The organism is Vibrio sp. B181a (assembly GCF_030248375.1).
Classification (GTDB): Bacteria; Pseudomonadota; Gammaproteobacteria; order Enterobacterales; family Vibrionaceae; genus Vibrio; species Vibrio campbellii.
Map to the genome: position 1 here is coordinate 1 of NZ_JAHGAD010000015.1, position 177,512 is coordinate 177,512.

General features: G+C 46.1%; 172 protein-coding genes, 1 tRNA gene, 1 pseudogene and 1 riboswitch. Of the genes and pseudogenes, 71 read left to right on the forward strand and 103 right to left on the reverse strand.

All coding sequences use genetic code 11. The annotated features are described in order from the left end of the window. Positions 1 to 357: 357 nt before the first annotated feature. The gene (gene rsmI / locus KIO97_RS07145) at positions 358 to 1,221 is read right to left on the reverse strand and encodes a 16S rRNA (cytidine(1402)-2'-O)-methyltransferase (protein WP_005428578.1); all 864 of its coding nucleotides are present in this window, start codon (positions 1,219 to 1,221) and stop codon (positions 358 to 360) included. Positions 1,222 to 1,289: 68 nt separating this feature from the next. On the opposite strand from rsmI, the gene KIO97_RS07150 reads away from it, so the two are divergent. From KIO97_RS07150 to KIO97_RS07165, 4 genes are read left to right on the forward strand one after another with little or no spacing between them, the layout of a single operon-like run. Next, the gene (locus tag KIO97_RS07150) at positions 1,290 to 3,101 is read left to right on the forward strand and encodes a penicillin-binding protein activator (RefSeq protein WP_045370013.1); all 1,812 of its coding nucleotides are present in this window, start codon (positions 1,290 to 1,292) and stop codon (positions 3,099 to 3,101) included. After that, on the forward strand, positions 3,088 to 3,456 hold the full coding sequence (locus tag KIO97_RS07155; RefSeq protein ID WP_285381717.1) for a YraN family protein: 369 nt from the start codon (positions 3,088 to 3,090) through the stop codon (positions 3,454 to 3,456). Before KIO97_RS07150 ends, KIO97_RS07155 begins: the two co-directional genes overlap by 14 nt. 3 nt (positions 3,457 to 3,459) lie before the next feature. Further along, positions 3,460 to 4,050, forward strand: a complete 591-nt coding sequence (locus KIO97_RS07160; RefSeq protein WP_005428581.1) for a phosphoheptose isomerase — start codon at positions 3,460 to 3,462, stop codon at positions 4,048 to 4,050. Positions 4,051 to 4,071: 21 nt separating this feature from the next. After that, positions 4,072 to 4,731 carry a BON domain-containing protein gene (locus tag KIO97_RS07165; protein WP_005528729.1) on the forward strand — a complete coding sequence of 220 codons (660 nt, stop codon included), beginning with the start codon at positions 4,072 to 4,074 and terminating at the stop codon, positions 4,729 to 4,731. Positions 4,732 to 4,834: 103 nt separating this feature from the next. On the opposite strand, the gene sspB is transcribed toward KIO97_RS07165, so the two are convergent. The 8 genes from sspB to zapE all read right to left on the reverse strand — a co-directional run bounded on the left by sspB (position 4,835) and on the right by zapE (position 11,397). Continuing rightward, entirely contained in the window at positions 4,835 to 5,314 is a 480-nt protein-coding gene (gene sspB, locus KIO97_RS07170) for a ClpXP protease specificity-enhancing factor (RefSeq protein ID WP_005528731.1), read from the reverse strand. 19 nt (positions 5,315 to 5,333) lie between these two features. Beyond that, on the reverse strand, positions 5,334 to 5,969 hold the full coding sequence (sspA, locus tag KIO97_RS07175; protein WP_005428584.1) for a stringent starvation protein SspA: 636 nt from the start codon (positions 5,967 to 5,969) through the stop codon (positions 5,334 to 5,336). Positions 5,970 to 6,065: 96 nt separating this feature from the next. Then, positions 6,066 to 6,803 carry a cytochrome c1 gene (locus KIO97_RS07180; RefSeq protein ID WP_005436103.1) on the reverse strand — a complete coding sequence of 246 codons (738 nt, stop codon included), beginning with the start codon at positions 6,801 to 6,803 and terminating at the stop codon, positions 6,066 to 6,068. Further along, complete coding sequence (locus tag KIO97_RS07185; protein ID WP_005436097.1) at positions 6,800 to 8,065, reverse strand: cytochrome bc complex cytochrome b subunit; 1,266 nt, start codon at positions 8,063 to 8,065, stop codon at positions 6,800 to 6,802. The genes KIO97_RS07180 and KIO97_RS07185 overlap by 4 nt, the downstream gene beginning before the upstream one ends. Beyond that, entirely contained in the window at positions 8,065 to 8,655 is a 591-nt protein-coding gene (gene petA, locus KIO97_RS07190) for a ubiquinol-cytochrome c reductase iron-sulfur subunit (protein WP_005436095.1), read from the reverse strand. Before petA ends, KIO97_RS07185 begins: the two co-directional genes overlap by 1 nt. A 548-nt stretch (positions 8,656 to 9,203) precedes the next feature. Then, positions 9,204 to 9,596: a 30S ribosomal protein S9 gene (rpsI, locus tag KIO97_RS07195; protein WP_005436094.1), complete on the reverse strand. Its 393-nt coding sequence runs from the start codon at positions 9,594 to 9,596 to the stop codon at positions 9,204 to 9,206. 15 nt (positions 9,597 to 9,611) lie between these two features. Further along, positions 9,612 to 10,040, reverse strand: coding sequence for a 50S ribosomal protein L13 (gene rplM, locus KIO97_RS07200; RefSeq protein WP_005372872.1), 429 nt, complete (start codon positions 10,038 to 10,040; stop codon positions 9,612 to 9,614). 253 nt (positions 10,041 to 10,293) lie between these two features. Then, a complete protein-coding gene (zapE, locus tag KIO97_RS07205) occupies positions 10,294 to 11,397 on the reverse strand; it encodes a cell division protein ZapE (RefSeq protein ID WP_038890835.1) in 1,104 nt (367 codons plus the stop codon). A 197-nt stretch (positions 11,398 to 11,594) separates the two neighbouring features. On the opposite strand from zapE, the gene zapG reads away from it, so the two are divergent. The 3 genes from zapG to degS all read left to right on the forward strand — a co-directional run bounded on the left by zapG (position 11,595) and on the right by degS (position 14,881). Continuing rightward, positions 11,595 to 12,038, forward strand: a complete 444-nt coding sequence (zapG, locus tag KIO97_RS07210) for a Z-ring associated protein ZapG (protein WP_005528741.1) — start codon at positions 11,595 to 11,597, stop codon at positions 12,036 to 12,038. Positions 12,039 to 12,241: 203 nt separating this feature from the next. Then, positions 12,242 to 13,609: a Do family serine endopeptidase gene (locus KIO97_RS07215; RefSeq protein WP_005528743.1), complete on the forward strand. Its 1,368-nt coding sequence runs from the start codon at positions 12,242 to 12,244 to the stop codon at positions 13,607 to 13,609. A 204-nt stretch (positions 13,610 to 13,813) separates the two neighbouring features. Further along, the gene (gene degS, locus KIO97_RS07220; RefSeq protein WP_005528745.1) at positions 13,814 to 14,881 is read left to right on the forward strand and encodes an outer membrane-stress sensor serine endopeptidase DegS; all 1,068 of its coding nucleotides are present in this window, start codon (positions 13,814 to 13,816) and stop codon (positions 14,879 to 14,881) included. A 38-nt stretch (positions 14,882 to 14,919) separates the two neighbouring features. Here degS and parC read toward each other — a convergent pair whose 3' ends face one another. The 6 genes from parC to nudF form a co-directional block, all read right to left on the reverse strand. After that, positions 14,920 to 17,208, reverse strand: a complete 2,289-nt coding sequence (gene parC / locus KIO97_RS07225; protein ID WP_038890837.1) for a DNA topoisomerase IV subunit A — start codon at positions 17,206 to 17,208, stop codon at positions 14,920 to 14,922. A 3-nt stretch (positions 17,209 to 17,211) separates the two neighbouring features. Beyond that, the gene (gene parE / locus KIO97_RS07230; RefSeq protein ID WP_010445819.1) at positions 17,212 to 19,092 is read right to left on the reverse strand and encodes a DNA topoisomerase IV subunit B; all 1,881 of its coding nucleotides are present in this window, start codon (positions 19,090 to 19,092) and stop codon (positions 17,212 to 17,214) included. 249 nt (positions 19,093 to 19,341) lie between these two features. Continuing rightward, positions 19,342 to 19,926 (reverse strand): esterase YqiA, encoded by a 585-nt coding sequence (yqiA, locus tag KIO97_RS07235; RefSeq protein WP_285381721.1) that lies wholly within the window; start codon positions 19,924 to 19,926, stop codon positions 19,342 to 19,344. Positions 19,927 to 19,981: 55 nt separating this feature from the next. Next, a complete protein-coding gene (gene cpdA / locus KIO97_RS07240; RefSeq protein ID WP_005431722.1) occupies positions 19,982 to 20,788 on the reverse strand; it encodes a 3',5'-cyclic-AMP phosphodiesterase in 807 nt (268 codons plus the stop codon). A gap of 61 nt (positions 20,789 to 20,849) precedes the next feature. Continuing rightward, positions 20,850 to 21,293, reverse strand: coding sequence for a DUF1249 family protein (locus KIO97_RS07245; RefSeq protein WP_005395930.1), 444 nt, complete (start codon positions 21,291 to 21,293; stop codon positions 20,850 to 20,852). Beyond that, a complete protein-coding gene (nudF, locus tag KIO97_RS07250) occupies positions 21,293 to 21,943 on the reverse strand; it encodes an ADP-ribose diphosphatase (RefSeq protein WP_038890840.1) in 651 nt (216 codons plus the stop codon). Before nudF ends, KIO97_RS07245 begins: the two co-directional genes overlap by 1 nt. A 229-nt stretch (positions 21,944 to 22,172) precedes the next feature. Here nudF and tolC point away from each other — a divergent pair, with 229 nt between their 5' ends. Then, positions 22,173 to 23,510, forward strand: a complete 1,338-nt coding sequence (gene tolC, locus KIO97_RS07255) for an outer membrane channel protein TolC (RefSeq protein WP_285381724.1) — start codon at positions 22,173 to 22,175, stop codon at positions 23,508 to 23,510. A 300-nt stretch (positions 23,511 to 23,810) separates the two neighbouring features. Here the strand turns inward: tolC and hldE are convergent, their stop codons facing one another. The 3 genes from hldE to KIO97_RS07270 form a co-directional block, all read right to left on the reverse strand. After that, positions 23,811 to 25,241, reverse strand: coding sequence for a bifunctional D-glycero-beta-D-manno-heptose-7-phosphate kinase/D-glycero-beta-D-manno-heptose 1-phosphate adenylyltransferase HldE (gene hldE, locus KIO97_RS07260; protein WP_005528761.1), 1,431 nt, complete (start codon positions 25,239 to 25,241; stop codon positions 23,811 to 23,813). A gap of 77 nt (positions 25,242 to 25,318) precedes the next feature. Beyond that, positions 25,319 to 28,162 (reverse strand): bifunctional [glutamate--ammonia ligase]-adenylyl-L-tyrosine phosphorylase/[glutamate--ammonia-ligase] adenylyltransferase, encoded by a 2,844-nt coding sequence (glnE, locus tag KIO97_RS07265; RefSeq protein ID WP_285381726.1) that lies wholly within the window; start codon positions 28,160 to 28,162, stop codon positions 25,319 to 25,321. Between the two features lie 120 nt (positions 28,163 to 28,282). Beyond that, on the reverse strand, positions 28,283 to 29,539 hold the full coding sequence (locus KIO97_RS07270; RefSeq protein ID WP_038890844.1) for a methyl-accepting chemotaxis protein: 1,257 nt from the start codon (positions 29,537 to 29,539) through the stop codon (positions 28,283 to 28,285). A 48-nt stretch (positions 29,540 to 29,587) separates the two neighbouring features. Between KIO97_RS07270 and KIO97_RS07275 the strand changes: the two genes are divergently transcribed. Beyond that, complete coding sequence (locus KIO97_RS07275) at positions 29,588 to 30,406, forward strand: ion transporter (protein ID WP_005431971.1); 819 nt, start codon at positions 29,588 to 29,590, stop codon at positions 30,404 to 30,406. Positions 30,407 to 30,430: 24 nt separating this feature from the next. On the opposite strand, the gene KIO97_RS07280 is transcribed toward KIO97_RS07275, so the two are convergent. Then, entirely contained in the window at positions 30,431 to 31,963 is a 1,533-nt protein-coding gene (locus tag KIO97_RS07280; RefSeq protein ID WP_285381727.1) for an inorganic triphosphatase, read from the reverse strand. A gap of 205 nt (positions 31,964 to 32,168) precedes the next feature. Between KIO97_RS07280 and KIO97_RS07285 the strand changes: the two genes are divergently transcribed. The 3 genes from KIO97_RS07285 (at position 32,169) to KIO97_RS07295 (ending at position 35,032) form a co-directional block, all read left to right on the forward strand. After that, entirely contained in the window at positions 32,169 to 32,849 is a 681-nt protein-coding gene (locus KIO97_RS07285) for a TIGR00153 family protein (RefSeq protein WP_005431974.1), read from the forward strand. Between the two features lie 130 nt (positions 32,850 to 32,979). After that, positions 32,980 to 34,239: an inorganic phosphate transporter gene (locus KIO97_RS07290; RefSeq protein ID WP_005431976.1), complete on the forward strand. Its 1,260-nt coding sequence runs from the start codon at positions 32,980 to 32,982 to the stop codon at positions 34,237 to 34,239. 181 nt (positions 34,240 to 34,420) lie between these two features. After that, a complete protein-coding gene (locus tag KIO97_RS07295) occupies positions 34,421 to 35,032 on the forward strand; it encodes a TIGR04211 family SH3 domain-containing protein (RefSeq protein ID WP_005528771.1) in 612 nt (203 codons plus the stop codon). 80 nt (positions 35,033 to 35,112) lie between these two features. Here the strand turns inward: KIO97_RS07295 and ggt are convergent, their stop codons facing one another. The 3 genes from ggt to KIO97_RS07310 all read right to left on the reverse strand — a co-directional run bounded on the left by ggt (position 35,113) and on the right by KIO97_RS07310 (position 39,479). Continuing rightward, on the reverse strand, positions 35,113 to 36,843 hold the full coding sequence (ggt, locus tag KIO97_RS07300; protein WP_285381728.1) for a gamma-glutamyltransferase: 1,731 nt from the start codon (positions 36,841 to 36,843) through the stop codon (positions 35,113 to 35,115). 288 nt (positions 36,844 to 37,131) lie between these two features. Then, positions 37,132 to 37,854 carry a general secretion pathway protein GspB gene (locus KIO97_RS07305; protein WP_285381730.1) on the reverse strand — a complete coding sequence of 241 codons (723 nt, stop codon included), beginning with the start codon at positions 37,852 to 37,854 and terminating at the stop codon, positions 37,132 to 37,134. Next, positions 37,854 to 39,479 carry an ExeA family protein gene (locus tag KIO97_RS07310; RefSeq protein ID WP_285381731.1) on the reverse strand — a complete coding sequence of 542 codons (1,626 nt, stop codon included), beginning with the start codon at positions 39,477 to 39,479 and terminating at the stop codon, positions 37,854 to 37,856. The genes KIO97_RS07305 and KIO97_RS07310 overlap by 1 nt, the downstream gene beginning before the upstream one ends. A gap of 148 nt (positions 39,480 to 39,627) precedes the next feature. Here KIO97_RS07310 and KIO97_RS07315 point away from each other — a divergent pair, with 148 nt between their 5' ends. Continuing rightward, positions 39,628 to 40,848, forward strand: a complete 1,221-nt coding sequence (locus KIO97_RS07315) for a multifunctional CCA addition/repair protein (RefSeq protein ID WP_285381732.1) — start codon at positions 39,628 to 39,630, stop codon at positions 40,846 to 40,848. Positions 40,849 to 40,920: 72 nt separating this feature from the next. Here KIO97_RS07315 and KIO97_RS07320 read toward each other — a convergent pair whose 3' ends face one another. The 3 genes from KIO97_RS07320 to folB are packed head-to-tail and all read right to left on the reverse strand — an operon-like array spanning position 40,921 to position 42,578. After that, positions 40,921 to 41,724, reverse strand: coding sequence for an undecaprenyl-diphosphate phosphatase (locus KIO97_RS07320; RefSeq protein WP_009707763.1), 804 nt, complete (start codon positions 41,722 to 41,724; stop codon positions 40,921 to 40,923). Positions 41,725 to 41,739: 15 nt separating this feature from the next. Next, positions 41,740 to 42,222: a 2-amino-4-hydroxy-6-hydroxymethyldihydropteridine diphosphokinase gene (gene folK / locus KIO97_RS07325; RefSeq protein ID WP_010646484.1), complete on the reverse strand. Its 483-nt coding sequence runs from the start codon at positions 42,220 to 42,222 to the stop codon at positions 41,740 to 41,742. Continuing rightward, positions 42,219 to 42,578 carry a bifunctional dihydroneopterin aldolase/7,8-dihydroneopterin epimerase gene (gene folB / locus KIO97_RS07330; protein ID WP_005436044.1) on the reverse strand — a complete coding sequence of 120 codons (360 nt, stop codon included), beginning with the start codon at positions 42,576 to 42,578 and terminating at the stop codon, positions 42,219 to 42,221. Before folB ends, folK begins: the two co-directional genes overlap by 4 nt. A 265-nt stretch (positions 42,579 to 42,843) precedes the next feature. Between folB and plsY the strand changes: the two genes are divergently transcribed. Next, on the forward strand, positions 42,844 to 43,455 hold the full coding sequence (plsY, locus tag KIO97_RS07335; protein WP_005528783.1) for a glycerol-3-phosphate 1-O-acyltransferase PlsY: 612 nt from the start codon (positions 42,844 to 42,846) through the stop codon (positions 43,453 to 43,455). A 36-nt stretch (positions 43,456 to 43,491) separates the two neighbouring features. Here the strand turns inward: plsY and KIO97_RS07340 are convergent, their stop codons facing one another. Then, positions 43,492 to 44,307, reverse strand: coding sequence for an alpha/beta fold hydrolase (locus KIO97_RS07340; protein WP_038890848.1), 816 nt, complete (start codon positions 44,305 to 44,307; stop codon positions 43,492 to 43,494). A gap of 187 nt (positions 44,308 to 44,494) precedes the next feature. Then, positions 44,495 to 45,511, reverse strand: coding sequence for a tRNA (adenosine(37)-N6)-threonylcarbamoyltransferase complex transferase subunit TsaD (gene tsaD / locus KIO97_RS07345; protein ID WP_038890849.1), 1,017 nt, complete (start codon positions 45,509 to 45,511; stop codon positions 44,495 to 44,497). Between the two features lie 230 nt (positions 45,512 to 45,741). On the opposite strand from tsaD, the gene rpsU reads away from it, so the two are divergent. The 5 genes from rpsU (at position 45,742) to KIO97_RS07370 (ending at position 50,521) form a co-directional block, all read left to right on the forward strand. Next, a complete protein-coding gene (gene rpsU / locus KIO97_RS07350; protein WP_001145625.1) occupies positions 45,742 to 45,957 on the forward strand; it encodes a 30S ribosomal protein S21 in 216 nt (71 codons plus the stop codon). 28 nt (positions 45,958 to 45,985) lie between these two features. Continuing rightward, positions 45,986 to 46,429 carry a GatB/YqeY domain-containing protein gene (locus KIO97_RS07355; RefSeq protein WP_005430430.1) on the forward strand — a complete coding sequence of 148 codons (444 nt, stop codon included), beginning with the start codon at positions 45,986 to 45,988 and terminating at the stop codon, positions 46,427 to 46,429. A 148-nt stretch (positions 46,430 to 46,577) separates the two neighbouring features. After that, complete coding sequence (gene dnaG, locus KIO97_RS07360; RefSeq protein ID WP_045402378.1) at positions 46,578 to 48,338, forward strand: DNA primase; 1,761 nt, start codon at positions 46,578 to 46,580, stop codon at positions 48,336 to 48,338. 99 nt (positions 48,339 to 48,437) lie between these two features. After that, positions 48,438 to 50,300 carry an RNA polymerase sigma factor RpoD gene (rpoD, locus tag KIO97_RS07365; protein WP_005528793.1) on the forward strand — a complete coding sequence of 621 codons (1,863 nt, stop codon included), beginning with the start codon at positions 48,438 to 48,440 and terminating at the stop codon, positions 50,298 to 50,300. A gap of 145 nt (positions 50,301 to 50,445) precedes the next feature. Next, positions 50,446 to 50,521, forward strand: a tRNA-Ile gene (locus tag KIO97_RS07370). Between the two features lie 108 nt (positions 50,522 to 50,629). Here the strand turns inward: KIO97_RS07370 and KIO97_RS07375 are convergent. Both KIO97_RS07375 and KIO97_RS07380 read right to left on the reverse strand, forming a co-directional pair. Beyond that, the gene (locus tag KIO97_RS07375) at positions 50,630 to 50,902 is read right to left on the reverse strand and encodes a hypothetical protein (protein WP_005430451.1); all 273 of its coding nucleotides are present in this window, start codon (positions 50,900 to 50,902) and stop codon (positions 50,630 to 50,632) included. 230 nt (positions 50,903 to 51,132) lie between these two features. Beyond that, positions 51,133 to 51,852: an SIMPL domain-containing protein gene (locus tag KIO97_RS07380; protein WP_255985659.1), complete on the reverse strand. Its 720-nt coding sequence runs from the start codon at positions 51,850 to 51,852 to the stop codon at positions 51,133 to 51,135. A gap of 163 nt (positions 51,853 to 52,015) precedes the next feature. On the opposite strand from KIO97_RS07380, the gene KIO97_RS07385 reads away from it, so the two are divergent. The 6 genes from KIO97_RS07385 (at position 52,016) to KIO97_RS07410 (ending at position 59,381) form a co-directional block, all read left to right on the forward strand. Further along, positions 52,016 to 52,282 carry a hypothetical protein gene (locus tag KIO97_RS07385; RefSeq protein WP_285381733.1) on the forward strand — a complete coding sequence of 89 codons (267 nt, stop codon included), beginning with the start codon at positions 52,016 to 52,018 and terminating at the stop codon, positions 52,280 to 52,282. A gap of 141 nt (positions 52,283 to 52,423) precedes the next feature. Continuing rightward, complete coding sequence (locus KIO97_RS07390; protein ID WP_285381734.1) at positions 52,424 to 54,187, forward strand: lysophospholipid acyltransferase family protein; 1,764 nt, start codon at positions 52,424 to 52,426, stop codon at positions 54,185 to 54,187. Positions 54,188 to 54,799: 612 nt separating this feature from the next. Beyond that, complete coding sequence (locus tag KIO97_RS07395) at positions 54,800 to 56,752, forward strand: PTS mannitol transporter subunit IICBA (RefSeq protein ID WP_047480514.1); 1,953 nt, start codon at positions 54,800 to 54,802, stop codon at positions 56,750 to 56,752. Between the two features lie 112 nt (positions 56,753 to 56,864). After that, positions 56,865 to 58,013, forward strand: a complete 1,149-nt coding sequence (locus KIO97_RS07400; RefSeq protein ID WP_285381735.1) for a mannitol-1-phosphate 5-dehydrogenase — start codon at positions 56,865 to 56,867, stop codon at positions 58,011 to 58,013. An 87-nt stretch (positions 58,014 to 58,100) separates the two neighbouring features. Next, positions 58,101 to 58,631, forward strand: a complete 531-nt coding sequence (locus tag KIO97_RS07405) for an MltR family transcriptional regulator (protein WP_038890856.1) — start codon at positions 58,101 to 58,103, stop codon at positions 58,629 to 58,631. Between the two features lie 105 nt (positions 58,632 to 58,736). After that, positions 58,737 to 59,381 carry an HAD family phosphatase gene (locus KIO97_RS07410; protein ID WP_285381736.1) on the forward strand — a complete coding sequence of 215 codons (645 nt, stop codon included), beginning with the start codon at positions 58,737 to 58,739 and terminating at the stop codon, positions 59,379 to 59,381. A 20-nt stretch (positions 59,382 to 59,401) separates the two neighbouring features. Here the strand turns inward: KIO97_RS07410 and KIO97_RS07415 are convergent, their stop codons facing one another. The 3 genes from KIO97_RS07415 to KIO97_RS07425 all read right to left on the reverse strand — a co-directional run bounded on the left by KIO97_RS07415 (position 59,402) and on the right by KIO97_RS07425 (position 63,449). Continuing rightward, the gene (locus KIO97_RS07415; protein ID WP_285381737.1) at positions 59,402 to 60,517 is read right to left on the reverse strand and encodes a YdiY family protein; all 1,116 of its coding nucleotides are present in this window, start codon (positions 60,515 to 60,517) and stop codon (positions 59,402 to 59,404) included. Between the two features lie 222 nt (positions 60,518 to 60,739). Beyond that, positions 60,740 to 62,572, reverse strand: a complete 1,833-nt coding sequence (gene glmS, locus KIO97_RS07420) for a glutamine--fructose-6-phosphate transaminase (isomerizing) (RefSeq protein WP_005430450.1) — start codon at positions 62,570 to 62,572, stop codon at positions 60,740 to 60,742. A 115-nt stretch (positions 62,573 to 62,687) separates the two neighbouring features. Next, entirely contained in the window at positions 62,688 to 63,449 is a 762-nt protein-coding gene (locus tag KIO97_RS07425; RefSeq protein ID WP_005430429.1) for a DeoR/GlpR family DNA-binding transcription regulator, read from the reverse strand. A 433-nt stretch (positions 63,450 to 63,882) separates the two neighbouring features. On the opposite strand from KIO97_RS07425, the gene pykF reads away from it, so the two are divergent. Further along, positions 63,883 to 65,295, forward strand: a complete 1,413-nt coding sequence (gene pykF / locus KIO97_RS07430; RefSeq protein ID WP_005528633.1) for a pyruvate kinase PykF — start codon at positions 63,883 to 63,885, stop codon at positions 65,293 to 65,295. 151 nt (positions 65,296 to 65,446) lie between these two features. Further along, the gene (locus KIO97_RS07435; protein ID WP_005430420.1) at positions 65,447 to 66,124 is read left to right on the forward strand and encodes a GntR family transcriptional regulator; all 678 of its coding nucleotides are present in this window, start codon (positions 65,447 to 65,449) and stop codon (positions 66,122 to 66,124) included. Positions 66,125 to 66,222: 98 nt separating this feature from the next. Here the strand turns inward: KIO97_RS07435 and KIO97_RS07440 are convergent, their stop codons facing one another. The 9 genes from KIO97_RS07440 to KIO97_RS07480 all read right to left on the reverse strand — a co-directional run bounded on the left by KIO97_RS07440 (position 66,223) and on the right by KIO97_RS07480 (position 80,514). Continuing rightward, a complete protein-coding gene (locus KIO97_RS07440) occupies positions 66,223 to 68,103 on the reverse strand; it encodes a GGDEF domain-containing protein (protein WP_038890862.1) in 1,881 nt (626 codons plus the stop codon). 112 nt (positions 68,104 to 68,215) lie between these two features. Beyond that, positions 68,216 to 68,710 (reverse strand): acetolactate synthase small subunit, encoded by a 495-nt coding sequence (gene ilvN / locus KIO97_RS07445; RefSeq protein WP_005430438.1) that lies wholly within the window; start codon positions 68,708 to 68,710, stop codon positions 68,216 to 68,218. A 1-nt stretch (position 68,711) separates the two neighbouring features. Continuing rightward, entirely contained in the window at positions 68,712 to 70,436 is a 1,725-nt protein-coding gene (locus KIO97_RS07450) for an acetolactate synthase 3 large subunit (protein ID WP_285381738.1), read from the reverse strand. 448 nt (positions 70,437 to 70,884) lie between these two features. Next, positions 70,885 to 72,693: a long-chain fatty acid--CoA ligase gene (locus KIO97_RS07455; RefSeq protein ID WP_212582018.1), complete on the reverse strand. Its 1,809-nt coding sequence runs from the start codon at positions 72,691 to 72,693 to the stop codon at positions 70,885 to 70,887. A 299-nt stretch (positions 72,694 to 72,992) separates the two neighbouring features. Next, complete coding sequence (gene calR / locus KIO97_RS07460) at positions 72,993 to 73,952, reverse strand: LysR family transcriptional regulator CalR (protein ID WP_005430441.1); 960 nt, start codon at positions 73,950 to 73,952, stop codon at positions 72,993 to 72,995. 531 nt (positions 73,953 to 74,483) lie between these two features. Beyond that, entirely contained in the window at positions 74,484 to 75,530 is a 1,047-nt protein-coding gene (locus KIO97_RS07465; protein ID WP_050906302.1) for an MJ1255/VC2487 family glycosyltransferase, read from the reverse strand. A gap of 3 nt (positions 75,531 to 75,533) precedes the next feature. Next, positions 75,534 to 76,082: a phosphatase PAP2 family protein gene (locus tag KIO97_RS07470; protein WP_005528618.1), complete on the reverse strand. Its 549-nt coding sequence runs from the start codon at positions 76,080 to 76,082 to the stop codon at positions 75,534 to 75,536. 210 nt (positions 76,083 to 76,292) lie between these two features. After that, a complete protein-coding gene (locus KIO97_RS07475) occupies positions 76,293 to 77,084 on the reverse strand; it encodes an SH3 domain-containing protein (protein WP_045419906.1) in 792 nt (263 codons plus the stop codon). A gap of 241 nt (positions 77,085 to 77,325) precedes the next feature. Beyond that, positions 77,326 to 80,514, reverse strand: coding sequence for a thrombospondin type 3 repeat-containing protein (locus KIO97_RS07480; protein WP_285381739.1), 3,189 nt, complete (start codon positions 80,512 to 80,514; stop codon positions 77,326 to 77,328). A 581-nt stretch (positions 80,515 to 81,095) separates the two neighbouring features. On the opposite strand from KIO97_RS07480, the gene leuA reads away from it, so the two are divergent. The 5 genes from leuA to KIO97_RS07505 all read left to right on the forward strand — a co-directional run bounded on the left by leuA (position 81,096) and on the right by KIO97_RS07505 (position 86,832). Then, positions 81,096 to 82,643, forward strand: coding sequence for a 2-isopropylmalate synthase (gene leuA, locus KIO97_RS07485; protein WP_010445640.1), 1,548 nt, complete (start codon positions 81,096 to 81,098; stop codon positions 82,641 to 82,643). 94 nt (positions 82,644 to 82,737) lie between these two features. Continuing rightward, entirely contained in the window at positions 82,738 to 83,829 is a 1,092-nt protein-coding gene (gene leuB / locus KIO97_RS07490; protein ID WP_005430431.1) for a 3-isopropylmalate dehydrogenase, read from the forward strand. Positions 83,830 to 83,902: 73 nt separating this feature from the next. Next, positions 83,903 to 85,303 (forward strand): 3-isopropylmalate dehydratase large subunit, encoded by a 1,401-nt coding sequence (leuC, locus tag KIO97_RS07495; RefSeq protein WP_285381740.1) that lies wholly within the window; start codon positions 83,903 to 83,905, stop codon positions 85,301 to 85,303. An 11-nt stretch (positions 85,304 to 85,314) separates the two neighbouring features. Next, positions 85,315 to 85,917 (forward strand): 3-isopropylmalate dehydratase small subunit, encoded by a 603-nt coding sequence (gene leuD / locus KIO97_RS07500; protein WP_005430484.1) that lies wholly within the window; start codon positions 85,315 to 85,317, stop codon positions 85,915 to 85,917. Between the two features lie 132 nt (positions 85,918 to 86,049). Beyond that, positions 86,050 to 86,832 (forward strand): DUF547 domain-containing protein, encoded by a 783-nt coding sequence (locus KIO97_RS07505; RefSeq protein WP_285381741.1) that lies wholly within the window; start codon positions 86,050 to 86,052, stop codon positions 86,830 to 86,832. Between the two features lie 140 nt (positions 86,833 to 86,972). Here KIO97_RS07505 and djlA read toward each other — a convergent pair whose 3' ends face one another. Next, complete coding sequence (gene djlA, locus KIO97_RS07510) at positions 86,973 to 87,833, reverse strand: co-chaperone DjlA (protein WP_010646448.1); 861 nt, start codon at positions 87,831 to 87,833, stop codon at positions 86,973 to 86,975. A gap of 269 nt (positions 87,834 to 88,102) precedes the next feature. Here djlA and lptD point away from each other — a divergent pair, with 269 nt between their 5' ends. The 6 genes from lptD (at position 88,103) to apaH (ending at position 94,862) form a co-directional block, all read left to right on the forward strand. Further along, a complete protein-coding gene (gene lptD / locus KIO97_RS07515; protein WP_285381744.1) occupies positions 88,103 to 90,448 on the forward strand; it encodes an LPS assembly protein LptD in 2,346 nt (781 codons plus the stop codon). A gap of 60 nt (positions 90,449 to 90,508) precedes the next feature. Then, positions 90,509 to 91,792, forward strand: coding sequence for a peptidylprolyl isomerase SurA (surA, locus tag KIO97_RS07520; RefSeq protein ID WP_285381746.1), 1,284 nt, complete (start codon positions 90,509 to 90,511; stop codon positions 91,790 to 91,792). Further along, positions 91,782 to 92,780 carry a 4-hydroxythreonine-4-phosphate dehydrogenase PdxA gene (pdxA, locus tag KIO97_RS07525; protein WP_005430439.1) on the forward strand — a complete coding sequence of 333 codons (999 nt, stop codon included), beginning with the start codon at positions 91,782 to 91,784 and terminating at the stop codon, positions 92,778 to 92,780. The genes surA and pdxA overlap by 11 nt, the downstream gene beginning before the upstream one ends. Continuing rightward, positions 92,777 to 93,586 (forward strand): 16S rRNA (adenine(1518)-N(6)/adenine(1519)-N(6))-dimethyltransferase RsmA, encoded by an 810-nt coding sequence (rsmA, locus tag KIO97_RS07530; RefSeq protein ID WP_005528601.1) that lies wholly within the window; start codon positions 92,777 to 92,779, stop codon positions 93,584 to 93,586. Before pdxA ends, rsmA begins: the two co-directional genes overlap by 4 nt. Before the next feature lie 76 nt (positions 93,587 to 93,662). Further along, complete coding sequence (apaG, locus tag KIO97_RS07535) at positions 93,663 to 94,043, forward strand: Co2+/Mg2+ efflux protein ApaG (protein WP_005430416.1); 381 nt, start codon at positions 93,663 to 93,665, stop codon at positions 94,041 to 94,043. A 12-nt stretch (positions 94,044 to 94,055) separates the two neighbouring features. After that, positions 94,056 to 94,862 carry a bis(5'-nucleosyl)-tetraphosphatase (symmetrical) ApaH gene (apaH, locus tag KIO97_RS07540; protein WP_285381748.1) on the forward strand — a complete coding sequence of 269 codons (807 nt, stop codon included), beginning with the start codon at positions 94,056 to 94,058 and terminating at the stop codon, positions 94,860 to 94,862. A gap of 72 nt (positions 94,863 to 94,934) precedes the next feature. Here the strand turns inward: apaH and folA are convergent, their stop codons facing one another. The 6 genes from folA to rplU form a co-directional block, all read right to left on the reverse strand. Beyond that, entirely contained in the window at positions 94,935 to 95,414 is a 480-nt protein-coding gene (gene folA / locus KIO97_RS07545) for a type 3 dihydrofolate reductase (protein WP_050917846.1), read from the reverse strand. Positions 95,415 to 95,423: 9 nt separating this feature from the next. Continuing rightward, a complete protein-coding gene (locus KIO97_RS07550) occupies positions 95,424 to 95,897 on the reverse strand; it encodes a threonine/serine exporter family protein (RefSeq protein ID WP_005430446.1) in 474 nt (157 codons plus the stop codon). After that, positions 95,897 to 96,697, reverse strand: a complete 801-nt coding sequence (locus KIO97_RS07555) for a threonine/serine exporter family protein (RefSeq protein ID WP_285381753.1) — start codon at positions 96,695 to 96,697, stop codon at positions 95,897 to 95,899. Before KIO97_RS07555 ends, KIO97_RS07550 begins: the two co-directional genes overlap by 1 nt. Positions 96,698 to 96,813: 116 nt before the next feature. Next, positions 96,814 to 97,989, reverse strand: coding sequence for an Obg family GTPase CgtA (gene cgtA, locus KIO97_RS07560; protein ID WP_005430443.1), 1,176 nt, complete (start codon positions 97,987 to 97,989; stop codon positions 96,814 to 96,816). A 211-nt stretch (positions 97,990 to 98,200) separates the two neighbouring features. After that, positions 98,201 to 98,458, reverse strand: coding sequence for a 50S ribosomal protein L27 (gene rpmA, locus KIO97_RS07565; protein WP_005383095.1), 258 nt, complete (start codon positions 98,456 to 98,458; stop codon positions 98,201 to 98,203). Between the two features lie 20 nt (positions 98,459 to 98,478). Next, positions 98,479 to 98,790, reverse strand: a complete 312-nt coding sequence (gene rplU, locus KIO97_RS07570) for a 50S ribosomal protein L21 (RefSeq protein ID WP_000271393.1) — start codon at positions 98,788 to 98,790, stop codon at positions 98,479 to 98,481. Positions 98,791 to 99,047: 257 nt separating this feature from the next. Here rplU and ispB point away from each other — a divergent pair, with 257 nt between their 5' ends. After that, a complete protein-coding gene (gene ispB / locus KIO97_RS07575; RefSeq protein ID WP_012126911.1) occupies positions 99,048 to 100,019 on the forward strand; it encodes an octaprenyl diphosphate synthase in 972 nt (323 codons plus the stop codon). 85 nt (positions 100,020 to 100,104) lie between these two features. On the opposite strand, the gene KIO97_RS07580 is transcribed toward ispB, so the two are convergent. Together KIO97_RS07580 and mdh are read right to left on the reverse strand one after the other, a co-directional pair. Continuing rightward, positions 100,105 to 100,296, reverse strand: a complete 192-nt coding sequence (locus KIO97_RS07580) for a hypothetical protein (RefSeq protein WP_005430528.1) — start codon at positions 100,294 to 100,296, stop codon at positions 100,105 to 100,107. 123 nt (positions 100,297 to 100,419) lie between these two features. Further along, complete coding sequence (gene mdh / locus KIO97_RS07585) at positions 100,420 to 101,355, reverse strand: malate dehydrogenase (protein WP_005430569.1); 936 nt, start codon at positions 101,353 to 101,355, stop codon at positions 100,420 to 100,422. Positions 101,356 to 101,714: 359 nt separating this feature from the next. Between mdh and argR the strand changes: the two genes are divergently transcribed. The 4 genes from argR (at position 101,715) to KIO97_RS07605 (ending at position 106,904) form a co-directional block, all read left to right on the forward strand. Further along, positions 101,715 to 102,185: a transcriptional regulator ArgR gene (argR, locus tag KIO97_RS07590; RefSeq protein ID WP_005430583.1), complete on the forward strand. Its 471-nt coding sequence runs from the start codon at positions 101,715 to 101,717 to the stop codon at positions 102,183 to 102,185. Positions 102,186 to 102,568: 383 nt separating this feature from the next. Next, on the forward strand, positions 102,569 to 103,537 hold the full coding sequence (locus tag KIO97_RS07595; protein ID WP_005430525.1) for a TAXI family TRAP transporter solute-binding subunit: 969 nt from the start codon (positions 102,569 to 102,571) through the stop codon (positions 103,535 to 103,537). 305 nt (positions 103,538 to 103,842) lie between these two features. Next, complete coding sequence (locus KIO97_RS07600; protein WP_050905713.1) at positions 103,843 to 106,422, forward strand: TRAP transporter permease; 2,580 nt, start codon at positions 103,843 to 103,845, stop codon at positions 106,420 to 106,422. 44 nt (positions 106,423 to 106,466) lie between these two features. Then, positions 106,467 to 106,904 (forward strand): universal stress protein, encoded by a 438-nt coding sequence (locus KIO97_RS07605; protein WP_005430588.1) that lies wholly within the window; start codon positions 106,467 to 106,469, stop codon positions 106,902 to 106,904. A 75-nt stretch (positions 106,905 to 106,979) separates the two neighbouring features. Here the strand turns inward: KIO97_RS07605 and thiQ are convergent, their stop codons facing one another. From thiQ to mpl, 5 genes are all read right to left on the reverse strand, one after another. After that, positions 106,980 to 107,684, reverse strand: coding sequence for a thiamine ABC transporter ATP-binding protein (gene thiQ, locus KIO97_RS07610; protein WP_039841397.1), 705 nt, complete (start codon positions 107,682 to 107,684; stop codon positions 106,980 to 106,982). Next, positions 107,684 to 109,270 carry a thiamine/thiamine pyrophosphate ABC transporter permease ThiP gene (gene thiP / locus KIO97_RS07615; RefSeq protein ID WP_285381757.1) on the reverse strand — a complete coding sequence of 529 codons (1,587 nt, stop codon included), beginning with the start codon at positions 109,268 to 109,270 and terminating at the stop codon, positions 107,684 to 107,686. The genes thiQ and thiP overlap by 1 nt, the downstream gene beginning before the upstream one ends. Before the next feature lie 14 nt (positions 109,271 to 109,284). Next, positions 109,285 to 110,277 (reverse strand): thiamine ABC transporter substrate binding subunit, encoded by a 993-nt coding sequence (gene thiB, locus KIO97_RS07620; RefSeq protein ID WP_285381758.1) that lies wholly within the window; start codon positions 110,275 to 110,277, stop codon positions 109,285 to 109,287. A gap of 68 nt (positions 110,278 to 110,345) precedes the next feature. Then, positions 110,346 to 110,495, reverse strand: a riboswitch (TPP riboswitch). A 32-nt stretch (positions 110,496 to 110,527) separates the two neighbouring features. Next, positions 110,528 to 111,166, reverse strand: coding sequence for a flavin prenyltransferase UbiX (locus tag KIO97_RS07625; protein WP_012126903.1), 639 nt, complete (start codon positions 111,164 to 111,166; stop codon positions 110,528 to 110,530). After that, complete coding sequence (gene mpl, locus KIO97_RS07630) at positions 111,166 to 112,524, reverse strand: UDP-N-acetylmuramate:L-alanyl-gamma-D-glutamyl-meso-diaminopimelate ligase (RefSeq protein WP_050905716.1); 1,359 nt, start codon at positions 112,522 to 112,524, stop codon at positions 111,166 to 111,168. The genes KIO97_RS07625 and mpl overlap by 1 nt, the downstream gene beginning before the upstream one ends. Positions 112,525 to 112,838: 314 nt before the next feature. Here mpl and fbp point away from each other — a divergent pair, with 314 nt between their 5' ends. Then, positions 112,839 to 113,855, forward strand: coding sequence for a class 1 fructose-bisphosphatase (fbp, locus tag KIO97_RS07635; protein WP_005430527.1), 1,017 nt, complete (start codon positions 112,839 to 112,841; stop codon positions 113,853 to 113,855). A gap of 125 nt (positions 113,856 to 113,980) precedes the next feature. Next, complete coding sequence (gene ppa / locus KIO97_RS07640) at positions 113,981 to 114,511, forward strand: inorganic diphosphatase (protein ID WP_005430573.1); 531 nt, start codon at positions 113,981 to 113,983, stop codon at positions 114,509 to 114,511. A gap of 80 nt (positions 114,512 to 114,591) precedes the next feature. Here ppa and KIO97_RS07645 read toward each other — a convergent pair whose 3' ends face one another. From KIO97_RS07645 to KIO97_RS07665, 5 genes are all read right to left on the reverse strand, one after another. Next, a complete protein-coding gene (locus KIO97_RS07645; RefSeq protein WP_005430559.1) occupies positions 114,592 to 114,951 on the reverse strand; it encodes a DUF2799 domain-containing protein in 360 nt (119 codons plus the stop codon). Between the two features lie 16 nt (positions 114,952 to 114,967). Then, the gene (locus KIO97_RS07650) at positions 114,968 to 115,306 is read right to left on the reverse strand and encodes a DUF2799 domain-containing protein (protein WP_038890882.1); all 339 of its coding nucleotides are present in this window, start codon (positions 115,304 to 115,306) and stop codon (positions 114,968 to 114,970) included. Between the two features lie 64 nt (positions 115,307 to 115,370). After that, a complete protein-coding gene (locus tag KIO97_RS07655) occupies positions 115,371 to 115,718 on the reverse strand; it encodes a gamma-glutamylcyclotransferase (protein WP_285381759.1) in 348 nt (115 codons plus the stop codon). Between the two features lie 33 nt (positions 115,719 to 115,751). Further along, positions 115,752 to 119,624, reverse strand: a complete 3,873-nt coding sequence (locus KIO97_RS07660) for a translocation/assembly module TamB domain-containing protein (RefSeq protein ID WP_285381761.1) — start codon at positions 119,622 to 119,624, stop codon at positions 115,752 to 115,754. Next, the gene (locus KIO97_RS07665) at positions 119,621 to 121,333 is read right to left on the reverse strand and encodes an autotransporter assembly complex family protein (RefSeq protein ID WP_050905718.1); all 1,713 of its coding nucleotides are present in this window, start codon (positions 121,331 to 121,333) and stop codon (positions 119,621 to 119,623) included. Before KIO97_RS07665 ends, KIO97_RS07660 begins: the two co-directional genes overlap by 4 nt. 166 nt (positions 121,334 to 121,499) lie before the next feature. On the opposite strand from KIO97_RS07665, the gene msrA reads away from it, so the two are divergent. After that, positions 121,500 to 122,138 (forward strand): peptide-methionine (S)-S-oxide reductase MsrA, encoded by a 639-nt coding sequence (gene msrA / locus KIO97_RS07670; protein WP_285381764.1) that lies wholly within the window; start codon positions 121,500 to 121,502, stop codon positions 122,136 to 122,138. Between the two features lie 49 nt (positions 122,139 to 122,187). Here msrA and KIO97_RS07675 read toward each other — a convergent pair whose 3' ends face one another. Continuing rightward, positions 122,188 to 122,388: a DUF1107 domain-containing protein gene (locus KIO97_RS07675; protein WP_005528565.1), complete on the reverse strand. Its 201-nt coding sequence runs from the start codon at positions 122,386 to 122,388 to the stop codon at positions 122,188 to 122,190. A gap of 216 nt (positions 122,389 to 122,604) precedes the next feature. On the opposite strand from KIO97_RS07675, the gene KIO97_RS07680 reads away from it, so the two are divergent. The 7 genes from KIO97_RS07680 to KIO97_RS07710 all read left to right on the forward strand — a co-directional run bounded on the left by KIO97_RS07680 (position 122,605) and on the right by KIO97_RS07710 (position 128,246). Further along, positions 122,605 to 123,156: a YtfJ family protein gene (locus KIO97_RS07680; protein WP_005430577.1), complete on the forward strand. Its 552-nt coding sequence runs from the start codon at positions 122,605 to 122,607 to the stop codon at positions 123,154 to 123,156. A gap of 164 nt (positions 123,157 to 123,320) precedes the next feature. Then, positions 123,321 to 123,620 (forward strand): DUF2607 family protein, encoded by a 300-nt coding sequence (locus KIO97_RS07685; RefSeq protein ID WP_134977312.1) that lies wholly within the window; start codon positions 123,321 to 123,323, stop codon positions 123,618 to 123,620. A gap of 98 nt (positions 123,621 to 123,718) precedes the next feature. Continuing rightward, positions 123,719 to 124,432: a DUF2796 domain-containing protein gene (locus tag KIO97_RS07690; protein ID WP_285381766.1), complete on the forward strand. Its 714-nt coding sequence runs from the start codon at positions 123,719 to 123,721 to the stop codon at positions 124,430 to 124,432. A 52-nt stretch (positions 124,433 to 124,484) separates the two neighbouring features. Then, positions 124,485 to 125,213, forward strand: a complete 729-nt coding sequence (locus KIO97_RS07695) for an ABC transporter ATP-binding protein (RefSeq protein ID WP_285381768.1) — start codon at positions 124,485 to 124,487, stop codon at positions 125,211 to 125,213. Next, entirely contained in the window at positions 125,210 to 126,469 is a 1,260-nt protein-coding gene (locus KIO97_RS07700) for an ABC transporter permease (protein ID WP_045370138.1), read from the forward strand. The genes KIO97_RS07695 and KIO97_RS07700 overlap by 4 nt, the downstream gene beginning before the upstream one ends. A 5-nt stretch (positions 126,470 to 126,474) precedes the next feature. Further along, entirely contained in the window at positions 126,475 to 126,969 is a 495-nt protein-coding gene (locus KIO97_RS07705) for a DUF3299 domain-containing protein (protein ID WP_005430529.1), read from the forward strand. Between the two features lie 371 nt (positions 126,970 to 127,340). Further along, entirely contained in the window at positions 127,341 to 128,246 is a 906-nt protein-coding gene (locus KIO97_RS07710) for a TIGR03899 family protein (protein ID WP_285381772.1), read from the forward strand. Between the two features lie 90 nt (positions 128,247 to 128,336). Here the strand turns inward: KIO97_RS07710 and cysC are convergent, their stop codons facing one another. From cysC to cobA, 5 genes are all read right to left on the reverse strand, one after another. Then, the gene (gene cysC / locus KIO97_RS07715) at positions 128,337 to 128,954 is read right to left on the reverse strand and encodes an adenylyl-sulfate kinase (protein ID WP_005430514.1); all 618 of its coding nucleotides are present in this window, start codon (positions 128,952 to 128,954) and stop codon (positions 128,337 to 128,339) included. A gap of 24 nt (positions 128,955 to 128,978) precedes the next feature. After that, positions 128,979 to 130,703 carry an SLC13 family permease gene (locus tag KIO97_RS07720; protein WP_005528556.1) on the reverse strand — a complete coding sequence of 575 codons (1,725 nt, stop codon included), beginning with the start codon at positions 130,701 to 130,703 and terminating at the stop codon, positions 128,979 to 128,981. Positions 130,704 to 130,913: 210 nt separating this feature from the next. After that, positions 130,914 to 132,344 carry a sulfate adenylyltransferase subunit CysN gene (gene cysN, locus KIO97_RS07725; protein WP_005528550.1) on the reverse strand — a complete coding sequence of 477 codons (1,431 nt, stop codon included), beginning with the start codon at positions 132,342 to 132,344 and terminating at the stop codon, positions 130,914 to 130,916. 18 nt (positions 132,345 to 132,362) lie between these two features. Then, entirely contained in the window at positions 132,363 to 133,271 is a 909-nt protein-coding gene (gene cysD / locus KIO97_RS07730) for a sulfate adenylyltransferase subunit CysD (RefSeq protein ID WP_005450539.1), read from the reverse strand. Between the two features lie 58 nt (positions 133,272 to 133,329). Next, positions 133,330 to 134,205, reverse strand: coding sequence for a uroporphyrinogen-III C-methyltransferase (gene cobA, locus KIO97_RS07735; RefSeq protein WP_009707825.1), 876 nt, complete (start codon positions 134,203 to 134,205; stop codon positions 133,330 to 133,332). Between the two features lie 275 nt (positions 134,206 to 134,480). Between cobA and cpdB the strand changes: the two genes are divergently transcribed. After that, positions 134,481 to 136,442 carry a 2',3'-cyclic-nucleotide 2'-phosphodiesterase gene (gene cpdB, locus KIO97_RS07740; RefSeq protein WP_285381775.1) on the forward strand — a complete coding sequence of 654 codons (1,962 nt, stop codon included), beginning with the start codon at positions 134,481 to 134,483 and terminating at the stop codon, positions 136,440 to 136,442. 97 nt (positions 136,443 to 136,539) lie between these two features. Further along, the gene (locus KIO97_RS07745) at positions 136,540 to 137,112 is read left to right on the forward strand and encodes a Crp/Fnr family transcriptional regulator (RefSeq protein WP_010646401.1); all 573 of its coding nucleotides are present in this window, start codon (positions 136,540 to 136,542) and stop codon (positions 137,110 to 137,112) included. A 65-nt stretch (positions 137,113 to 137,177) separates the two neighbouring features. Here KIO97_RS07745 and dbpA read toward each other — a convergent pair whose 3' ends face one another. Beyond that, complete coding sequence (gene dbpA / locus KIO97_RS07750; RefSeq protein WP_005430562.1) at positions 137,178 to 138,557, reverse strand: ATP-dependent RNA helicase DbpA; 1,380 nt, start codon at positions 138,555 to 138,557, stop codon at positions 137,178 to 137,180. A gap of 146 nt (positions 138,558 to 138,703) precedes the next feature. Between dbpA and KIO97_RS07755 the strand changes: the two genes are divergently transcribed. Both KIO97_RS07755 and KIO97_RS07760 read left to right on the forward strand, forming a co-directional pair. After that, a complete protein-coding gene (locus KIO97_RS07755; protein ID WP_255985619.1) occupies positions 138,704 to 139,156 on the forward strand; it encodes a GNAT family N-acetyltransferase in 453 nt (150 codons plus the stop codon). Continuing rightward, on the forward strand, positions 139,157 to 140,011 hold the full coding sequence (locus KIO97_RS07760) for a DMT family transporter (RefSeq protein WP_285381780.1): 855 nt from the start codon (positions 139,157 to 139,159) through the stop codon (positions 140,009 to 140,011). Positions 140,012 to 140,093: 82 nt separating this feature from the next. Here the strand turns inward: KIO97_RS07760 and KIO97_RS07765 are convergent, their stop codons facing one another. Further along, entirely contained in the window at positions 140,094 to 140,690 is a 597-nt protein-coding gene (locus KIO97_RS07765) for a LysM-like peptidoglycan-binding domain-containing protein (RefSeq protein ID WP_077261948.1), read from the reverse strand. A 231-nt stretch (positions 140,691 to 140,921) separates the two neighbouring features. On the opposite strand from KIO97_RS07765, the gene KIO97_RS07770 reads away from it, so the two are divergent. Both KIO97_RS07770 and KIO97_RS07775 read left to right on the forward strand, forming a co-directional pair. After that, the gene (locus KIO97_RS07770; protein WP_005437303.1) at positions 140,922 to 141,542 is read left to right on the forward strand and encodes an FKBP-type peptidyl-prolyl cis-trans isomerase; all 621 of its coding nucleotides are present in this window, start codon (positions 140,922 to 140,924) and stop codon (positions 141,540 to 141,542) included. Positions 141,543 to 141,693: 151 nt separating this feature from the next. Continuing rightward, entirely contained in the window at positions 141,694 to 142,173 is a 480-nt protein-coding gene (locus tag KIO97_RS07775; RefSeq protein WP_050914499.1) for a DUF2780 domain-containing protein, read from the forward strand. Between the two features lie 157 nt (positions 142,174 to 142,330). Here the strand turns inward: KIO97_RS07775 and rplQ are convergent, their stop codons facing one another. The 29 genes from rplQ to rpmE all read right to left on the reverse strand — a co-directional run bounded on the left by rplQ (position 142,331) and on the right by rpmE (position 156,683). Beyond that, the gene (rplQ, locus tag KIO97_RS07780; protein WP_005383141.1) at positions 142,331 to 142,711 is read right to left on the reverse strand and encodes a 50S ribosomal protein L17; all 381 of its coding nucleotides are present in this window, start codon (positions 142,709 to 142,711) and stop codon (positions 142,331 to 142,333) included. Positions 142,712 to 142,737: 26 nt separating this feature from the next. After that, on the reverse strand, positions 142,738 to 143,730 hold the full coding sequence (locus KIO97_RS07785) for a DNA-directed RNA polymerase subunit alpha (protein WP_005383143.1): 993 nt from the start codon (positions 143,728 to 143,730) through the stop codon (positions 142,738 to 142,740). Between the two features lie 24 nt (positions 143,731 to 143,754). Continuing rightward, entirely contained in the window at positions 143,755 to 144,375 is a 621-nt protein-coding gene (rpsD, locus tag KIO97_RS07790; protein ID WP_005383146.1) for a 30S ribosomal protein S4, read from the reverse strand. 27 nt (positions 144,376 to 144,402) lie between these two features. After that, positions 144,403 to 144,792 (reverse strand): 30S ribosomal protein S11, encoded by a 390-nt coding sequence (gene rpsK, locus KIO97_RS07795; protein WP_001118870.1) that lies wholly within the window; start codon positions 144,790 to 144,792, stop codon positions 144,403 to 144,405. Between the two features lie 18 nt (positions 144,793 to 144,810). Beyond that, entirely contained in the window at positions 144,811 to 145,167 is a 357-nt protein-coding gene (gene rpsM, locus KIO97_RS07800; protein WP_005450559.1) for a 30S ribosomal protein S13, read from the reverse strand. Positions 145,168 to 145,316: 149 nt separating this feature from the next. Further along, on the reverse strand, positions 145,317 to 145,430 hold the full coding sequence (gene rpmJ / locus KIO97_RS07805) for a 50S ribosomal protein L36 (RefSeq protein ID WP_000868186.1): 114 nt from the start codon (positions 145,428 to 145,430) through the stop codon (positions 145,317 to 145,319). 38 nt (positions 145,431 to 145,468) lie between these two features. Beyond that, a complete protein-coding gene (gene secY / locus KIO97_RS07810) occupies positions 145,469 to 146,803 on the reverse strand; it encodes a preprotein translocase subunit SecY (RefSeq protein WP_005435093.1) in 1,335 nt (444 codons plus the stop codon). Between the two features lie 20 nt (positions 146,804 to 146,823). Beyond that, the gene (rplO, locus tag KIO97_RS07815) at positions 146,824 to 147,258 is read right to left on the reverse strand and encodes a 50S ribosomal protein L15 (RefSeq protein WP_005528539.1); all 435 of its coding nucleotides are present in this window, start codon (positions 147,256 to 147,258) and stop codon (positions 146,824 to 146,826) included. A 5-nt stretch (positions 147,259 to 147,263) separates the two neighbouring features. Further along, positions 147,264 to 147,440 carry a 50S ribosomal protein L30 gene (gene rpmD / locus KIO97_RS07820; protein WP_000201159.1) on the reverse strand — a complete coding sequence of 59 codons (177 nt, stop codon included), beginning with the start codon at positions 147,438 to 147,440 and terminating at the stop codon, positions 147,264 to 147,266. 7 nt (positions 147,441 to 147,447) lie between these two features. Then, positions 147,448 to 147,951, reverse strand: coding sequence for a 30S ribosomal protein S5 (rpsE, locus tag KIO97_RS07825; protein WP_005435090.1), 504 nt, complete (start codon positions 147,949 to 147,951; stop codon positions 147,448 to 147,450). Positions 147,952 to 147,965: 14 nt separating this feature from the next. Continuing rightward, positions 147,966 to 148,319, reverse strand: coding sequence for a 50S ribosomal protein L18 (gene rplR / locus KIO97_RS07830; RefSeq protein ID WP_005435088.1), 354 nt, complete (start codon positions 148,317 to 148,319; stop codon positions 147,966 to 147,968). Between the two features lie 9 nt (positions 148,320 to 148,328). Then, positions 148,329 to 148,862, reverse strand: a complete 534-nt coding sequence (gene rplF / locus KIO97_RS07835) for a 50S ribosomal protein L6 (RefSeq protein ID WP_005528537.1) — start codon at positions 148,860 to 148,862, stop codon at positions 148,329 to 148,331. Positions 148,863 to 148,874: 12 nt separating this feature from the next. Continuing rightward, entirely contained in the window at positions 148,875 to 149,267 is a 393-nt protein-coding gene (gene rpsH / locus KIO97_RS07840; RefSeq protein WP_005450567.1) for a 30S ribosomal protein S8, read from the reverse strand. Between the two features lie 29 nt (positions 149,268 to 149,296). Further along, positions 149,297 to 149,602, reverse strand: a complete 306-nt coding sequence (gene rpsN / locus KIO97_RS07845) for a 30S ribosomal protein S14 (RefSeq protein ID WP_004410442.1) — start codon at positions 149,600 to 149,602, stop codon at positions 149,297 to 149,299. Positions 149,603 to 149,619: 17 nt separating this feature from the next. After that, positions 149,620 to 150,159 (reverse strand): 50S ribosomal protein L5, encoded by a 540-nt coding sequence (gene rplE, locus KIO97_RS07850; protein ID WP_005528536.1) that lies wholly within the window; start codon positions 150,157 to 150,159, stop codon positions 149,620 to 149,622. A 23-nt stretch (positions 150,160 to 150,182) separates the two neighbouring features. Then, the gene (gene rplX / locus KIO97_RS07855) at positions 150,183 to 150,500 is read right to left on the reverse strand and encodes a 50S ribosomal protein L24 (RefSeq protein ID WP_005435084.1); all 318 of its coding nucleotides are present in this window, start codon (positions 150,498 to 150,500) and stop codon (positions 150,183 to 150,185) included. Positions 150,501 to 150,513: 13 nt separating this feature from the next. After that, a complete protein-coding gene (rplN, locus tag KIO97_RS07860) occupies positions 150,514 to 150,885 on the reverse strand; it encodes a 50S ribosomal protein L14 (RefSeq protein ID WP_004410450.1) in 372 nt (123 codons plus the stop codon). Between the two features lie 164 nt (positions 150,886 to 151,049). Next, positions 151,050 to 151,304, reverse strand: a complete 255-nt coding sequence (gene rpsQ, locus KIO97_RS07865; RefSeq protein WP_005435082.1) for a 30S ribosomal protein S17 — start codon at positions 151,302 to 151,304, stop codon at positions 151,050 to 151,052. Continuing rightward, the gene (rpmC, locus tag KIO97_RS07870; RefSeq protein WP_004410456.1) at positions 151,304 to 151,495 is read right to left on the reverse strand and encodes a 50S ribosomal protein L29; all 192 of its coding nucleotides are present in this window, start codon (positions 151,493 to 151,495) and stop codon (positions 151,304 to 151,306) included. The genes rpsQ and rpmC overlap by 1 nt, the downstream gene beginning before the upstream one ends. Then, complete coding sequence (gene rplP, locus KIO97_RS07875) at positions 151,495 to 151,905, reverse strand: 50S ribosomal protein L16 (protein WP_005379577.1); 411 nt, start codon at positions 151,903 to 151,905, stop codon at positions 151,495 to 151,497. Before rplP ends, rpmC begins: the two co-directional genes overlap by 1 nt. An 11-nt stretch (positions 151,906 to 151,916) precedes the next feature. Then, entirely contained in the window at positions 151,917 to 152,615 is a 699-nt protein-coding gene (rpsC, locus tag KIO97_RS07880) for a 30S ribosomal protein S3 (protein WP_005435080.1), read from the reverse strand. Between the two features lie 18 nt (positions 152,616 to 152,633). Further along, the gene (gene rplV / locus KIO97_RS07885; RefSeq protein WP_005528535.1) at positions 152,634 to 152,966 is read right to left on the reverse strand and encodes a 50S ribosomal protein L22; all 333 of its coding nucleotides are present in this window, start codon (positions 152,964 to 152,966) and stop codon (positions 152,634 to 152,636) included. Positions 152,967 to 152,976: 10 nt separating this feature from the next. Beyond that, positions 152,977 to 153,255 (reverse strand): 30S ribosomal protein S19, encoded by a 279-nt coding sequence (rpsS, locus tag KIO97_RS07890; protein WP_005431614.1) that lies wholly within the window; start codon positions 153,253 to 153,255, stop codon positions 152,977 to 152,979. A 21-nt stretch (positions 153,256 to 153,276) separates the two neighbouring features. After that, complete coding sequence (gene rplB, locus KIO97_RS07895; protein WP_005528534.1) at positions 153,277 to 154,101, reverse strand: 50S ribosomal protein L2; 825 nt, start codon at positions 154,099 to 154,101, stop codon at positions 153,277 to 153,279. A gap of 15 nt (positions 154,102 to 154,116) precedes the next feature. Further along, the gene (gene rplW, locus KIO97_RS07900; RefSeq protein ID WP_004398471.1) at positions 154,117 to 154,419 is read right to left on the reverse strand and encodes a 50S ribosomal protein L23; all 303 of its coding nucleotides are present in this window, start codon (positions 154,417 to 154,419) and stop codon (positions 154,117 to 154,119) included. Beyond that, positions 154,416 to 155,018, reverse strand: coding sequence for a 50S ribosomal protein L4 (gene rplD, locus KIO97_RS07905; RefSeq protein WP_005435074.1), 603 nt, complete (start codon positions 155,016 to 155,018; stop codon positions 154,416 to 154,418). Before rplD ends, rplW begins: the two co-directional genes overlap by 4 nt. A 17-nt stretch (positions 155,019 to 155,035) precedes the next feature. Further along, entirely contained in the window at positions 155,036 to 155,665 is a 630-nt protein-coding gene (rplC, locus tag KIO97_RS07910; RefSeq protein ID WP_005435072.1) for a 50S ribosomal protein L3, read from the reverse strand. Between the two features lie 14 nt (positions 155,666 to 155,679). After that, complete coding sequence (gene rpsJ / locus KIO97_RS07915; protein ID WP_004410492.1) at positions 155,680 to 155,991, reverse strand: 30S ribosomal protein S10; 312 nt, start codon at positions 155,989 to 155,991, stop codon at positions 155,680 to 155,682. A 473-nt stretch (positions 155,992 to 156,464) separates the two neighbouring features. Continuing rightward, positions 156,465 to 156,683 carry a 50S ribosomal protein L31 gene (rpmE, locus tag KIO97_RS07920; protein WP_005429947.1) on the reverse strand — a complete coding sequence of 73 codons (219 nt, stop codon included), beginning with the start codon at positions 156,681 to 156,683 and terminating at the stop codon, positions 156,465 to 156,467. 295 nt (positions 156,684 to 156,978) lie between these two features. Between rpmE and priA the strand changes: the two genes are divergently transcribed. The 8 genes and pseudogenes from priA to rraA all read left to right on the forward strand — a co-directional run bounded on the left by priA (position 156,979) and on the right by rraA (position 166,491). Next, the gene (gene priA, locus KIO97_RS07925; RefSeq protein WP_122018740.1) at positions 156,979 to 159,180 is read left to right on the forward strand and encodes a primosomal protein N'; all 2,202 of its coding nucleotides are present in this window, start codon (positions 156,979 to 156,981) and stop codon (positions 159,178 to 159,180) included. Positions 159,181 to 159,383: 203 nt separating this feature from the next. Next, positions 159,384 to 160,394 (forward strand): annotated as a pseudogene (gene cytR, locus KIO97_RS07930) (DNA-binding transcriptional regulator CytR); the annotation flags it as partial. 168 nt (positions 160,395 to 160,562) lie between these two features. Further along, positions 160,563 to 161,114: an SPOR domain-containing protein gene (locus KIO97_RS07935; protein WP_005429952.1), complete on the forward strand. Its 552-nt coding sequence runs from the start codon at positions 160,563 to 160,565 to the stop codon at positions 161,112 to 161,114. Positions 161,115 to 161,229: 115 nt separating this feature from the next. Beyond that, on the forward strand, positions 161,230 to 161,781 hold the full coding sequence (hslV, locus tag KIO97_RS07940) for an ATP-dependent protease subunit HslV (RefSeq protein ID WP_005435051.1): 552 nt from the start codon (positions 161,230 to 161,232) through the stop codon (positions 161,779 to 161,781). A 29-nt stretch (positions 161,782 to 161,810) separates the two neighbouring features. Further along, positions 161,811 to 163,142, forward strand: a complete 1,332-nt coding sequence (gene hslU, locus KIO97_RS07945; RefSeq protein ID WP_050909802.1) for an HslU--HslV peptidase ATPase subunit — start codon at positions 161,811 to 161,813, stop codon at positions 163,140 to 163,142. A 293-nt stretch (positions 163,143 to 163,435) separates the two neighbouring features. After that, positions 163,436 to 164,476, forward strand: a complete 1,041-nt coding sequence (locus KIO97_RS07950) for an IS110 family transposase (RefSeq protein ID WP_285381789.1) — start codon at positions 163,436 to 163,438, stop codon at positions 164,474 to 164,476. A 500-nt stretch (positions 164,477 to 164,976) separates the two neighbouring features. Next, complete coding sequence (locus tag KIO97_RS07955; RefSeq protein ID WP_010646387.1) at positions 164,977 to 165,894, forward strand: 1,4-dihydroxy-2-naphthoate polyprenyltransferase; 918 nt, start codon at positions 164,977 to 164,979, stop codon at positions 165,892 to 165,894. A 75-nt stretch (positions 165,895 to 165,969) separates the two neighbouring features. Next, a complete protein-coding gene (rraA, locus tag KIO97_RS07960; protein ID WP_045456248.1) occupies positions 165,970 to 166,491 on the forward strand; it encodes a ribonuclease E activity regulator RraA in 522 nt (173 codons plus the stop codon). Positions 166,492 to 166,598: 107 nt separating this feature from the next. On the opposite strand, the gene zapB is transcribed toward rraA, so the two are convergent. Continuing rightward, on the reverse strand, positions 166,599 to 166,841 hold the full coding sequence (gene zapB, locus KIO97_RS07965) for a cell division protein ZapB (protein WP_005428165.1): 243 nt from the start codon (positions 166,839 to 166,841) through the stop codon (positions 166,599 to 166,601). Positions 166,842 to 167,188: 347 nt separating this feature from the next. Here zapB and glpX point away from each other — a divergent pair, with 347 nt between their 5' ends. The 3 genes from glpX to KIO97_RS07980 all read left to right on the forward strand — a co-directional run bounded on the left by glpX (position 167,189) and on the right by KIO97_RS07980 (position 169,472). Further along, positions 167,189 to 168,196: a class II fructose-bisphosphatase gene (gene glpX / locus KIO97_RS07970; protein WP_012126871.1), complete on the forward strand. Its 1,008-nt coding sequence runs from the start codon at positions 167,189 to 167,191 to the stop codon at positions 168,194 to 168,196. A 178-nt stretch (positions 168,197 to 168,374) separates the two neighbouring features. Next, entirely contained in the window at positions 168,375 to 168,989 is a 615-nt protein-coding gene (locus KIO97_RS07975; RefSeq protein WP_285381794.1) for a metalloregulator ArsR/SmtB family transcription factor, read from the forward strand. Positions 168,990 to 169,109: 120 nt separating this feature from the next. Then, positions 169,110 to 169,472, forward strand: coding sequence for a DUF3135 domain-containing protein (locus KIO97_RS07980; protein ID WP_285381796.1), 363 nt, complete (start codon positions 169,110 to 169,112; stop codon positions 169,470 to 169,472). A gap of 58 nt (positions 169,473 to 169,530) precedes the next feature. On the opposite strand, the gene KIO97_RS07985 is transcribed toward KIO97_RS07980, so the two are convergent. Next, positions 169,531 to 169,953 carry a DUF805 domain-containing protein gene (locus tag KIO97_RS07985; RefSeq protein WP_005442827.1) on the reverse strand — a complete coding sequence of 141 codons (423 nt, stop codon included), beginning with the start codon at positions 169,951 to 169,953 and terminating at the stop codon, positions 169,531 to 169,533. Between the two features lie 63 nt (positions 169,954 to 170,016). Then, entirely contained in the window at positions 170,017 to 170,364 is a 348-nt protein-coding gene (locus tag KIO97_RS07990) for a 5-carboxymethyl-2-hydroxymuconate Delta-isomerase (RefSeq protein ID WP_010646376.1), read from the reverse strand. Between the two features lie 271 nt (positions 170,365 to 170,635). Between KIO97_RS07990 and tpiA the strand changes: the two genes are divergently transcribed. Next, complete coding sequence (tpiA, locus tag KIO97_RS07995; RefSeq protein ID WP_005428123.1) at positions 170,636 to 171,406, forward strand: triose-phosphate isomerase; 771 nt, start codon at positions 170,636 to 170,638, stop codon at positions 171,404 to 171,406. A 216-nt stretch (positions 171,407 to 171,622) separates the two neighbouring features. Here tpiA and KIO97_RS08000 read toward each other — a convergent pair whose 3' ends face one another. The 3 genes from KIO97_RS08000 to KIO97_RS08010 all read right to left on the reverse strand — a co-directional run bounded on the left by KIO97_RS08000 (position 171,623) and on the right by KIO97_RS08010 (position 177,259). Next, positions 171,623 to 172,789 (reverse strand): nucleotide sugar dehydrogenase, encoded by a 1,167-nt coding sequence (locus tag KIO97_RS08000; RefSeq protein ID WP_167425845.1) that lies wholly within the window; start codon positions 172,787 to 172,789, stop codon positions 171,623 to 171,625. Between the two features lie 215 nt (positions 172,790 to 173,004). After that, positions 173,005 to 175,104 carry a YjbH domain-containing protein gene (locus tag KIO97_RS08005; protein ID WP_285381800.1) on the reverse strand — a complete coding sequence of 700 codons (2,100 nt, stop codon included), beginning with the start codon at positions 175,102 to 175,104 and terminating at the stop codon, positions 173,005 to 173,007. Between the two features lie 166 nt (positions 175,105 to 175,270). Then, the gene (locus tag KIO97_RS08010) at positions 175,271 to 177,259 is read right to left on the reverse strand and encodes a nucleoside-diphosphate sugar epimerase/dehydratase (protein ID WP_285381802.1); all 1,989 of its coding nucleotides are present in this window, start codon (positions 177,257 to 177,259) and stop codon (positions 175,271 to 175,273) included. Between the last annotated feature and the right edge of the window lie 253 nt (positions 177,260 to 177,512).

Below are 177,512 nucleotides of genomic sequence, written 5' to 3' on the forward strand. Positions count from 1 at the left end.
AATCGGGAATCGGGAACATGATGCTCCGAGGGATAGTTTTGAAAGTAAAGTTGAAAAACGAACGGACGCCTGTATTAGCAACGCACTTTCTTAGCCTTATCTATGTAAACCTCAAAACTAACAACTCTTGCACGAAACGACTAAAGCGCACTTCCCGGTTTCCACCTTTCAAAGCAAAGCTTTCCCGAAGCACCAGCGCTCATAAACAAAAAGGGAGTCGCGTTAACGACTCCCATTCTTAATCTTATCTAGATAAATCTAGAGCTAACGTCTCTTGTGAGAAACGACTAACGTGCGCTCCTCGATTCCCGACTCTCGAAGCGAAGCGTTCCCGAAGCGTTAGCGCTCTACAAACTTCTAGCCCAGATTCTCTAAGCCCCACTTATACAGTGCATTTTTCTTTAGGCTGTAGATTTCTGCAGCAAGTGCCGCAGCTTTCTTCAATGGCAGCTCTTTCGTCAATATGCCCAGCGTACGGGTTGCTTCATCTGGCAACGTATCTTCAGTTGAATCGCGGTGGCCGTGGATAAGCAGAACCATCTCACCGCGCTGTTGGTTATCATCGCTTTTTACCCACTCAATCAGTTCGCCTAACGGCATTCCCTGAATGGTTTCAAAGGTTTTGGTTAGCTCTCGCGCCAAGACAACTTCTCGTTCTGGACCAAGAACGTCTAACATATCTTGTAGAGAGTCTAAAATGCGATGCGGTGATTCATAGAAGATACAAGTGCGTTCCACTGACGCAATTTCCAAGAACTTATCTTTACGGCCTTTGCTTTTCGGTGGTAGAAAGCCTTCAAAACTGAAGCGATCAGAAGGTAAGCCCGATGCACTTAACGCTGTGATGACCGCACACGCACCAGGAAGAGGCACAACTCTTACGCCCGCTTGACGACATTTTGTTACCAAGTGGTATCCTGGATCGCTTATTAGCGGCGTACCTGCGTCAGACACCAATGCAATTGACTGACCTGATAGTAGCTTTTCAACTAAAACTTGCGCCTTTTGCTGCTCATTATGATCGTGTAGCGCGAAAGTTTTGGTTTGAATATTGAAGTGAGACAGTAATTTGCCCGTATGTCGAGTATCCTCAGCGGCAATGATGTCCACATTCGACAGAACTTCGATAGCACGTTGTGTGATATCCGCTAAATTTCCGATTGGAGTCGGTACGATGTAGAGAGTTGGCCCCTCATTCGGCAACTTATTTTTATCTGTCATTTGTTTACCATCACTTCAACGATTAATATAGAGACAATTTTGTACAAAATTATAGAGAACTCACGGCAATGATGAACCATAAGAGACTCAGTGTACCACGCTTACTCACTCCTGTTGCACTGGCAATTACGCTCGCAGCCTGTTCTTCAGGCCCGCGACAACCAGACAGCGTAGACATTACACTTGAGCCGACACAGTCTGTTCAGAACTACATGATTCAAGCGGATAGCACCGAAGGCAGCTTGCAAAACGACTGGTTGATCATGGCGACCAAAGCAGCCATCCAAGCAAACGAATTGGATCAAGCTGAACTGCTGATCAAACGTCTTTCTCGTCAACAATTGACCGAAGTTCAACAAGCCGAGTGGCAATTAGCCCGTGCGACCATACAGCAAAAGCAAGGCAATTACTCTCAATTGCTACAAACACTGAACTTTAAACCTTGGTGGAAACTACCGAGCGAACAGTGGAAAGACTATTATGAGCTGCGTGCGGATGCTTACCAAAGCTTGAACCAACCATTCGAAGCAAACCGCCAGCTAGTCGCACAAGGTCAATATGCTTCGTCTGCCGAGCAACGTGAAATCTCTAGCCGTATTTGGATGAACTTTGGCAGCTACTCAGAGAGCGAACTGACATCACTGCAAACCGAACCAAACGAAGATGTGCTTGATGGCTGGTTACAGCTAGCTATTTATGCAAAGACGCTTTCAAGTAATATTCCTCAGCTGAAAAACACCCTTGAGCGCTGGCTAAGTGAAAACCCTTCACACCCAGCAGCCGTTTACACACCCGCTGAAATCCAAAACATCTTGTCGTTAGAAATCGTTAAGCCAAACAACACGGCGTTACTGTTGCCTCTAACGGGTAAGTTTGCTCCGCAAGCTCAGTTGATCCGTGATGGCTTCATTTTTGCGATGATGAACGATGACATGCGCGAGCCGAGCGCAACCTTAACAGTCATTGATACCCACGCTTACAGTGCGGATCAAATCAAGCAACGCCTGATCAACGAGAACATCGATTTTGTTGTGGGTCCTCTGCAAAAAGAAAACGTAGAGAAACTACAAGCGACCTTGGATGGTTCTGAAACTGGCGTAAAAATCCCAGCTCTTGCATTGAACATTCCTGAAGACGTTCAACCGGGTACTGACATGTGTTACTTAGCACTGTCTCCAGAGCAAGAAGTGGCGCAAGCGGCAAAGTACTTGTTCAATCAAGGCTACCAATTCCCAATGATTTTGGCACCGAACGGTGCTTACGGTCAGCGCGTGGTTGAAGCGTTTAATGAAGAATGGCGCAAGTACAGCTCAAACAAAGTGGCTTCAAGCTATTTTGGTGACAAACGCCAACTACAGAAGAACATCAACAACGTATTTGGCCTACAAGAAAGCCAACAGCGTATCGCACAAATGCAGTCTCTGATGCGCATTTCATTAGAAAGCCCACCACGTAGCCGTCGTGATGTGGATGCGGTTTACATTGTTGCTCGTAGCTCTGAGCTAACGCTAATCAAGCCATTTATTGAAGTGGCGATTAACCCTGATGCTAAACCACCGAAGTTGTTCTCTAACTCACGCAGTAACAGCGGTGGTGCAACGTACGAAGATCTTTCTGGCGTAGCATACAGCGACATTCCAATGTTGATTAACCCAGATCCAACCATCGCGGCAGAAATGAATGAGCTATGGCCAGATCAATCCAACATGGAAAAACGTCTTGAAGCGCTTGGTATGGATGCATACAAGCTGATCGGTGAGCTACCACAAATGAAGCTTCTGCCAGGTTACTCGGTTAGTGGTCAAACTGGTGTGCTAAGCATCAACAACAATTGTGTTGTTGAGCGTGAGCTAGACTGGGCTGAGCGTGGGGCTCTTTAGTAAGCGACAAATTGGTAATCAATACGAAACCCTGGCGAAGCAGTATTTGAAGCGCCAGGGTTTGCGCTTTTTAGATCAAAATTTTCTGACTAAAGTCGGCGAAATTGATTTAATCTTCCAACAAGGTGAAACTATCGTCTTTGTTGAGGTCAAATATCGTAAGAATGATAGCTTTGGCTCAGCAGCAGAAATGGTCACCCGCGCAAAAATGCGTAAACTAGTCAAAACAGCCCAAATTTGGCTAAGCCAGCAAAAACGCTCGGCGTACAATATCGATTATCGGTTTGATGTGGTCGCCATTCACGACAGTGGTCGAGACATCAACTGGATACAAAATGCAATCTCTGAAGGATAAACGATGCTAGACAGCATTAAAGACAGTTTTACAGAAAGTATTCAAATTCAAATTGCGGCAGCAGAAGCGCTGCCAGATGCCATCACTCACGCCGCTCAAGCAATGGTGTCGAGCCTACTCAATGGCAATAAAATCCTATGCTGTGGCAACGGTGGCAGTGCCTCGAACTCGCAACAGTTTGTCTCTTGCCTTTTGAACCGATTCGAAACTGAACGCCCTAGCCTACCAGCAATGGCTTTAACAGCAGACAACACAACATTGACTGCGGTAGCGAACGATTACCACTACCAAGAGATCTTCTCTAAGCAAGTACGCGCATTTGGCCAACCTGGTGACATCCTTCTGGCAATTTCGACCAGCGGTAACAGCAAGAACGTCACCAAAGCAATGGAAGCGGCGGTAACACGTGACATGACCATCATTGCTCTAACAGGTAAGGATGGCGGTGAGATGGCCGGCCTGCTTGGCGAGAATGATGTTGAAATTCGAATCCCATCACATCGCACAGCGCGCATTCACGAAGTACACATGGTGACACTTCACTGCCTGTGTGATCTAATCGACCAAGTACTTTTCCCAGCTCACGAAGAATAACTGAATTGAGAGTTTAGAATTATGATACGTAGTCTTGTCATTTTATGTGCCGCGCTCAGCATGAGCGGCTGTGCAGGTTTGTTTATTGCAGGTGCAGCCACTACGGCTAATATCGTCACGGATACCCGTACCACCAAAGAAATTTGGCAAGACAACAACATTGAATTCGAAGTCGCAGCGATCGGGAATAAAGCACCTTTTAAAGGAAAAGCACGCGTCGTTGCTAGCTCATACAATGGCACCGTAGTCCTAATGGGCCAAGCTCCTACTCAAGACTTGATTAACGAGTTTGAAAACAAGGCTCGTGAAGTGAAAGGTGTGAAGAACATTCACAACCAAATCAAACAGAAAGAACCTCTCAGCGTCACACAAATCAGCAACGACAGTTGGATCACAACCAAAGTGAAGTCTGCGCTGCTGACGGACAGTGAGCTCAACGGTGTGAAAGTGAAAGTCATCACCGAAGACAGCGACGTGTTCCTATTTGGTTACGTAACACCAGCACAAAGCGAGAGAGCAACAGAGATTGCACGTAATATTTCTGGCGTGAAGCAGGTCGTCAAGGGCTTCCAGTATGGCGATGAAAAGCCGTTAGAAGTAGAAGAGCCAGAAGCAGCGAACTCTGAGACGGCAGTGACAGAAGAAGTCACTGTGAAAGAAATAGATGGACAAGCAAACTAAGCCATTGGCATCAGGTGACGGCAACAACTTCAGTGGCTAGCCGTTTCATTGCTTGAATCGAAAAAATAGGTAAGAAAAAAGCAGCGTATTCACGCTGCTTTTTTTATTTGATAACTCGTAAGCTTGGTCTGCCTTTCGGGCGAGGCGCTTCTTCCTCTTCAGACTCCGAGTCCACGCTTTCTGATTCGTCACTCACGGTAGTGAAAGTCGGCGATTGTTCTTCTTCAACAATGCCTTCTTCTTCAATGTGAGTGTACGCTTCTTCCGGTTCAAACATGGTGCCTGCGCCATTCTCACGTGCGTAAATCGCTTGTACAGCGTACACAGGCACGATCACTGAATGTGGGCGACCACTAAAGCGGGCATGGAAGGTAATCGCATCATTACCCAACTCAAGTTGACCAACAGCACGTGGAGCAATATTCAGAATGATTTGACCATCTTGAATAAACTCAACTGGTACACGCACACCTGGCATAGTTGCATCTACAACCAAGTGCGGAGTTAAGTCGTTGTCTACTAGCCAATCGTAAAATGCGCGAAGCATGTACGGGCGGCGAGCAGTCATTTTTGCAATATCCATAACGTGTTATCTGAGCCGCTTAGCGAACTAGGCGCATTTCACGTTCAGCTTCAGTTAGAGATGCAAGGAATGAATCACGTTCAAATACGCGGTTCATGTAAACTTTGATCTCTTTTGAACCAGGGCCTACAAGCTCGATACCTAGTTGAGGCAGACGCCACAATAGTGGAGCTAGGTAACAATCGATTAGGCTGAACTCTTCACTCATGAAGTACTCGTACTCAGCAAAGATTGGTGCAAGAGTCAGAAGATCATTACGTAGTTTAGTACGTGCTTTTTCTGATTCTTCAGCGTTACCCTTAACAACTTTTTCAGCGAGTGAGTACCAGTTGCGTTCAATACGGTACATCATCAGACGGCTGTTACCACGAGCAACTGGGTAAACAGGCATTAGAGGTGGATGAGGGAAACGCTCGTCCAGGTACTCCATGATGATTTTTGAATCGTAAAGAGCTAGCTCACGGTCAACAAGAGTTGGCACTGATTTGTATGGGTTTAATTCAACAAGCTCAGCAGGAAGGTTAGCTTCATCAACAAGCTCAACTTCAACACTTACGCCTTTTTCAGCTAGTACGATGCGAACCTGATGGCTATACAAATCTGATGCACTTGAGAAAAGAGTCATCACAGAACGTTTATTGGCAGCTACAGCCATGGAGCCCTCCAGTACACTTACAAATAAAAATAATGGAGGCTAAGCCTCCATTATCCATCAATTAAAATTGGGAATTAGCACGGTATGATAGCACAATTAATGCACATCACGCCAATACTCTTTCTTGAGCATCACGACAACGATAGTTAATAGAACTAGGAAGCCCATAACCCACCAACCAAGCGCATGACGTTCAAGTTGAACTGGGTCACCTGAGTAAACTAGGAAGTTCACTAGGTCACCAACGGCTTTGTCGTATTCGCCAGAGCTTAGCTCACCCGTACCGTTAGTTTCAGTACCAACAACCACTTGTACTTCTTCACCGTCCACAACTTTCGTGCCGTAAACTGGCGTCGGGATACCTTGAAGCTCTTCAAGAACGTGTGGCATACCAACACTTGGGAAAACAATGTTGTTCACGCCGAATGGACGAGATGGATCAACATAGAAAGAGCGCAGGTAAGTGTACAGCCAGTCTGCACCACGAACTCGAGCAACCAGTGTTAGATCCGGTGGCGGAGCACCAAACCAATCGCCCGCTTGCTTCGCAGGCATCGCGTTCACCATTAGGTCACCGATTTTCGCTTCAGGGTCAAAAATCAGGTTTTCCTTCATTAGGTCAGCAGGAATATCCAAGTCTGTCGCTACTCGCTCGTAACGCTGGTATTGCGTTGAGTGACAAGCAAAACAGTAGTTCATGAATAGCTTCGCACCGTTTTGCAGCGAAGCTTTATCCGATAGGTCCACGTTCGCTTTGTCTAGCGGTACGTTGGCACCCGCTGCCATCGCTAGAGATGGCAACATAGCAAATAGAATTACAATCCACTTCTTCATTTGAATGTCACCCTCTCTGGTAATGGTTTGGTTGCTTCATTTTTGCTGTAGAAGAACAGCAGTACAAAGAACATGAAGTAACACAAGCTAAAGATCTGAGACAGAATTGTGTACAGCGGCGTTGCCGGCAGTGCACCCAAAATACCCAGAGCGATAAAGGCGATAGTGAACTGAACAATATTCAACAGGTGAAGTTTGCTACGGTAACGGTATGAACGTACTTTACAACGGTCCAACCAAGGTAGAACAAACAGTACTGCGATTGACGCACCCATTAGGATTACACCCAATAGTTTGTCTGGAACCGCACGCAAGATTGCATAGAACGGCGTGAAGTACCATACAGGAGCGATGTGCTCAGGTGTCTTCAGCGGGTTTGCAGCTTCAAAGTTAGGCGGCTCAAGGAAGTATCCACCCATCTCTGGGTTAAAGAACAGCACGTAACAGAAGAAGAACAAGAAGCCAGCGACACCAACCAAGTCCTTAACCGTACCGTAAGGGTGGAAAGGAATAGAGTCGATGATGTCGTATTTCTTCGTGTAGTAATCGTGGAACTTGAATTGCGTTTCGTAATCGTCGCCCATTGAGCCTTTTGGTAGCTTAGTCTCGATACCATCTGGGTTGTTAGAACCAACTTCGTGTAGCGCCAATACGTGTAGCACGACAAGAAGAAGTAGCACGATAGGCAATGCAATAACGTGTAGTGCGAAGAAACGGTTCAACGTTGCACCAGAGATGATGTAGTCACCACGGATCCAAAGCGTTAGGTCATCGCCAATAACAGGAATCGCACCAAACAGAGAAATGATTACCTGAGCACCCCAGTAGGACATCTGGCCCCATGGTAGTAGGTAGCCCATAAATGCTTCTGCCATCAGAACCAAGAAGATCAACATACCGAAGATCCAAAGTAGCTCGCGAGGCTTTTGGTATGAACCGTAGATCAGACCGCGGAACATATGCAGGTAAACAACGACGAAAAACGCTGACGCGCCAGTTGAGTGCATGTAGCGCAGCAACCAACCGTAATCAACATCACGCATGATGTATTCGATAGAAGCAAACGCGCCGTCACCAGAAGGAACGTAGTTCATCGTTAGCCAAATACCCGTCAGGATTTGGTTAACCAGTACCAACATTGCCAGAGAACCGAAAAGGTACCAAAAGTTGAAGTTCTTAGGCATTGGGTATTCAGACAAATGCTTTTTGTAAGCATTCATCGCGGGAATTCGTTTTTCAACCCAGTCTAATAGTGCTTGCATTATGCGTCTCCCTCATCAACACCGATCATGAGCTTCGTATCACTCAAGTACATGTGCTTAGGAACCACAAGGTTCAGAGGTGCAGGAACACCTTGGAACACTCGACCAGCCATATCAAACTTAGAGCCGTGACATGGACAGAAGAAGCCAGACTTAACGCCTTGTACTTGCTCTGAGAAGGTGTCAGGTAGATAGGTTGGTGAACAACCTAAGTGAGTACAGAAGCCAACTGCCACGAAATACTCAGGTTTGATCGAACGATGCGCGTTCTGAGCATAAACTGGCTGTTGTTCCATTTCCGATTGTGGGTCACGAAGCTGTCCGTCGATGTTCTTTAGGTTATCCACCACTTCTTGAGTGCGACGTACAACCCATACAGGCTTACCTTGCCACTCAACACGAACCATCTGACCGGCTTCGATTTTACTGATATCCACTTCCACCGGTGCACCCGCAGCTTTTGCTTTGGCACTCGGATTCCATGATTTGATAAAAGGCACGGCGACGGCAGCTGCCCCTAATCCACCAACAACTGCCGTTGTAGCGGTTAGAAAACGCCTGCGACCGTTATTTAAAGGCGCGTTGCTCATCCAAACATTCTCCCATTTGCTCCCTTTGGATCGTTATTATTCCGCTTATAAGAGCATGGCTAACAAATAATGAATTTAGTTCTATTTATTGGGGGGAAATGATAAAGAAAACCCTACTTTTTGACAAGATAAAGCTACCTTTTTGTAACAATTGTGAGGCAAATCGCTCACGCCGTCACAAAAGCGGCAAAATTATAAAAAATAGATGTGATTTGTAACAAGAAAGCGAAACGAAGAATGGCTAGAAATAGGATAAAAAGCCTTGTATTCCGGCTGTTTTCAGTCAATTACGTAGAAAGATCTTTCAAGAATGTGAAGGTACTCTCCACTTTTGTTATCTCAGTTTTGTAGCACGAAGAAAACCAGAAAACATGCAGATAAAGCGATCAAATGTTGCGAGGATATTAAGTAAGAAAGTGAAAGCAAACGCGAGAAGAAAAACGGACTTTTTCAAGCTTTAGAAAAACAAAAAGCTCGGCATATAGCCGAGCTTTGGTACACAGTATCCAGAGTAACTCTGGACCAGCATAATTTCCGATAAGAGGAAATTAACGCTTAGAGAACTGTGGACGACGACGTGCTTTACGTAGACCAACTTTCTTACGTTCAACGCAACGAGCGTCACGAGTAACGTAGCCAGCTGCACGTAGAGTAGGACGTAGAGACTCATCGTATTCCATAAGAGCGCGAGTGATACCGTGACGGATAGCACCTGCTTGACCAGAAATACCGCCACCTTTAACAGTAACGTATAGGTCTAGCTTCTCAGTTAGTTCAACTAGCTCAAGAGGTTGTTTAACAACCATGCGAGAAGTTGGACGACCGAAGTACTCATCAAGGCTACGCTTGTTGATTACGATGTTGCCGCTGCCTGGTTTGATGAAAACACGCGCAGCTGAGCTTTTGCGACGGCCAGTGCCGTAGTATTGATTCTCTGCCATTTTCGAAATCCCCAATTAGATGTCTAGTACTTGTGGTTGTTGAGCAACATGGTTGTGCTCAGCGCCCGCGTAAACTTTAAGCTTACGGTACATAGCACGGCCTAGAGGACCACGTGGAAGCATGCCTTTAACTGCAAGCTCAAGAGCCATCTCAGGTTTACGATCGATCAGCTTTTCAAAAGTGATAGATTTTAGACCACCTGGGAATTCAGAGTGACGGTAGTACACTTTGTTCTTAGCTTTGTTACCAGTTACAGCAACTTTCTCAGCGTTGATAACGATGATGTAATCACCAGTGTCAACGTGAGGAGTGTATTCAGCTTTGTGTTTGCCACGTAGGCGAGATGCAATTTCACTTGCTAGACGACCAAGAGTTTTACCCTCTGCGTCTACAACGTACCAGTCGCGTTTTACAGTTTCTGGTTTAGCAACGAAAGTTTTCATGCTAATAATAACCCGTTAATTAAAATTTAAACTTTAAGGAACACCCAATAGTGCTCCCACACTGTCTAAGAGCCCAGTCATCACCCCTTCGAGTCGTTGGTTCTCTCGACCTTCTATGTCGAAATAACTTCGATAATCAGGTCTGCAGTAACGGTGGGTCGCAGGATTATAGAGAAGAGCGAAGAAAAAATCACCTTTTTTTGCGTTAAATCACGAATTTTTTCTTCACTTTTTTAAGATGAGTTGCTGATTTTTACGCCAGATGCTCTCTAGCGAGGTATTCGTGGCTTTGCATCTCGGTCAATCGAGACAGACAACGTTTAAACTCAAATTCCAACTGCCCTTGCGTATAAAGGGATTCCATCGCCACTTCTGCAGAAATAATCAGTTTGACGTTACGCTCGTAGAACTCGTCCACCAACGCAATAAAGCGTCGCGCGGCATCATCTATCTTACGATCCATCTGCTTTACGTCTGCCAGCAATACCGTGTGGTAGATACGAGATAATTCAATATAGTCATTCTGACTACGGGGCGTTTGGCATAGTTGCTCAAAAGAAGCATGTAGCACGCCATCACTAGCTTCAATCACCGCCACTTCGCGATGGTTAATTTCAATGCTGTTTGCTGCAACTTTTCTTTCACCAATCAGTTGGTGGTAATACTTATTAAGGTTGACGGAGGCTTGTTCATCCAGCGGGTAATGGTAGATTTCCGCTTGTTGCAGAGTGCGTAAACGGTAATCCACCCCACTGTCGACATTGAGCACATCACAGCGCTGAACGATCATATTTATCGCAGGTAAAAAACGGGCTCGTTGCAAGCCATTACGGTACAGGTTTTCTGGCTCAATGTTCGAGGTTGCGACCAAAATCATTTGGCGCTTAAACATCTCTTGTAGCAAAGTCGCCAAGATCATCGCATCGGTAATATCCGAGACAAAGAACTCGTCGAAACAGACAATATCCGCCTCTTTTTTGAATAAATCAGCGACTTTCGAGAGCGGATTTTCCACTTCTCCAAGGCGTTTGAGCTCATCGTGCACACGATACATAAAACGGTGAAAATGCACTCGCATCTTTCTTTCCGTCGGCAAAGCATCAAAAAACGCATCCATTAAATAGGTTTTACCTCGCCCTACTCCGCCCCAAAAATATAACCCTTTTGGTGGCTCTGGCATTTCTGGCTTTTTACCGAGAAGTTTCTGCCAAGTGCTAAGCTGTGGAATAGGTGCAGACTGAAATTCTGCAATCGCATGGTAGAGTTTATCTAAAGCAACGACAGCGTTATATTGGGCTTCATCACGCTGGAATCCATGCTCTGCTATGTCTTGTTGGTATCGTTGTAATGGTGTCATGGCATTGAGTCGTATCAGAGGTACAGAGAAAATTTGTCACCTCGGGGACAGCTTTGAGAATAGAGAGAAGTGGATATCAGTCCCCGAAAACATACCGCTATTTTTCTTTATCGGCTGTTCAAGCCATAGTAACATGGACAAGCACCGCGTGTAACTAAGTAGTAAAAGACTTGTTAAAACAACTATAAGGAGCAGTTATGCCTTGGATTTATGCCATTGTGGGTTTGCTGGTCGGTACAATCGTTGGCGTAGTCATTAGTCGACTAACCACCCCCGAATACAAAAAACAAAAGTCTGTGCAAAAAGAACTCGAAGCAGCCAAGTTTGAACTAGAGCAACAACGTCAAGAGCTCGTCGATCACTTTGCACAAACTGCAGAAATGTTGGATACCTTAGGTAAAGATTACACTAAGCTATACCAACATATGGCGAAAACGTCTTCAGAACTTCTACCCAACTTGCCTGAGCAAGATAATCCGTTTGATAAGAAGACAGCAATGTCGACTGAATCGATCGAAGAAGACCAATCAGACGTCAGCGAACAACCGAAAGACTATGCCAACGGCGCAACCGGTCTTTTGAAGGATCAGGAAAAAGAAATCATCGACGCACCAGAAGCTGTCACGGCTAAAGCGTCTTAATCCCCCCCTTTCCTACCTAACTGGGTCAATACATACGCATTTCTTATCAATTTGTATTGACCCTTTTTGAACTTTTCTTAAGCAACTCATCTCTAACTTTCAGTGACCTGCCACCCCGTTTCGATTGTCCTAATTAATACATACATAATTAATGGTTAGGATGTTTCTTTTTGGCAGACCTGTTTTTCAAGAGGAGTTATTGGATGAAAAAGCCATTGCTTGCGTTAACCGTTCTTTCTTTAAGCTTGGGTTCAATCATCACCCCAGTTACCGCAACCGCGGCACTTCCACTTAGTGTGGATGGGGAGCAGTTACCTAGTCTTGCCCCTATGCTCGAAAAAGTCACCCCTGCAGTTGTGAGCATTGCGGTGGAAGGGAAACAAGTGCAAACCAGCCGTATCCCGGAGCAGTTTCAGTTCTTCTTTGGCCCTGAATTCCCAACAGAGCAGACCCGAGAGCGCCCATTTAGAGGTTTAGGTTCTGGTGTCATCATTGATGCGAAAAAAGGCCAAATCGTCACAAACTACCACGTGATTAAAGGCGCGGATGAAATTCGTGTCCGCTTGTACGATGGTCGTGAGTATGACGCTGAATTAGTCGGTGGCGATGAGATGTCAGATATCGCGCTGCTTAAACTCGAAAAAGCCAAAGACCTAACACAAATTAAAGTCGCTGATTCAGACTCTCTTCGTGTCGGTGACTTTACTGTGGCGATCGGTAACCCATTTGGTTTAGGCCAAACGGTCACATCCGGTATTGTATCGGCACTTGGTCGAAGCGGCTTGAACGTCGAGAACTTTGAAAACTTCATCCAGACCGATGCCGCAATTAACAGCGGTAACTCAGGCGGCGCTTTGGTTAACCTTAACGGTGAACTGATCGGCATCAACACGGCAATTCTTGGTCCAAATGGCGGTAACGTGGGTATTGGTTTTGCCATTCCGTCCAACATGATGAAGAACTTAACCGATCAGATCTTAGAATTCGGTGAAGTGAAACGCGGCATGCTCGGTGTTCAAGGGGGCGAAGTGACCTCAGAGCTTGCTGAAGCACTGGGTTATGAGTCAAGCAAAGGCGCTTTCGTCAGCCAAGTGGTACCCGACAGCGCGGCAGATAAAGCAGGCCTGAAAGCAGGTGACGTGATTGTTTCTGTGAACGGTAAAGCGATTGATACCTTCTCTGAGCTTCGTGCAAAAGTCGCAACGCTTGGTGCTGGTAAAAAAATCACACTTGGCGTGATCCGCGATGGTAAGCAAAAATCTTTCGATGTAACGTTAGGTGAATCAACGAATGTGAAAGCGAAAGCGGAAACACTGCATGAAGGCCTAAAAGGTGCAGAGCTAAGTAACACCACGCCAAGTGACAAGATCCAAGGTGTGAAGGTCACTAGCGTTGCGGAGAACTCTCCTGCAGCTCAATACCAGCTAGCACAAGATGACATCATTATTGGTGTGAACCGTAAACGCGTGAAGAACCTTGCCGAACTGCGTGCGATTGTTGAAAAGCACAAAGGTGTGCTGGCAATCAATGTTCAACGTGGTGATCGCACGGTTTACTTGGTTATCCGTTAACAGGGCTAAGTGATAAGCCAATCACACAAACAGAAGCGAAGGAATGGCGTCCGTCATTTAATTCGTGATGACACTCGAACGCTTTGCTTATGTCATGGTTTTTTAAAAGGGCAGGACGATCACGTCTTGCCCTTTTGTTATTTTTAAATGTAATGCTATCCTTCAGTTTTCTATGCCAATTGGGCGCTCAATCATGGAGAGGTTATGCTTAGCTTTTTGTTACGTTCTGTCTTTTTAGGCTTAGCAACTGCCGTCATTGTATTACTCGCCGTTCCATCTTTGCGCAGCAATGTCATCCCAACCGCGCTTGTTGATCCACAACCAAGCAACATCGCGTCACTCGAGGTGTCTTTTAACCAAGCGGTAAGAAAGGCAGCGCCCGCGGTAGTGAATATCTACAGCCGTAAGTATGTGGAAAATGACCGCAGCAAGCTTTCAACTCAAGGCTTGGGCTCTGGCGTTATTGTTAGCGAAAAAGGCTACATCATTACTAACTACCACGTAGTGGCTCAAGCTGACCAAATCGTGGTTGCGCTACAAGATGGCCGCGTCGCTGCAGCTCAATTGGTTGGTACTGATAAGCGTACGGACATTGCGATCCTACGTGTCGAAGGTTCTAACCTTCCTGTTATCCCACTCAATCCAGAATACAAACCTCGAGTTGGTGATGTCGTCCTAGCAATTGGCAACCCGTACAATTTAGGTCAAACCACCACATTCGGTATTATCTCCGCAACCGGTCGTTCGTCGATCAGTGATGGTCGCCAAGCCTTTATCCAAACCGATGCAGCAATCAACGAAGGTAACTCCGGTGGCGCTTTGGTCAATACGCAAGGAGAACTGGTTGGCATCAATACCGCTTCTTTCCAGCAAGCGACCGATCTTGAAACCTACGGTATTTCTTTTGCTATCCCCGCCCCTCTGGCAAACAAGATAATGCAGAAGATCATTGCTGATGGCCGCGTAATCCGAGGCTATATTGGCATTGATGGCCAAGATATTAATGCAGTAACTGCTCGCTTATTAGGTAACGAACACATTGGTGGCATCGTGGTGTTAGGCATTGACCCGAATGGTCCTGCGAGTGATGCTGGTTTTGAGAAACAAGACATCATCATCAGTATTAACGGTACGAAAGTTCAAGGAAGGCAAAGCGTGATGGACATCGTCACTGACTTACGTCCGGGCACCTCCGTCGATGTTGGCATTATCCGCAAGGGTAAAGAAATGAACTTAAAAGTCACCATCGCCGAAGACAAACAAGAAGCATAAAAAAATCCCAGCCATTGGCTGGGATTTTTATTTGTGCGTTATTCGCTATCGCTTGGCTCTTCTGAAACCTCAGGACTTCCGCCCATCTCAATTTCAATTCGTGTTACGCGTTGTAAACCACGTGGCAGTAAGCTGCCTCGACGTCCGCGTTCACCACGGAAGTTCTCAAGGTCAGCAGGTTTCAAGCCTAGTTTACGCTTACCTGCATACAAGGTTAGAGACGCGCCTTGTGGCAGAGCCATCAAGTGAGAAAGCACCTCTTCACGCTCTTTCGCCTTCGCCGCTGGAATGTTGATGATCTTGTTACCCTTACCTTTCGCCAATTGCGGTAGGTCTTTAATTGGGAACAACAACATACGACCTTGGTTGGTAATCGCTAAAATTTCATCCGAATCCAAATCAGCAATCGTCTTCGGTGTCATCACCTCAGAGTTGGCCGGTAACGTCACCAATGCTTTACCGCTGCGGTTCTTCGATAACAAGTCTGAGCCTTTACATACAAAGCCGTAACCCGCATCAGAACCCACCAGCCATAATTGCTCTTCTTCACCCATGATCACTTGGCGAATATTGCTGCCCGCAGTGATATTCAAGCGACCAGTAATCGGTTCACCTTGGCTTCGTGCTGACGGTAGTGAATGCGACTCAAGTGAGTAGCTTCGGCCATCACTGCCAAAGAATACCGCTTGCTGGTTACTCTTACCGCGCGCGTGCGCTAGGTATTTATCACCAGACTTGTAGCTCAAGCCTTCTGCATCCACATCGTGACCTTTCGCATGACGAATCCAACCTTTCTCAGAAAGCACAACCGTGATTGGCTCGCTTGGTACTAGGTCGCGTTCAGTCAGCGCTTTTGCTTCTGCACGTTCAACCATTGGAGAACGACGATCATCGCCGTACTTCTCAGCGTCTGCTTTGATTTCTTTCTTCAGTAGTGTGTTCAGACGACGCTCAGAACCTAGCAGCTGTTCTAGCTTCTCACGCTCTTTTTCTAGCTCGTCTTGCTCACCACGGATCTTCATCTCTTCTAGTTTGGCTAGGTGACGAAGTTTAGTATCTAGAATCGCATCCGCTTGGATATCGGTAATGCCAAAGCGTTCCATCAGCACTGCTTTTGGATCGTCTTCAGTACGAATGATCTCAATCACTTCATCTAGGTTTAGGTAAGCAACCAACAAACCTTCCAAGATGTGTAGACGAGCCATGACTTTGTCTAGGCGGTGTTGTAGACGACGACGTACAGTCGTGCGACGGAACTCGATCCACTCAGACAGAATTTGAACCAGACCTTTAACTTGAGGACGGTTATCCAAACCAATCATGTTCAAGTTAACGCGGTAGCTGCGCTCAAGATCGGTTGAAGCGAACAAGTGGTTCATCAACAGATCGCAATCTACGCGGTTTGACTTCGGAACCACAACGATACGCGTCGGGTTCTCGTGATCCGATTCATCGCGAAGGTCGTCAACCATTGGCAGCTTCTTAGCGCGCATTTGGTTTGCGATTTGCTCAAGCAGTTTCGCACCTGATACTTGGTGTGGCAGAGAAGTGATAACGATATCTGAGCCTTCTTTGTGCCATACCGCGCGCATCTTGATGCTGCCACGGCCGTTACGGTAAATCTTCTCGATATCCGCTTGCGGCGAAATGATTTCTGCTTCTGTTGGGTAATCCGGCCCTTTAACGAACTGCATCACATCTGGCAGTTCCGCCTTCGGGTTGTCGATCAAATGAATGGTCGCATCCGCCACTTCACGAACGTTGTGAGGCGGGATATCTGTCGCCATACCAACCGCGATACCAGTAACACCGTTTAGCAGGATATGAGGCAGACGTGCAGGCAACATTTGTGGCTCTTTCATTGTGCCATCAAAGTTAGGTTGCCATTCAACCGTACCCTGACCTAATTCGCCCAGCAGTACTTCGGCAAACTTAGACAGTTTTGCTTCGGTGTAACGCATTGCCGCGAATGATTTCGGATCATCTGGCGCACCCCAGTTACCTTGACCGTCAACCAATGGGTAACGGTAAGAGAATGGCTGTGCCATCAATACCATCGCTTCGTAACATGCGGAGTCACCGTGCGGGTGGTATTTACCCAACACGTCACCAACGGTACGTGCAGATTTTTTGTATTTTGCTGATGCCGAAAGACCAAGTTCCGACATTGCGTAAATGATGCGTCGTTGAACCGGCTTCAAACCATCGCCAATGTATGGCAATGCGCGGTCCATGATTACGTACATCGAGTAGTTCAGATAAGCGTCTTCGGTGAACTTGCGCATTGGCAACTGTTCAACGCCATCGTAAGTAATTTCTGTAGACATCCGTTAAACCTCTGCCATATCGCCGTTGTTTTGTAGCCAAGAACGACGATCATCTGCTCGTTTCTTACCAAGCAGCATGTCCATCATTTCCATGGTCGCCGCCGAGTCATCAATAGTTAACTGAACCAGACGACGCGTGTTTGGATCCATGGTTGTTTCGCGCAACTGAAGTGGGTTCATCTCACCCAGACCTTTGAATCGTTGCACGTTGATTTTGGCTTTCTTCTTCGACAAGCGCTCTAGTACACCATCTTTTTCGTCATCGTCTAGGGCATAGAATACTTCTTTGCCACAGTCGATACGGTACAGAGGCGGCATCGCTACGTAGATATGACCGGCTTCAACCAGCGCACGGAAGTGACGAGTAAACAGAGCACACAATAGCGTTGCGATGTGCAGACCATCCGAGTCCGCATCGGCAAGGATACAGATCTTACCGTAACGCAGGCTGTCTAGGTTGTCGCTGTCTGGGTCGATACCCAAAGCAACTGAGATGTCGTGGACCTCTTGAGATGCAAGCACTTGGTCTGCAGAGACTTCCCACGTATTCAGGATTTTACCGCGCAATGGCATCACCGCTTGAAACTCACGATCACGTGCTTGTTTAGCAGAACCACCCGCCGAGTCACCCTCTACGAAGAAGATTTCGGTGCGGTTAAGGTCTTGTACAGAACAGTCGGTCAGTTTGCCTGGCAGTGCAGGACCTGATGCGACCTTCTTACGTACAACCTTTTTGCTCGCGCGCATACGACGGTGTGCGTTAGCGATACACACTTCCGCTAACTGTTCAGCCAGCTGCGGCTTTTCGTTCAACCAAAGGCTGAATGCGTCTTTTACGACACCAGAGACAAAGGCAGCCGTCTGACGAGAAGACAGACGCTCTTTGGTCTGACCGGCAAATTGCGGATCTTGAATCTTAACTGACAGAACGTAAGAACAGCGGTCGAAAACGTCATCACCCGTTAGCTTCACGCCGCGAGGCAATAAGTTACGGAATTCACAGAACTCACGCATTGCATCGAGCAAACCTTGGCGCAGGCCATTAACGTGCGTACCACCCTGTGCGGTTGGGATAAGGTTCACGTAACTTTCCGTGATCATCTCGCCGCCTTCTGGCTGCCAGATCACCGCCCAGTTTGCTGCTTCAGTTTCTGCTGAGAACTCACCAGTAAATGGTTCTTCAGGGAGAACTGGATAACCTTTCACACCTTCCGCTAGATAGTCTTTAAGACCATCTTCGTAGTGCCATTTGTAGTCTTTGTTGTTTACTTTATCGGTAAACGTAATCTCTAGACCCGGGCAAAGTACTGCTTTCGCACGTAGGTTATTCACCAAACGTGTTACCGAGAAGTTTGCAGAATCAAAGTACTTTGCATCTGGCCAGAAGTGTACACTGGTACCACGGTTGCGACGGCCACATGTGCCCGTAACCGTTAGGTCAGAAACCTTATCACCGTGTTCAAAAGCAATCTCATACACTTGACCGTCACGACGGACCGTCACTTCAACGCGCTTAGACAACGCGTTTACTACTGAGATACCTACACCGTGTAGACCACCAGAGAATTGGTAGTTCTTATTAGAGAATTTACCACCTGCGTGAAGCTTACATAGGATCAGTTCAACACCTGATACCTTCTCTTCTGGGTGGATATCAACAGGCATGCCTCGACCATCATCGATCACTTCTAGTGATTGGTCAGCATGTAGGATGACTTGTACTTTTGAGGCATGTCCGGCTAGCGCTTCATCGACACTGTTATCGATAACTTCTTGGCCCAAGTGGTTTGGGCGCGCTGTATCCGTATACATCCCTGGTCGGCGACGTACTGGCTCTAAGCCATTCAGTACTTCAATGGCACCAGCATTATATTGTTCAGTCATAATACGGAATTGTTCTCAAAGTTTACTTGTAACCCGAGCCCCGCGAATGTGCAGGCGTACTCGAGAAACGAAAAAGCTACCCCGTCTGCGTGCTTATCAAAGATAAGGTCATGCATAACAAAGTAGTCAGGGCTTCATACCCTTAAGATCTTTTTGGCAAAACATAGTCGGAAAGCCTGCCAACTATGTCAAGAAACGGTTGGATATGGCAATTAAAACTATGAGCCTATTCCAATCGTCTCGATAGTATTACAGTTTTAGGAATTCAATGATTTGAGCAGGATAACGCTCAAAGCCGATAAAACTGTGATCACCACCCTCCTCTACCGTTTGTTTCGCTTGCGCGAACTTTTCTACGGCCTGGCGATAGTCCAAAACCTCGTCTTCCGTTTGCTGTAACAACCAGAAAGACTCAGGCGACGCGATGCTTTGTACATCAAGTGCTTTTAGCTCGTCAATATGACAAGCTTCAAGTGTATAGGTTTCGTGCGTATACGGATTGGTTTGCTCACCAAGGTAATCCACCAGCAATTCATAAGGCTTTACTGCTGGGTTTACGACGACGGCTCGAAAACCAAATTTCGCATTTAGCCACGTTGACATGTAACCGCCTAGCGAACTGCCAACAAGGCCAATGCTGTAGTCGTCTTGATGTTGCTCAACGATCTCAAGCAAACATTGAGCAGCCAGTTCAGGGAAACAAGGAAGTTGAGGTACGACAACCTTGATATCCGGTCGCTGCTGTTCACAGTACGCTTTCATCAGGTTCGCTTTCATGGAAAGCGGCGAGCTGTTAAAGCCATGGATATAAAGCAGCAAAGAAGGTTTGCTCATGATCGCCTCACGTTAAAAAAGTAAGCCCGAACATAAGGTTCGGGCGTGATAATGATTAGTATCCGTTTGAATTAAAGTCTGGCTGGAATTGGCCATCGGGTAGTCGGTTGACTTCTGTGGTAATGTCACCATTACTGTGCAACTCAAGTTCTCGCCAACCCGGTGATTCTGTATCAAGTGCAAAATCATCGGAGTCCGGTTTGAATTGCACACAAGTCGACGGCGTTGCCATCACGCGGATGCCATTATAAAGAACATTCATGTCTTGGTGCACATGACCACATAAAATGCCTTTTACGTTCTCAAAACGGCCCACCACTTGCCAGAAAGCATCCGCATCTTTTAATGCATGTTGATCTAACCAAGCACTTCCTACCAACAATGGGTGGTGGTGTAATAACACCAAGGTATGTCTTTGCGGGTTTTCTGCCAGTTTTTCTTCTAACAGTGCTAACTGTTGGTCACTCAAACGTCCGTGGGGTACCCCCACCACTTGTGAATCCAATAAGACTAACTGCCAATGCTCACCAAGCATCACATGCTCAGCAGCTTGAATTTGAGGAGATGGCAGTACACTGCCCATATTTGGCTTGTAGTCGTGGTTGCCTGGAAGCCAGAAACAATCTTTTTTCAGCGGCGCGATACCCTCTGCAAAACGCTGGTAAGACTCGGCACTATGGTCTTGTGAAATATCACCCGTTGCCAAAATGTATTCATACTGCACTTGGTGATTAAGAATCTCTTGTACCACGGCGGCGAAGCTGTCAGCGGTTCTTACGCTCAGCAAACTGCCCTCATCTGCCTCAAACAGATGAGTATCCGTGATTTGTAATAGCTTTATGCTGTCACTAGATGATTGCAAAATGAAAACCTGATTCGTCCACTATATAGTTTTTAGTTATTTTCCTTTAGTGACATGACAATCAATTGAAGGCAAGTGGCGTTCTACTAATGCCACTTCGTAAACAGAATGTCAGCCATTCACCAAGGAACGTATTAAGTTGATGCTTTTCATCTTTCTGCATCAACTGGTCGTTGGGATAATCATATTTAGCTTTGATGCGAGAAAACTCTCCGCTTGAGCATACTTCAGCAACTCTCGCATCGTGATAAAGCCTGACAGACATCGTCGGTAAAGGAAACACTGGTGTTTCATCACTCTGACATATCTCAACAACTGTGGTGTATTTTGTGATTTCATTCACGGTCAGTTGGTAAACCATGTTTGCCGCTTGATAGCAGCGAACATCACCAACTTCAGCAGAGGCAGGCAACAAGGCGTTCAACTTAGCGTAGTTGGTCTCATAAGTTCTCATTAGACCGGCTAAGTCGACATGGTATCGCTGTTTTTCAGCTACTTGTGCCATTACTTACTCTCCACTTTCGGGGAAACTTCCCATTGCGATGTCAATTCTTGGTGATTTAACTGCAACCATTGAAGAGCAATGATTGAGGCACCGTTTTCGAATTTTCCATCTTTCACCCACTGATACGCGGTTTCACGACTCATGACATGGACTCGAATATCTTCATTCTCATAGTCTAAACCATGAATGCCATGCGCTTTAGTTGCATCCACTTCGCCAATGAATACATCCAGCTTTTCAGAGCAACCGCCAGAAGAAGGATAATAAGAGGTTACCGAAGCCACACGTCCGACTTGAATACCCGCTTCTTCTTCCGCTTCTCGACGAATCACCTCTTCAGCAGATTCGTCACGATCAATCATGCCAGCGACAATCTCGTACTGCCATGGGTGTGAATGTTCTAAGGCTCCCACTCTGATCTGTTCAATGATCACAACCTGATCAGTCACAGGATCATACGGGAGCATGGCGGCAGCATGACCACGTTCGAACATTTCTCGTTCGACAATCCCACTCCAACCACCGGCGAATAACCTATGCTTAAAACGGTATTTCACCATTTTAAAGAAACCTTTAAACACGGTTTCTTTCGAGATTATTTCCACATCTTGGGAAGTAAGATCGTTTTGTTGCTTGTCACACTGTTGCATTCAGCACCTCTCTGAGTGAATCTTGTAGTTTACTCATTGTTATTCGCTTGCTCAAAGGACTTGGCTCAACTTTTTGTACAATAGTTATAAATTATTTTAAGCCTTTGCCAATTACTTATTGCACAAGTGGATAATTACGTGTAAAAAAGTGCAAAGTTTCGAGTAAATATCGTCCAAATTGAGTTAAACTACTGAGAATTAACCAATCTATAGACCGCGGGAATAGAAAATGAAAAAACTGCTTCCACTATTTATCAGTGCAGCGCTAGGCAGTATGAGCACATCTGCATGGGCAGACTCTCTTGCTGAAATCTATGACTTAGCAAAACAAAACGACCCTCAATTGCTCAGTGTAGCAGCGCAGCGTGATCAAGCTTTTGAAGCAATCAACTCTAGCCGCAGTGCCCTACTACCACAAATCAACTTAACTGCGGGTTACGACATCGCTCGTGGTGAGACTGACTACGACAAAAACATCCCTGCCATCAGAGAAGACCGTGATAACGACCAAAATGTTCTTTCTGCTGGTGTTGGATTCTCGCAAGAGCTATACAACCGTGCATCTTGGATCACTCTAGATACCGCAGAGAAAACGGCTCGTCGTGCGGATGCAACATACGCCGCAACACAACAAGGTTTGATCCTTCGAGTTTCTCAAGCTTACTTTGAAGTACTACGTGCACAAGATAACTTAGTATTTGTTCGTGCAGAAAAAGCAGCGGTTGGCCGTCAGCTTGAACAAACTAAGCAACGTTTTGAAGTAGGTCTATCAGCCATCACTGACGTACACGATGCGCAAGCACAGTACGATGCAGTACTAGCCGATGAAGTATTGGCAGAAAACGATCTGATCAACAGCTACGAATCGCTACGTGAAATCACAGGCCAAGAGCACAAGAACCTAAACGTTCTGGATACAGCGCGTTTCTCTGCAAGCCGCTCTTCTGAATCAGCAGAAACATTGATTGAAGAAGCGAAGACAACCAACCTGAGTCTACTGTCTGCGCGTATCGCACAAGACATCGCTCGCGATAACATTTCGCTAGCGAGCTCTGGTCACCTACCGACGCTATCTCTAGACGGTGGTTACAACTACTCCGACACAGCAGAAAGTACAGCAGATAACACAACCGACGGCTTCAATGTTGGCGTGAACCTAGCTGTGCCGCTATACACAGGTGGTCGTACAACGTCTGAAGTGAAACAAGCAGAATACGGCTATGTGTCAGCAAGTGAAGAACTAGAGAAAGAATACCGTGGTGTTGTGAAAGAAGTGCGTGCACAGAACAACAACATCAACGCTTCTATCGGCGCACTAAAAGCGTACGAGCAATCTGTAGTGTCAGCACAATCTGCGCTTGAAGCAACAGAAGCAGGTTTCGATGTAGGTACTCGTACTATCGTTGATGTACTAGACGCAACTCGTCGTCTATACGATGCGAACAAGAACCTATCAGATGCACGTTACAACTACATTCTTGCAGGCCTACAGCTTCGTCAAGCGGTGGGTACATTGAGCGAGCAAGATATCCTAGATGTAGATGCAGGCCTTAAGCCAGCAAAATAAGCATCGGTATTTAAGTAACACGCAAAACGCCAGTTGATTTTTCAACTGGCGTTTTTTGTTGGGGTAAGTCACCAAGCCAAATGCGCTCTAGATCCCTTCCTATTTCGAAGGAGAGGGTTCGGCAGGGGTTGCTTCTCGTTCTAATCGACTGCACTGGTTTTCAATCATCGAGCATTGCCCCCTCGAATTCCCCCTTGAAAAGGAGGAGGACTGGAATGCGTTTATGGTTAGGTTCACTCCACCAAAAACAACAAAGGTCGCTCGAAAGCGACCTTTTTTTCTATGAAAGGAGATAAGGAATTACCCTTTACCACCTTTGATAGCGTTAATGATCTCACTGGTTGAGCAACCATCTTCAAAGTTCAGTACGCGCACTTCGCCGCCTGCGGCAATCACTTCTTTACCACCAGCAATCTCTTCTGGTTTGTAGTCGCCGCCTTTCACTAGCAAGCTTGGCAACACTTCAGAGATCAAACGTTGAGGCGTATCTTCGCTGAAAGGCACAACCCAATCTACTGCGCCAAGGCCTGCCAATACCGCCATACGGCGATCCGTTGGGTTTACAGGACGACCAGGACCTTTAAGGCGTTTCACTGATTCATCGGTATTAACCGCAACGATTAGGCGATCGCCCAGCTCAGCAGCATGGTTTAAGTAAGACACATGGCCCGCGTGTAGAATGTCGAAACAACCATTGGTCATTACAACCTTCTCGCCTTTCGCACGTGCTTTCTTCACTGCTTCAATCAGTGCTTGTTCTGAAATCACACCGTAGTCGGTATCTTGGCTACCATGAATCGCTTCTGCTAGCTCAATCTCAGAAAGCGTTGATGTACCCAGCTTACCAACTACAACACCTGCGGCTGCGTTTGCTAGTGCACACGCTTCCTCAAACGATTTACCCGCAGCAACAGATGCTGCAAGAACAGAGATAACTGTGTCACCAGCGCCTGTCACGTCGTACACTTCTTTCGCTTGAGTCGGCAAATGGAATGGCTCTTGGCCACGGCGAATCAAGGTCATACCGTTTTCGCTGCGTGTTACCAATAGCGCTTCAAATTCGAACTCTTCAACCAAAGCCAGTGCTTTCTCAACTAGCTCTTGGTCAGATTTCACTTTACCCACAACGTCTTCGAACTCTTTCATGTTTGGAGTAAGCAGTGTTGCTCCGCGGTAGCGTTCAAAGTCCGCACCTTTCGGGTCAATGAAGACAGGGATGTTTGCTGCGCGCGCTTTTTGGATGTATGCCTGCACGTGTTCTAGAGAGCCTTTCGCGTAGTCAGACATGATCACTGCTTTCACACTTGGTAGTGCGGTTTCCATGCGAGACAGCACTGGCTCAGCGTCTGTGTTCTCGAACTTGTCTTCGAAATCCAGACGAATCAATTGCTGACCACGGCTCATCACGCGAAGCTTAGTGATAGTTGGGTACTCTGGCAGCGCAACGAAATCGCATTTCACTTTTAGCGAGTTCAGTGTTTCCGTCAGTACTTTCGCTGGCTCATCCATACCCGTTAGACCAACAATGTGAGCGTGACCGCCAAGTGAAGCAATGTTCATTGCTACGTTTGCAGCACCACCCGGACGCTCTTCATTGTTTTCTACTTTCACAACAGGTACTGGCGCTTCAGGAGAAATACGTCCAGTCGGGCCATACCAGTAACGATCTAGCATGACATCGCCGATGATAAGCACACCAGCGCTGTTGTAATCAGGTAGAATTGGTTTCATTATTGGTCTCCAAAAATTAAATCACGGTGAGTTTAACACAGCCTTTTTCTAGGCTGAACCTTGTGCACGACTTCTGCTTAGGCAAACCATTGATTCCATGCTTGCTTCACCCACTCTCGCTCTGCAACAAATTTCTCTTCCGCCACATCGGCATCCAAGTTAAGCAAGTTTCGACGATGAATCTCGTCACGCATTGATGTGTATGCGCGCGTCAGTTGCATCGCTTGATCTTCTTCCATGACACCTTGTGCAATCAGGGTTTCAAAAATACGCACATTATCGCACCAGCGAATCAGCTTCGGCTTACTGTGACTGTAGTTGAGCACAAGGTATTGAGCGAGAAATTCAATATCGGTAATGCCGCCGTTATCTTGCTTAAGCATGAAACGACCGGACTTTTTCCCGCCCAAGTGGTCACGCATTTTCTCACGCATATCGACCACTTCTTTCTTTAGCGTGTCTTGGTCACGCTGTTTACACAGCACGTCATGACGCGTGTTGTGGAAGGCAATCGCCAAAGGCTCATCACCATAAATCATGCGCGCACGCACTAGGGCTTGATGCTCCCACGTCCAAGCGTCTTTATGTTGGTAGTCGTCAAATGCATCGGTTGGGCTTACTAACAAGCCTGAAGCGCCAGATGGACGTAAGCGAGTATCCACTTCGTACAGAATGCCTGATGCAGTGCGGGTTGAGAAAATATGAATGATGCGCTGCGCCAAACGAAGGTAGAACTGGCGACCATCGATTTCTTTCTTACCATCGGTATAGACGTTTACTGGGCAATCATGCATGAAGACGATATCAAGGTCTGAGTTATAGCCCAGCTCCCAACCGCCAACTTTCCCGTAACCAATGACAGCAAAGCCCTTGCCTTCACGATCTTTGACATGCGTCGGTTCGCCATATTTTTCCGACACTTGTAACCACGCTTGGTTCACTACCGCTTCGACAATCGCTTCTGCCAAGTAGGTTAAGTGGTCACTCACTTTCATCACAGGAAGTACACCAGCAATGTCTGCAGCAGCAATGCGGAGGATACAGATCTGCTTAAACTGACGCAGCGCTTCCATTTGCTGCTCCATATCATCCTCTGGAATGCGAGCAAGGAAGTCACGTAGCTCTGTTCGGTAGCTATCGAGTGGAATTGGGTTGTACAGATGCTGAGGATCGATCAACTCATCGAGCAGAATCGGGTAACGCGATAGCTGCTCTGAAATCATCGGGCTAGCGGTACACAGGCGAACCAATTGCACTAACGCCGCCGGATGCTCATCCAACAACTCAAGGTACGTTGTTCGAGTACAGATGTTGTGCAGCAAGTGCAAAACTCGCGGCAAACCAAATTGCGCATCTGGGTGGGCAAATACTGCATCAAACACTTTTGGCATCAATTTGGTCAGCACTTCTCGGCCACGTGGTCCAAGTGTCTTCTTCGCCAAATCCGCTTTGAACTGCATGATGGTTTTCGCCAAGTGTTCTGGGTTCTCAGCTTTGATGTCCTCTTGTAGAACGTGTTCAAGCACGTCTTGTTTAGTCGCCATGTCCCACAACTCATGGAAATGACGAGCGACGGCTTCCGCTTCGTCTTCTTCATCATCACCAATCAAACTTTCAAACACCTTGTGCACATTTGCCATGTGCTGTTGCGTTTGAGCAATGAGCGCCTCCCAACTATCAAAGCGCATCGCAGTAGCAAGTTTTAGCTGCTCGTCTGCACAATCAGGCAAGGTTTGCGTTTGCTTGTCTGCCATCGCTTGCAGCAAGTTTTCTAGTTGGCGCAGGTATTTATAAGCCGCTTCAAGGTTATCGACCTCTGGTTGAGTCAGCTGACCTAGTTCACCAATAGCATTCAAAGTTTCTAGCAGGCCACGGCCACGTAAAGATGGCTCGCGACCACCACGAATTAACTGGAACACTTGAGCGATAAACTCAATCTCACGAATGCCGCCCGCGCCCAGTTTGATGTTGTTACTCAAACCACGACGGCGCACTTCACTGCTGATCATGGATTTCATGCGGCGCAGGGATTGAATCGCACTGAAGTCGATATAACGGCGGAAAACAAACGGACGCAGCATCTGGCGCAACTCTTGATATTGCGGATACATCTCGCTGCCCATCACGCGCGCTTTGATCATAGCGTAGCGTTCCCAATCCCTTCCCTGTTCTTGGTAGTAATCTTCGAGCGCGGCATAGCTCATCACCAACGGACCACTTTCACCAAATGGACGTAAACGCATGTCCACGCGGTAACAGAAGCCATCAAAGGTTTGTTGGTCGAGTGCTTTAATGATGCGTTGGCCTAAGCGAGTAAAGAACTGCGCATTAGCAATACTGCGGCGCGCGCCTTGGGTCTCACCGTTTTCTGGATAAGTGAAAATAAGGTCGATATCAGAAGAGAAGTTCAGCTCACCGCCACCAAGCTTGCCCATGCCGATGATCAGCATAGGTTGCGCTTCACCTTCCGCATTGGTTGGCGTGCCCCACTCGTTGCAGCAAATCTTGTACTGCCATTGGTATGTTTCGAAGATCATAGCCTCAGCCAATTGAGACAAATGACTGAGCGACTCTTCTAATGTCCAAGTATGAGTGAAGTCTTTCCACGCAATGTAGACCATTTCGCGGTTACGGAACTGGCGCAGCACACGATGGCCAGCCATTTCGTCTTGGCATTCAGATAAGAGCTCAGCCAAGCGTGCACGATACGTTTGTTGTCGACTGCTTTCTGACAGCATAGAGGGCAAGTCTTGCGCGAGCTTCTCATCACGATGAATAGCTTCGGTAATGAACTTGCTAAGGCCAGAGACAAAACGAAACTGCTCGGCAATCTCACTTGGCCATTGTTGAAAATATCCCGCTTGCTCGGCGTTTTGAACCGCAGAATCCGCGACAGAAATCAGTGACGAAGGCAGCTGCATTTTTCTTCCTTGTATGAAAAGCACTGTGGTTTGAGAGGTATACACTCTTTTATACCAGAGTTGGTATAAATAAAAACGCCCACAAAAGGTTTGTGGGCGTTTTATCAAAGCTTACTGAAACTAGACTTCAAAAGATTTAATCTTCTTGTCTAGCTCTTCGGCATTGTTTTGCATCATCTCAGAAGTTTCCAATAACTCGGTGACAACCACTACCGATGCTTCTACTAACTCACGGACGTTTGTTAGGTTCTGGCTCATTTCTTCTGCGACGCTACTTTGCTGACCTGACGCCGTTGCGATCTGGAAGTTCATGTCGTTGATTTGCGTCACTTGACCAACAATACCGTCAAGCTCGCTGCCCGCATTCGAAACCAGTTCTACACCTTCTGCCGCTTCAACCACACTCTTCTCCATCAACTCAACCGCTGAGGTTGCGCTTGATTGAAGCTGGGTGATCATCTCTTGAATTTCCACTGTCGCTTGCTGAGTGCGTTGTGCAAGGTTACGAACTTCATCTGCAACCACCGCAAAGCCACGACCCGCTTCACCCGCTCGCGCTGCTTCAATTGCGGCATTTAGAGCTAGCAAGTTAGTTTGCTCAGAAATGCCTTGGATGGTGCCAACTACGCTGCCGATGGCATCAACACGTTCTTCTACTTGGTTAACGGCACTTGCCGAAGAAGCGATATCCGATGACAGTTCGCTCATCTTAGACACAGTTTTCTGTAGGAATTGCTGACCTGTCACCGCTTGTGTTGAAGCTTGCTCAGTTAAGCTCGAGGCGGTTTGAGCATGGTCTGCAACCGTTTGAACCGTCGAGGACATCTCGCTCATGGCTGTTGCAAGTTGGTCGATCTCATTGAACTCTTCTTGCGCTGACTCTTTGGTTTCCGACATGCTGAGTGTCATTACTTCTGTCAGTGTCGCCAGTTCATCAGAGGCGTTGATCTGCATTTGAATCACATCGTGCAACTGACGACGCGTTTTCTCTAGCTCACGTGCTACGTCACCGTATTCGTCTTTACAATCCATACCGAAAGGCACAGATAGGTTTTTACTCGCCATTAGCTTGATCGCATCATTCAAGTACTGCGTTTGACGCAGCATGACGCGTGCCGCCGCCAGCAACAGCACGACAAAAACAACGATCAACAATGCCGTTTGCCATGCAACTTGAGTGAGATAAGCTTCATAATGTTGTTGGGCAACTTGCTCATTCTGTGTCGCCGCAAGTAATGAGTTGTAGAACGTATTAGCGTCCCAAAGTTGTTTTGCCACAATCAGGATGGTACTGAATACCATCAACATGACCATTTTCGGAACGAGCTTGATGTCGGATATCACCCTTTCCCACGGCTTAAATGCCAGCTTTTCCATTGTCAGTTCTCCACCGAGTCTTATATAGTCTTTGTATTACTTATAGTTATGCGCGCACTTGGCTCTGGTTGCGCGATTTATTTCGAGCTTCGTATGAAAAACTATGATATCAAAGACAGCACTAAACCGATGGGGTTGCTATCACTAATCTTGTCCTTCATGGCGCTATTTGTGATCTCTGGCCTGTTGTTTTTCCCGCTTGATCACGAAACCCGACAAGTACTTATCGGTCTGGATTTTATAATCTGTAGTATTTTTCTACTTCAGCTCATCGTAGATTTGATCCGAGCCGCAGATCGTTGGTCATTTCTCAAACATCACTGGATCGATTTTGTGGCGAGCATCCCAATGATCGAGCCATTGCGCTACGCACGCTTATTTCACATCTTGCGCGTCATCTTGGTCTTGCGCTCTTCAAAATTCATTCTTTTCCAGCTCAAGCAAAATCGTCGTGAAACCACATTAGCCTCAATCTTGTTGTTGATGGTAGTGCTCATTACGCTTGGTTCGAGCGCGATGCTATTTATCGAAGGGCAAAACCCCGAGGCAAACATTCAGACGGGTACAGATGCTTTGTGGTGGGCTTTTGTCACCATATCAACCGTAGGTTATGGCGATCATTATCCAGTCACGACGGCTGGCAAATTGTTAGCGGTGCTGATCATCATTTGTGGCGTGGGTATCTTCGGTATGATTTCAGGTTTGATTACATCGATTCTCACAGCACCAACTCGCCAGCAAGACAATCGTTCAAAGAATAAAGAGAAACTGTTGGAACAAGTGTTGGATAGGCAGGAACAGATCTTAAATCGATTGCAATCGATCGAAGATGAACTGCATGAGCAAAAACAACAGACAAAAAAATAGGACCTTGCGGTCCTATTTTCGTTTTTATTCTTGCCAGTAGGGTTCGACTTCAACACTGATGGCTCGAGTCTGATCCATCGCATGCAGGATGGAACGCTCTTGGCGATGTAACCAACGCTCAAGTTGCTCTTGCTCTTCCCCTTCTAACATGCCAACTAATGGCAACAGATGGTTAAGCATCAGTAGGTCATCAATGCCGTGCACTAAATCCGCCCAAGGCAGACGGAAGCTGGTACGCTCCTCGGCATCGTACAAACTCGCAAAACCAATACCTGTGTAAAGGTTACGCAGCAAGCGGTAACGTTGATCCACATACTCTTGTGCTGATAATTCGCGCTCAGCAGGGAAAGCTTCCATCAGCTCAGCCCAAGTGCGATCCAATTGCTTCACAGAGAAGGCTTGGATGTTGCTCGACATCTTTTCGCGCGCCTTATCATCAAGGAATGGCTGCCAACCGCGCGTTAAGATCCAACGGCTCAAATCCAGCAGTAAACTGGTGTAACGTGCCGAACTCAGTAGTTCTAGCACTGCTTCGCGACTTGGGAGCTCACCTAATTGTTGAGTCAGCTCAGACACTAAGAACTTACGTGCATCAAGCTTACGCAGCACGTTGCCTTTATCATCCAGCAGCTCTTCCAAGTGCGCGTGTTCATCCAGCCACTCTAGCTCTTCTTCGAGCCACTTCATTTCTTGGCGCAGAATAGCACTTGCTCGGCGCGGCACCATACTGCCAAAAATTGTGAAAGTTTGGCGGATAAAGCGAATCGCATTGACGATTTCACGCAGTGATTCAACACAATCACGCTCAGCATAGATTTGCTCGTGGTAGTGCCAATGCGATAACGCATGCTCTAGTGAGTTAATTAGGCAGTATTCAACGGTGTCGTTTTTCGTGCTGTCCACTAATGCTAGTGGTTTGACTTCATCACCAGCGTAGCCACTTGCCAAACGATAGCCTTTAGCCGCTTTGCTTAAGTTACCCAAACGCATACCGCCCGCGTCACACAAGCTGCGAGCAAGCGTGAACAGCGCTTCTGTTTGACCAGATTTCAGTTCTAGCTCAACTTCACAGATAGGATCTTGTTTCTCTTCGCCATCTTCACCTTGGGCAATCACAGCGCCTTGGTCGAACGCGACTTCAATTTGGCTCCCATCAGGCATGCCAATCAGCCACTGTTCGCGAGTGAAGTTAGTAGAGAATAGAGGCGTCAGCTCCGCTTGCAGTGTTTCGACATCTTTACCTGTTGGCCAGATGTCAGAAGGGTGAAGCGTGAGGTCTGGCTCATTACTGGTGTGCTCAGCGTTGTATTCTGGTCTTTGATGAAGGCCCGCAACAACGCGTCCTGCTGTTTTTACGGTTTGGACAAAAACATCATCAAAACGGCGAATTCTTAAACCAATGTCGTGCTTTCTTAACCATTTATCAGCGGTATCAAAGTAGGTGTTACCTAAGTCACGACTACTGTGCTGAAGTACTTTTGTTTCGGAAATTTTAGCTCTTAAAGTTTCTGAAAATTCAGGAGAAACAAAAAACTTCAGTTCTATCTCGGTTTCCATAGCTATACCTTTCAAAGCAGATAGAAACAGGATATTGCCTAATTTCTCACACGGCAAGAAAGAAATATCGCCCGAATGATGATCTAAAACAGTTTTAATGAGCGATTTAATGCGTTAACATGCGCGCCTTTATAGCCATCGTTCAACATTTCGCCAAGAAATGGTGTATGTTTTTTTAAGGTTATAGTTATTAGGTTGAATGACCATGCCAGTAAATACAATTATGGGGTTATTTGCAAAGTCCCCAATTAAGCCTTTGCAGCGCCACGTTGTGTGTGTCAACGAATGTTGTTCACACCTGGTTAAGTTCTTTGAAGTTTCTTCAAAGGGTGACTGGGAAAAAGCAGCTGAAATCCGTGCTCAAATTTCTCACCTAGAGAAAGAAGCGGACGTGCTGAAACGTGAAATCCGTCTAAAACTGCCTCGCGGTTTGTTTATGCCAGTCGATCGTACTGACATGCTTGAGCTTCTGACTCAACAAGACAAGCTTGCTAACCTGGCAAAAGACATTGCTGGCCGTGTATATGGTCGTCAACTTGTCATTCCTGAGGCTCTCCAACCAAACTTCCTCGCATACGTTCAACGTTGTCTTGATGCGGCTGATCAGGCGCAAAAAGTGATCAACGAACTTGATGAACTCCTAGAGACCGGCTTCAAAGGCCGTGAAGTAACGCTCGTTGCTGAAATGATTCATCAGTTGGACGTAATTGAAGATGACACCGATGCAATGCAGATTGAACTTCGCCAACAACTGATGGCGATTGAAGCTGACATGAATCCTATCGATGTCATGTTCTTGTACAAGATTCTTGAATGGGTAGGTGGTATTGCCGACCAAGCGCAGCGCGTAGGTGCTCGTTTGGAAGTCATGCTATCTCGATCTTAAAACATAAGTTAACGACATAACGAAGAGCATTACTAACGCGTGTCAGATGGACGATGACTATTTTCACCGTCTTATGGGCTGATGCGCGCAAAATTTTGCTCCGCTTGTTATAAAACAACTAGGTATTACGATGGATATCCTTGCGAACTACGGCACTGTCCTGATTATTGTTGCAGCGATTTTTGGTTTCATGATGGCGATTGGTATTGGCGCGAACGACGTTGCTAATGCTATGGGTACATCTGTTGGCTCAAAAGCGCTTACCGTTAAACAAGCGATCATTATTGCAATGATCTTTGAATTTGCGGGTGCATATCTTGCAGGCGGTGAAGTAACCGACACTATCCGTAAAGGTGTTATCGAAACATCTCTATTTGCTAGCCAACCTGACATTCTTGTCTACGGCATGATGTCAGCGCTTCTTGCGGCTGGTACTTGGCTTCTACTTGCTTCTTACATGGGCTGGCCTGTATCAACGACTCACTCAATCATCGGTGCAATCATCGGTTTTGCGTGTGTGTCTGTAGGTACAGAAGCAGTTGACTGGAGCAGTGTTCAAGGGATTGTCGGTAGCTGGATTATTACTCCGGTTATCTCAGGCTTCTTTGCTTACGTTATCTTTGTCAGCGCACAGCGTCTGATCTTTGATACTGAGAACCCACTATTCAACGCGAAACGATTCGTTCCAGTGTATATGTTCATCACGACGATGGTGATTGCACTTGTAACGATTAAGAAAGGTCTGAAACACGTTGGCCTTCACCTAAGTAATGGTGAAGCGTGGATGTGGGCAGCAATCGTCTCTGCTGCAGTAATGGCAGGCGGTTACTTCTACATTCAGAAGAAATTCGCGAACCGCGAAGAAGACCGCAGCTTTGCTGGCGTAGAAGGTATCTTCAGCGTACTAATGGTTATCACAGCGTGTGCAATGGCATTCGCACACGGTTCAAACGACGTAGCTAACGCGATCGGCCCACTGTCTGCCGTTGTTTCAACAGTTGAACACATGGGTGAAGTTACAGCGAAAAGCACAATCGCATGGTGGATTCTTCCTCTAGGTGGTTTTGGTATCGTAGTTGGTCTAGCAACGCTAGGTCATAAAGTAATGGCTACCGTTGGTACTGGTATTACTGAACTAACACCAAGCCGTGGCTTTGCAGCTCAGCTAGCAACAGCATGTACGGTAGTTCTAGCATCAGGTACTGGTCTACCTATCTCTACTACTCAAACTCTAGTTGGTGCGGTTCTAGGTGTAGGTTTTGCTCGCGGTATCGCAGCACTTAACCTAGGCGTGGTTCGTAACATCGTTGCATCTTGGATCGTTACGCTACCAGCAGGCGCACTATTGGCAGTAGTATTCTTCTACGGCATCCAAGCGATGTTCTCGTAAGAGTAAACACCGTCAATACAATGTAAGCGCTTTGTCATTATTGACTCAAACGCACAGAAAGGGAGGCTTTGCCTCCCTTCTTTGTTGCACCGAAGTTTGAAACTGCATAATATTCGTCTATTTCCGGCTCCAATAATTCGGTGCCAAAGCTGTATCCAAGAAAATCGTTAAGGGATTTACTGTGAAAAAACTAATCATCACGGTTTTGTTTACTTTGCTAGCAGCGCCAGCGGCACTAGCGGCAGACCGTTATATTTCTGATGACCTATTCACTTTTATGCACTCTGGTCCAAACAACACTTACCGCATTATGGGCAGTGTTAACGCAGGCTCTAAAGTACAACTTCTTCAAACAAACAAAGACACGGGTTACACACAAATCCGTGACGCTCGTGGCCGTACAGGCTGGGTGCAAAGCAAGTTTGTTACGAACCAAGAAAGCATGGCAATTCGCCTTCCTCGCGTAGAGAAAGAGCTGAAAGAAGTGAAAGAGCAACTAGCAAACGCACGCCAGAACTCAGACACCGAAAAAGCGGGTCTAGTGACATCGCTAGAAACGCGCAACCAACAGATTTCTGACCTAGAGAAGAAATACTCTGAAATCAGCGACCAGCTTACTTCTGTTGAAACAGAAAACCGCGAACTTCGCGCGAAGCTAGACACGCAAAAAGATGACATGCTACTGAAGTACTTCACTTACGGTGGTGGTGTTGCAGGTCTTGGTCTGCTATTTGGTTTGGTACTGCCACACCTGATTCCTCGCAGAAAGAAATCGCCAGCAGGTTGGGCATAATAGCTCCGAATTGAATCGATAAAGAAAAGCCAGTCGTACTCGACTGGCTTTTTTGTTGGTTTGGTTCAACGAGGCTCTCGTTACTCTCCCATTGAGCTGGATGCACGGCGTCTGTCCGTTGCCCCATAAATTTTGCCATCTTTTAGCTCAATAGCATTCAAGCCACTCACTACTGGAATCACGTGCACTGGGTAACCAAGCTCCATAAACTCTGGTACCAGCATTTCAGCGAACGTTTTCTTCTCCACCAGCAAACCTGTTGGGTCATAAGACTTAGTACGGTCTATTTTGGTACCGTACTGAATGTTCGGCAGATCGATGGCCTCTTGCGCAGATAAGTTCCAGTCCAACACACCAACCACGGTTTTAAGTACATAACCTGGGATTTGCGAACTGCCCGGAGAACCAACCACCAAGCGCAGGTTATCGTCACCGTCCATCACCATCAGCGGAGTAATCGCGGAACGTGGACGCTTGCCTGCTTCAATCGAGTTTTGAGTCGGTTTGCCATTTACACTAGGTAGCGGAGAGAAGTTTGCCATCTGTGCGTTCAAGATAACACCATCAACCATCACGCCAGAACCCATTCCCGTGCCGACGGTGCTGGTCATGGCAATGGCATTACCTTCCCTATCGACGATAGAGATATGCCCTGTATCTTTACTTTCGAAGCCTTGATATTGCGCATACTGAGTTTGAGTAACCTGCCCTGCTTTCGGGTTATCTTTCGCGACGCCATAGTCAGGGATAAGCATTCGGCGTTCATCTAAGTACTCTTTAGATAGCAGCTCGTTAATCGGCGTTTCGACATAGTCAGGGTCACCAGCGTAAGCAATACGGTCAGCTTTCGCGATGCGCATGGCTTCAGTCATCAGACGCCAAGGTTCCACGTCCGTTTCCGCCATCTGAGCAATATCGTAAGACTCTAGAAGCTCAAGGCTCTGCGCCACCATCACACCGCCAGATGCCGGATAGCCAAACGAAACGATTTTATTCCCACGGTAGTCGCTCTCAATGATGTCACGTTGCTTCACTTGGTAGTTTTTGAAGTCTTCTAAAGACAACTTCTCATGTTGATCACCAATACGGCTATTGACCGTCTCTACGATGTGTTTACCAAACTCACCACCATAAAGGTAACTATCGCCTTGTTGGGCTATCTTTCTCAGTGTTTCAGCCATCTTAGGGTTCTTCATCAAGGTGCCCGTCGGCTTAATTTCATCCCCTTGCCAATACAAGGCTTTAACTTCCGGGTCCTGAACAAGTCGACTTTGTTCTCTCACCACAATGTCGTAGGTGTAGCTGTTCATCGCGTACCCGTCGCTCGCCAATGCTATCGCCGGTTTGATGAGCTCAGCCCATGGTAACTTGCCGTATTGCTCGTGCGTGGTGTAAAGCAAACGCAGCGTTCCCGGAACGGCTACAGAGCGAGGGCCAAGTATCTGATTGCGGCTGAGCACTTCCCCGTTTTCCATAAACATGTTTGGATTCGCACTAGAAGGCGCTTCATCACGTCCATCAAGAGCCAAGAATTTCTGTTTGTCGTGCTGGTAGAACAAAGCAAACGTACCACCACCGATACCGGTCATGTCGGGTTCGACAACGGACATCACCATTTGCATCGCGACCATAGCGTCCACTGCATTACCGCCTTGCTTCAAAACTGAATAGCCCGTGCTACTGACGTAAGGGTTGGTTGCGCTCACCATAAAGTGTTCACCAGTTTTATCTGGTGTAATCGGGAAAGGTTCTGGCTTTGCGGCATGGCTCACCGCGGCAATCAAGCTTAAAGAAAAAGTAAGAATACGCATGTGTTGTGTCTAGACTCCTGTATTTATAAGGTGTCTAACGTTGACTCAATGCTTATTGCGAAGTTCGTCAATACGACGCTTTTTTACACAACACTGACTGGGGCGTGCCCACCAATAAACGCTCTATATTGGAGTCATTTAAACGACAGTCATAAGGTATATTTTGTTTCTTTGAACACCCCGTTGGCATCATGACTATCGATAAGCCAATCCAAGTTGGGGCTACAAAAAAGCCAGCGGCAAAAGCTCACTGGCTAATTAGATTTGGAATAGAATCAAGCGAGATTATTACCCTTTCCACTCATACAGCGCAGGTATGCGGATTTGTTCCCCTTGGAATTCGACGATCACTGCTTGCGGTTGGATCTCTTTTAGCGTGACTTGTCCATCAACCACATCACCTTGATGGTACTCGACGTTGTTGATCTTCACCCAACGACGGTTTGCATCACTTGAATACATGTGCGTCTGTAAGTTCAGTGCTGGCAAGCGACCATGCCACTGGCGAGCTTCACGCTCCAGATCATCAACAGATGAAGAGCTATTCAGTGACGGTTGATCATTGTTTGATAAAGCACTTTCAACTTTCAGCGCCAAATCTGGCGACAACGAGGACAAATCGAGATCATCGAGCGATAAACCAAGATCATCATGACTCTGCATGCTCGGGCTGGTTTTCACCGTTTGTTGTGAAGGTTCTAAAAGATCTTGCTCTCCAGGAATTGCGTTGTTAGCCGCATAGTTTTGATCGACAAAAGTACCGTAATCTTGCGATAGCTCAGCGGTAGGCCACTCTCGTTCTAACTGCGCCAATTGTGGTTCGTCTGGATAACTCAAGCTTTCAAATTTTGCTTTCACCGTTGGCGTTACTGGCTTAGCTAGCGCTTGTGCTTTCTCTACGACCACGGATTCAGGCGCCTCTTGAGCAAACAGATCCAAGTACCAAGCTGCCCCAACCGCAGTAACACTGATTGGTAACAGGAAGAGTCCAACATGCTTCATGACTGACATTATGCGTCCTCCTCATTTATCTGTTTTAGCTGTGGAGCATCAATTTGAACGCTCTGCTGCAAACGTTCTAAGGTGTGTTTACCTGCAATGCCATCAACACCAATTCCTTGCCAACGCTGGAACAACTCGACCCGCTCTTTCAGTGCGCCATCGTAAATGTCACTGCCAAGCGGTTGCTCGTTCACGGCTTGTGCTAATAACTGGTCAAGCACGTCAATCGCAGGTCCTTCCATATCTAAGCGCAGAGTATCTTTAAGCGGCGCTTGCCAAAGTTCGATGATGTTGCCTTGCCATAACGGCTTGAGCCATGACACAGGCAAACGAAGGCGTTGGCTACCGTTGAGTACTTCGACTTTGTTGTCACCAATCGCGTAAAGGATCACATAGCCCACTTGGCCTTGGTAGTTGAGCTCTAAAATCACCGGACGGTTTTGTTGTACCAGCAATGGCCATGTCGCCATTTTACGTTCACAACGCATGGTCGATTGAGGCTCCGATAAACACAAGTTGTCACGTACCGAAGCTCTATACCCCCAAAGCTTGTAAAGCTCGTTCACCGCTAGATTCGACTGAGTCTGCTCTAGCAACATATTGCGCTGTTCATTCGTCAATTGATCATTAACCACAGGCGCAACGGCTCGTGGTGCCGTTACTTGAGCGACCTGAACTGGCTGAGTGCTTGCGGTCGGCTTTAAAGGCATTTGTTGCATGACAGCCCAACCAATACCAACAGCGGCACAAACACCGATTGCTGCCGAGCCCCAAGTCGGCCATTCAAAACTGCGGCGAACAGGTTTGTCTTGTTGGTAAATCTCGGCTTGGAACTGCATCACCTCTTCACACGCTTGATGCACGGTTTGCTTATCCACCGTCACATTGCCTTTGTGATAACTCATGTTCAGTGATTTATCACAAATCAGGTTAATCAAGCGTGGAATACCGTGGCTGTATTTGGCAATCAACTTAGTCGAACTGCGGTCAAACAGCTGTTTGTCGCCACCAGCAGTATGCAAACGGAAAGTGATGTAGTCTGCGGTTTCTTTGTCATCCAGTGGCAGTAAGTGGTAACGGCCGGTAATACGCTGAGCAAGCTGACGCAGTTGTGTGGTTTGCAACAAACGCTGTAATTCTGGCTGACCAACCAACAACACTTTGAGCAGCTTACGTGTATCCGTTTCTAAGTTAGTTAACAGGCGTAATTGCTCAAGCACATCCGCTGCCAAGTGCTGAGCTTCATCAATCACCAACAGGGTTGTCCAACCCGATTTATGATTGCGCAGAAGGTAATCATGAATCACTTGGTTAAGCTGTTTGAGTGTTGCATCTTGAGGGTAAGTGACTTTGAATTCGTCACAGATGGCTTCGAGCAGATCTCGGCTAGAAAACGTTGGGTTTAGAATCAGCCCAGCTTTGGTGTTCTGATCCAAATTCGCCAGCATGGCTTTTGCGACCGTGGTTTTTCCTGTCCCCACCTCGCCAGTTAGCATGGCAAAACCACCACCATCACCTAACCCTGCTTGGAGATGTGTGATCGCCTCCTTATGACGTTGGCTCAGATACAGATAACGCGAGTTTGGAACAATCGAAAATGGCAGTTCAACAAACCCGAAAAAGTCCTTATACATTAGGATCTCCAGCTAAAACCCACCCGCAATCAAATCGGGATATTCCTTATTAGACTTAAACAAAGCGCTAAGTTCTTTTAGATGTGAAGAAAAGTACCATTGCTTGCTACAATGTCCAACGTCATATCCATAAATTAAGAGGTAATCCGTGCAAGTTTATTTAGTTGGTGGTGCAGTTCGAGATCATTTGCTCGGAATAGACAGTTATGACAAAGATTGGGTGGTCGTCGGCTCGACACCAGAAATGATGCAAAGCCAAGGCTACACTGCTGTCGGGAAAGACTTTCCTGTGTTTCTTCATCCCAAGACTAAAGAAGAGCACGCCCTTGCACGAACCGAAAGAAAATCTGGCGAGGGTTACACCGGCTTTGAATGTTTCTTTGACCAAAGCGTGACACTTGAAGAAGACCTAATTCGCCGTGATTTAACCATTAACGCGATGGCAATGGATGACGACGGCAAGCTCTACGACCCTTATGGTGGCCAAAGCGATCTGCAAAAGAAAGTGCTGCGACATGTATCCGATGCGTTTGTTGAAGACCCACTCCGCGTTCTACGTGTTGCTCGCTTTGCGGCAAAGTTAGCCCACTTAGGTTTTAGTGTGGCAGAAGAAACCATGCAGCTAATGCACGACATGGCTGAATCCGGCGAGCTAAGTACGCTGACACCGGAGCGTGTTTGGCAAGAATGGCACAAGTCACTTTCGACCTCTCGCCCTGATGTGTTCTTATCTGTTCTCAGAGACTGCGGTGCATTAAGCGTTGTCTTGCCAGAGATTGACGCGCTGTTTGGTGTACCTCAGCCAGAGAAATGGCATCCAGAGATCGATACGGGCATCCACACCTTAATGGTCGCGCAGCAAGCTGCGAAGCTCAGCGATTCACTGCCAGTACGCTTTGCAGCGCAAGTGCATGATTTGGGTAAAGGTGTAACGCCAGAAAGCGAATGGCCAAGTCATAAAATGCATTGTCATACAGGATTAAAACTGATTAAAAAGCTGTGCGACCGTGTACGCGTACCTAATGAGTTCCGCGACTTAGCATTAATGGTTTGCGAGCAACACTCTAACATCCACCGAGCAGCCGAGCTTAAACCACAAACCATCATCAAAATCCTCAACAAGTTTGATGTGTGGCGCAAGGCTGAGCGTCTGCAAGATATCTTAATTTGCTGCCAAGCCGATCATGCTGGCAGAAAGGGGCTAGAAGACCAACCGTACCCGCAAGCAGAACTGTTTATGCGCGCTTATCAAGCCGCAGCATCGGTTGATGTGCAAGCCATTATTAAAGACGGTTTCAAAGGCCCTGCAATTCGTGATGAACAAGAGAAACGTCGTGCAGAAGCGGTTAAAGTCGCATTAGGTAAGTAAGCGACTCAAAAGAAAAGAGAGACAAACAAAAACGCCCGCTTAACCAAGCGGGCGTTTTCATTCGGATTGGGTTTAAGCCATTAGCAAGAACGCAAACAGGCCAAAACCTAGAATCAGACGGTAAATTACGAATGGTGTCATGCCCATGCGTGAAATCATCTTCAAGAAGAAGTGAATACAGATGTAGGCACTGATAAATGACGTCACAATACCCGTTAGCAGGAAGCCAATGTGTACTGGTTCACCGCTTGTCACCAACTTCATACCTAGGTATCCACCCGCTAAGGTAATGATTGGGATAGACATTAGGAATGAGAAACGCGCGGCCGCTTCACGAGTGAAGCCTAGGTAAAGTGCAGCAGTAATGGTTGCACCAGAGCGTGACGTGCCAGGAATCATCGCCAACGCTTGAGCAATACCAATGAACAAGGCTTTCTTCCAGCCAGTTTGATACTCATCCGCCACTAGCTCTGCATTCTTATCTACCCACCAAAGCAGCAGACCAAAGATGATCGTCGTGGTTGCGATCACGTAAGCACTGCGCAAATAAACTTCGATGATGTCTTTCATCAGTAGGCCAAATACACACGCCGGGATCGTTGCAATCACGATCATCCACGCCAGTTTAGCTTCTTTGCTGCGATCACCTTTAAAGATCGAGGCGAACAGTGCTTGGAAAAGCGTGATCACTTCTTGACGGAAATAGATCACCACCGCCATTAGCGTACCAACGTGAACGGCAACATCAAATGCCAAGCCTTGGTCTTCCCAACCAAGAATGGCAGAAGGCAGGATCAAGTGAGCAGAGCTGGAAATTGGCAAAAACTCTGTCAGACCCTGAATCAGAGCCAGAATAAAGGCTTCAAAGTAACTCATGTAAACAACTCAAGATTAAAGTGAAAAGGAAACTGGTTTGAGTGAATCGACGGGCTGCATCGCCTGCCAAATATCTGCGATTGTTCTGCCATCGCCGGGGATCACCAATTGAGGTTCGAGATCATACAGGGGCTTTGTTACAAAAGGATATTTGTAGATATCACTGCGAGGTAGCTCAGGTTTTTGCTGCGAAATGCACTCACCGAACAAGACTATATCGAGATCTAAGGTTCGATCCTGATACTTTTGCGCGTTTTCTTCACGCCCCCACTGAAATTCAATCTCGCGTAAGCGGTGACTCAACTCTTCGAGTGACAACTCCGTGAAGAAACTAATCACGAAGTTGTAGAAATTTTGACTGCTAAAGCCAATAGGCTCGCATTCATATATCGGCGAAACACACAGATCACAGCCAAGCTTTTGCAGCTCTTGATAAGCCACAAGTGCGTGGTGCTCTCTTTCAATATTGGTGCCTACGCCGATATACGTTTTGATCATGCTTGGCCTCGCTCAATCACAACGCCCACCGCGCGTGCTTGAGGAACCGCACCTGGTTTCGCTAAGCGAATTTTGACCCAAGGCACAGAGAAGCGCTGCATGATAAGCTCTGCAACTTCTTCTGCAACGCGTTCAACCAACAAAAAGCGACCATTTTCGATGTGGTTTAACACCGCTTCGCTCACTTGTGAGTAATCCAACGCATCTTGAACATCATCACTCTTACCCGCCGGCTTGTTGTCATGCGCCATTTCGATATCCAGAACCAGCTTCTGCTTAATTTGCTGTTCCCAATCGTAAACGCCGATGGTGGTGATTACTTCTAACTGTTCAATAAAAACTTTATCCAGAGCCATCTTATGTCCTTCTATTTCAGAGGTCGGATACCCGATTTGGGCAATTTGATCGTACTATTCTATACCCAAGTAACCTATAGAGACCTTTAAGCGCGTCAATTGGCGGTAAAAGTCACTTGGGTATAAACTGCGAAGACTCTTTATATACAAGAAATCCCATAATGCAAGCTCTATCGCAGAGAGTATTTTTGCTCACCGCCGAATCGCGGTATGATAGCAACTACTCAGGAACTGAGCATTAAATTCCAATCCATCAAGGACTTCTATGGACGCACTGGCACTGATAATGACAATGGCCGCCTATTTGCTGGGTTCGATCTCCAGTGCGGTGCTGATTTGTCGTTTATTAAGGTTGCCAGACCCGCGTAAAGTGGGGTCCAATAACCCGGGTGCAACCAATGTGTTACGCATCGGCGGAAAAGGCGCGGCGGTCGCAGTATTGCTCTGCGATATGCTCAAAGGCACCATACCTGTTTGGGGCGGTTACTTCCTTGGTATCGACCCTATCATCCTTGGCGTCATCGCTATTGCAGCCTGTCTTGGTCATATGTATCCGATCTTCTTCCATTTTAAAGGTGGAAAAGGTGTAGCAACGGCACTTGGCGCAATTGCCCCTATCGGTTTGGATTTAACAGGGTTGGTGATGCTGACTTGGTTGTCGGTCGCGGTGCTATTTCGCTACTCTTCTTTGGCTGCATTAGTGACGGTCTTAGTTACCCCGTTTTATACGTGGATGTTCAAACCCCAATACACTCTGCCCGTTGCCATGCTGTGCTGCTTGATTGTATTTAAGCATCACCAAAATATCCGCCGTTTGTTATCCGGCGAAGAGCCTAAAATTGGCGAAAAGAAACTGATAGAAAAAAACTCGGCTTGATGCCGAGTTTTTAGTTTTAAGCTTCCGAACGCAGAACTATGCGTGCACTTTGTTTAGAAAGTCTAACAGCATTTGATTGACGAACTCTGGCTGCTCTAGCGAACTAATGTGGCCTGCTTCAGGGATCTCCACCAACTCACTGCCAGTAATGCAGTCATTCATTAAGTAAGATTCAAATACTGGACGTGGCTTATCCTCACGACCAACCGCAATCAACGTTGGCAATGCAAACATTTCAGAATCTTCAATCACATCACGGCGGCCAAACACCATACGACCAACACGAGCGACTTCGGCTGCACGCTCACCTTGCAATGCTTCAAGGCTTTGCTTGAATGATGCAACCAATGCCGGATTCACTTGCTCTGCATTATTAGCAAAGAATAGCGGCGTTACAGCTTCAACAATCGGTGCCGGAACAGCTTGCACTTGGCTGATGGTATCTAACATTGCGAAATACTTTTTATGCGTCACTTCAGGTTCTAGACCGATGAATGTATCCATCAGAACCAATGACTTCACACGTTGAGGCGCTTGAGAAGTCAGCTCAGCCCCCCACATACCGCCGACAGACAAGCCAACAATAGAGAACTGCTCGATCTCCAGATGATCCATCAACGCCAACATGTGCTGTGCGTAATCCACCAAAGATCGTGTTGAAGCGGGTGCAGCATCCGACTCACCGTGTGCCCAAAGGTCTGGCACGATACAGCGGTAAGATTGGCTCAACACTTCAATTTGTGGTGCCCACATTTGGCAATCCCAAAGGTAGCTGTGACCAAACAGAAGCACAGGGCCTTCACCCTTATCTAAGTAAGCAAGTTGCTGGCCTTCAATTTCAAACTTGTTCATTGTTATATCCATCTATTATTTTTGAGAACCATCCTATCACTGAAACGATATAAAACTGCTCGCATCAGTCAGGCTCTTACCATCAATTACACAAAGCCTTTCAATTAGATATCTAAAAATAAAGGCCTCTGATGAGCAGAGACCTTTATCTTCGTAAATCTATTTCAAACCTTCAGCGAAAGTTTGATTACGCGATTGGTGTTAGTTGATCGATCGGCCAACGTGGGCGAGCTTCAACTGACATATCAGCCACTTCACCGTTCTTCAAACGTTGCATACCTGCGTAAGCGATCATCGCACCGTTATCGGTACAAAACTCAGTGCGTGGGTAGTAAACTTCGCCGCCAACTTTCTTCGCCAGCTTCTCAAGCTCTGCACGCAGACGGCGGTTCGCACTTACACCACCAGCAATAACAATGCGTTTCATACCCGTTTGCTCAAGTGCGCGCTTACATTTGATAGCCAGCGTAGCACATACCGCTTCTTCGAATGCTAAAGCGATATCTGCACGTGTTTGCTCATCGTCACCGTTGGCAGCAATCGTGTTGGCCGTAAAGGTTTTTAGACCAGAGAAACTCATGTCCAAGCCTGGTACATTCGTCATTGGACGTGGGAATTTAAAGCGACCCGGTGTGCCTTTTTCAGCCAGCTTAGAAAGCAGCGGACCACCTGGGTAATCTAAGCCCATTAGCTTCGCCGTCTTATCGAATGCCTCACCCGCCGCATCGTCAATTGATTCGCCTAGGATTTTGTACTCGCCGATGCCTTTTACTTCCACCATCATTGAGTGACCACCCGATACCAATACCGCCACAAATGGGAACGGTGGTGGGTTATCTTCTAGCATAGGTGCCAGTAGGTGACCTTCCATATGGTGAACAGGCACCGCTGGTACACCCCAAGCGTAAGCAATACTGCGACCGATGGTAGCACCAACAAGGAGTGCGCCCACCAGACCTGGACCTGCCGTGTATGCTACACCGTCAATGTCTTTAGAAGTCAGATTTGCTTCTTTCAGTGCCTCTTTAATAAGAGGGATGGTTTTCTTAACATGGTCACGTGAAGCCAACTCAGGCACCACGCCGCCGTAATCTGCGTGAAGTTTTACTTGGCTGTAAAGCTTGTGTGATAGCAGACCTTTTTCATCGTCATAAATCGCGATGCCAGTCTCGTCACAAGAGGTTTCAATACCAATAATGCGCATGGTTTTCTCAGTATGCTTTCTATATAGAGGAAATTTGGGCGTCATATTACCCTGCCTTGGTGCTTCAAACAAATTTTGTACAGACAATAAGCGATAAAAGGCTTTACAAAGCTGTGTTGATCGGATTAAAATTCCGCACCATTTTTGATCAAGCTGGTAACTGACCAAACAATTGTGATTTGGTTCATTAAATTCCAGCGTTAACGAATAACCCCTGAGGTGAAAGGCATATGCCAGTAGTTAAAGTACGTGAAAACGAACCGTTCGACGTTGCTCTACGTCGTTTCAAGCGCTCTTGCGAAAAAGCAGGTATCCTTTCTGAAGTGCGTCGTCGTGAGCACTACGAAAAACCAACTACAGTTCGCAAACGCGCTAAAGCAGCAGCTCAAAAGCGTCACGCTAAGAAGCTAGCTCGCGAAAACGCTCGTCGCGTTCGCCTGTACTAATAACTGAGCTCCGGAAAGGAATTTAGTTATGGCTCTGATTGATAAACTCAAAGAAGAGCAAAAATTAGCGATGAAAGCCAAGGACAAATTGCGCCTTGGTACTATTCGTTTAGCTCTATCAGCAGTTAAGCAGCGTGAAGTTGACGAACAGATTACTCTGGGCGATGACGACATCCTTGCTGTACTGACCAAGATGGTTAAACAACGTCGCGACTCTGTATCGCAATTTGAAGCAGCAGGTCGTCAAGATCTTGCTGATGCGGAACAAGCTGAAATTACCGTTCTTGAGGACTTTATGCCTCAACCACTGACAGACGAAGAAGTTGCTGCTCTTATCGAGAACGCAATTGCTGAATCTGGCGCAGCTGGCATGCAAGACATGGGCAAAGTAATGGGCGTTCTGAAACCGCAAATTCAAGGGCGTGCAGATATGGGTAAAGTGAGCGGTTTAGTTCGCGCTAAATTGGCTTAATACCCCACCCAATTGCAGCAAGCCGTGCTATCCTTTGGAACGCACGGCTTGTTTGTATCTGGCAGAATGGAATAACAAAAAGCCTCACATATGCTTTTCTTTGCAACCCATTCACACCAATCATGATTTTCTTTTTTTGTTAGGTTTTATGGCTGGACACATCCCTCGCAGTTTTATTGATGACCTCCTAGCTCGACTCGATATTGTCGATATCATCGACGCGCGCGTGAAACTTAAGAAAAAAGGCAAAAACTACGGTGCTTGCTGTCCTTTCCATAACGAAAAGACCCCTTCATTCAGCGTCAGCCAAGAGAAACAGTTTTACCACTGTTTTGGTTGCGGCGTTCACGGCAATGCCATCGACTTCATCATGGAGTTCGAACGGTTAGAGTTTGTCGAGGCCATTGAAGAGCTAGCGTCTTACCTCGGTTTGGATGTGCCGCGTGAACAACGCAGTGGCGGCGGTGGACAGTTTAATTCTGGTCCTCAAGCAAGCAGCAGTGAAAAACGCAATCTGTACGATTTGATGGGCAGCATTGGTCAGTTCTATCGTAACCAACTCAAACAGCCAGCAAGCAAGGTGGCGATTGAGTACCTGAAAGATCGCGGTCTATCTGGCGAAATCGTCCAGAAGTTTGGTATCGGCTACGTAGCTGATGAATGGGACTTAGTCCGTAAAAACTTCGGCCAGAATAAAGACAACCAAGACATGCTGGTAACTGGCGGCATGTTGATTGAAAACGATAAAGGTAACCGCTATGACCGCTTCCGTGGTCGTATCATGTTCCCGATTCGTGACCGTCGTGGTCGAGTTATCGGCTTTGGTGGCCGTGTACTTGGTGATGGCACACCGAAATACCTCAACTCACCAGAGACGCCTATCTTCCATAAAGGTAAAGAACTTTACGGCCTTTATGAAGTTTTGCAGGCATATCGTGAACCGCCACGAGTTTTGGTCGTTGAAGGCTATATGGATGTGGTGGCTTTAGCGCAATATGGCGTAGATTACTCTGTCGCATCATTGGGCACATCCACCACGGGTGACCATATTCAAATGCTGTTTCGTCAAACCAACACGGTAGTGTGTTGTTACGATGGTGACCGCGCAGGTAAAGAAGCCGCATGGCGCGCGCTCGAGAATGCACTTCAGTACCTAAAAACGGGTAACACGCTGAAGTTCTTATTCTTACCTGATGGCGAAGATCCAGACAGCTACGTTCGTAAATATGGCAAACAAGCCTTCGAACAACAAATTGAACAAGCGACACCGCTTTCGAGCTATCTGTTTGATAACTTGATTGAATTGCACCAAATCAACTTGGGCAACAATGAAGGTAAATCCGCACTACGCGCCTACGCGAGTGCGTTGATCGACAAGATACCTGATCCCTACTTTCAGGAATTGCTCGAAAAGCTGCTTGATGAACGCACGGGCTTTGATAACCGCTTACGCCAACCGCGTAAAAAGACGAGTGAAACTCGACCTCAGCCGCACAAAGAGATCAAACGAACTCCTATGCGCGAGGTAATCGCTCTACTTATTCAAAATCCGAGCTATGCTCAAATGGTACCTGATTTGTCTTCGGTAAGAGAATTATCAATACCGGGACTAAGTTTATTTGTTGATGTACTTGATAAATGCCAGGCACATCCCCATATAAACACAGGCCAATTATTAGAGCATTGGCGAAATAGCCAAAATGAGACCCTTCTGTCTCGTCTAGCGAGCTGGGACATTCCCCTCGATGAAGACAACCAAGAAGAAATATTTTTAGACTCACTGGATAAAATTATTGCCCAGTGCGTAGAAAAGCAAATTGAAAACCTGCAGGCCAAAGCAAGAAGTGTCGGTTTATCAGCCGAAGAGAAAAGGGAGCTGCTAGCTTTGATGCTAGATTTAAAAGCGTAACCCTGTTTAATTAGTCAGCAACAATTTAATTTGTTATAGTAAGTGGTTTGCATTTCGCATACTGATTCCTTCACCAGATTACGAAGTTGGATACCGTCTATGGATCAAAATCCGCAGTCACAGCTAAAGTTACTTGTTATTAAAGGCAAGGAACAAGGCTATCTGACCTACGCCGAAGTAAATGACCACCTACCTGCTGAAATCGTAGATTCAGAACAGGTAGAAGACATCATTCAGATGATCAACGACATGGGTATCAAGGTAGTAGAAACTGCTCCTGATGCCGATGATCTAGCGCTGAACGATGACACAAACATTACCGATGAAGATGCAGCTGAAGCTGCAGCAGCAGCACTTTCTAGCGTAGAAAGTGAAATTGGTCGTACAACAGACCCTGTGCGCATGTACATGCGTGAAATGGGTACTGTGGAGCTGCTGACTCGCGAAGGCGAAATCGACATCGCAAAACGTATTGAAGAAGGTATTAACCAAGTTCAATCGTCTGTTGCTGAATACCCTGGCACTATCCCATACATTCTTGAGCAGTTTGATAAAGTTCAAGCAGAAGAACTTCGTCTGACAGACCTAATCTCTGGATTTGTTGACCCTGATGCAGACGATACAGCTGCACCAACAGCAACGCACATCGGTTCTGAGCTGACTGAATCTCAGCTAGAAGAAGAAGATGAAGAAGACGTTGATGACGACGAAGAAAGCGATGACGATTCAGATGATTCTGAAGAAGATGTTGGTATCGACCCAGAGCTAGCGCTTGAGAAATTCAACCAGCTACGCAGCACGTACCAAAACCTTCAGCTTGCAATCAACGAACACGGTTACGAGAGCCCTAAAGCGACCGTAGCTAACGAGTTGATGCTAGACGTATTCAAAGAATTCCGTCTAACGCCAAAACAGTTCGATCACCTAGTGAATGAACTGCGCACAGCAATGGATCGCGTTCGTACTCAAGAACGTCTGATCATGAAGTCTGCAGTTGAATACGGCAAAATGCCGAAGAAATCATTCATCGCACTGTTCACAGGCAACGAATCAAGCGAAGCATGGCTAGATGAGATCCTAGCATCTGACAAGCCATACGCTGAAAAGATCAAACGTAACGAAGAAGAAATCCGTCGTTCAATCGCTAAACTAAAAATGATTGAAGAAGAGACTTCTCTAAACGTTCAAAACATTAAAGACATCAGCCGTCGCATGTCTATCGGTGAAGCAAAAGCTCGCCGTGCGAAGAAAGAGATGGTTGAAGCGAACTTACGTCTAGTAATTTCTATCGCGAAGAAATACACCAACCGTGGTCTACAGTTCTTGGATCTAATCCAAGAAGGTAACATCGGTCTGATGAAAGCGGTAGATAAGTTCGAATACCGTCGTGGTTACAAGTTCTCGACTTACGCAACGTGGTGGATCCGTCAGGCAATCACTCGTTCAATCGCGGACCAAGCACGTACGATTCGTATTCCGGTACACATGATCGAAACGATCAACAAGCTAAACCGTATCTCTCGTCAAATGCTGCAAGAGATGGGGCGTGAGCCATTACCGGAAGAACTGGCAGAGCGTATGCAAATGCCAGAAGACAAGATTCGTAAAGTACTGAAAATCGCTAAAGAGCCAATTTCTATGGAGACACCAATTGGTGACGACGAAGATTCGCATCTAGGTGATTTCATCGAAGATACTACGCTAGAACTACCGCTAGATTCTGCTACGGCAACGAGCCTGAAAATGGCAACGAAAGACGTACTTGCAGGTCTAACGCCACGTGAAGCAAAAGTACTTCGTATGCGCTTTGGTATCGACATGAACACTGACCACACTCTAGAAGAAGTTGGTAAGCAGTTCGACGTTACTCGTGAACGTATCCGTCAGATCGAAGCGAAAGCACTACGTAAACTTCGTCACCCAAGCCGCTCAGAAACACTGCGCAGCTTCCTAGACGAGTAATCGCAGCGATTAAAAACAAAAAAAGGTGACCGAGTGTCACCTTTTTTATTATCTGTGAAGCTAAGTGAATAAAAACTAAGCGCAATTGCCCTACCTAGTGGCTAGACACCTTGCAATGCTTCCCCTATAATCGTTGACCTATTAAGGCCCCTTAGCTCAGTGGTTAGAGCAGTCGACTCATAATCGATTGGTCCCCAGTTCAAGTCTGGGAGGGGCCACCAAAGTCAGAAGGCTCGTAGAGAAATCTACGGGCCTTTGTTGTATCTGGAAGATAGAGATTCGACCCTGTCCCACATCACGCCAAACCTTACTCTTATTCAGGGAGCTGCCTACGAGCGCTCTAGCTCCAGCTTATTGGCTTGGTACTCTTCTGTTGCCGCCACGAGGTCTGGGCGGTTAATCACTTTCCATAAGAAGTAAGGTGGGATCAGAAATGCGACGAAGTAAAACGACTCATGGAAGAAGATGTGTGCGATGTCTTCTTGATGCTCGCACAGTGCCGCAAGGGCACAGAAATCCAATAAGATGCTCAAAGCTCCGAACACCACAGAGACTACGATAGCCAAACCCAATAACTCTCTGAGGTAATGTTTAAATGCCATTCTAGTAATTCCTTCTAGCTAATCAGTGCGGTCAAAATTACGCCTCTAACTCCTTCTCTGAATTGACTTTTATCAACTTCATCGCCAAACAAATAAGAACTTAGTTTTATAAAAGATCACTTGCACAAATCAGAAAAAGAGCGGTAATTAAAATGCAATTAATTGAACATTAAAAAAAGCCAATCAAATGACTGGCTTCTACTGTTACTCGGGGTTAGCAAGACATAGAGTTAATCTGACAAGTAATATTGAACGGTTGAGACAACGCGTACTTTTTTAATATACGGCGTGTTGCTATCACGATCGTAAATAGAGAACTGGCCTTGCGTCGCACGCTTGATTTTACCGAGCGAGCTCTGCGAATCTTTGGCGAACTTCTCTGCCACTTCACGAGCGTTTTTAGTCGCTTCCTCAATCATATCTGGCTTGATGTCATTGAGCTTAGTAAAGCTGTACTCAACACGATTTGCATAAGGGTCTTGGTTAAGTAAAACACCCTGTTTACCTAGCTCACCGATTTCATTGATTGCCGCTCTGACTACATCAATATTCTGGCTATAAACCGTCACAGTGCGGTTTGCTAAGTAGCGATACTCAATGTCTTGTTCGTTTCCATACTGCTGCGCCTTACGGTCTGTTACAGCAGGTGAAGACAACGAAAAGTTGGACTCATCCAACCCCTTTGATGCGAGAAAGTCGAGCACTAGTTTGGTCTGCTGATCAATCTCATCAAACATCGTCGGCATATCATTACTCGCGACGGTAAACTGAATTGGCCAAATTACCGTGTCCGCTGGATACTCCCGCTCAGATAACCCCTTTACCGTCACGACCCGTTCATAAGCTTTATATTTGACGGCGGTCTGTTGAATGAAAAAGCCCAACACACCCAAACCAATAATCAAGCTCAACCCAAGCCACACTGACGACTTATTGGAAATTCGCTCCATTCACCCTCCTAATTTCACTAAATTGATCAATTTGTTATCTCGATAAGATAGTTCACTTATGGCAATAAAATAGCGACCGGAAGCTAAATTTGTGTCATTTCGCTCGAAATAATGAGCACAACAATATAAAATCGAACAGTGTTTTATTAAGAACCTAATACTCATGTTGAAAACAAAATTGATGATAATGCTCGGTGGCTTGATTGTATCTCCCTCTTGCTTTGCAAGTAGCGAAGGCCTGATTGAAGATGCAACGTCAGAAGAGTCTCAAGAGCTCGTATGCGGCGAAGAACATTGCGAAGGCAAGGGTTTTGATGGGCGCTTGCTACTTGAAAACGAGCCAACCAAGCAGGTTTTGAGCTCGATAGAATCAATCAGTAAGACTCTCAACGCCATGAGCATCCTGATGTTTGCTGGTGATAAAACTTAAATAGTCCCTCAAACTCATTCATTTCAGAGTCTTTGGTCAATAAAGCTTCATTGGTTTGTCACCAAAGGCTCATGTTTTTGCCTCTGAACTGTCATCTGTAATTTCTACTATCCAATCAGCAATTTTTACGCTGAGGTAAATATGGATAGTTCAACCCCTTTTCGTCTCCCACGTAAAACGCCGTTTGGCATTGGTGAAAACGTTGCTGAATGGGCAACCGGTTTAAACCAGCTCGATAAGTTCTACGCCCAACGCCCCGTTAATGCCGATACAAAAACTTTTCTCCGCTTCACGCTGGATATCTTAGGCATCGACTATCGTATTACTCATGGTTCACTCGACTCAGTACCTAAACAAGGTGCTACCGTTATAGTGGCGAACCACCCGCTTGGTTGTGTGGAAGGCGTGATCTTAGCTGAACTGCTATTGATGGTCAGAGACGATATCCAAATACTAGCCAATCAATACCTTAAAACCGTGCCGGAGTTAGATCAGCTCTTTATTGGCGTCGATGTGTTTGAAGGTAAAGACGCGGTCAAGTCCAATATGAAAGCCCTGAGAGCGGCCAATAAACATCTGGCAAGTGGCGGCTTATTGCTTGTCTTTCCCGCCGGTGAAGTGTCCCAGTTAGTCGATGCTAAACAGCAACGTTTGCAAGATAAGGATTGGAGTCGAAGCGTAAGTAGCCTTATCCGCAAAAACAAAGCCACGACAGTTCCGGTCTTCATCAGCGGTCAAAACTCGAAACGTTTTTATATAGCGGGAAAAATCCATCCGCTTCTACGTACCCTAATGCTTGGTCGAGAGCTGCTGAACAAACACGCGCAAACCATCAACTTGTCTTTTGGCCAAGCGATTAAATTTAAAGAGCTCAACACACTTAGCGATGATCAAGTGGTGAACTATTTGCGGCTCAACACTTACTTGCTCAATCGCGAAACCCAATCAGTGAAGCCCTCTTCATCATCAGAATTGCTCTCTCCAATAGCGGCAGGGTTACCCGTAGGCGAATTGCTTGAAGAGCTGAACAACTTACCAAAAGAGTCCAAGCTGCTAACAAGTGGTGAGTTCGATGTCTACTGCACGGAGTCGCAGAATATCCCTTCCCTACTGCATGAAATTGGTCGCCTGCGTGAGCTCAATTTTCGACAGGTTGGCGAAGGAACGGGACTAGCAATAGACATTGACCATTTCGATCATGATTACCTACACCTGTTTGTGTGGGACAGAGAAAACCAGTGTTTGGTGGGCGCGTATCGTTTAGGTCTGGTTGACCAACTGATTGAAAAGCGCGGCGTAGCAGGTCTGTATTCACGAACGTTGTTTAACTATGACCAACGCTTTATCGACCAAATGGGTAAATCCATTGAGATGGGACGCTCAGTGATTGCGCAGCAATATCAAAAGAGTATGAGCGCGCTACTGCTGCTGTGGAAAGGCATCGCAACCTTTGTGCATCAAAACCCAGATTACACTCACCTATTTGGTCCGGTGAGCATTAGCAACGACTATAGCGATACTGCACGCCAACTGCTAGCTCAATCAATGACACTGCACCACTACGATAACAACTGCGCAGAGTACGTCACGCCTTCTAATCCACTTCCTGACCACCAACGTGACTGGAACACCAGCATGCTCACCGCATTAGGGGACTTACAGCTATTATCACGCGTCATTGCCAGAATCGATGAAGGAAAAGGTGTGCCCGTTTTGTTGCGTCAGTACTTAAGCCTCAATGGCAAACTGGTGTGCTTCAATGTCGATCCTGCGTTCAATAATGCTCTAGATGGGTTAATCATGGTTGATTTACGTGATGTTCAAGAAAAGACGTTGGCGAGGTATATGGGACGAGAACAAACTTATGAGTACCTCACCTATCATGCAAATAGCAACCATAAGTAAGAGTAGTCAGTAAGAAGAGAGTTGTGAGCCAATAAGAGAGTTGTGAGCCAATAAGAGGAGCCAAATAGCGGCTCTCTTTTATTTTTCTATCAATGAGATAAGGACACTTCGTGAAGTACGCCGAAAAGATTTTTATAAATACATTCTATCGAAGAGTCGCAATGACATTGATCACACCCGTCCCGTCACAAACTTTCACAAAACACCAAAGTCGATCCAGATCACATTTAACTTCCAGACCAAATCAGAACAAAATGTGATATTGATCGTTACTGGTATTTAATTTGAATTTCAAAAGAAATCAAAGGTGATCAAAGTCACAAAGTATTTTGGTTTTAAATTTGTCAGAAGATCGAATTGATCACTAAGATTTTTATTGACAGATTTAAAAGTGGCTTTTTGTTATTAAGTTACAAGTCAATAAGTTGAAGTTAGTCACTTAAAAACCGTTTCTCAGCCTAAGAAATGCGGGGGTTGATCACGAAAAACCCGTTGTCAGTTCCAATTGGAAAATGTGTGGTAAATTGATTGGGTACTAAGCAATCAAACAAACGGTTTTGGCGAACCGTTTACTACAACAAAATTCATCAGAACATCGAACGGGGAATTGTTATGATATCACCAGATGCCAAGATCAAGATACAAAATTTTGGTCGTTTTCTGTCAAACATGGTAATGCCAAACATCGGCGCGTTTATCGCGTGGGGCTTTATCACTGCTCTATTTATCCCAACAGGATGGCTGCCAAACGAGACCTTGGCATCTATGGTTGGCCCTATGATTACCTACTTGCTGCCACTGCTTATCGGCTACACCGGTGGTAAATTGGTTGGTGGCGATCGCGGTGCGGTAGTCGGTGCAATCACAACAATGGGCGTGATTGTCGGTACCGACATCCCAATGTTTATGGGCGCAATGATGGTCGGCCCGATGGGCGGCTGGGCTATCAAGAAATTCGATAACTACATCGACGGTAAAGTGAAAAGTGGTTTCGAGATGTTGGTCAACAACTTCTCTGCAGGCATCATCGGTATGCTGTGTGCGATCCTTGCTTTCCTGTTTATCGGCCCATTCGTAAAAATTCTTTCTGGTGGCTTGGCGGCAGGCGTTAACTTCCTAGTATCAGCTCACCTTCTACCACTGACTTCAATCTTCGTTGAACCAGCAAAGATCCTGTTCCTAAACAACGCGATCAACCACGGTATCTTCTCTCCATTAGGTATCCAACAAGCGTCTGAGACAGGTCAATCGATCTTCTTCCTAATCGAAGCAAACCCAGGTCCTGGTCTAGGTATCCTGCTAGCTTACATGGTGTTTGGTAAAGGTACGGCTCGTCAAACTGCAGGTGGTGCATCAATCATCCACTTCTTCGGCGGTATCCACGAGATTTACTTCCCATACATCCTAATGAACCCTCGCCTAATCCTTGCGGCTATCGCAGGTGGTATGACTGGCGTATTCGTTCTCACTATCTTTAACGCAGGTATCGTTTCTCCAGCATCGCCAGGTTCAATCTTTGCAATCTTGTTGATGACTCAGAAAGGTTCAATCGTTGGTGTACTAGCGTCTATCGCAGCAGCAACAGGCGTGTCATTCGCCGTAGCTGCACTGCTAATGAAGACACAAACGTCAACAGAAGAAGACGGTGATGAAGCAGCACTAGAAAAAGCAACATCACAAATGAAAGACATGAAATCTGCATCTAAAAACGATGCGGTGGTAAACAACCAAAGCAAAGGTGACGTAGACCTAGCGACAGTACAAAGCATCATTGTCGCTTGTGATGCGGGCATGGGCTCAAGCGCCATGGGTGCGAGCATGCTACGCAAAAAGGTTCAAGGCGCTGGCCTGAACATCCACGTAACCAACCTTGCCATTAACAGCTTACCAGAGAGTGCAGATATCGTGATTACTCATAAAGACTTAACGGATCGTGCACGTAAGCATGCTCCAAACGCACACCACATTTCATTGACTAACTTCCTAGACAGCGAAATGTACAACCAGCTAGTCACCAAACTACTAGCAGCACAAAACCAATCCGCAGCCAATGACGACCAAATGGTAAAAGTGTCCGTCATGGCGGCGAACGACGACAGCTTTGAACCACAACAACCATCGGTATTCCAAATCCAGCGTGAGAACATTCATCTCGGTTTGAAAGCAGCCAACAAAGAAGAAGCCATTCGCTTTGCAGGCAACAAATTGGTTGAACTTGGCTACGCAGAACCGGAATACGTAGACGCGATGTTTGAGCGTGAAGCGTTGGTTCCAACTTACCTAGGCGAATCTATCGCAGTACCTCACGGTACGGTAGAAGCGAAAGACCGCGTGAAGAAAACCGGCATTGTAATCTGCCAATACCCATCGGGTATCCAATTTACTGAAGACGACGATGATGTAGCGAAACTGGTTATCGGCATTGCCGCTAAGAACGATGAGCACATCCAGGTGATTACCACCATTACAAACGCGCTCGATGAGCCGGAGGCAATTGAGAAGCTAACCAGCACCAACGATGTGGAAGAGATTCTGAACATCCTTGGCGGCCAGCAAGCGGCTTAATCACTCCTTTTATTTGCTCCTGAGCAAACCGAGGTCAGCTGTCACCCCCTATGCGGTTGGCCTCACCCTAGATTCGTTTAGTCAATATTTCAGACATTGGTAGGTAAGCATTATGAAAAACGCAGTTCATTTTGGCGCAGGTAATATTGGTCGTGGCTTCATCGGTAAACTCTTAGCAGACGCAGAAGTAGAGGTCACATTCGCGGACGTTGATGCACCACTCGTCGATCAACTGAGTCACAAGCAAGAATACAAAGTAAAAGTGGTGGGTACTGAGTGCCAAATCGACACAGTAACTCACGTCACCGCGGTTAACTCAGCCAGTGAAGATGTCATCGACCGCATTGTAAAAACCGACTTGGTAACAACAGCAGTAGGCCCTAACGTACTGGACATCATTGCAAAAACCATCGCCACCGGCATTACAAAGCGCTTTGCAGCAGGCAACGAAAAACCATTAAACATCATCGCGTGTGAAAATATGGTTCGCGGTACGACGCATCTAAAAGGTGAGGTGTACAAACACTTGGATGAATCATTGCATTCAAAAGCAGACGATTTGGTTGGCTTTGTCGATTCAGCGGTAGACCGCATCGTGCCACCAGCAGAAGCAGCGAACGATGATCCACTAGAAGTGACGGTAGAAAGCTTTAGCGAATGGATTGTGGATGAACAGCAATTCAAAGGCGAAATCCCTGACATCGCAGGCATGGAAAGAACCAACAATCTAATGGCGTTTGTCGAGCGTAAGCTGTTCACGCTCAACACTGGCCACTGTATCACGGCTTATCTAGGTTGCTTAAAAGGCCACCGCACCATTCGTGAAGCGATTGAAGATCCAAGCATTTATGCTGAAGTAAAACAGGCAATGCAAGAGAGTGGTGAGGTACTGATCAAACGTTACGGTTTTGATCGCGACATGCACAATGCGTACATCGAGAAGATTCTAGGTCGCTTTGCCAACCCGTTCTTAGTCGATGAAGTTGACCGTGTCGGTCGCCAACCAATTCGCAAATTGGGCGCAAACGATAGATTAGTGAAGCCGTTACTCGGTACAATTGAGTATGGCACTGAAAATCAAACACTTTTGAAAGGCATTGCCGCTGCGTTGAAGTACACTAACGACACTGACCCACAAGCCATAGAGCTGCAAAACTCATTAAAAGAAGTGGGCGTGAAGAAAACGCTGGCGGTGTACACAGGTCTTGCAGAAGACAGTGCAGAAGTAGCTCAAATTGAGGCGCTTTACCACCAACTTTGATTTACCTAGGGGAGCTTAGCTCCCCTTCTGTATCCTTGTCCGCTTGAAGAGATTGGGATACCTAATAACTAGAAATGTATTCAGTATATGGCAGATAACATCAACGAAACCGAGATCATTGAGCGATTAAACAGCGCACCTTCGGTACGAGGCTTTTTTATTGCGGCAGTCGACGTCTTTAACGATTCGATCGATGGGCTAGTACAAAGGATCTTTCGTAAAGATAACTTCGCCGTTCAATCCGTGGTTGGTCCGCTGCTACAAGACTCAGGACCGCTGGGCGATCTATCTGTTCGTTTAAAGTTACTGTTTGGCTTGGGTGTACTTCCTGATGATATTTACCACGACATCGAAGACATCATTAAGCTCAAGAACCAACTCAATAGTGACGCTTGTGATTACGAGTTTACCGACCCAAATATTCTAGACCCAATCAAAAAACTGCATCTGGTAAAGAAAATGGGCATGGTGCAACTGGAAGTCAGCGAACCAGATGACGACATCGACCTTGAGTTTTATCAGCTGCAACTGCAACGTCAACAACAAATCATTAAGTCAGGGCTCTCACTTGCGATTGTCGAGATATGTAATGAACTAGGTAAAGAGAGCCCATTCTAACGCCACATTGTATACCCAAGCTCCCTTCAAAAGGATTCGAGGTTGCTTAGGTATAACAAGCAGTAATGTCAGCCGCTCTGCCCAAAAACGTAGGAGCCCTAGCCAATGTTAAAAGCGGTACTTTTTGATATGGATGGACTGATTTTCGATACCGAATCCATCTACAAACAAAGTTGGCAATACGCCGCCACCGAGCAAGGCCTAACCATCACCGATGATTTCTACCAGCAGTTCATCGGTGTCCAAGACCCTGAATGTGAGAGAATTCTCGCCGAGCATTTTCAAGATGCCATCGATATGCCGCGCTATAAAGCCGTGCGAGATGAACACTTCCATAATCTAAGAAATCAAGGCGTTGCGCTCAAACCCGGATTCGACGCACTGTTTTATGCCATCAAACAACATGGCTTATTAACCGCGATTGTCACCTCTTCTCACCTTCCCGAGGTAAAACACAATTTCTCAGGCAGCACGTACCTTGCTCAGTTTGATTTAGTGATTACCGCCGAAGATGTAGAACGCGGCAAACCAAACCCTGATTGCTATCAAATGGCTTATCGTCACTTAGGTGTGGACGCCAAGCAATGCTTAGTCTTGGAAGATTCAAACAACGGCATCAAAGCCGCACTCGCCGCTGAGTGCCACGCTGTGATGATTCCAGATTTACTTCCCCCTCTGCCAGAGCTCGAAGACAAAATCATCATTAAAGCGTCTCTTGAGGAAGTGATTCCGCTGCTGAGTCAGCTTTAGCTTTCATCACAACTACCGGACTAGAGTTCGTAAGTCAGACCAAAATGAAACTTATAGTCGTCTTTCTCTGGTACTACGCCTTCAGCATCGGCTTTGGTTTCTGACAAGTGATCCCACACTGCTTTGATGCTCAGTTCCAGATCATCAACAAGATCGATATCAAAACCAAGCTCATTGGTATGACGTGTACCGCCTGCGTCATTGCTTGCCCAATTCAGGTTATAGGTGTGGCTTAGATCGATGTCATCCGTCAGCTCATACTCAAAGTTCGATTCAAAGGTAAGAGTATTACTGGAAACATCACCGGCCTCCCCTTCTTCCACGGTTTTAAAGTCCGTGTACTGATAACCCGGACCGATAGAGACGTCCCATTCCGTTTGAGGGTTGGCAATAATGAAGTAACCCATTTGCAAAGACGCGTTGACTTGGTAATCAATGTTTTGGAACTCGTCGCTGAGCAGCGAGAGCTTAAGTGGTCTGAAGAATAAACGGTTATTGAGATAGATATCATACGAGCCATCAAACGAGCTGTTGTTTGCGGTCGTTTGATCATTGGTTTGCGAGTTTTCGTGCTTTGCTTTTAGCTTAGTGCGTGATCCGACCGTGCTTCGCTCTGCCTCAACCTCACCCAATAAAGAGAACTCATCAGTGTTACCTTTACTGATGTCCAAGCCCAAAAAGATCTCGGTTGTCCAATGATCGGAGTCGTTCTCCGATCCGCGATAAATCGACACAATCTCAGTAACGGGAAACGAGATTTCTTCTTCGCCGTTAGTGAGATACAGCTTATCCTCTCGAATCGACAGGTAACCATCGAATACATCACCACTAGAGGTTCGAATGGTAAAGAAGCTTGCCGTTTCTAATACCGCGATGTCTTCGATCTCAATTTCTTGATCGCCAAGATCATCACTATCAAATTCAATTTCCTGATCGAACGAGTTGGTTTCTTCCTTGATCGTGCCAATCAGTTCTCCTTTGATCACTTCACCCGATTTGAGTTGTAACCAGTCATCGCTTTCGTCGATAAATACCGTTTGGCTTTTGCGCTCTTCTGTTTGTGTTTCTTCCTCTGCCATCACTGATGGATGGTAAAACGAGGACGCGATACATAAAGCCAAGAGTTTGATTTTCATAGTGACCTTTTCAGTTCAATGGCAACCACATCCGTTGGGCTTACGATAGTGATGCTCACCGCTCGGCGTGTCAGAAAGTAAACAATTGAATGTCAACGTATTGCGCATCATAACCATGTCTACGGACATAAAAAAAGCGAAGTCATGTGACTTCGCTTTAGGTTCTCGCTACTTACATAGCGCGACATAAACAACTGTAATCTTAATCACACCTTGCATTGCTTACTCTACGGTTACCGCTTTCGCTAGGTTACGAGGTTGGTCTACGTCCGTACCTTTGATCAATGCTACGTAGTAAGACAGCAGCTGCATTGGGATGGTGTAGTAGATCGCCGCCGTGATTTCACTAACGTGTGGCATAGTGATGATCTTCATGGTCTCGTCACCTTCGAAGCCAGCATCAGCATCTGCGAATACGTAAAGCAGACCACCACGCGCACGTACTTCTTCAACGTTTGATTTCAGTTTTTCTAGAAGATCGTTGCTTGGTGCAACAACTACAACTGGCATATCTGCATCGATCAACGCTAGAGGACCGTGTTTCAGTTCACCCGCAGCGTACGCTTCTGCGTGAATGTAAGAGATCTCTTTCAGTTTTAGAGACGCTTCCATCGCGATAGGGTAGAACTCACCACGACCTAGGAATAGTGTGTGGTGCTTATCGGCAAAATCGGTTGCCAGTGCTTCGATTTCTTTCTCGAAAGACAGCGCCGCGTTGATTTGCTGCGGCAGAGCGTGAAGCGCTTCTACGATCTCTTTTTCTTTCTCTTTGCTGATGCGGTTTTGTTGCTTACCTAGCGCTGTCACTAGCATTAGTAGCGCAGAGAGCTGAGTCGTGAACGCTTTGGTTGAAGCCACACCAATTTCTACACCGGCACGGGTCATAAACGCGAAATCAGATTCACGAACCAGAGAAGAGCCCGCTACGTTACAGATGGTCATTGCCGCCATGTAACCTTTCTCTTTTGCTAAGCGAAGTGCTGCTAGCGTATCGGCGGTTTCACCAGACTGAGAAAGCGTGATCAATAGGCTGTTTGGACGCGTCACAAACTTGCGGTAACGGAATTCAGACGCGATTTCTACGTCACAGCTGACACCTGCAATGTCTTCGAACCAGTAACGCGCTGTCATACCTGCGTTGTAAGACGTACCACAAGCTACGATCTGTACGTGCTCAACTTTGCTTAGGATTTCTGCCGCGTTTACACCGATTGCTTCAGTGACAACAGAATCAGCCGTGATACGACCTTCCATAGTGTTGATCAGCGCTGTTGGTTGCTCGTAAATTTCTTTCTGCATGAAGTGACGGTATTGACCTTTATCACCCGCATCGTGTTCAGCGTTTGATTCGATAATTTCACGCTCTACACGCTCACCAGCTGCGTCAAATACAGTCACTTCGCGACGAGTGATCTCTGCAACATCACCTTCTTCTAGATACATAAAGCGACGTGTCACGTTAAGCAGTGCAAGTTGGTCAGAAGCAAGGAAGTTTTCACCCACACCAAAACCAATAACGATTGGGCTACCTGAACGTGCTACTACAATACGTGAAGGATCTTTACGATCTAGCGCTACTGTGCCGTATGCGCCATCCAGTTGTTTTGCTGTCTTCTGTACCGCTTCTAGTAGCGTTTCTGAAGTGCGAAGTTCCCACTCAACCATGTGTGCGATAACTTCAGTATCTGTTTGAGATTCGAAAACGTAACCGCGAGATTGAAGCAGTTCACGTAGCTCTTCGTGGTTTTCGATAATACCGTTGTGTACCACCGCGATGTCACCAGACATGTGTGGGTGCGCGTTTGCTTCTGATGGCTCACCGTGAGTAGCCCAACGAGTGTGTGCGATACCCGTACCACCAACGACTTTCGCTTGGTCTACTGCGTCAGCCAACTCTTGAACCTTACCCAGACGACGAATACGCGTTAGGTTGGTTTCGCCATCAACAATCGCGACACCCGCAGAGTCATAACCGCGGTATTCCAGGCGGCGTAGGCCTTCAACCAAAATTTCTGCAACGTCTCGTTGTGCTACTGCACCTACGATTCCACACATGTGCTTATCTCCGTTTATTGTTTTGTTCTTCCCTGACCATGATTTCAAATAGAGGCAGCAAGCAAAGGCCTTTATCCAAAGGGAAGTGAAATATGAAACTGTTTACTTAATTAGATTAGGCGCAAATGACTTTTACGCCATGTTGTTCAATCTTTGCTCTGTGTTCTGGCTGCAACTCTGCATCAGTAACCAACACGTCAATTTGGTCCCAAGCGAGTTCTAAGTTCGGGATCTTGCGCCCCACTTTCTCAGACTCGATCATGACGATGACTTCACGAGACACCTCCGCCATGACTTTACTTAAGCCAACCAATTCATTAAACGTTGTGGTTCCGCGCTCTAGATCGATACCGTCGGCACCGATAAATAGCTGGTCAAAGTCGTAAGCTCTTAATACAGATTCGGCTACTTTGCCTTGGAAGGATTCTGAGTGCGTATCCCAAGTGCCACCTGTCATTAACAGGGTTGGTTCGCTCTCTAATTCGTTAAGTGCATTGGCGACATGCAACGAGTTGGTCATAACAACCAAGCCTCGTTTGTCGTTTAATTGCTGAATCAGCGCCGCAGTCGTACTGCCACTGTCGATCACAATTCGGTTATGTTCACGAATCAGTGATGCGGCTGCTTTTGCTAGACTTAACTTTCGACTCGAAACAATTGGACTCAATTCTTCATGGATAACTTCCGTTGGAATAGAGATTGCACCACCATAACGGCGCAAAAGTTGTCCGTTTTTCTCCAAAGAAGCTAAGTCCTTTCTAATCGTGACCTCTGAGGTTTCAAATTTCTGTGCTAGCTCATCAACGCTAACTTCCCCAAGCTCATTTACTAGGTTAGAAATGGCGTGTCTTCTTAGTTGAGTGTTTCGTTTCGACATTTATGCTTTGATTTTAAGTTTCGGTTTGAAATTTATTATATTCAAAACGAAACTTTTAAGTCCATTTATTTCGATCCAAAAAATTAATATTTCTCGATAAAACCTTGTCCTAAGACAATTCTTAAACAGTGATATTGGATTCATTCGGTGGTAGAATTCGCCACCGAAAAGAAAAAAAATTACAGAATTGACGGTTATTTTTTTGCAACTTTCTGCATATAAAGTGGGATTAGTCACAAAAAGGTAACCATAATCGCCGATCTTTTAGTCATAAAATGACTAAACTTGGTGAAAGACTTACAGAATCTGAAGTTCCAATAATGTGGCGGAAAATCGGTGGGTGGCAGGCACTAAATGTCACCAAAAACGCCCCTACTTCAGACTAAACAACCGACTTTCAAATTGTAACTATACTTACCGGAGAGTATCTTCCATGAAAAAGACCAAAATCGTTTGTACGATTGGCCCTAAAACTGAATCTGTAGAGAAGCTAACTGAACTAGTAAACGCAGGCATGAACGTAATGCGTCTTAACTTCTCTCACGGTGACTACGCAGAGCACGGCACTCGTATCGCGAACTTCCGCCAAGTAATGGAAGCTACAGGCAAGCAACTTGCAATCCTTCTAGACACTAAAGGTCCAGAAATCCGCACAATCAAACTAGAAGACGGCAACGACGTTGATCTAGTAGCTGGTCAAGAATTCACTTTCACAACTGACATCTCAGTTGTAGGTAACAAAGACAAAGTTGCAGTAACTTACGCTGGTTTTGCTAACGACCTAAACGTTGGTAACACCATCCTAGTAGACGACGGTCTAATCGAAATGGAAGTGCTTGCAACTTCTGAAACTGAAGTTAAGTGTAAAGTTCTTAACAACGGTGCTCTAGGCGAAAACAAAGGTGTTAACCTTCCTGGCGTTTCTGTAAACCTACCTGCACTATCTGAAAAAGATAAGAACGACCTTAAATTCGGTTGTGAGCAAGGCGTTGACTTCGTAGCTGCTTCTTTCATCCGTAAAGCTTCTGACGTTCAAGAAATCCGTGAAGTACTTGCTGCAAACGGCGGCGAGAACATCCACATCATCTCTAAGATCGAAAACCAAGAAGGTGTTGATAACTTCGACGAGATCCTAGAGCTTTCTGACGGCATCATGGTTGCTCGTGGTGACCTAGGTGTTGAAATCCCAGCAGAAGAAGTAATCTTCGCTCAGAAAATGATGATCGAGAAGTGTAACCGTGCACGTAAGATGGTTATCACTGCAACTCAAATGCTTGATTCTATGATCAACAACCCACGTCCTACTCGTGCGGAAGCAGGCGACGTTGCTAACGCTGTAATGGACGGTACTGACGCAGTAATGCTTTCTGGTGAAACTGCTAAAGGTAAGTACCCAGTTGAAGCGGTAACTATCATGGCTCAAATCGCGAACCGTACTGATTCAGCTCTAAAAGCTGAGCTAGGTTCTCGTCTAGACAGCCCACGTCTACGCATCACTGAAGCAGTATGTAAAGGCGCAGTAGATACAGCTGAGAAACTAGCTGCTCCACTTATCGTTGTTGCAACTGAAGGCGGTAAATCTGCACGTTCAGTACGTAAGTACTTCCCAACTGCAAACATCCTAGCACTAACGACTAACACTAAGACTGCTGCACAGCTAGTTCTAACTAAAGGTGTTACTCCAGTAGTTGTTGATTCAATCGACAGCACTGACGCATTCTACGTAGCAGGTAAAGAACTTGCTCTAGAATCTGGTCTAGGTAACAAAGGCGACATCGTTGTTATGGTTTCTGGTGCTCTAGTAGCTTCAGGTACAACGAACACAGCTTCTGTACACGTTCTATAAGACTGAAGAATTCAATCATCAGTTCAATAAAAAAGAGGGCTTCAGCCCTCTTTTTTTATATATTTAATCTTGCCCTCATAATCAGTACGCTGTATTATCAATCACAACCGAACTACGTACCGTTTAGTTGTCGTCACGATAATAAAATTTCATGAGGTTGCTTGTGTCTAGTCCTACCCTTACCGACAAAGTTTCGAAAATGATCTGTCAGGACATCCTGACGGGTGAATTAAAACCAGGTCAGAAGCTTGTGGTTGCTGAGCTGAAACAGAAATACAACGTTGGTGCATCACCTATCCGCGAAGCACTTGTGCAACTGTCTTGGAGCAAGTATGTCAAACTTGAACCACAAAAAGGCTGTTGGGTTGCACCTGTATGCAAAAAAGAATTGAACGACTTATACGAAAGCCTTCGTGTGGTCTCTTCTGTACTGCTTAAGAAAGCAATTTTAGCGGGGGATGAAAGCTGGGAGTTGGACGTGCTGACTTCATACCACAAGCTATCACGCCTGAACTTTGATGAGACATTCTGCTGGAAAGAGTGGGAAGAGCGTCATCATCAATTCCACGTTTCTCTACTCGAAGGTGCCGATTCAAAGAACATGTTTGAGTTCTTTAGCGATCTGATTAACCAAATCAAACGCTACCGCTATTTTGCAATGCAAGCGGTAAGCTCAGAGAAAGATGCCCTATTCAATATCGATGAGCATGAGATGATCATGAAGTTGGTGCTGGCAAAGAACAGCGAAGAAGCCATGGATCTTTTAGATAAGCACTTACTGAGCTCAATGCAACGCATTGAAACGGTACTAGAGCTAGAGCCTGCTTAATTATATCGCCCAATAGATAGTAAAAAATCGGGGCTATCCCGATTTTTTTGTTTTGGAGAAACGCCTTCAGTGATGAACGTTTCCCACGGCTTACTTAGCTAAGCAATGTCATCGAAACTGTGACAAATAGACACTCGGTTACGCCCTGCACTTTTTGATTCGTACAGGGCAATATCTGCGCACTTATAGCTACGAGTGCGATCGGCAGTTAAATCACTATAACCAACACTTACCGTCACTGAGCCGTCACCACTCAACTCGACAGCCACTCTCAAGCGATTTAATACCACTTCCGCTTCTTGTATCGTCGTGTGCGGCATGAGCACTGCAAACTCTTCACCACCAACACGAGCAACGAAGTCAGTATTCCTTACTCCGCTAAGTAATGTTTCCGCCACGCTGCAGATGACTCGGTCTCCTTCATCATGGCCCATCTCATCGTTGATACGCTTAAAATGGTCAATATCAAACAGCGCTAAACAAGTGGTTGGCGTATTCGGATAACGCTCTAGCATATTGGCATGCTGAGCCAACTGCTCTTCAAACTTGCGTCGGTTCCAAAGATTGGTTAATCCGTCACGTTCACTTAAGTTACGCAACTTTTCTTCCAGTTCTTTACGCTCTGAGATATCCACTAACGAGGTTATGTAATAACTGACTTTACCCGACTTCGCCATAATGGCCTGAATACGCATAATGGCCGTAAACACATGATTAAGCTTAGTGCGGCAACGCACTTCCCCTTCCCATACTTGCTCCACGCCCAGTTTGTTCCAAATCGCGAGAATGTTTTCTAGGTCTTCAGGAATAAAAATCAGATTATGGGCATTCCAACCTCGTAATCGAGAAGACGAATAACCCATCATGTTTTCAAACTCCTGGTTCACCATCATAATGCGGTGTGAAGTATCTGAAATAACGACAGCGGTCATCCCATCTAGCGCAGCTCGCGCTAATTTAGACTCGATACTATGACGACGGTAATGCAGTGCAAGAGAGGTTATCGGAAGTGCAAACACCAGCATTAAGCTGAGCACAAAAAACGCTTCTTGGACTAAGTCATCAATATCACGATCTGCTCTCTCGAGCAGTTGTTCTTGCGAAAGATCGATAATTAAGTGGAGAGGCTCGCCTGGTACGAAGGCAATCGTATTGAATACAGTCAGGTTTTTACCGTTGTACTCATAGCCCATCTTCTCTGAGCCCATATTTTGCCAAACATCGGGTTGCAATAAGCCAAAATTAAATCGAGAGCGATCTGGAATAATATCGCCATACAGTTTTCCAGAGTATGGGCTTGCAACGTAGTAACCCGCTTGATTGAGCAACTCAATATTGAAGTCTCTGACCGGTGAATAGTTCAAGCGAGACGAAAGGTATTGCACATCAATGTTCAGCACTAGGTAACCTTCACGCACACCATCCATTGCGACCGGCATCATAATGCGAACCGATGGTCTGTAAGGATACACAAGCGCGCCATTTTCTTGCTCTAGCTCGATCCCCCAAGAGCCAATCTGATCATTTTCCAGATTCTGCGCATATTGGAAGTATTCTCGGTCTGATTTGTCTTGTAGCGTGCGGGCTGCAGCGGCCGTTCCAGTTTTGAAATCGTAATTAATCCGTACATTCTCTCGACCTTCGAGGTTAAGAAAACGGATTTGTCGGTACCATTTTTGGTTTACGGCAACCGAACTCCACACCTCTTCTAAGATGGCGAGATTCTTTGGATTTGGATGACGTAAGTAGTCGTAAAGGCTTTGACTGTGACCAAGAAGATCACTGATGGAGGAGATCTGATCTTGAACGTTGTTATATTCGCGCTCAGAGTAAGCTAACTGGTGAAGGGCCTCTTTCGCGGTATTCTTGACGTTACTCGCTAGCAGAGTTTGATATTTCTGGTAGTAGTAGATTGAGATGAGCGCGCTAAAAAATAGCGTCGTCGCCAGCAAGGCGCTGACTAACTTCCTGACTTTCACGCGTTCTACTACTCACATTGTTTACGAAAACGTCAATTATATCATTATTTGTTATTTTCTAAACAAAAAGCCATCGATGAACGATGGCTTTTCTGAAATGCACTTGGTTTCATTAAGGTTTAAGGCAACGCTCTCCACGAGCAATACCAACCACACCACTACGAGCTACTTCCACGACTTCAGTCACTTCAGAAATCGCTTGGATGAAAGCATCCAGCTTCTCACTCGTGCCCGCTAACTGAACTGTATACTGAGAAGCGGTCACATCCACGATTTGACCACGAAAGATATCAGCCGTGCGCTTAACTTCAGCGCGAGCAAAACCACTTGCTTTGACCTTAACCATCATCAGCTCGCGCTCAATATGCTCGAACTCTGTTACTTCTTGAACTTTCAGTACATCAATCAATTTGTGCAGCTGCTTTTGGATTTGCTCAAGCTGCATTTCATCGGATGTGGTCGTGATGTTCAAACGCGATAACGTTTCATCATCGGTTGGTGATACGTTCAAAGACTCGATGTTGTAACCACGCTGAGAAAACAGACCAACAACACGAGACAAAGCACCGGGTTGGTTTTCCATTAGCAGAGAAATAATGTGTCTCATATTAAGTACGCTCCGTTTTGCTTAGCCACATCTTGTCCATACCCTCGCCTTTGATCTGCATTGGGTAAACGTGTTCGGTTTCGTCTACGTTGATGTCGACAAACACCAAACGATCTTTCATATCTAACGCTTTTTGTAGACCCGCTTCAAGCTGATCTGGCGTTTCGATACGAATACCGACGTGACCATAAGCTTCTGCAATCGCTGCAAAATCAGGAACAGAACTCATGTATGAATTGGAGTGACGACCTTGGTAAATAATGTCTTGCCACTGTTTTACCATGCCTAGGAATCGGTTGTTCAGGTTGATGATCTTCACTGGAATGTCGTATTGCATTGCCGTCGACAACTCCTGAATATTCATCTGAATACTGCCGTCACCAGTCACCACCACCACTTCTTCTTCTGGCATCGCGAACTTCACGCCCATACCAGCAGGCAGACCGAAGCCCATAGTGCCAAGGCCACCAGAGTTAATCCAACGGCGTGGCTTATTAAATGGGTAGTAAAGCGCTGCAAACATTTGGTGCTGACCAACATCAGACGCCACGTAAGCATCACCATTGGTTAGCTTGTGTAGAGTTTCAATCACCTGTTGAGGCTTGATACGCTCAGGAGAGGTTTCGTAGGCCAGACACTGACGATCACGCCACACTTGGATCTCTTCCCACCACTGGGTGATCGCATCTTGATCGTTGCTGCTACCTTGCTCTTTCAATAGGCCCATCATGGTTGCCAAGACTTTATCCGCGGAGCCTACAATTGGCAGATCCACTTTCACGTTTTTAGAAATGGAAGAAGGATCGATGTCAATGTGCATCACTTTGGCATTCGGACAGTACTTCTCTAGGTTGTTGGTGGTACGGTCGTCAAAACGGACCCCAATACCGAAGATAAGATCCGCTTCGTGCATCGCCATGTTGGCTTCATAGGTACCATGCATGCCTAACATGCCCAGCGAGTTTTTATGTGTACCAGGGAAAGCACCTAACCCCATCAATGTACTTACCACAGGCAAGTTCAATTCATCTGATAGCGCTTGGATATGCTCATGGGCACCAGAAATAACGGCACCACCACCGATGTACAATACCGGCTTCTTCGCCTCAACAAGCGATTTCAATGCTTTTTTGATCTGACCTTTGTGACCTGATGTCGTCGGTTTGTATGAACGCATCGAAATGCTTTCTAGATACTCGTAAGGAAGCTTGATTTGCGGGTTCAAAATGTCTTTTGGCAAATCAATCACAACCGGACCAGGACGGCCAGTTGTCGAGATGTAAAACGCCTTTTTGATCGTCTCTGGAATGTCTTCTGCTTTTTTTACTAAGAAGCTGTGTTTCACTACTGGGCGCGATACACCCACGATGTCACACTCTTGAAAGGCATCATTACCAATCAGGTTGTTTGGCACGTTACCTGAAATGACGATCATTGGAATGGAGTCCATGTACGCCGTCGCAATACCCGTGATGGTATTGGTCGCGCCTGGACCCGAACATACCAGTACTACACCCGGCTTACCCGTTGCTCGGGCATAGCCATCCGCCATATGAGTGGCAGCTTGTTCATGTCTCACTAGTACGTGTTTGATTTGATCGGTTTTGGCGTGCAGGGCATCGTAGATATCTAAAACGGAACCACCTGGGTAACCAAAGATTTGTTCTACGCTCTCTTCGATCAGAGATTGCACTACCATCTCTGCGCCTGACAACATTGCTGTCATAATTGCTCTCCTTACCAGTTTTCCTCACCGTAAGGCCAACGGTTTGGTCTGGTTTTACATAGTCTAGGTCTTATTCGTAGCCTAATAGAAATACTTCCACTTTTTCAGCTATGTCTTACGCCTGTCATAACAAAACGCAAGGTAACACAACAAATGTAACGTTTTATTATCAACGGGTCTAATGAGAGATAAATCAAATTTTAAACAAGATGCTATAAATTAGAACAAAGTCAGGGTTAGACGCTACCAATAGAGAGCATTTTAGAATCAACAAAATGTATACACTAAAAATAAAGTGAATAATTTCACTAAAAATAGCGACCAAGAGTGTTTTTTTCTCTTTGTAGAGAGGAAAGAAGTGTGAAAAGCGGTCATAAAAAATCCCCAGCAGCACAATATTAGGCAACTGGGGATAATTTCATCAATCTGAAATCTAAGTCAGCTTAAGTTACTTTTTATCTGACTTTTCGTTGTACATTTCTTCGATTTCATCTTGGTATTTGTCGTTGATGACTTTACGACGAAGTTTTTGTGTTGGGGTCAACTCACCATCATCCATCGAGAACGCTTTAGGCAACAGTTTGAATTTCTTAACCTGTTCAAACTTAGCCAGTTCTTTCTGAAGGTCATTAACACGCTTCTCAAGCATCTCGACAATTTGGTGGTGTTTGATCAACTCAACACGATCGTGGTACTTGATGTTCAGCTCTTTCGCGTACTCTTCTAGCGAGTCATAACAAGGAACGATAAGCGCGGATACAAACTTACGCGTATCAGCAATAACCGCGATCTGCTCGATGAAATGGTCTTTACCGATCGCACCTTCGACAACTTGAGGCGCAATGTACTTACCGTTTGAGGTCTTCATCAGTTCTTTAATACGGTCAGTAATGAACAGGTTGCCATTCTCATCAATGTAGCCTGCATCACCCGTCTTCAAGAAACCATGCTCGTCGAATGTCTTCTCGGTCTCTTCTGGCATTTTGTAGTAGCCACGCATCACCATTGGACCACGAACTAAGATCTCGTTATTTTCTCCGATCTTAACTTGCGCACCCGGCATTGCCATACCGATAGAGCTTGGATCAAAACATTGGTCATCCCAACATGAAACCGTTGCTGTGGTTTCTGTCATGCCGTAGCCAAGCTTCACGTTGATGCCAATTGCGTGGAAGAAGCGACCAATTGTTTCATCCAACTTCGCACCACCACATGGCATGAAGTTAATGCGGCCACCAAGTAATGCACGTAGCTTGCTCAGAACCAGTTTATCCGCCAGAGCATACGACTTACGCAGCATCAACGATGGTTTACGACCTTCTTGATGACAAGCCGCCATCTTCGCGCCCATGTTTACGGCCCAAGTGAACATGATCTTACGGTGAACAGGTGCTCGTGACACTTTCTCATGAATAGCAGAGAAGATTTTCTCATAGAAGCGAGGTACTGCACTCATTACTGTCGGACGTACTTCGCTCAGCGCATCACGCACTTGCATCGTGTCTTGCAGATAACAGTTAGTTCCGCCCTTGTAGAGCACGTAGAATGTCCACGCACGTTCAAATACGTGTGATAGTGGTAGAAAACATAGCGATACGTCGTCTTCCGTCAAGCTTAGGCGTTGATCGTGACCTTCAAGCTGCGCAGAGATGTTAGCGTAATCCAACATCACGCCTTTTGGCTGACCTGTTGTGCCCGAAGTGTAAATCAGAGTCAGTAAATCATCTTCTTGTGCTTGCTCTAAGCGAACCTCAAGCTCAGCGTGCTGGCTATTGTCCCCCTTGGCAATAAAGTCTTGCCAAGACATCGCAAAGGCATGCTCACCCAGATCAATGTCGTCTGACATTGCAACGATAAGCTCAAGCTGCTGACATTCGTCAAAAATGCTAACGGCTGCTTCAAATTGAGGTTGCTCACCGACAAACAGCACTTTTACGTCTGCGTTATCGATAATGTAAGCAGACTGCGCTGCTGTGTTAGTTGGGTAAATCGGTACAGTCACGCCACGCAATTGCAACGCTGCAAAGTCAGCAATCGTCCACTGCGGCATATTGTTTGAGAAGATACCGATCTTATCTTGAACGCCCAATCCCTGAGCCAAAAGCGCAAGTGATAAAGCATCTACTTGCTGACCAAATTGCTCCCAAGTAATACCTTGCCATGTGTCGCCGACTTTATGTTTAAGCGCAACACGAGTACTACCCTTCGCAATTTGTTCACGAATACGTTTTACGATATGAAAATCTAACTTGGCCATTCTTTACATTACCTTTTGGCTTACAGGCGTAAGCTATTTGAGCGCACAAGTGTAACCTCGACGCTTAAAAACGCAACTGACCATTATCAAACTTATTATTATTAAGAGACGACTATCACTAATGAGAGCATAGCTCATGTTTGAGTGATGAAGGTTTAATCAACTTAAGTCGCTGTTTCAGTTGTCATTTGGTGGATATAAAAAGACCCCGAAAGACGGCAATCTCTCGGGGCCAAGGAATTGTAAAAATTGATGATTACAAATCCAGTCTGACCAGTTAGTCAGGCTAAAAAATCGGCTTATTTAAGTGCTACCACTTCACCACAAGTGATCATTAGCTGATCACGTAGCCAGATGTGACCTTTGTCTTTCTCACTTGATTCGTGCCAGCTTAGGTAACCGCTGATTTCTTTGTTTTCAAATGGGAAATCTAGGATTTGCAGTTGGTCGCTGTTTACTGCGTTTTCTGCCATCCAACGTGGTGCGATAGTTACAAGCTCAGACTGGCTTACTACGTAAAGCAGGTTGCTTAGGCTTGAACCTTCGTACGCTGCTTGGCAATCAAGCTCGCGGTACGCTTGCTCAGAGAAGCTGCGTTGACCATGTACGCGTGAAAGTTTCGCGTGCTTTTCGTTGATCAGTTGCTCAGCTGATACACCACCTTGAATGCGAGGGTGCGTCTTAGAAGCAATCACAACTAACTCATCTTTGAAGATTTCAGTGCTTGAGAAACCTTGGTCATCGAAACGAGCGTAGTCGATTACGAAGTCGATTTCTTGGTAGCGCATACGCTCTGAAAGAAGGCGATCAAATTCCGCATCTAGGTGAAGTTGTACGCTTGGCGCCTGCTCATTGATGTTCGCCATAATGCGAGGTGCGAAACGCATGTCACATGGGCTACAGATCGCGAGCTTAAATAGACGAGTTGAAGACTCAGGTTGGAATACTGAGCTCGGTAATTCGTTGCGGATAAGTTGCAGTGCTTGACGGATTGGGCCAAACAACTGACGAGCACGTTGAGTTGGTTGAATACCACGACCCTGACGCATAAATAGCTCATCATTAAACATCACTTTTAGGCGAGCAACCGCGTTGCTTACCGCTGGTTGTGACATACCTAGATTGTGTGCTGCACGAGTAATGTTTTGCTCTTGCATCACAGCATCAAATACAGTCAATAGATTTAAATCTACACCACGCAATGTGCTTTCCATACGGTAGCTAGCAATTGCGCTCATCGCGTCTTTTTTATCTAACATGGAGTGCGCCTCTTATGTAATCGTCAACTTGGTTCAATGAATTCTTAACGAATAGAATCCCTTCGCACACAGACGACCGTGGCTGGATTCGAATCATTTGTAAGGAATAGAAAACCGAATTTGTATTATATTTATCGTCCGGATATTTCCGGCTTGAACCGTACTATCAACTAATCGATTAAGGTTTATCAACTAGATTGATATTTAATCATTAAATTTTAGCCAATTAGGTATTTATCTATTAATTATCATAACCTTAAGAAAAACATAAAAAAGTATAAAACAACGAATTCAGAGATTTCTGACAACTTATTTAGCACGTAAATGACAATCTACAGGTAGCACTTCATTCATTTACTGAGATTATCGTTCGCATTTCAGTTCAAAAAGCAGCATCAATAGTTCGGTTCACAAAACGCACAAATCAGTTAAAGAGGCAGCGAAATTACCGTGAATAGAAATGATCATAGGGGCATAAAAATGCAGCCAATCAGGTCATGAATGACTGCGAGTGTGCAATACCAAAAGCGGCTAAAGACTGGATACATAGCTAGGAAAATCGACCTGCTCCCAGAGCTGCTCAGAGAGTTTTTCTGGTGTATCCCAAGCCCCTTGCAGTACCCAACTGGCAATCGCTTTTGCCACATCGGGATACTTCACACTTTCTGCTTGTTGTTCCTTAAGCCACTGACGCACTATCGAGATATCGAGATTGTCCATCGAAGTCGCCAACCCAAGGTCCTCCAAAGTGGCGACATTACTCTGCTGTTCGAATTGCCCAGCTAACGGTTTGAGCAAAAGTTTCTTACCTAACGAAAGTGCCTCTGATGGCAGTTCAAAACCACCATTGGCAATCACACCGCTGCAACGCTGCAGATGATGCTGGAAGTTGGTATGGCATAAAGGTCTCAACTCGATGTTTTCAATTCGCTCACACTCAATCACATTCGGGTGATAGCAAACAAAACTCTGCTGATTGAAATGAAACAGCAAGTCACTGATGTCTTCTATCGATTCAAACGGCAGATAAACCAACACAAAATCTTCATTGCCTGAGGCATGCTCAAGAGTATGTACAATCGGAGGAAGAATAGGTTGGTCAAAGTGATACCAATGTAGCCCTAGATGATGCTGAGAAGGGGCAAAGTGTTCGATCACGGATTTATCAAACCAACTCGCCCCTTTCTGCGGTACAGGATAGCGAAAGGCGTTCTGGTGACTGATGCCGATACATGGCTTGTTTTGCTTGCGTGCAGCCCAAGCAGAGACTGGCTCAAAGTCGTTAATAACCAGATCATAAGAAGAGAGGTCAAGATGCTGTACTTCTTTGAAAAACTGAATCAGATTGTTGTTCAACGCCGTTTTGGTGTAGTTCACTGAGCCCTTTTCTGTGACAAAAGTGAAACCACGCCTTGTCTGATAATCACCAAATGCTTCCATCGAGAAGTATTTGTCTGGTTCACGGCCTGAGAAGAGAAAGTCCACCTGCACCTCGTGTGCTTTAAATGCCTCACTCATTGCTCGTGCCCGAGCAATATGGCCGTTCCCCGTACCTTGGACACCGTAAAGGATTTTCATCAATTAGCCTCCCACTATGGCTAGCGCAATAGAACCACAAAGGCTGCCTAACAGCGCACCGATGATGATATCTGTGAAAAAATGCACTCCAAGCAGAATGCGCGAAATACCAATTAGCCCTGCCCAAACAAAAGCAAACGTGCCCAGTTCGGGATAAAAATGATTGATGAGCGTCGCCATCACGAAACCTGCAGCCGTGTGGCCTGAAGGTAGGCTGTAGCGATCAGAGGGGGTTATAAACGCAGGAAGCAATGCGCTAAGTTCTTCAGGACGACGGCGTTTAAAACTGTTTTTTAACGCCCAGTAGATTGGCAGTTCTATGGCAAACGCAATGAGTCCAGCGAGCAAGAACCATTGCCCTTGCTGCTTATCAAGAAACCACGCTAGCAGGCCCAGCACCAAGTAGAGATGCCCATCTCCACTGTGTGATACGCCTTTACTGATATTAGCGACTTGTTGATTGAAGCGGTGCTGCAAACACACACTGGAGAATGCCAAATCGAATTTAGCAATACTTGCTATTGGTTGGGTTATTGTCTCTAAAGCTCGCATGTAACTGTCCTTTACTTTGACAACGACTTTGTATGAAAAGTAGGCGTTGAAAGTGACAACTACATGACGGGAACTTGGACAATTAATGACAACGACCAAGCATAGGGAGAAGAGAAGAAAAAGAGGACACAATAGCTTTATTGAAAAGCTCGGCGATAACTGAATTATCGACCGAACTTTTCACCCTAGGGTGTTATCTATGATTTATCGTTAGGACGGGTTGGCATTCGCCACTGGCACATCGATATACCAGACTTTGCGTTGCTTTCGACAAGCTCTCAGCGCGCCCTTCGTGATGTGACCATCTTTGGTCAACTCGTAGCTCAGGTCACGGCAAGTGTAGCTACCGAACAACTCATTATCTTTGGATTTCTCTGCCGATGGAGCCTCACTACTTAGCAAAGGGTTCGGCTTGATGGAAAGAATATCGCGATTTACGACGTTGCTGCGCGCATAGTCTTTGTGTACATAACCGCGGATCATGCCTTTTTGTTCAACCAAGAGCCAAGGTTCACCTTCCACTTTCGCTAAGGCATTAAACACTTCCCCTTTACTTAACTCTCCCAACTTCTCTCCTTGTAAGCTCGGTTTAGCGCGTAAGTTGAGTGTGGTTTTAGAACGATAGGACACATCCATAAATTCAAGTGTACTGGAGGTATCAACCCCCTCGACAACCGGGCGACTCACTTCAGCCTCTTTCCATTGATTTGGCTGAACGCGAATCTTCCACCAGGTGTAAGTGTCGGGATCTTTGCCTTTAAACTTATCACGGTTATCTGATTCCAATGCCACCAGCATCTGGTTCAAAAACGACTCTCGACCATCTTCACTCAAATACTGGTCCATCTGATGATTGATCGCCATAACACTTTTTGCATGGTCATCTTTCATCACAGAAGAAGTCGTTTGTGTTGGAGCTCCAAACTGTAACAACTGGCAACCGGACAAAGAGATCACCGCTAAAGCCAGAGCAGAACGTCCAAATTGTTTCGCCAAATTCATTAATCCCTAACCTGTTTGTGCTAAAACTCTACAAATGCAACCGCTCTACTATAAAACGCTCTGATAGAAAGATACCAACCAATTGATCCCTTTGTGTGATAGCTCGCAAAGCATGCAGTATAAAATCGCCCTCTCCAGCGCCCTTCTCATCATTAAGACACCAGCTCCGCGGCTTTGGTATGCATTTAACAAGCAAATGAGATCAAAAAAGCGGCTACCAAAGTAACCGCTTTCCGACTCGTTAGTGATTGGCTGAAGTTCGGTTCCAAACCTCAGTTGACCAAGTATTGTTGCTTCGCTCTCTCTGCACAATACCCTTGCTATCGTAGCTATCGACCTGTCGTTGCCACTCGGTCATATCGTCTAGTTTTGTGCCTGATTCATCGAAGTATTCCGATGTACTGTAGCTAAACTGCTGGCATACCTCAGCTTGATACTGCTGTCCGTCCACATCGTAATTGATCGTTTTCTTACCTGCGTAGGTTTGGCTGTACATCACCTTACCAGAGCGCCAATCCACCAACTGATCGCCATCGACGTCACTGCCGTACTGGGTAGAAGGATCGTGAATAGAAAACTGACTGTAAGTCACATTAGGAATTCGATAGTAGGCTTTCTCACTCCAGCCTAGGGTTTCAGTTGTTCTAGAACCCCACTTGATATCAATATCGCTGTTTGGTTCATAGCCTTCAACACCTAACCAATCTCCATTCTGTGCAATATGATAATGCTCAGTGAACCATGGTGAGCCATCTAGTAGCGTCGCAAACAATTGCTCTAAACGAACGCTCATGTCGTGCCACTGGTAATTTTCATTCGCTAACAGGTGCCACTCGTAGTTCGCTTCCTGTTCCACATACTCACTAAACTCATTGAAACGCGAACGGGTCATTCGGTAGGAGTTAACATCACCGGTTTGAGCAACATACTCTCCTCCTTCTAGCGATGCTAAACACTGCTCGAATGTCACAAACTCACCTTCAGGAACTCTGGAGTGCATTGGGTCTTTACCATAAGCTTGATTATCGATTGTGAAACCTTCTAGCTGCTTGACGTAGTTGCTCCAGCCCCAAACAGGTGTCACTTTTTCCTCGTCTGCATACTCCATATACGAACGTTCACTTTTCACTACCAGATTTTGGCTAGCGGTGTAGTTTGTCGTTGTCTCTGAAATATATACTGGTGCAGGCTCGTTGCTACCATCATTGTCTACAAAGGCATAGTTGCCCTCATGCCCTGAAACACACACTTCAACGAGAGTGCCATCCACATTTAAAATGTCTTTTCCTTGGTAGAACAACGTGGTGGCGTTTTGATTAAAGGTTGGAGACTCGGCATCGGTGTTCCATTTATGGATACGAGTGTAATCAACAACAAGTGGGGTATTGAGTGCCACGTCGTGATCTTGCTGAATCGTAGGGACAAAACCCCACCAGCGATAGTAGGTATCATGAAAGCCGTAAGACATACCACTTACCGCATCGGTATACTCTAACTCTGCAATCGGATCCCATTCGCTGACAGCACCACCAAAATCAGGCGTCACTTGGGTAACATGGAAGGCTCGATCCGATAGCAATCCATTAGGTAACCCTGATTGCTGGCCAAGTAAGATTTCTGTTTGAGAAAACTGTTGGGTGTCGCCATTGTTCATTTCACGTGTAATGGAATAAAGCTTACTGTCTCTCGTTTCATCGACCGGAACTGTGGCAAACTGACCTTCCGGTAAAGAGGCAATACACTGCGCTAGAGTGTTGGGTACATTTAGAGCCTCGAGAGGCTGATTGTCTTCGTTATCTAAGTAACCGTCTCCATCATCATCATTGTCTGCATTGTTGCCAATACCATCCCCATCGGTATCAAGCGTTTCCGTCGGGTCGTTTGGCAAGGCATCAGCATTATCGCCTACACCATCTTTATCACTATCTTTAGATTCTGACGCATCATTTGGGAACGCATCGCTGTTGTCGCCGACGCCATCTTTATCGCTGTCTTTAGATTCTGATGCATCAGTTGGGAAGACATCACTATTGTCGCCAACACCATCTTTATCGCTGTCTTTAGACTCTGTAGCATCACTTGGGAACGCATCGCTGTTGTCGCCGACGCCATCTTTATCGCTGTCTTTAGATTCTGATGCATCAGTTGGGAAGACATCACTATTGTCGCCGACACCATCTTTGTCGCTGTCTTTAGATTCAGATGCATCATTTGGGAAGGCATCACTATTGTTGCCAATGCCATCTTTATCGCTGTCTTTTGATTCGGATGCATCAGTTGGGAAAACATCGCTATTGTCGCCAACACCGTCTTTGTCGCTGTCTTTTGACTCTGATGCATCACTTGGGAAAACATCGCTATTGTCGCCAACGCCGTCTTTATCGCTGTCTTTAGACTCTAATGGATCATTTGGAAATGCATCGCTGTTGTCACCAATGCCATCCTTATCACTGTCTTCCGATTCCGATGCATCAGCCGGGAAGACATCACTGTTATCTCCGACACCATCTTTATCGCTGTCTTTTGTTTCTGAGGGATCGTTAGGGAAAGCATCAGCATTATCACCAACGGTGTCTTTATCTGTGTCCTTGCTCTCACTTGGGTCGAGAGGGAAAAGATCTTGGTTATCCCCTACCTGATCACCGTCACTGTCGTACCATTCAGTATCATCATTAGGAAAGGCATCAAGCGCATCAATAATAAGATCGCCATCACTGTCATGAGTGGAAACCAGCGTCAACTCATTCGTGTCAGGATCTTTAATGACGATATGATCATCAGCAGCATTCTCAACCAAAAGGTTCACTTGCTCAGAATCTGCGATAATGTTTTGGGCTTGTTCAAGCTCTTGAACAGAATCAGGCATCGCGCCAGAAGCGACTAGAGAGACCGCACTTTTTTGTACTTTCTTTGCCTCTTCAGTTTGAGTTGCAATATAGTCAGCAACTACCACGCTTTCACTCACCCCAAGTGCTTTCGCTACTTCACTCACTGCTTGTTGGTAAGCATCCGTTTCGCCAGCCTTAGTGCGCACTTTGGCTTCAATCAACGTCGTTAATGGCGTCACAACCTTACCTTGATAGGCGGTCATAAGTAGATCGTGAGCAAGGGGTTTTCCATGATCTAAATCGATCGCCACACCCGCTTCAGCATAGGTAATGAGCTGATAGTTAATAATGTCATCAATTTGAGTGAGATCCAGAGACACCGCGCCAGTTTCATCGGTGGTACCACTCACTTCCCCATCTTCCAAAATGTAGTTAACGCTGTCTTTTCTCTCTAACCACACTTTCGCATTTTGAATGTAACCATCAATCACCTTAACGGTTAACACATTGTCGGTAACTGGTGGCGGATTAGAATCACCACCACAGGCAGATAGAACCAAAGTACTGCTGATCGCCAATGCAACTCGGGATTTATAGAACATAACTCACCATCCTTGATTAATTTGCCCTCCATTTTAAATCTCTCTTTACTAGCTGAAAGCTATTCACCCAACTAATAATAAGATCTCAATCGAAAACAATAGAGAAACATCTGGCAACTATAACTTGGCAAAACATATAGTTACATTTGGTATTAAAGAGCAATAACCGTCTATATTAAAAGCTATTGTGAGACTCACGATCCTCACCCTCTGAACGAAATAAAAACGATTCATGCTGCGAATACTGACCAACACCTGAACCGCCTAAGAAAGTCATTAATAGAAATCCACTCATCCGATATGAATAAAAAATCGACTTTAGGGTTGACGTGCTCCATTGAGTGCGGTACTAATTTGTTAACTTAATTTTGTGGAATGCTTAACAACTATGTCAGCACGTTTTTCTATCCTGCTTAGCCTCCTCCTTATCGTGACCAATTCGCGCGGGTAGGCTGTGGAAGAAAAATAACCACACCAATTTCTAAGAAACCCGCATGCAAATGCGGGTTTTTTTATATCTAAATACCGGAAGTAAACGATTAAATTGCACGAAAAGTGCAGAAATCATGAAGGAAGCAAACATGAACGATCAGGTCATTATATTCGACACCACATTGCGTGATGGCGAACAAGCGTTGTCAGCAAGCTTGACGGTTAAAGAAAAACTGCAGATTGCCTATGCGCTGGAAAGGCTAGGCGTTGATGTTATCGAAGCGGGTTTTCCTGTTTCTTCTCCAGGTGATTTCGAGTCCGTACAAACCATCGCAAAACACATTAAAAACAGCCGAGTTTGTGCCCTTTCGCGTGCCGTTGCGAAAGACATCGATGCTGCCGCTGAAGCGCTAAAAGTCGCAGACGCATTCCGAATCCACACTTTCATCTCGACTTCGACTGTTCACGTTCAAGACAAACTGCGCCGTAGCTACGACGATGTTGTAGAAATGGGCGTGAAAGCCGTAAAACACGCACGTAACTACACCGATGACGTTGAGTTTTCTTGTGAAGATGCTGGTCGCACCCCTATCGACAACCTATGTCGTATGGTTGAAGCGGCTATCGATGCTGGTGCAAGCACCATCAATATCCCAGATACCGTTGGCTACACAGTACCAAGTGAATTTGGCGGCATCATTGAGACCCTATTCAACCGCGTACCAAACATCGACAAAGCGATCATCTCTGTTCACTGTCACGATGACTTGGGTATGTCTGTTGCCAACTCTATCGCAGCCGTGCAAGCGGGTGCTCGTCAGGTAGAAGGGACTATCAACGGCATCGGTGAGCGTGCAGGTAACTGCTCTCTTGAAGAAATCGCGATGATCCTAAAAACGCGCCAAGAGTTCATGGGCGTGCACACCGGTCTAAAACACGACGAAATCCACCGTACCAGCAAGTTGGTCAGCCAGCTTTGTAACATGCCAATCCAGAGCAACAAAGCTATCGTTGGTGCTAACGCGTTCAGCCACTCTTCAGGTATTCACCAAGATGGCATGCTAAAGAACAAGAACACTTACGAGATCATGACGCCCGAGTCGATTGGTCTTAAGAACCAAGCATTGAACCTAACCAGTCGCAGTGGCCGTGCTGCGGTTAAGAGCCACATGGACGCGATGGGCTACAAGGAAGAAGAGTACAACCTAGATGCGCTGTACGAAGACTTCTTGAAGCTTGCTGACCGCAAAGGTCAGGTGTTCGACTACGATCTAGAAGCACTAATGCACTTCTCAAACTTGCGTGAAGAAGACGACTTCTACAAGTTGAACTACCTAAGCGTGCAATCTGGCAGCGTAATGGCAACCACCAGCGTCAAAATGCAATGTGGCGATGAAGAAATGTGTGAAGCTGCCGTCGGTAATGGTCCGGTTGATGCGCTATACCAATGTATCTACCGCGTGACAGGTTACGAGATCGTCCTAGACAAGTTCGACCTAACCGCAAAAGGCGAAGGTGAAGATGGCCTGGGCCAAGCAGATATCATCGCCAACTACAAAGGTCGTAAGTACCACGGTACCGGCGTTTCCACCGACATTGTAGAAGCCTCTGGTCAAGCGCTATTGCACGTCATCAACAGCATTCATCGCGCCGATAAGATTGAAGAGATGAAGCAAAAGAGAATTGCGACGGTTTAATCATTAATTCAAGGAGCTTGAGTCCCACAGCGCAGGCTCCAACCAAATTCGTTTTAGACAAGCTCAAAAAATTTAGAAAATTTAAAGGATTAACATGACAGACAAATCATACAAAATTGCCGTTTTACCAGGCGACGGCATCGGCCCAGAAGTAATGGCGCAAGCACATAAAGTGTTGGATGCAATCGAAAAGAAACACGGCATTGCGTTTGAGCGTGACGAGCACGATGTAGGTGGTATCGCGATTGATAATCACGGTTGCCCACTTCCAGAAAGCACAGTAAAAGCGTGTGAAGAGTCTGATGCAGTCCTATTCGGCTCAGTTGGCGGTCCTAAGTGGGAACACTTGCCACCAAATGACCAACCTGAACGCGGTGCCCTACTACCACTACGCAAGCACTTCCAACTGTTCTGTAATCTACGCCCAGCACAAATTCACTCAGGTCTTGAAGCTTTCTCACCACTACGCGCAGACATCTCAGGTCGCGGCTTTGACATCGTGGTTGTTCGTGAACTAACAGGCGGTATCTATTTCGGCCAACCGAAAGGTCGTGAAGGTGAAGGGCCGACAGAAAAAGCGTTCGACACTGAGGTGTACCACCGCTACGAGATTGAACGCATTGCAAAAATTGCCTTTGAGTCTGCTCGTCTACGTCGTAAGAAAGTGTGCTCAATCGACAAAGCGAACGTTCTACAAAGCTCTATCTTATGGCGTGAAGTGGTCGAAGAAATCGCAAAAGACTACCCAGATGTTGAGCTGTCACACATGTACATTGATAACGCAACCATGCAGCTTATCAAAGACCCAGCACAGTTCGACGTAATGCTATGCTCAAACATCTTCGGCGACATCATTTCTGATGAGTGCGCGATGATCACTGGCTCTATGGGTATGTTGCCTTCCGCGAGCCTAAACGAAAGCAAATTCGGTCTGTACGAGCCAGCAGGCGGCAGTGCACCAGATATCGCAGGTAAGAACATCGCTAACCCAGTGGCGCAAATCCTATCTGCGGCATTGATGCTGCGTTATAGCCTAGGTGAAGAAACCGCGGCACAAGACATCGAAACGGCCGTTTCAAAAGCACTATCAGCGGGTGAGCTAACGGGTGACCTTGCCGGTGACAACCCAGCACTTTCGACGTCTGAGATGGGCGATAAGATCGCTGAGTACATCTTAAACTCTTAATACAGCACGACTTAATAATAATTATTTGCTCCTGATGAGCCGTTGTCGGGAGCTATACACGAGATAGCAAACAATGGGCAAAACACTATACGAAAAAGTCTACGACGCACACGTTGCCGTCGCAGCAGAAGGGGAAAACCCAATCTTGTACATCGACCGTCACTTGGTACATGAAGTGACGTCTCCGCAGGCATTTGACGGCTTGCGTGAAAAAGGTCGTAAAGTGCGTCAGGTCAGCAAAACTTTTGCCACCATGGACCACAACGTTTCCACAACCACCAAAGACATCAACGCATCCGGTGAGATGGCACGTATCCAGATGGAAACGCTATCGAAAAACTGTGAAGAGTTTGGTGTTACGCTTTACGACATCAACCATAAGTACCAAGGTATTGTCCACGTTATGGGCCCAGAGCTTGGTATTACCCTACCGGGCATGACCATTGTTTGTGGTGACTCGCACACAGCTACACACGGTGCATTCGGCTCGCTAGCATTTGGTATTGGTACATCAGAAGTTGAGCACGTATTAGCAACTCAAACGCTAAAACAAGCGCGCGCTAAAACGATGAAGATCGAAGTGAAAGGCAAAGTGGCGCCGGGCATCACCGCTAAAGATATCGTGCTAGCGATCATCGGTGAAACGACAGCTGCTGGCGGTACAGGCTACGTGGTTGAATTCTGTGGTGAAGCGATCACCGACCTTTCAATGGAAGGCCGCATGACCGTATGCAACATGGCAATTGAGCTAGGTGCGAAAGCCGGTTTGATTGCACCAGATGAAACCACATTCGAATACATTAAAGGCCGTAAATTCTCACCTCAAGGTGTGGACTTTGATGCTGCAGTAGAATACTGGAAGACTTTAAAAACGGACGATGATGCTCAGTTTGATGCGGTCGTGACACTAAACGCAGCAGACATCAAACCACAAGTCACTTGGGGTACTAACCCTGGCCAAGTTATCGCGGTAGACCAGCCGATCCCAGCACCAGAAAGTTTTGCGGACCCAGTAGAAAAAGCCTCGGCAGAAAAAGCATTGTCTTACATGGGTCTAGAAGCGGGCAAGTCATTGTCTGATTACAACGTCGATAAAGTCTTCGTTGGTTCTTGTACTAACTCACGTATCGAAGACATGCGCGCAGCCGCTGAAGTAGCGAAAGGTCGCAAAGTCGCGTCTCACGTTCAAGCGCTCATCGTTCCTGGCTCTGAGCAAGTAAAAGCGCAAGCAGAAGCGGAAGGTTTGGACGTGATCTTTAAAGAAGCGGGCTTTGAATGGCGCCTACCAGGTTGTTCAATGTGTCTAGCAATGAACAACGACCGTTTGGGTCCACATGAACGTTGTGCGTCTACTTCAAACCGTAACTTTGAAGGCCGCCAAGGTCGTGATGGCCGTACCCACCTAGTGAGCCCTGCGATGGCAGCGGCGGCAGCAATTGCTGGTCACTTTGTAGATATTCGTGAACTAGACTAAGGAGCAAACAAATGTCAGGCTTTAAACAACACACAGGCTTAGTTGTTCCTCTAGATGCAGCGAACGTAGATACTGATGCCATCATTCCAAAGCAGTTCCTGCAAAAGGTCTCTCGCCTAGGGTTTGGTAAGCACCTATTTCATGACTGGCGCTTCCTAGACGATGCTGGCGAACAACCGAACCCAGAGTTCGTGATGAACGCACCTCGCTACCAAGGTGCTTCTATCTTGCTCGCGCGTGAAAACTTCGGTTGTGGTTCTTCTCGTGAGCACGCACCGTGGGCACTAGCAGATTACGGCATCAAAGCGATGATCGCACCAAGCTTTGCCGATATTTTTTACGGTAACTCGATCAACAACCAAATGGTGCCAGTTCGCTTGACTGAGCAAGAAGTGGATGAAATCTTCCAGTTTGTTGAGGCTAACGAAGGCGCAGAAGTAGAAGTGGATCTAGAAGCGAATGTGGTTCGCGCCAACGGCAAAGAATATGGTTTTGAAATCGATTCGTTCCGTCGTCACTGCCTGCTAAACGGTTTGGACAATATCGGTCTTACCCTTCAACACGAAGACAAGATTGCCGAGTACGAGGCGAATATCCCGAGTTTCTTGAGCTAATTCAAATCGTAATTGAAACAAATACAAGGTTGGCATTGGCCAACCTTTTTTCTTTATATTCATTGTGTCAGGAAAGAAATCCCATCGTAGACAGGTCTACACTATCAACAAGGTTTAACCAAAGGTCTCTCTATGAAGCGTCTGTTATTGCTATTGTGTGCTCTGGTTTCTTTCTCAACATTTGCCGCACCTAAATCCGACTTATGGCCGTATTGGAAACAATCGAATCAGGCTAATCAAAGTCAAATCTCTCATCAAGGTTGGCAGCAATTGCTCGATGCTTATTTGGTTGAACAAGGCGAGAATACCTTGTTTCGTTATAGCCAAGTCACCTCTGCCGATAAAACTAAGCTGAAACAATACATCCAGCGTTTGGCAAAACTCGACCCTCTACAATACAACCAAGCAGAGCAATACGCCTATTGGGTGAACCTTTACAACGCCATCACGGTTGATCTGATTTTGGATAACTATCCCGTCCAATCGATAACCAAACTGGGCGGCTTATTTAGCTTTGGCCCTTGGGGGGATGATGTGGTCGTGGTCAACGAGAAAGATCTGACTTTAAACGATATTGAGCATCGCATTTTACGTCCAATTTGGAATGACCCAAGAACACATTACGCGGTTAACTGTGCCAGCTTGGGATGCCCTAATCTGCAGTCTCAAGCATTCACTGCTGACAACACGCAAGCTCTACTAGATAGTGCCGCTAAAACATTTATTAACAGCAGCAAAGGCGTATCTATCCAAGGTAACACGGCACAGCTGTCTTCTATTTATGATTGGTTTGCCGAAGATTTTGGCGGTAAGAAGCAAGTATTCAACCACATTGCTCAATATGCCCCGCAATACAAAAATTTCTCTGGCAACGTGAAATACGAGTACGATTGGGACTTGAATCAAGCCAACTAAACTGGAGAGATTTGAGGTCAATTAGCGTTAGGATCATGATAGGCCAAAAGCTAAAGATACCGGCAACTCAAAGACTAAGACATGAAAAAAGGGCACTCTGTGCCCTTTTTTAAATCCAATACTTGATAGAAAACTTCCGACTACTTAAAGCCTTTGACTTTCTTAATCAGATCGTAAGCGTTTTGAATCTCTTGCGACTTTTCTTTCGCAACGTTCATCATCTCTGGTGGCAAACCTTTAGCCATCAATTTATCTGGGTGATGTTCATTCATTAACTTACGGTAAGCACGTTTGACCGTTTTACCGTCCGCATCTGAAGAGACATCAAGGATTTTGTAGGCATCAGCCAGTTGATCCGCTTGTGAAGCTTGCTGCCAACCTGCACCTGAAGATTGATATTGCCCTTGTTGCTGACCATGGAAACCACCTTGGCTTTGGAAACGGAACGCCGCTTCTTGCATGTGCAGGCGACGCTCTAATTGCTCTGAAGAGAAACCCAAGCCACGGGCAATTTTATGCAGGACATTACGTTCACTCGGATGAATCGAGCCATCAGCAAAGGCTGCCGAGATTTGCAGTTCTAGGAAGAATTGCAGCAGGTCAAAGCGCCCTGCCGAAGAGATCTTCACACGAACCAACACATCCTCTAGTGGGAAATCGCTCTCTTTACCTTCACGAAAAGCATCTTGTGCAGCACGTCGTTGCTCTCCATGGAGGTTCATACGATCCATCATGGTCGAAGCCAATTGGATCTCTTCTTTGGTGACTTGACCTTTGGCTTTTGCCACGTGTCCCATTACTGCGAATGCAGCTTTAAAAAATTCTTCTTGGCGCTGAGCTTGGCTAGGCCCCTTACCGAAACCACCTGTAGAAAATCCAGCTTGGCTTAAACGGCGCGCTTTATCGAATTGGTGACCGATAAATAGGCCAAACAATAAACCGAATGGGCCACCGAGTAACAAGCCAAAAAAGGCACCCAAAATTTTGCCAAAAATATGCATTATGTGTTCTCTATCAATGAATTTTTATCGACGACGGCGGTCTTATAGTGCCGGACGCAACGATTTCCTTTATGATAATGGAATTAGTTTTTTTCAGATCAGGCTATTTAGCCTGGCTATCTTTGCAGCTATTTTATATCGGCATTATGCCACAGCGAATCCATGCTCTGGGATAATTGCAAACTATAGTTGATTCATTTGGCTATAACGCGAGGGTACAACAAGCCCTATAGCCATCGAGTAGCAGTGACACAGGAAAGTTCAATTCAATGCAACATTTCTCCCGCACATGTTTAGCGGCCTCTATCAGCACCGCCTTGTTTGTACCTACCACTCAAGCTGAAGCGAATATCAATGATAGTGTGCAGGAAATGCCCACCACAGATCAATGTTTGGTCGAAACAAGTGGTGAGGAGGACGCGCTTAACTCTGAAGTCGTCGTACAAGCCGACCGCTTACAAGCCATCAATGGCGATAAAGCTCAGTACTCTGGTAACGTTGAAGTAACGCAAGGCCCGAAGAAAATCACCGCGGATAGCGTAACACTTCACCAACAAGACAACGTGGTTGTGGCCGAAGGTAACGTGACCTTCAACGATGGTAAAGTGAAAGCACGTTCTGATCGTGTGACCAACGACATCAACCGAGATACCTTCTCACTCGAAAACACCGATTATCAGTTCCTTTGCCAACAAGGTCGAGGCACAGCGGCATACATCGCGCGTACTGGTCAGTCAGTGTATGAGTTAGAAGATGGATCGATTACCTCTTGTCCTCAGGGCGATAACGCTTGGCGCCTAGTTGCATCGGGGATCGATGTCGACCAAGACGAAGAGACAGCAACCCTACACCACCCACGTTTCGAAATATTGGATGTGCCAGTTTTCTACGTACCGTATATGACCATGCCAATTGGCGACACACGTAAAACGGGTTTCCTATTCCCGTCTATGTCGTATGGCTCAAGTGATGGTATGGAAGTCGAACTTCCATTTTACTGGAATATCGCCCCTCAATACGACATGACGATTACGCCTCTGTACATGCAAAAGCGTGGTAATAAGCTAGATACTGACTTCCGCTACCTAACCAATGGTTGGGGTGATGGAGAGATCAAAGGCGAATACATGGGCAGCGACAAAAAGTACGATGACGAATCGCGCTGGGGTTACCAATTTAAGCACGACGGTATTATCAACAAGCAATGGGTGGTCAGCCTTGATTACTCCAAAGTGAGTGATATCGACTACTTCCGAGATCTAGATTCCGACATTGGTAACCGTGAAGATGGCCAACTGCTCCAAGAAGGTGAAGTGAAATATCGCTCAAACTTCTGGGATGCATCATTACGTGTCCGTGACTTCCAAATCCTACTAGAAGAAGACAACCAGCCATACCGTCTTCTGCCTGAACTTGAGTTGAACTACTACACGCCACTGTGGGGTAACTACGTAAACTTCGATGTGAAGAGCCAACTTAGCCGCTTCGATACCGATGATACTGCGAAGCCAGATGCAACCCGTGTTCACGTCGAGCCAGGCATTACTATTCCTCTATCGAACTCTTGGGCAACTTGGACTACAGAAGCTCGCGTCTTGTCGACATACTACTCGCAAGACATAGAAGGACTGACTGATCCAGACCTGCGTAATACACTGGATGAAAACGTGTCACGTGTCATTCCAGAATTCCGTACCCATGCGCGTATGTACCTCGAGCGTGATACAAGTTGGATTGAAGGCTATACCCAAACACTTGAGCCACAGTTGCAATACTTGTATGTGCCGGATGAAGACCAGAGCAACATCTACAACTACGACACCACCTTGCTGCAAACCGACTACTACGGTCTATTCCGCAGCCGTAAATACAGTGGTATCGACAAGATCGCTTCTGCAAACCAGTTAAGCTACGGTGCAAGTACTCGTTTCTTCGATGATGATTACAAAGAGCGATTGAACGTTTCGTTTGGTCAGATCTACTACTTCGACAAGAAGACCAAGCTCAGCAATAACCCAAGCATGCCTGATGAAACGTCAAACTACTCGTCATGGGCAATTGAAACCGATTTCAACTACAACGATTACCTGTTCTACCACGGTGGTCTCCAGTACGACATCGACTTGAGCTCAATGCAACTAGCAAACAGCACCTTGGAATACCAATTTAACGGCGGTTTTATTCAAGGTAACTACCGCTACGTAACGCGTGAGTACATCGAAGATACGATCATTGTCGAAAACCTAGATACGATCACTCGTAAAGGCATTTCACAAGCGGGTATCGTAGCGGCATACGAGTTCAACCCGAGCTGGTCTGCAAGCGGTCAGTACTACTACGACCTAAATGAAAATATTGATATGGAATGGCTAGCCAGCTTGCGCTACCAATCAGATTGTTGGTACTTCGGTCTAACCTACTCAAACCAACTATTGGGCTGGGATGAAAAAGCGATCGGTAGCGATGGTTCATCACCGAAATACGAAAATAACATCAGTGTTAACTTCGGTATTCAGGGTTTTGCAACCAACCAACGTGCAGATACCGCCGCGAAAGAACTTGATGGCTCAGACAATGCGATCAAATACGGTCGACCATTCTATTTGAACAATTAATCAAATTAAGCGTCTTACCTATAACAAGACGCTTAATCACTATTACTGACGGAATTTTTAATGAAAATTTGGAAATCACTCTTATTCACCACCCTACTTTCTTGTGGTGTAACAGCAGCGCCAGTAGAGCTTGATAAGGTTGCAGTCATCGTAAACGATGGTGTGATTCTGCAAAGCGACATCGATACCGCGATGAAAACGCTTCAAGCAAACGCTCGCCAAAGTGGCAAGAGTCTGCCTTCAGCAAGCGTGCTGAAAGACCAAGTGGTAGAAAAGCTTATTATCGACACGCTTCAAGGCCAAGAAGCTGAGCGTATCGGTGTACGTATCGATGATAACCGCCTTAATCAAGCGATTGCAGAGATTGCTCGCAACAACAACCAAAGCGTGGAACAGTTGGCAGCCTCTGTACAAGCAGAAGGTCTAAGCTACTCTGAATTCCGCGAACAGATTCGTAAAGAAATTGCCGCTTCTGAAGCGCGTAATGCACTGGTTCGTCGTCGTATCAACATTCTTCCTGCTGAGGTAGATAGCCTTGCAGACCAGTTGGCGAAAGAAACTAACGCAACCGTTCAATACAAGATTGGCCATATCCAACTTCGTTTTTCTGACGACAAAGACAAGTCAGAAGTCGAAGCAGAAGCCAATGCATTGGTTAAGAAACTCAAAGACGGTGCAGATTTCTCTGAAATGGCGTACACCTACTCAAAAGGTCCGAAAGCACTACAAGGTGGTGATTGGGGTTGGATGCGTAAAGAAGAAATGCCGACCATCTTTGCTGACCAAATCAAGATGCAAAACAAAGGCAGTATCATTGGCCCATTTCGCAGCGGCATCGGTTTCCACATCCTAAAAATTGAAGATGTGAAAGGTCTTGAAACCGTAGCGGTCACAGAGGTAAATGCTCGCCATATCCTTATCAAACCAACCGTTATCTTAAGTGACGACGGTGCGAAGAAAGAGCTAAACGAGTTCATCCGTCGTATCAAAGCGGGTGAGGCGACCTTTGACCAATTGGCAACACAATACAGCCAAGACCCAGGTTCAGCCGCTCAAAATGGCGAACTGGGTTACCAAACACCTGATTTATACGTACCAGAATTTAAACACCAAGTAGAAACACTACCAGTAGGCTCAATCAGTGCACCGTTCAAAACCGTACACGGTTGGCATATTGTTGAAGTACTAGACCGTCGCCAAGTCGACCGCACAGACTCAGCAATGAAAAACAAAGCTTACCGCATTCTATTTAACCGTAAGTTTAATGAAGAAGCTGGCGCATGGATGCAAGAGCTACGCGCAAGCGCATTCGTTGAAATCGTGGATGACAATGATGGCAACTAATTCGATTCGTAGAATCGTCGTGACCGCAGGGGAACCTGCGGGCATCGGCCCTGATTTGGTGCTGGCCCTATCGAAGGAAGACTGGGCGCACCAAATCGTCGTATGTGCAGACAAAAATGTATTGGCAGAAAGAGCCAATCAACTTGGCATAAACGTTCAACTGTTTGATTACAATCCAGAAGAAGCACCCAAGGCGCAGCAAGCTGGCACTTTAATCGTAGACCATATCGAAATCGCAGAGACTGCGGTAGCTGGTCAACTTAATGAAGCCAACGGCCACTACGTGTTAAAAACACTAGAAAGAGCCGCTTTGGGCTGTATGAATGATGAATTTGATGCTATTGTCACCGGCCCTGTGCATAAGGGGGTGATAAATCGCTCAGGTGTAGCGTTCAGTGGACATACTGAATTCTTCGCCGAGAAGTCCAACACACCGTTGGTCGTGATGATGCTAGCCACTGAAGGCCTGCGAGTTGCTCTAGTAACAACGCATATCCCTTTGGCTTACGTATCTAAAGCCGTCACGGAAGAGCGATTAGAAAAAATCATCGATATTCTTCATAAAGATCTTGTAGAAAAATTTGCCATCTCGCAGCCAAACATCTATGTTTGCGGGCTAAATCCACATGCGGGAGAAGATGGCTGTTTGGGTCGCGAAGAGATCGAGACCATCACTCCGACATTGGAAAAGATTCGACAAGAAAAAGGAATCAATCTGATCGGCCCATTGCCGGCAGACACCATTTTCAATGAAAAGTATTTAAACGATGCTGATGCTGTTTTAGGTATGTACCACGATCAAGTGTTGCCAGTATTAAAATACAAAGGCTTTGGTCGTTCAGTAAACATTACGCTTGGTCTACCATTTATAAGAACCTCGGTGGATCACGGTACTGCATTAGAGCTGGCAGGGACAGGTCAAGCGGATACAGGGAGCTTCCGAACAGCGCTCACGCATGCGATAGAATTGGTAGAGAAGAAACAATGAGAAATGATGTCCATTTAGGACACAAAGCGCGTAAACGTTTTGGTCAAAACTTCCTGAACGATCCATACATTATTGACGGTATCGTATCAGCAATTAACCCAAGACCAGGTCAAAACCTTGTTGAGATCGGCCCGGGCCTTGGTGCAATTACCGAACCTGTTGGCCGCGAAGTCGATAAGTTCACGGTTATCGAGTTAGACCGAGATCTAGCAGAGCGTCTACGCAACCACCCAGAATTGGCTGACAAGCTTACAATTCATGAAGGCGATGCTATGCGCTTTGACTTCACTCAGTTGGTGAAGCCAAACAACAAGTTACGTATCTTCGGTAACTTGCCATACAACATCTCTACACCTTTGATGTTCCACTTATTTGAATTCCATAAAGACATTCAAGACATGCACTTTATGCTTCAAAAAGAAGTGGTAAATCGTTTGGCAGCAGGCCCTGGTAGCAAAGCTTACGGCCGTCTAACGGTTATGGCTCAATACTACTGTAAAGTTGTGCCTGTACTAGAAGTACCGCCAACGGCGTTTGTTCCGCCACCAAAAGTAGACTCTGCTGTTGTTCGTCTTGTGCCTTACGAAGAGCTGCCACATCCTGCAAAAGATTTGCGTTTGCTGGAGCGAGTATGTCGTGAAGGCTTTAACCAACGCCGTAAAACAGTACGTAACTGTTACAAAGCACTGATCAGTGCAGAAGTGTTGGAAGAGCTTGGTGTCAACCCAAGCATGCGTCCAGAGAACCTGACGCTACAACAATTCGTCGCCATGGCGAACTGGCTCGCGGATAACCCGCAGCACTAAGAACTCAAACGATAAGCCAAACCCTTGCCGGTTTGGCTTATTATTATTGGGATATTACGTTTCTCGAGGAGTGCACATGGACGTCATTCAACCCTGCATCAAAATTCAAGTTCATACCAAATACATTGAAGAACAGTCCAACCCTGAACTGCAACGCTACGTTTTTGCTTACGTCATTACGATAAAAAACCTCAGCCAACAAACCGTGCAATTAATCAGCCGCCGCTGGTTAATTACCGATTCCAATGGCAAGCAAATGACCGTAGAGGGCGAAGGTGTCGTCGGTCAGCAACCTTTTATTTCCGGTAGCGACGAATACACCTACAGTAGTGGCACCGCACTTGAGACTCCGGTTGGAGTAATGCAAGGACACTACATTCTGCTGGATGAAAAGGGCAATGAATTTATCACCGAGATCGACCCATTCCGTTTGGCGATACCAAACGTGTTAAATTAATCAGGAGACTCAGTGGCTACCTATATTGTTGGTGATATCCAAGGCTGTTTTGATGAACTGCAACAACTGCTAGAGCAAGTCAATTTTTCTGCGTCACATGACCAACTTTGGTTGGCTGGCGACCTTGTCGCTCGAGGGCCTAAGTCTCTAGAGACATTGCGTTTTGTTAAGTCTCTTGGTGACAGCGCAGAAGTCGTTTTGGGTAACCATGACTTGCACCTAATGGCCGTTTCTCAAGGGCTAAAAAAGGTCAAAGACAAGGATAAGACCGCGCCAATCTTCTCTGCTCCAGACAAAGAAGAACTGCTGACTTGGCTATCACAACAACCACTGTTGGCAGAACACGATGACTTTGTCATGTGTCATGCAGGCATCTCTCCACTATGGGATCTTGATACTGCTAGAAGCTGTGCACGTGAAGTGGAAGCGATCATTCGAAGTAAACAATTGCCTTGGCTGCTAGAAAATATGTACAGCAACCAGCCTGATCTCTGGGATGAATCCCTTTCAGGACTCGACCGCTATCGCTACACCATCAATGCATTTACTCGCATGCGTTTTTGCTTCCCTGATGGTCGCTTGGATATGGATTGCAAACTACCACCGCAAGAGGTCTCGGAAGATGAGCTCGTGCCGTGGTTCAAACTGCCGCAACGTGTTCCTTTAGAAAAAGCGGTGTTGTTTGGCCACTGGGCTGCACTGCAAGGTCATATAGATGAAAACATCATTGGTCTTGATACTGGCTGCGTTTGGGGAGGCTCGCTCACTATGATTCGTTGGGAAGACAAGCAAGTTTTCACTCAACAAGCACTCAGTTAACAGCCCCGATTGCCGGGCTAGAAAACAAAAAGCACCGCATTTGCGGTGCTTTTCTTATTCGGCTCAATTTGATTATTTTTCTAAAATCGTAAAACGCATGTTGTAAGCGTTTTTCTCATCCGCTTGATACGCTTCAGAGTATGTTTCTTTAAACTCATTCCCCCAATCTGGGAACTGAGTATCGCCCTCAATTTCAGCTTCAATATGCGTGACATACAGTTTGTTGGCCATCGGTAAGCACGCAGCATAAATCGCCCCACCACCAATGATCATCACTTCTTCCACTTCACCAGCAACCTCAAGCGCTTGCTCAATCGACGTAACGGTCGTGACACCTTCGATGAAAAGTGAAGCATCACGGCTGATGACAATATTCAAACGGCCAGGTAAAGGACGTCCAATTGATTCATAAGTTTTACGTCCCATCACAACAGGCTTACCCATTGTACAGCGCTTAAACCATGCAAAATCTGCCGGAAGATGCCAAGGCATCTGATTGTCTTTACCGATGATTCGGTTGTCTGCCATCGCGGCAATCATGCTGATGATCATACTGTGTCCTTAAACTATTGGTCGACGGCGATAGAATAGCAGCCCCGGAACCGCCAAGCCAACCGCTAAGCCTGCAATAATAAACATCGCTTTAAGAAAGTTTTCCATGCACGTCGCAATAAGTTCAGGTGAGTAACCCAAATGGTTTATCTCCACCATGGCAATCATTGCTTTATAAGCGAATACACCCGGAACCATAGGAATCAAAGCTGCCACAGTGAAGACTTTTGGGTGGGCAAGAAAACGATGAGACCAGTGAACACCGATTAAACCTACTAACGTCGCCGCAAAAAACGTTGCCCACTCAATTGGTAAACCGAAGTGCATCATTAAATAACGGCTGCCGTGACCAATCGCACCGCCTATCGCACAGTACTTCAGCGCCTTCTGTGGCACATTAAACACCATTGCAAAACCAACGGCAGGAATAGCGGCAAAGAACATATCGTTTAAGAGCCCTAAGGCCAAATCAAACACACTCATTAGCTCATCCATCCCCAGATACCGGTGACTTCCATCGCCGCTACAATGCCAAGGCAAGTTGCGAGAGTAAGCAAGCTCGCCATAGTGAATCGTGCAATGCCCATGTTGATATGGCCTTTCAGCATATCGGCAACCGAGTTAATCAGTGGGAAACCGGGTACTAGCATCAATACAGATGATGCCATCGCAACGGTTGGCAAGTTACCGATGTCAAAAATCACCGCTTGAGCAGAGATTAGCGTGGTCACAAACGCCGTGACAGCGAAGTTGAGAAGAGGATTAAAGTGGCGATGGCCAATTTCTTGTCGAACGATCATACCGCCAGCAGAAGCAAGAAACGTCATGACAAACACACCTAAGTCTCCTCCAGCTAAATGGCTGAAGGCAGCACAAGAAAGGCCGATCATAAACACCACTAACCAACGGTTATAGCGCTCAGGGCTAATAGTATTGAGTTTCTTCTGCGCCATTCTCACATCGAGCAATCCACGCTCCATCATGATACAAATACGTTGGATCTGGGTGATCACTCGCATGTTGATCCCGCGATCGGCGCAACTTCTGGTTGTTGTAATGCAGTGATCGTCTTTGACTGTCGTGACCACCAAAGCATTCGCAGATAATGCGACTGCCACTTCGCTGACACCACAGGCAATACCGATGCGCTGCATGATGTCACTCACAAGCGTACTCTCTGCTCCGTGAGCTAATAGCATTTGCCCAGCTTGGGCAACGAGCCGAGAAATGGCCCTTTGGTTGGATGCCGTCTTTGCACAAGACGATATAACTTCCGATGTCATGAATACTTCCTAAGTCCGTTAAGCTCATTATTGTGCCGCAAATCACATCGTCTAAACATGATTTAGATACAAAAAAAGCCGCAATAAACATTGCGGCTTAATGAATTAGCTAGCGATTAGTCGCGGACGTAAACAACGTGACCGTCGTCTTCTTCATCGTCCCAATCATCCCAATCGTCGTCATCTTCTTCAGTGATAACGTCTTTGCCAGCGATCGCGTCTTTATGGTAGTCATCCCACATGAAGTTTACTTTATCTTCTTCAGCAACTTCTTCCTCTTCACGAGGTAGGTTTTCCATAAAGTCAGCTAACTTGTAGCAAAGCTCTTTGGTACCGTTACGGTTGATCGCCGAGATCTTAAAGTACTCGTCTTCCCAACCTAGCGCATCCAAGATTTCTTGGATCTTTTCATTAGCTTCTTCTTCTGGCATCAGATCCGTTTTGTTGAAGACTAGCCAACGAGGTTTGCCTGCTAGTTTTTCACTGTACTGCTCCAGTTCATCAATGATGGTTAGGGCATTTTGAATTGGATCTGACTGATCGATAGGCATGATATCAATCATGTGAAGCAATACGCGGCAACGCTCTAGGTGCTTAAGGAAGCGAATACCTAGACCAGCACCGTCAGCTGCGCCTTCGATAAGACCAGGAATGTCTGCAACCACAAAGCTCTTCTCAGGAACCACACTCACTACACCCAAGCTTGGGATTAACGTAGTAAATGGGTAATCTGCTACTTTTGGTTTTGCTGCTGATACTGCGCGGATAAAGGTTGATTTACCTGCGTTAGGTAGACCAAGCATACCAACATCTGCCAATAGCAATAGCTCTAGACGGATTTCACGGATTTCACCTTTAGTACCTAGCGTTCTCTGACGAGGAGCGCGGTTTACTGAAGATTTAAAACGCGTGTTACCAAGACCGTGCCAGCCGCCTTTAGCGACCATCACTTTCTTACCGTGTTCTGCTACTTCTGCAACGATTTCGTTGGTATGGATATCAACTGCGCGAGTACCTACTGGTACGCGAAGTGTGATGTCTTTACCACGTTTACCAGTACAGTTACCGCCGCGACCGTTTTCACCGCGTTCTGCTTCGTAAAAGCGTTGGAAACGGTAATCGATCAGGGTATTTAGGTTTTCATCGGCTTGGATGTATACATCACCACCATCACCACCGTCGCCACCATCTGGGCCACCTTTAGTGATGAATTTTTCACGCCAGAAACTTACAACGCCGCTACCGCCGTCACCAGCCTGAACTTTTACTACCGCTTCATCTACGAACTTCATCTTTTACTCCGACTACTTCGTGCGTGGATTAAATCTGACTTGTCATCAAACAATTTTAGCAGATGACAGATCTAAGCTCCCAGATACCTACCGTTCGAGGTCAGGACGAGAAACTTCGATATGTCGACTGCTACAAATAAAAAACCCCGCCGAATCGGCAGGGCTTTTGAATTCAGCTTTAAAGCTTTAGTAATTAACCTAAAAGGTAAAATTACTCAGCTTCGATGCTTACAAACTTACGGTTCTTAGGACCTTTAACCTCGAACTTCACTTTACCTTCAGTAAGAGCGAATAGAGTGTGGTCTTTACCGATACCTACGTTGTTACCAGCGTGGAACTTAGTACCACGTTGACGAACGATGATGTTACCTGCAAGAACAGATTCACCACCGAAACGCTTAACACCTAGACGTTTGCTTTCTGAATCGCGGCCGTTACGAGTAGAACCACCAGCTTTTTTGTGTGCCATTGTTAAACTCTCCTAATAGATTAAGCGTTGATACCAGTGATCTTCACTTCAGTGAACCACTGACGGTGACCCTGTTGCTTACGAGAGTGCTTACGACGACGGAACTTAACGATTTTAACTTTATCGCCACGACCGTGTTGTACAACTTCAGCAACAACTTTGCCGCCCTCTACAAGAGGAGCACCAACTTTGATGTCTTCGCCGTTAGCAACAAGAAGAACTTTATCAAATTCTACAGTTGCACCAGTTTCAACGTCTAATTTCTCTAAACGAAGAGTTTGACCTTCGCTTACACGGTGTTGTTTACCACCAGATTGGAAAACAGCGTACATATTTTACTCCGCTTTTTCCGCACAGCCTTTTCATGAGGGTGTGCGCTAAACTAATCATCAATAGGGCGCAGATTCTACAGAAGAGATGCCCCTATGACAAGCCATATTTTGAAAAAATTGGCGAAAAGCTAATCGCCAAAGAAAAGTGCGGCAATCATGCCCTTTAGTAATGTATTAATCAACGTTTTTTAGTGTATTATTCGACAATTATATAAATCGAATAAGCCTTGCAGGGTCTAACTTCAGCCGGATATACGATGGATTTTAAAACTATCCAAGCGCTTACTGCCGATGACATGGCAAAAGTGAATGAAACAATTCAAGCCCAACTAAATTCTGATGTCTCTTTAATCAACCAACTCGGTTTCTATATCGTAAGTGGTGGAGGCAAACGCTTGAGACCACTTCTGGCGATATTGTCAGCACGTGCTCTTGGTTACCAAGGTAACGGCCATACTATGGCAGCGGCGTTTATCGAGTTCATCCATACAGCAACTCTGTTGCACGATGATGTAGTTGATGAGTCAGACATGCGTCGTGGTAAAGCGACGGCGAACGCTGCATTTGGTAATGCGGCGAGCGTATTAGTTGGGGACTTTATTTACACTCGCTCATTCCAAATGATGACTGAGCTAGGATCAATGAAGATCCTTAAACTAATGAGTGATGCAGTAAATGTGATCGCAGAAGGTGAAGTTCAGCAGTTAATGAACTGCAATGATCCTGACACCACTGAAGAAAGCTACATGCAGGTCATCTACTCGAAAACAGCTCGTCTGTTTGAGTCAGCAACGCAAATTGGTGCGATCTTAAATGACGCTCCAGAAAACGTAGAAGTTGCGCTGCAAAACTACGGCAAATATCTGGGTACCGCATTCCAACTTATCGATGACGTTATGGACTATACGTCTGACGGTGAAGACATGGGTAAGAATGTTGGCGACGACCTAGCAGAAGGCAAACCAACGCTCCCTCTTTTGCATGCGATGCGTAATACAACGCCAGAGAACACAGCGATGATTCGTGAAGCAATCGAGAAAGCCAACGGCATGGATCGATTAGAAGACATCTTAGCAGTCATGCAAGAAGCTGGTTCTCTTGAGTACACGACACAAAAAGCACTAGAAGAAGCTGATAAAGCGATTGCTGAACTGTCTGTACTGCCTGAATCCGATTATAAGCAAGCATTGGTTACTCTCGCTCACATGGCCGTGAAGCGAACTAGCTAAGGCTGAATAGAAAGACCCTAAAGTAAAAAGGAAGAGCTGGGCTCTTCCTTTTTGTTATCTGTGGTTTGTTGGATCGGTGTTAGACCTAGTAGTACTGATCACAATTACCATGTAGTTGAGGGTTGTCTTCGATCTCGTCAAAGCTTACCGCCAATTGCTCTTCCGAGCCCTGCTTAGCCAACAATACCGTTTCTGCTTCTTGGTCAACCACTAAGATGGTTCCCACCCCTTGCTGACACTCTACAACCATACCTTTACGGATTCGACTCGCTTCCATCATCTTCTCCTTCACAAAGTGGCTTGATACTGACTCTGTTACGCGCATTGGGATGAAAGGATCAAAAAAGCCGATCGTACGATCGGCTTTCGTCTTTTATATGGCTTCTACAGAGGAAGAAGCTTACTTGGCAAACTCAACACCAATGTTAATGTCGCCATTTAGCGTTTCTAACATACCGTCAAGCGCCGACTTTTCGTAGTCGCTCAATGCGCCGTAGCTTAGTACTTCTTCTACGCCGTCTTTACCTAGCTTCACAGGTTGTGCGAAGTATGGTGCATGCTCGCTGTCGCCTTCAACGTACGCACACTCAACCACGCCTTCTTCACCTTGAAGAGCGCGAACTAGCGCTAGACCAAAGCGACACGCCGCCTGACCCATAGATAGAGTTGCGCTACCGCCACCCGCTTTAGCTTCTACAACTTCTGTACCTGCGTTCTGGATACGCTTCGTTAGCGCTTCCACTTCTTCAGCAGTAAACTCAACACCTTCAACTTGAGAAAGCAGAGGAAGAATGGTTACCCCAGAGTGGCCACCGATCACAGGAACGCGAACGTCACCTGGATCTTTGTCTTTCAGCTCTGCGACGAATGTTTCTGAACGGATAACGTCTAGTGTTGTTACACCGAACAGTTTGCGTTTATCGTAAACGCCCGCTTTTTTCAGAACTTCAGCAGCGATTGGCACTGTCGTGTTAACTGGGTTAGTGATGATACCTACGCATGCTGTAGGACACACAACGGCGATCTTTTCTGCTAGCGATTTAACGATACCAGCATTTACATTGAACAGATCCGCACGATCCATACCAGGCTTACGAGCTACACCAGCAGAGATCAGTACTACGTCTGCACCTTCAAGTGCAGGCGTTGGATCTTCACCAGCGTAACCTTTGATAGAAACCGGAGTTGGGATATGGCTAAGATCAGCAGCCACACCAGGAGTTACTGGAGCAATATCGTATAGGGCTAAATCAGAACCTGCAGGAAGGCGGTTCTTAAGTAGAAGGGCCAGGGCTTGACCGATGCCACCTGCGGCACCAATAACGGCTACTTTCATGTAGTTCTCCTTGAGAGTATTTCTCTTATAAACGTATTCGTCGGGTATTTTGTAACCAGCTGAAACAAAGCTATCGGAATCACAACTTGATTACAATCAATTAACGTCAGCTTTGCGACCTCGCGCAACTCAGTGTTACCGTGCTACAAACAGAGCGCTGATTATTCGGTTATTCTGTTGAAATGACAAGAAATTCAGTGCAATAAATAGGTCAGTATTTTTACACTTAAAGAACCCTATCCCGTATAGGGTTTACAGTGATGGAATTAACATATTACCGTGACTTTTTGGCACTGCATGAATATATATGCGAGAATATGCAAAATTTCTGACCCTTGAATAAGAGAATCATAACGACTATGCGCAATTCAGAAAAACAAGATAACTTAGTTCGCGCTTTTAAAGCCTTATTAAAAGAAGAGAGCTTCGGTTCACAGGGCGAGATCGTAGATGCACTAAAACAACAAGGTTTTGAAAGCATCAACCAATCTAAAGTCTCCCGTATGCTGACGAAGTTTGGTGCGGTTCGTACACGTAATGCAAAAATGGAGATGGTTTACTGTCTACCAGCAGAATTAGGTGTACCTACAGTAAGTAGCTCTCTGCGTGAGTTGGTCTTAGATATCGACCATAATGCAGCATTAGTAGTCATCCACACTGGCCCTGGTGCAGCTCAATTGATTGCCCGCCTACTGGATTCTTTGGGTAAATCTGAGGGTATTCTTGGCGTAGTAGCCGGCGATGACACCATCTTCATTACCCCAACAATGCCAGTTTCTACAGAACAATTGTTCAAGTCAGTGTGTGAACTTTTCGAATACACAGGCTAAGTAACTGTTTGTGGGCTATGAAATTCGTTGAGTTTTGTAGCCCATGAAAAATGTAAAATTTTTGATTTCTCAGACTATTTTTCACCCACCGCTTTTGTGATTAACATCACGCTATTGATTTTTTTAATACTCCTATCAAAACCAAGCATAAGTATTTGTTCTGGAAAGAATTACATATCAAATTTATCTCCGACACTTGTCGCAGGATTTAGACTTATTCGCTATAAGTTTTAACAATCGGATAATTTTCTGCCAATTTTTTGTTATGATTCGCTCGCTTTTTCAAACGATTGGATTGGAAAAGATGCCGTTTCCGAATAGGAAACTCCTGAAATAATTTAAGGTTATTTCCGGGTTAATAATGAATATAAGGAAGGAAATTCATGGCATTTAACAAACTTCTAAAAGTAGGCGCTATCGCTGCAGCAGTTATGGGCGCAGGCGCAGTTAACGCTCAAGAGTTTATTACTATCGGTACTGGCTCTGTTACAGGTGTTTACTACCCTACTGGTGGTGCTATTTGTAAATTGGTAAACAAAGGTCGTAAAGATCACAACATTCGTTGTTCAGTAGAATCGACTGGCGGCTCAATTTACAACGTCAACACTATCCGTGCTGGCGAGCTAGACTTTGGTATCGTGCAATCGGATTGGCAATACCATGGCTATAACGGTACGAGCAAGTTTGCTGAACAAGGCCCGTACAAAAAGCTACGTGCAATGTTCTCTCTTCATACAGAACCTTTTAACATCATCGCACGTGCAGATTCTGGTATCGAAAACGTTCAAGACCTTAAAGGTAAACGCGTCAACATCGGTAACCCAGGCTCTGGTGACCGCGCGACAATGGGTGTAGTGATGGATGCAATGGGCTGGACAAACGACAGCTTCAAACTGGCATCTGAGCTAAAAGGCTCTGAGCGTTCACAAGCACTATGTGACAACAAGATCGATGCATTCATCTACATGGTTGGTCACCCGAACGGTTCAATCAAAGAAGCAACAACCTCTTGTGATGCAAAACTTGTCCCAGCGACAGGCGCAGAAATCGAAAAGATCGTTGCTAACAACCCTTACTACGCATTCAGCACAGTACCTGCTGGCATGTACCGTGGTACAGATAAAGACGTAAACAGCTTCGGTGTTGCGGCGACAATGGTAACGACTTCTGATGTTTCAGATGACGTCGCTTACAATGTTGCAAAAGCAGTATTCGAAAACTTCGACACATTCAAACGTCTACACCCTGCATTTGCAAACCTGAAGAAAGAAGACATGGTGAAAGCTGGTCTTTCTATCCCTCTTCACCCAGGTGCGGAAAAATACTACAAAGAAGTAGGTCTGCTTAAGTAAGCAACTACTGACTTCAAGCTCGGGCAGAAAAGGATGGTTTTCGGCCTGATTAAGTATGCTGGTAACGATCGTTTGCCAGCATGCTTTGTTCAACTTGCATAATGCAATCTGCCGATTTCTTTCAGAAGTCGCGCTCACACCTAAAAAAAGAAACCGCACATTTCCTTTGCCCACAAATCAATGGGTTACAGATTTGTAGCGATTCACTCGAAAGCAAACTTCGCTCTATTCACTACACTGTTATAGCGAAGCGGGGTTCTCGATACACAATACAGACAGGACCATCAATAATAAGGAAAAAGTACATGGCGACGAACAACACTCCGTCACAAGATGTGCAAGAAATGGTGGCTCAGGCAGACACAGGTGCGCGTAGCCCAATGGGCTTGCAAGGTAGAATCTTATGGTTCGTACCACTGTGCTGGTCGCTATTTCAATTATGGTATGCCTCTCCGCTACCATTTATTTTTAATTTTGGCGTACTCAACGATACTGAAGCGCGAGCAATTCATTTAACTTTTGCCACTTTCCTCGCTTTCACTGCTTACCCAGCAATGAAGAACTCTCCGCGTGACCATATCCCATTAATCGACTGGGTATTGGCATTAGCGGGTAGCTTTGCTGCAGCTTACATTTATATTTTCTATACCGAACTGGCCGGGCGCTCTGGTGCACCGACAACCGTTGACATCGTAGTCTCAGTAACGGGTATGGCTCTATTGCTTGAAGCAACACGTCGTGCACTGGGTCCACCGTTGATGGTCGTTGCCGCAGTATTTCTGACCTACACCTTTGCCGGTCCATATATGCCAGATGTTATTGCTCATAAAGGTGCAAGCTTAAACAAAGCAATGTCACACTTATGGCTGACTACGGAAGGCGTATTCGGTGTTGCACTTGGCGTATCGACTTCGTTTGTATTCTTGTTCGTACTTTTCGGTGCAATGCTAGAACGCGCGGGCGCAGGTGCTTACTTCATTAAAGTCGCCTTCTCACTGCTTGGTCACATGAAGGGCGGTCCTGCAAAAGCGGCTGTCGTTGCATCCGGCCTATCTGGTCTGGTTTCGGGCTCATCCATCGCAAACGTAGTAACCACAGGTACCTTTACGATTCCACTGATGAAGCGAGTAGGCTTCCCGGGGACAAAAGCTGGTGCGGTTGAAGTTGCTGCGTCGACGAATGGCCAGCTAACGCCGCCTATCATGGGCGCTGCGGCCTTCCTAATGGTTGAATATGTGGGTATCTCTTATGTTGAGGTAATCAAAGCAGCCCTACTTCCTGCACTTATTTCATACATTGCTCTGATTTACATCGTTCACCTTGAAGCATGTAAAGCAGGCATGACCGGCCTTCCTCGTCGCCACAACCCAACCATGCTACAAAGCCTATTGTCATTTACTGGCACTATACTTGGCTTGTGCGTCATCAGCGCCTTGGTTTACTACGGTGTGGGTTGGACTAAAGACGTATTTGGCGATGCTGCAACAACCATTGTAACCATCGCCCTATTAATTGCTTACGTCGGTCTGGTGAAGGTTTCAGCAAATCACGTGAAAGATGGCGCGATTGAAATTGATGCGGAGCTCACCGAAGTACCAGATCCAGGCCCAACGATTAAATCTGGTCTGCACTATCTGCTACCGATCGTCGTACTGGTTTGGTGTTTGACTGTAGAACGCTTCTCACCGGGTCTGTCAGCATTCTGGGCAACCGTGTTCATGATCTTTATCTTGCTGACGCAGCGCCCATTGATCGCATTGCTATCAAAACAGGGTGACCTGGTTGAGCAGACCAAAGACGGTTTTGTTGATCTCGCAGAGAGCTTGGTATCCGGTGCACGCAACATGATCGGTATCGGTGTGGCAACCGCTGCAGCAGGTACGGTAGTTGGTGTGGTCACCTTGACTGGTATCGGCTTGGTTATGACAGACTTCGTCGAGTTCATTTCTGGCGGTAGCATCATCCTTATGTTGCTGTTTACGGCAGTAATCAGCTTGATCCTGGGTATGGGTCTGCCAACGACGGCAAACTATATCGTGGTATCAACGCTAATGGCACCGGTTATCGTAACTCTGGGTGCGGCTCATGGCCTTATCATCCCACTGATTGCGGTGCACTTATTTGTGTTCTATTTCGGTATCCTTGCAGATGATACACCTCCTGTAGGTTTAGCTGCCTTTGCCGCTGCCGCAATTGCTAAGTCAGATCCAATTCGTACAGGTATTCAAGGCTTTACCTACGATATTCGAACCGCAATTCTGCCATTCATGTTCGTCTTCAACACTCAACTCTTGTTGATGGGCATTGATTCATGGTGGCACCTAGCGTTAACCGTGATCTCTTCCATTATTGCGATGTTGATCTTCTCCGCGGCAACACAAGGTTGGTGGTTCACACGTAACAAGTGGTGGGAAACGATCCTACTATTAGTATTAACCTTCTCGTTCTTCCGTCCTGGTTTTTGGTGGGACATGCTCTACCCAGCGAAAGTTCTTTCTCCTGGTGTTGAGATAGCTCAAATCACAGAAGGGTTAAATGTAGGAGAATCCATAGAGTTACGTGTCGCTGGAGAAAACCTTGAAGGTGACTACGTTGAAAAAACGGTACGTCTTCCGTTCGAAGATAAAGCGGCAACCGCTGAAGAACGACTTTCTTCAATGGGCCTAATGCTGACCGAGAACGACGGCAAAATGATCGTAGACATGGTTGAATTTGGCAGCCCGGCAGAATCTTCAGGAATCGACTTCGATTGGGAGATCAAATGGGTAGTTCAAGATGCTGAACGACCAATGAAAGAATGGGTATTTGTGCCTTGTTTGATGATTTTGCTGGTACTTGCCCTGAACCAAAAACGTCGTGCTCGTAAGGAACAGCTGAGCGCATAACCGATTTGGCCCCGAGGATAAGGGGCCTTAATGAGAGACATTGAATGTACAAACAAATTCTTGTTCCGGTTGATCTAAATGACCAAGGCTTTTCTGACCGTGCCGTTGAATTAGCGGTATGGCAAGCAAAGCAAGCCAATGCTGAAGTTCACTTGCTTACTGTCTTACCTGGTATTCATATGTCGATGGTCGCGACTTACTTCCCGAAAGACGCGGCGGCGAAAATGAAGCAAGATGTAAAGCAACAGCTCAAAGCCTTTGCAGACCAACATATCGATGATGAAGTCATTTACAAAGTCCACGTGGCAGAAGGCAAAGCGTATGCAACCATCCTTGATTACGCTGAACGCTTAGGTGCTGACCTTATCATTATGCCAAGCCACAAACGCTCAAAGATCAACAAAGTGATGCTGGGCTCTGTAGCAAGCAAAGTCGTTGAGAACTCACCAATCAACGTTATGGTAGTGAAGCCTCAAGGCTAATACGCTCATTCAAACTCCCAAAACCAAAAAAGGTTGATGCTTGCATCAACCTTTTATTTTTCTATCTCAGGGTAATCACCCTGCCGCTTTAACAAAAGCCTTCAATGCTTTACTGCTATGTTGAGCGTTAAGCTCACCAATCTCTCCTGCAGCTTCAACCTGACCACCAGCCACAAAAGCAAAATGACTAGCAATCGCTCTGGCGTCACTTAAGTGGTGCGTCACCATCAAAACGGTAATGCCACGCTCAGCAGCAAGTTGTTTAACCAGTGTCAGCATCTCTTCTCTCAATACTGGGTCTAACGCAGAAAAAGGTTCATCGAGTAACCACATTGGGTGCGGCTGAACAAAACAACGCGCAAGTGCCACACGCTGACGCTGACCACCAGAAAGATGTTCAGGTAAACGGTCCAGATACTCAGCAACCCCGACCTGCTTGGCCGCTTGCTCAACAAGCAGCTTTTGGTCTGCCGTGAGCTTTAGTCCCGGATGTAAGCCCAAACCGATGTTGTCTCTTACTGACAGGTGAGCAAACAGATTATGCTCTTGGAACAGCATTGAAAACGGACGCTGATACGGCTCTTTACGCACGATAGACTCACTATCAACCAGAATATCGCCATGGTCTGGATTAATAAAACCAGCAACTAACGCCAATAACGTTGATTTGCCCGCCCCACTCGGCCCCATCAGTGAAACAATTTGTCCACGCTGAATAGCTAACTCAAAACGAAACAGTTCACGTTGATAGGTGTACTGCACATCATCCAACACTAACATTACGCTCTCTCCTTCGTTTTCAACACTTTCTCAATCACCGCAAAACAGCCGACGCTGAGCAACAGCAAAGTAACCGATACCACGGCAGCGGCATCCATTTGGTAACTGCCAAGCAGTTGGAATAGATACAGCGGCAAGGTTCTAAATTCTTGCCCACCAAACAAGGCAATCGCACTTAAGTCACCAATCGCAAACATAAAGCTGATGGCAAAAGCATGGGCAAACGGCTTGCGCAGTGCTTGCCATTCCACGACTTTAAATCGTTGCCAACCACGCATGCCTAAGCTGGCACACACGTACTGATACTGCTGCTCAATGTACAACATAGGTTGAGATAAAGTCTTAATGACATATGGCAATGCCATCAAGCCATTAACTAAGATGACAACAAAAAACGCCAAGCTGAATACATCGGTAAACGATCGCAGTAATAGGAACAATCCGGTGCTAATCACCAATCCCGGCGTTACTAAGATAATGGTTCCGATAAGCTCAATTTGATCGGCGCGAGTATTTTTATACTGCAATCGCCAACGTCGACTGGTCAGCAAAATCGACACACCAGCAGCAACAGCAAGAGAGCTCGCCAGTATCGCAACTTTGAGAGAATTGAACAGTGCGGACCAAAAGCGCTCATCGGTCAGTACCGACCAAACTTGCTGGTTGATGCCACTGAACACCACCATCATAAGTGGTGGTATTACTAGTAAAAAGGCACCTATGATCCAAAAGCTATCCCAAGCTTTTGACCACCCATGATCCTTCGTTAAATATTGCTGTACCGATGTACTGCCAGCGCTTACTGAAACTGGCTTCGTCAACTTCTGCACGCCAATCGCTAACAAGCCACATAGTAGCATTTGCCACAGTGCCAAAAGCGCCCCAGCCTGCAGATCAAAATCGAACTTAATCGCCTGATAAATGGCGAGTTCAATGGTGGTCGATTTCGGTCCGCCACCTAACGCCATCACGGTGGCGAAACTGGTAAAGCAAAGCATAAACACCAAGCCGCTTACGTGTGGAAGTTGTTGTCTTAATCGAGGCCATTCCACCCAACGGAATTTGTCCCAATGACTCATTCCAAGGTGTGCACACAGTTTATGTTGCTCTGCGGGGATCGACTCTAATGCCTGCAAAAGTAGCCGCGCCGCATAGGGCATATTGAAGAACACATGCGCAAGTAAAATGCCGTTCAGACCATAGATGGAAAACGGCAGCTCCGCATCGATACTTTTCAGCCATTGAGCTAATAAGCCGCTATTACCATAAATCGCCAATAAGCCAAATACACCGACTAACACAGGCAGAACTAAGGTAGACGCAAACAACTTTAATAGTAGAGACTTCCCAAAGAACTCACGTCGAGAAAGCGCATGGGCCACTGGAATAGCCAAGCCAACACTCAATAGTGTAGAAAGGAAAGCTTGGTAGAAGCTGAACTTGGTGACATGCTGATAGTAGGGGTCTCCCCACACCATAGACACATCAAGAGAAGGCGCTTGGACAATCAAAGCACCTAGGGCAGAAACAACAAAGGTCGCGATAATCATCGCGACCCCTAACCCTATTTTCGGAACAGAATTCAAAAGTAGAACCTATATTAGAACGTCAATGCGCTTTGCCACTCGCGAATCCAAGTCTTGCGCATTTTCGCTACTTCATCTGCACTAAAGCTAAGTGGCTTGCTTGGTACGCTTAAGGTTTCAAAGCCTTTTGGTAATTCAACGTCAGTCACTGGGTACATCCAGTTACCTGTTGGCATTGCAGATTGGAACTCATCACTCAAGATGAAACCCATAAACTCATCCGCAAGTTCCGCATTCTTTGAACCTTTGACCTTAGCCGCCACTTCCACTTGCATGTAGTGGCCTTCGGTAAAGTCTGCGCTGGCGTATTTCGCATCACCTTCTGCAATCAAATGGTACGCTGGAGAAGTCGTGTAAGACAGCACGAGGTCGGACTCACCGTTCAAGAACATCGAGTAAGCTTCTGACCAACCTTTGGTAACCGTAACGGTTTTCGTTGCCAGTTGCTTCCATGCTTGAGTCGCATCATCGCCGTAGATGGACTTCATCCACAACATCAAGCCTTGACCCGGCGTCGAAGTTCGAGGGTCTTGGTAAATCACTTTCAGATCATCACGCTCTTCCACCAGCTCTTTCATACTTTTTGGAGGATTCGCCAACTTCTCCTTGTTGTATACAAACGCAAAGTAGCCGTAATCGTACGGTACGAAAGTCTTATCGTCCCAACCATTAGGTAGCGTAGTCTTTGAGGTATCAACATTATGCTCAGCCAGCAGCCCGGTCTTTTTCGCTTCCGCCATCAGGTTGTTATCCAAACCTAACACGATATCCGCTTTGCTATTATTTCCCTCTAAACGAAGGCGGTTAAGAATAGAAACGCCGTCGTCCAGCGCGACGAAGTTAACATCGCACCCGCATTTGGCTTCGAACGCTTTTTCGACCTTAGGACCTGGTCCCCAATCGGCAGCGAAAGAGTCATACGTATAGACAGTTAGGGTGTTTTCAGCGGCAAACGCCGAAGTAGAAGTGATGGCTGCAAGGGCAATCAGACTAAGAGTGGTTTTCACTGCTCGCTCTCCATTTGCATTATTGACATGAATTGAGCGGCACAGGCTTGAGGCGGTATTTAGGACTTCCAATATCCAGACTCAATTCCTACGCCAGCATTATCTGGTTCAGGTAATACGGGTCCCTGTTTGCTCAACAACGTTAAGCGATTAGGTCTCAGCGCCCAATGGTATTGATAAGCTCAATGCCAAGTGGGTTTGCTCCCCGATGAGTTGGATGGATTGTAAAGGTCTTTTATTGATTACACAATCAACGTTGGTCATAACCCCAACGTGGCACTAAACCTTGCTCAATGCCAAGGTGATCCAGAATTCTCGCCACCATAAAATCCACTAAGTCTTCGATAGTTTTAGGTTGATGATAGAAGCCCGGCGCTGCAGGCATAATGGTGACCCCCATTTGCGAAAGCTTGTGCATGTTTTCAAGATGCAACGTCGAGAATGGCGTTTCACGCACTACAAGCAGCAACTGTCCGCGCTCTTTCATTACCACATCAGCAGCACGCTCAATCAAGTTATCCGACATGCCGTGTGCAATGGCCGCAACACTACCTGCAGAACATGGACACACCACCATTTGCTTAGGCGCCGCAGAGCCAGAAGCCACCGGCGAAAACCAGTCGTCTTTGCCACAAACGGTGATGTTATCTGGATTGCAATTAAGGTGCTCAACCAGCGCTTTTTGCGCCGCTTCAGGGCCACTTGGGAGTTTCAAGTCATGTTCGGTCGCCATTACCACGCGCGCAGCCGAAGAGATCAACACGTAGACGTGGTAATCCGCTGCCACTAAACATTCAAGAAGACGAAGTCCATACGGGGCACCAGAGGCGCCCGTTAATGCGAGTGTGATGGCTTTTTTAGGGGTTACTTTTTGCTGCATAGATGTCATTAAGCTTTTTGTTTCAGTTGTTCCAGAAGCTTGCCGTGGATACCACCAAAGCCACCGTTACTCATCACGAGGATTTGGTCACCTGGCTGCGCTTGCTCTACGATTTTTGCGACGAAGCTGTCCATCTCTGCATCAACAAACGCAGGCTGTTTACACTGGTCTGCAATATCCTGTACCGACCAATCAATGTTATCCGGTTGGAAGAGGAACACTTCATCGGCACTGTGCAATGAAGCCGCTAAAGTATTCTTGTGCACACCGCGTTTCATGGTCGCAGAGCGTGGCTCTAAAACGGCAAGGATACGTTTTTCGCCAACTTTGTTACGTAAACCACCTAGCGTCAGTTCAATCGCCGTTGGATGATGAGCAAAATCGTCATAAACCGTCACGCCCTGCTCTTCGCCTTTTAACTCTAAGCGACGTTTGGTATTGATAAAGCGACCGAGAGCCTGGCAAGCTAAATCTGGAGCCACACCAACATGACGCGCAGCAGCAATAGCCATCAAAGCGTTATCTACGTTGTGGTCACCCACAAGCTCCCAGTCCACAACGCCTACTTTCTCACCTTGCAGTGACACTTCAAATTTAGAACCATCGACAACCAGCTTGTGTGCTTGCCAATCACCATCGACACCCGAGAACTGCTTTTCAGTCCAACAACCGCGCTCGATCACATCTTGTAGCGACTGATCTTGCTTCGGTGCAAGGATCAAACCATTACCAGGAACAGTACGTACTAAATGATGGAATTGACGCTTGATCGCTTCTAGATCGTCGAAGATGTCCGCATGATCGAATTCAAGGTTATTCATGATTAGTGTGCGTGGGTGGTAGTGAACAAACTTAGATCGTTTATCGAAAAAAGCACTGTCGTATTCGTCTGCTTCAACGACGAAAAACATACTTTCACCCAAGCGTGCTGACACACCGAAGTTACCCAACACACCACCAACTAGAAAGCCCGGTTGGTAACCGCAATCTTCTAAGATCCAAGCTAGCATGCTTGAAGTGGTGGTTTTACCATGGGTACCTGATACCGCCAGAACCCAGCGATCGTGCAATAAGAACTCTTGTAACCATTGTGGGCCCGAGGTGTAACGCATATTGGTATTCAGCACATGCTCAACACATGGGTTACCACGGCTCATCGCGTTACCAATCACCACGAGGTCAGGTTGTGGGTCAAGCTGAGAAGGGTCAAAGCCTTCAATAATTTCAATACCTTGAGACTCCAACAGGGTGCTCATTGGTGGATAAACGTTGGCATCCGAACCCGTCACTTTATGACCTAGCTGACGCGCTAAAATTGCCGCACCGCCCATAAACGTGCCGCAGATACCCAAGATATGAATGTGCATAAACTTAACCTTGTAATGCGTTCTTTAATCCTTTCATTATCGTGATAACCACCAGAAAAGCGAGTGCCTTTCGCTGTGTTCTTGCAGTCTCTTTCACAAATCTGACAGGGCTTAGGGCTGACTGACCAAGCATTAACCAAGCGGTTCACGTCTTATGCAATAAGACAAATAAATTGAGATCTCAGTCGGTTACTTCATTACCATTAATAAGATCTGCGACTTAAACTTACATCTAGCGCAATCGTTTAACATCCATAAAGAGATGCCCCCGTTGCGCGACACCCCCAACGAAATGAAAAATGTAAGGATAAACCATGTCAGGACTGCGCACCCTAGGCGAGTTCATTGTTGAGAAACAAGCGGATTTCCCCCACGCTAGCGGTGATCTTTCATCTCTATTAGCTTCTATTCGTTTAGCTGCAAAAATCGTAAACCGCGAAATCAATGCGGCAGGTCTTGGTGATATCACTGGCGCTGTAGGTACAGAGAACGTACAAGGCGAAGATCAGCAAAAGCTTGATGTATACGCGAACGACAAGTTTAAAGCAGCGCTCGAAGCACGCGACCAAGTGTGTGGTGTAGCCAGTGAAGAAGAAGATGAAGCGGTTGCGTTCAATAAAGAACTTAACCAAAACGCAAAATACGTTGTTCTAATGGACCCACTCGATGGCTCATCAAACATCGATGTGAACGTGTCTGTTGGTACGATTTTCTCTATTTATCGTCGAGTTTCTCCTATTGGAACCCCACCAACAGAAGAGGACTTCCTACAACCAGGCCACAAACAAGTGGCAGCGGGCTACGTGATTTACGGCTCATCGACCATGCTGGTTTACACCACAGGTAATGGCGTAAACGGCTTCACTTACGATCCATCGATTGGCAGCTTCTGTCTATCTCATGAAAACATGATGATCCCAGAAGATGGCAAAATCTACTCAATCAACGAAGGCAACTACATCCGCTTCCCGCAGGGCGTGAAGAAGTACATCAAGTACTGTCAGGAGAATGTGCCTGAAGATGGTCGCCCATACACTTCTCGCTACATTGGCTCATTGGTAGCTGACTTCCACCGTAACCTGCTAAAAGGCGGCATTTACTTGTACCCAAGCACGCAAAGCCACCCTCAAGGCAAGCTGCGCTTGTTGTACGAGTGCAACCCGATGGCATTCTTAATTGAGCAAGCTGGCGGTTTGGCGTCTGACGGTGTAAACCGCATTATGGATTTGAAACCTACCGAACTGCACCAGCGAGTGCCTTTCTTTGTGGGTTCAAAGAACATGGTCAACAAAGTCGAAGAGTTTCTTGAACTGAATCGCGAAGAAGACTAATTTCAGACCTTTGTCCAACGCGGCGGGTGTTTACCTGCCGCGTTTTTGTCGTTAAAGTGAACTGCGTAAATGTTAGCCAGATTAAGCCTTTCCACGCTTAATCCTCAATGAAAAGGAATATTCAAATGAGCTTAAATAACGTACCAGCAGGTAAATCACTGCCTGAAGATATCTACGTCGTCATCGAAATCCCTGCCAACGCGGATCCAATCAAATACGAAGTAGATAAAGACACTGGTGCTGTGTTTGTTGACCGTTTCATGTCTGCACCTATGTTCTACCCATGTAACTATGGCTATGTGAACGATACTCTTTCTCTAGACGGTGACCCAGTGGACGTATTGGTTCCAACCCCTTACCCATTGATGCCAGGCTCTGTGATTCGCTGTCGTCCAGTCGGCGTACTGAAAATGACGGACGAATCGGGTGAAGATGCAAAAGTGTTTGCTGTACCGCACTCAAAAATCTCAAAAGAGTACGAAGACATTCAAGATGTCGGTGACATCCCTGAATTGTTGAAAGCACAGATCACACAATTCTTCGAACGCTACAAAGAACTTGAAGCGGGCAAATGGGTCAAGGTCGATGGCTGGGATGACGTTGCTGCAGCAAAAGCGGAAATCCTAGAGTCTTACGAGCGTGCTCAAAACAAATAATCGTAAGTAACAAATAACAAAAGAGCTGCCAATTGGCAGCTCTTTTTCGTTTTCATAGCTTCGTTTGATCGCCACCCTGTTTAATAGCCACCCGCCGTCGACAATCTGCCTGATTCATAATCGTTGTGGAAAAATGGGTCTAAATCATCGCAGATGCCATAGTAAGGAGCGCCTTGTACGCCGAGAATATAAGCGCTTTGCTGACAATACTCTTCCTTACCCTCCTGGTAGCCAGTTTGGTAGGCCATGATGAGTTCAGGAGTGGCACGGTTAGTATCATCTAACTTGGCAATACGGTCTTCGGACAACTCAAGCGAGCCCTTCAGTGCTGTTTGTTTGCCGAAAGCTTGCCAGTCTGTCGCGTTAACAGAGCTGGGGAGTGTGGTTTGCGCACAAGCGTTGAGAAATAGAAGCATAGCGCCAATCGCGAATAGTCTCATCATTACTCCTCACTCATTAGTAGCGTTTGCTGCCTTTAGATGTACGCCCTAGTTCGTATTCTCGACGGAATCGATCATCTAAATCGTCACAAATGCCTCGGTAATAACGCCTGCTTTCACCGAGTGTGAAAGCATCTTGTGCACAGTAATTTGCTCGACCGCTTTCATAGCCATTACTGTACGCCATATATAAATCGTCACCTTTGTTGAGCTCTTGCATGGAGAGTTTTGATTCACCTGCTTCCGCTCGCTGCATACCGTATTGTTGCCACTGCATGCTGTCGTTACTGCTCGGTGGTGTACTGTTTGAACAACCAACAAGAAGCAGCAGTATGATTGGAGATAGATATTTCATCGCAGACCTCCCAAGTCTTTGTTGTATATATCGTCAATGCATACGTTACTGCTCTCAGTATAGTTCACACCCTTTGGCACCAATCGCCAGAAGCAATCTCTTCTGTGAGTTGCTCAGTATCTTGGTATAAGTAGATCCAAGCTTGGCCAAATGGTGTCGCTATACCCTCTCTACGGTACTCCACCGGCACATCTTCAAGCTTATCTAACTCGCTGAGTGTATCGTTATCAATTAAATACACTTCGCCTTGTATCGCTTTTTGCCCAGTCGACAACGCGGGATAACGACCTAGATCGTACAAAGCAAATTGGGCATCAGTCTCATGATGCCCGAGAAACTCAGCGGTTTTCAAAAAGTGATGATTGCACTCTCCTTTGCGTAAGGTGCCATACACAAATACCAAATGCTGCATAACCACTCCTTAGTTATGTTTTAAAAGCTAAGCTTAGTTGAATTCAAACTGGTAGAGCAGATCAACCGCACTATCGACGCCCGATACCGCCTCTAGGTACAAATCTTTCATCAAACGGTAACGAACAGTGAACTCACCCAACGAGGTAAAGATACCTACGCCGTACTTCACTTGCAGACCTGGCAAGATATAACCACTTACTGTCACCTGAGAGTCATCTCCCGAACCAGCCGTATCCAATTGCAAGTCTTGTACACCAAAAGCTTCACCGATTTCACCAACTACCTTGCCGCTCTTCGCCAAGCTTAGGCCGATCAACGTTGTAGTCATGGCGTTACCGCCCGACTCCGCATCGATATCTTGACCGCGCAATAGGTAAGACAGTGCGTTCGCTTGTGGCATCGCCGGATCCGAGAAAATTTCTACGGTCGGGTCACTTGCTGGGCCAGTTACTCGAACACCGGCTGTCACATCGTCTTGCGTGTTGTCTGGGTTACGAATCGCTTTGATTGATACGTAAGGCTGATCCGCAGGGCCATTCATCATGATCTTACCTTCTTCGATCACCAAGTCTTGGCCGAATGAGCGGTAAGAACCGTCGACGATATTCACTTCACCAACAATGAATGGACCTTTGTCTTTTTGTGTCACATTCAAGTTACCTTGCAAGTCACCTTTTAGACCGAATGCAGACAATTGGAAGTCATCGCCAATCTTGATGTTGATGTCAGTTTCTACGTTAAACGGCAGCGCTTGTTCGCCATCGACAGGCTGCATATCTTTATTCAAGATAACCGTATCGCTCGACACGCCAACCGCACTTGGTGGCAACTCATCCACTAAGATACGACCCCATGGAAGATTGATGTTGCCTTCAACCTTGGCCAGTTGAGGCGTCACATCAATCGTCATGTCTGGCTCGACTTTGATTCGCACCATTGGTGGCATATCGACTTTCAGCTCTTTAGCAAATACACGAGCTTTGGTGTGCCAGTTTTCCAGATCACGCCAATCCGCATCACCGTTAATTTCCAGCTTGCCATCGGGTGTAATAATGCCCGCATCTAAATCTGCTTGATGCCCTTTGAAGTTAATCGCGACTTTGCCCGAGTTGATATCAATTGGCGTCACATCACCTTGCAACTTCATCTGGTCAATCAAGAACTGACCATCCACTTTCGGATGCATCACATCACCAGACAGAGCCAGATCCGTATTCATGTTCGCTTTGAATAGGCTGTACTCACCGATAAGTGGCGCTAAGAAGTCTAAATGGAACGTCGAAAGCGACACTTTACCGTCAATAGTTGGGCTCTCTGACGAGACATCATTTAACGACACCTTACCGGATAAATCGCCGTTGTCTGTAACATCAAATAACCACTCAGCATTCAATTTATCTTGGGCTAACTTAGCTTTTAAACTGACACTGTCCCAGCCGACCTTAATTGGCTGCTCTAGCGCTTGCTCTACCTGACCTTTTGGCATCTCCACATTTACCGTCACTTCCGGTTTCATGTCTGGTGCCCATTTTGCGTCAGCATTCGCGTTCACCGAGCCTTGAAGCTTGGTCTCTGCTGGCAAGAACTGTTTAATTTGGTCAAAGTCAAAGTTAGTGATGGCTAACTTTGCTTCACCGCTCTTACCAACACTAATGTCTTCCGTTAGACACACTTTTGAGTTTGCTTGCAACCAACAATGTGCCTGTACATTCGCAATCTGCTTATCAATGTTAACCTTAACTGCCGTTGATTTTTGTAGCGCCCAAGGGCCTTGAGGGGTACTTAGCGTTAAGCGACGCAATGCACCATCCCAGATCATTTCTGGCTTTTGCTTGAATGTACCTTCGATCTCTAAACTACTTGAAACAACGTCTGAAACCACATCCAACGTGAGTTGGTGCAGCTTCTCATCGCCTGTCACTTCAAGATCCGCACTATCGATTTTGATGTCATCGTAAGTGATGTTTTTCGCAATTAAGCTGACATCGGCTTTTGGCGCAGGCAGAGGCGTTACGTCGCCCTTTAGGGTAATCGTCTCGACCTTCGCTTGTTGTTGCCAATTCACTTGGTTAAGCGCGAGATCTAAGTTGATGTCTGGTTGTTTCAGGCTGCCGCGAAGTGCGATATTACCATTCATATTACCGCCAAGATCCGGCACACTTTTCGCGAAATCAGGGAAATTAACCTCAACATCCATTAAGATTTGCTTGTCGATCTTACCTTTCGCTCGCAATGAGTTAGGACCATGCGACAAGGCTAAACCTTGAGTATTGAGCTGAATATCCTCGCCTTTACCCGTCTTGTCAGATGCCTTTAGCTGACCTTCAATATTCAGCGGGTAGCCACGCAGAATACCGTCGATGTCCAGTTTAGGCAGACTTACTTGCCAGCCACCTTGATCGGTTAGTGAGCCTGAAGTCGATAGACTACCGCTGATGTCACCTTCAGCTTCTGGCCATTGTAAACCTGGCTGAATGTTCTTCAGGTTTAGATCGGCTTGCCAGTTGATTGGCGCAGCCCAGTTGGCCATCACCTTACCCGCTAACTCACCGCCTAGCGTTTTGACAACAATGCTTTCTAAATCAATCTGTTCTAGGGTGCCTTTACCGTTTAACGCCACATCCACAGCAGGAATATCTTTACCTGATGCCTTGGTATCTAACGCAACGGTGTAGCCCTCTAGTGAGCCTTTGGCGACTAGGCTAGGAACAGAAACTTGGTAATCGCTCTTACCACTCAATGGCCATTGCGCAGCAACATCTTTCAGCTTGATATCAAATGGCAACTCAGGTTTAAGCGGTTGAATTTGACCTTCAATCGTCGCTTTCACCAAATCAGACAGCGTCGCCTGCAATGATAAATCGCCAACCGAGCCAGACGCAGAAAGCGATAGTTTCTGCCCTTTTACGTCTGCTTGTTTAACCAGAGCATCAATCTGCGCTTGAATCGGGTAATCGGCCGATAATGTCACTTGCGTACTCAGCTGACCTTCGACTTCTGGCATATCAAGCTGTAGCGTTTTGACATCGACTTTATCACCGCCCGCCGTTGCCTCTAGCCCTAAGTGGTGAACAATCACAGGAGTGTCACCCGCTAATTTAAAGTCATGAATATCGAGACGTTTCGCTTCAACGGTCAGTGGAATCCATACCTCAGGTAGCACAATCCCTTCTGACTTCGTTTCAGCTGTAGGATTAGCATTCTCTGCAGCTGGAGTTTTCACCTCTTTAGGCTGGCTTTCTGTTGCCTTTGGTGTCGTTTTAGCTTGCTCGCTCTTGGCCTTTGGTTCCGAATCTGCTGCTTGTGATGGCTTCTCTTCTGTGGCTTCGTCACTTGGTGCAAGTGCCACATTGATAGCTTTCAATGCCGTTGGGGCAATCACCAAGCGGTCACCTTGCATCGACAATGCGGTAGAGAATTCTTGCCAATCAACCTTGTTACCTAAGATGTTCAGGTTAATGTCGTTAAAGCTGACTTTATTGACGAAGATTGGCACTGGTGTGCTGATGGAGCGCAGCGGTGGTGTTTCTTCTTCCGGCTCATCACTTGCCGGTGGCAACTCTGGCATTTGGAAGTTAACACCCTGTAGCGCGAGCTCATCCACACACACTTTAGGGTCAAAGAAACAACGGAAGTTCATCGCTAACGTTAAGCTTTCCACCTTAGCATCAACATGGAGAGACTCATCCACAAAGCTGACGTTATGCAGCGCAAAGCGTGGGAATAGTGAGCCTTGAATTTGCTCGACTTTAAGTTGCGGTAACGCTTTTTCTGCCCCCCAAAGTGCCAACTTTAGACCTGGGTGGGTAAATAGAATGGTGCCGACTAAAATCGCCAGCAACACAATAAGAGTCAGTAGACCGATTGAGAACCATTTCGTCCACTTCAGTGTTGTTTTCATCATAGCTCTGGCCCCAAAGAGAAGTGGATACGGAATTCTGGATCTGGCTCGGCGTCTAGGCCCCAAGCAAAGTCAAAGCTCACCGGACCGACCGGTGATGCCCAGCGGATACCGACACCCGCACCCGATTTCCATTCAGGGGTTTTATTAAATGCGTCACCAATGTCGTAGAATACCGCACCCCACCAGTTGCCATGCACACGATATTGGTACTCTAACGTACTGGTTACCATGTATTTCGCACCGGTCAATGCGCCACTCGAGTCTGTTGGCGAGATCGATTCGTAGCCGTAACCACGAATATTGTTGTCACCACCAGCGAAGAAACGCAGCGATGGCGAGAGTTTTTCAAATTCATCAGTGATGTTGGCGCCGCCTTCAAGGCGGAATAAACCACGGTGGTTTTGTCCGATACCACGAATCCAAGATGTGCGACCTAACAAACGAAGTACGCGAGTTTCAGACAACAACGCTGGGTCACCGTATTCAACCGTTACACTCTGTTTGTCGCCCCACATTGGCATATTACCGCCACGAGTTCGTGTGCGAGAGAACGAGGCACCAGGTAAAACAAACTGCACACCATCTTCTTGCAAACCTTGCGAGAAGTTTTCGTACAAGTGACGAACATACAACGTTTTGTGCCAACCACCATCGGTGATCCAGTGGCGTTCTACCGCAAGATTCGATTCCAAACTCTCCGTATCGCGGTTATCGAGATGCTTCAAACCAAACTGAAGTTGGTAGTATTCGTGCAATACATCATCAAGTGGGATCTTGTAGCCAGCCGTGATGGTCTGCTCAGGTTTAGACAGAGAAAGCGCGGTATCAAAGCTGTGGCCTCGCGCACTCACCCATGGTTTTTTCCATTTCAGCGTACCGCGCACACCAGTATCGGTAGAGTAACCAATACCCGTTTCAATTTGGTTTTTCGCAGCAGGAGCAAGTGAGACTTTGATTGGCAGGTCTCGACCATCATCTAACTTGGTGAGATCAGGCTCAACAAACACCGATGAGAACCAATCCGTATTCGAAAGGTTCTGGTTATATTCACCCACTTCAGAGACCAAGTAAGGCTCACCGGTTTTAAATGGGCGCAAAGAATCAACGCGATCTTCCCAGATCTGACTACCTAAAATTTCAACCGTACCAAAGTGATAACGGATACCACTGTCATAGTGCAGACGAACATTAGCTTCATTAAGTTCGGGTACCACCTCTAAACGGCTCAATTTAAAGTCACCGTTAAAGTAGCCACGTTGCAACGCTAAGTTACGAATACCCGATTTTAGAGCGTCGTATTCCCCTTGGTTTAGGATTCGACCTTCTTTCAAACGTGATTTTTTGATCAGGTTCGTGAATTCTTCATCTTCCCCTGCCTCACCTGAAATCACCACGTCCATTTCTTTGATTCTGACAGGTTCGCCCGGTTTGACGTTGACGATCAATTCATCATTATCTTTCGTAATAGTGTATGAAATTTTCGCATGATAATAGCCAAGCGCATTGAGCGCTTCAGTGATACTTTGTTCCAATCGCGCTTGAAAGCGCAACGACGTCGAGTAATCGTCTTCTGGAATGGAAGACAAGTAAGCGTTCACATTATCTTCTAGCGCGCCATCAATGCCCTTTATCTTTAAGGAAACATCGGCGTAAGCGCTATGAGAAAAGGCAAGTAGACTGACAATGATCGGGGTAGCTTTTCTTATCATGCTTTTTAGCTGGATGAGGTTAAATAAACGTAAACAATAATAACGCCAATTGAAGGCTAAGTCTGTAATATTAATAGGTTTACCACGGTCTATGTCATCACAACATCATATTCAGACTGAATATAATCATTCGCAAAATTAAGACTCGTATTGAAGGACAAATACCATGCTCAACAAACAGACAATGATCAGTATAGAAGATGCGCTACCAGGTAGAGAGGCATCAATGCAAATCGATGACACGCATTTTGTAAATCAGTCGAGTTTAACGGCACCGCCGCAAGCTCACCAACAACAGATTTTATTGGGAATGGGTTGCTTCTGGGGAGCAGAACGATTGTTCTGGCAAATTGAGGGCGTGGTATCCACATCCGTCGGTTACGCAGGGGGTTACACACCAAACCCAACATACGAAGAAGTGTGCACAGGCAAGACAGGCCATACCGAAGTGGTCCGAGTGGTCTTTGATGAGCGCGTGATTTCTCTTGAGCATTTACTTGCCGCATTTTGGGAAAAGCACGATCCAACTCAAGGGATGCGCCAAGGTAACGACTTAGGAACTCAATACCGTTCTGCGATTTACACCTATTCACAAGAACAGCAAGACGCAGCTGAACGTTCAAAGGCCCTGTATCAGCAAGCTCTGCAAGAAGATCAACGCTCAGCCATCACGACAGAAATTGAACCTGCTGGTCCGTATTACTTCGCTGAAACTTACCATCAGCAATACCTAGCGAAAAACCCGAACGGCTACTGTGGTTTAGGTGGCACTGGGGTTTGCTTCCCACCAAGCCTTCAAGGTTAAGCCTAAACTAAAAAGAGCGACGAAAGTCGCTCTTTTACAATTCTTGTCATTACACTGGGAGAGATAAAATTGCTTGATTTACTTCTCTAAATACAGAGAGTTGTTGGGGGTTTTTGATATCAGGCAACAGCACCTTTCCGTTATCAAAACGGAACTGACCAACACCTGCAATTGAAAACTGACCTTTGAATAAAGTCTTAACGAAACGCGCCACCTGACGTGGACGGTAAACAGCAAACTCACGTAGCATAACCACCTCAATATCCTTTTGAGAAAACACCGATTGCTCTTTCCATGGCAACCTTTATGCGCAATTTGCGACAGGGTTCATTCTATCAAATTCCTTTCTCAAAGCAACAAAATTAAAACATCATACGTTAAAGAATTGTTATAAACGGTTCTACATTTTTATTCACTGTAAGTATATACTTGGGAAGTCTCACACCCCCATATGGAACATAACAATATGAAAACTAAGACTCTCCTCCCTTTTTTCCTTGCTCTTGCTCCGGGTCTAGCACTGGCTCACAACTTATCAGTTGGTGAAAGCGTGCCAGCGGCGAAAGTAGACGCCTACGGTGAAATCGTATTGCAAGGTGAAGGCGTGGCTTATCAACCTTGGGCTACGCAACAAATGCTCGGTAAAGTCCGTGTCATTCATGCAATCGCAGGGCGCAGCAGCTCAAAAGCAATGAACGCACCACTAATGACAGCGCTCACTGAAGCGAAATTCCCGGAAGACGCTTACCAAACCACAACCATCATTAACCAAGATGATGCAGTTTGGGGAACTGGTTCATTTGTCAAATCATCGGCGCAAGACAGCAAACAGGAATTTCCTTGGTCATCAATGGTCTTAGATGAAAATGGTGTAGTGGCAAATAGCTGGGCTCTACAAGAAGAAAGCTCAGCCATCATTGTGCAAGACAAGCAAGGTAAAATTCTCTTCATCAAAGAAGGAGCTCTCAGCACGGATGAAATCAACCAAGTTCTTGGTCTAATCAAGCAAAATATCTAATCTTAATTGCTCCTTACCGTCTTTAGGTGAGGAGCAAATTCCCGAAAACTTGCTTCTAAGTTATTATTTCATCACAGATAATCCACCTCCATTTCATAAAAGAATGAACTTTTCTGCCAAATGGATGTTATATTATAACACTAGGTATCGTTTCGGGCTTTAAGATGCACTATCGCTGGCAAGCAATCTCACATCATTGGCGTCGCACTGTGGTCTTACTCAGTGTTGCGTTACTGATCGCTTGGAATTTTGCCACCATCGCTCATCAACTTGACCTAGTCCCGGAGCACCACAGCCACCATCATTGCCAAATGTTTGCTGGCTCGCATCATGGCCTGGTAAAGGCTCAACCAGAACTTCTCGCACCAACTTATCAACGCTCGACATACTCAGACGTGATCAAAAAACGTTTAAATGTCAGTGATGTGCGCTACACAGCGCGCGCGCCGCCTATTTTTGCTTAAACTTAAGAAGCCTCCATACTAGAAATTAAACGAGTTGCTAACTACATGATTTAAATTAGTAATCTCAATAAAACATTTAAGCAAATTAGGAAAAGAAAATGCCCTCTAAACACGCTCTAGCTCTTGTTATCGGCCTATCTCTAGCAGCAACTGCAAACGCAGAAGAATATCGTCAACACGAAGCACACGTGCACGGTCACGTAGAATTCAATATTGCTCAAGATGGTAAAGACCTACTGATTGAAATCACTTCTCCAGGCGCAGACGTTGTTGGCTTTGAGCACGCTCCTGAAAACGCAGAACAAGAGAAGGCACTTGGCGATGCTGTTGCTGCTCTAAAAAACACCGACCAGTTGTTTGCTATCAACAAACAAGCGAAATGTGTGATTGAAGATGTTCACGTATCCCACACCCTAGGCCAAGATTCTCATGAAGGTCATGAACACCACGACCATGAGGGCCACGATCACGATAAGCATGACCACGAAGGTCACGTTCATGACAAACATGATCATGACAAGCACAAAGACCATGATCACGACGAACATGCACATGATGATGACCACCACGATCACGAAGGTCATGAACATCACGACGAGCATGAGGGTCACGATCATGAACACGGCGGCCACGGTGAATTCACAGCAGAATACCGCTACCACTGTGACTCTGTTGCCGATCTAAACAGCATCAATACCACTTGGTTCAAGCAATTCCCTGCAACAGAATCAATCAGTGCAAACCTATTCACTGACACCACTCAGTCTGCGACTAGCCTAAGCAAAGACAACGCAAAGATCGCAATTAAATAAATCACATGGCGTGTAAGTACTTACTTACGCGCCATTGCTTTGGTAATTTATTATGACTGAAACCACGTCAAACGTTGTTGAGCTCTCTAATGCCCAGTTTGTCTGGCCCGGCTCTGAAAACGCGACCATTAACATCCCCCAGTTACACATTGCTCAAGGCGAGCATGTCTTTATCAAAGGCCCAAGCGGCTGCGGTAAATCGACTCTGCTTGCCCTGTTAACAGGCATCAATACGCTCACATCCGGTTCACTGTCTGTATTAGACACCGATATCGCGAGTTTGAGAGCGAGTCAAAGAGACAAGTTTCGCGCCGATCACATTGGCTATATCTTCCAACAATTCAATTTGTTGCCTTATCTCAATGTGATAGAGAACGTTCTTATTCCATGCCAATTCAGTAAAATTCGCCGCGACCGCGTTACTCCAAATGCTTCAACGGCATCACTGGAAGAACAAGCGACGACGCTACTGGAGCGTTTGCGTTTACCTAAAGCCCTGCATGACAAACCGGTATCAGAGCTCAGTATTGGTCAGCAACAACGTGTCGCAGCAGCGCGTGCTTTGATTGGTCAGCCTGAACTGGTGATTGCCGATGAGCCCACATCGGCACTCGATCATGACAACCGCAAAGCATTCATTGAACTCTTGATGGAGCAAGCCAACATTGCCAACGCGACGTTGGTCTTCGTCAGTCATGACCCGACGCTAGAATCCTTATTTGACCGAACACTTAATCTGCCTGAAATCAATCAAGCGCATAACCCAGGAGCCGCATCATGAGTGCTGTTGTAAAGCTCGCTTGGAAAAGCCTGATGAACCGCAAAGCGACCGCTATTCTCACCATAATGACGGTCGCCATTTCTGTTGTTCTACTATTAGGCGTAGAGCGCATTCGAACCCAAGCCAAAGATAGCTTCGCTAATACTATTTCTGGAACTGACCTAATTGTCGGAGGTCGCTCAGGACAAGTGAACCTGCTGCTGTACTCAGTATTCAGAATCGGCAATGCCACCAACAATATTGACTGGAAGAGCTACCAAGAGTTTGCGAACCACCGAGCCGTCGATTGGGCAATCCCAATCTCGTTGGGTGATTCACACAAAGGCTTTCGAGTGATGGGCACCAACCACAGCTATTTCGAACATTATAAGTACGGAAGTAAGCAACCACTCACCTTCTCAGAAGGTCGAGAATTCAATGGCTTATTTGAAACCGTACTTGGCTCTGATGTTGCGAAACAACTCGGCTATAAAATTGGTAGCGAGATCATCATTGCCCATGGCATCAGTGATGTTGGCTTTAGTCGTCACGATAACTTGCCATTTAAAGTCGTCGGTATTCTGGCTCCGACAGGCACGCCAGTGGATAAAACCGTCCACGTTTCCCTAGAAGCGATTGAAGCAATTCACGTCGGTTGGGAAAGTGGCGCTCGCTTGGGCCCGACACCGAGTGCCGCAGACCTCAAAGCCAGAGATTTTCAACCAAAGCAGATCACTGCGATGCTGGTCGGGTTGAAATCACGCATCCAGACTTTTGCTCTGCAAAGACAAATCAACACCTATCCGAAAGAGCCACTTAGTGCCATCATGCCGGGCGTCGCTCTGCATGAATTATGGGGAATGATGTCGGTTGCAGAACAAGCGCTGATGGCAGTCTCAGGCTTTGTAGTCGTGGCAGGTTTATTGGGTATGTTGAGTAGCTTGCTGACCAGCTTACAAGAACGCCGCCGTGAAATGGCAATCCTGCGCGCAATGGGGGCAAGACCTAGACACGTCTTCTCGCTACTGATCAGTGAAGCGAGTTTACTCACGTTTGCTGGCATCATTACCGGCGTTGCGGGCTTGTATTCCATTCTTGCCCTCTTGCAACCAATAATCCAACAAAGTTATGGTATACACCTAACCTTAACGGCACTGTCGCCGTATGAATGGATGTTGCTTGGCTTTGTACAGTGTGCAGGTATTGTGATTGGCTTCATCCCAGCATTCCGTGCTTACCGACAATCGCTCAGTGATGGAATGACAATTAGGATTTAGTAAAAATGTGGAAAAAAATACTCGCTAGCTGTTTGCTACTGATTTCCTTCACTGCACCAGTAATGGCCAGTGACGAACCGCTGAAACTCGATTGGATTGATCTTGTGCCAGAGAATGAGCGCAAGATGTTCGACAGTGTCGGCATGCCAGCTACAGACCACAACGGTGGTGCGGCACTTCAATCTAAGATTGGTAATGTTCGTCCTGAGCTTAACGGCAGCAAAGTGAAAATCCCTGGCTTCGTGATCCCATTAGAAGGTGATGCGAATACGGTGACGGAATTCTTACTGGTGCCATACTTTGGCGCTTGTATCCACGTTCCACCACCACCACCAAACCAGATCATTTATGTCAAATTCCCGAAAGGTGCACCAGTACAGGAGCTATGGGATGTCATTTATGTGGTGGGAACTCTGAAAACTGAAACGATCGAACATGAGTTGGCAGAAACAGCCTACGTGATTGAAGGCTCATCAATTGAAGCCTACGATGATATGTAGCTTGTTTGATAGCTAATAACTTGGATGATAATCAATAACTCAGTTGATTAGTAGAATAGATACACTAGGCGTCGCTTCGGCGCCTTTTTTATGCCTGCCAGATATATATTTAGTTATACGATATAGCGAGACAAATACGCGAGTATACCGACATACAAAACCAAAAGTAGCGCTATCGACAGGTGTTTTCTCAGTTTGCTTACGTCTGAATATCTCATCAGCCCTCCAAAATAATGATAACAATTTTAACAACTCATTATCATCTTGAATAGCCCTATTCTGTCAAAATCCGGACATGCCTCTCTGGTCGAGAAAACAGGAAAGGTGTAAATTTAAGCAAGTGCTAATCGCCAGCCTTGGTAGGAAATAAAATGGCAGAACCAACAAAGCAACATGTTGTTATTGAACACGAACCCACACAACAAAAACACACTCACCACGAAAAGAAGTCTGGCTACATCAAAGACAGTGCGAGCCGTGTTCAAAGCATTGCTCAAATCTACGGATTAGATGCTTTGTTGCAAAACGATCCTCCAGCTAAAACTGCGCTTGAACGCGCTCAGTTACGTGAACAACGCCGCCAAGAACAGAGACAAAAGAACTTAGAGCAAATCCTCAAACTGGCGCACAGCTCATGTCGAGATGAGACCGCTGGTGAGCCAGACCAAGACTGGTTGTATCGTTTTTTCGATATGGCGCAAGACATCCACAACAGCTCAATGCAAAAGCTCTGGGCGCAAGTCATGAAGCGCGAAGTGACCAACCCCGGCTCAACTTCGATGAAAGCACTTAAAGTGTTGAAAGACATGTCGCCGAGAGAAGCCCAAACTCTGCAACGTGCCGCGACGCTAGCGTGCAGTTTTGGTGGAGATAGCAGTCGCAAACTGCTGATTGGCTACAAAGCGCATGGCGGGATGTTCAGCTTTGGCAAACGCGACACCACCAGCAACCTTAATATGGGCAGCTTCCAACTGCCTTATTCGAGCTTGTTAGTGTTGATTGAACTGGGACTGCTGCACAGCACTGAACTAGAGTCAGGAGAGATTGGCATTGAAACGCCTTTGATGCTCACCTATCAAGGTAAAAACTTATCACTGCAGGTAAATACCAAAGGCGTGCGCCTGTTGTACTACCGCTTTACTCCGACAGGTAATGAGTTGTGTAAGCTGCTTGGTAACAAGCCTAATAATCAATACTATGACCAGATACTAGCGCTTCTAAATCAAAGGTTTAGCGTTCATAGCGAAGCCAAAACCACAGTAAACCACACCGTTTAGTACATAAAAAAGAGCTTTTGGTCACCTATGATTCAAAAGCTCTTTTAACTGCTCAGTGACTTTTTGGCCACCTATGATCCAAATGCTTTTTTATCGGATCACACCGCGTTGTCTAAGGTCGATTAAACATAACTCTACCAGCTCTTCGACACTCTTTTCGCCGGCTGGCAAATCAATTTCTGGGCTTGCTGGAGCTTGGTATTCAGAGTCAATACCGGTGAAATTCGGGATTTCTCCTGCGCGTGCTTTTTTGTACAAGCCTTTCGGATCGCGACCTTCACACACTTCTAAAGAAGCATTGACGAACACTTCAATAAACTCGCCCTCTGGCAACAGATCACGCACCAATTGACGCTCTGCGCGGTGAGGAGAAATAAATGCCGACAGAACGATCAAACCCGCGTCTGCCATCAGTTTCGCCAGTTCACCAATGCGACGAATGTTCTCGCGACGGTCTTGCTCAGAAAAGCCTAAGTCGCTGCACAAGCCATGACGTACATTGTCGCCGTCAAGCAAATAAGTGTGGTAACCCAGTTCGGCTAAGCGATTTTCCAATGCACCAGCCACCGTTGATTTGCCCGCGCCAGACAGCCCAGTAAACCAAAGTACCGCAGGCTTCTGTTTTTTTAATCCAGCACGAAACTGTTTATCAACCGAGTGCTGATGCCAAACGATGTTTTCATCTTTTACCGGAGTTTCGGCAGTCATAACGTATCCTTGTAAATTTACAGATTAAAACGGAAAGAAGACCGGAATCAGCGTCAGTACTAACACTGAATACACGATGGAAATCGGCACGCCAATTCGCACATAATCGGTCAATTTGTAATTCCCTACGCTGTATACCAATAAGTTGGTTTGGTATCCGTAAGGAGAAATAAAACTGGCACTGGCGCCAAACAGCACCGCCATAATGAAAGGCATTGGATCAACGCCATAACCTACCGCCATGCTGTAGCCAATAGGGAAAGACAGCGCCGCCGCTGCATTGTTGGTCACAAGCTCAGTTAGCACTAAAGTCATAATGTAAGTAGCGACTAACGCGCCAAACACACCCCAGCCATTAAAGGCTTCAATAAACATATCGCCCATTCGCACTGATAAACCGGATGTAATCATCAGCTGTGCAATAGATAGCGCTGAGCCTACAATCACCACAATATCGATTGGGAAACGACGACGAAGTTCGGAAAGTTGAATCACGCCAAAGGCCAGCAGTGCTATCAAATAAGCCGCCAGACCTTTGATAATAGGTACGAGTTCCAACAACGCACAGCCAATCACTGCAGCAAAGCCAAACAACACCAAGGCCGATTTATTCGCATCCAAACGTGCACTCGAATCTAAATCGTTCACCAATACAAACTCTTTACGATGCGCGCGACGTTCCGTCTCAAAGCGCTTACCGGGCACCAAAACTAACGTATCGCCCGCAGCTAAAGTGATGTTACCTAAGCCACCTTCAAGACGTTCATGGCCACGACGAATCGCCACAACCACCGCATCAAAACGGTCACGGAAGCGGCTCTCTTTCAGTGTTTTATGACAGAAAGTCGCCGATGAACTGACTACCACTTCAATAAAGTTCTGTCCGTTAAGGTGCTGATGGCCAAACAGCGTTAAACCTGGAATTTCTTGCAATGTTGCGACACTCTCAACATCGCCACAAAACAGCAGCCGATCTTTAGCGTTGAGGACAAAATCAGGACCAACAGACGGAACCGTCACACCATCGCGAATCACTTCAGCAAGGAACAATTTTCTCAGGGCACGCAGGTTATTTTCGGTAATGGTGCGCCCAACTAGCGGCGAACCCGGTTCAACACGAGATTCTAGAAAGTAAGGTAAATCTTCTTGGCTTTGGTCATCGTAATTGGGCAACAGATAACTCAGCGGAATAAGAATAAGCACACCGCCTACCAGTACCGCTAAGCCAATCATGGTTGGAGTAAAGAAGCTCAAGCTTGGCAGCCCGGCATCTTCAACAAAACTGTTGATAATTAAGTTGGTCGAGGTACCAATCAACGTCAACGTACCGCCAAAAATCGCCGCATAAGAAAGCGGAATAAGAAGCTTAGAAGGCGCATGTTGTTGGTTGCGTTTAATCGCACCAATTAACGACACCACAACCGCCGTGTTGTTAGTGAAAGAGGAAAGTAAAGCGGTAGAAAAGCCCAACTTGGCAATCACACTGCCGAGATGGCCTTCAGAAATACTGCGACTGACCCAGCTGATCAATAAGGTTTTTTCTAATGCGCTCGATGCGAGGATCAGCAGCACTAGGGTCAGAAGTGAAGAATTAGTAAAGTTTGCCGCAATGGTATTGAGCTCAATCATCCCCGCCATAAAGGCGATAAAAGCGGCTCCAGCAAATACGTAACTTGGTTTAATTTTGGTTACGAGTAAACAAGTGATAATGCCAAGCAAAATCGCTAATACAAATCCTTGTTCCCACATAGCCAATCCTTACCAATAAACCCGATACGGGCACAACAACGACTCGTGCAAACTTAGCTGCACGGAGTGACAAACGAGTAACCAGACAAAAAAGCAAAGCAAGCGAAAAAGAACGCCAGAATGCTCGGTTTCTTGGGCTTCCGGAGCATCCTGGATTCGGGGGAAATCAGCCTGACGGGTTTCGCAACCCCATCAGGCTAGGTGAACCAATTACTTCTTCAATAACTGGCTCAGGTCTTTAGCTTCCCAATGCGGGAAGTGCTTACGAACCAAAGCATTAAGTTCAAGTTCGAACGCTGAAACATCCGCAAGACCACGCTCAACAGCCGCTAAGCTTTCTTTCACCATACCTGCACCAACCGTTACATTGGTTAGACGATCGATGATGATGAAGCCGCCGGTATCGGCACAATCTTGGTAGTTATCCAAGGCGACAGATTCGTTCAGCGACCACTCACACAAACCAATGCCGTTGAGTGGCAATTCAGCTGCACCGTGAGTCGAAAGATTGTTGATGTCGTACTGGTGACGAATCGCTTCAACGTGACCAACCGTCTTCTTACCAGCAATCTTAATGTCGTAATCACGACCCGGTTGCAACGGTTGCTCTGTCATCCACACTACGTCCGCCAACAAGTGGTTAGTTGACTCTACTTGTGCGTTTTCTAGCACCAGCAAATCACCACGACTGATGTCGATTTCGTCATTCAGCGTCAACGTCACAGCCAGACCGGCTTGTGCTTCCTGTACATCACCATCAAAAGTCACAATGCGTGCAACGGTTGAGGTTTTGCCTGATGGCAGCGCCTTAATCGCATCGCCCACTTTCACCGAGCCCGATGAAATCGTGCCAGCAAAGCCACGGAAGTCGAGGTTAGGACGGTTTACATACTGAACAGGGAAACGGAAATCACCTTCGCCTTTCTCATGGTCAACATCCACAGTCTCAAGTAGCTCAAGCAAAGATGGACCTTCAAACCAGCTTAGGTTCTGTCCTTTCTCTACTACGTTGTCGCCTTCTAGCGCTGACAACGGAATGATTTGGATATCCGTCTCACCCGCTAGGTTTTCTGAGAACTGCAGGTACTCATCGCGGATCTCTTCAAAACGTTCTTGTGAGTAATCCACCAAGTCCATTTTGTTGATAGCAACGACGAAGTGTTTCAAACCCAGTAGGTTAGAAATGAATGAGTGGCGACGCGTTTGGTCCAACACACCTTTACGTGCATCAACCAAAATCACAGCTAAATCACAGGTCGATGCACCTGTTGCCATGTTACGCGTGTACTGCTCATGTCCTGGCGTATCAGCAATGATGAACTTACGTTTCTGCGTCGAGAAGTAGCGGTAAGCCACATCAATGGTGATGCCCTGCTCGCGTTCTGCTTGTAGACCATCTACCAGCAATGCCAAATCTGGCTTTTCACCCGTGGTGCCTACGCGTTGGCTATCCGAGTGAACTGCTGCTAGCTGATCTTCATAAATTTGTTTTGAGTCGTGGAGTAAGCGACCGATTAGGGTACTTTTACCGTCATCTACCGAACCACAAGTCAGGAATCTAAGTAACGACTTGTACTGGTGTTGTTTTAAATAGCCTTCAATACCAAGCTCGGCTAATTGAGCTTCAACTGCACTGTTCATTATCTTTCCTTAGATCCTTTAGAAGTAACCTTGACGTTTCTTAAGTTCCATCGATCCTGACTGATCGTGGTCGATCGCACGACCTTGGCGCTCACTTGAGGTTGCCACCAGCATTTCTTCGATGATGCCTGTTAGCGTGTTTGCTTCAGACTCAATCGCGCCAGTCAGCGGGTAACAACCCAAAGTACGGAAACGTACACTCTTCTCTTCAATCACTTCACCTGGTTCTAGCTCCATGCGGTCATCGTCTACCATGATCAGCATGCCATCACGCTCAACAACCGGTCGCTTGTCTGCAAGGTACAGAGGCACGATCTCGATGTTTTCTAGGTAGATGTATTGCCAGATATCCAGCTCAGTCCAGTTTGAAAGTGGGAATACACGAATGCTCTCCCCTTTGTTTACTTGACCGTTGTATGTTTTCCAAAGCTCTGGACGTTGGTTTTTCGGATCCCAGGTATGGTTCTTATCGCGGAATGAGTAAACGCGCTCTTTTGCACGTGACTTCTCTTCATCACGACGTGCACCACCGAATGCTGCATCAAAACCGTACTTGTTCAGAGCCTGCTTCAAACCTTGAGTCTTCATGATGTCGGTATGCTTTGAAGAGCCGTGCACAAATGGGCTACAACCCATTGCTAGACCTTCTGGGTTCTTATGAACCAAAAGCTCAAAGCCGTATTTCTCAGCGGTACGATCACGAAACTCGATCATCTCGCGGAATTTCCAATCCGTGTCTACGTGCAGTAGTGGGAATGGAATTTTGCCTGGGTAGAAGGCTTTGCGCGCAAGATGCAACATGACTGATGAATCTTTACCAATCGAATACATCATGACTGGGTTATCGAACTCAGCCGCAACTTCGCGGATGATATGAATACTCTCCGCTTCGAGTTGTTTAAGGTGAGTTAAACGTTGTTGGTCCATGTTTTGTCTTTCCTTTTTAAGCTTGAAGGCTCATTAGTCCCTAATCTTTGGTCTGAAATTATATGGAGCTGGCAATAGCACTTTTGTTGAATTCAGTACTAGACAAAAACCAGTCCAACTTTTGAGACAGACGCACAACTTCGCCGACAACAATCAAAGACGGAGCTTGAGCTTCTTTAGATAATTCAGATAGTTGAGAAAGTTCTCCGGTGAAAACTTTTTGCTGGATTTGCGTACCGCGCTCTATGATGGCGATAGGGGTTGAGGCTGCCCTACCATGTTTGATGAGCTGATTCTGAATATAGTGTGATTTCATCAGTCCCATGTAGATCACTAAAGTCTGATTCCCACGCGCGAGCGTCGACCAGTCCATGTCGTCACTTTCTTCTTTCAGATGACCCGTAACAAACAGTGCTGACTGGGCGTAATCACGATGCGTCAGCGGGATACCTGCATAAGCGGTCGCCCCCGCAGCAGCAGTAATGCCCGGAACCACTTGAAAACGCACACCAGCATCAGCCAAAACTTCCAGCTCTTCACCACCGCGGCCAAACACAAATGGATCGCCACCTTTAATGCGCACCACTTTGTAACCTTGCTTAGCAAAGTCCACCAACAGTTGATTTGTCTTCTCTTGTGGCACACTGTGGTGCCCGGCACGTTTACCCACGCACACCAAAATGGTTTCGCTTGGAATCAACGCCATGATCTCGTCAGACACTAGGTAGTCGTAAAGCACGACGTCAGCTTGTTGTAGGCAGTTGAGTGCTTTCAGAGTTAATAGTTCAGGGTCACCCGGACCAGCACCAACAAGGGCAACTTCACCCGGTTGAAGGGACTGCTTGCTGAAACGCGGAAGATCGGCAGCTTGGTTATCCGAAACCAGCCGAGGCTTGTTGATTGGGAAATTCGTTACTGAATCGTTAACTGCCATGTGCTTGCTCATCATCCATTGATATCGTTATGGATGGCATTATGGCGGTGGGTTTATATTACCGGAAATTCTAAAATTTCATTTTTTATTCAAAAAACTGCTAAGAAGCTTTTGTTAGGTCTCATTCAAAATGGTGAAAAAGGCATCACTTTGACACTTTCCTCCGCATTTAATTGCCTAATGTTCACAGTTTTCTGCATCTTGGCCTGAGCTTGCACTAATATTTGTTACATTACGCTGTACGACCCCTCTATCCCATTTAATTGGAGCACCTCATGAAAATGGCAGTTAATCCCGTATCCGTCGCAGTTTTAAGTGGTATGTTGACGCTTGCTGGCCCAGCGATGGCGGACACCATCAAGCTACGTATTATCGAAACCACCGACATTCACACCAATGTGATGGATTACGACTACTACAAAGATCAGCCTTCTCAGCAAATCGGTCTTAGCCGTGCGGCGACACTGGTTAAGCAAGCTCGTGAAGAAGCAGTGAACAGTGTTTTGGTCGACAACGGCGACTTGATTCAAGGCAGCCCGATGGGCGATTACATGGCAGCGAAAGGGATTAACGCTGGCGAAATCCACCCGGTATACAAAGCGATGAACCAGTTGGATTACGATGTGGGTAATATTGGTAACCACGAATTCAACTACGGCCTTGAGTTCCTGAAACACTCTATCGACGGTGCGAACTTCCCTTATGTTAGTGCTAACGTTTTCGACAAGAAGACAGGCGAGCACTACTTCAAACCTTATCTAATTAAAACGCACACGTTCAAAGACACTGATGGTCAAAGCCACGAAATTAAAGTGGGTTACATCGGCTTCGTACCACCGCAAATCATGGTGTGGGATAAGAAGAATCTAGAAGGTAAAGTCTTCGCTGAAGACATCACTGAGACAGCGAAAAAGCTGGTTCCTCAGATGAAGAAAGAAGGCGCAGACGTGATTGTGGCGATTCCACATTCAGGCATTTCGACTGACCCATACAAGCTAGGCGCTGAAAACTCGGTTTACTACCTCACAGAAGTTGAAGGCATTGATGCGATTGCATTTGGTCACTCTCACGCGGTATTCCCGGGTAAAGACTTTGCCAAGCTGCAAGGTGTCGACAACGCAAAAGGCACAATTAATGGCGTAACCGCAGTAATGCCAGGTCGCTGGGGTAGCCACGTTGGCGTAATGGACTTGATGCTGAAAGAAAAAGATGGCAAGTGGCAAGTGGTTGAAGGTCAATCTGAAGCGCGCCCTATCTTCGATAAAGCTAACAAGAAATCTTTAGCAGAAGCCGATAAAGGCATCGTGGATGCACTTGTTGATGACCATAAAGGCACACGTGAATTCGTCAACCAGCCAATTGGTCAAGCAAATGATGTGATGTACAGCTTCCTAGCGCTTGTACAAGATGATCCAACGATTCAAATCGTAAACCTAGCGCAGAAAGATTACGTGGAACGCTTTATCCAAGGCGACCCAGACCTTGAAGGCATTCCAGTATTAAGCGCAGCTGCACCATTTAAAGTGGGCGGACGTAAAGACGATCCAAATGGTTTCACCGAAGTCGAGTCAGGTCAGCTGACTTTCCGTAATGCCGCAGACCTTTACCTCTACCCGAATACGCTTGTAGCGATGAAGGTTAAAGGCAAAGAAGTTCATGAATGGCTAGAGTGTAGTGCAGGTCAGTTCAATCATATTGATGTTAACAGCACCAAACCTCAGTCTTTGATCAACTGGGATAGCTTCCGTACTTACAACTTCGACGTGATTGATGGTGTGAACTACCAAATCGATGTGACTCAACCACCGAAGTACGATGCGGATTGTAAAGTGATCAACCCAGATTCACAGCGTATCGTTAACCTGACTTACAACGGTAAGCCAGTTGATCCAAAACAAGACTTCATCATCGCAACCAACAACTACCGTGCTTACAGCGCAACCTTCCCAGGCACTGGTCCGGACTTCATCGCGTTTGATGCTCCAGATGAGAACCGCTCAGTAGTTGCCGCTTACATCTCTCGCATCAGTAAAGAGCAAGGCGAAGTGACACCAAGCGCGGATAACAACTGGTCTTTCGCACCAATCAAATCGGATAACAAACTTGATGTTCGTTTTGAAACCTCACCAAGTGATAAAGCTGCGCAGTTCATCAAAGAGAAAGGACAATACCCGATGAAACGTGTCGCCACTGACGAAGTTGGTTTCGCGATTTACCAAATCGACCTGAATAAATAAGGCAAGTTTAGCAATAATTTCAAGCGGCTCTCATGAGCCGCTTTTTTGTTGTCAGTAAAAACCGTTAGAATGACGAAAACCGTTTCTGAGTTATCACATGCACAGCGATCTTTTTTCTGACTTAATCAATCATGGCTTCCTTGAAGATGAAGCGAATCAGCTTATTGAACATGGGCAGCAGCTAGAACTGCCAACGCGCCATATTCTCAATCACCAAGGTGAGTTCAGCTCTCATATCTACTTTGTATTAGAGGGCTTGTGCCACGCCAGTTATCTTACCGACAAAGGGAAGGAATTCAGTAAAGAGTTCTACTGGGAAAAAGATTGGGTGATTGGCTTTGAAGGGCTTATCAAGAATCAGCCTTCGCCATATTTATTGGAAACACTGACACCTTGTCATCTGTTTTGCTTACCGGTTGAAGTACTACATCAGTGGCGTTCAGAAAAGCATCCTATCTACTTAAAGCTGCTCGAAGCACAATTGATGCATAAAGAAAACAAAGAACGCTTTATGTTGCTCTACTCACCAGAAGAGCGCTACCAACTGTTTTGTCAGCATTATCCAGACTTAGAACAACGCATCACCGATAGCCAGATTGCCGCTTACTTGGGTATTACCGCGATCAGTCTTAGCCGCATTAAGTCGCGCTTAAAGAAAGGCAATGAATAAGATCAGGTAGGCAGAAAAAACAAAGGCGCTCATATCGAGCGCCTCTGCATTAAATGAGGTCCTGCTTACTTCAGAATACGAGCACGGAATTGACGACCTTTCATCTTACCGTTACTGATGGTTTGCAGTGCTTTCTTCGCCACAGATTTCTCTACCGCAACATAAGAACGCATTGCCATTAGCTGGATCTTACCCACTTGTGCACCCGTGATACCATTTTTACCAGTCAAACAGCCAAGGATGTCACCCGCACGTACTTTCTGTTTCTTACCGCCATCGATATTAATCGTCACCATCTTCGCTTGGTATGGCTGCTGAGTTGATTTCGCTGGCAGTGTTGCTGGTACCACATCCATATCTAGGTACTCTTCAATACGAGCTACACGTAGACCATCTTTCTCACCAAAGAAGCTGAACGCCAGACCTTTGCTGCCCGCACGACCAGTACGACCAATACGGTGAACGTGTACTTCAGGGTCACGAGACAGTTCGAAGTTAAATACTGCATCAAGGTTGTCGACGTCTAAACCACGCGCCGCCACGTCTGTTGCAACAAGGATAGATACACTCTTGTTAGCAAACTGTACCAGAGCTTGGTCGCGTTCACGTTGTTCTAGATCGCCATGAAGATCCACCACACTGAAGCCTTTGTGATGCAGTTCATCTGCTACATTCTGTACTTCTTTCTTGGTATTACAGAACACCACCGCTGACTCTGGCTGGTGCGTCAGTAGTAGGTTCGCCAAAGCTTCATCGCGTGCTTCTGAGCCTTCAACGTTGTAAAAGTACTGCGCGATGCTCGACGTATCGTGTGTCGATTCTACTTTGATCATCTCTGGCGATTGCATAATACGTTGAGCAATCTGTTCGATCTTCTCAGGGAAAGTCGCACTGAATAGCAGTGTTTGACGTTGTTTAGGCGCAGCATCAATGATCGCATCGAGTGCGTCTTGGAAGCCCATTTCCAGCATACGGTCTGCTTCATCTAGAACCAGCGTGTTTAGCTCTTCTAGGTTAATACGACCTTTCTCTAGGTGATCAAGAATACGACCTGGCGTACCCACCAGAATATGAGCACCATGCTCTAGTGAACCGATTTGCGGTCCCATTGGCATGCCGCCACACAATGTCAGTACTTTAATGTTGTGAATACCACGACCTAACGTACGGATCTCTTTCGCCACCTGATCAGCCAGTTCACGCGTTGGGCACAACACCAAAGATTGTACACGGAAGCGCTTCACGTTTAGGTTGGACAATACGCCCAGACCAAACGCCGCCGTTTTACCTGAGCCGGTTTTACCCTGACCAATCACATCACGCTGATTCAAAATCGCAGGTAAGCTCAACGCTTGAATTGGCGTCATATGGGTGTAGTTCAATGATTCAAGCGTCTCTAGTAGCGCTGGATTAAGCCCTACTTGGTCAAAAGTTTGTTTGCTCACAGGGAAATATCCTCAGGTGGGATGAAAAAGAGGGCACATTATCGCCAGATTTGTCGCGAAGACCAGTGAAAATTAACCATTGTTAATGAGTAATAGCAGAAAACGACGTAAAGTCAGCTGCATTCGCTCATTAATGGATATTGGAAATGATCAACTGGACTGCCCTACCTTTCTCTCAACTGACAACGACACAACTCTACGAGATGCTGCGCCTGCGCGTTGATGTCTTTGTGGTAGAGCAAACCTGTCCTTATCCAGAACTGGACGGCAAAGATACACTGGAAGGGGTTTTTCACCTATTGGGCTACAAAGACAATGAACTGGTTGCCTGCGCTCGTCTATTGCCTGCTGGCACCACTTACGACAATGTCAGTATCGGCCGTGTGGTAACCAAACAAAGCGCTCGTGGTGGTGGTCTTGGACATGAACTGCTTGAGCAAGCCTTACAACATTGCCAACAGCTTTGGGCTGGTCAAACGATAGATATCGGTGCGCAAGAACACCTGATGGCTTTCTATGCGAGTCATGGCTTTGAAGTCATTTCCGAAAGCTACCTTGAAGATGGTATCCCGCATGTCGATATGCGCCGAGTGAGCTAAATGTCACCCCACCACCTGGCGTTACTATTACTGGTTATCGGCAACTTGGCGGCGTCACTCTCCGATGTCGCCGTCAAACTGATTGAAGGCGGCATTAGCCCGTTCCAATATATGTTTGTGCGCCAGTTGGCTTCACTGCTGCTCATCCTACCTTTCTATCTCAGACAACAACCGAATAAACGTACCCTAAAGCAAGCACCTATTACCTTGTTGCGGGCACACCTGATATTAATTGGTAGCGGCTGTATGATGGTTGCAGTCACTCACTTGCCTCTTGCGACTGCTAACGCCGTCTTTTACGCAGCGCCGATTTTAATGTTGCCGCTGTCGATATTGTTCCTCAAAGAGCATCCTCCACTAAGTAAAATCTTGCTCACTTGCTTCGGGTTCCTTGGTGTCCTAGTGGTACTCAGACCGGATCATTTTCATTGGGCTGCATTGTTTGCACTCGGCACGGCGACCACACTGGCAATGTTTAATATATTGGTAAGAAAGCTACCCAGTGAACAGTCTGTCGTCACCACACTTTGGTGGACCACTCTATTCTCGTTACCTATCTCTGCAGTACTAGCTGGGTTTTACTGGCAACCTATGACGGGACAGGAGTTGGTCTTAGTCATCGTGAGTGCGGTTTGTATCTTGAGTTATAACGGTTTGGCTGTACTAGCGTATCAGAAAGCGCCAGCCGGAGAGATAGCACTCGCCGAATACTCTGGCTTAGTATTTGTTACGCTCTTTGGGATATGGTGGTTTGACGAGATTCCAGATTGGCTGACTGCGGTAGGGATCCTAATGATTGTGTTGCCGCTCTTACCATGGAATAAAAGAAGACGACTCACCAATCGAGAGGCATAAGATTGGGATACCACCACAAGCAAACGGAACGACATAAAAAAGGCGCGAATCATCGCGCCTTTAGAATACTTGTTAATGAACGTTATTTATTACGCCCGAATGTGCCATCAGATAAACGGAAGAACATCACCGACTCGCCACTTTTCTCAAGCTGAAGCATATCTAATTTGCCATCGTCAGCGAGCTTAAAGCGCACCAATTGCCCCTGCTTGATTCGACTTAGTGGCTTGTCGCTGCCTTCAATTTTAACTAAGGCATTCAAGTCCGCCATCGGCAGTTGGTTACTACGAAATACTTGAGCCAACGTATCACCGTTCTTTACCGTGTACTCTTTCCATTGCTCAGATTTTGGCTCTGAGTTTTGCGCTGAGCGCTGCTCACTTAAACTTTGCGCATTCAACTGAATCGCAACACGTTGATTCTCGACTTGAGTGTCATCAATAGGTGCTTCAGTATTTTTTGGCACTGGGATGATCAGAAGCACCAACACCACAGGCACCAATACCATTAGTGCACGCTGATGTAGTTTTGGAAGGCGTTGCCAAAACTGAGTGACTGGCTGTAATCTCTCCTGCCACTTCTCTTTGTTAAACGGTTGCTTCCAATCGATAGCAGCGAGCTTTTGTTTCATCAATTCGACATGGTCGACTTGCTGCTTTTTCTTTCTGCGACGATTCATTCTGATGAGTCCCTTAATACTTCTAATCTCAGTATAAAAATACCAGCGCGGAGAGTATATGTTTTTCGCCAAAGTAAAATGTAATTTGGCGTAAATTAGCAGAAATTTCACTTGGAGTAAGAGATAAGTCACACCCTCTGCTCCAGAATGCGACATTCGAGCGCAATCATTTAAACCGAGGCTCGAACCTGATATCCTGTGCCTTTATCACTCCTAATAAGAGCGACATTCATGTCTGAAATTAAATTTGAAACTGCAGAACAGAAAGCTAGCTACGGTATTGGTCTGCAAATGGGTCAGCAACTAGCTGGTTCTGGTCTAGAAGGTCTTAGCGTTGACGCTATCGCTGCTGGTATTGCAACTGCACTAACTGGTGACATGCCATCTATCGAAATCGACGAGATCAACAACGCACTGCAAGAGCTACACACTCGTGCAGAAGCAGTTCGTCAAGAAGCAGCTAAAGCAGCAGCAGCTGACGGCGAAGCGTTCCTAAAAGACAACGCTCTACGTCCAGAAGTAAACGTTCTTGAGTCTGGTCTTCAGTACGAAATCATCACTGAAGGTACTGGTGAAATCCCAACAGCAGCATCTCAAGTACGTGTTCACTACCACGGTGAGCTAACTGACGGCACTGTATTCGACAGCTCTGTATCTCGCGGTCAACCAGCTGAGTTCCCAGTAACTGGCGTAATCAAAGGTTGGGTTGAAGCACTTCAACTAATGCCTGTTGGTTCTAAGTGGAAACTATACATCCCACAAGATCTAGCATACGGTGAGCGTGGCGCAGGTGCTGCTATCCCTCCATTTGCTGCTCTAGTATTCGAAGTAGAACTACTAGACATCCTGTAATTGAGATTCTCCTCAATACAAATTCGAAGCGGCGCTCACTAGCGCCGCTTTTTTTGTCTAAAATAAACAGACTTAGGCTCAACAACCTTAATGTCTCTGTTATCTTAAGTAGTGAATAAACAATAATAATCGCAAGCCACACGGAGGTATTATGCGTAAAACACTCCTCACCTTAACGCTGCTTTCAATGAGCATTGGTACAGCCCACGCTTTTCTTGATGCTGTCACCGATAAAGAAAGCCAAGAAGGTTTAATGGACATGGTCAGCCAAGGCATGAATGCGGAATCATCACCGCTCACCGACTTACTCACTAGCCAGCTTCCGGTTTCGACCGAACAAGCAGCCGGCGGTACGGGTGCCCTTTTAGCGTTGGCGCAAAGCCAACTGTCAGATCAAAACAGCAGTGAACTAAAATCTCTGATCCCAGGAATGTCCAGTTTGGATGGTGCGCAAAGCTTATTGGGTAATATTGAAAGTTTAAGTGCAGTACAAAGCACGTTCGATAAGCTGGGCTTAGACCCATCGATGATCAGTCAGTTTGCGCCAGTGATACTTGGCTACTTAGGAGACCAAGGCGCAAGTGAAGGTTTGTTGAATTCGCTAAGCGGATTGTGGGGTTCAAACAACTAAGAAGTTTCACCTAAACATAAATTAAGATGAAAGATTCGATTATCGAAGATTAGCGTTGAGAGGGGAGACGGAAAACTCAATTTGTTTCGCTTTCAAATACGACAGATACAAAAAAGCCGAGCTAATGCTCGGCTTTTTTTGTTCTTACGAACTGAGATTACTCAGCAGCTTCTTCAGCAGCTGGGCGATCTACAAGCTCAATGTAAGCCATTGGAGCTTTATCACCAGCACGGAAGCCAGCTTTTAGGATACGAGTGTAACCGCCCTGACGAGCAGCAAAACGTGGACCTAGTTCGTTAAACAGTTTTGCAACTACTTCGTTGTCACGAGTACGTGCAAATGCTAGACGACGGTTAGCAACACTGTCAGTCTTAGCTAGTGTAATCAAAGGCTCAACTACGCGACGTAGCTCTTTTGCTTTTGGCAAAGTAGTCTTGATAACTTCATGACGTACTAGAGAGCTAGCCATGTTGCTGAACATCGCTTTACGATGTGAGCTGTTGCGGTTGAGTTGACGACCACTCTTACGATGGCGCATGACCTAATCCTTCTAACTAGTATCGATTAATCTTCAGCGATTGATGCAGGTGGCCAGTTTTCTAGGCGCATGCCCAGAGACAGACCACGTGACGCAAGTACGTCTTTAATCTCAGTAAGAGATTTTTTACCAAGGTTAGGCGTTTTAAGTAGCTCAACCTCAGTACGTTGTACTAGATCACCGATGTAGTGAATCGCTTCTGCTTTCAGACAGTTAGCAGAGCGAACTGTTAGTTCAAGATCGTCTACAGGACGCAGTAGGATCGGATCGAATTCTGGCTTCTCTTCCTTCTCCTCAGGTACACGTACATCACGAAGATCTACGAACGCATCCAATTGTTCAGCTAGGATAGTAGCTGCACGACGGATTGCTTCCTCAGGTTCTAGAGTACCGTTCGTTTCCATATCGATAACAAGCTTGTCTAGATCAGTACGCTGCTCTACACGAGCTGCTTCTACAGCGTAGGCAATTTTGTCTACAGGGCTGTAAGTAGCATCTACTAGTAGGCGACCGATTGGACGCTCATCTTCTTCGTTATGGATACGCGCAGAAGCTGGAACATAACCACGACCACGTTCTACTTTGATACGCATTGCGATCTCAGCGTTGTCATCCGTTAGGTGACAAATAACGTGTTCAGGGTTAGCGATCTCTACATCACCGTCATGGGTGATGTCACCTGCAACCACAGGGCCCGAGCCTGATTTGTTCAAAGTAATGAACACTTCATCTTTGCCTTCGGCAACGCGTACAGCCAAACCTTTAAGGTTTAGAAGAATTTCAAGAATATCTTCTTGAACGCCTTCTTTAGTGCTGTACTCATGAAGTACGCCTTCGATTTCTACTTCTGTTACAGCACAACCTGGCATAGAAGATAGAAGAATACGGCGAAGTGCATTACCCAGAGTATGACCAAAGCCACGCTCTAATGGCTCAAGAGTTACTTTTGCGTGAGTCGAGCTGATTTGTTCGATGTCAACTAGACGTGGCTTAAGAAATTCTGTTACAGAACCCTGCATTGTGTCCTCTCTTTAGTTTAAACCTTACTTAGAGTAAAGCTCGACGATCAATTGTTCGTTGATGTCAGCTGATAGATCAGAACGCTCAGGCATACGCTTGAATGTACCTTCCATCTTGCCACCATCTACTTCAATCCAAGTTGGTTTTTCACGTTGTTCAGCAACTTCTAGAGCTGCTTTGATACGAGCTTGCTGTTTAGCTTTCTCGCGGATAGAAACAACGTCATTAGCCGCTACTTTGAAAGAAGGAACGTTTACAACTTTACCGTTAACTAGGATAGCTTTGTGGCTAACTAGCTGACGTGCTTCTGCGCGAGTTGCGCCAAAGCCCATGCGGTAAACTACGTTATCAAGACGACCTTCAAGAAGCTGAAGCAGGTTCTCACCTGTGTTGCCTTTAAGACGTGCAGCTTCTTTGTAGTAGTTACGGAATTGTTTTTCTAGAACGCCGTACATACGACGAACTTTTTGCTTCTCACGAAGCTGAACGCCATACTCAGATAGACGACCGCGACGAGCGCCGTGTACACCTGGTGCGTTATCAATTTTACACTTGGTATCGATCGCGCGAACACCAGACTTAAGGAATAAGTCAGTGCCTTCACGACGGCTAAGCTTCAGCTTAGGACCCAAATATCTTGCCATGATCTTTCTCCAGTAATCTAAAAAACGTTATACGCGACGTTTCTTAGGTGGACGACAACCGTTATGAGGGATTGGTGTAGCATCAACGATGTTTGTGATGCGGAAACCAGCAGCGTTCAGAGCGCGAACAGTAGATTCACGACCTGGACCTGGACCCTTAACCATAACTTCCAAGTTCTTTAGACCGTATTCTTTAGCCATTTCAGCACAACGCTCAGCAGCAACCTGTGCAGCGAACGGAGTAGACTTACGAGAACCACGGAAACCAGAACCACCTGCAGTAGCCCAAGCTAGAGCATTACCTTGACGGTCAGTAATGGTTACGATTGTGTTATTGAAAGAAGCATGGATGTGCGCAACGCCATCTGCAACTTGCTTGCGTACGCGCTTACGAGCGCGAGTTGGTTGTTTAGCCATTGTACTCTACCTTCCCGATTATTTCTTGATCGGCTTACGCGGACCCTTACGGGTGCGAGCATTGGTTTTAGTACGCTGTCCACGTAGTGGTAGACTGCGACGATGACGAAGACCACGGTAACAGCCAAGGTCCATAAGACGCTTGATGTTCATAGATACTTCACGACGTAGATCACCTTCTACAGTGTACTTAGCTACACCATCACGCAGTTGATCGATCTGCTCTTCAGTTAGTTCACTGATCTTAACATCTTCAGCAATACCCACTTCAGCTAGGATAGCTTGAGAGCGAGTTTTACCGATGCCGTAGATCGCCGTTAGAGCGATTACAGCGTGTTTTTGATCAGGAATGTTAATGCCTGCTATACGGGCCATTATTCACTCCTAAGTGTTTCTATAAAAGAATTAGCCGCAGCAAAGCCCGTTATGGATACGCTGCGGGATACTACTTCTTTTGCACGCAAAAGGTAGGCCGAGGAATATACTCGACCTAACCTTCGTTTTCAAGTAAAAATTTCTGCTAATTAGCCTTGGCGCTGTTTGTGCTTTGGCTCACTGCAAATCACGCGAACAACACCGTTGCGCTTGATTACTTTACAGTTACGGCAGATTTTTTTAACGGAAGCACGAACTTTCATTGCTAAACTCCGTAATTGAAACTGAGTCTACCGTCGAATTAACGACCGTAGCCTTTCAGATTCGCTTTCTTCAACACAGAATCATACTGTTGAGACATCAGATGAGTCTGTACCTGTGCCATAAAGTCCATGATAACAACTACTACGATTAGTAGAGATGTACCGCCGAAGTAGAAACGTACGTTCCACGCGACCATCATGAACTCGGGAATCAGACAGATAAAGGTAATGTACAGTGCACCCGCTAGGGTTAAACGTGTCATCACTTTATCAATGTACTTAGCTGTCTGCTCACCTGGGCGGATACCGGGTACGAATGCACCGGACTTCTTCAAGTTATCTGCTGTTTCACGCGGGTTGAAAACCAACGCCGTGTAGAAGAAACAGAAGAAAATAATCGCTGCTGCATAAAGCATTACATACAGCGGTTGACCTGGGCTAAGAGCCAAAGACACGTCAGTTAACCAACCGAACGCGCTGCTCTCACCGTTCTGACCAAACCACTGAGCCAGTGTTCCTGGGAACAGGATAATACTTGATGCAAAAATCGCTGGAATAACACCTGCCATATTAATTTTAAGTGGCAGATGCGAGCTTTGCGCAGCAAATACTTTACGACCTTGTTGACGCTTAGCGTAGTTAACGACGATTCGGCGTTGACCACGTTCCATGAAAACAACGAAGTAAATTACTGCAAAAGCTAATACCGCGATTAGCAGCAGAAGAAGTACATGCAATTCACCTTGACGCGCTTGCTCGATTGTTTGACCGATTGCAGAAGGCAATCCAGCAACAATACCTGCAAAAATCAGAATGGAAATACCATTACCGATTCCTCGCTCTGTAATTTGTTCACCTAACCACATTAGGAACATGGTACCGGTTACTAAACTTACGGTAGCAATTAGCGTAAACATGGTTTGGTTCATAACAACCAGATTGTCGACCATGTTTGGTAAGCCAGTTGCAATACCAATAGCTTGGAATGTTGCAAGTACAAGCGTGCCGTAGCGTGTGTATTGGCTGATCTTACGACGGCCTGCTTCACCCTCTTTTTTGAGTTCCGCTAACGCTGGATGAACTACAGTTAGCAGTTGGACAACAATAGATGCCGAAATATACGGCATGATGCCCAACGCTAGTATAGATGCACGCTCAAGAGCACCACCGGAGAACATGTTAAACATTTCAACGATGGTACCTTTTTGCTGTTCGAACAAATCGGCAAGTACAGCAGCGTCAATACCAGGAATCGGCACAAAAGAGCCGGCTCGGAATACTAAAAGTGCACCAATTACGAATAACAAGCGCGACTTTAGTTCACTTAAGCCGCTCTGAGCACTACGAAAATCTTGTCCTGGTTTCTTAGCCATCTGTACCTCGTTCCTCGAGATTATTCCTCGATTTTACCGCCTGCAGCTTCGATTGCAGCTTTAGCGCCTTTAGTCACACGTAGACCTTTAACAGTCACTGCTTTGTTGATTTCACCAGAAAGAACAACTTTAACGAATTCGATGTTCTTAGTGATGATGTTAGCAGCTTTAAGGCTGTTTAGATCTACCACGTCACCAGAAACTTTCGCTAGTTCACCTAGACGAACTTCAGCAGACACTAGGCTCTTACGAGAAGTGAAACCGAATTTTGGTAGACGTTGTTTCAGAGGCATCTGACCGCCTTCGAAACCTGGACGAACTTTACCGCCAGAACGTGATTTTTGACCTTTGTGACCACGGCCACCAGTTTTACCTAGGCCAGAACCGATACCGCGACCTACACGCTTAGGAGCATGCTTAGAGCCAGCAGCCGGTGCAAGAGTATTCAAACGCATTCTGATTACTCCTCAACTTTAACCATGTAGTAAACCTTGTTGATCATACCGCGTACGCACGGAGTATCTTCAAGTTCTACTGTGTGGTTGATTTTACGAAGACCTAGACCACGCAAAGTAGCTTTGTGCTTTGGTAGGCGGCCAATTGAGCTTTTAGTTTGGGTTACTTTAATAGTTGCCATGGTGTTCTTACTCCGAAATAGCTTCAACAGTTAGACCACGTTTAGCAGCAACCATTTCTGGCGACTTCATGCTACCTAGTGCATCGATCGTTGCACGAACGATGTTGATAGGGTTCGTAGAACCGTATGCTTTAGATAGTACGTTGTGTACGCCAGCAACTTCTAGTACTGCACGCATCGCACCACCTGCGATAACACCAGTACCTTCTGCAGCAGGCTGCATGTAAACTTTAGAGCCCGAATGGCGACCTTTCACTGGGTGGTGAAGAGTGCCTTCGTTTAGCGCGATAGTAGTCATGTTACGACGCGCTTTTTCCATTGCTTTTTGAATCGCTGCAGGTACTTCACGAGCTTTGCCGTAACCGAAACCTACACGACCGTTACCGTCACCAACTACTGTTAGTGCAGTGAAGCTCATGATTCGACCGCCTTTAACCGTTTTAGAAACGCGGTTAACTGCGATTAGCTTTTCTTGCAAATCATTCGCTTGAACTTGTTGTTCTTTAGCCATCTTCCAACCCTACCTTAGAATTTCAGACCAGCTTCGCGAGCAGATTCTGCTAGCGCCGCTACTCGACCGTGGTATTGGAAACCAGAACGATCAAATGCAACTGCAGTTACGCCTTTTTCAAGAGCGCGCTCTGCAACAGCTTTACCTACTGCTTTAGCTGCATCAACGTTACCAGTGTATTTCACTTGCTCACGGATCGCTTTTTCTACAGTAGAAGCTGCTGCGATAACCTCAGAGCCATTAGCCGCGATAACCTGTGCGTACACGTGACGAGGAGTACGGTGTACAACTAGGCGAGTCGCACCCAGTTCTGCAATCTTACGACGTGCGCGTGTAGCACGACGGATGCGAGATGCTTTCTTATCCATAGTGTTACCTTACTTCTTCTTAGCTTCTTTAGTACGCACATTTTCATCTGCGTAACGAACACCTTTGCCTTTGTAAGGCTCAGGTTGACGGTAAGAACGAATGTCAGCCGCAACTTGACCAACTAGTTGCTTATCACAACCAGTGATGATGATTTCAGTTTGGCTTGGACATTCAGCTTTAATACCCGCTGGCAACTCGTGCTCAACTGGGTGAGAGAAGCCTAGTGTTAGACCTACAGCGTTGCCTTTGATAGCAGCACGGTAACCAACACCTTTAAGAGTTAGCTTCTTAGTAAAGCCTTCAGTAACACCAACAACCATGTTGTTAACTAGAGCGCGAGCTGTACCAGCTTGTGCCCATGCGTTAGCAGCACCTTCTTTCGGACCGAAAGTTAGGTTGTTTTCTTCCTGAGCGATAACTACAGCGTTGTTTAGAACGCGAGTCAGTTCGCCTTTAGCACCTTTTACAGTGATTTCTTGGCCGTTTAGTTTCACCTCTACGCCAGCTGGAATAGCGACAGGTGCTTTTGCAACACGAGACATAGTCTACTCCTATTAAGCTACGTAACAGATGATTTCACCGCCAAGACCTGCTTTACGTGCAGCGCGGTCTGACATCAGACCCTTGGAAGTAGAAACGATAGCAATACCAAGACCACCCATTACAGAAGGAAGTTGATCTTTCTTCTTGTAAACACGTAGACCTGGACGAGAAACACGTTTAAGTTGCTCGATTACTGGTTTAGCTTGGAAGTACTTAAGTGTAACTTCTAGCTCAGGTTTTGCTTCGCCTTCAACAGCGAAGTCAACGATGTAACCTTCAGCTTTTAGTAGTGCAGCAATTGCAACTTTAAGCTTTGAAGAAGGCATTTTAACAGCAACTTTGTTTGCTGCCTGACCGTTACGAACGCGGGTCAGCATATCCGAAATCGGATCTTGCATGCTCATATGATTTACTCCAAATGATTAAGTGGCAATTACCAGCTAGCCTTACGAAGACCCGGAATCTCGCCTTTCATGCAAGCTTCACGAACCTTAATACGGCTTAGACCGAACTTACGTAGGTAACCGTGTGGACGACCAGTTTGGTTACAACGGTTGCGCTGACGTGATGCACTTGAATCACGTGGAAGAGATTGCAGTGTAAGAACCGCATTCCAACGATCTTCTTCAGATGCGTTTACATCGCTGATGATAGCTTTTAGCGCAGCACGCTTTTCAGCGAACTTAGCTACTAGCTTCGCACGTTTTGCTTCACGTGCTTTCATTGAATTTTTAGCCATAACAGTAACCCTTCACCTTACTTACGGAATGGGAAGTTAAAGGCAGCCAGCAGAGCACGGCCTTCCTCATCAGTACCAGCAGACGTCGTAATAGTGATGTCTAGACCGCGTACTCGATCAACTTTATCAAAGTCGATTTCCGGGAAGATGATTTGCTCGCGAACGCCCATGCTGTAGTTACCGCGACCGTCAAAAGACTTAGCGCTAACACCACGGAAGTCACGTACACGTGGAAGTGCGATAGAGATTAAACGCTCTAAAAATTCCCACATACGTTCGCCACGCAAGGTTACTTTACAACCGATAGGGTAGCCTTCACGGATTTTGAAACCTGCAACAGATTTACGAGCTTTAGTGATAAGTGGCTTTTGACCAGAGATCGTTGCCATATCAGCAGCTGCGTTTTCTAGCAGTTTCTTATCGTTGATTGCTTCACCAACACCCATGTTTAGGGTGATTTTCTCGATTCTAGGGACTTGCATGACGCTTGTGTAGCTAAACTGTTTGGTCAGTTCAGCGACTACAGACGACTTGTAGTAATCATGCAGTTTCGCCATAGTAGAACTCCAAATTACTTCTATTAGTTAGAAACGATTTCGTTGTTAGACTTAAAGAAACGAACTTTCTTACCATCTTCAAAACGGAAACCGATACGGTCAGCTTTACCAGTAGCTGCGTTAAAGATCGCCACGTTAGAAACATCGATAGCTGCTTCTTGCTCTACGATACCGCCTTGGATACCTAGTGCAGGAACAGGTTTCTGGTGTTTCTTAACAAGGTTGATACCTTCAACGATAACTTTACCAGTTGCTAGGACCTTAGTTACTTTACCTTTCTTGCCTTTGTCTTTACCAGCAAGAACGATTACTTCGTCGTTACGACGGATTTTAGCTGCCATTTCTACGTGCTCCTTACAGAACTTCTGGAGCCAGTGAAACGATCTTCATGAACTTATCGCCACGAAGTTCGCGTGTCACAGGACCAAAGATACGTGTACCGATTGGTTGCTCAGTGTTGTCGTTCAACAATACACAAGCATTTCGGTCGAAGCGAATGACAGAACCGTCAGGACGACGTACGCCTTTACGGGTGCGCACTACCACCGCCTTCAGAACGTCACCTTTCTTAACTTTACCGCGAGGAATTGCTTCCTTAACAGTAACTTTGATAACGTCACCGATATGTGCATAACGGCGGTGAGAGCCACCCAGAACCTTAATACACATTACGCTGCGTGCGCCTGAGTTATCAGCTGCGTCCAGCATACTTTGCATTTGGATCATGTTAGTGCTCCGCTAAATAATAAAAAAACTAGACCCTCTCGGGTCGGGCTGCCTCTTTAAAAGGGACGCGAATTGTACCACCCTTTTTTTCAATTGGGTAGTCAAAAAATAAACGGCTCCAAAAATTATTTTTGGAGCCGTTTTTAATCATAGAATAAAGAAGATTAGATCTTCGCTTTTTCTAGGACTTTTACCAATGTCCAAGACTTAGTCTTAGACAGAGGACGACACTCTGCGATTTCAACTGTGTCGCCTAGGCCACACTCGTTGTTCTCGTCATGTGCGTGTACTTTAGTCGTGCGCTTTACGAATTTACCGTAAATTGGGTGTTTAACCATGCGCTCGATAGCAACTACGATAGACTTGTCCATCTTGTCGCTAACAACACGACCTTGTTGAGTACGTTTTACTTCGCTCATTATGCGCCTGCCTTCTCAGTCAAAACAGTTTTCACACGTGCGATATCACGGCGTACAGCTTTCAGAGTATGAGTTTGCTGTAGCTGACCAGTTGCAGCTTGCATGCGCAAGTTGAACTGTTCACGTAGCAAATTCAATAGCTCAGCGTTAAGCTCTTCAACGCTTTTCTCGCGTAGATCTTGTGCTTTCATCACATCACCTGCTTAGTTACAAATGTAGTTTTGAATGGCAGTTTACGAGCCGCTAGGCGGAACGCTTCACGAGCCAATTCTTCAGGTACACCACCCATTTCGTACATAACCTTACCAGGTTGGATTTGGGCTACCCAGTACTCAACGTTACCTTTACCCTTACCTTGACGAACTTCAAGTGGTTTTTCTGTGATTGGTTTGTCTGGGAACACACGGATCCAGATTTTACCTTGACGCTTAACGTGACGTGTCATTGCACGACGTGCCGCTTCGATTTGACGAGCAGTTAGACGACCACGGCCAACAGCTTTAAGACCGAATTCGCCGAAGCTTACATCAGTACCTTTAGCTAGACCACGGTTACGACCTGTCTGAACCTTACGGAACTTAGTACGTTTAGGTTGTAGCATCTGTCGACTCCTTACTTACGGCCTTTACGCTGCTTCTTAGGCTTGTCGCCTTTAGGCTCTACAGCGTTAGCTGCTGGCATACCACCTAGGATCTCACCTTTGAAGATCCAAGTTTTAATGCCGATCACACCGTATTGAGTGTGAGCCGAAGAAGTTGCGTAATCAATGTCAGCACGTAGAGTGTGTAGAGGTACACGACCTTCACGGTACCACTCAGAACGTGCAATTTCAGCGCCGCCTAGACGACCACTTACTTCTACTTTGATGCCTTTAGCACCTAGACGCATTGCGTTTTGTACCGCGCGCTTCATAGCACGACGGAACATAACACGACGCTCTAGTTGAGACGCGATGCTGTCACCAACAAGTTGTGCATCAAGTTCAGGCTTACGTACTTCAGCGATGTTAATTTGCGCTGGTACACCTGCAATTTTTGCTACAGCTGCGCGTAGTTTCTCAACGTCTTCACCTTTCTTACCGATTACAACGCCTGGACGAGCAGTGTGAATAGTCACACGGATGCTCTTAGCAGGACGCTCGATAACGATGCGTGAAAGAGACGCTTTTTGTAGTTCCTTAGTTAGGAACTGACGTACCTTGAAGTCGCCGTCTAGGTTGTCAGCGAAATCTTTGGTGTTAGCAAACCATGTAGCATTCCAAGGCTTAACGATGCCAAGACGAATACCATTAGGATGTACTTTTTGACCCATTGCTTACTCTCCTAGTCTCTAGCGATCTGCTACAACAACAGTGATGTGGCTTGAACGCTTCAAGATACGATCCGCACGACCTTTAGCACGAGGCATAATACGCTTCATGGTTGGGCCTTCATCTACAAAGATTTTTGCGACATTCAGATCGTCAATATCTGCACCTTCGTTGTGCTCCGCGTTAGCGATAGCAGACTCTAGAACTTTCTTAACTAGAACAGCAGCTTTTTTGTTGCTGAAAGTTAGGATTTCTAGAGCTTGGTCAACAGATTTACCACGAATTAGATCCGCAACTAAGCGAGCTTTCTGAGGCGAAATGCGAGCAAAGTTATGTTTAGCAATAGCTTCCATTATTTACTCCTTAACGCTTCTTAGCTTTCTTATCCGCAGCGTGACCGCGGTAAGTACGTGTTGGTGCGAATTCACCTAGTTTGTGACCGATCATTTCTTCGGTTACGAAAACAGGTACGTGCTGACGACCATTATGGACAGCGATGGTCAAACCGATCATCGATGGGATGATCATTGAACGACGGGACCAAGTCTTAAGTGGCTTTTTGTCTCCGCTTTCCACCGCTTTCTCTACCTTCTTCAGCAAGTGTAGGTCAATAAATGGACCTTTCTTGAGAGAACGTGGCATGGCGATTCCTCTTTATATAGATTACTTGTTACGACGACGTACGATGTACTTGTCAGTGCGTTTGTTCTTACGAGTCTTGAAGCCTTTAGTTGGCATACCCCAAGGAGATACTGGGTGACGACCGCCAGATGTACGACCTTCACCACCACCGTGTGGGTGATCAACCGGGTTCATTACTACACCACGTACGGTTGGACGTACGCCGCGCCAGCGTGAAGCACCAGCTTTACCAAGTTCACGTAGCATGTGCTCAGAGTTACCAACTTCACCGATTGTTGCACGGCCTTCAGAAAGAACTTTGCGCATTTCGCCAGAACGTAGACGGATAGTTACGTACGCACCGTCGCGAGCAACGATTTGAGCGTAAGCACCAGCCGAACGAGCTAGCTGACCACCTTTACCAGGTTTTAGTTCAACGTTGTGTACAGTTGAACCTACTGGGATGTTACGCATTGGAAGAGTGTTACCAGCTTTAATCGGTGCATCAACACCAGATTGGATAACATCACCCGCGTTAACACCTTTAGGTGCTAGGATGTAGCGACGCTCACCGTCTTTGTAAAGAACTAGAGCAATGTTTGCGCTACGGTTTGGATCGTATTCTAGACGCTCAACTGTCGCTGGGATACCGTCTTTAGTACGTTTGAAGTCAACTACACGGTAGTGGTGCTTGTGACCACCGCCGATGTGACGTACTGTGATACGACCGTTGTTGTTACGACCACCGTTCTTAGAGTTTTTCTCTAGAAGAGGTGCGTATGGCTTGCCCTTGTGTAGGTCAGCGTTAACAACTTTAACAACGTGACGACGACCAGGGGAAGTCGGCTTACATTTAACAATAGCCATTTTTAACTACTCCTGTTATTCCGCGCCGCCAACAAAGTCAAGATCTTGACCTTCTTTCAAAGTAACGTACGCTTTCTTAACGTCGCTGCGGCGACCTTGGCGTAGACCTTGACGTTTGGTCTTACCCTTAGTGATAAGAGTATTTACAGACTTAACTTCAACTTCAAAAAGCTTTTCTACAGCTGCTTTGATCTCTTTCTTAGTTGCATCTTTAGCTACTTTGAAAACGATAGTGTTCGCTTTCTCAGCTGCCATAGTTGCTTTTTCAGAGATGTGCGGAGCACGTAGAACTTTTAGGATACGCTCTTCAGTGATCATGCTAGCATCTCCTCAACTTGCTTAACTGCTTCAGCAGTCATTACAACTTTGTCGAACGCGATTAGTGAAACTGGGTCGATACCAGCAACGTCACGTGCGTCAACTTTGTATAGGTTACGAGCAGCTAGGAATAGATTCTCATCTACTTCGCTAGTCACGATTAGAGCGTCAGTTAGCTCAAGCTCTTTAAGCTTAGCAACTAGCTCTTTAGTCTTTGGCGCTTCAACTGAGAAGTTATCAACAACGATTAGACGCTCTTGACGAACTAGCTCAGAAAGAATGCTCTTCATAGCACCGCGGTACATTTTCTTGTTAACTTTTTGGCTGTGATCTTGTGGTTTCGCAGCAAAAGTAACACCACCTGTACGCCAGATTGGGCTACGGATTGTACCAGCACGCGCACGGCCAGTACCTTTTTGACGCCATGGCTTAGCGCCACCGCCAGAAACTTCTGAACGTGTTTTTTGAGCACGAGTACCTTGACGAGCACCTGCTGCAAATGCAACAACTACTTGGTGTACAAGAGCTTCGTTAAACTCACGTCCGAAAGTAGTTTCGGAAACAGTTAGTGCATCAGCACCTTTAACCATTAGTTCCATTACTTACTCCTGAGACGTTATGCTTTAACAGCTGGTTTAACGATCACGTTGCCACCTGTTGAGCCTGGTACTGCACCTTTAATAAGAAGCAGATTGCGCTCAGCGTCAACACGTACGATCTCTAGGTTTTGAGTCGTTACACGCTCAGCACCCATGTGACCTGCCATTTTCTTGCCTTTAAATACGCGACCTGGAGTTTGACATTGGCCAATTGAACCCGGTGCACGGTGAGACAATGAGTTACCGTGAGTCATATCTTGAGTACGGAAGTTCCAACGCTTAACAGCGCCTTGGAAACCTTTACCCTTAGATGTACCAGTAACGTCTACTTTCTTAGTTTCGTTGAATAGTTCAACTGTTAGCTCAGCGCCAACTGCGAACTCTTCACCGTTTTCCAAACGGAATTCCCAAAGACCACGACCAGCTTCAACACCAGCTTTAGCAAAGTGACCTGCTTCAGCTTTGTTTACACGGTTAGCTTTCTTTGAACCAGCAGTTACCTGGATTGCAGCGTAGCCATCTGTCTCAAGAGTTTTAACTTGAGAAACACGGTTTGCTTCAACTTCAACAACTGTTACTGGGATAGAAACGCCGTCTTCAGTAAATACGCGGGTCATGCCCACTTTACGACCGATTAGACCAATCATTCTTCTAATCTCCCTTAACCTAGGCTAATTTGAACGTCAACGCCCGCAGCAAGGTCTAGACGCATTAGAGCATCAACAGTTTTGTCTGTTGGCTCAACGATGTCGATTAGACGCTTGTGAGTACGAATTTCGTACTGGTCACGTGCTTTCTTGTTAACGTGTGGAGAGATAAGAACTGTGAAACGCTCTTTACGAGTTGGCAGTGGGATTGGACCACGAACCTGTGCGCCAGTGCGCTTAGCTGTTTCAACGATTTCCGCTGTAGAAGCGTCGATTAGTTTGTAATCGAATGCTTTTAGGCGGATACGGATACGTTGGTTCTGCATGAGACAGAGCTCCAATATTAAAAATTACACAAACAATATCGCCACTCAAACTCGTCAAGACGAGAGAATGCCGATTGATTTATGTGAAACCGTAGCATCCAAGATTAGGACGCATTGTCAGTTAATTTTCGATTAACTATCCCTATATGCCAGAGTCACGTCTGGGGATAGTTTTTCCGAAGAAAAGATAGCTAATTGTATTAACCGCGAACATAAGCTGAGTCTACATTACCTTACAAATCCGAAGACTTGCTCGCTCCTCATTGCTCATTGGTTCACAACTGGCTTAACCAGTGCGACGCATTATACAGATCACACTTTAGGATGCAAGAGCTGAGTGAAAAATAATCGAACAAAATTCAACCACTCGGCTTATCCCGGTTTTTAAGCCAAATCGCCTATTTTACGATGGGCAAATAAACAAAAAGGACGCCGAAGCGTCCTTTTTTAAACAGGAATAATAGCGCTGGCTATTACTTCTTGCTTGATAGAGCACCGAAACGCTTGTTGAAGCGATCAACACGGCCGCCTGTATCAACGATACGTTGCTTACCAGTGTAGAATGGGTGACATTTGTCACATACGTCTAGGTGGATAGACTCTTTGTCTAGAGTTGACTTGAACTCGAAAGAGTTGCCGCAAGAACAAGTAGCAGATACTGCTTTGTATTCTGGGTGGATACCAGCTTTCATGGGATAACCTCAATTGTAGGCCGTGTCGCTATACGAATCTAAGCCGCACACCACACGTAATGAAAAATAAAAGTGCGATACCGCATCGACCAAATGCCGAAGCCATATCTAAGGCGCAGTATAGTAATGAATCACTAGACTAGGATCAACACATTTGGCAACTTTTTCGCCACTTTTTTCACCAGTACTTTCGTACTGAAGAGAATCAAGTTACCCAAAATGCAGATCGCTCGAATTTCTTAACGCGTTTTAATAGACTATAGCCCTCTTCCCTCTTTTATATAGTAAAGATTCTATGCGTCCATCCATCGCCCGAGTAGCACTGCCAGTCCCGCTCGACAAACAGTTTGACTATGTCATACCTAGTCACCTTTTCCCTGTGATTGGCGGACGCGTTTCTGTGCCTTTTGGTCGGCAGACTTTGGTTGGCATCGTGACCGCCATGGTAAATCATTCAGACTTTCCTAAAGCGCAACTGAAAGCGATTAAAGCGGTATTAGATGCCCAACCAGTTTGGCCAGAAAAACTCTATTCTTTACTGACTTGGTGCAGCCAGTTTTACCAATATCCACTTGGTGACACACTTCATAATGCAATGCCTGCTGCCCTGCGTAAGGGAAAACCTGCCGATTTCGCGACATTACAAGAGTGGCAAATCACTGCGTCGGGTAAAGATAAGCTGATGCAAGGCTTAGGGCGTGCAGTCAAGCAACAGCGTGCTTTGCAGATGCTGGTCAATGGTTCAGTGCCACACCAAGAGTTCATCGACCAAGAAATTGGCTCTACCGTACTTAAGTCTTTGGAAGAGAAAGGCTGGGTCGAACGCATAGAGAAAAAGCCGACGATCACTAAGTGGGGCCAACAAGTTGAGTTCGATGTTGAAAAACCAAAGCTCAACCACGAACAAGCTCTGGCGATTGCTAGCGTAAACAGCCAAACTGGCTTTGCCTGCTATTTATTAGAGGGCGTTACAGGTTCCGGCAAAACCGAAGTTTACCTTAACCTCATTAAGCCAGTACTTGAACAAGGTAAGCAAGCTTTGGTGCTCGTCCCTGAGATAGGTCTGACGCCCCAAACCATTAACCGCTTCAAGCGTCGCTTTAATGTGCCTGTGGATGTCATACACTCTGGGTTAAATGATACCGAGCGACTCAACGCTTGGCTTTCTGCCCGAGACAAAGCCGCAGGCATCATTATTGGTACGCGCTCTGCCCTACTGACGCCTTTTGCTGATCTTGGCATTATCATTGTCGATGAAGAACACGACTCGTCTTATAAACAACAAGATAGCCTACGCTACCATGCTCGTGATGTTGCGGTGATGCGTGCACATAAAGAGCAAGTGCCTATTGTCCTCGGCTCTGCCACGCCAGCCTTAGAAACACTGCACAATGCACTAACGGGCAAGTACCACCATTTAACTCTGACACAACGCGCCGGTTCTGCCGTTCCGACCACTAACAAGGTACTAGATGTTAAAGGCCTCTATCTAGACAGTGGCTTATCCGCGCCATTGATCGCTGAAATGCGCAAACATCTAAAAGCGGGCAACCAAGTGATGCTGTTCTTAAACCGTCGCGGCTTCTCACCGGCGTTAATGTGCCATGAATGTGGCTGGATTGCGGAATGTAAACGCTGTGATGCTTACTACACCTTCCACCAATACAGCAATGAGATTCGCTGTCACCATTGTGGCTCACAGCAGCCTGTCATTAATCAATGCCAAGGTTGTGGTTCGACTCAGTTGGTCACTGTGGGTGTGGGTACCGAACAGCTTGAGTTGCAACTGGCCGAGCTCTTCCCAGAATACAAAGCCATTCGCATTGATAGAGACAGCACGCGCCGTAAAGGCAGTTTAGAAGATGCGCTCGAATCGATTCGTAAAGGCGAATACCAAATTCTGATTGGCACACAGATGTTAGCAAAAGGCCACCACTTCCCAAATGTGACGCTTGTTGCGCTACTCGATGTTGATGGCTCCCTCTACAGTAGTGACTTCCGCGCCTCCGAGAGACTGGCTCAACTGTTTATTCAGGTAGCAGGTCGCGCAGGTCGCGCAAGCAAACCCGGTGAAGTGATATTGCAAACTCACCACCCAGAACACAGTTTACTGCAAGCTCTACTGCAGAAAGACTATCGCCACTTCGCTATGACCGCATTGGAAGAGCGTAAACTCGCCCAACTGCCACCGTATAGCTTCTTGACCTTATTTAAAGCAGAAGCCAACCAAAGCGAAGTGGTCGAAGACTTTTTACGTCAGGTGCGTTTTACCCTTGAATCGCACCCATTGTTCGATGATAGCTGCATGGTGTTGGGGCCGACACCATCACCACTGGCTAAGCGCGCTGGTAAGTATCGATGGCAGTTATTATTGCAGACTCAGCATCGCTCATTGATGCAAAAGTTATTAACCAGTGCGAAACCTGCTATTGAGTTGTTGCCAAATGCCAAGAAAGTTCGCTGGAATTTAGACATAGAGCCACAGGATCTCAGCTAGCAAACGTTTAACCATGTAATGAATTGCCTTTTAATGTGATGAGATTCACATTAGGATTGCAATTTTTGTTAAACAGACCGTAACTTTCCCTTTAGAAATGAATAGACTATTCAAATTAGTAAAGTCTAAAGTGGATCAGTCACATAGGCTTCAATTAGAACAATGACAAACGTCACCTTGGCGAATATTTTAAGAGGGTAAAAACTATGGCGACAATGAAGGATGTTGCCCAGCTTGCAGGGGTATCTACTGCGACGGTATCAAGAGCATTAATGAATCCAGAAAAAGTCTCTTCTTCAACAAGAAAGAGAGTGGAAGATGCCGTACTAGAAGCTGGTTATTCACCAAATTCATTAGCTCGTAACTTACGCAGAAATGAATCAAAAACCATTGTCACCATCGTACCGGACATTTGCGACCCGTACTTCTCAGAGATCATTCGTGGTATTGAAGATGCAGCAATGGAACACGGCTATCTTGTTCTATTGGGCGACAGCGGTCAGCAGAAAAAGCGTGAAAGCTCGTTTGTTAACTTAGTCTTTACTAAACAAGCAGATGGTATGCTTTTGCTTGGTACTGATCTGCCGTTTGATGTCAGCAAGCCTGAGCAGAAAAATCTGCCACCTATGGTGATGGCGTGTGAATTTGCTCCAGAGTTGGAACTGCCAACCGTTCATATCGATAACCTAACCTCAGCATTCGAAGCCGTGAACTACCTTACTCAGTTAGGTCATAAGCGTATTGCTCAGATCTCTGGCCCAGACTCTGCTGCTCTGTGTCAGTTCCGCCACCAAGGTTACCAACAAGCTCTACGTCGTGCGGGTATTAATAAAGAGGAGCAATACACCGTTATTGCCGACTTCTCTTTTGACGGCGGAGTACAAGCCGTGCGTAAACTGCTTGAGCTTCCAGAGCCACCGACCGCTCTATTCTGTCACTGTGACACCATGGCAATTGGTGCTATTCAAGAAGCGAAGCGCCTAGGTTTGCGTATTCCTCAAGACCTGTCCGTTGTCGGCTTTGATGACATTCAGTTCGCTCAATATTGCGATCCACCGCTAACCACCATCTCTCAACCTCGTTATGAGATCGGTCGCCAAGCGATGTTGATGATGCTTGAGTTGCTTAAAGGTCACGACGTGCATTCTGGTTCTCGCCTACTCGAGACCAAACTTGTTGTGCGTGGCAGTGCAGCGCCACCGCCACTTCGATAAGAAAACTCTTCCATAGCAACAACCGTTTGATTCTAAGCGACGCATTTAGCGTCGCTTTTTAATGTCTACTTTCCTGCACGTAGCTAACAAGATTATCTAATTAGGGTGTTTTCTCGTCGCATTCTGGATTAACATATTTGCCAGAATCCTTGATGACCAGAAGTAACCGTGGCAAATAGAGATTATGTAAGACGCGGACGCGGCGCTCCGAAGAAGTCGACAAAAAAACAACCTTCAAGAAAAAAACCTTGGCGTAGTGGTCTACTAGCAATATTGCTCGTGGGCGGTTTCGGCTATGGTTTGTATTTATTGAGCTCAGATCCAGAACCTGAACAAACCGTTGTGGCGGAAAAGCCTGTAACGAATACCACCAGCAAACCAAAGCCGAAGAAAGACATTCCACCTCCACCAGAAGAAAAGTGGGAATACGTGGAATCTCTACCACAGCGTGAAGTAGAAGTCGTCGCTAAAGAAATTCAGGTATCCAAAGTACCTTATGTGATGCAGTGTGGTGCTTACAAAAACCAAAGTCAGGCAGAAGAGCGTAAGCTCGCCATTGCCTTCCAAGGTATGAGCAGCCGTGTGATTAAAAAAGAAGGCAGCTCTTGGTATCGCGTAGTACTTGGTCCATACAAGTTCAAACGTGAGGCAGAGAAAGATCGCCACAAGTTGCAACGCGCCAAGATTGAGCCGTGTGCAATTTGGAAAGAGAATCTTTAAACACAGGCCCTAGGAGCTAAGATCCTAGGGCCTTTCTTTTCGCCCCCTTGAATCCCCCACTCACTTGCCCCATATACTTAATTAAATCCAAAGAGAAATAATTAAGAGGTCGACTGTGACTACCATTGTATCTGTACGTCGAAACAATAAAGTCGTCATCGCGGGTGATGGCCAAGTGTCGCTAGGTAATACCGTAATGAAAGGCAACGCACGTAAAGTTCGCCGCCTATACAACAACCAAGTACTTGCCGGTTTTGCTGGCGGTACCGCGGATGCCTTCACCCTATTCGAGCGCTTCGAAAGCAAACTTCAAATGCACCAAGGCCACCTAACTAAGGCGGCTGTAGAGCTAGCAAAAGACTGGCGTAGCGACCGTGCACTTCGCAAACTAGAAGCCCTACTGGCCGTAGCGGATGAAACTGCTTCCCTAATCATCACTGGTAACGGTGATGTGGTTCAGCCAGAAAACGATCTGATCGCTATTGGCTCGGGCGGCGCATACGCACAAGCAGCCGCAACTGCACTATTAGAAAACACAGACCTAGACGCACGCGAAATCGCAGAGAAAGCACTGAACATTGCTGGCGATATCTGTGTATTCACCAACCATCACCACACTGTAGAAGAACTAGAATCTACTGTAGAGCTTCCTAAGCCAACGGCTTAAGCGTAATCGTAACGAAGTAAGGAAAGAATATGTCTGAAATGACTCCTCGCGAAATCGTTCATGAACTGAACCGCCACATTATTGGTCAAGACAAAGCAAAACGTTCGGTTGCGATTGCACTGCGTAACCGCTGGCGTCGCATGCAGCTTGAAGAAAGCTTGCGTGTAGAAGTAACACCAAAGAACATTCTAATGATTGGTCCTACTGGTGTAGGTAAAACTGAGATCGCTCGTCGTCTTGCGAAACTGGCAAACGCACCATTCATCAAAGTAGAAGCAACCAAATTCACTGAAGTGGGTTATGTAGGTAAAGAAGTGGAAACCATTATCCGCGATCTCACCGACGTGGCCGTGAAGATGACCCACCAGCAAGCGATGGAAAAAGTAAAATTCCGCGCAGAAGAGCAAGCAGAAGAACGTGTACTAGACGCGCTACTGCCACCAGCTCGTGATGCTTGGGGCCAATCTGAGCAAAAAGAAGATACATCGAACACGCGTCAAATCTTCCGTAAGAAACTGCGTGAAGGCCAGCTAGACGACAAAGAAATCGAAATCGATGTAGCTACACCGCAAATGGGTGTGGAGATCATGGCGCCTCCTGGTATGGAAGAAATGACTAACCAGCTACAGGGCATGTTCCAAAACCTAGCGGGTGACACCAAGAAGAAACGCAAGCTGAAAATCAAAGACGCAATGAAAGCATTAGCGGAAGAAGAAGCGGCGAAACTGGTGAACCAAGAAGAGCTGAAAGAATCTGCAATCTTCAACGTAGAAAACAACGGCATCGTATTCATCGATGAAATCGACAAGATTTGTAAGCGCGGTGAAAGCTCTGGCCCTGACGTTTCTCGTGAAGGTGTTCAGCGTGACCTACTACCACTAATCGAAGGTAGCACGGTATCAACGAAGCACGGCATGGTAAAAACAGATCACATCTTGTTTGTGGCGTCTGGTGCATTCCAAGTAGCGAAGCCTTCTGACCTGATCCCAGAACTGCAAGGTCGTCTACCAATCCGCGTAGAACTTGAAGCGCTGACCAGCAACGATTTCAAACGTATCCTAACAGAGCCTAAAGCGTCTCTAACTGAGCAATACATTGCGCTGATGAAAACAGAAAGCGTAGATGTAGAATTCACTGAAGACGGTATCACTCAGATCGCAGAAGCGGCATGGACGGTGAACGAAACCACTGAGAACATCGGTGCTCGTCGTCTACACACTGTGATGGAGCGTTTGATGGATGAGATTTCTTACGACGCGACTGAAAAAGCCGGTGAGAAGTTCGTCATTAACGCGGCATACGTGAAAGACCGCCTAGGCGATACGATTGAAGATGAAGATCTAAGCCGCTTTATTCTTTAATAACGCTCTCTAGAGTCCAAAGCCCAGAACGATGCTTCTGGGCTTTTTCATTCCGCATGGCAGTTACCTTAGCAAGCTCTAAACAAAAAGAGTTCGTCATCCTAGCGAGCCCAAGCGAGACTAAGGATCTAATAACAACGCACTCCAACTCTTCGTCTTTCACTTCAACCCAGAGCACAAACGGACAGTAGATTCTGAATCACCTCGTTCCTCGTTGTTCGATGTATGGACTCCCCCCTCCAAGGAGGAGCTAAAATTTTAGTGCAAACAGAAATTTTAATCGGGAGCCATACATGAAAAAGTCTACTACTATCGCCATTGATTTAGCAAAAAACTCATTTCAAATTTGTAAGCTAGTTAGAGATCAAGTTGCCTCTGAAAAAACCTTAAATAACCAAAAATTGAAGTCATGGTTACAAAAACAACCCTCTTCTCATGTAGTAATGGAAGCTTGTGGTTCTGCGCATCATTGGGGACGTTTTTGCCAAAGCTTAGGCCATGATGTCAGTATTATTGCCCCAAAAAACGTAACTCCTTTTAGAGCAAACCAAAAGACTGATAAAAATGATGCTCTTGCCATCGCAATTGCAGCACGCCAACCTAATGTTCATTCTGTTGGAGTGAAAACTATCGATGCTCAAGCGCTTCAATCGATTGAACGCGTTCGGCAACATCTCAATGACCTCATAGTGGCTACCAGTAACATGGTGCGAGGTCTGATTTTAGAGTTTGGTATCGCTATCCCAAAGGGAGTTAGCGCCTTTAACAAAACCATCCCGCAAATTCTAGAAAATGGCGATAGTGAACTTCCTGATATATTGCGCCCTTATTTACACCATATGTATAACTTGCACCAAGGGCTTTCAGAACAAAAAGTTCAGATTGAAAAAGAATTGAGTTGCTACATCAACCGGCATTCAGAGTGTAAAAAACTACTTGAACTTGAAGGGATTGGCCCTATCAATGCTCTCGGCCTCTATTTGGCACTAGGACACACTGGTAGAAATTTCAAAAACGGCCGAGAAGCCTCTGCTTGTATTGGTTTAACACCAAAGCAGTACAGTACTGGAGGTGTCACGACTATGCTTGGTATTAGTAAGAAAGTAGCAAACAAAAGGCTGCGTGCAAATCTCATCCAAGGTGCACTATCCGTTGTCCGATTGCTTCAGTATCGAGAGCCTAAAAATGGTAAGGAGACTTGGCTAAAAGCCTTGATAGTTAGAGCTGGCCTAAGAAGAGCAGCTGTCGCGTTAGCGAATAAAAGCATACGCACAGCATGGTCTATGCTGAAACATGACACTCAGTACTCTACTTCATTTAAACATGCTGCCTAGCAGCTAAATCTATACTTGCGAAATTTAGTTACTACCAATAATAAAGAGCGAAAGACAGGTAAGACCGACCTTAAAGAGCCAGCTCATTCTGAAGACATCCAATATCGACTGTTCGGTGTGGCATTAAGGTGCGAATGCATAAAGGGGCAGAGTTCGCTACTCACAAAGAGCCCGAATATACGCACGCATCCTATCTACCTTTCACTGTTTAAAAATCGGTTGTAATTAATTGGGAGTCCATATACAGAATGACAATTACCTTAGCAAGCTCTAAACAAAAAGAGTTCGTCATCCTAGCGAGCTCCAGCGAGACTAAGGATCTAATAACAACGTGCGCCGTACCCTTCCCTTTCCCAAAAGGCGCCATTTATTACCTCAAATATGGAAACTGTGTTCCTTCTCCGTAAGCCTTTGACTCTTAATTGAGTTGTTTCAGGTCAATAGCGTAACGGGCGCTTTGTGCTTATACTGGGCACATTGGTTACTAGCACGAAATATCCATGAAACAATCATTGCAGATCTGGCTTGAAGCCGCTCGCCCAAAAACATTACCCCTCGCACTGGTGTCTATTTTGACCGGTAGCGTACTCGCCTACTCTGCGGGTCACTTCTCGCTGACTATCGCTGTAATGGCCTTCGTCACCGCAACGCTACTGCAAATATTGTCGAACCTTGCGAACGACTACGGCGACGCAGTGCAAGGCACGGACAACGACAACCGTTTAGGCCCTCAGCGTGCGATGCAGTCTGGCGCGGTAACTGCGGATCAAATGAAGAAAGCGATCATCTTCAACATCATCCTGACCGCCATTGCTGGTTTAACCTTAGTGTTTTACGCACTGAGCTCTTTTGAAAGCATCATTACCTTTATCGGTCTGGGCATTCTTGCCATTATCGCGGCGATTGCTTATACCATGGGCAGCAAGCCTTACGGTTATGTTGGCTTAGGTGACCTGTCTGTATTTATCTTCTTTGGCCTACTTGGTGTATCTGGCACTTACTTCCTACACACAGGTCATGTAGATGCGACACTATTCCTACCAGCACTAGGTTGTGGTTTGTTGGCAGTAGCTGTACTGAACATCAACAACATGCGCGATATCGAGAACGATAGCGAATGTGGTAAACGCACCATGGCGGTTCGACTTGGCCAACGCAAAGCGAAACAATACCACTTCATCTTACTTGGTGGCGCACTACTGGCTTTTGCTGTTTATCTGCTGATTCAAGACAAACCGGTATGGATCAGCTTGCCATTCCTGATCAGCATTTTCGTGGTGGCGAACCATGGTAAAGCGGTCTGGAATACCGAGAAACCTGCGCAAATCGCTCCAATGATGCCCGTAGTTGTGAAGTGCTCGCTTGTTACCAATGTTTTATTTGCAACAATTGTGGTAGCTCAAACTCTAATGAGTTAAAAAAGGATTGTCATTGCATTGACTTAATGCCTAGATATACTCAAAGACAACAGTTTCTGTTTAGAAAGGTACGCTATGGAATACAATACCTCAGCACTCTGTGATATCTACCTTGATCAGGTAGACGTGGTTGAACCGATGTTCAGTAACTTTGGCGGACGAGCTTCGTTTGCCGGGCAAGTGACAACGATTAAGTGTTTTGAAGACAACGCACTGATCCGCGAAACGTTAGAACAAGATGGTATCGGACGGGTATTGTTGATTGATGGTGGTGGTTCCCTACGCAGGGCCTTAATCGATGCAGAAATCGCGACGCTTGCAGAAGAAAACGAATGGGAAGGCATCGTCGTTTACGGTTGTGTCCGCGAAGTGGACGAGCTGGAAGACATGAACCTAGGCATTCAAGCACTCGCGTCTATCCCTGTTGGGGCAGCAAACCAAGGTATCGGTGAAATCGACGTACCAGTGAACTTCGGTGGCGTTAGCTTCCTACCTGAAGATTACATCTACGCAGACAGCACCGGCATCATTCTTTCTCCTGAGCCTCTAAATGTAGATTTAGAGCTCGATGAAGAAGACGAAGGTGAGGAAGGTTAAACTAACCTCACTCCTTTATTAGCAACGAGCCAGTCGCTAAAAACCCATCGCCAAATACGCAAACACCCGCCGAAGCGGGTGTTTTTGATTCTGGATACTTAAGTGGATTATTCCACTTCGTCCATCTTGCCAAGTAGTGCACGAATGCGCTCTTGCCACTGTGCGTGTTCTTGTTGAGCTTGCTGAGATTTTTGCTCTAGCTCTTCTCGCTGAGAACGAAGCTCGTTTGCTTCTGTTTCAAGCTTCACTTTATCTTCTTTCAGCTCTTCGACTTCCATCTGAAGAAGAGTGATTGTGTCAACTGCAGTTTGAATTTTCGATTCTAGTTGTTCTAGTACTTCAAAAGACATCTTGGCCTACCTATTGTTATTCCGTTGGGACGATGCGCGAGCATTCGCTTGCACCTTACCTATGAGGTTCATTCTACTCAGCGTAGCGACGAGAAACACTTACTATATTCGATATTTTGCATCATTCGGTTAAAAAATCGGCGCAATCTCACTAAACGCTGACTTTTCTTATCATCGAAGCATTTTTGCGCAATGCATTTTCCCATCACTACCCCATAAACTCACCCAAGTATTGATCAAATTCAACTTAGTTAAAGTAAAAGCTCAGCAAAAAGGCAAACGTTTAACTGACGATGTGATAAAATCGCCGCGCAAATTATTCTTCCCTCTTGTTACTTGGAGACATCATGAAACGCGATTTAGCAATGGCATTTTCCCGTGTTACTGAAGGTGCCGCTTTGGCTGGTTACAAATGGCTTGGCCGTGGCGACAAAAACGCAGCGGACGGTGCAGCAGTTGAAGTGATGCGCACCCTGCTGAACAAAACAGACATCAGTGGTGAAATCGTTATTGGTGAAGGTGAAATCGATGATGCACCAATGCTATACATCGGTGAGCAAGTGGGTATTGGTGGCGACGAAGTCGATATCGCAGTAGACCCAATCGAAGGCACACGCATGACCGCAATGGGCCAATCTAACGCCCTAGCAGTATTGGCAGCGGGTGAGAAAGGCAGCTTCCTGAAAGCGCCTGACATGTACATGGAAAAACTGGTTGTTGGCCCCGGTGCAAAAGGCGTTATCGACCTAGGTAAACCACTAAAAGAAAACCTAGAAAACGTAGCGAAAGCGCTGAACAAGCCTCTTGATACGCTTGTTGTGATTACGCTTGCTAAGCCACGTCACGATGAAGTGATCGCAGAGATGCAAGCGATGGGCGTTCGTGTGTTCGCAGTGCCAGACGGTGACGTAGCCGCTTCAATCCTAACTTGTATGCCAGATAGCGAAGTAGACATGATGTACTGCATCGGCGGCGCACCAGAAGGCGTAGTATCTGCAGCAGTAATTCGCGCACTAGACGGTGACATGCATGGTCGTCTTCTTCCTCGTCATGAAGTAAAAGGCGATACGGAAGAAAACCGCATCTATGGCTCAGCTGAACTACAACGCTGTGAAGAGATGGGTGTAAAAGCGAATGTTGTATTGAAGATGGAAGACATGGCGCGCAGCGACAACGTAGTCTTCTCTGCAACGGGGATTACTAAAGGTGACCTGCTAGAGGGCATCTCTCGCCAAGGCAATATCGCAACAACAGAAACTCTATTGATTCGTGGCCGTTGTCGTACAATCCGCCGCATCAAGTCTACGCACTACCTAGAGCGTAAAGATCCAGAAGTACGCGATATTATTCTTTAAACAGATACAAAGTTCCTAGGGCCTGGGATCCTAGGCCCTAGGAACTTGCCTTTCTCCTAAGAACACTCTTTTTTCCTAGGACCTTTCTTTTACACCTTGTTCCCCCAAAATTAAGTCAACACTTTTCTTTACTAACCCTATCGCGCATAATATGTACTGACGTATAAATGGTGGGTATATGAAGACCGTAGATAGGATTTTGCAAATCGTTAAGCGTGATGGCTCTGTCACCGCGAAACAGCTCTCTTCTGAACTGGGTATGACAACCATGGGTGCGCGTCAGCACCTGCAAGGTTTGGAAGATGACGGCGTCCTGTCGATTCATGATGTAAAAGTCAAAGTTGGTCGCCCAACTCGCCATTGGTCCCTTACGCAAAAAGGTCATGAGCAATTTTCTGATCGCCACGGTGAACTGACCATTCAATTTATTGAGGCCGTAGAGCATATCTTCGGTAAAGATGGACTGGAGAAAGTCACGTCTGAACGCGAAAAACTCACCCTACAAAGCTACCAACAGCACCTTGAGCAGTGCGACTCGCTAGAGAGCAAGTTACAGACACTGGTTACCCTGCGTGAGCAAGAAGGCTACATGGCCGAACTGGAACAAGATGAGCATGGGTTTATTCTGATAGAAAACCACTGCCCTATCTGCAAAGCCGCGACTCGCTGCCCAAGCTTGTGCCAATCTGAGCTTAACGTCTTCCAATCGCTTCTCGGCAATGAAACCAAAATCGAACGCGCCGAGCACATCATCAGTGGTCAACGCCGCTGCGTGTACCGTATTCAAGCCTAATATCTCGACTCACTCCCACTTTGTTATGAACATGCACTCTTATTAGTGAGACGATGCTGTCATTCCTTCTATCTCCGTTTCTACATGGATTAAGCTTTTAGTAACTAGGAGCAACATCCAATGGATTTGGAGATAGTTATGGCAAGCACCCACAAGCCTCAAGTTTTGCCCTCATTCGATGAGATGGTAAAAATGGCAGAACGCGATCCCGAAGCCTTTGAACAGTTCCGTCATGATATGGCGAAAGAAATGATTGAAGGCGCCTCAGAACGGATGCAACCACGATTGTGGGCTCAGCAAAGCCACATAGATAGAGTCATCCACAACTGCAAAAATCCCAACCACACCAACGTTGTGTTGATGAATGAGCTACAAAAACAGGTCGTAAAATTCAGAGAGGCATTACAAGGGGAAACGGCACCAACTCAAAAAGCCGATGTGGTTGAGTTGAAGGCGTTTAAAGATAGAGATGATTTTTACTAAGGAATAGAAATAAGGCTCTAGAATCCTCGAACCTTATTTAAAGCCTAGAGAGCTATACTTACTTCGGCTCAGGGCCGTAGTTGTTTTGACCTGCTGTACCTTTCAAGAAACCACACTCCACCAGAATCCATAGGCCACAAATCAGAGAAATCGAAGCTATCATCATTTGCGGAGTTGATGGGTCTTGTGCTGCTGGATTCGTCATCGGCGTTGCAACTCGGCCAATGATCAACGGGATGTTCAACGCCAACCAGTAAATCGACTTATTACGGTCATGCCAACGCTTAGTGGTGATAGCTAAGTCTGGGATAAGAAGAATCAATAAGAAGATAGGCAGAAGAATATAAGAAAACGCAGGGAATAACTTACTGATGCCTGCACCGAAACCCAAGATCATGATGTAGTAGATGATATTCCACATCCAGTAAGTTTTACGGCCTATACGACCTTGGAAAGAAAACAATAGTTCTTTAATCGACATCGAAACACTCAACATATTGAAAGTGCGACAACTCCTTGGCCGCACTAAGTAAATCTAGTGTGTCTAATTTACCACCTTCTGAAAGCAATCAATATCCATATCTCGAACATTCACCGTCAAACTGCGTACGTGGCTCGCTTGTTCTTGTAGCACCGCCATCAGCGCTCTCGATAATTCCCGCTTCTGTTCTGGGCTTCTTCCTGTTAGCAAGTCAAAGTTGATATGAATAAAATCCACACTATCGCCCTCTTCCCCGACCAGCCAATTGTGGCAACGAAGTGCGCGTGATTTTACTGACGCCAGCTCAAACAAACCACTGTCTAAAGTCACTTTGTGTAAGTCTTCTAATAGGCCTTGAACATTCACACGCTCATCAACGGAGTTAGAATATTCTAAAACTAAGTTTGGCATTTTGATTCCTTTCTTATTACGGCTAACTTTTAGCCCGTAGTAATACCAATCTAAGGCGCATTTTCCGAGGAATGAACTATCATTCTGTCTACGCGATCACCAATCGATTGCTTTTGATAAAAATAACAGAACAAATGCAGCACCGACCAGATGAAGAAAGCCGAATAAGACATGACGCCAATCATGATCTGTTCACATTATTCTGTTATATTCCTACGTAGATTTTTTACATTAATAGACTATTTACATTAAAGATAAGGGAGATATTCCTATGCGTCGTCCTGTAGTGATGGGTAACTGGAAACTAAACGGTAGCAAAGCAATGGTAACTGAGCTACTAACAGGTATTAACGCTGAGCTTGAAGGCGTTGAAGGTGTAGACGTAGCAGTAGCTCCACCAGCTCTTTACATCGATCTAGCTGAGCGCGTAATCGCTGAAGGCGGTAACAAAGTTATCCTAGGTGCACAAAACACTGACCTAAACAACAGCGGTGCTTTCACTGGCGACATGTCTCCAGAAATGCTGAAAGACTTCGGTGCTTCTCACATCATCATCGGTCACTCAGAGCGTCGTGAATACCACAACGAATCTGACGAGTTCATCGCGAAGAAATTCAACTTCCTAAAAGAAAACGGTCTAACGCCTGTTTTCTGTATCGGTGAATCTGAAGCTCAAAACGAAGCTGGCGAAACTGAAGCAGTATGTGCACGTCAAATCAACGCAGTTATCGACACTTACGGTGTTGAAGCTCTAAACGGCGCAATCATTGCTTACGAACCAATCTGGGCTATCGGTACTGGTAAAGCAGCAACAGCTGAAGATGCACAACGCATCCACGCTTCTATCCGCGCACTAATCGCAGCGAAAGACGAAGCAGTTGCAGCACAAGTAATCATTCAATACGGCGGTTCTGTTAAGCCAGAAAACGCTGAAGCTTACTTCTCACAACCAGACATCGACGGTGCTCTAGTTGGCGGCGCTTCTCTAGACGCTAAGAGCTTCGTAGCAATCGCTAAAGCAGCGGCAGCAGCTAAAGCTTAATTTCGCTTTTACTAAGCAGAAATAACAAAGGGATGCATCACGCATCCCTTTTTGTTTGCTTACGATCTAGTGAGTTCTGTCATTCCAGGAGCCCAAGCGACATCAGGAATCTGCTCACGACAAGCACCTAACTCCAACCAGCAAATCAACACCATTCGCCAAGCACCCGATCAAAAAAGGCCCCTAAAAAGGAGCCCATTTACGAATCTCTATTGCTTAGTCGCTACCAAACAAGTCGCGAGTGTAAACCTTATCAACCACGTCTTCTAAGTCTTCGACCATGCGGTTCGACACAATGACATCAGAAACTTGTTTGAACTCTTCTAAGTCACGAACAACACGAGAGTTGAAGAACTCATCCTCTTGCAGCACCGGTTCGTAAACCACAACTTCAACACCTTTCGCTTTGATGCGCTTCATGATGCCTTGGATAGAAGAAGCGCGGAAGTTATCAGACCCCGCTTTCATGATAAGGCGGTAGATACCCACAACTTTAGGCTCACGCTTCAAAACTGATTCCGCGACAAAGTCTTTACGCGTACGGTTTGCTTCTACAATTGCACCAATGATGTCGTTCGGTACATCTTGGTAGTTCGCGCGTAGCTGCTTAGTATCTTTTGGCAAACAGTAACCACCGTAACCAAACGAAGGGTTGTTATAGTGATTACCAATACGAGGGTCTAAACCAACACCCTCAATGATCTGGCGAGAGTTAAGGCCATGCGCTTCCGCGTAAGAATCAAGCTCGTTAAAGTAAGCAACGCGCATGGCAAGATAGGTATTAGAGAACAGCTTTACTGCTTCTGCTTCCGTTGAGTCCGTGAAAAGAACTTCGATGTTTTCCTTCTCAGCGCCCTCAACTAGCAAATCAGCAAACACCTTAGCACGCTCACTTTGCTCACCAACGATGATGCGAGAAGGATAAAGGTTGTCATACAGCGCTTTACCTTCACGAAGAAACTCTGGAGAGAAGATGATGTTTTCACAGTTCATTTCCTCTTTGATGCGAGCAGTATAACCCACAGGTACCGTCGATTTGATGATCATCACCGCATTTTGGTTAATGCTCATCACATCTCTAATCACTGCCTCAACGGAAGACGTGTTGAAGTAGTTCGTTACTGGATCATAATCTGTCGGCGTTGCAATAACGACAAACTCTGCGTTTTCGTAAGCCAACACCTTATCTGTTGTCGCAACAAAATCCAGCGTCTTATTCGCTAGAAAGTCTTCTATTTCACGATCCACAATCGGTGATTGCTTGTTATTCAGCAATTCAACCTTTTCAGCAACAATATCTAGTGCAACAACTTGGTGGTTTTGAGCTAATAACATTGCGTTAGAAAGCCCTACATAACCTGTACCGGCAACCGCTATTTTCATTCTAATGCCCTGAGTTTTATTTCTAATAGTAGGATATCAATAGTTTCAGATTCAAGATAGCTTAATACTCTGCAATCTAATCTTATAGAATGACAGAAAACAAAAAAGCGGCTTTTCGGCCGCTTTTTACTATTTCAGAATAGATCGCTCGCTGAACTCAATCTCTCATTTACTGCCAGATCAACTTTCTAAGCGATAGTTAAGAGAGGGGGCGACTAATCAATTTGAGTCGTTAAGTAACGTAAGTAAGCATTGCGCATACGGATTTTGTTCTCTTCGAAATAATCACTACCGTAACGACCACGGTTAAAGTAACGACGTAGCATGTTGTTATCCATCACCAGTTCATCACCTTGTCCTGTGCTCAAATAGTTCACATCGTTACCAACTCGCGTCGAGACATTAAAGTCGTATGCTTCATTACCACGAACCTGAAGTAAGCCTGGAGACATATCACGCCAAGGTGTCAGAGGTAGTTTCACCGCTACAGTAACGAACTGCTCTTCATCGGTATCATTAAACTTCGTCACTTGGTAGCTCGCAGAAACTTCAATGTCCTCAAACCAATGTGAAGTCGTGAGCTTCGCGCCGACATCCCCTTTCCAAAACTCACCCGCGGTTGCATTAAACTGCCAATCCCATTCAGGCATACTAAAGGTATAACGAGTTAGGAACGTTTGGCGATCTAGGTTTGCATAACCATTTTTATCTTTATCATCCATGTGCTGGAAATAACTCATCTCTAGCCCAAGAGCATGAGCACCAGATGGAGAGAACCAAGCAGATTCACTACGAGCACCAACATAATCGGTTTTCACCAGACCTAACGACACTTGGTTAGCTACATCGACATATGGCAAGCGGAAAAATTGATGCACCATAGCACGGTCAATTTCGTTTTCGTAGGCGCTATCTTCAAAGTAACCGCCCTCTTCAAAATCGTCGCTTTCCGCTAATGGCAAGATATGGCGAATATCAACAGCAGCACCAGACCACAAGAAGGTATATAGGTTACTCGACATCGCGAGCGAGTAATCATAAACACCAAACTCAGTCGCAACACCATGGCGTACCATTGGCGATAACACCAATTGTGAATCTAACGTTCCACTGTTTACGCGCTCTGTTTTCCACTCCACCAACTCGAGCTTATCGGATAGATTCTTGGTACTGAATTGAATGTCATCACATGCTGCAGAACCCTTCACAAAACTCTTGTAACAAGTCGCATCCGTTTGCACACTCACCACTGGTTTTTGGTTGGCCAATAGCATTAACTCTACACGATCAGAGCTTAAGCCCATTTCTTGTGCGGAGTTCGGACCGAAGTGACTTGAAATGATCCCCATCGCCACACCCAAACCATCCATCTGGTTGTGATTGTAGCGGCGGTTCTCTAGAGCTACGACAACCGACTGGTTTAAGGTACCTATTTGAATATTCACAAAACCTTCGTTGCGCAGTGCACTTACCAAAGCAGAGATTGACGCATTATCCGCTTTGCTTTGCTCTAGAGAGAGCTTTTCCATTAGTGAAACATTGTTACGAGCATACTCACGAGAACGGGTGTAATCGGTGATGAGCGGGATAGACAATGCGGCATTCCACATATTCTGTTCATCCGTCTCATGGCCAGAGTAAATTTGGTAACTCAAAGAAGCCGTCATGTCATAAGGTAGCAGTTCTTTTGGCGTGAACACTTTCACTGATGAGTTAAACTCGACAGCATCGTATTCACCAGTGAGCTGAACAAAGTCAAATGGTTGGTATTCAATACCACCAAATGGGCCGTCCATCACACCTAACATAATGTCAGAGACACCATAACCTGCTGATACGCGAATTGGAGCAAAATCAAAAGAATAATCCGCAACGGCATACTGGGTACTGAATTGATTTGCTGCTCCCCCGAGATCTTGAACACCTACAGCAAAGTCTAAGCTATCGACACCCCAAAAGTTTGGTAACTGATATTTGAACGACATGGACAAATCACGAGTATCCCCACAATCGACGAAGCAATTCGAGTTATAGTCATCGGTTACAATTCTGCCATGGGCTTCCAACCCCTCAACAATCCCAAATGAAAACTTGAGTGAATCAAGATCTTGAATCTGGGTTTGAAAAGGCAGCCCCTGAGCATACGTGAAAGAGAAGTCCCCATATTCCAAAGACTGTGCGTTGGGTGTCAACGTCAGTCCCGTAAAACTCTGGTTAGACGGAAGCGTTTTTAAACCTTCTGCTGCAATAGGTGCGCTCATTAAAAGCGGTAGCGAGAGTACTGCAATCCGTTTTTTAGTTATTTTCTGTGCCATCAGTTTTGCCACTGTAAAAGTCATGAATACACAAAAAGGCACCGCTCTGGTGCCTTTTTACTTTTGTCATTTCGTTGCTGATGATATTTGGAATCGAGTCGTTCCCTATCAAGGTATCATCAACAAATGATTAATTTCCTTATTATTTATTATCACTACGAAAGCATCAAGTTTCACCTGCATTACTTTGCTTTGGCTCAAAGTTAAACAAGGTTGCTGTTCTGGAGGTTTGCTTCCAAACCAAATCTTCAATGCCATCTACAGGGTTGAAGCCCGTCGGAGCCTCTAGCAATAAACGACGAATCACCTCATGTTGGAAGTTGTGGCAAGCCACATCCAATTTATTAATTAGCGTTTCGTATTCCTTCATTGGTAAGAAGTCTTCCTGTGCCGTCATGATTCGGCTATGCGCGGTTTCAGAAACATTATCATCACCAATCAACAACTCTTCATACAGCTTCTCACCGGGTCTTAAGCCTGTGTACTTGATCTCAATGTCCCCTTCTGGATTGGCTTCATCTTTGACTTCCAAGCCCGATAGGTGGATTAAGTTCTTTGCCAAGTCGACAATTTTTACTGGCGAGCCCATATCAAGCACAAACACATCGCCACCTTTACCCATTGCTCCGGCTTGAATCACAAGCTGTGCGGCTTCTGGAATCGTCATAAAGTATCGAGTGATGTCTTTGTGAGTCACCGTGATTGGTTCACGTTTAGCAATTTGTTTTTTGAAAACCGGAACAACCGAACCTGATGACCCCAACACATTACCGAACCTCACCATACAAAAGCGGGTGCCTAGGTTTGGGTTATTCTCTCGAATGCGGTTTTGTTGCTCCGCCAGCGCTTGTAGACCTAACTCCGCCATCCGCTTGGTTGTGCCCATCACGTTAGTCGGACGAACCGCTTTATCAGTAGAGATTAAAACGAAATTTTTCACGCCTGCATCAATGGCAGCTAAAGCCGTATAGTAAGTACCAAATACGTTATTACGTACGCCTTCTACGACATTGTATTCAACAAGCGGAACATGTTTATACGCAGCAGCATGGTAAACCGTGTCGACTTCAAACGCCTTCATGGTGGTTTCGAGACGGTTTTGTCTTTGTACCGACCCAACTAGAGGGACAACCACAATGTTTAGCTTTTTGTCTTTAACGATTTGGCTCAGCTCAATATGTATTTGGTATAGAGCAAATTCAGATAACTCAAACAAGACCAGTGCTTTCGGGGAGTAATTTAGGATCTGTCGACAAAGCTCTGAGCCGATTGAACCACCAGCTCCAGTGACCATAACGGTTTGGTCTTTGATGTTTGATTCCATCAACACTTGCTGAGGTTGCACCGCATCACGACCTAACAAGTCACCAATTGGGACTTCTTTTAGTTCATCGATTTTAGATTTACCGGTTAAGATATCATGCATATCCGGTACGGTTTGGATCTCAACAGGCAACTTAGAAATGCTATCCAATACTTCTTTACGACGCTTGTTCGACGCACTTGGGATTGCTAGCAGAATCTTCTTAACATCGTATTTTTTGATCGCTTTTGGCGCTTTTCCTACCGTGTAAACAAAATGTCCCATTAAAGTGGTGTTGTAGAGCGTTTTGTCCTCATCAACAAAGCCAATTACGCGATGCGTCTCTGATTGGCGCAGCGCAAACGCCAGCTCACGCCCAGCACTGCCTGCACCATAAATCAGCACTGGTGTCCCCGCTTTATGCACGGATTGGGCGACCAAGCTTCTCACGACCAAGCGGCTGCAACCAACGCCAATAGCCAAAAAGGCCGCATAAATAAACGGAACAGAACGAGGTAGCTCAGCATGGAAAGCAAAAGCAAACGTTGCCGCGCACATCGCAGAAAGAATGGTGCCTAAGCCAACCACTGCCAACACATGAAAGCCTAAATAACGCAGTACCGCGCGATACAAGCCCAAAGCAGCAAAGATCGCTAGCGTAATCGCTATGGTGGAATAGAGCACATACTGACTTGCCGTATCTGGTAGGTGAGTAAACTCTCCAATTCTGGTCCAGTACGCCATTAAAAACGCACTGGAGATAATGAAAAAGTCTACTACTACACTAATGACACGTTTTTTATAGCGTGGTAACGACCAAATGACGTTTAATTTGGAATTGTGTTCAATCATGACGAAGAATAAGCCTCATTACCCCAGATTTATTAGTAAGAGTTGGTGGTAATGTTTTTTGTTGAATTTATACAGCCGCTGAACAAACATTATACAACTCAGTGAGTATTAATAGAACACTCAGGTGCATAATAATTAGCAACGTCGCGTTGAGTTTGCAACGCAATGCAACAAAGGAACTGTACTCCGTGTCCCTTCGCAAAATTACGGCGCACAGAAGGCGCCGCAAGGGTTAGTTCTAGGTTCTAGGTTC

Bases quoted from the DNA above. Each gene is read 5' to 3' on its own strand.
- KIO97_RS07150 (WP_045370013.1), top strand. From the start codon at position 1,290: ATGATGAACCATAAGAGACTCAGTGTACCACGCTTACTCACTCCTGTT.
- rplO (WP_005528539.1), bottom strand. From the start codon at position 147,258: ATGCGTTTGAATACTCTTGCACCGGCTGCTGGCTCTAAGCATGCTCCT.
- KIO97_RS07375 (WP_005430451.1), bottom strand. From the start codon at position 50,902: ATGGCATTTAAACATTACCTCAGAGAGTTATTGGGTTTGGCTATCGTA.
- KIO97_RS07320 (WP_009707763.1), bottom strand. From the start codon at position 41,724: ATGAGTTACTTTGAAGCCTTTATTCTGGCTCTGATTCAGGGTCTGACA.
- mdh (WP_005430569.1), bottom strand. From the start codon at position 101,355: ATGAAAGTAGCCGTTATTGGTGCCGCAGGTGGCATCGGTCAAGCCCTG.
- KIO97_RS07550 (WP_005430446.1), bottom strand. From the start codon at position 95,897: ATGAGTGTGTTTGATTTGGCCTTAGGGCTCTTAAACGATATGTTCTTT.
- rplP (WP_005379577.1), bottom strand. From the start codon at position 151,905: ATGCTACAACCTAAACGTACTAAGTTCCGTAAGGTTCAGACAGGTCGT.
- KIO97_RS07770 (WP_005437303.1), top strand. From the start codon at position 140,922: ATGTCTGAAATTAAATTTGAAACTGCAGAACAGAAAGCTAGCTACGGT.
- rpmE (WP_005429947.1), bottom strand. From the start codon at position 156,683: ATGAAAGCTGGTATCCACCCAGAATACAAAGCAGTATCTGCTACTTGT.
- KIO97_RS07385 (WP_285381733.1), top strand. From the start codon at position 52,016: ATGTTGAAAACAAAATTGATGATAATGCTCGGTGGCTTGATTGTATCT.
- KIO97_RS07390 (WP_285381734.1), top strand. From the start codon at position 52,424: ATGGATAGTTCAACCCCTTTTCGTCTCCCACGTAAAACGCCGTTTGGC.
- KIO97_RS07655 (WP_285381759.1), bottom strand. From the start codon at position 115,718: ATGCAGCATTTGGTATTTGTGTATGGCACCTTACGCAAAGGAGAGTGC.
- cpdB (WP_285381775.1), top strand. From the start codon at position 134,481: ATGAAAATGGCAGTTAATCCCGTATCCGTCGCAGTTTTAAGTGGTATG.
- surA (WP_285381746.1), top strand. From the start codon at position 90,509: ATGAAAATTTGGAAATCACTCTTATTCACCACCCTACTTTCTTGTGGT.
- folK (WP_010646484.1), bottom strand. From the start codon at position 42,222: ATGATCAAAACGTATATCGGCGTAGGCACCAATATTGAAAGAGAGCAC.
- KIO97_RS07555 (WP_285381753.1), bottom strand. From the start codon at position 96,697: ATGACATCGGAAGTTATATCGTCTTGTGCAAAGACGGCATCCAACCAA.
- tolC (WP_285381724.1), top strand. From the start codon at position 22,173: ATGAAAAAACTGCTTCCACTATTTATCAGTGCAGCGCTAGGCAGTATG.
- nudF (WP_038890840.1), bottom strand. From the start codon at position 21,943: ATGCAACAGTGTGACAAGCAACAAAACGATCTTACTTCCCAAGATGTG.
- petA (WP_005436095.1), bottom strand. From the start codon at position 8,655: ATGAGCAACGCGCCTTTAAATAACGGTCGCAGGCGTTTTCTAACCGCT.
- rpsC (WP_005435080.1), bottom strand. From the start codon at position 152,615: ATGGGTCAAAAAGTACATCCTAATGGTATTCGTCTTGGCATCGTTAAG.
- leuA (WP_010445640.1), top strand. From the start codon at position 81,096: ATGAACGATCAGGTCATTATATTCGACACCACATTGCGTGATGGCGAA.
- rpoD (WP_005528793.1), top strand. From the start codon at position 48,438: ATGGATCAAAATCCGCAGTCACAGCTAAAGTTACTTGTTATTAAAGGC.
- thiQ (WP_039841397.1), bottom strand. From the start codon at position 107,684: ATGTTAGTGTTGGATGATGTGCAGTACACCTATCAACGTGAACTGTTT.
- KIO97_RS07185 (WP_005436097.1), bottom strand. From the start codon at position 8,065: ATGCAAGCACTATTAGACTGGGTTGAAAAACGAATTCCCGCGATGAAT.
- KIO97_RS07470 (WP_005528618.1), bottom strand. From the start codon at position 76,082: ATGCGAGCTTTAGAGACAATAACCCAACCAATAGCAAGTATTGCTAAA.
- KIO97_RS07765 (WP_077261948.1), bottom strand. From the start codon at position 140,690: ATGAATCGTCGCAGAAAGAAAAAGCAGCAAGTCGACCATGTCGAATTG.
- folA (WP_050917846.1), bottom strand. From the start codon at position 95,414: ATGATCATCAGCATGATTGCCGCGATGGCAGACAACCGAATCATCGGT.
- pdxA (WP_005430439.1), top strand. From the start codon at position 91,782: ATGGCAACTAATTCGATTCGTAGAATCGTCGTGACCGCAGGGGAACCT.
- KIO97_RS07275 (WP_005431971.1), top strand. From the start codon at position 29,588: ATGCGCGCACTTGGCTCTGGTTGCGCGATTTATTTCGAGCTTCGTATG.
- hslU (WP_050909802.1), top strand. From the start codon at position 161,811: ATGTCTGAAATGACTCCTCGCGAAATCGTTCATGAACTGAACCGCCAC.
- KIO97_RS07755 (WP_255985619.1), top strand. From the start codon at position 138,704: ATGATCAACTGGACTGCCCTACCTTTCTCTCAACTGACAACGACACAA.
- rpsH (WP_005450567.1), bottom strand. From the start codon at position 149,267: ATGAGCATGCAAGATCCGATTTCGGATATGCTGACCCGCGTTCGTAAC.
- rplQ (WP_005383141.1), bottom strand. From the start codon at position 142,711: ATGCGCCATCGTAAGAGTGGTCGTCAACTCAACCGCAACAGCTCACAT.
- rplU (WP_000271393.1), bottom strand. From the start codon at position 98,790: ATGTACGCTGTTTTCCAATCTGGTGGTAAACAACACCGTGTAAGCGAA.
- KIO97_RS07400 (WP_285381735.1), top strand. From the start codon at position 56,865: ATGAAAAACGCAGTTCATTTTGGCGCAGGTAATATTGGTCGTGGCTTC.
- rpsQ (WP_005435082.1), bottom strand. From the start codon at position 151,304: ATGAGCGAAGTAAAACGTACTCAACAAGGTCGTGTTGTTAGCGACAAG.
- KIO97_RS07270 (WP_038890844.1), bottom strand. From the start codon at position 29,539: ATGGAAAAGCTGGCATTTAAGCCGTGGGAAAGGGTGATATCCGACATC.
- KIO97_RS07975 (WP_285381794.1), top strand. From the start codon at position 168,375: ATGAAGACCGTAGATAGGATTTTGCAAATCGTTAAGCGTGATGGCTCT.
- KIO97_RS07665 (WP_050905718.1), bottom strand. From the start codon at position 121,333: ATGATAAGAAAAGCTACCCCGATCATTGTCAGTCTACTTGCCTTTTCT.
- rpmJ (WP_000868186.1), bottom strand. From the start codon at position 145,430: ATGAAAGTTCGTGCTTCCGTTAAAAAAATCTGCCGTAACTGTAAAGTA.
- cgtA (WP_005430443.1), bottom strand. From the start codon at position 97,989: ATGAAGTTCGTAGATGAAGCGGTAGTAAAAGTTCAGGCTGGTGACGGC.
- KIO97_RS07245 (WP_005395930.1), bottom strand. From the start codon at position 21,293: ATGGCACAAGTAGCTGAAAAACAGCGATACCATGTCGACTTAGCCGGT.
- KIO97_RS07700 (WP_045370138.1), top strand. From the start codon at position 125,210: ATGAGTGCTGTTGTAAAGCTCGCTTGGAAAAGCCTGATGAACCGCAAA.
- zapE (WP_038890835.1), bottom strand. From the start codon at position 11,397: ATGACACCATTACAACGATACCAACAAGACATAGCAGAGCATGGATTC.
- leuC (WP_285381740.1), top strand. From the start codon at position 83,903: ATGGGCAAAACACTATACGAAAAAGTCTACGACGCACACGTTGCCGTC.
- KIO97_RS07980 (WP_285381796.1), top strand. From the start codon at position 169,110: ATGGATTTGGAGATAGTTATGGCAAGCACCCACAAGCCTCAAGTTTTG.
- KIO97_RS07450 (WP_285381738.1), bottom strand. From the start codon at position 70,436: ATGACAGCAATGTTGTCAGGCGCAGAGATGGTAGTGCAATCTCTGATC.
- KIO97_RS07410 (WP_285381736.1), top strand. From the start codon at position 58,737: ATGTTAAAAGCGGTACTTTTTGATATGGATGGACTGATTTTCGATACC.
- argR (WP_005430583.1), top strand. From the start codon at position 101,715: ATGCGCAATTCAGAAAAACAAGATAACTTAGTTCGCGCTTTTAAAGCC.
- rpsI (WP_005436094.1), bottom strand. From the start codon at position 9,596: ATGGCAGAGAATCAATACTACGGCACTGGCCGTCGCAAAAGCTCAGCT.
- KIO97_RS07280 (WP_285381727.1), bottom strand. From the start codon at position 31,963: ATGGAAACCGAGATAGAACTGAAGTTTTTTGTTTCTCCTGAATTTTCA.
- rpsD (WP_005383146.1), bottom strand. From the start codon at position 144,375: ATGGCAAGATATTTGGGTCCTAAGCTGAAGCTTAGCCGTCGTGAAGGC.
- rpsK (WP_001118870.1), bottom strand. From the start codon at position 144,792: ATGGCTAAACAACCAACTCGCGCTCGTAAGCGCGTACGCAAGCAAGTT.
- rpmC (WP_004410456.1), bottom strand. From the start codon at position 151,495: ATGAAAGCACAAGATCTACGCGAGAAAAGCGTTGAAGAGCTTAACGCT.
- cobA (WP_009707825.1), bottom strand. From the start codon at position 134,205: ATGGCAGTTAACGATTCAGTAACGAATTTCCCAATCAACAAGCCTCGG.
- KIO97_RS07990 (WP_010646376.1), bottom strand. From the start codon at position 170,364: ATGCCAAACTTAGTTTTAGAATATTCTAACTCCGTTGATGAGCGTGTG.
- KIO97_RS08005 (WP_285381800.1), bottom strand. From the start codon at position 175,104: ATGGCACAGAAAATAACTAAAAAACGGATTGCAGTACTCTCGCTACCG.
- glnE (WP_285381726.1), bottom strand. From the start codon at position 28,162: ATGCAGCTGCCTTCGTCACTGATTTCTGTCGCGGATTCTGCGGTTCAA.
- KIO97_RS07660 (WP_285381761.1), bottom strand. From the start codon at position 119,624: ATGATGAAAACAACACTGAAGTGGACGAAATGGTTCTCAATCGGTCTA.
- KIO97_RS07710 (WP_285381772.1), top strand. From the start codon at position 127,341: ATGGCAGAACCAACAAAGCAACATGTTGTTATTGAACACGAACCCACA.
- ppa (WP_005430573.1), top strand. From the start codon at position 113,981: ATGAGCTTAAATAACGTACCAGCAGGTAAATCACTGCCTGAAGATATC.
- KIO97_RS07595 (WP_005430525.1), top strand. From the start codon at position 102,569: ATGGCATTTAACAAACTTCTAAAAGTAGGCGCTATCGCTGCAGCAGTT.
- yqiA (WP_285381721.1), bottom strand. From the start codon at position 19,926: ATGAGCAAACCTTCTTTGCTGCTTTATATCCATGGCTTTAACAGCTCG.
- KIO97_RS07580 (WP_005430528.1), bottom strand. From the start codon at position 100,296: ATGGAAGCGAGTCGAATCCGTAAAGGTATGGTTGTAGAGTGTCAGCAA.
- KIO97_RS07160 (WP_005428581.1), top strand. From the start codon at position 3,460: ATGCTAGACAGCATTAAAGACAGTTTTACAGAAAGTATTCAAATTCAA.
- fbp (WP_005430527.1), top strand. From the start codon at position 112,839: ATGTCAGGACTGCGCACCCTAGGCGAGTTCATTGTTGAGAAACAAGCG.
- degS (WP_005528745.1), top strand. From the start codon at position 13,814: ATGCTTAGCTTTTTGTTACGTTCTGTCTTTTTAGGCTTAGCAACTGCC.
- KIO97_RS07760 (WP_285381780.1), top strand. From the start codon at position 139,157: ATGTCACCCCACCACCTGGCGTTACTATTACTGGTTATCGGCAACTTG.
- KIO97_RS07355 (WP_005430430.1), top strand. From the start codon at position 45,986: ATGGCTCTGATTGATAAACTCAAAGAAGAGCAAAAATTAGCGATGAAA.
- lptD (WP_285381744.1), top strand. From the start codon at position 88,103: ATGCAACATTTCTCCCGCACATGTTTAGCGGCCTCTATCAGCACCGCC.
- ispB (WP_012126911.1), top strand. From the start codon at position 99,048: ATGGATTTTAAAACTATCCAAGCGCTTACTGCCGATGACATGGCAAAA.
- rplX (WP_005435084.1), bottom strand. From the start codon at position 150,500: ATGGCAGCTAAAATCCGTCGTAACGACGAAGTAATCGTTCTTGCTGGT.
- KIO97_RS07395 (WP_047480514.1), top strand. From the start codon at position 54,800: ATGATATCACCAGATGCCAAGATCAAGATACAAAATTTTGGTCGTTTT.
- KIO97_RS08000 (WP_167425845.1), bottom strand. From the start codon at position 172,789: ATGAAAATAGCGGTTGCCGGTACAGGTTATGTAGGGCTTTCTAACGCA.
- rraA (WP_045456248.1), top strand. From the start codon at position 165,970: ATGGAATACAATACCTCAGCACTCTGTGATATCTACCTTGATCAGGTA.
- KIO97_RS07505 (WP_285381741.1), top strand. From the start codon at position 86,050: ATGAAGCGTCTGTTATTGCTATTGTGTGCTCTGGTTTCTTTCTCAACA.
- rpmD (WP_000201159.1), bottom strand. From the start codon at position 147,440: ATGGCAACTATTAAAGTAACCCAAACTAAAAGCTCAATTGGCCGCCTA.
- rpmA (WP_005383095.1), bottom strand. From the start codon at position 98,458: ATGGCACACAAAAAAGCTGGTGGTTCTACTCGTAACGGCCGCGATTCA.
- apaG (WP_005430416.1), top strand. From the start codon at position 93,663: ATGGACGTCATTCAACCCTGCATCAAAATTCAAGTTCATACCAAATAC.
- KIO97_RS07605 (WP_005430588.1), top strand. From the start codon at position 106,467: ATGTACAAACAAATTCTTGTTCCGGTTGATCTAAATGACCAAGGCTTT.
- KIO97_RS07465 (WP_050906302.1), bottom strand. From the start codon at position 75,530: ATGAAAATCCTTTACGGTGTCCAAGGTACGGGGAACGGCCATATTGCT.
- parE (WP_010445819.1), bottom strand. From the start codon at position 19,092: ATGACTGAACAATATAATGCTGGTGCCATTGAAGTACTGAATGGCTTA.
- cysD (WP_005450539.1), bottom strand. From the start codon at position 133,271: ATGGACCAACAACGTTTAACTCACCTTAAACAACTCGAAGCGGAGAGT.
- rpsN (WP_004410442.1), bottom strand. From the start codon at position 149,602: ATGGCTAAAAATTCAATGAAAGCACGTGAAGCAAAACGTGCGAAGCTA.
- KIO97_RS07455 (WP_212582018.1), bottom strand. From the start codon at position 72,693: ATGGCCAAGTTAGATTTTCATATCGTAAAACGTATTCGTGAACAAATT.
- KIO97_RS07290 (WP_005431976.1), top strand. From the start codon at position 32,980: ATGGATATCCTTGCGAACTACGGCACTGTCCTGATTATTGTTGCAGCG.
- KIO97_RS07625 (WP_012126903.1), bottom strand. From the start codon at position 111,166: ATGACATCTATGCAGCAAAAAGTAACCCCTAAAAAAGCCATCACACTC.
- KIO97_RS07785 (WP_005383143.1), bottom strand. From the start codon at position 143,730: ATGCAGGGTTCTGTAACAGAATTTCTTAAGCCACGTCTAGTTGACATC.
- KIO97_RS07475 (WP_045419906.1), bottom strand. From the start codon at position 77,084: ATGAATTTGGCGAAACAATTTGGACGTTCTGCTCTGGCTTTAGCGGTG.
- tsaD (WP_038890849.1), bottom strand. From the start codon at position 45,511: ATGCGCATTATTGGTATTGAAACCTCTTGTGACGAGACTGGCATCGCG.
- KIO97_RS07775 (WP_050914499.1), top strand. From the start codon at position 141,694: ATGCGTAAAACACTCCTCACCTTAACGCTGCTTTCAATGAGCATTGGT.
- KIO97_RS07180 (WP_005436103.1), bottom strand. From the start codon at position 6,803: ATGAAGAAGTGGATTGTAATTCTATTTGCTATGTTGCCATCTCTAGCG.
- KIO97_RS07600 (WP_050905713.1), top strand. From the start codon at position 103,843: ATGGCGACGAACAACACTCCGTCACAAGATGTGCAAGAAATGGTGGCT.
- secY (WP_005435093.1), bottom strand. From the start codon at position 146,803: ATGGCTAAGAAACCAGGACAAGATTTTCGTAGTGCTCAGAGCGGCTTA.
- msrA (WP_285381764.1), top strand. From the start codon at position 121,500: ATGCTCAACAAACAGACAATGATCAGTATAGAAGATGCGCTACCAGGT.
- KIO97_RS07165 (WP_005528729.1), top strand. From the start codon at position 4,072: ATGATACGTAGTCTTGTCATTTTATGTGCCGCGCTCAGCATGAGCGGC.
- plsY (WP_005528783.1), top strand. From the start codon at position 42,844: ATGGACGCACTGGCACTGATAATGACAATGGCCGCCTATTTGCTGGGT.
- zapB (WP_005428165.1), bottom strand. From the start codon at position 166,841: ATGTCTTTTGAAGTACTAGAACAACTAGAATCGAAAATTCAAACTGCA.
- leuB (WP_005430431.1), top strand. From the start codon at position 82,738: ATGACAGACAAATCATACAAAATTGCCGTTTTACCAGGCGACGGCATC.
- priA (WP_122018740.1), top strand. From the start codon at position 156,979: ATGCGTCCATCCATCGCCCGAGTAGCACTGCCAGTCCCGCTCGACAAA.
- rplB (WP_005528534.1), bottom strand. From the start codon at position 154,101: ATGGCTATTGTTAAATGTAAGCCGACTTCCCCTGGTCGTCGTCACGTT.
- rpsJ (WP_004410492.1), bottom strand. From the start codon at position 155,991: ATGCAGAACCAACGTATCCGTATCCGCCTAAAAGCATTCGATTACAAA.
- rplN (WP_004410450.1), bottom strand. From the start codon at position 150,885: ATGATCCAAATGCAAAGTATGCTGGACGCAGCTGATAACTCAGGCGCA.
- KIO97_RS07425 (WP_005430429.1), bottom strand. From the start codon at position 63,449: ATGTCGAAACGAAACACTCAACTAAGAAGACACGCCATTTCTAACCTA.
- KIO97_RS07705 (WP_005430529.1), top strand. From the start codon at position 126,475: ATGTGGAAAAAAATACTCGCTAGCTGTTTGCTACTGATTTCCTTCACT.
- ilvN (WP_005430438.1), bottom strand. From the start codon at position 68,710: ATGAGACACATTATTTCTCTGCTAATGGAAAACCAACCCGGTGCTTTG.
- rplR (WP_005435088.1), bottom strand. From the start codon at position 148,319: ATGGATAAGAAAGCATCTCGCATCCGTCGTGCTACACGCGCACGTCGT.
- KIO97_RS07215 (WP_005528743.1), top strand. From the start codon at position 12,242: ATGAAAAAGCCATTGCTTGCGTTAACCGTTCTTTCTTTAAGCTTGGGT.
- rplM (WP_005372872.1), bottom strand. From the start codon at position 10,040: ATGAAAACTTTCGTTGCTAAACCAGAAACTGTAAAACGCGACTGGTAC.
- ggt (WP_285381728.1), bottom strand. From the start codon at position 36,843: ATGCGTATTCTTACTTTTTCTTTAAGCTTGATTGCCGCGGTGAGCCAT.
- leuD (WP_005430484.1), top strand. From the start codon at position 85,315: ATGTCAGGCTTTAAACAACACACAGGCTTAGTTGTTCCTCTAGATGCA.
- rplD (WP_005435074.1), bottom strand. From the start codon at position 155,018: ATGGAACTAATGGTTAAAGGTGCTGATGCACTAACTGTTTCCGAAACT.
- KIO97_RS08010 (WP_285381802.1), bottom strand. From the start codon at position 177,259: ATGATTGAACACAATTCCAAATTAAACGTCATTTGGTCGTTACCACGC.
- zapG (WP_005528741.1), top strand. From the start codon at position 11,595: ATGCCTTGGATTTATGCCATTGTGGGTTTGCTGGTCGGTACAATCGTT.
- KIO97_RS07650 (WP_038890882.1), bottom strand. From the start codon at position 115,306: ATGAAATATCTATCTCCAATCATACTGCTGCTTCTTGTTGGTTGTTCA.
- folB (WP_005436044.1), bottom strand. From the start codon at position 42,578: ATGGCTCTGGATAAAGTTTTTATTGAACAGTTAGAAGTAATCACCACC.
- KIO97_RS07680 (WP_005430577.1), top strand. From the start codon at position 122,605: ATGAAAACTAAGACTCTCCTCCCTTTTTTCCTTGCTCTTGCTCCGGGT.
- rpsM (WP_005450559.1), bottom strand. From the start codon at position 145,167: ATGGCCCGTATAGCAGGCATTAACATTCCTGATCAAAAACACGCTGTA.
- hldE (WP_005528761.1), bottom strand. From the start codon at position 25,241: ATGAAACCAATTCTACCTGATTACAACAGCGCTGGTGTGCTTATCATC.
- rpsE (WP_005435090.1), bottom strand. From the start codon at position 147,951: ATGGCTAAAGAACAACAAGTTCAAGCGAATGATTTGCAAGAAAAGCTA.
- rpsS (WP_005431614.1), bottom strand. From the start codon at position 153,255: ATGCCACGTTCTCTCAAGAAAGGTCCATTTATTGACCTACACTTGCTG.
- KIO97_RS07645 (WP_005430559.1), bottom strand. From the start codon at position 114,951: ATGAGACTATTCGCGATTGGCGCTATGCTTCTATTTCTCAACGCTTGT.
- tpiA (WP_005428123.1), top strand. From the start codon at position 170,636: ATGCGTCGTCCTGTAGTGATGGGTAACTGGAAACTAAACGGTAGCAAA.
- KIO97_RS07310 (WP_285381731.1), bottom strand. From the start codon at position 39,479: ATGTATAAGGACTTTTTCGGGTTTGTTGAACTGCCATTTTCGATTGTT.
- sspB (WP_005528731.1), bottom strand. From the start codon at position 5,314: ATGGATATTGCAAAAATGACTGCTCGCCGCCCGTACATGCTTCGCGCA.
- rplE (WP_005528536.1), bottom strand. From the start codon at position 150,159: ATGGCGAAACTGCATGATTACTACAAGTCGTCTGTAGTCGCTGAACTG.
- KIO97_RS07285 (WP_005431974.1), top strand. From the start codon at position 32,169: ATGCCAGTAAATACAATTATGGGGTTATTTGCAAAGTCCCCAATTAAG.
- djlA (WP_010646448.1), bottom strand. From the start codon at position 87,833: ATGCATATTTTTGGCAAAATTTTGGGTGCCTTTTTTGGCTTGTTACTC.
- mpl (WP_050905716.1), bottom strand. From the start codon at position 112,524: ATGCACATTCATATCTTGGGTATCTGCGGCACGTTTATGGGCGGTGCG.
- KIO97_RS07955 (WP_010646387.1), top strand. From the start codon at position 164,977: ATGAAACAATCATTGCAGATCTGGCTTGAAGCCGCTCGCCCAAAAACA.
- KIO97_RS07695 (WP_285381768.1), top strand. From the start codon at position 124,485: ATGACTGAAACCACGTCAAACGTTGTTGAGCTCTCTAATGCCCAGTTT.
- KIO97_RS07380 (WP_255985659.1), bottom strand. From the start codon at position 51,852: ATGGAGCGAATTTCCAATAAGTCGTCAGTGTGGCTTGGGTTGAGCTTG.
- KIO97_RS07745 (WP_010646401.1), top strand. From the start codon at position 136,540: ATGCACAGCGATCTTTTTTCTGACTTAATCAATCATGGCTTCCTTGAA.
- sspA (WP_005428584.1), bottom strand. From the start codon at position 5,969: ATGGCTGTAGCTGCCAATAAACGTTCTGTGATGACTCTTTTCTCAAGT.
- KIO97_RS07675 (WP_005528565.1), bottom strand. From the start codon at position 122,388: ATGCTACGTGAGTTTGCTGTTTACCGTCCACGTCAGGTGGCGCGTTTC.
- cysN (WP_005528550.1), bottom strand. From the start codon at position 132,344: ATGAACAGTGCAGTTGAAGCTCAATTAGCCGAGCTTGGTATTGAAGGC.
- KIO97_RS07305 (WP_285381730.1), bottom strand. From the start codon at position 37,854: ATGTCAGTCATGAAGCATGTTGGACTCTTCCTGTTACCAATCAGTGTT.
- KIO97_RS07405 (WP_038890856.1), top strand. From the start codon at position 58,101: ATGGCAGATAACATCAACGAAACCGAGATCATTGAGCGATTAAACAGC.
- calR (WP_005430441.1), bottom strand. From the start codon at position 73,952: ATGTTAGATAAAAAAGACGCGATGAGCGCAATTGCTAGCTACCGTATG.
- KIO97_RS07685 (WP_134977312.1), top strand. From the start codon at position 123,321: ATGCACTATCGCTGGCAAGCAATCTCACATCATTGGCGTCGCACTGTG.
- KIO97_RS07690 (WP_285381766.1), top strand. From the start codon at position 123,719: ATGCCCTCTAAACACGCTCTAGCTCTTGTTATCGGCCTATCTCTAGCA.
- KIO97_RS07720 (WP_005528556.1), bottom strand. From the start codon at position 130,703: ATGTGGGAACAAGGATTTGTATTAGCGATTTTGCTTGGCATTATCACT.
- KIO97_RS07435 (WP_005430420.1), top strand. From the start codon at position 65,447: ATGAGGTTGCTTGTGTCTAGTCCTACCCTTACCGACAAAGTTTCGAAA.
- glpX (WP_012126871.1), top strand. From the start codon at position 167,189: ATGAAACGCGATTTAGCAATGGCATTTTCCCGTGTTACTGAAGGTGCC.
- KIO97_RS07985 (WP_005442827.1), bottom strand. From the start codon at position 169,953: ATGTCGATTAAAGAACTATTGTTTTCTTTCCAAGGTCGTATAGGCCGT.
- rpsU (WP_001145625.1), top strand. From the start codon at position 45,742: ATGCCAGTAGTTAAAGTACGTGAAAACGAACCGTTCGACGTTGCTCTA.
- rsmI (WP_005428578.1), bottom strand. From the start codon at position 1,221: ATGACAGATAAAAATAAGTTGCCGAATGAGGGGCCAACTCTCTACATC.
- KIO97_RS07480 (WP_285381739.1), bottom strand. From the start codon at position 80,514: ATGTTCTATAAATCCCGAGTTGCATTGGCGATCAGCAGTACTTTGGTT.
- rplV (WP_005528535.1), bottom strand. From the start codon at position 152,966: ATGGAAGCTATTGCTAAACATAACTTTGCTCGCATTTCGCCTCAGAAA.
- cysC (WP_005430514.1), bottom strand. From the start codon at position 128,954: ATGACTGCCGAAACTCCGGTAAAAGATGAAAACATCGTTTGGCATCAG.
- KIO97_RS07340 (WP_038890848.1), bottom strand. From the start codon at position 44,307: ATGAACAAGTTTGAAATTGAAGGCCAGCAACTTGCTTACTTAGATAAG.
- glmS (WP_005430450.1), bottom strand. From the start codon at position 62,572: ATGTGTGGAATCGTAGGTGCAGTAGCACAACGAGACGTTGCAGAAATT.
- parC (WP_038890837.1), bottom strand. From the start codon at position 17,208: ATGTCTACAGAAATTACTTACGATGGCGTTGAACAGTTGCCAATGCGC.
- rsmA (WP_005528601.1), top strand. From the start codon at position 92,777: ATGAGAAATGATGTCCATTTAGGACACAAAGCGCGTAAACGTTTTGGT.
- KIO97_RS07950 (WP_285381789.1), top strand. From the start codon at position 163,436: ATGAAAAAGTCTACTACTATCGCCATTGATTTAGCAAAAAACTCATTT.
- dnaG (WP_045402378.1), top strand. From the start codon at position 46,578: ATGGCTGGACACATCCCTCGCAGTTTTATTGATGACCTCCTAGCTCGA.
- rplW (WP_004398471.1), bottom strand. From the start codon at position 154,419: ATGATCACTGAAGAGCGTATCCTAAAAGTTCTACGTGCTCCGCACATC.
- KIO97_RS07415 (WP_285381737.1), bottom strand. From the start codon at position 60,517: ATGAAAATCAAACTCTTGGCTTTATGTATCGCGTCCTCGTTTTACCAT.
- rplC (WP_005435072.1), bottom strand. From the start codon at position 155,665: ATGATTGGTCTAATCGGTCGTAAAGTGGGCATGACCCGCGTATTTACT.
- rplF (WP_005528537.1), bottom strand. From the start codon at position 148,862: ATGTCTCGTGTTGCAAAAGCACCTGTCGCTATTCCAGCTGGCGTAGAG.
- pykF (WP_005528633.1), top strand. From the start codon at position 63,883: ATGAAAAAGACCAAAATCGTTTGTACGATTGGCCCTAAAACTGAATCT.